The organism is Mycolicibacterium sp. XJ1819, assembly GCF_053483675.1.
The window spans coordinates 1-204,344 of sequence record NZ_JBEFST010000010.1; the positions used below are offsets into that span (position 1 = coordinate 1).

The 204,344-nt window shown below is 68.6% G+C and carries 209 protein-coding genes and 2 pseudogenes; 77 read left to right on the forward strand and 134 right to left on the reverse strand.

The window, feature by feature from the left end; all coding sequences use genetic code 11:
• Positions 1 to 42 precede the first annotated feature (42 nt).
• Positions 43 to 942 (reverse strand): DMT family transporter, encoded by a 900-nt coding sequence (locus tag ABQE89_RS12250; RefSeq protein WP_448416793.1) that lies wholly within the window; start codon positions 940 to 942, stop codon positions 43 to 45.
• A 158-nt stretch (positions 943 to 1,100) separates the two neighbouring features.
• On the opposite strand from ABQE89_RS12250, the gene ABQE89_RS12255 reads away from it, so the two are divergent.
• Entirely contained in the window at positions 1,101 to 2,423 is a 1,323-nt protein-coding gene (locus ABQE89_RS12255; RefSeq protein WP_448416795.1) for a DUF349 domain-containing protein, read from the forward strand.
• A 7-nt stretch (positions 2,424 to 2,430) separates the two neighbouring features.
• Here the strand turns inward: ABQE89_RS12255 and ABQE89_RS12260 are convergent, their stop codons facing one another.
• From ABQE89_RS12260 to miaB, 3 genes are all read right to left on the reverse strand, one after another.
• Positions 2,431 to 3,450: a S1C family serine protease gene (locus tag ABQE89_RS12260; protein WP_448417180.1), complete on the reverse strand. Its 1,020-nt coding sequence runs from the start codon at positions 3,448 to 3,450 to the stop codon at positions 2,431 to 2,433.
• A 64-nt stretch (positions 3,451 to 3,514) separates the two neighbouring features.
• Complete coding sequence (locus ABQE89_RS12265; protein ID WP_448416797.1) at positions 3,515 to 4,105, reverse strand: Rv2732c family membrane protein; 591 nt, start codon at positions 4,103 to 4,105, stop codon at positions 3,515 to 3,517.
• Positions 4,102 to 5,541: a tRNA (N6-isopentenyl adenosine(37)-C2)-methylthiotransferase MiaB gene (miaB, locus tag ABQE89_RS12270; RefSeq protein ID WP_448417182.1), complete on the reverse strand. Its 1,440-nt coding sequence runs from the start codon at positions 5,539 to 5,541 to the stop codon at positions 4,102 to 4,104. Before miaB ends, ABQE89_RS12265 begins: the two co-directional genes overlap by 4 nt.
• 242 nt (positions 5,542 to 5,783) lie before the next feature.
• On the opposite strand from miaB, the gene ABQE89_RS12275 reads away from it, so the two are divergent.
• The 4 genes from ABQE89_RS12275 to ABQE89_RS12290 are packed head-to-tail and all read left to right on the forward strand — an operon-like array spanning position 5,784 to position 8,928.
• Positions 5,784 to 6,512, forward strand: a complete 729-nt coding sequence (locus ABQE89_RS12275) for an amino acid ABC transporter ATP-binding protein (protein ID WP_448417184.1) — start codon at positions 5,784 to 5,786, stop codon at positions 6,510 to 6,512.
• 15 nt (positions 6,513 to 6,527) lie between these two features.
• Positions 6,528 to 7,343, forward strand: a complete 816-nt coding sequence (locus tag ABQE89_RS12280) for a glutamate ABC transporter substrate-binding protein (RefSeq protein ID WP_448416799.1) — start codon at positions 6,528 to 6,530, stop codon at positions 7,341 to 7,343.
• Between the two features lie 29 nt (positions 7,344 to 7,372).
• Entirely contained in the window at positions 7,373 to 8,053 is a 681-nt protein-coding gene (locus tag ABQE89_RS12285) for an amino acid ABC transporter permease (protein WP_448416801.1), read from the forward strand.
• Positions 8,050 to 8,928: an amino acid ABC transporter permease gene (locus ABQE89_RS12290; protein ID WP_448416802.1), complete on the forward strand. Its 879-nt coding sequence runs from the start codon at positions 8,050 to 8,052 to the stop codon at positions 8,926 to 8,928. Before ABQE89_RS12285 ends, ABQE89_RS12290 begins: the two co-directional genes overlap by 4 nt.
• Positions 8,929 to 8,954: 26 nt before the next feature.
• Here the strand turns inward: ABQE89_RS12290 and ABQE89_RS12295 are convergent, their stop codons facing one another.
• Genes ABQE89_RS12295 through recA form a run of 3 tightly spaced genes read right to left on the reverse strand, consistent with a single transcriptional unit; the run spans position 8,955 to position 11,357 of the window.
• Complete coding sequence (locus ABQE89_RS12295) at positions 8,955 to 9,776, reverse strand: TIGR03560 family F420-dependent LLM class oxidoreductase (protein ID WP_448416804.1); 822 nt, start codon at positions 9,774 to 9,776, stop codon at positions 8,955 to 8,957.
• Between the two features lie 35 nt (positions 9,777 to 9,811).
• Positions 9,812 to 10,336, reverse strand: coding sequence for a recombination regulator RecX (gene recX / locus ABQE89_RS12300; RefSeq protein ID WP_448416806.1), 525 nt, complete (start codon positions 10,334 to 10,336; stop codon positions 9,812 to 9,814).
• On the reverse strand, positions 10,302 to 11,357 hold the full coding sequence (recA, locus tag ABQE89_RS12305) for a recombinase RecA (RefSeq protein ID WP_448416808.1): 1,056 nt from the start codon (positions 11,355 to 11,357) through the stop codon (positions 10,302 to 10,304). The genes recX and recA overlap by 35 nt, the downstream gene beginning before the upstream one ends.
• 208 nt (positions 11,358 to 11,565) lie before the next feature.
• On the opposite strand from recA, the gene ABQE89_RS12310 reads away from it, so the two are divergent.
• From ABQE89_RS12310 to hypD, 19 genes and pseudogenes are all read left to right on the forward strand, one after another.
• Positions 11,566 to 11,895, forward strand: coding sequence for a hydrogenase maturation nickel metallochaperone HypA/HybF (locus tag ABQE89_RS12310; RefSeq protein WP_448417186.1), 330 nt, complete (start codon positions 11,566 to 11,568; stop codon positions 11,893 to 11,895).
• Between the two features lies 1 nt (position 11,896).
• A pseudogene (gene hypB / locus ABQE89_RS12315) lies at positions 11,897 to 12,678 on the forward strand (hydrogenase nickel incorporation protein HypB).
• Positions 12,679 to 12,815: 137 nt separating this feature from the next.
• Entirely contained in the window at positions 12,816 to 13,871 is a 1,056-nt protein-coding gene (locus ABQE89_RS12320; protein WP_448416810.1) for an NADH-quinone oxidoreductase subunit B family protein, read from the forward strand.
• 90 nt (positions 13,872 to 13,961) lie between these two features.
• On the forward strand, positions 13,962 to 15,758 hold the full coding sequence (locus tag ABQE89_RS12325) for a nickel-dependent hydrogenase large subunit (protein ID WP_448416812.1): 1,797 nt from the start codon (positions 13,962 to 13,964) through the stop codon (positions 15,756 to 15,758).
• Between the two features lie 3 nt (positions 15,759 to 15,761).
• A complete protein-coding gene (locus tag ABQE89_RS12330; protein WP_448416814.1) occupies positions 15,762 to 16,667 on the forward strand; it encodes a NifU family protein in 906 nt (301 codons plus the stop codon).
• The gene (locus ABQE89_RS12335) at positions 16,664 to 17,293 is read left to right on the forward strand and encodes a DUF5947 family protein (RefSeq protein WP_448416816.1); all 630 of its coding nucleotides are present in this window, start codon (positions 16,664 to 16,666) and stop codon (positions 17,291 to 17,293) included. Before ABQE89_RS12330 ends, ABQE89_RS12335 begins: the two co-directional genes overlap by 4 nt.
• Positions 17,290 to 17,934, forward strand: a complete 645-nt coding sequence (locus tag ABQE89_RS12340; protein ID WP_448416818.1) for a DUF6084 family protein — start codon at positions 17,290 to 17,292, stop codon at positions 17,932 to 17,934. Before ABQE89_RS12335 ends, ABQE89_RS12340 begins: the two co-directional genes overlap by 4 nt.
• Positions 17,931 to 19,259: a hypothetical protein gene (locus tag ABQE89_RS12345; protein ID WP_448416820.1), complete on the forward strand. Its 1,329-nt coding sequence runs from the start codon at positions 17,931 to 17,933 to the stop codon at positions 19,257 to 19,259. The genes ABQE89_RS12340 and ABQE89_RS12345 overlap by 4 nt, the downstream gene beginning before the upstream one ends.
• A complete protein-coding gene (locus ABQE89_RS12350; protein ID WP_448416822.1) occupies positions 19,247 to 19,366 on the forward strand; it encodes a DUF6893 family small protein in 120 nt (39 codons plus the stop codon). The genes ABQE89_RS12345 and ABQE89_RS12350 overlap by 13 nt, the downstream gene beginning before the upstream one ends.
• Positions 19,367 to 19,378: 12 nt before the next feature.
• Positions 19,379 to 19,867, forward strand: coding sequence for a hydrogenase maturation protease (locus ABQE89_RS12355; RefSeq protein ID WP_448417188.1), 489 nt, complete (start codon positions 19,379 to 19,381; stop codon positions 19,865 to 19,867).
• Between the two features lie 3 nt (positions 19,868 to 19,870).
• Positions 19,871 to 20,125 (forward strand): HypC/HybG/HupF family hydrogenase formation chaperone, encoded by a 255-nt coding sequence (locus ABQE89_RS12360; protein WP_448416825.1) that lies wholly within the window; start codon positions 19,871 to 19,873, stop codon positions 20,123 to 20,125.
• Positions 20,122 to 22,407, forward strand: a complete 2,286-nt coding sequence (hypF, locus tag ABQE89_RS12365; protein ID WP_448416827.1) for a carbamoyltransferase HypF — start codon at positions 20,122 to 20,124, stop codon at positions 22,405 to 22,407. Before ABQE89_RS12360 ends, hypF begins: the two co-directional genes overlap by 4 nt.
• 5 nt (positions 22,408 to 22,412) lie before the next feature.
• Positions 22,413 to 23,213, forward strand: coding sequence for a DUF6390 family protein (locus tag ABQE89_RS12370; RefSeq protein ID WP_448416828.1), 801 nt, complete (start codon positions 22,413 to 22,415; stop codon positions 23,211 to 23,213).
• Entirely contained in the window at positions 23,210 to 23,407 is a 198-nt protein-coding gene (locus ABQE89_RS12375; RefSeq protein WP_448416830.1) for a hypothetical protein, read from the forward strand. Before ABQE89_RS12370 ends, ABQE89_RS12375 begins: the two co-directional genes overlap by 4 nt.
• Positions 23,407 to 24,141 (forward strand): hydrogenase assembly protein HupF, encoded by a 735-nt coding sequence (locus ABQE89_RS12380; protein WP_448416832.1) that lies wholly within the window; start codon positions 23,407 to 23,409, stop codon positions 24,139 to 24,141. The genes ABQE89_RS12375 and ABQE89_RS12380 overlap by 1 nt, the downstream gene beginning before the upstream one ends.
• Positions 24,138 to 24,815, forward strand: a complete 678-nt coding sequence (locus ABQE89_RS12385; protein ID WP_448416834.1) for a D-sedoheptulose-7-phosphate isomerase — start codon at positions 24,138 to 24,140, stop codon at positions 24,813 to 24,815. Before ABQE89_RS12380 ends, ABQE89_RS12385 begins: the two co-directional genes overlap by 4 nt.
• A complete protein-coding gene (gene hypE, locus ABQE89_RS12390) occupies positions 24,812 to 25,897 on the forward strand; it encodes a hydrogenase expression/formation protein HypE (protein ID WP_448416836.1) in 1,086 nt (361 codons plus the stop codon). The genes ABQE89_RS12385 and hypE overlap by 4 nt, the downstream gene beginning before the upstream one ends.
• Positions 25,898 to 25,910: 13 nt before the next feature.
• Positions 25,911 to 26,183, forward strand: a complete 273-nt coding sequence (locus ABQE89_RS12395) for a HypC/HybG/HupF family hydrogenase formation chaperone (protein WP_448416838.1) — start codon at positions 25,911 to 25,913, stop codon at positions 26,181 to 26,183.
• 6 nt (positions 26,184 to 26,189) lie between these two features.
• Complete coding sequence (gene hypD / locus ABQE89_RS12400; protein ID WP_448416840.1) at positions 26,190 to 27,314, forward strand: hydrogenase formation protein HypD; 1,125 nt, start codon at positions 26,190 to 26,192, stop codon at positions 27,312 to 27,314.
• 30 nt (positions 27,315 to 27,344) lie between these two features.
• Here the strand turns inward: hypD and ABQE89_RS12405 are convergent, their stop codons facing one another.
• Positions 27,345 to 27,539, reverse strand: a complete 195-nt coding sequence (locus ABQE89_RS12405) for a DUF3046 domain-containing protein (protein WP_448416842.1) — start codon at positions 27,537 to 27,539, stop codon at positions 27,345 to 27,347.
• Between the two features lie 9 nt (positions 27,540 to 27,548).
• Positions 27,549 to 28,721 (reverse strand): glycosyltransferase, encoded by a 1,173-nt coding sequence (locus ABQE89_RS12410; protein ID WP_448416844.1) that lies wholly within the window; start codon positions 28,719 to 28,721, stop codon positions 27,549 to 27,551.
• 43 nt (positions 28,722 to 28,764) lie between these two features.
• On the opposite strand from ABQE89_RS12410, the gene ABQE89_RS12415 reads away from it, so the two are divergent.
• Together ABQE89_RS12415 and ABQE89_RS12420 are read left to right on the forward strand one after the other, a co-directional pair.
• Entirely contained in the window at positions 28,765 to 29,205 is a 441-nt protein-coding gene (locus tag ABQE89_RS12415) for a limonene-1,2-epoxide hydrolase family protein (RefSeq protein ID WP_448416846.1), read from the forward strand.
• A gap of 3 nt (positions 29,206 to 29,208) precedes the next feature.
• Positions 29,209 to 29,619: a DUF5313 domain-containing protein gene (locus ABQE89_RS12420; protein ID WP_448416848.1), complete on the forward strand. Its 411-nt coding sequence runs from the start codon at positions 29,209 to 29,211 to the stop codon at positions 29,617 to 29,619.
• A 9-nt stretch (positions 29,620 to 29,628) separates the two neighbouring features.
• Here the strand turns inward: ABQE89_RS12420 and pspM are convergent, their stop codons facing one another.
• The 4 genes from pspM to pgsA form a co-directional block, all read right to left on the reverse strand.
• Positions 29,629 to 30,447 (reverse strand): phage shock envelope stress response protein PspM, encoded by an 819-nt coding sequence (gene pspM / locus ABQE89_RS12425; protein WP_448416850.1) that lies wholly within the window; start codon positions 30,445 to 30,447, stop codon positions 29,629 to 29,631.
• Positions 30,448 to 30,476: 29 nt separating this feature from the next.
• Positions 30,477 to 31,286, reverse strand: coding sequence for a phage shock protein PspA (gene pspA / locus ABQE89_RS12430; protein ID WP_448416852.1), 810 nt, complete (start codon positions 31,284 to 31,286; stop codon positions 30,477 to 30,479).
• A gap of 118 nt (positions 31,287 to 31,404) precedes the next feature.
• On the reverse strand, positions 31,405 to 31,737 hold the full coding sequence (gene clgR, locus ABQE89_RS12435) for a transcriptional regulator ClgR (protein WP_448416854.1): 333 nt from the start codon (positions 31,735 to 31,737) through the stop codon (positions 31,405 to 31,407).
• A gap of 113 nt (positions 31,738 to 31,850) precedes the next feature.
• Positions 31,851 to 32,456, reverse strand: a complete 606-nt coding sequence (gene pgsA / locus ABQE89_RS12440; protein WP_448416856.1) for a CDP-diacylglycerol--glycerol-3-phosphate 3-phosphatidyltransferase — start codon at positions 32,454 to 32,456, stop codon at positions 31,851 to 31,853.
• Between the two features lie 63 nt (positions 32,457 to 32,519).
• Between pgsA and ABQE89_RS12445 the strand changes: the two genes are divergently transcribed.
• The gene (locus ABQE89_RS12445; protein ID WP_448417190.1) at positions 32,520 to 33,002 is read left to right on the forward strand and encodes an amino-acid N-acetyltransferase; all 483 of its coding nucleotides are present in this window, start codon (positions 32,520 to 32,522) and stop codon (positions 33,000 to 33,002) included.
• Positions 33,003 to 33,053: 51 nt separating this feature from the next.
• Here ABQE89_RS12445 and ABQE89_RS12450 read toward each other — a convergent pair whose 3' ends face one another.
• Entirely contained in the window at positions 33,054 to 35,600 is a 2,547-nt protein-coding gene (locus tag ABQE89_RS12450; RefSeq protein WP_448416858.1) for an FtsK/SpoIIIE family DNA translocase, read from the reverse strand.
• Between ABQE89_RS12450 and ABQE89_RS12455 the strand changes: the two genes are divergently transcribed.
• Genes ABQE89_RS12455 through ABQE89_RS12465 form a run of 3 tightly spaced genes read left to right on the forward strand, consistent with a single transcriptional unit; the run spans position 35,591 to position 37,224 of the window.
• On the forward strand, positions 35,591 to 36,040 hold the full coding sequence (locus ABQE89_RS12455; protein WP_448416860.1) for a DUF2834 domain-containing protein: 450 nt from the start codon (positions 35,591 to 35,593) through the stop codon (positions 36,038 to 36,040). The genes ABQE89_RS12450 and ABQE89_RS12455 overlap by 10 nt on opposite strands.
• A gap of 57 nt (positions 36,041 to 36,097) precedes the next feature.
• Entirely contained in the window at positions 36,098 to 36,412 is a 315-nt protein-coding gene (locus ABQE89_RS12460) for a putative quinol monooxygenase (protein ID WP_448416862.1), read from the forward strand.
• Positions 36,412 to 37,224 (forward strand): mycofactocin-coupled SDR family oxidoreductase, encoded by an 813-nt coding sequence (locus ABQE89_RS12465; protein WP_448416864.1) that lies wholly within the window; start codon positions 36,412 to 36,414, stop codon positions 37,222 to 37,224. The genes ABQE89_RS12460 and ABQE89_RS12465 overlap by 1 nt, the downstream gene beginning before the upstream one ends.
• Before the next feature lie 9 nt (positions 37,225 to 37,233).
• Here ABQE89_RS12465 and ABQE89_RS12470 read toward each other — a convergent pair whose 3' ends face one another.
• Genes ABQE89_RS12470 through thyX form a run of 3 tightly spaced genes read right to left on the reverse strand, consistent with a single transcriptional unit; the run spans position 37,234 to position 40,602 of the window.
• Positions 37,234 to 38,910, reverse strand: a complete 1,677-nt coding sequence (locus ABQE89_RS12470; protein ID WP_448416866.1) for a ribonuclease J — start codon at positions 38,908 to 38,910, stop codon at positions 37,234 to 37,236.
• Positions 38,910 to 39,818, reverse strand: a complete 909-nt coding sequence (gene dapA / locus ABQE89_RS12475) for a 4-hydroxy-tetrahydrodipicolinate synthase (protein WP_448416868.1) — start codon at positions 39,816 to 39,818, stop codon at positions 38,910 to 38,912. Before dapA ends, ABQE89_RS12470 begins: the two co-directional genes overlap by 1 nt.
• Positions 39,819 to 39,837: 19 nt before the next feature.
• On the reverse strand, positions 39,838 to 40,602 hold the full coding sequence (thyX, locus tag ABQE89_RS12480; RefSeq protein WP_448416870.1) for an FAD-dependent thymidylate synthase: 765 nt from the start codon (positions 40,600 to 40,602) through the stop codon (positions 39,838 to 39,840).
• A gap of 134 nt (positions 40,603 to 40,736) precedes the next feature.
• Here thyX and ABQE89_RS12485 point away from each other — a divergent pair, with 134 nt between their 5' ends.
• Positions 40,737 to 41,036 carry a DUF4193 domain-containing protein gene (locus ABQE89_RS12485; RefSeq protein WP_448416872.1) on the forward strand — a complete coding sequence of 100 codons (300 nt, stop codon included), beginning with the start codon at positions 40,737 to 40,739 and terminating at the stop codon, positions 41,034 to 41,036.
• A gap of 24 nt (positions 41,037 to 41,060) precedes the next feature.
• Here the strand turns inward: ABQE89_RS12485 and ABQE89_RS12490 are convergent, their stop codons facing one another.
• The 3 genes from ABQE89_RS12490 to ABQE89_RS12500 form a co-directional block, all read right to left on the reverse strand.
• Positions 41,061 to 42,275 (reverse strand): winged helix-turn-helix domain-containing protein, encoded by a 1,215-nt coding sequence (locus ABQE89_RS12490; RefSeq protein WP_448416874.1) that lies wholly within the window; start codon positions 42,273 to 42,275, stop codon positions 41,061 to 41,063.
• A 110-nt stretch (positions 42,276 to 42,385) separates the two neighbouring features.
• Positions 42,386 to 42,868 (reverse strand): dihydrofolate reductase, encoded by a 483-nt coding sequence (locus ABQE89_RS12495; RefSeq protein ID WP_448416876.1) that lies wholly within the window; start codon positions 42,866 to 42,868, stop codon positions 42,386 to 42,388.
• Positions 42,869 to 42,874: 6 nt separating this feature from the next.
• A complete protein-coding gene (locus ABQE89_RS12500) occupies positions 42,875 to 43,675 on the reverse strand; it encodes a thymidylate synthase (protein ID WP_448416878.1) in 801 nt (266 codons plus the stop codon).
• Positions 43,676 to 43,717: 42 nt separating this feature from the next.
• On the opposite strand from ABQE89_RS12500, the gene ABQE89_RS12505 reads away from it, so the two are divergent.
• Positions 43,718 to 44,455, forward strand: coding sequence for a dienelactone hydrolase family protein (locus tag ABQE89_RS12505; protein WP_448416880.1), 738 nt, complete (start codon positions 43,718 to 43,720; stop codon positions 44,453 to 44,455).
• Positions 44,456 to 44,505: 50 nt separating this feature from the next.
• Entirely contained in the window at positions 44,506 to 45,429 is a 924-nt protein-coding gene (locus ABQE89_RS12510; protein ID WP_448416882.1) for an HpcH/HpaI aldolase/citrate lyase family protein, read from the forward strand.
• Here the strand turns inward: ABQE89_RS12510 and ABQE89_RS12515 are convergent.
• From ABQE89_RS12515 to ABQE89_RS12535, 5 genes are read right to left on the reverse strand one after another with little or no spacing between them, the layout of a single operon-like run.
• The gene (locus tag ABQE89_RS12515; RefSeq protein ID WP_448416884.1) at positions 45,423 to 45,884 is read right to left on the reverse strand and encodes a hypothetical protein; all 462 of its coding nucleotides are present in this window, start codon (positions 45,882 to 45,884) and stop codon (positions 45,423 to 45,425) included. The two genes, ABQE89_RS12510 and ABQE89_RS12515, sit on opposite strands and share 7 nt — an antisense overlap.
• Positions 45,885 to 45,886: 2 nt before the next feature.
• Positions 45,887 to 46,345: a flavodoxin family protein gene (locus ABQE89_RS12520; RefSeq protein ID WP_448416886.1), complete on the reverse strand. Its 459-nt coding sequence runs from the start codon at positions 46,343 to 46,345 to the stop codon at positions 45,887 to 45,889.
• On the reverse strand, positions 46,342 to 46,806 hold the full coding sequence (locus ABQE89_RS12525) for a tetratricopeptide repeat protein (RefSeq protein ID WP_448416888.1): 465 nt from the start codon (positions 46,804 to 46,806) through the stop codon (positions 46,342 to 46,344). The genes ABQE89_RS12520 and ABQE89_RS12525 overlap by 4 nt, the downstream gene beginning before the upstream one ends.
• The gene (gene dapB / locus ABQE89_RS12530) at positions 46,803 to 47,540 is read right to left on the reverse strand and encodes a 4-hydroxy-tetrahydrodipicolinate reductase (RefSeq protein WP_448416890.1); all 738 of its coding nucleotides are present in this window, start codon (positions 47,538 to 47,540) and stop codon (positions 46,803 to 46,805) included. Before dapB ends, ABQE89_RS12525 begins: the two co-directional genes overlap by 4 nt.
• Positions 47,541 to 47,591: 51 nt before the next feature.
• Positions 47,592 to 48,107 carry an HTH-type transcriptional regulator AldR gene (locus tag ABQE89_RS12535; protein ID WP_448416892.1) on the reverse strand — a complete coding sequence of 172 codons (516 nt, stop codon included), beginning with the start codon at positions 48,105 to 48,107 and terminating at the stop codon, positions 47,592 to 47,594.
• A 91-nt stretch (positions 48,108 to 48,198) separates the two neighbouring features.
• On the opposite strand from ABQE89_RS12535, the gene ald reads away from it, so the two are divergent.
• The gene (gene ald / locus ABQE89_RS12540) at positions 48,199 to 49,314 is read left to right on the forward strand and encodes an alanine dehydrogenase (protein WP_448416894.1); all 1,116 of its coding nucleotides are present in this window, start codon (positions 48,199 to 48,201) and stop codon (positions 49,312 to 49,314) included.
• Between the two features lie 198 nt (positions 49,315 to 49,512).
• Here the strand turns inward: ald and bla are convergent, their stop codons facing one another.
• The 5 genes from bla to ABQE89_RS12565 all read right to left on the reverse strand — a co-directional run bounded on the left by bla (position 49,513) and on the right by ABQE89_RS12565 (position 55,705).
• The gene (gene bla, locus ABQE89_RS12545; RefSeq protein ID WP_448416896.1) at positions 49,513 to 50,400 is read right to left on the reverse strand and encodes a class A beta-lactamase; all 888 of its coding nucleotides are present in this window, start codon (positions 50,398 to 50,400) and stop codon (positions 49,513 to 49,515) included.
• A gap of 16 nt (positions 50,401 to 50,416) precedes the next feature.
• Positions 50,417 to 51,769: a M16 family metallopeptidase gene (locus tag ABQE89_RS12550; protein ID WP_448416898.1), complete on the reverse strand. Its 1,353-nt coding sequence runs from the start codon at positions 51,767 to 51,769 to the stop codon at positions 50,417 to 50,419.
• Positions 51,747 to 54,008 (reverse strand): polyribonucleotide nucleotidyltransferase, encoded by a 2,262-nt coding sequence (locus tag ABQE89_RS12555; protein WP_448416900.1) that lies wholly within the window; start codon positions 54,006 to 54,008, stop codon positions 51,747 to 51,749. The genes ABQE89_RS12550 and ABQE89_RS12555 overlap by 23 nt, the downstream gene beginning before the upstream one ends.
• Before the next feature lie 310 nt (positions 54,009 to 54,318).
• Positions 54,319 to 54,588 (reverse strand): 30S ribosomal protein S15, encoded by a 270-nt coding sequence (rpsO, locus tag ABQE89_RS12560; RefSeq protein ID WP_448416902.1) that lies wholly within the window; start codon positions 54,586 to 54,588, stop codon positions 54,319 to 54,321.
• A gap of 133 nt (positions 54,589 to 54,721) precedes the next feature.
• A complete protein-coding gene (locus tag ABQE89_RS12565; protein ID WP_448416904.1) occupies positions 54,722 to 55,705 on the reverse strand; it encodes a bifunctional riboflavin kinase/FAD synthetase in 984 nt (327 codons plus the stop codon).
• A gap of 114 nt (positions 55,706 to 55,819) precedes the next feature.
• On the opposite strand from ABQE89_RS12565, the gene mntR reads away from it, so the two are divergent.
• From mntR to trxA, 4 genes are all read left to right on the forward strand, one after another.
• Complete coding sequence (mntR, locus tag ABQE89_RS12570; protein ID WP_448417192.1) at positions 55,820 to 56,494, forward strand: manganese-binding transcriptional regulator MntR; 675 nt, start codon at positions 55,820 to 55,822, stop codon at positions 56,492 to 56,494.
• Positions 56,495 to 56,677: 183 nt separating this feature from the next.
• Entirely contained in the window at positions 56,678 to 57,412 is a 735-nt protein-coding gene (locus tag ABQE89_RS12575; RefSeq protein WP_448416907.1) for a peroxiredoxin, read from the forward strand.
• A 16-nt stretch (positions 57,413 to 57,428) separates the two neighbouring features.
• Positions 57,429 to 57,728, forward strand: coding sequence for a glutaredoxin family protein (locus ABQE89_RS12580; protein WP_448416909.1), 300 nt, complete (start codon positions 57,429 to 57,431; stop codon positions 57,726 to 57,728).
• Complete coding sequence (gene trxA, locus ABQE89_RS12585; protein WP_448416911.1) at positions 57,725 to 58,189, forward strand: thioredoxin; 465 nt, start codon at positions 57,725 to 57,727, stop codon at positions 58,187 to 58,189. Before ABQE89_RS12580 ends, trxA begins: the two co-directional genes overlap by 4 nt.
• Here trxA and ABQE89_RS12590 read toward each other — a convergent pair.
• From ABQE89_RS12590 to ABQE89_RS12605, 4 genes are read right to left on the reverse strand one after another with little or no spacing between them, the layout of a single operon-like run.
• The gene (locus ABQE89_RS12590; protein WP_448416913.1) at positions 58,170 to 58,583 is read right to left on the reverse strand and encodes a DUF6632 domain-containing protein; all 414 of its coding nucleotides are present in this window, start codon (positions 58,581 to 58,583) and stop codon (positions 58,170 to 58,172) included. The two genes, trxA and ABQE89_RS12590, sit on opposite strands and share 20 nt — an antisense overlap.
• Before the next feature lie 40 nt (positions 58,584 to 58,623).
• Entirely contained in the window at positions 58,624 to 59,505 is an 882-nt protein-coding gene (gene truB / locus ABQE89_RS12595) for a tRNA pseudouridine(55) synthase TruB (RefSeq protein WP_448416915.1), read from the reverse strand.
• Positions 59,502 to 60,179 (reverse strand): 4'-phosphopantetheinyl transferase PptT, encoded by a 678-nt coding sequence (gene pptT / locus ABQE89_RS12600; RefSeq protein WP_448416917.1) that lies wholly within the window; start codon positions 60,177 to 60,179, stop codon positions 59,502 to 59,504. Before pptT ends, truB begins: the two co-directional genes overlap by 4 nt.
• On the reverse strand, positions 60,176 to 61,126 hold the full coding sequence (locus ABQE89_RS12605; protein ID WP_448416919.1) for an ACP phosphodiesterase PptH: 951 nt from the start codon (positions 61,124 to 61,126) through the stop codon (positions 60,176 to 60,178). The genes pptT and ABQE89_RS12605 overlap by 4 nt, the downstream gene beginning before the upstream one ends.
• Positions 61,127 to 61,279: 153 nt before the next feature.
• Between ABQE89_RS12605 and ABQE89_RS12610 the strand changes: the two genes are divergently transcribed.
• On the forward strand, positions 61,280 to 61,849 hold the full coding sequence (locus ABQE89_RS12610) for a DUF3558 domain-containing protein (RefSeq protein WP_448417194.1): 570 nt from the start codon (positions 61,280 to 61,282) through the stop codon (positions 61,847 to 61,849).
• Between the two features lie 20 nt (positions 61,850 to 61,869).
• Positions 61,870 to 63,546 (forward strand): CocE/NonD family hydrolase, encoded by a 1,677-nt coding sequence (locus ABQE89_RS12615; RefSeq protein ID WP_448416921.1) that lies wholly within the window; start codon positions 61,870 to 61,872, stop codon positions 63,544 to 63,546.
• Here the strand turns inward: ABQE89_RS12615 and ABQE89_RS12620 are convergent.
• Together ABQE89_RS12620 and ABQE89_RS12625 are read right to left on the reverse strand one after the other, a co-directional pair.
• A complete protein-coding gene (locus ABQE89_RS12620; RefSeq protein ID WP_448416923.1) occupies positions 63,535 to 64,095 on the reverse strand; it encodes a DUF1802 family protein in 561 nt (186 codons plus the stop codon). The two genes, ABQE89_RS12615 and ABQE89_RS12620, sit on opposite strands and share 12 nt — an antisense overlap.
• Positions 64,092 to 64,358, reverse strand: coding sequence for a DUF2277 domain-containing protein (locus tag ABQE89_RS12625; protein ID WP_448416925.1), 267 nt, complete (start codon positions 64,356 to 64,358; stop codon positions 64,092 to 64,094). Before ABQE89_RS12625 ends, ABQE89_RS12620 begins: the two co-directional genes overlap by 4 nt.
• A gap of 23 nt (positions 64,359 to 64,381) precedes the next feature.
• On the opposite strand from ABQE89_RS12625, the gene ABQE89_RS12630 reads away from it, so the two are divergent.
• The 5 genes from ABQE89_RS12630 to ABQE89_RS12650 all read left to right on the forward strand — a co-directional run bounded on the left by ABQE89_RS12630 (position 64,382) and on the right by ABQE89_RS12650 (position 69,455).
• The gene (locus ABQE89_RS12630; RefSeq protein WP_448416927.1) at positions 64,382 to 65,149 is read left to right on the forward strand and encodes an enoyl-CoA hydratase; all 768 of its coding nucleotides are present in this window, start codon (positions 64,382 to 64,384) and stop codon (positions 65,147 to 65,149) included.
• A 90-nt stretch (positions 65,150 to 65,239) separates the two neighbouring features.
• Positions 65,240 to 65,806 carry a class I SAM-dependent methyltransferase gene (locus tag ABQE89_RS12635; RefSeq protein WP_448416929.1) on the forward strand — a complete coding sequence of 189 codons (567 nt, stop codon included), beginning with the start codon at positions 65,240 to 65,242 and terminating at the stop codon, positions 65,804 to 65,806.
• Positions 65,807 to 65,897: 91 nt separating this feature from the next.
• A complete protein-coding gene (locus tag ABQE89_RS12640) occupies positions 65,898 to 66,620 on the forward strand; it encodes a hypothetical protein (protein ID WP_448416931.1) in 723 nt (240 codons plus the stop codon).
• A gap of 32 nt (positions 66,621 to 66,652) precedes the next feature.
• Positions 66,653 to 68,068: an RNA polymerase sigma factor gene (locus ABQE89_RS12645; RefSeq protein WP_448416933.1), complete on the forward strand. Its 1,416-nt coding sequence runs from the start codon at positions 66,653 to 66,655 to the stop codon at positions 68,066 to 68,068.
• 85 nt (positions 68,069 to 68,153) lie between these two features.
• The gene (locus ABQE89_RS12650) at positions 68,154 to 69,455 is read left to right on the forward strand and encodes an RNA polymerase sigma factor (RefSeq protein ID WP_448416935.1); all 1,302 of its coding nucleotides are present in this window, start codon (positions 68,154 to 68,156) and stop codon (positions 69,453 to 69,455) included.
• Between the two features lie 6 nt (positions 69,456 to 69,461).
• On the opposite strand, the gene ABQE89_RS12655 is transcribed toward ABQE89_RS12650, so the two are convergent.
• The 7 genes from ABQE89_RS12655 to rimP form a co-directional block, all read right to left on the reverse strand.
• On the reverse strand, positions 69,462 to 70,805 hold the full coding sequence (locus tag ABQE89_RS12655; RefSeq protein ID WP_448416937.1) for an MATE family efflux transporter: 1,344 nt from the start codon (positions 70,803 to 70,805) through the stop codon (positions 69,462 to 69,464).
• 18 nt (positions 70,806 to 70,823) lie between these two features.
• Complete coding sequence (locus ABQE89_RS12660; RefSeq protein ID WP_448416939.1) at positions 70,824 to 71,822, reverse strand: DHH family phosphoesterase; 999 nt, start codon at positions 71,820 to 71,822, stop codon at positions 70,824 to 70,826.
• The gene (gene rbfA, locus ABQE89_RS12665) at positions 71,797 to 72,300 is read right to left on the reverse strand and encodes a 30S ribosome-binding factor RbfA (protein WP_448416941.1); all 504 of its coding nucleotides are present in this window, start codon (positions 72,298 to 72,300) and stop codon (positions 71,797 to 71,799) included. Before rbfA ends, ABQE89_RS12660 begins: the two co-directional genes overlap by 26 nt.
• Positions 72,301 to 72,330: 30 nt before the next feature.
• Complete coding sequence (infB, locus tag ABQE89_RS12670) at positions 72,331 to 75,066, reverse strand: translation initiation factor IF-2 (RefSeq protein WP_448416943.1); 2,736 nt, start codon at positions 75,064 to 75,066, stop codon at positions 72,331 to 72,333.
• Between the two features lie 78 nt (positions 75,067 to 75,144).
• Positions 75,145 to 75,525 carry a YlxR family protein gene (locus tag ABQE89_RS12675; RefSeq protein ID WP_448417196.1) on the reverse strand — a complete coding sequence of 127 codons (381 nt, stop codon included), beginning with the start codon at positions 75,523 to 75,525 and terminating at the stop codon, positions 75,145 to 75,147.
• A gap of 67 nt (positions 75,526 to 75,592) precedes the next feature.
• The gene (gene nusA, locus ABQE89_RS12680; protein WP_448416945.1) at positions 75,593 to 76,636 is read right to left on the reverse strand and encodes a transcription termination factor NusA; all 1,044 of its coding nucleotides are present in this window, start codon (positions 76,634 to 76,636) and stop codon (positions 75,593 to 75,595) included.
• Positions 76,633 to 77,172 carry a ribosome maturation factor RimP gene (gene rimP, locus ABQE89_RS12685; protein WP_448416947.1) on the reverse strand — a complete coding sequence of 180 codons (540 nt, stop codon included), beginning with the start codon at positions 77,170 to 77,172 and terminating at the stop codon, positions 76,633 to 76,635. The genes nusA and rimP overlap by 4 nt, the downstream gene beginning before the upstream one ends.
• Before the next feature lie 145 nt (positions 77,173 to 77,317).
• Between rimP and ABQE89_RS12690 the strand changes: the two genes are divergently transcribed.
• Both ABQE89_RS12690 and ABQE89_RS12695 read left to right on the forward strand, forming a co-directional pair.
• Positions 77,318 to 77,827 carry a hypothetical protein gene (locus ABQE89_RS12690; RefSeq protein WP_448417198.1) on the forward strand — a complete coding sequence of 170 codons (510 nt, stop codon included), beginning with the start codon at positions 77,318 to 77,320 and terminating at the stop codon, positions 77,825 to 77,827.
• Positions 77,824 to 78,294, forward strand: a complete 471-nt coding sequence (locus tag ABQE89_RS12695) for a ferritin-like domain-containing protein (protein ID WP_448416949.1) — start codon at positions 77,824 to 77,826, stop codon at positions 78,292 to 78,294. The genes ABQE89_RS12690 and ABQE89_RS12695 overlap by 4 nt, the downstream gene beginning before the upstream one ends.
• 15 nt (positions 78,295 to 78,309) lie before the next feature.
• On the opposite strand, the gene ABQE89_RS12700 is transcribed toward ABQE89_RS12695, so the two are convergent.
• From ABQE89_RS12700 to mqo, 12 genes are all read right to left on the reverse strand, one after another.
• Positions 78,310 to 79,458, reverse strand: coding sequence for a sulfotransferase family protein (locus ABQE89_RS12700; RefSeq protein WP_448416952.1), 1,149 nt, complete (start codon positions 79,456 to 79,458; stop codon positions 78,310 to 78,312).
• Entirely contained in the window at positions 79,455 to 80,456 is a 1,002-nt protein-coding gene (locus tag ABQE89_RS12705) for a zinc-binding dehydrogenase (protein WP_448416954.1), read from the reverse strand. The genes ABQE89_RS12700 and ABQE89_RS12705 overlap by 4 nt, the downstream gene beginning before the upstream one ends.
• A gap of 94 nt (positions 80,457 to 80,550) precedes the next feature.
• The gene (locus ABQE89_RS12710) at positions 80,551 to 81,195 is read right to left on the reverse strand and encodes a TetR/AcrR family transcriptional regulator (protein WP_448416956.1); all 645 of its coding nucleotides are present in this window, start codon (positions 81,193 to 81,195) and stop codon (positions 80,551 to 80,553) included.
• A gap of 13 nt (positions 81,196 to 81,208) precedes the next feature.
• Entirely contained in the window at positions 81,209 to 82,948 is a 1,740-nt protein-coding gene (locus ABQE89_RS12715) for a proline--tRNA ligase (protein WP_448416958.1), read from the reverse strand.
• 27 nt (positions 82,949 to 82,975) lie between these two features.
• Entirely contained in the window at positions 82,976 to 84,484 is a 1,509-nt protein-coding gene (locus ABQE89_RS12720) for an MFS transporter (RefSeq protein WP_448416960.1), read from the reverse strand.
• 66 nt (positions 84,485 to 84,550) lie between these two features.
• Entirely contained in the window at positions 84,551 to 86,131 is a 1,581-nt protein-coding gene (locus ABQE89_RS12725) for an MFS transporter (RefSeq protein WP_448416962.1), read from the reverse strand.
• Positions 86,132 to 86,164: 33 nt separating this feature from the next.
• Positions 86,165 to 87,385, reverse strand: a complete 1,221-nt coding sequence (cobA, locus tag ABQE89_RS12730) for a uroporphyrinogen-III C-methyltransferase (protein WP_448416964.1) — start codon at positions 87,383 to 87,385, stop codon at positions 86,165 to 86,167.
• A 31-nt stretch (positions 87,386 to 87,416) separates the two neighbouring features.
• Positions 87,417 to 88,790, reverse strand: a complete 1,374-nt coding sequence (locus ABQE89_RS12735) for a cobyrinic acid a,c-diamide synthase CobB (protein ID WP_448416966.1) — start codon at positions 88,788 to 88,790, stop codon at positions 87,417 to 87,419.
• Positions 88,791 to 89,029: 239 nt separating this feature from the next.
• Positions 89,030 to 89,644 carry a cob(I)yrinic acid a,c-diamide adenosyltransferase gene (cobO, locus tag ABQE89_RS12740; protein ID WP_448416968.1) on the reverse strand — a complete coding sequence of 205 codons (615 nt, stop codon included), beginning with the start codon at positions 89,642 to 89,644 and terminating at the stop codon, positions 89,030 to 89,032.
• Between the two features lie 17 nt (positions 89,645 to 89,661).
• On the reverse strand, positions 89,662 to 91,497 hold the full coding sequence (locus tag ABQE89_RS12745; protein ID WP_448416970.1) for a magnesium chelatase subunit D family protein: 1,836 nt from the start codon (positions 91,495 to 91,497) through the stop codon (positions 89,662 to 89,664).
• Positions 91,494 to 91,940, reverse strand: coding sequence for a GNAT family N-acetyltransferase (locus ABQE89_RS12750; protein WP_448416972.1), 447 nt, complete (start codon positions 91,938 to 91,940; stop codon positions 91,494 to 91,496). The genes ABQE89_RS12745 and ABQE89_RS12750 overlap by 4 nt, the downstream gene beginning before the upstream one ends.
• Complete coding sequence (gene mqo / locus ABQE89_RS12755; RefSeq protein WP_448416974.1) at positions 91,937 to 93,454, reverse strand: malate dehydrogenase (quinone); 1,518 nt, start codon at positions 93,452 to 93,454, stop codon at positions 91,937 to 91,939. The genes ABQE89_RS12750 and mqo overlap by 4 nt, the downstream gene beginning before the upstream one ends.
• A gap of 86 nt (positions 93,455 to 93,540) precedes the next feature.
• Here mqo and ABQE89_RS12760 point away from each other — a divergent pair, with 86 nt between their 5' ends.
• Both ABQE89_RS12760 and mtr read left to right on the forward strand, forming a co-directional pair.
• The gene (locus ABQE89_RS12760; RefSeq protein ID WP_448416976.1) at positions 93,541 to 94,554 is read left to right on the forward strand and encodes an alpha/beta hydrolase; all 1,014 of its coding nucleotides are present in this window, start codon (positions 93,541 to 93,543) and stop codon (positions 94,552 to 94,554) included.
• A 4-nt stretch (positions 94,555 to 94,558) separates the two neighbouring features.
• Positions 94,559 to 95,974, forward strand: coding sequence for a mycothione reductase (gene mtr, locus ABQE89_RS12765; RefSeq protein ID WP_448416978.1), 1,416 nt, complete (start codon positions 94,559 to 94,561; stop codon positions 95,972 to 95,974).
• Positions 95,975 to 95,986: 12 nt separating this feature from the next.
• Here mtr and ABQE89_RS12770 read toward each other — a convergent pair whose 3' ends face one another.
• The 5 genes from ABQE89_RS12770 to ABQE89_RS12790 form a co-directional block, all read right to left on the reverse strand.
• Positions 95,987 to 96,739: an energy-coupling factor ABC transporter ATP-binding protein gene (locus ABQE89_RS12770; protein WP_448416980.1), complete on the reverse strand. Its 753-nt coding sequence runs from the start codon at positions 96,737 to 96,739 to the stop codon at positions 95,987 to 95,989.
• Positions 96,724 to 97,497 carry a cobalt ECF transporter T component CbiQ gene (gene cbiQ / locus ABQE89_RS12775; protein WP_448416982.1) on the reverse strand — a complete coding sequence of 258 codons (774 nt, stop codon included), beginning with the start codon at positions 97,495 to 97,497 and terminating at the stop codon, positions 96,724 to 96,726. Before cbiQ ends, ABQE89_RS12770 begins: the two co-directional genes overlap by 16 nt.
• 4 nt (positions 97,498 to 97,501) lie before the next feature.
• The gene (locus ABQE89_RS12780) at positions 97,502 to 97,858 is read right to left on the reverse strand and encodes a PDGLE domain-containing protein (protein WP_448416984.1); all 357 of its coding nucleotides are present in this window, start codon (positions 97,856 to 97,858) and stop codon (positions 97,502 to 97,504) included.
• On the reverse strand, positions 97,855 to 98,535 hold the full coding sequence (locus tag ABQE89_RS12785; RefSeq protein ID WP_448417200.1) for an energy-coupling factor ABC transporter permease: 681 nt from the start codon (positions 98,533 to 98,535) through the stop codon (positions 97,855 to 97,857). The genes ABQE89_RS12780 and ABQE89_RS12785 overlap by 4 nt, the downstream gene beginning before the upstream one ends.
• Positions 98,536 to 98,632: 97 nt before the next feature.
• Positions 98,633 to 99,466: a class I SAM-dependent methyltransferase gene (locus ABQE89_RS12790; RefSeq protein WP_448416986.1), complete on the reverse strand. Its 834-nt coding sequence runs from the start codon at positions 99,464 to 99,466 to the stop codon at positions 98,633 to 98,635.
• 257 nt (positions 99,467 to 99,723) lie between these two features.
• On the opposite strand from ABQE89_RS12790, the gene ABQE89_RS12795 reads away from it, so the two are divergent.
• On the forward strand, positions 99,724 to 100,086 hold the full coding sequence (locus ABQE89_RS12795; protein ID WP_448416988.1) for a hypothetical protein: 363 nt from the start codon (positions 99,724 to 99,726) through the stop codon (positions 100,084 to 100,086).
• Positions 100,087 to 100,132: 46 nt separating this feature from the next.
• Here ABQE89_RS12795 and ABQE89_RS12800 read toward each other — a convergent pair whose 3' ends face one another.
• The 8 genes from ABQE89_RS12800 to ABQE89_RS12835 all read right to left on the reverse strand — a co-directional run bounded on the left by ABQE89_RS12800 (position 100,133) and on the right by ABQE89_RS12835 (position 108,962).
• Complete coding sequence (locus ABQE89_RS12800; protein ID WP_448416990.1) at positions 100,133 to 103,021, reverse strand: AfsR/SARP family transcriptional regulator; 2,889 nt, start codon at positions 103,019 to 103,021, stop codon at positions 100,133 to 100,135.
• 56 nt (positions 103,022 to 103,077) lie between these two features.
• Entirely contained in the window at positions 103,078 to 103,323 is a 246-nt protein-coding gene (locus ABQE89_RS12805; RefSeq protein ID WP_448416992.1) for a hypothetical protein, read from the reverse strand.
• A gap of 118 nt (positions 103,324 to 103,441) precedes the next feature.
• Positions 103,442 to 103,780, reverse strand: a complete 339-nt coding sequence (locus tag ABQE89_RS12810) for an ArsR/SmtB family transcription factor (protein WP_448417202.1) — start codon at positions 103,778 to 103,780, stop codon at positions 103,442 to 103,444.
• A 131-nt stretch (positions 103,781 to 103,911) separates the two neighbouring features.
• Complete coding sequence (locus tag ABQE89_RS12815) at positions 103,912 to 104,634, reverse strand: FadR/GntR family transcriptional regulator (RefSeq protein WP_448416994.1); 723 nt, start codon at positions 104,632 to 104,634, stop codon at positions 103,912 to 103,914.
• A gap of 14 nt (positions 104,635 to 104,648) precedes the next feature.
• Complete coding sequence (locus tag ABQE89_RS12820) at positions 104,649 to 105,422, reverse strand: 3-oxoacyl-ACP reductase (RefSeq protein WP_448416996.1); 774 nt, start codon at positions 105,420 to 105,422, stop codon at positions 104,649 to 104,651.
• Positions 105,423 to 106,787, reverse strand: a complete 1,365-nt coding sequence (locus ABQE89_RS12825; RefSeq protein WP_448416998.1) for an aldehyde dehydrogenase family protein — start codon at positions 106,785 to 106,787, stop codon at positions 105,423 to 105,425.
• Positions 106,784 to 107,512, reverse strand: a complete 729-nt coding sequence (locus tag ABQE89_RS12830; RefSeq protein ID WP_448417000.1) for a gamma-glutamyl-gamma-aminobutyrate hydrolase family protein — start codon at positions 107,510 to 107,512, stop codon at positions 106,784 to 106,786. Before ABQE89_RS12830 ends, ABQE89_RS12825 begins: the two co-directional genes overlap by 4 nt.
• An 85-nt stretch (positions 107,513 to 107,597) precedes the next feature.
• The gene (locus ABQE89_RS12835; RefSeq protein WP_448417002.1) at positions 107,598 to 108,962 is read right to left on the reverse strand and encodes a glutamine synthetase family protein; all 1,365 of its coding nucleotides are present in this window, start codon (positions 108,960 to 108,962) and stop codon (positions 107,598 to 107,600) included.
• A 176-nt stretch (positions 108,963 to 109,138) separates the two neighbouring features.
• Between ABQE89_RS12835 and ABQE89_RS12840 the strand changes: the two genes are divergently transcribed.
• From ABQE89_RS12840 to ngg, 3 genes are all read left to right on the forward strand, one after another.
• Positions 109,139 to 110,671: an amino acid permease gene (locus ABQE89_RS12840; RefSeq protein WP_448417004.1), complete on the forward strand. Its 1,533-nt coding sequence runs from the start codon at positions 109,139 to 109,141 to the stop codon at positions 110,669 to 110,671.
• A 66-nt stretch (positions 110,672 to 110,737) separates the two neighbouring features.
• On the forward strand, positions 110,738 to 112,537 hold the full coding sequence (locus tag ABQE89_RS12845; RefSeq protein WP_448417006.1) for an N-acetylglutaminylglutamine amidotransferase: 1,800 nt from the start codon (positions 110,738 to 110,740) through the stop codon (positions 112,535 to 112,537).
• Entirely contained in the window at positions 112,534 to 114,303 is a 1,770-nt protein-coding gene (gene ngg / locus ABQE89_RS12850) for an N-acetylglutaminylglutamine synthetase (RefSeq protein ID WP_448417008.1), read from the forward strand. The genes ABQE89_RS12845 and ngg overlap by 4 nt, the downstream gene beginning before the upstream one ends.
• Before the next feature lie 3 nt (positions 114,304 to 114,306).
• Here the strand turns inward: ngg and ABQE89_RS12855 are convergent, their stop codons facing one another.
• From ABQE89_RS12855 to ABQE89_RS12925, 15 genes are all read right to left on the reverse strand, one after another.
• Entirely contained in the window at positions 114,307 to 114,858 is a 552-nt protein-coding gene (locus tag ABQE89_RS12855) for an alpha/beta fold hydrolase (RefSeq protein ID WP_448417204.1), read from the reverse strand.
• A gap of 71 nt (positions 114,859 to 114,929) precedes the next feature.
• Positions 114,930 to 115,589, reverse strand: coding sequence for a hypothetical protein (locus ABQE89_RS12860; protein ID WP_448417010.1), 660 nt, complete (start codon positions 115,587 to 115,589; stop codon positions 114,930 to 114,932).
• Positions 115,586 to 117,073 carry a cobyric acid synthase gene (locus ABQE89_RS12865; protein ID WP_448417012.1) on the reverse strand — a complete coding sequence of 496 codons (1,488 nt, stop codon included), beginning with the start codon at positions 117,071 to 117,073 and terminating at the stop codon, positions 115,586 to 115,588. The genes ABQE89_RS12860 and ABQE89_RS12865 overlap by 4 nt, the downstream gene beginning before the upstream one ends.
• Before the next feature lie 79 nt (positions 117,074 to 117,152).
• Positions 117,153 to 118,010 (reverse strand): type I methionyl aminopeptidase, encoded by an 858-nt coding sequence (gene map, locus ABQE89_RS12870; RefSeq protein WP_448417014.1) that lies wholly within the window; start codon positions 118,008 to 118,010, stop codon positions 117,153 to 117,155.
• A 20-nt stretch (positions 118,011 to 118,030) separates the two neighbouring features.
• Positions 118,031 to 118,618 carry a DUF1707 SHOCT-like domain-containing protein gene (locus ABQE89_RS12875; protein ID WP_448417016.1) on the reverse strand — a complete coding sequence of 196 codons (588 nt, stop codon included), beginning with the start codon at positions 118,616 to 118,618 and terminating at the stop codon, positions 118,031 to 118,033.
• A gap of 37 nt (positions 118,619 to 118,655) precedes the next feature.
• Positions 118,656 to 120,464: a penicillin-binding transpeptidase domain-containing protein gene (locus ABQE89_RS12880; RefSeq protein WP_448417018.1), complete on the reverse strand. Its 1,809-nt coding sequence runs from the start codon at positions 120,462 to 120,464 to the stop codon at positions 118,656 to 118,658.
• A gap of 179 nt (positions 120,465 to 120,643) precedes the next feature.
• The gene (locus ABQE89_RS12885; protein ID WP_448417020.1) at positions 120,644 to 121,297 is read right to left on the reverse strand and encodes a GNAT family N-acetyltransferase; all 654 of its coding nucleotides are present in this window, start codon (positions 121,295 to 121,297) and stop codon (positions 120,644 to 120,646) included.
• Between the two features lie 28 nt (positions 121,298 to 121,325).
• The gene (locus ABQE89_RS12890; RefSeq protein WP_448417022.1) at positions 121,326 to 122,180 is read right to left on the reverse strand and encodes a GNAT family N-acetyltransferase; all 855 of its coding nucleotides are present in this window, start codon (positions 122,178 to 122,180) and stop codon (positions 121,326 to 121,328) included.
• A 56-nt stretch (positions 122,181 to 122,236) separates the two neighbouring features.
• Positions 122,237 to 123,418, reverse strand: a complete 1,182-nt coding sequence (gene ispG, locus ABQE89_RS12895) for a flavodoxin-dependent (E)-4-hydroxy-3-methylbut-2-enyl-diphosphate synthase (protein ID WP_448417024.1) — start codon at positions 123,416 to 123,418, stop codon at positions 122,237 to 122,239.
• Positions 123,419 to 123,426: 8 nt separating this feature from the next.
• Positions 123,427 to 124,650: a M50 family metallopeptidase gene (locus ABQE89_RS12900; RefSeq protein WP_448417026.1), complete on the reverse strand. Its 1,224-nt coding sequence runs from the start codon at positions 124,648 to 124,650 to the stop codon at positions 123,427 to 123,429.
• 10 nt (positions 124,651 to 124,660) lie between these two features.
• On the reverse strand, positions 124,661 to 125,854 hold the full coding sequence (gene dxr, locus ABQE89_RS12905) for a 1-deoxy-D-xylulose-5-phosphate reductoisomerase (protein WP_448417028.1): 1,194 nt from the start codon (positions 125,852 to 125,854) through the stop codon (positions 124,661 to 124,663).
• 56 nt (positions 125,855 to 125,910) lie between these two features.
• Positions 125,911 to 126,639: a DUF4097 family beta strand repeat-containing protein gene (locus tag ABQE89_RS12910; RefSeq protein WP_448417030.1), complete on the reverse strand. Its 729-nt coding sequence runs from the start codon at positions 126,637 to 126,639 to the stop codon at positions 125,911 to 125,913.
• 31 nt (positions 126,640 to 126,670) lie between these two features.
• A complete protein-coding gene (locus tag ABQE89_RS12915) occupies positions 126,671 to 127,144 on the reverse strand; it encodes a histidine kinase (protein ID WP_448417032.1) in 474 nt (157 codons plus the stop codon).
• 38 nt (positions 127,145 to 127,182) lie between these two features.
• A complete protein-coding gene (locus ABQE89_RS12920) occupies positions 127,183 to 128,061 on the reverse strand; it encodes a TIGR03619 family F420-dependent LLM class oxidoreductase (RefSeq protein ID WP_448417034.1) in 879 nt (292 codons plus the stop codon).
• Positions 128,062 to 128,126: 65 nt separating this feature from the next.
• Complete coding sequence (locus ABQE89_RS12925) at positions 128,127 to 128,960, reverse strand: mycofactocin-coupled SDR family oxidoreductase (protein WP_448417036.1); 834 nt, start codon at positions 128,958 to 128,960, stop codon at positions 128,127 to 128,129.
• Positions 128,961 to 129,036: 76 nt separating this feature from the next.
• On the opposite strand from ABQE89_RS12925, the gene ABQE89_RS12930 reads away from it, so the two are divergent.
• On the forward strand, positions 129,037 to 129,291 hold the full coding sequence (locus ABQE89_RS12930) for a DUF2631 domain-containing protein (protein ID WP_448417038.1): 255 nt from the start codon (positions 129,037 to 129,039) through the stop codon (positions 129,289 to 129,291).
• Here ABQE89_RS12930 and ABQE89_RS12935 read toward each other — a convergent pair.
• The gene (locus tag ABQE89_RS12935; RefSeq protein ID WP_448417040.1) at positions 129,288 to 129,869 is read right to left on the reverse strand and encodes a hypothetical protein; all 582 of its coding nucleotides are present in this window, start codon (positions 129,867 to 129,869) and stop codon (positions 129,288 to 129,290) included. The two genes, ABQE89_RS12930 and ABQE89_RS12935, sit on opposite strands and share 4 nt — an antisense overlap.
• Before the next feature lie 157 nt (positions 129,870 to 130,026).
• Here ABQE89_RS12935 and ABQE89_RS12940 point away from each other — a divergent pair, with 157 nt between their 5' ends.
• Together ABQE89_RS12940 and ABQE89_RS12945 are read left to right on the forward strand one after the other, a co-directional pair.
• On the forward strand, positions 130,027 to 130,737 hold the full coding sequence (locus ABQE89_RS12940) for a DUF427 domain-containing protein (protein WP_448417042.1): 711 nt from the start codon (positions 130,027 to 130,029) through the stop codon (positions 130,735 to 130,737).
• Between the two features lie 71 nt (positions 130,738 to 130,808).
• On the forward strand, positions 130,809 to 132,641 hold the full coding sequence (locus ABQE89_RS12945; RefSeq protein ID WP_448417044.1) for an acyl-CoA dehydrogenase: 1,833 nt from the start codon (positions 130,809 to 130,811) through the stop codon (positions 132,639 to 132,641).
• 85 nt (positions 132,642 to 132,726) lie between these two features.
• On the opposite strand, the gene ABQE89_RS12950 is transcribed toward ABQE89_RS12945, so the two are convergent.
• Positions 132,727 to 133,647 (reverse strand): LLM class F420-dependent oxidoreductase, encoded by a 921-nt coding sequence (locus ABQE89_RS12950; protein WP_448417046.1) that lies wholly within the window; start codon positions 133,645 to 133,647, stop codon positions 132,727 to 132,729.
• Positions 133,648 to 133,749: 102 nt separating this feature from the next.
• On the opposite strand from ABQE89_RS12950, the gene ABQE89_RS12955 reads away from it, so the two are divergent.
• Positions 133,750 to 134,682, forward strand: a complete 933-nt coding sequence (locus tag ABQE89_RS12955) for a TIGR03560 family F420-dependent LLM class oxidoreductase (protein WP_448417048.1) — start codon at positions 133,750 to 133,752, stop codon at positions 134,680 to 134,682.
• Between the two features lie 7 nt (positions 134,683 to 134,689).
• Here the strand turns inward: ABQE89_RS12955 and ABQE89_RS12960 are convergent, their stop codons facing one another.
• Genes ABQE89_RS12960 through ABQE89_RS12995 form a run of 8 tightly spaced genes read right to left on the reverse strand, consistent with a single transcriptional unit; the run spans position 134,690 to position 142,694 of the window.
• A complete protein-coding gene (locus ABQE89_RS12960) occupies positions 134,690 to 135,853 on the reverse strand; it encodes an acyl-CoA dehydrogenase family protein (protein ID WP_448417050.1) in 1,164 nt (387 codons plus the stop codon).
• 48 nt (positions 135,854 to 135,901) lie between these two features.
• Positions 135,902 to 136,834, reverse strand: coding sequence for an alpha/beta hydrolase (locus tag ABQE89_RS12965; RefSeq protein WP_448417052.1), 933 nt, complete (start codon positions 136,832 to 136,834; stop codon positions 135,902 to 135,904).
• Between the two features lie 7 nt (positions 136,835 to 136,841).
• Positions 136,842 to 138,359: a flavin-containing monooxygenase gene (locus ABQE89_RS12970; protein ID WP_448417054.1), complete on the reverse strand. Its 1,518-nt coding sequence runs from the start codon at positions 138,357 to 138,359 to the stop codon at positions 136,842 to 136,844.
• Positions 138,341 to 139,060 carry an SDR family NAD(P)-dependent oxidoreductase gene (locus ABQE89_RS12975; protein WP_448417056.1) on the reverse strand — a complete coding sequence of 240 codons (720 nt, stop codon included), beginning with the start codon at positions 139,058 to 139,060 and terminating at the stop codon, positions 138,341 to 138,343. Before ABQE89_RS12975 ends, ABQE89_RS12970 begins: the two co-directional genes overlap by 19 nt.
• Positions 139,057 to 139,803, reverse strand: coding sequence for an HpcH/HpaI aldolase family protein (locus ABQE89_RS12980; RefSeq protein WP_448417058.1), 747 nt, complete (start codon positions 139,801 to 139,803; stop codon positions 139,057 to 139,059). The genes ABQE89_RS12975 and ABQE89_RS12980 overlap by 4 nt, the downstream gene beginning before the upstream one ends.
• Positions 139,800 to 140,768, reverse strand: coding sequence for a zinc-binding dehydrogenase (locus tag ABQE89_RS12985; protein ID WP_448417060.1), 969 nt, complete (start codon positions 140,766 to 140,768; stop codon positions 139,800 to 139,802). Before ABQE89_RS12985 ends, ABQE89_RS12980 begins: the two co-directional genes overlap by 4 nt.
• A gap of 1 nt (position 140,769) precedes the next feature.
• Positions 140,770 to 141,993 (reverse strand): cytochrome P450, encoded by a 1,224-nt coding sequence (locus ABQE89_RS12990; protein ID WP_448417062.1) that lies wholly within the window; start codon positions 141,991 to 141,993, stop codon positions 140,770 to 140,772.
• On the reverse strand, positions 141,990 to 142,694 hold the full coding sequence (locus ABQE89_RS12995; RefSeq protein WP_448417064.1) for an NIPSNAP family protein: 705 nt from the start codon (positions 142,692 to 142,694) through the stop codon (positions 141,990 to 141,992). Before ABQE89_RS12995 ends, ABQE89_RS12990 begins: the two co-directional genes overlap by 4 nt.
• An 82-nt stretch (positions 142,695 to 142,776) precedes the next feature.
• Between ABQE89_RS12995 and ABQE89_RS13000 the strand changes: the two genes are divergently transcribed.
• The gene (locus ABQE89_RS13000; protein WP_448417206.1) at positions 142,777 to 143,580 is read left to right on the forward strand and encodes an SMP-30/gluconolactonase/LRE family protein; all 804 of its coding nucleotides are present in this window, start codon (positions 142,777 to 142,779) and stop codon (positions 143,578 to 143,580) included.
• A complete protein-coding gene (locus tag ABQE89_RS13005; RefSeq protein ID WP_448417066.1) occupies positions 143,577 to 144,392 on the forward strand; it encodes a thioesterase family protein in 816 nt (271 codons plus the stop codon). The genes ABQE89_RS13000 and ABQE89_RS13005 overlap by 4 nt, the downstream gene beginning before the upstream one ends.
• 80 nt (positions 144,393 to 144,472) lie before the next feature.
• Here ABQE89_RS13005 and ABQE89_RS13010 read toward each other — a convergent pair whose 3' ends face one another.
• Together ABQE89_RS13010 and ABQE89_RS13015 are read right to left on the reverse strand one after the other, a co-directional pair.
• Positions 144,473 to 144,664 (reverse strand): ferredoxin, encoded by a 192-nt coding sequence (locus ABQE89_RS13010; protein ID WP_448417068.1) that lies wholly within the window; start codon positions 144,662 to 144,664, stop codon positions 144,473 to 144,475.
• Between the two features lie 8 nt (positions 144,665 to 144,672).
• The gene (locus ABQE89_RS13015; RefSeq protein WP_448417070.1) at positions 144,673 to 145,926 is read right to left on the reverse strand and encodes a cytochrome P450; all 1,254 of its coding nucleotides are present in this window, start codon (positions 145,924 to 145,926) and stop codon (positions 144,673 to 144,675) included.
• Between the two features lie 44 nt (positions 145,927 to 145,970).
• On the opposite strand from ABQE89_RS13015, the gene ABQE89_RS13020 reads away from it, so the two are divergent.
• On the forward strand, positions 145,971 to 146,519 hold the full coding sequence (locus ABQE89_RS13020; RefSeq protein WP_448417072.1) for a TetR/AcrR family transcriptional regulator: 549 nt from the start codon (positions 145,971 to 145,973) through the stop codon (positions 146,517 to 146,519).
• On the opposite strand, the gene ABQE89_RS13025 is transcribed toward ABQE89_RS13020, so the two are convergent.
• The gene (locus ABQE89_RS13025) at positions 146,488 to 147,666 is read right to left on the reverse strand and encodes a CoA transferase (RefSeq protein WP_448417074.1); all 1,179 of its coding nucleotides are present in this window, start codon (positions 147,664 to 147,666) and stop codon (positions 146,488 to 146,490) included. The genes ABQE89_RS13020 and ABQE89_RS13025 overlap by 32 nt on opposite strands.
• 53 nt (positions 147,667 to 147,719) lie before the next feature.
• On the opposite strand from ABQE89_RS13025, the gene ABQE89_RS13030 reads away from it, so the two are divergent.
• From ABQE89_RS13030 to ABQE89_RS13040, 3 genes are read left to right on the forward strand one after another with little or no spacing between them, the layout of a single operon-like run.
• The gene (locus tag ABQE89_RS13030) at positions 147,720 to 148,835 is read left to right on the forward strand and encodes a phosphotransferase (RefSeq protein WP_448417076.1); all 1,116 of its coding nucleotides are present in this window, start codon (positions 147,720 to 147,722) and stop codon (positions 148,833 to 148,835) included.
• A 49-nt stretch (positions 148,836 to 148,884) separates the two neighbouring features.
• The gene (locus ABQE89_RS13035; protein WP_448417078.1) at positions 148,885 to 149,433 is read left to right on the forward strand and encodes a TetR/AcrR family transcriptional regulator; all 549 of its coding nucleotides are present in this window, start codon (positions 148,885 to 148,887) and stop codon (positions 149,431 to 149,433) included.
• 24 nt (positions 149,434 to 149,457) lie between these two features.
• Positions 149,458 to 149,943: a nuclear transport factor 2 family protein gene (locus ABQE89_RS13040; protein WP_448417080.1), complete on the forward strand. Its 486-nt coding sequence runs from the start codon at positions 149,458 to 149,460 to the stop codon at positions 149,941 to 149,943.
• Between the two features lie 76 nt (positions 149,944 to 150,019).
• Here ABQE89_RS13040 and rlmN read toward each other — a convergent pair whose 3' ends face one another.
• On the reverse strand, positions 150,020 to 151,117 hold the full coding sequence (rlmN, locus tag ABQE89_RS13045; RefSeq protein WP_448417082.1) for a dual-specificity RNA methyltransferase RlmN: 1,098 nt from the start codon (positions 151,115 to 151,117) through the stop codon (positions 150,020 to 150,022).
• A gap of 27 nt (positions 151,118 to 151,144) precedes the next feature.
• Positions 151,145 to 151,618: a MarR family winged helix-turn-helix transcriptional regulator gene (locus ABQE89_RS13050; protein WP_448417084.1), complete on the reverse strand. Its 474-nt coding sequence runs from the start codon at positions 151,616 to 151,618 to the stop codon at positions 151,145 to 151,147.
• A 133-nt stretch (positions 151,619 to 151,751) separates the two neighbouring features.
• Here ABQE89_RS13050 and ABQE89_RS13055 point away from each other — a divergent pair, with 133 nt between their 5' ends.
• The 4 genes from ABQE89_RS13055 to ABQE89_RS13070 are packed head-to-tail and all read left to right on the forward strand — an operon-like array spanning position 151,752 to position 154,150.
• A complete protein-coding gene (locus ABQE89_RS13055; RefSeq protein ID WP_448417086.1) occupies positions 151,752 to 152,198 on the forward strand; it encodes a hypothetical protein in 447 nt (148 codons plus the stop codon).
• A complete protein-coding gene (locus ABQE89_RS13060; RefSeq protein WP_448417088.1) occupies positions 152,198 to 153,427 on the forward strand; it encodes an NRAMP family divalent metal transporter in 1,230 nt (409 codons plus the stop codon). Before ABQE89_RS13055 ends, ABQE89_RS13060 begins: the two co-directional genes overlap by 1 nt.
• A complete protein-coding gene (locus ABQE89_RS13065; RefSeq protein WP_448417090.1) occupies positions 153,424 to 153,825 on the forward strand; it encodes a hypothetical protein in 402 nt (133 codons plus the stop codon). The genes ABQE89_RS13060 and ABQE89_RS13065 overlap by 4 nt, the downstream gene beginning before the upstream one ends.
• On the forward strand, positions 153,812 to 154,150 hold the full coding sequence (locus ABQE89_RS13070; RefSeq protein WP_448417092.1) for a PRC-barrel domain-containing protein: 339 nt from the start codon (positions 153,812 to 153,814) through the stop codon (positions 154,148 to 154,150). Before ABQE89_RS13065 ends, ABQE89_RS13070 begins: the two co-directional genes overlap by 14 nt.
• A 6-nt stretch (positions 154,151 to 154,156) precedes the next feature.
• Here ABQE89_RS13070 and ABQE89_RS13075 read toward each other — a convergent pair whose 3' ends face one another.
• The 3 genes from ABQE89_RS13075 to pyrH form a co-directional block, all read right to left on the reverse strand.
• Positions 154,157 to 155,035: a phosphatidate cytidylyltransferase gene (locus ABQE89_RS13075; protein ID WP_448417094.1), complete on the reverse strand. Its 879-nt coding sequence runs from the start codon at positions 155,033 to 155,035 to the stop codon at positions 154,157 to 154,159.
• Positions 155,035 to 155,592, reverse strand: coding sequence for a ribosome recycling factor (gene frr / locus ABQE89_RS13080; protein ID WP_448417096.1), 558 nt, complete (start codon positions 155,590 to 155,592; stop codon positions 155,035 to 155,037). The genes ABQE89_RS13075 and frr overlap by 1 nt, the downstream gene beginning before the upstream one ends.
• A 62-nt stretch (positions 155,593 to 155,654) precedes the next feature.
• Positions 155,655 to 156,470, reverse strand: coding sequence for a UMP kinase (gene pyrH, locus ABQE89_RS13085; RefSeq protein ID WP_448417098.1), 816 nt, complete (start codon positions 156,468 to 156,470; stop codon positions 155,655 to 155,657).
• Between the two features lie 217 nt (positions 156,471 to 156,687).
• Between pyrH and ABQE89_RS13090 the strand changes: the two genes are divergently transcribed.
• Together ABQE89_RS13090 and ABQE89_RS13095 are read left to right on the forward strand one after the other, a co-directional pair.
• A complete protein-coding gene (locus ABQE89_RS13090; protein WP_448417100.1) occupies positions 156,688 to 157,122 on the forward strand; it encodes a MarR family winged helix-turn-helix transcriptional regulator in 435 nt (144 codons plus the stop codon).
• Between the two features lie 66 nt (positions 157,123 to 157,188).
• Positions 157,189 to 158,316 carry a glycerate kinase gene (locus tag ABQE89_RS13095; protein WP_448417102.1) on the forward strand — a complete coding sequence of 376 codons (1,128 nt, stop codon included), beginning with the start codon at positions 157,189 to 157,191 and terminating at the stop codon, positions 158,314 to 158,316.
• Here ABQE89_RS13095 and ABQE89_RS13100 read toward each other — a convergent pair whose 3' ends face one another.
• A complete protein-coding gene (locus tag ABQE89_RS13100; protein ID WP_448417104.1) occupies positions 158,317 to 159,066 on the reverse strand; it encodes an SDR family oxidoreductase in 750 nt (249 codons plus the stop codon).
• Between the two features lie 67 nt (positions 159,067 to 159,133).
• Here ABQE89_RS13100 and ABQE89_RS13105 point away from each other — a divergent pair, with 67 nt between their 5' ends.
• Positions 159,134 to 160,057, forward strand: a complete 924-nt coding sequence (locus ABQE89_RS13105) for a TIGR03620 family F420-dependent LLM class oxidoreductase (RefSeq protein ID WP_448417106.1) — start codon at positions 159,134 to 159,136, stop codon at positions 160,055 to 160,057.
• On the opposite strand, the gene ABQE89_RS13110 is transcribed toward ABQE89_RS13105, so the two are convergent.
• From ABQE89_RS13110 to ABQE89_RS13125, 4 genes are all read right to left on the reverse strand, one after another.
• Positions 160,042 to 160,887, reverse strand: a complete 846-nt coding sequence (locus ABQE89_RS13110; protein ID WP_448417108.1) for an enoyl-CoA hydratase/isomerase family protein — start codon at positions 160,885 to 160,887, stop codon at positions 160,042 to 160,044. The two genes, ABQE89_RS13105 and ABQE89_RS13110, sit on opposite strands and share 16 nt — an antisense overlap.
• Positions 160,884 to 162,056 carry a cytochrome P450 gene (locus tag ABQE89_RS13115; protein ID WP_448417110.1) on the reverse strand — a complete coding sequence of 391 codons (1,173 nt, stop codon included), beginning with the start codon at positions 162,054 to 162,056 and terminating at the stop codon, positions 160,884 to 160,886. The genes ABQE89_RS13110 and ABQE89_RS13115 overlap by 4 nt, the downstream gene beginning before the upstream one ends.
• A 34-nt stretch (positions 162,057 to 162,090) precedes the next feature.
• The gene (locus ABQE89_RS13120) at positions 162,091 to 162,759 is read right to left on the reverse strand and encodes a hypothetical protein (RefSeq protein ID WP_448417112.1); all 669 of its coding nucleotides are present in this window, start codon (positions 162,757 to 162,759) and stop codon (positions 162,091 to 162,093) included.
• Positions 162,760 to 162,881: 122 nt separating this feature from the next.
• The gene (locus ABQE89_RS13125; RefSeq protein ID WP_448417114.1) at positions 162,882 to 165,206 is read right to left on the reverse strand and encodes an ATP-binding protein; all 2,325 of its coding nucleotides are present in this window, start codon (positions 165,204 to 165,206) and stop codon (positions 162,882 to 162,884) included.
• Positions 165,207 to 165,354: 148 nt separating this feature from the next.
• Between ABQE89_RS13125 and ABQE89_RS13130 the strand changes: the two genes are divergently transcribed.
• Positions 165,355 to 166,074: a FadR/GntR family transcriptional regulator gene (locus tag ABQE89_RS13130; protein ID WP_448417116.1), complete on the forward strand. Its 720-nt coding sequence runs from the start codon at positions 165,355 to 165,357 to the stop codon at positions 166,072 to 166,074.
• A gap of 4 nt (positions 166,075 to 166,078) precedes the next feature.
• Here the strand turns inward: ABQE89_RS13130 and ABQE89_RS13135 are convergent, their stop codons facing one another.
• From ABQE89_RS13135 to rpsB, 3 genes are read right to left on the reverse strand one after another with little or no spacing between them, the layout of a single operon-like run.
• Entirely contained in the window at positions 166,079 to 167,485 is a 1,407-nt protein-coding gene (locus ABQE89_RS13135; RefSeq protein WP_448417118.1) for an amidase, read from the reverse strand.
• Positions 167,486 to 167,530: 45 nt separating this feature from the next.
• Positions 167,531 to 168,355 carry a translation elongation factor Ts gene (gene tsf / locus ABQE89_RS13140; protein WP_448417120.1) on the reverse strand — a complete coding sequence of 275 codons (825 nt, stop codon included), beginning with the start codon at positions 168,353 to 168,355 and terminating at the stop codon, positions 167,531 to 167,533.
• Positions 168,356 to 168,367: 12 nt separating this feature from the next.
• Complete coding sequence (gene rpsB / locus ABQE89_RS13145; RefSeq protein WP_448417122.1) at positions 168,368 to 169,210, reverse strand: 30S ribosomal protein S2; 843 nt, start codon at positions 169,208 to 169,210, stop codon at positions 168,368 to 168,370.
• Between the two features lie 342 nt (positions 169,211 to 169,552).
• Here rpsB and ABQE89_RS13150 point away from each other — a divergent pair.
• Positions 169,553 to 169,990 (forward strand): annotated as a pseudogene (locus ABQE89_RS13150) (M23 family metallopeptidase); the annotation flags it as partial.
• A 61-nt stretch (positions 169,991 to 170,051) separates the two neighbouring features.
• Here the strand turns inward: ABQE89_RS13150 and ABQE89_RS13155 are convergent.
• The 8 genes from ABQE89_RS13155 to ABQE89_RS13190 all read right to left on the reverse strand — a co-directional run bounded on the left by ABQE89_RS13155 (position 170,052) and on the right by ABQE89_RS13190 (position 177,390).
• A complete protein-coding gene (locus ABQE89_RS13155) occupies positions 170,052 to 170,954 on the reverse strand; it encodes a tyrosine recombinase XerC (protein WP_448417124.1) in 903 nt (300 codons plus the stop codon).
• A gap of 31 nt (positions 170,955 to 170,985) precedes the next feature.
• The gene (locus tag ABQE89_RS13160; RefSeq protein WP_448417126.1) at positions 170,986 to 172,146 is read right to left on the reverse strand and encodes a lactate 2-monooxygenase; all 1,161 of its coding nucleotides are present in this window, start codon (positions 172,144 to 172,146) and stop codon (positions 170,986 to 170,988) included.
• 17 nt (positions 172,147 to 172,163) lie between these two features.
• Positions 172,164 to 173,015 carry a siderophore-interacting protein gene (locus ABQE89_RS13165; RefSeq protein ID WP_448417128.1) on the reverse strand — a complete coding sequence of 284 codons (852 nt, stop codon included), beginning with the start codon at positions 173,013 to 173,015 and terminating at the stop codon, positions 172,164 to 172,166.
• Positions 173,016 to 173,075: 60 nt separating this feature from the next.
• On the reverse strand, positions 173,076 to 174,203 hold the full coding sequence (gene dprA / locus ABQE89_RS13170; protein WP_448417130.1) for a DNA-processing protein DprA: 1,128 nt from the start codon (positions 174,201 to 174,203) through the stop codon (positions 173,076 to 173,078).
• Positions 174,200 to 175,711: a YifB family Mg chelatase-like AAA ATPase gene (locus ABQE89_RS13175; protein ID WP_448417132.1), complete on the reverse strand. Its 1,512-nt coding sequence runs from the start codon at positions 175,709 to 175,711 to the stop codon at positions 174,200 to 174,202. The genes dprA and ABQE89_RS13175 overlap by 4 nt, the downstream gene beginning before the upstream one ends.
• The gene (locus ABQE89_RS13180; protein WP_448417134.1) at positions 175,711 to 176,079 is read right to left on the reverse strand and encodes a YraN family protein; all 369 of its coding nucleotides are present in this window, start codon (positions 176,077 to 176,079) and stop codon (positions 175,711 to 175,713) included. The genes ABQE89_RS13175 and ABQE89_RS13180 overlap by 1 nt, the downstream gene beginning before the upstream one ends.
• A gap of 100 nt (positions 176,080 to 176,179) precedes the next feature.
• Positions 176,180 to 176,881: a DUF899 domain-containing protein gene (locus ABQE89_RS13185; RefSeq protein ID WP_448417136.1), complete on the reverse strand. Its 702-nt coding sequence runs from the start codon at positions 176,879 to 176,881 to the stop codon at positions 176,180 to 176,182.
• Between the two features lie 95 nt (positions 176,882 to 176,976).
• Complete coding sequence (locus ABQE89_RS13190) at positions 176,977 to 177,390, reverse strand: hemophore-related protein (RefSeq protein ID WP_448417138.1); 414 nt, start codon at positions 177,388 to 177,390, stop codon at positions 176,977 to 176,979.
• Between the two features lie 186 nt (positions 177,391 to 177,576).
• Between ABQE89_RS13190 and ABQE89_RS13195 the strand changes: the two genes are divergently transcribed.
• The 4 genes from ABQE89_RS13195 to ABQE89_RS13210 are packed head-to-tail and all read left to right on the forward strand — an operon-like array spanning position 177,577 to position 183,707.
• Complete coding sequence (locus ABQE89_RS13195; RefSeq protein WP_448417140.1) at positions 177,577 to 178,593, forward strand: iron ABC transporter substrate-binding protein; 1,017 nt, start codon at positions 177,577 to 177,579, stop codon at positions 178,591 to 178,593.
• A 1-nt stretch (position 178,594) separates the two neighbouring features.
• Positions 178,595 to 180,169 carry an ABC transporter permease gene (locus ABQE89_RS13200; RefSeq protein WP_448417142.1) on the forward strand — a complete coding sequence of 525 codons (1,575 nt, stop codon included), beginning with the start codon at positions 178,595 to 178,597 and terminating at the stop codon, positions 180,167 to 180,169.
• Positions 180,166 to 181,209 (forward strand): ABC transporter ATP-binding protein, encoded by a 1,044-nt coding sequence (locus ABQE89_RS13205; protein WP_448417144.1) that lies wholly within the window; start codon positions 180,166 to 180,168, stop codon positions 181,207 to 181,209. Before ABQE89_RS13200 ends, ABQE89_RS13205 begins: the two co-directional genes overlap by 4 nt.
• Complete coding sequence (locus ABQE89_RS13210; protein WP_448417146.1) at positions 181,206 to 183,707, forward strand: AMP-binding protein; 2,502 nt, start codon at positions 181,206 to 181,208, stop codon at positions 183,705 to 183,707. The genes ABQE89_RS13205 and ABQE89_RS13210 overlap by 4 nt, the downstream gene beginning before the upstream one ends.
• Here ABQE89_RS13210 and ABQE89_RS13215 read toward each other — a convergent pair.
• The 17 genes from ABQE89_RS13215 to ABQE89_RS13295 all read right to left on the reverse strand — a co-directional run bounded on the left by ABQE89_RS13215 (position 183,682) and on the right by ABQE89_RS13295 (position 202,713).
• A complete protein-coding gene (locus tag ABQE89_RS13215) occupies positions 183,682 to 184,488 on the reverse strand; it encodes an acyl-CoA thioesterase (protein WP_448417148.1) in 807 nt (268 codons plus the stop codon). The genes ABQE89_RS13210 and ABQE89_RS13215 overlap by 26 nt on opposite strands.
• Positions 184,485 to 185,690 (reverse strand): CoA transferase, encoded by a 1,206-nt coding sequence (locus ABQE89_RS13220; protein WP_448417150.1) that lies wholly within the window; start codon positions 185,688 to 185,690, stop codon positions 184,485 to 184,487. The genes ABQE89_RS13215 and ABQE89_RS13220 overlap by 4 nt, the downstream gene beginning before the upstream one ends.
• A gap of 12 nt (positions 185,691 to 185,702) precedes the next feature.
• Positions 185,703 to 187,871 carry a thiamine pyrophosphate-dependent enzyme gene (locus tag ABQE89_RS13225; protein WP_448417152.1) on the reverse strand — a complete coding sequence of 723 codons (2,169 nt, stop codon included), beginning with the start codon at positions 187,869 to 187,871 and terminating at the stop codon, positions 185,703 to 185,705.
• A gap of 19 nt (positions 187,872 to 187,890) precedes the next feature.
• Entirely contained in the window at positions 187,891 to 188,664 is a 774-nt protein-coding gene (locus ABQE89_RS13230; protein ID WP_448417154.1) for an HAD-IIA family hydrolase, read from the reverse strand.
• 78 nt (positions 188,665 to 188,742) lie between these two features.
• The gene (locus ABQE89_RS13235) at positions 188,743 to 189,087 is read right to left on the reverse strand and encodes a heme-binding protein (RefSeq protein WP_448417156.1); all 345 of its coding nucleotides are present in this window, start codon (positions 189,085 to 189,087) and stop codon (positions 188,743 to 188,745) included.
• A 42-nt stretch (positions 189,088 to 189,129) separates the two neighbouring features.
• Positions 189,130 to 189,396 (reverse strand): hypothetical protein, encoded by a 267-nt coding sequence (locus ABQE89_RS13240; RefSeq protein ID WP_448417208.1) that lies wholly within the window; start codon positions 189,394 to 189,396, stop codon positions 189,130 to 189,132.
• Positions 189,397 to 189,705: 309 nt separating this feature from the next.
• Positions 189,706 to 190,584, reverse strand: a complete 879-nt coding sequence (locus ABQE89_RS13245) for a mycofactocin-coupled SDR family oxidoreductase (protein WP_448417158.1) — start codon at positions 190,582 to 190,584, stop codon at positions 189,706 to 189,708.
• 84 nt (positions 190,585 to 190,668) lie between these two features.
• Positions 190,669 to 191,940: a cytochrome P450 gene (locus tag ABQE89_RS13250; protein ID WP_448417160.1), complete on the reverse strand. Its 1,272-nt coding sequence runs from the start codon at positions 191,938 to 191,940 to the stop codon at positions 190,669 to 190,671.
• The gene (locus tag ABQE89_RS13255; RefSeq protein ID WP_448417162.1) at positions 191,937 to 192,857 is read right to left on the reverse strand and encodes an SDR family NAD(P)-dependent oxidoreductase; all 921 of its coding nucleotides are present in this window, start codon (positions 192,855 to 192,857) and stop codon (positions 191,937 to 191,939) included. Before ABQE89_RS13255 ends, ABQE89_RS13250 begins: the two co-directional genes overlap by 4 nt.
• The gene (locus ABQE89_RS13260; RefSeq protein ID WP_448417164.1) at positions 192,857 to 194,068 is read right to left on the reverse strand and encodes a cytochrome P450; all 1,212 of its coding nucleotides are present in this window, start codon (positions 194,066 to 194,068) and stop codon (positions 192,857 to 192,859) included. Before ABQE89_RS13260 ends, ABQE89_RS13255 begins: the two co-directional genes overlap by 1 nt.
• A gap of 11 nt (positions 194,069 to 194,079) precedes the next feature.
• Positions 194,080 to 195,525, reverse strand: a complete 1,446-nt coding sequence (locus tag ABQE89_RS13265; protein ID WP_448417210.1) for an aldehyde dehydrogenase family protein — start codon at positions 195,523 to 195,525, stop codon at positions 194,080 to 194,082.
• 19 nt (positions 195,526 to 195,544) lie between these two features.
• Positions 195,545 to 196,438: an SDR family oxidoreductase gene (locus ABQE89_RS13270; RefSeq protein WP_448417166.1), complete on the reverse strand. Its 894-nt coding sequence runs from the start codon at positions 196,436 to 196,438 to the stop codon at positions 195,545 to 195,547.
• Positions 196,431 to 197,579: a spirocyclase AveC family protein gene (locus ABQE89_RS13275; RefSeq protein WP_448417168.1), complete on the reverse strand. Its 1,149-nt coding sequence runs from the start codon at positions 197,577 to 197,579 to the stop codon at positions 196,431 to 196,433. Before ABQE89_RS13275 ends, ABQE89_RS13270 begins: the two co-directional genes overlap by 8 nt.
• Positions 197,580 to 197,582: 3 nt before the next feature.
• On the reverse strand, positions 197,583 to 198,695 hold the full coding sequence (locus tag ABQE89_RS13280) for an ABC transporter substrate-binding protein (protein WP_448417170.1): 1,113 nt from the start codon (positions 198,693 to 198,695) through the stop codon (positions 197,583 to 197,585).
• Positions 198,696 to 198,774: 79 nt separating this feature from the next.
• Complete coding sequence (locus ABQE89_RS13285) at positions 198,775 to 199,581, reverse strand: CbbQ/NirQ/NorQ/GpvN family protein (protein WP_448417172.1); 807 nt, start codon at positions 199,579 to 199,581, stop codon at positions 198,775 to 198,777.
• Positions 199,582 to 199,644: 63 nt separating this feature from the next.
• Positions 199,645 to 201,336 (reverse strand): nitric oxide reductase activation protein NorD, encoded by a 1,692-nt coding sequence (locus ABQE89_RS13290; protein ID WP_448417174.1) that lies wholly within the window; start codon positions 201,334 to 201,336, stop codon positions 199,645 to 199,647.
• A 153-nt stretch (positions 201,337 to 201,489) separates the two neighbouring features.
• The gene (locus ABQE89_RS13295; RefSeq protein WP_448417176.1) at positions 201,490 to 202,713 is read right to left on the reverse strand and encodes a cytochrome P450; all 1,224 of its coding nucleotides are present in this window, start codon (positions 202,711 to 202,713) and stop codon (positions 201,490 to 201,492) included.
• A gap of 340 nt (positions 202,714 to 203,053) precedes the next feature.
• Here ABQE89_RS13295 and ABQE89_RS13300 point away from each other — a divergent pair, with 340 nt between their 5' ends.
• On the forward strand, positions 203,054 to 204,343 hold the full coding sequence (locus ABQE89_RS13300; protein ID WP_448417178.1) for a TetR/AcrR family transcriptional regulator: 1,290 nt from the start codon (positions 203,054 to 203,056) through the stop codon (positions 204,341 to 204,343).
• Position 204,344 lies beyond the last annotated feature (1 nt).

Below are 204,344 nucleotides of genomic sequence, written 5' to 3' on the forward strand. Positions count from 1 at the left end.
CACCGCAAGAAGCGGTGAACTCACCCTGACACTGACACCACGCTAGTGCGGCGCGACGCGCTCGCCTGCGCTGACCGCCTCGCTGCGGGCCAGCGCCGCGGTGGCGAGCACCATCACCGCGACCGCGATCACCAGCGACAGCCAGCCGGCGTCGCCGGGCCGAAGCGACTCGCCGAGCACCACGATGCCCAGCACCGAGGCGACCATCGGTTCGGCGATGGTCATCGTCGGCAGCGACGCGGTCATGGAGCCGGCTCGAAACGACGCCTGCTGAAACGCCGTGCCCGCGATCGCGACCAGCGCCCACGCGTACAGCTCCGGGGCGCTCAACAGGCCCGACACGCCCGCCCAGCTGGTGACGTCGATGCGGTCGACGACACCCTTGGTGAGCACCGCGAACACGCCCCACAGCGCACCGGACACCAACCCCAACAGCACCGCGCGGATCGGGCCCGACCAGATCCGCGCGCCCACCAGGCAGCCCAGCAGCAGCGGTCCGAGCACCGCCGCCACCGCCGTCCAGGCCTCGACGGCGGCGCGCGAATGGCCCGCGGTGGGGTTGCCGACGGTGACGACGACCGCGACGGACGAGGCCAGCAGCGCCGCCCACATCCATTGGCCCCGGGTCAGCCTGCGGTGTGACAGTCGCGCGTTGATCGGCAGCGCGAACAGCAACGAGGTGACCAGCAGCGCCTGCACCAGCAGCACCGAGCCCAGCCCCAGCGCGGCGGCCTGGAGGCCGAATCCGGCGGCGCCGACCAGGCTGCCCAGCCACCACCGGCCGTCGCGAAGAAGGCGGGCGAACAGCGCGAGGTGGCCGATGTGCTCCTCGCTGACCTCGTGGGCCTGGCGTTGGTGAACGACGTCACCGACGGCGATGAAAAGCGCCGCGCCGATGGCGAGCAGAGCCGCGATATCCGTCGCGCCACCGCCGCCGACCATCGCTCTCCTTCCCCGTCGTCGCCACAGCGTAGGCGGGTCATCGCGAAAGCCGCGCGCATGCACAGCGGCGACCTGTTTCAATAGCGGTCGGAAGCGATCAGGCGCCGCGTCGCGCGGCAGGTGCGCGGACCACCGCGCGGAGCATACGAGGAACGGATATGACGACAAGCCAGCCAGGAGGGCCCACCTCCCCGAAGCCCGCTCCCCGGCCGGGGCCGCCGCGCCCCACGCCACGGCCGGGCCGACCGGTGCCCCCGGTGGCGGTGGCGCCCTCCAGCGATCCGCGCAAGTTCGGCCGCGTCGACCCGGACGGCACGGTGTGGCTGATCACCGGCTCCGGCGAACGCACCATCGGGTCCTGGCAGGCGGGTGACCCCGACGCCGCGTTCGAGCACTTCGGCCGTCGTTTCGACGATCTGCAGACCGAGGTCGCGCTGATGGAGAGCCGCCTGGAATCCGGCACAGGCGATGCCCGCAAGATCAAGTCGGCGGCGGCAGCGCTGGTCGAAAACCTGCCGACCGCCCACGTACTCGGAGATGTCGACGCGCTGGCGGCCAGGTTGGCCACCGTCATCGAGCAGGCCGAGCAGGCCGCCCAGGCCGACAAGGCCAAGCGCGAGGAGTACCGAGCGGCCCAGACCGCACGCAAGGAGGCGCTCGCCGCCGAGGCCGAGGACCTGGCCGCCAACGCCACCCAGTGGAAGGCCGCAGGCGATCGGCTGCGCGCCATCCTCGACGAGTGGCGCACCATCACCGGGCTGGACCGCAAGACCGACGACGCGCTGTGGAAGCGCTACTCCGCGGCGCGTGAGGCGTTCAACCGCAGGCGGGGCGCGCATTTCGCCGAACTCGACCGCGAGCGCGCCGCCGCCCGCCAGGCCAAGGAAGCGTTGTGCGAACGCGCCGAGGAGCTGGCCGACTCGACCGATTGGGGTCCGACCAGCGCGGCGTTCCGGGGCCTGCTGGACGAGTGGAAGGCGGCGGGACGGGCCGCCAAGGATGTCGACGACGCGCTGTGGCACCGGTTCAAGGCGGCCCAGGACCAGTTCTTCGGCGCGCGCAACGCGGTGACCGCCGAACGCGACTCGGAGTTGCGCGCCAACGCCGAGGCCAAGCAGGCGCTGCTGGCCGAGGCGGAGAAGATCGACACCTCGGATCTGGACGCGGCGCGGGCCGCGCTGCGGGTGATCGGCGAGAAGTGGGACGCGATCGGCAAGGTGCCCCGCGAGCGGTCCGCCGAGTTGGAGCGGCGGCTGCGCGCGGTGGAAAAGAAGGTCCGCGACGCGCCGACCGGCGGGGTGGATCCGGAGGCGCAGGCGCGTGCCGACCAGTTCCGGGTCCGCGCAGAGCAATTCGAGCGGCAGGCCGAGAAGGCCGCGGCGGCGGGCCGCGACAAGGATGCCGCCGAGGCGCGAGCCAACGCCGAGCAGTGGCGGCAGTGGGCCGAAGCGGCGGCCGAGGCGCTCGGCAAGGGCCGCTGAAGCCGGGTCAGCCGGTGCGCGAACCGATCGTCACCGTCGTCTGCTGACGGTCACTGCCGCGCACGTAGACCACCGGCTGCTGCGATCCGACCGAGGTCTTGCGCAATGCGGCGAGCAGATCCTCGACGTTGTCGACCGGCTGTCCGGCGAACTCGACGATGACGTCGCCGGTTCTCAGGCCGGCCGCGGCCGCGGGCGCACCGCGGTCGATGCCCGTCACCAGCGCTCCGTGGTCGACCTGCACGCCGAGCGTGCGTTGGATCGCCGGGGTGATCTGTCCGATGGAGATACCGAGGAACGGATGGGTCGCGACGCCGTCGGCGAGCAACTGCTCGGCGATGTCGAGCACCGTGGCGGTCGGGATCGCGAAGCCCAGTGACACGGCCCCGACATCCGGCGGAATGTAGGCCTCGTTGATGCCGACCACCCGGCCCTCGGCGTCCAGAAGCGCGCCGCCGGAGTTGCCCGGCGAGATCGCGGCGTCGGTCTGGATCAGGTCGACCAACGACTGTGTCTGGGCGGCCGAGCCGGGAATGTCGCGGTGCAGTCCGGAGATCACGCCCGCGGTGACGGAGTTCTGGAACCCCAGTGGGCTGCCGATGGCCACGGCGGGCTCACCCGGCCGCGGCAGTTCGGTGCGAAACTCGGGCACCGGCAGATTCTTGCGTTCGGTGCGCACCACCGCCAGGTCGGTGACCGCGTCGGTGCCGACGACCTGCCCCCTGGAACTCTCGCCGTCGGCGAAAAGCACTGTCACGGTGCGGGAGTTGCCGACGACGTGGGCGTTGGTCACCACCACGTCGGGGCGCAGCACCACACCGCTGCCGACGCCACCGTCGCGCTGCACGGTCACCACGCTGGGACCGACGCGTTCCACCACGTCGGCGAAACCGGCGACGGTCGGTGCCTGTGCGGGGCCCGGGTCGGGTGCTGCGGTGGTCGAAGGCGCGGGCGGGGCGGCCGGTGGAGCGTCGCGCGGCTCGGTGGGCGCGCCGCAGCCCGCGGTCGCCACGAGCATCGCGACCATCCCGGCGATCAGGATCTGCTTCACGGGAGGAAACGTACCCGGCCGTGGTGCAAAGCACCGACGACTAGACACTCGGTGGGTCTTCGCGGTTGTCGTCGAGTCCGTCCAGCAGGCCCTTGCCCTGTTGTTCGGCGGCCCGGCGGCGGCGTTCCTCCTCGGCGGCCAGTTGCAGCGCAGTGCGCGCCCATACCGCCCGCGACCAGTGGTAGGTCACCACGATCACCGCGATCCAGGCCAGCACCAGCCCGATACCCGGGCCGGGATACTGTTCGGCGGCGGTCTGACGTGACCACACCGCCAGCAGGCCCACCAGGGACGCCAGCGACGATCCGGCCAGCGCCACCCATGCCAGCGCCCAACGGCGGGTGATCAACGCCAGCATCGAGAACCCGACGGCGAACACCAGCACAAGCCAGGTGAACACCCGGGACGGCAGCGCGATCCCGGCGTCGATCGCGGTTTGGTTGCCGATCAGCACGTCCAGTCCCCTGGCCCCGCCGGTGTGCGGCAGCACGAACGTGACCAGCAGCACGAACACACCGATCGCGATCACCAACGCCCGTGCGCCGGGATCGATCTCGCCGGCCACGCGGCGTTCGGCGGCTTCGATGTCGCCCTTGAACTCGTCGAAGTTGCTGTCGTCGGGCGTGCTCACCGGTCACACCCCACCGAGATCGTGGCGGCCTGCGGCGCGCCGACCCCCGGCATTCCGAGGCCGACGCCGGTGCGCGGCCGCTGACCGGCGGCATGCGCGTCGCCGGCGTGGGTCCGCCGATGGCTGCGCAGGGCCGCGTCGGCGATCAGATGATGGGGTGCGGCGCCGGTGATCGTCGTCGTGACGACGTCGCCCGGGCGGATCTGCGCACCCGAGGGGTCGAAGTGCACCAACCGGCCGTCGCGGGCCCGCCCGGACATCCGCGCCGTCCGCGCGTCCTTGCGCCCCTCGCCGGTGGCGACCAGCACCTCGACTGGGTGCCCCACCTGCGCGCGATTCTCCTCCAGCGAGATCCGTTCCTGCAGCGTGACCAGACGTTGATAGCGTTCGGCCACAACGTCTTTGGGGACCTGATCGGCCAACTCCGCGGCGGGTGTTCCCGGCCGTTTCGAGTACTGGAAGGTGAATGCGCCCGCGAACCGCGCCCGCTCGACCACCTCGAGGGTGGCCGCGAAGTCCTGCTCGGTCTCGCCGGGGAACCCGACGATGATGTCGGTGGTGATCGCGGCGTGCGGGATCGCCTCGCGCACGCGGTCGATGATCCCGAGGTAGCGTTCGGCGCGGTAGGAACGCCGCATCGCCCGCAGCATCCGGTCGGAACCCGACTGCAACGGCATGTGCAGGGTCGGGCAGACATTTGGGGTTTCGGCCATCGCCTCGATCACGTCGTCGGTGAACTCGGCGGGATGCGGCGAGGTGAAGCGCACGCGTTCCAGCCCGTCGATGCGCCCACACGCGCGCAGCAGTTTGGCGAACGCGCCCCGGTCGCGGGGTTGGTCGGCGTCGGCGAACGAGACGCCGTACGCGTTGACATTCTGGCCGAGCAGCGTCACCTCGAGCACTCCTTGGTCGACGAGGGCGCGCACCTCGGCCAGCACATCGTCGGGGTTGCGGTCGATCTCCTTGCCGCGCAGCGCCGGCACGATGCAGAACGTGCAGGTGTTGTTGCACCCGACGCTGATCGACACCCATGCGGCATAAGCCGATTCGCGGGCCGCAGGCAGCGAGGACGGAAACTGCTCCAGCGCCTCGACGATCTCGACCTGGGCCCGGCGGTTGTGACGGGCACGATCCAGCAGGGTGGGCAGCGACCCGATGTTGTGGGTACCGAAGACGACGTCCACCCACGGCGCCTTCTCCAGCACGCTGTCGCGGTCCTTTTGGGCCAGGCAGCCACCGACGGCGATCTGCATGTCGGGGTCGGCCTGCTTGCGCGGAACCAGATGGCTGAGGTTGCCGTAGAGCTTGTTGTCGGCGTTCTCACGCACCGCACAGGTGTTGAACACCACCACGTCGGCGTCGGTGCCTTCGGCCGCCCTGCGGTATCCGGCGGCTTCCAACAACCCGGCGAGTCGTTCGGAGTCGTGCACGTTCATCTGGCACCCGTAGGTGCGGACCTGATAGGTGCGCGCCGACGCGCGGGCGGCGGCAGAAACCGCCGTCGCCTCGCGCGTTGCCGTCGATGTCACGGGCCCAATGGTACGGACCCGCCGTTGTCGCGATCCGCGCGGATTGACGACTTCCGGGCATGCTGGGCTTTCGCTCGGTAAGGTCTGCACCCATGGAGACCACCGGGTCGGACGTAAAGGCTGTCGATCCGACTCCGTCAGACGTGCCGATGATCTCGATGCAGGGGGTCAACAAGCACTTCGGCGACCTGCATGTGCTCAAGGACATCGACCTGACGGTGCTCCGCGGGCAGGTGATCGTGGTGTTGGGGCCGTCGGGATCGGGTAAGTCGACGTTGTGCCGCACCATAAATCGGCTCGAGACCATCGACTCGGGCACGATCGCGATCGACGGCGAGGTGCTGCCCGCCGAGGGCCGCAAGCTGGCGCAGTTGCGTTCCGACGTCGGCATGGTGTTCCAGTCGTTCAACCTGTTCGCGCACAAGACGATCCTGGACAACGTCACGCTGGCGCCGATGCGGGTGCGTAAGCGGTCCAAGGCCGAAGCCCGCGAGAAGGCCATGGCGCTGCTCGAACGTGTCGGCGTGGCCAACCAGGCCGACAAGTATCCGGCGCAGTTGTCCGGTGGTCAGCAGCAACGGGTGGCGATCGCGCGGTCGCTGGCGATGAACCCCAAGGTGATGCTGTTCGACGAGCCGACCAGCGCGTTGGACCCGGAGATGATCAGCGAGGTGCTCAACGTGATGACCGCGCTGGCCAAGGACGGGATGACGATGCTCGTGGTGACCCACGAGATGGGGTTCGCCCGTGGCGCAGCCGACCAGGTGGTCTTCATGGCCGACGGCGCGATCGTCGAGTGCGCCCCGCCGAGCGAGTTCTTCACCAATCCACAGAGCGAGCGCGCCAAGGACTTCCTCGGCAAGATCCTCAAGCACTAGTCGAAAGGAACCGACATGCTTTCAGTTTCGAAGCGCGTCATGGGGGCGGTCGCGCTCGCCGTCGCGCTGCCGCTGGCGGCCACCGCGTGCGGTGGCGGCGGCGGGGACGGTGACACGATCGTCATCGGCACCAAATACGACCAACCGGGCCTGGGCCTGAAGAACCCCGACGGCACCATGAGCGGCTTCGACGTCGACGTCGCGAGGTATGTGGCCGAGCAACTGGGATACCCCGAGGACAAGATCGAGTGGAAGGAAGCGCCGTCGGGGCAGCGCGAGACGCTGATCCAAAACGATCAGGTCAAATACATCGTCGCCACCTATTCGATCACCGACTCCCGCAAGGAGAAGGTCGACTTCGCCGGACCGTACCTGGTCACCGGGCAGAGCCTGCTGGTGCGCGAGGACAACACCGACATCACCGGCGAGGCGTCGCTGGAGAACAACAAGAAGCTGTGCTCGGTGACGGGTTCGACTCCGGCGCAACGGATCAAGGACAAGTTCCCCGGCGTGCAGCTCCAGCAGTACGACACCTACTCCGCGTGCGTCGAGGCGCTGAAGAACGGCGCCATCGACGCCGTGACCACCGACGAGGTCATCCTGGCCGGGTATGCCGCCCAGACCCCGGGCGTGTTCAAGCTGGTCGGCGGGACCTTCTCCGAAGAGCGCTACGGCGTCGGGCTGAAGAAGGGCGACACCGAACTGCAGACCCAGATCAACGACGCGATCGTGAAAATGGAACAGTCGGGCGCCTGGAAAGAGGCGTGGGAGCGCAACCTCGGCCCGGCCGGGATTCCGGCCCCGCAGCCGCCCCAGGTCGACCAGTCCTGATCCCGTCCTGACAGAGACCGATTCCGGCAGTGGAGATCTTCACCAAGTACCAGGGCCAGATCTTCGAGGCATTCTGGACGACGATCCAGCTCACGGTCTTCGCCGGTGTCGGGGCGCTGGTCCTCGGCACGGTGCTGGCCGCGATGCGGCTGGCGCCGGTGCCGATGCTCAACTGGGTCGGGACCACCTATGTCAACGTAGTCCGCAACACCCCGCTGACGTTGATCATCCTGTTCTGTTCCTTCGGGATATCGCAGACGCTGGGCATCACGCTGGTGGATGCGCAGTCGTTGACGTCGATCGCGGACAGCAACTTTCGGCTCGCGGTGCTCGGATTGACCGTCTACACCGCCTCGTTCGTGTGTGAGACCGTACGCTCCGGGGTCAACACGGTGCCGTTGGGACAGGCCGAGGCCGCCAGGTCGCTGGGGCTGACCTTCTCGCAGAACCTGCGAATCATCCTGTTGCCGCAAGCATTTCGCGCGGTGATCATTCCGCTCGGTTCGGTGATGATCGCACTCACCAAGAACACCACGATCGCGGCGGCGATCGGTGTCGCCGAGGCCGCGCTGCTGATGAAGGAGATGATCGAGAACGAGGCGGCGCTACTGGTGATCGGCACGATCTTCGCGGTCGGCTTCGTCATCCTGACACTGCCGTTGGGACTGCTGTTCGGGTGGCTGGGCAAGCGATTGGCGGTTGCGCGATGAGCGGGTCGGTACTGTTCGACGCACCCGGGCCGCGGGCGCGGATACGCAACCGTCTGGTCACCGCGGTCACCGTGGTGGTGATGCTGCTGGTGCTGTGGGTCGTCTATTCACGGCTGGACGCCAAAGGGCAGTTCACCTCCGAGAAGTGGCAGCCGTTCCTGACGCCGAACCTGTGGAAGACCTACCTGCTTCCCGGTATCCGGGGCACGCTGACCGCCGCGGCGATGTCGATCGTGCTCGCCGGGGTGCTGGGCCTGGTACTGGGGGTGGGCCGGATGTCCCGCGTCCGGCCGGTGCGGTGGGTGTGCTCGGTCATCGTGGAGTTCTTCCGCGCCGTGCCGGTGCTGATCATGATGATCTTCGCCTACTTCCTGTACGCGCAGGAGGACGTGTTCCCGTCCAAACACCTGGCGCTGGCCGCGGTGGTGACGGGGCTGACGCTCTACAACGGCGCGGTGATCGCCGAGATCGTCCGGGCCGGGGTGCACGCCCTGCCGCGCGGCCAGACCGAGGCGGCCTGGGCGCTGGGCCTGACCTGGGGCCAGACGATGCGGTCGATCCTGCTTCCCCAGGCGATCGCCTCGATGCTGCCGGTGCTGATCTCTCAGCTGGTCGTGGTGCTCAAGGACTCCTCGATCGGGTTCGTGATCACCTACGTCGAGGTGGTGCGCCAGGGCACCGTGGTGGGCTCGGCCTACGGCAACTACATTCCGGCGTTGATCGTGGTGGCGGTGCTGATGATCGCGATCAACTTCACCCTGTCGGTGTTCGCCACCTGGGTGGAGGGACGCATGCGGCGTTCGGGGCGGGGCCCGACGCCGATGGAGGCCGAGGCCATCGAGCAGGAGGGGGCACCCGGCGCGAAGGTGGTGTGAGCGCGCAGGCGCCGGCCGGCCTCTTCTCAGACGAGGGCGGCGCAGCGCCGCAGGAGCTCATCGCCGGGCGGCTGGTAGAAGGACAGCACCACGTGCTCGCAGCCGAGAGCGCGGTATTCGGCGATGGCCTCGACTTGGGCGTCGATCTGGTCGGGCTGGGTGGGGTGCAGAAACAGCTGAGCCGAGCGTCGGATCGTGGCGGGATCTCGGCCCAGTTCGGCGCACGCCTGCTCGAGTCGAGCGTTCGCCGTCGCCCATTCCTGCGGGTCGGTGGACGGCATGTTCCATTCGTCGGCATGGCGGGCCGCCACCCGCAGCATCTTGGGCTGGGCCGCCCCGACCACGATGGGTGGGTGCGGCCTCTGCACGGGTTTGGGGTCGCAGCGCGCCGCGTCCAGGGTGTAATAGCGCCCGGCGTGGGTGACCTCGTCCTCGACCCACAGCCGGCGGATGACGGTCAGCGCCTCGTCGACCATGGCGACCCGCTCCCCCGCGCCGGGAAACGCGATGCCGTAGCCGCGATGCTCGGCCGCATGCCAACCCGCGCCGATGCCGAAGTCCATCCGCCCGCCGCAGATGTGGTCGACGGTCACCGCCATCTTCGCCAACACCGCCGGGTTGCGGTACGTCACGCCGCTGACCAGACAGCCCACCCGCGCCCGGCGCACCACGACGGCCATCGCCGCCAGCGATGTCCACCCCTCCAGCGTCGGCGTGGTCGGGTCGACGAGGCCGTAGAAGTGGTCGTAATTCCACACCGCCGGAAAGCCGATTTCGTCCGCGGTGCGCCAAAACCGCTCCATGGTGGCGTAGTCGAACGTCGGCGCGAGTTTCACAGACAACCGCATGCAAAATGCTTACGCTGTCGCGGTTTTCATCGCAACTAGACGCGGCGCCGTTCGCGCTCGGCGGCCAACTCGACGGAGACGACGTCGAATGCCATCGTCTGGTGGTAGCCGCGGCGGGCCAGCATCCCGACCAGTCTGCGCACCACCTTGACCTCGTCGTCGCCGTCCAGTCTCTCGCGCCGGAGCTTGGCGCGGACCAGTTGCTCGGCGCGCTCCCGCTCGGCAGCCGCGTCGATGCCGGCCAGCGCCTCGGCGATCACCTCGTCGTCGACGCCCTTCTTGCGCAACTCGGCGGCCAGCGCGCGCTTACCCTTGCCGGCGTTGACGCGCCGCGAGCGGACCCACTGCTCAGCGAAGTCAGCGTCGTCGACCAAGCCGACCTGCGTCAGCCGGTCGAGCACCCGGGCGGTGACATCCTCGGGATAACCCCGCTTGCTCAGCTGTTCCTCGAGTTCGGCGCGGGTGCGTGCCCTCGCGGTGAGCAGGCGCAGACACAGTGACTTCGCCTGCTCCTCGCGGGGCGCCTCAGAAGTCGACGGGGGCGGGAAGGACTTCGCCATCAGCCACATCCGCGGTCACGACGGCACCGATGCCGAGCTTTTCCTTGATCTTCTTCTCGATCTCGTTGGTCACATCGGCGTTCTCCAGCAGGAACGTGCGGGCGTTCTCCTTACCCTGGCCGAGTTGCTCGCCCTCGTAGGTGAACCAGGACCCGGACTTGCGGATGAAGCCGTGTTCGACACCCATGTCGATCAACGAACCTTCCCTGCTGATGCCCTTGCCGTAGAGGATGTCGAACTCCGCTTGTTTGAACGGCGGGGCGACCTTGTTCTTGACCACCTTGGCCCTGGTGCGGTTGCCGACCGCGTCGGTTCCGTCCTTGAGCGTCTCGATCCGCCGCACGTCGATACGCACCGAGGCGTAGAACTTCAAAGCCTTTCCGCCCGTGGTGGTCTCGGGCGAGCCGAACATCACGCCGATCTTCTCCCGCAGCTGGTTGATGAAGATCGCGGTGGTGCCGGAATTGCTCAGCGCGCCGGTGATCTTGCGCAGCGCCTGGCTCATCAGCCGGGCCTGCAGGCCGACGTGGCTGTCGCCCATCTCGCCTTCGATCTCGGCGCGCGGCACCAGCGCGGCCACCGAGTCGATCACCAGGATGTCGACCGCGCCGGAGCGGATCAGCATGTCGGCGATCTCCAGCGCCTGCTCACCGGTGTCGGGCTGGCTCACCAACAGCGAGTCGGTGTCCACGCCGAGCTTCTTGGCGTAGTCGGGATCCAGCGCGTGCTCGGCGTCGATGAACGCCGCGATGCCGCCCGCGGCCTGGGCGTTGGCCACCGCGTGCAGTGCGACGGTGGTCTTACCCGAGGACTCCGGGCCGTAGATCTCGATGATCCGGCCGCGCGGCAGCCCGCCGATGCCGAGCGCGACATCCAGCGCGATCGAACCGGTGGGAATGACCGAGATCGGCTGACGCGTCTCCTCGCCGAGGCGCATCACCGCACCCTTGCCGTGGCTCTTCTCAATCTGCGCGAGCGCCAGTTCGAGGGCTTTCTCGCGATCGGGGGCCTGCTGGGCCATCTTGGTCTCCGTCCTCTGGTGTTCGGTGATCGTTTTCGATCGGTTGGCCGTGACGCTAGAGGCCGCCACCGACAAGTCAGCTTGACCAGCAGCTAGCCGTCGAACACTGCCCACAGTAGACGAACACCTGTTCGACTCAAGCGTGACACGCCGTGCGCGTCGCCCGTTGGCGATATCGTGGCGGTATCCCGGCGGAACGGGGACCCGCGTGCACGAGATGGCGATTACCCAGAGCGTGGTCGATGCGGTGTGTGAGCACGCCGCCGGCCGCCGGGTGCACAGCGTCCGGGTCGAGGTGGGCACCCTGTGCGCGGTGGTTCCTGACGCCATGCGGTTCTGCTTCGAGTTGGCCACCGAGGGCACCGTCGCCGACGGCGCGCGTCTGGATCTTGCCGTCCAACCCGCCACCGCGCACTGCCGGTCCTGCGGCACGGCCTTCGCGCTACCCGATCCGATCCTGCTGTGCCCATGCGGAAGCGCCGACGTCGAAGTGCTGTCCGGGCGCGAGCTGAAGATCCTCTCGATGGAGGTGGACTGACATGTGCGCAACGTGCGGATGCGGTGAGGACGGCGCGGTGGTGACGGTGGCCGGTGGGGAGCACCACCACCCCCACGAACATCCCCACCTCACGACCATCCCCACCCTCACCACCACACCCAGACGGTCACGCTCGAGCAGAAGGTACTGGCCAAAAACGACTCGATCGCCGAACAGAATCGTCGATGGCTGGCCGACCGGCGCGTCCTCACGCTCAACCTCACCAGCTCGCCGGGGGCGGGCAAGACCACGCTGCTGGAACGGACCATCCGGGAACTCGGGGGCACCCGTCCGGTCGCGGTCGTCGAGGGCGACCAGGAGACGCTGCTGGACGCCGAGCGGATCCGGGCGGCGGGCGCCCACGCCGTCCAGGTCAACACCGGCGCCGGCTGTCACCTCGACTCCGAGATGGTCCGGCGCGCGCTGGATGTCCTGACGCCCGAACCGGATTCGTTGCTGTTCATCGAGAACGTCGGCAACCTGGTGTGCCCGGCGCTGTTCGATCTCGGCGAGCACACCAAGGTCGTGGTGATCTCGGTGACCGAGGGCGCCGACAAACCGCTGAAGTATCCGCACATGTTCGCCGCGGCCGGTCTGGTACTCGTCAACAAACTCGATCTCGCGCCCCATGTCGACTTCGACCTCGACGCGTGTGCGCGATTCGCGCGGTCCGTCAACCCGCGCGTGGAGATCCTGCCGATGTCGGCCAAGACCGGTGACGGTGTGCAGGCATGGTACGACTGGATCAATCGGCGGGCAGCCGAACTGTCAAACAGCGGTTAATCAGCGGATTCGCCGACAAGACCGTTGACAAGACATTGCCGCGGGAGTAAACCCAGAAACTAGCGCTGGAGAAGCGGGCGCAGATGGTTGAGTCTCAACCGGGGGTCGCCAGCCCCGACCCCGGAAAGCTGTGACACATGCCGACGGAGGCCGCAGTCAAAGCAGAAGAGACGTTGATCCACGTTCTGTGGATCAATGCCGGTTTAAGTTGTGACGGTGATTCTGTGGCGCTGACTGCCGCCACACAGCCCAGCATCGAGGAGATCGCGCTCGGCGCGCTTCCCGGTCTACCCAAGATCGCCGTCCATTGGCCCCTGATCGATTTCGAGTGCGGACCGAACGGGGGCGCCGACGACTTCCTGGAGTGGTTCTTCAAGGCCGATCGCGGGGAGTTGGAGCCGTTCGTGCTGGTTGTGGAGGGTTCGATTCCCAACGAGCAGATCAAGAACGAGGGGTACTGGTGCGGTTTCGGCAACGATCCCGCCACCGGTCAGCCGATGACCACCAGTGAATGGCTCGACCGGTTGACCCCCAAGGCCACCGCGGTGGTCGCCGTCGGCACCTGCGCCACCTACGGCGGAATCCACGCCATGGCAGGCAATCCCACCGGCGCCATGGGCGTGCCCGACTATCTCGGGTGGGACTGGAAGAGCAAGGCGGGCATCCCGATCGTCTGCGTGCCCGGTTGCCCGATACATCCGGACAACCTCGCCGAGACCCTCACCTACCTGCTCTACATGGCGACCGAGCAGGCGCCGATGATTCCGCTCGACGATGCGCTTCGCCCGAAGTGGCTGTTCGGTCAGTCCGTACACGAGGGGTGTGACCGGGCCGGCTACTACGAGCAGGGCGATTTCGCGACCGAATACGGATCGCCGAAATGCATTGTGAAACTGGGCTGTTGGGGTCCGGTGGTGAAGTGCAATGTGCCGAAACGAGGCTGGATCAACGGCGTCGGCGGCTGCCCGAACGTCGGCGGGATCTGCATCGGCTGCACCATGCCGGGCTTCCCGGACAAGTTCATGCCGTTCATGGACGAACCCCCCGGCGCACTGGTCTCCTCGACCGTGTCCGGACTGTACGGCTCGGTGATCCGCGGTCTGCGAAACGTCACCGGCCGCACCGTCGACAAGGAGCCGCGCTGGCGGCATCCGGGCACCAAACTCGAAACCGGAGCCACCCGCACCTGGTAGGGGCGGGCGGTTCCCTACGCCCGGCGATCGTCGACCAAGCCTCGTATCGCCCAGTGGCGCAGTGCATCAACCCCAGAGAGAAGAAGATCGATGACAACCACCATCCCCGAGCCGTCCCACGTCAAGCGCGACCCCGGCCAACTCGTGGAAATGGCGTGGGATCCCATCACCCGCATCGTGGGCAGCCTCGGCATCTACACCAAGATCGACTTCGACAACCGCGAAGTCGTGCAGTGCCACAGCACGTCGTCGATCTTCCGCGGCTACTCGATCTTCATGAAGGGCAAGGACCCGCGCGACGCGCATTTCATCACCAGCCGCATCTGCGGCATCTGCGGTGACAACCACGCCACCTGCTCGTGCTACACGCAGAACATGGCCTACGGTGTGCGCCCACCGCATCTGGGTGAGTGGCTGATCAATCTCGGCGAGGCCGCGGAATACATGTTCGACCACAACATCTTCCAGGAGAACCTGGTCGGTGTGGACTACTGCGAGAAGATGGTCTCCGAGACCAACCCGAGCGTGCTGGCCAAGGCGGAGAACACCGAGGCCCCGCACGCCGACATGCACGGTTACCGCACCATCGCCGACATCATGCGCGCGCTCAACCCGTTCACCGGGGAGTTCTACCGGGAGGCGTTGCAGGTCAGCAGGTGGACCCGGGAGATGTTCTGCCTCATGGAGGGTCGGCACGTGCACCCCTCGACGCTGTATCCGGGCGGCATCGGGGTGACCGCCACCGTGCAGCTGATGACCGACTACATGACGCGGCTGATGCGCTACGTCGAGTTCATGAAGAAGGTCGTCCCGATGCACGACGACCTGTTCGACTTCTTCTACGAGGCGCTGCCCGGCTACGACCAGGTCGGGCTGCGCCGCACCCTGCTGGGCTGCTGGGGTTCGTTCCAGGACCCCGAGCATTGCAACTTCGCCTATCAGGACATGGCGGACTGGGGCCGCAAGATGTTCGTCACACCCGGTGTCGTCGTCGACGGCAAGCTGGTGACGACATCGCTGGTCGACATCAACCTCGGCATCCGGATCCTGTTGGGCCACAGCTACTACGACGACTGGACCGATCAGGAGATGTTCGTCAAGACCGATCCGCTGGGCAACCCGGTGGATCGGCGCCACCCGTGGAACCAGCACACCAACCCCAAGCCGCAGAAGCGCGACTTCGACGAGAACTACAGCTGGGTGATGTCGCCACGATGGTTCGACGGCAGCGACCATCTGGCGCTGGACACCGGCGGCGGTCCGCTGGCGCGGCTGTGGTCGACCGCGCTGGCCAATCTCGTCGACATCGGCTACGTCAAGTCGACCGGTCACAGCGTGCAGATCAATCTGCCCAAGACCGCGCTGAAGGGCCCGGTCGAACTCGAGTGGAAGATCCCGCAATACGGCAGCAACACCATCGAGCGCAACCGCGCCCGCACCTACTTCCAGGCCTACGCCGCGGCGTGCGCGCTGCACTTCGCCGAGAAGGCGCTCACCGAGATCCGGGCGGGCAACACCAAGACCTGGGAGCGCTTCGAGGTGCCCGACGAGGGCATCGGTTGCGGTTTCACCGAGGCGGTGCGCGGGGTGCTCAGCCACCACATGGTGATCCGCGACGGCAAGATCGCCAATTACCATCCGTATCCGCCCACGCCGTGGAACGCCAACCCGCGGGACAGCTACGGCACTCCGGGTCCGTATGAGGATGCGGTGCAGGGCCAGCCGATCTTCGAGGAGAACGGCCGCGAGGATTTCAAGGGCATCGACATCATGCGCACCGTGCGCAGCTTCGACCCGTGTCTGCCGTGCGGGGTGCACATGTACCTCGGCAAGGGCAAGTCGCTGGATCTGCTGCACTCACCGACCCAGTCGCTCACCGGGGAATAGCACATGCCGCCCGCGCCGGACCACCTCGAAGACGACACGCAATGGCGCACGGCGGGCGATCGGATCCAGACCCTGCTCGACGCCAGCTCATCGGCGGGCGCGACGGCGCGTGCGCGTGCCGAACAACTGGTGCGTGAGGTCACCGATCTCTACGGCGCTGCGCTGCAACGTATCCTGCGGATCTGCCAGGAGACCGGGACAGGGGTCGAGGACCGGCTGATCGCCGACGATCTCGTCGCCAGCATGCTTGTTGTGCACGGCCTGCACCCGCACAGTGTGCAGCGGCGCGTCGCCGATGCGCTCGACACCGTACGGCCCTACCTCGGGTCGCACGGCGGCGATATCGAACTGCTCGAGATCGCCGGCGACCCGGACAACCCGGTGGTGCGGCTGCGGTTCGACGGCAGCTGCAAGTCCTGCCCGTCCTCGGCGGTTACGTTGGAGCTGGCGGTCGAGGATGCGCTGCGCGCCGCCGCCCCGGAGATCAGTTCGATCGAGGTGGTCGCGGCGGCACCGGCGGCGGAACTGATTCCGGCGCAGGCGTTGTTCCGTCGGCTGCACACCGACGGCAGTCACTCCACCCCGTGGACCCCGGTGCCCGAACTGGCCGATCTCGACCCGGGTGGGGTCGGCGGGTTCCTGGTCGCGGGCAGCGCGGTGCTGGCCGCTCGGGTGGGCGACGAGTTCTACGCCTACCGCGACCGGTGCCCGGCCTGCACGGTGTCGATGGCGGGCGCGGTGCTGCGCCACCACGAGTTGGCCTGCCCGCGCTGCGGGTCCCGCTACGACGTGGTGCGCGCGGGCGTCGGACTGGACGGTGCCGGACGCCTGGAACCGGTGCCGCTTCTCACCCGCGACGGCGTGCCGGCGATGGCGGTGGCCATCGAGGAACGCGCGGAGATGGCATGACCAACGCCTACGACGTCCTCGCCCGGATCCGCGCCAATCGCGTCGAGCCGGAACCCGGTGAGCGGTGCGAGATGTGCTCCGAACCGATCGGCGACGAGCACCAGCACGTGGTCAACGTCGAGGGCCGCCAACTGATGTGTGTGTGCCGCGGCTGCTATCTGTTGTTCACCGACGCGCACGCCGAACTGCGCTACCGCGCGGTGCCCGACCGCTATCTGGCGTTCGCCGACTTCGCCGTCGACCGGCGACGGTGGGAAACCCTTCAGATACCGGTCGGGCTGGCGTTCTTCTTCCGCAACTCCGCGCTCGACCGGACGGTGGCGTTCTATCCGGGCCCGGCCGGCGCCACCGAATCCGAACTGGACCTGGCCGCGTGGAGCGACGTTCGCGCCACGGACCCGCGGATCGACATGCTCACCGACGACACCGAGGCGCTTCTCATCCGGGTGCCCGAGGACCGCGCCGGCGCACCGACGTGTCACCTGCTGCCGATCGACGCCTGCTACGAATTCGTCGGCAGGCTGCGGATGCTGTGGCGGGGCTTCGACGGGGGCCGCGACGCGGCCGACTTCATGGCGGAGTTCTTCACCGCGCTCGACGACCGCGCAAAGGTGATACCGCGATGACCGAAGTGACGTTCGCCGTGCTGGAGGTGGCACCGGAGCCGTACGCGGTGACGCCGTTGCTCACCGCCCGCATCGGCGTGGCCGCGGTCGGCGACGATCCGGTGCACGCCATCGCGCTGCGCTGCCAGGTCCGCATCGACCCGCTGCGGCGGGGCTACTCCGATGGCGAGGCCGACGGGCTCATCGATCTGTTCGGCGCGCGCGAGCGCTGGGCGAACAGTCAGCACACCTTCCTGTGGCAACACACCGGCGCGATGGTGCCCGGTTTCTCCGGCACCACCGAGGTGAACCTGCCGCTGGAGTGCACCTACGACTTCGAGGTGGCCTCGGCGAAGTATCTGCACGCGTTGCGGGACGGCGCCGTGCCGCTGCAGTTCCTGTTCAGCGGAACGGTGTTCACCCGGGGCGCGCGCGGCTTCGCGGTCGAACAGGTGCCGTGGGACCGCGAGGACCGCTACGACCTCCCGGTGGCCGTGTGGCGTGCGCTGATGCAGCAGCACTACCCGAACGCAGGGTGGCTGCGGTTGCACCGCGACACCGTCGAAGCGCTGGCCGCTTACCGCTCGGCGCGTGGACTGCTGTCCTTCGACGACGCGATCACCTCGATGCTGGCCGACCACACCGCGGGGGAACTCCGGTGAGCGCCGACTGGGCGCAGGCCCGCGCGGTCGCCGACGCGGTGCTCTACGAGGGGTATCTCCTGTACCCGTACCGGGCTACGTCGGGAAAGAACCAGTCCCGCTGGCAATTCGGCGTGCTCGGGCCCGAGGGTGCCGAAGCCGCGGGGATCGGCGAGAGCGACACCCTGTCGTCGCAGCTGCTCGTGCGTGCGCACGGGGCCGCGACGATCCGCGGTGTGGTGAGGTTCCTGCAGTTGCAGCACCGCAGCGTCGAACGCGACCTCGGCGGCGGCCGCTACGCACCGGTCGACGAACTCACCTCGGCGGGACAGTCGTGGCTGAGTTGGGACGAGGCCGTGGAGTGTGAGATTGCCTTCGGCCCGGTCCCGATGGCCAACCTGGTTGAACCACACATCATTCCGGTCGCTGTCGGCGACGGCAGCGAGGTCGAGAGGGTCAGTGGAGGCAGGCTGGTGCGAACCCGCCGCGCCCTGCACGCCGAACTCGGCGTGTCCGTCACCCCCGCAGACGGGCTGCTGCGCCTGTCCGCGACGGTACGCAACACCGGGCGACCGGCCGCCGACAAGTACGGCGCGATCGCCTCCTCGTTGATCGGCACGCACCTGCTGCTCGAGGTCGGCGACGGTGAGTTCGTCTCGCTGTTGGAGCCGCCGCCGTCCGCGGCCGCCGCGGCGGCCAACTGCTGCCAGCACCGGTGCTTCCCGGTGCTCACGGGGCCCGCAGGGGCGACCAATCTGGTCCTGGTCTCCCCGATCATCCTCTACGACCACCCCGAGATCGCCGCACAGAGCAAGGGCGCGCTGTACGACTCGACCGAGATCGACGAGATCCTGACCCTGCGGGTGATGACGATGACCGACGCGGAGAAGGCCGCCGCACGGGCCACCGATGCGCTGGCCGCGCAGATCATCGACCGCTGCGACGCGATGACACCGGAAGCGATGCTGGACCTTCACGGCGTGCTGCGAGACCCCCACGGGTTGATTCCGGAGGTGCCCGACGGCGTCGGTTGGTGGGAACCCCAGGCGGACAACGCTGTCCGGCCGGAAATCGACGCGGTGCTGGTCAACGGTGTCGCGGTCCGGCGCGGCAGCCGGGTCAGGCTGCGCCCGTCGCGGCGGGCGGACGCGCAGGACCTGTTCTTCGCCGACCGAGTCGCCGAAGTGACCTCGGTGCACGAAACCGTCGACGGTGACCGACAGGTGGGCGTGGTGCTCGCCGACGATCCGGCCGCCGACCTGCACGACTGGTACGGGCGGTACCTGTACTTCTCGCCCGACGAGATCGAACCGCTCGAGGAAAGGAATGCATCATGCAAGCAGTAGGTTGGGCCGCCACCGTGCTGGCGGGTGTGATTGTGCTCGGCGCGGTCGTGCTCGGCGCGCGGTCGCTTCCCGATCTTCGGCGCTACATGCAGATCCGGCGCATGTAGCGACGAGAGGAGATCATCACGTCCGACATCCTGGTAGCCGGTATCGGCAACATCTTCCTCGGCGACGACGGCTTCGGCCCCGAGGTCATGCGTCGTGTGCCACCGGAGCTTGGTTCTGAACGAGTCAGACTGCGCGACTATGGAATTCGCGGCGTTCATCTGGCATACGACCTGCTCGACGGTTGCCACGCGCTGGTGCTCGTCGACGCGTTGCCGAACCGTGGCACCCCGGGCGCGCTGCGCGTCTTCGAGGCCGACCACGACCGCCTGTCGCGGGTTGCCGGACTGGACGCGCACGCGATGGATCCGGCCGCGGTGTTCGCGAGCCTGACCGCGCTGGGTGGCGCACCGCCGCGCACCGTCGTGATCGGCTGTCAGGCCGCCACCGTCGAGGAGGGCATCGGGCTGTCCGCACCGGTGGCCGCGGCGGTGCCCGGCGCGGTGCGCGCGGTCCAAGAGGTGGTCGCCGACCTGCTGACCCAACCCGCGAAGGCGGGCTGAGCGATGTGTCTGGGAATACCCGGTCAGGTCGTGGGGATGCTCGCCGGCTACGGCGACCAACTCGCGCTGGTCGACGTCGCGGGCGAACAGCGCAAGGTCAACGTCGGCATGCTGGACGGACAGACCTTCTCCCCCGGCGACTGGGTGATCATCCACATGGGCTTCGTGGTCGAGAAGACCGACAGGGCCGGCGCCGAGGCCGCCATGGCCGGGCTCGAACTGCTCGGCAGGGGCCTGCACCGCGAGGATCCGCCGTGACCAGACGCAGGCTGCGGGTCTGCGTGCGCGGCGTCGTCCAGGGCGTCGGGTTCAGGCCCTTCGTGTACACGACGGCGGCCGCGCTCGGCCTGTCCGGGTCGGTCCGCAACGACAGCACCGGTGCGATCATCGAGATCGAGGGCGCCCAAACGGATATCGACGAGTTCCTGCGCCGGCTGGGCGACGACCCGCCGCCGCTGGCCGTGGTCGACGAAGTCCGGTGCCACGAGATCCCGCCGGCCGGCGGCACCGGCTTCAGCATCGCCGACACGTCGCACACGGGCGGCGGCCGCACCATGGCGTCGCCCGATGTGGCGATGTGCGCCCAATGCGCGGCCGAACAGCGGGATCCGGCCGACCGGCGGTTCCGGCACGCGTTCGTCAACTGCACCAACTGCGGCCCCCGGTTCACCATCATCACCGCGCTGCCCTATGACCGCGACACCACCACGATGGCGCCGTTCGCGATGTGCGCCGAATGCGCCCGCGAATACGCCGACCCGGCCGATCGCCGCTTCCACGCCCAACCGGTGTGCTGTCCGCACTGCGGGCCGACCCTGCGCTATCGGGACCGGGCGGGTCAGACCGTCGACGGAGAGGCCGGCCTGACCGCGGCCCGCCTGCTGCTACGCGAGGGCGGCGTGCTGGCGGTCAAGGGTGTCGGCGGATACCACCTCGCCTGTGACGCCGCTGATGCCCACGCGGTGACCGTCCTGCGCACCCGAAAGCGCCGTGGCGACAAGCCGTTCGCGGTGATGGTGCCCGACCTCGCCACGGCGCAGAGCATCGTCGAGGTTGACGACGCCGCCGCGCGGGTGCTGTCCGGACCGCAGCGGCCGATCGTGTTGTTGCCGCGCCGTGCCGACGCCCCGGTCGTCGAGGAGGTCGCGCCGCACAATCCCGACCTCGGCGTCATGCTGGCCTACACGCCGCTGCACGCGCTGTTGTTCGGCCTGCCCGATGATCCGCCAGGCCCGCAGGTGACGGTGATGACGTCGGGCAACCTGGGCGGCGAACCGATCTGCTTCACCGATGACGACGCGTTGCAGCGGCTCTCGCGGCTGGCCGACGGCTGGTTGATGCACGACAGGCAGATCCGGGTGCCCTGTGACGACTCGGTCGTGCGGGTCGGTGTGAACGGCGACGAGCAGCCGATCCGGCGTTCCCGCGGCTACGCCCCGCTGCCGATCGCCCTACCGGTCTCGGTGCCGCCGACGCTGGCGGTCGGCGCTGACCTGAAGAACACCATGGCCGTCGGCGAGGGCGGATACGCCTGGCTCAGCCAGCACATCGGCGACATGGACGACCTGGCCACCGTGTCCGCGTTCGACTCTGCCCAGCGGCATCTGCGGGAGCTGACCGGGGTCGAGCCCGAAGTGCTTGTGGTCGACGCCCATCCGCACTACCGGTCGACTGGCTGGGCGTACCGCCACGCGGCCGGGCGTCCTGTCCGCGAGGTCGCCCACCACCACGCCCACATCGCCGCCGTGATGGCCGAGCACGGCCTGGACGGGGCCGAGCGGGTGCTCGGGTTCGCGTTCGACGGTACGGGTTTCGGCACCGACGGCGCGGTCTGGGGCGGCGAGGTGCTGCTGGCCGACTACAAGGGCTTCGAGCGGATCGCGCACCTGAAGTACGTACCGATGGCGGGCGGCGACACCAGCATCATCCGGCCGTACCGGATGGCGCTCTCGCACCTGTGGGCGGCGGGCCTGCCGTGGCGCGAGGGGCTGGCCCCGGTGCGGGCCTGCCCCGGCGACGAACGTCGCGCGCTGCGAAGCCAACTCGAGACGGGGATCGGTTGCGTGTCGACCTCCAGCATGGGGCGCTTGTTCGACGCCGTGTCGGCGCTGGTCGGTGTCCGTCAGGTGGTGGACTACGAGGCCCAGGCCGCCATCGAACTCGAGGGCATCTGCCGCGACACGGGCCGCGGGGTGGGCGCCTACGCGTTCGAGATCGACGACCGCGCGCTGCCCGCCCTGATCGATCCGGCCCCGGTGCTGGCCGCCATTCTGGCCGATCTGGCCGCAGACGTGCCGCAGGCCGTCATCGGCGCCCGGTTCCACCACGCCGTCGCCGCGCTGATCGTCGAACTTGCCGTCGCCGACGCCGGCACACATCGGGTGGCGTTGTCGGGCGGGGTGTTTCAGAACACGCTGCTGCTGAGGTCGACGCTGGCCGGGCTGCGGGGCGCCGGGTTCGAGGCGCTCAGTCACCGTCGGGTTCCGCCCAACGACGGCGGCATCGCGCTGGGCCAGTTGCTGATCGGGAACGCGGGGTGAGGACGATGACCGTGACCCCCGTACAGCGACTGCCCGCCGGCCACGCGATGTTCGCCCGCTACGCGTACCCACCCAACGAACTCGGCTACTGCGGGCCGGCCGACGCCTCGGTGCTGCTGCGTGGCGACAACCCCGGCGAGGTCGCCGCACACGCACGCGAGTTCGACGGCACCTGGCCCTACCTCAGCGCGCTGGCCACCGCCGCGGGCGTCACCGACCCGCTCGACGCCGACGTGGTGCGCAACTACTGGGTCGGTGGGGCACTGCTGGCCGACGTCGACCCGGCGACGCTGCTGCACACGCTGCGCCGGGCATTCACCGGCCAGGTCACCGGGGCACTCGCCGACCTGGCACCGGCGGCCGGAGTGCTGGCCCACCACAGTTTTCACGTCTTCGCGGTCTACCCGTGGGTGCGGTTCCTCGACCGTGACGCCACGACCGCGATGGGCGTATTGCACCAGTGCCGGATCCGTTGGGGCACCGTCGAATCGGTGGCCGGAGACCACGCCGCGCTGATCTCGGCGCCACTGAGGTTCACCGGCGGCGCGCTCGCACTTGCCGACCCGGTCGTCGAACACGTGCGATGGCGCAGGGACGGGGTGGCATTGGTCGCCGATCCACGGCCCGGCGACCTGGTGGCCGCGCACTGGGACTGGCTGTGTGACCGCCTGACCGACACGGAGACCGAGGCGCTCGCGACCGCGACGCAGGCGACCTTGGACCTGATCAATGCCGCCCGAAAGGAGACCAGGTTGCGACAACCGCGAACGACCCCACATCCCCCCGATCCACAGGAGATCTCATGACCACGTCCGGCGACAACCCGTCCCAGGAGCCCCAGGAAGAGCGGGGCGCGCCAGGTTCCCGCGACACCGGTTCCGACCAACCCTCCGGCGGCCCCGCCGACCGACCGTCGGGAACCTACCGCGGCGACGAGACCGTGCCCGACCACAGTGCGCACGGCGGCGCCGACCCCGACGAAGACAAAGGGGGCGGTTGATGACCGTCTCGGCGCAGCCCGGTCAGGCGGTTCTCGACGCCGATCTGGCCGGCGATCTCGCCTCGGCCGCACTGGATCTGGCCCGCCGCTTTCACCGCGGCGCGACCCTGTGGGTGATCTCGCCGCAGTGGGAGCCGCACGCCCACCACGTCGCGGTCGAGTTCGTTCATCCGGTGATCGTGGGTAAACGCGCGCTGCCGTCGGTCGCGCTCGTCGAACCCGATCCGGTCGCGCAGGCCCGCGTCGCCGGCAGTAGCGGCGATCTGCTGCTCGCGGTGGCCTCCGCCGACGAGCCCGCGGTGATCGACGCGATGCGGCGGGCGCCGGCGTGGGGTGTGCGCACGCTGTGGATCGGGTCGGGACCGCGCCCGCCCGCCGGCGCGGCCGACCACGTGCTGTGGATCGACTCCGATGACCCGATGGTGCCGGCGACCGGCAGGTTCGTGTTGCTCTATCACCTGCTCTGGGAGCTCACCCATGTCTGCTTCGAGCACCCCGGGCTGCTCAAGACCGGTGTCGAGGACTGCGCGCAGGACACGTGCGTGACATGCAGCGACGAGGGCAGGCTGGGCGAAGTCCTCTGCGGCCCGACGGAGCCGACGGCACCGGCACTGGTGCGCACGGCCGCCGGCGAGGAGTGGGTCGACGTGACAATCCTCGGCGACGTGTCCCCCGGCGACCTGGTGGTGGTGCACGCCGGGGCGGCGCTGACGCGACTGGAGACGAACCGATGACCGGCGACGACACCGAATCCACCGGGTTTCTCTACCCGTTCATCGAATCCGAGGAGACCGACGCGGCGGCCCTGCTGGACGACCTGGCCGCCTCCGCGCGGGCCAAGGCCGCCGAAAGCGCCCGCCTGCAACGGGAGTCGCTGGCCGAATACGCCGACGCGCTGACCGCGGCCGGCACCGCGATGGCCGACCGGTTCCGCACCGGCGGACGCCTCTACACGCTGGGTAACGGCGGCAGTTCCACCGACGCCGCCACGCTCGCGTCACTGTTCAGCCGTCCGGCACGGGGCCGACCGGTCCCGGCGTGGTCGCTGGCGGCCGACGAGGCCGTGGTGACCGCACTGGGCAACGACGTCGGGTTCGACCTGATCTTCAAACGCCAGATCATCGCTCACGCGCGTGAGCGCGATGTGGTGATCGCGTTGTCGACCTCCGGCAACTCCGAGGACCTGATGACCGCGATCGCCGAGGCCCACCGGCGCGGCCTGTTGAGCATCGGGTTCTCCGGACACGACGGGGGCCGGATGGCCGCCGCCGACGAGCTGGACCATTGCTTCACGGTGCGTTCTCAGAGCATCCACCGCATTCAGGAAAGCCACGCGATCCTCGGATACCGGCTGTGGTCGGTGGTTCAGCAGCACATGACCCGTCAGCCCGACGCGGCGGCGTCATGACCGCCGACACCGCGCGCGAAGACCGCGTCCTGGACCGCATCGACAAGTTCCGGCAGCGCCGCCCACGACTGCTCGACGAGGTGGTGACCCTGGCCCACGGCGCGGGCGGCAAGACGTCGGCCGCACTGGTGGACGCGGTGTTCCTCGAGGCGTTCCGCAACGAGCAGCTCGAGCAGCTCGGCGACGCCGCGGCGCTGCAGACCCCGTCAGGTGATCGGCTGGCGTTCTCCACTGATTCGTATGTCGTTCAGCCACTGCGCTTCCCGGGTGGTTCGATCGGGCAGCTGGCGGTTCACGGCACGGTCAACGACCTGGCGGTCTGCGGGGCCCTGCCGCGGTGGCTGTCGGCCGGGTTCGTCATCGAGGAGGGCTTCCCGATCGCCGAACTGCGCGAGATCGTCGCCGACATGGGCGAATCCGCGGCCCACGCCGGCGTGCAGATCGTCACCGGCGACACCAAGGTGGTGGGCAGGGGCGCGGCCGACGGCCTCTACATCACCACCACCGGCGTCGGGGTGATTCCCGACGGCCGCCGACTGGCGCGTGATCGGGTCGGGCCCGGCGACAAGGTGCTGGTGTCCGGCAGCATCGGTGAGCACGGCATGGCGGTCATGCTGGCGCGCGGCGACCTCGCCATCGACGCCGACATCGCCTCGGACACCGCACCGGTCAACGGGCTCGTCGAGGTGTTACTGGCGGCGGCGCCGTCGACACGGTGGATGCGCGACGCCACCCGCGGCGGAGTCGGCACAGTGTGCAACGAACTGGTCCGTGACGCACCGTTCGCGCTGATCCTCGACGAGGACCGACTACCGGTGCAACCGCAGGTGCTCGGGGCGTGCGACCTGCTCGGTATCGACCCGCTGTACGTCGCCAACGAGGGCAAGTTCGTCGCGATCGTCGCCGCCCAGGAGGCTGATGACGCCGTCGCCGCGATGCGCAGCCATCGACTGGGCACGCGGGCCGCCGTCGTCGGTGACATCGTCCCCGAGCCGGCCGGGATCGTCGCGCTGCGTACGTCGTTCGGGGGCAGCCGGATCGTCGACATGCTGGTCGGCGATCCGCTGCCACGAATCTGCTGAGAGGAGAACCGCGATGTGTCTTGGCATTCCGGGTCAGGTCGTCGACATCGTCGACGCGGAAGCACATCTGGCCAAGGTCGACGTCAACGGTGTACGCCGCAACATCAGCGTGCGCCTGCTGGCCGACGACGGCCTGCACGTCGGCGACTGGGTGCTGGTCCATGTCGGGTTCGCGATGGCAAAGATCGACGAACGCGAGGCGGCGATCACCCTCGACCAGGTGCAGAAGATGGGCGCCGACTACTTCAACGAGATCGAGGCGTTCAACGCCTCGGAGATCGGATGACACACAATGAGATTCGTTGACGAATTCCGCGATCCGGCCGCCGCGCGGGCGCTGGTGAGATCCATCACCGAACTCGCCGGCACCGACGAGTTCAAGTTCATGGAGGTCTGCGGCGGCCACACCCACACCATCTATCGCCACGGCATCGAACATCTGCTGCCCGCATCGGTCGAGTTGGTGCACGGCCCCGGCTGCCCGGTGTGTGTGATCCCGATGGGCCGCGTCGACGACGCGATGTGGCTGGCCGAGCAACCCGGCGTCACGTTCACCACGTTCGGCGACATGATGCGGGTGCCCGGATCGAAGGGCAACCTGATCGAGGCCAAGGCCCGCGGCGCCGATGTGCGGTTCGTCTACTCACCGCTGGACGCGCTCAAACTGGCCGTCGACAACCCCGACCGCCATGTGGTGTTCTTCGCGGTCGGGTTCGAGACCACGGCGCCGTCGACCGCGGTGACGCTGGTGCGTGCCCGCCGTCTCGGTGTGACGAACTTCAGCGTGTTCTGCAATCATGTCACGATCGTCCCGCCGATCAAGGCGATACTGGAGTCCCCCGATCTGCGGCTGTCCGGGTTCCTCGGACCCGGCCATGTCTCCACCGTGGTCGGACTGCGGCCCTACCGATTCGTGCCCGAGGTGTACGCAAAACCGTTGGTGGTGGCGGGATTCGAACCACTCGACATCCTCGCGTCGGTACACATGCTGCTGCGGCAGATCCGCGACGGCCGCTGCGAGGTGGAGAACCAGTACACCCGGGTGGTGCGGCCGGAGGGCAACACACAGGCGTTGAAGCTGATGGCCGAGACCTTCGAACTGCGCCCGCATTTCGAATGGCGCGGGCTGGGGTTCATCTCACAGAGTGCGCTGCGGATCCACCCCGACTATGCCGAGTTCGACGCCGAGCGCCTCTTCGAGATGCCGGGGGTGCGGGTCGCCGACCCGAAGGCCTGCCAGTGCGGTGAGGTGCTCAAGGGCGTGATCAAACCGTGGGAGTGCAAGGTGTTCGGCACCGCCTGCACGCCGGAGACGCCGATCGGCACCTGCATGGTGTCGTCGGAGGGCGCGTGCGCCGCCTACTACAACTTCGGCCGACTCCACCGGGAAACCGCCCAGTTGCTGCGGCAGGGTTAGCAGCGCTTCGAAACTGCAGCACACTCGGGGCTACCACTGGTCGCGCGGCACGTCGAAATCCCTGCACAGCGCCCGCCACACGGCACGTGGGTCCACGCCGTCTTCGATGGCCTGGGCCGCGGTGCGCCCGCCCAGTTCGGTGAGAACGTAGTCGACCAGCAACGACGCCGCTCGCATCGGCCCGAACTGCGTCTCGACGAGTTCGTGGAATTCCGTCAACCGCACAGCGCCAACCTACGCGGGCGCCCCGACCGCTTCGTGGCACACCCGTACCGGATCTGCCACCTGCGTCACCGACGCGCCCGCCGCGCGGGCGGCCTCCCGGTGACGAGGCGACGACAACACCTCCCCCACCGCCGCCGTCAACGTCGACGCGGTCAACGGCCGCACGAGCTGCGCACTACCTTGTCGCACCACGCGATTCGAGATCTCCCATTGATCCCCGCCGCCGGGCACCACGACCAGCGGCACACCGGCGAGCAGCGACTTGGACACGATGCCGTGCCCGCCGCCGCAGATCACCACGTCGGCCGTTTTCAGCAAGTCGTCCTGACGACCCAGGCCGACCACTGCCCACGGCGGCACCGCCACGTCGGGACCGTGCAGCCGCGACACCACCAGCCGAGATCCCGAAGGCAGCGTCCGCCCCGGTGTGAGCGCCTCGAGCGCGACCTCGACCACACCGCGGGCGCCGGTGGTCGCCGTCGACGGCGCGATGAGCACCACCGGACCCTCGCCGGCGGGGACGTCGAGCTGCGAGGCCGTCGGCTCGAAATGCAGCGGACCCACCACCACGGCCTCCGCCGGCCAGTCCGGGCGCGGCACCTCCAGCGCGGGCAGGGTGGCGATCAGCCGTCGCAGCGGGCCGGGATCGTCGGCGGGCAAACCGATGCCGACGCGGGCGGTCGCCCTCTGCCGCAGCCCCTGCCGCCACGAACGGGCGGTCAGCGCGCGCATCGTCATGTCACGCAGTCGGCCGCCGACGCCCACGCCCAGCGCCAACCCGCTGCCGATCGGGGGCAGCCCCCTGGACGGGAGATAGAGCGGATGGGGACTGAGCTCGATCCACCCGATGCCCAGCAGTTCGGCGGCCAGTCCGCCCGCCGCGGTGATCACATCCGAAACCACCAGGTCGGGGGCCAGATCGGCGATCAGCGGCGCGTTGAGCACCGCCATCCGGGCCGCCCGCTGATGAATCTTGGCCCCGGCGTCGGCGTCGTCGTCGATATCGGTGGGATCGAGGCCCAGAAGCTCCGCGGCCGCGACGCCGGCCGCCTTCGCGGTGTCCAGCCATTCCACCCCGGTGAACAACGTCGGGACGTCACCGGCGGCCAGGAAGCGAAGACACAGCGCGATCGCCGGGAACGCGTGCCCGGGATCGGGGCCGGCAACCACCGCGACGCGCATTGCGTCTACCCTGCCACAGCGCCGGCGCACTAGGCTGAAGGCCATGACCGACCAGGCTTCGGGGCTGAGAACAGACGTGGAAAACGTGCGGACGGTGGAGACCTTTCTCTACGCCCTGCAGGACGAGGATTTCGAGACCTTCGACCGGCTGATGGCCGACGACATCGCGTGGCAGAACGTGGGCTTGCCCACAATCCGCGGGCGCCAACGCATCGTGGACATGGTGCGGCGCGCACAGGGCCGATACGACTTCGAGGTGAAGTTCCACCGCATCGCCGCCGAGGGCAACCACGTGCTGACCGAACGCACCGACGCGCTGGTCTTCGGCCCGGTGCGGATCCAGTTCTGGGTGTGCGGGGTGTTCGAAGTGCACGCCGGACGGATCACGTTGTGGCGGGATTATTTCGACATGTTCGACTTCCTCAAGGCCACGGTGCGCGGGATAGCGGCAACGGTGTTCCCTTCGCTGCGACCTACCATGTAGGGCATGAGCGGCACACGTACACGCCCCAACCCGTGGCAATACATCGGTTACTGCTTCGGAAAACGGTTGCCGGACTCGATGCGCGACTGGGTCCGCGAGGATCTGGCCGGCAAGGGCGCAACCATCCGCATGATGGTCCGGGTCTTCATCCCGGCGTTCGTGGTGGTGGCCCCGCTCTGGTTGATTCCGACGTCGCTGTACGTGCACCTGTCGATGACGCTGCCGATCCTGATCCCGTTCGTCTACTTCTCACACGCACTCAACAAGGTGTGGCGGCGCCACATGCTGGCCAAACACGGACTCGACCCGGCCCTGGTCGACGAGATCCCGCGGCAGAAGAAGGCCCAGGTGCACCAGGCCTACATCGAACGCTTCGGCCCACGCACGGGGCCGCCGAGCTCGCACGACATCTGAGCCGACGGGTCAGGCGCCGCGGATGTGGCTCAACTCACCGAACGCCTGCGCCCATCCCATCAGCCGATCGGTGGCGGTGGTCAGTTCGTCGCGACAGCGCTGCTGCGACATCGGTGAACTCGACATCGGCCCGGCGTTGGCCGCCGACACCAGTTGCGCCGCGGCGGTGACCATCTGGTTGTACTGACGGGCGCCGTGCTCGAGTTGCGCGGCGAAGGCGCCGATGGTGGGCGTCAGATGGGCGCTTGACTGCGGTGCGGCGCGCACAGCGCGTTCCATCGACACCACCTCGTCGGCGGTGGCGGCCATGGTCGCCGCGGTCTGGTTGGCCGCCGCGGTCAGCTCACGAATCTCGTCGGCGGGCAGCAGACGTCCGCGCTCCATCACGCCCAGCAACGAGAACAGCCCGCGTTCGGAGGTGGCCAGCGCCGCCATCGGCTGGCGGGCCGCCGAGCCCCACGGCGGCAGCCGACGGGTGGCCCGCGACCGCGGCGGCGGCAGCGGTTCGCGGCGCAGCCACCGGTAGCGCAGGAATGTCAGCGTCGCCAGGAAGGCCGCACCGACAGCGATCGGCGCGGGGATGAACAGCGCCCAGAACGGCAGCTCCCAGGTCGACAGCAGGCCGGTCACCCCGATCCAGAACACGCACGAGACCGTGAAGAACACTGCGAGCCGCAGCGCCCAGCGCCGTTTACGGAGCAGCTTCGCCCGCGGGTCGGCTGCGGCGTTCAGCTTCTCGGCCAGCACGTCGGACCACTCCGCGGCGGTGTCGACCCCACGTTGCACCAGCGACCGCCAGGCTTCCGGCCGACCCGTACGCGCACCCACGACTGATACCTACAAGTCCAATGTCAAAGTCATTGCGACAGCGGGTTTTCCGGTGTCGCCTGATTGGTGGCCGGGCTGGCCGGCGTCGCCGCCTGGTTGTCGCCCGCGGGCAGCTGCTCCCCGCGCATGGACGCGCGGATCTGCTCCAGCCGCGAGTGGCCCGCCATCTGGACGCTGGCCTGTTGCACCTCGAGCATCCGGCCCTGCACCGAGTTCTGGGCCAGCTCGGCCGAACCCATCGCGTTGGCGTAGCGGCGCTCGATCTTGTCGCGCACCTCGTCGAGGCTCGGGGTGTTGCCCGGCGCGGCGAGGTCGCTCATCGACCGCAGCGAGGCGCTCACCTGCTCCTGCATCTTGGCCTGCTCGAGCTGGGAGAGCAGCTTGGTGCGCTCGGCGATCTTCTGCTGCAGCATCATCGCGTTCTGCTCGACGGCCTTCTTGGCCTGCACCGCGGCCTGCAGCGACTGGTCGTGCAGGACCTTGAGGTCCTCGACGCTCTGCTCGGCGGTGACCAACTGCGCGGCGAACGCCTCGGCGGCGTTGTTGTACTCGGTGGCCTTGGCGGTGTCGCCGGCCGCGGTGGCCTGGTCGGCCAGCGTCAACGCCTGGCGCACATTGACCTGGAGCTTCTCGATGTCGGCGAGCTGACGGTTCAGGCGCATCTCGAGCTGGCGCTGGTTGCCGATCACCTGGGCGGCCTGCTGGGTGAGCGCCTGATGCTGGCGCTGGGCCTCCTCGATGGCCTGCTGGATCTGCACCTTCGGATCGGCGTACTCGTCGACCTTCGAGCTGAACAGCGCCATCAGGTAGCGCCACGCCTTCACGAACGGATTGGCCATGGGTTCACTCCAGCCTTCGTATCGGTATGTGTGTCGGCCTGCCGGCCGCGGCTTCCCGTGCTGCCCAATCTATCGGTTCAGTGCGGACCGTCGCACCCACAACCGGCTCGATGCGGGCTCAGGCCATCGCCATCGACACGACCTGCGGAATGACGACCTTGGTGGCCTCGTCGATGTGGGCGGCGCTGGCCGCCTCGTGGGTGGCCGCGGCGTGTTCGGCACGCGCCAACTCGTCACCGGCGTCGCTGAGCACCTGCGAGAGCGGGATGTCCAGCGCCCCGCAGATCGCGCTGAGCAGTTCGCTGGAGGCCTCCTTGCGGCCACGCTCGACCTCCGAGAGGTAGCCCAGGCTGACGCGGGCGGTGTCGGACACCTCGCGCAGGGTGCGCCCCTGTTCGGTGCGGGCCCGACGAAGCACGTCGCCGATCACCTCGCGCAGCAATGCCGTCATCGTGGCCTCCTTCAGTCCTCGCGGGCTCGTAATAGGGCAACGCTATCCGCGCCCGCAATGGTTCCCGGATCGACCACATCGCCGAGATCGGCCCCTCGAGCTGCGGGTTCGACTCATCGGCCGGCCGCGGGTTCGCGCGCGTCGCGGATCGCCGAGACGACGTAATCCACCCCGGTGATCACCGTCAGCACCAGGGCCGCCCACATGATCACCCACGCGCTGATCAGCCACGGGCCCGGTAGCGCGTGCAGCGGCAGCACGAACAGCCCGATCGCGACCGCCTGCAGAAGCGTCTTGAGCTTGCCGCCGCGACTGGCCGGGATGACCCCGCGGCGCAGCACCGCGAACCGCAGGACCGTGATGCCGATCTCGCGGACCATGATCACCACCGTCACCCACCACGGCAGGTCGCCGAGCAGCGAGAGTCCCACCAGCGCCGCGCCGATCAGCGCCTTGTCGGCGATGGGATCGGCCAGTGTCCCGAACTCGGTGACCATGCCGTAGCTGCGGGCAAGCGCACCGTCGAACCGATCGGTGATGACCGCGATCGCGAACACGATGAATGCGGCTATCCGCCAGAAGGTTTCGTGACCGTCGCCGACGAACAGCAGAACCAGGAACACGGGGACCAACGCCATCCGCACGCCGGTGAGGAAGTTGGCGATGTTCGCCACGCGGGCGCGCGGGACCAGCGGATCGATATGAGGTTGGCCCGACACCGCAACAGAATATCGGTTGCTCAAACCGATACTGTCGCACCTGTGAGACCAGCCGAAGTCGTGGTGCGGCGTGCCCGCACCTCCGACGTGCCCGCGATCAAGTCGCTCGTCGACATCTACGCCGGCCGAATCCTGCTGGAGAAGAACCTGGTGACGCTCTACGAAGCGGTCCAGGAATTCTGGGTCGCCGAACTCGACAGCGAAGTCATCGGCTGCGGCGCGCTGCACGTGATGTGGTCGGATCTCGGCGAGGTGCGCACCGTGGCGGTGCATCCGAAGGTCAAGGGCCGCGGCGTCGGGGGCGCGATCGTGCAACGGTTGCTGGACGTGGCCAGGGAGTTGCGTCTGGAACGCATCTTCGTGCTCACCTTCGAGGTCGACTTCTTCCGTCGGCACGGCTTCGAGGAGATCGACGGCACCCCGGTGACCGCGGAGGTCTACGAGGAGATGTGCCGGTCCTACGACACCGGCGTCGCCGAATTCCTCGACCTGTCCTTCGTCAAGCCCAACATCCTCGGCAACACCCGAATGCTGTTGACGCTATAGCGATTTGTGTGCGTTCAGGAGCAGTCAGCGCAACAAGACGCACACAAATCGCTACGACTCGACGCCCCGGATCGATGCCAGCGTCGCCGCCAACTCGTCGGGCTTGACCAACACCTCGCGCGCCTTGGAGCCCTCGCTGGGGCCGACGATGCCGCGGGTCTCCATCAGGTCCATCAGCCGCCCGGCCTTGGCGAAGCCGACACGCAGTTTGCGCTGCAGCATCGACGTCGACCCGAACTGGCTGGACACCACCAATTCCACCGCCTGCAGGAGGACGTCCATATCGTCGCCGATGTCGGGGTCGACGTCGGAGCGGTCACTGGTGGTCTTCGTCGCGGTGACGCCCTCGTTGTAGTCGGGTTCGGCCTGGTCCTTGCAGGCGCTGACGACGGCGTGGATCTCCTCGTCGCTGACGTAGGCGCCCTGCAGCCGGATCGGCCGGTTGGCGCCCATCGGGATGAACAGCCCGTCGCCCATGCCGATCAGCCGCTCGGCGCCTTGCTGGTCGAGGATCACCCGGCTGTCGGTCAGTGACGAGGTGGCGAACGCCAGCCGCGACGGCACGTTCGTCTTGATCAGCCCGGTGACGACGTCCACCGACGGCCGCTGCGTGGCCAGCACGAGGTGGATGCCGGCGGCGCGGGCCTTCTGGGTGATCCGCACCACGGCGTCCTCCACATCGCGCGGCGCGGTCATCATCAGGTCGGCCAGCTCGTCGACGATGGCGACGATGTAGGGGTACGGACGGTATTCGCGCTCACTGCCCAGCGGAGTGGTGATCTCGCCGGAACGCACCTTCGCGTTGAAGTCGTCGATGTGACGCACCCGGCTGGCCTGCATGTCCTGGTAGCGCTGCTCCATCTCCTCGACCAGCCACGCCAACGCGGCGGCCGCCTTCTTGGGCTGCGTGACGATCGGCGTGATCAAATGCGGCACGCCCTCATACGGCGTGAGTTCCACCATCTTCGGGTCGATCAGGATCATCCTGACCTCTTCGGGCGTCGCGCGGGCCAACAGCGAGATCAGCATCGAGTTCACGAAACTCGACTTGCCCGAACCCGTCGAGCCGGCCACCAGCAGGTGCGGCATCTTCGCGAGGTTCCACGAGATGTACTCGCCCTCAATGTCTTTGCCCAACGCGATCACCAGCGGATGGTGATCGGCCCGCGTCGACGGGTCGGTGAGCACGTCGGCCAGCCGCACCATCTCCCGGTCGACATTGGGCACCTCGATGCCGACGGCGGACTTGCCGGGGATCGGGGCGAGCATCCGCACGCTGTCGGTGGCCACCGCATACGCGATGTTCTTCTGCAGCGCGGTGATCTTCTCCACCTTCACGCCGGGCCCGAGCTCCACTTCGTAGCGGGTGACGGTCGGGCCGCGGGTGCAGCCCGTCACGCCGGCGTCGACCTTGAACTGCTGCAGCACCTCCGAGATCGCTTCGGACATCCGGTCATTGGTGGCGGTATAGCGCTTCGGCGGCTCGCCGTTGACCAGCAGGTCCAGCGACGGCAGCGTGTAGGGGCCCTCCACCACGCGGTCGAGCGCCTGCATCTTCTTGGCGGGCTTCTTCTTGCGGGTGCGCGCGGTCGGCTCGGGAACTGTGGGCGCTTCGTCGTCGATCGGATAGTTCTCCATCGGCGTCTTGGTGGGCCACGCCTGGGCCTCGTCGTCGCCGTAGCCCGACGGGTCGTCGTAGTAGCCGTCGGAGAAGTCGTCGGTCTGGTCGGCGTACTGCTCGTCGTCGTAGTACTCGTCGTGATCGCGGAAACCGCGCGTGGAGAACATGGCCCGCACGGTGGCGGGTACCTCGCGAATCGTGGTGCCGGTCACCAGGAGCACCCCGAACAGCACCCCGATGAACAACAGTGGCGCGGCGATCCACGCGGTCAGCCCGTCCGAGAGCGGTCCGCCGATCGCGAAGCCGACAAAGCCCGCGGCGTGCTGGCGAGCGGACGGGGCTTCCGGCGATCCCGCCCACAGGTGCCACAGGCCGAGCGCGGGCAGCACCACCATCGCGGTGCCGAGAATCAGTCGCGGCCGGGCGTCGGGGTCGGGTTCGGTGCGCATCAGCACGATCGCGACGGCGACGAGTGCGATCGGCACCAGCACCACCGACGCGCCGATGACGCTGCGCAGGAACGTGTCGATCCAGTCACCGACGGGTCCGGCCGCGGCGAACCACGAACTTGCGCCGATCACCACCGCGATGCCGAGCAGGGCCAGGGCGATCCCGTCGCGGCGATGCCCGGGTTCCAGGTCGCGTGCCCGGCCGACGGAACGGGCCGTCGTACCAGCACCCCTGGCCAGCATCAGCCAGCCCGCACGCACTCCGCGGCCGACGGTGGCGCCGGCCGACGAGATCGCCGAGGACTGGCGCCGCGACGCGGGCCTGCGCCGGGGCGCTCGGCTTGCGCCGCGGCCGCCTCGGGAACCGGCCTTTGACCTGCTCGAACGGGCACCGGATCGGGCGACGGTCTTACTAGCCATACCGGTAAGCCTAGTCGCAACCGCCCCAAATTCACCATCTGCCACACGGGTCACAGAAAGGTACCGATTGGGGAGCATTCTTTCCGTAACCTGCCCCAATGACCGCATCGGAGCAGGCAGAAGGCCTGCGGACCTCGAGCAAGGTGCTGTGCGCGGTGTACGCGTCGATCGCGATCGCCGCAGTGGTGGCCACCTGGAGTCAGAACCTGGCCTACTTCGACGACGCGAACCCCCTGGTCGCGTTCTTCACCGACACCAAGGCCAACCCGGCGGCCCGATCGATCACGGTCGACCTGTTCCTGTTCAGCCTGCCGGTGGCCATCTGGATGGTGGCCGAGGCGCGCAAGCACTCGGTCAGGTTCGTCTGGGCCTACATCGTGGCGTCGGCGTTCACCGCCGTCAGCATCACCTTTCCGCTGTTCCTGATCGCGCGCGAATTGCGGCTTGCCGATTCGGACAAGACACGGTTTCGCCCGTTCGATCTCGCCGCTCTGACCGTCGTCGGGCTTGTGATCGCGGCCATGGTCATCTGGGTCGACGTGCTGTGAACGCCGGGCAGTAGGCTGTGCACTCGTCCATCAGGTCGCCACCGAGGAGCCCCACCTATGCCCGTCGTCGTCGTTGCCACCATGACCGCCAAACCCGAGTCCGTGGATCTCGTGCGCGACGCGTGCAAGAAGGCGATCGAGGCCGTGCACCAGGAGCCCGGGTGCGAGCTGTATGCGCTGCACGAGGCCGACGGCACCTTCGTGTTCGTCGAGCAGTGGGCCGATGCCGACGCGCTGCAGACGCACAGCACCGCACCCGCGGTCGCGACGCTGTTCGGCACGATCGGCGAGCATCTCGACGGAGCGCCGGACATCAAGATGCTGCAACCCGTGGTGGCGGGCGACCCGGCGAAGGGCCAACTGCGGGCCTGATGAGCGCACTCACTGGCAAGGTCGCGTTCATCACCGGGGCCGCGCGGGGGCAGGGCCGCGCGGAGGCGGTCCGACTGGCCGCCGACGGCGCCGATGTCATCGCAGTCGACATCTGCGATCAGATCGAGTCGGTCCCCTACCCGCTGGCCACGGCCGACGACCTGGCCGCCACGGTGAAGATGGTCGAGGAGACCGGGGCGCGAATTGTCGCGCAGCAGGCCGATGTCCGCGATCAGGACGCGTTGGCGACGGCACTGCGCGCCGGTCTCGACGAATTCGGCAGGCTCGACATCGTGATCGCCAACGCCGGCATCGCCCCGATGCAGTCGGGTTCGAACGGCTGGCGCGACGTCATCGACGTCAACCTCACCGGCGTGCACCACACCGTCGAGGTCGCGATCCCGACCCTTGTCGAGCAGGGCAGTGGCGGGTCGGTGGTGCTCACCAGTTCGGTGGCCGGCCTGATCGGCGTCGGCAGCGACGACCCCGGCGCGCTCGGCTATGTCGCCGCCAAACACGGCATCGTCGGATTGATGCGCATCTACGCCAATCTTCTCGCACCACACAGCATTCGGGTGAACTCGGTGCATCCGACCGGCGTGGACACCCCGATGATCAACAACGACGCCACCCGCGCGTGGCTGGGCAGCATCGCCGAGAAGACTCCGCAGGAGATGGGTAACGCGCTGCCGGTTCAGGTGTTGCAGCCCGAGGACATCGCCAACGCGGTGGCGTGGCTGGTTTCCGACGAGGCCCGCTACGTGACCGGTGTGGCGCTGCCGGTGGACGCTGGTTCGGTCAACAAACGCTGAGGCGGCGCCTTAGATCTCGATGACCGTCGGCACGATCATCGGTTGGCGCCGGTAGGTGTCGCCCACCCACTTTCCGACGGTGCGGCGCACCGCCTGGGCGATCCGGGCCACCTCCGTGACATTCTGTGACGCAAGGGATTCCAACTCCTGCTCGACCTTGCGCGCGACGGGTTCCAGCGCCTTGGGGTCTTCGGAGAAGCCGCGCGAATGCAGGTGTGCGGGTGCGGCGGGCCTGCCGGTGCCGCGGTGCACGACGACGGTCACCGCGACGAAACCCGAAGACAGGATGAGGCGTTCGCCGAGCGTGGCGTCTCCGACATCGCCGGTGACCAGGCCGTCGACGAACATCTTTCCGGTCGGGACCGCGCCGGCGATTCCGGCCCGACCCGCCACCAGGTCCACGCTGACGCCGTTCTCCGCCAACACGATCGAATCGGGTGCGACGCCGGTGCGTTCGGCCAGCGTGGCGTTCGCGCGCAGCATCCGCCAGGTGCCGTGCACCGGCATGACGTTGCGCGGGCGCACCGCGTTGTACAGGAACAGCAGTTCGCCCGCATAGGCGTGGCCCGAAACGTGCACCCGCGCCTGCTGATTGGTGACCACGCGGGCACCGATCTTGGCCAGCGCGTCGATGACACCGTACACGGCCTCCTCGTTGCCCGGTATCAGCGACGAGGACAGGATGATCAGGTCACCGCCGGTCAACGTGATGCTGCGATGCTCTCCGCGCGACATCCGCGACAGCGCCGACATCGGTTCGCCCTGCGTACCCGTCGTGATGAGCACCACCCGATCGGCGGGCATCATCTCGGCCGCGCCGATGTCGAGCACGTCGGAGTCGTCGACCTTCAGATATCCGAGTTCGCGCGCGATGCCCATGTTGCGCACCATCGACCGGCCGACGAACGACACCCGCCGCCCGAGCGCGACCGCCGCATCGATGATCTGTTGCACCCGGTCCACGTTCGAGGCGAAGCACGCGACGATCACCCGGCCCGAGGCGCCGCGGATCAACCGGTGCAGCGTGGGTCCGATTTCGCTTTCCGACGGTCCGACTCCGGGGATCTCGGAGTTCGTCGAATCGCACAACAAAAGGTCCACCCCGGCGTCGCCGAGGCGCGACATGCCCGGCAGATCCGTCGGCTTGTCGTCGAGCGGCAACTGGTCGAGTTTGATGTCGCCGGTGTGCAGCACAGTGCCGGCGCCCGTGTGGATCGCGATCGCCATACACCCGGGAATCGAATGGTTGACGTGGAAATACTCGCACTCGAAGACGCCGTGGACGCTGCTCGAGCCCGCCTCCACCTCGATGAACGCCGGCTTGATCCGGTGCTCACGGCATTTCTCGGCGACCAGCGCGAGCGTGAACTTCGAACCCACGATCGGGATGTCGGGCCGCAGCTTGAGCAGGAACGGAATCGCACCGATGTGGTCCTCGTGGGCGTGGGTGAGCACCAACGCCTCGACGTCGTCGAGACGATCCTCGACCAGACGCAGATCGGGCAGGATCAGGTCGACACCGGGCTCGTCGTGGGTGGGGAACAGCACTCCGCAGTCGACGATCAGCAGCCGGCCGAGATGCTCGAAAACGGTCATGTTGCGGCCGATTTCGCTGATCCCGCCCAGCGCGGTGACCCGCAGTCCGCCCGGGGCCAGTGGTCCCGGTGGCGTCAGATGTTCGGTCACTATCGCAACACCGCAGCGGCGCGCATATCTGCCGCGAGCGCCTCGAGTTGCTCCGGTGTGGCGGGCACCTGCGGCAACCGTGGGTCGCCCATCTCGATGCCCAGCAGCCGCAGCCCGGACTTGGCCAGCGTCACACCGCCCAGCCGGTTCTGGGCGGCGTTGAGCGGGCCGAGGGTGACGTTGATCTTGCGTGCGGTCGCCACGTCGCCGGAGGTGAACGCCGACAACATCTCTCGTAGCTGGCTGGCCGCCATATGGCCCCACACGCTGATGAACCCGACGGCGCCCATCGCCAGCCAGGGCAGGTTCAGCGCGTCGTCGCCGGAGTAATACGCCAACCCCGTCTCGGCGATGATCTGTCCCCCGCCGTGCAGGTCTCCCTTGGCGTCCTTGATCGCCACGATGTTGGGGTGTTCGGCCAGCTTGCGGATGGTGGGCCAGTCGATCGGCACGACCGACCGCGGCGGAATGTCGTAGAGCACCACCGGAAGTGGTGTGGCGTCGGCCACCGCGGTGAAATGCGCCAGCAGGCCGGACTGCGGCGGGCGCGAGTAGTAGGGCGTCACCACCAGCAGCCCGTGGGCGCCCTCGGCCGCGCAGGCCTCGGCCAGCCGCACGCTGTGCGCGGTGTCGTAGGTGCCCGCGCCGGCGACGATCCGCGCGCGGTCCCCGACAGCCTCCAGCACGGCCCGCAGCAACGCGAGCTTCTCCTCGTCGGTGGTGGTCGGCGATTCGCCGGTGGTGCCCGACAGCACCAGACCGTCACATCCGGCGTCGACCAGATGGGTGGCGAGCCGGGCGGCGGCGGCAGTGTCCAGCGACCCGTCGGGCTTGAACGGCGTCACCATTGCGGTGAGCACGGTGCCCAACCGGGCGGTCACGTCGATTCCGCTGGAACTCACGGACACCAAGATTACCCGCTCGACCTCACGCTTCTGTGGCTAGTGGGCTGGTGGCCACCTCGGTGCCGTCCGCCAGCGTCGTGATCTCGAAATCGGCGAACACCTGCGGGGCGATGTCGACCAGCCGACGCAGGCATTCGACGGCCAGCCGGCGCATCTCCACGTCGGCGTGCTCGCTGGCCCGAACCGCGATGAAATGGCGCCAGGCGCGGTAGTTGCCGGTGACCACGATGCGGGTCTCGGTGGCGTTGGGCAGTACCGCACGGGCCGCCTGCCTGGCCTGTTTGCGCCGCAGCACCGCCCGGCCGTCACCGGGCTGATCGCCGAGCAACTTCGCCTCGAGCCGCTCCAGCAGCTCGGTGTAGGCGGCCCGGCTGGCGTCGGCCGCCGCGGTGAAGATCTCCCGCAGTTCGGGATCGTCCTCGATCGTCGGCGGCGCGACCACCTGCGAGTCGTGTTCGGGAACGAACCGCTGCGACAGCTGCGAGTAGGAGAAATGTCGATGCCGCACCAATTCGTGGGTGCACGACCGGCTGATCCCGGTGATGTAGAACGACACGGAGGCGTGCTCGAGCACCGAGTAGTGCCCGACGTCGATGATGTGGCGGATGTAGGCGGCGTTGGTCGCGGTCCGCGGATTGGGTTTCGACCAGCTCTGATAGCACGCCCGGCCGGCGAATTCGACCAGCGCCGGGCCGCCGTCGGCGTCGGTGCTCCACGGCACGTCCGGAGGCGCCAGGAACTCGGTTTTGGCGATGAGCTGCACGCGCAGCGGGGTGGTCTCGGCCACGGCTCACCCTAACGCGACGCCTGCGGCCGGCTGCGCGCCCAGCGGTGGTGTTTCAACCGGCGCCACGGCGGGAACAAAGCGGATCCCGGCCGGCGTTATCGAAGCGCACTGATCGCAGACAGGGAGTGTGAGAGATGTCCACCGATTACGACGCACCCCGCACCAAAGACACCGAAGACGTCGTCGACGAGTCGCTGGAAGCGCTCGCCGTCCGGCGACGCGGCCAGGCCGACGTGGCGGTGCTCGAAGACGACGACGACGCGGGCGAGACCCTCGTCCTGCCCGACGGCGATTTGTCCGGCGAGGAACTGACCGTGCGCGTCATCCCGAAGCAGGCCGACGAGTTCACCTGTTCGAGTTGTTTCCTGGTGCACCACCACAGCCGGCTCGCGTTGCGGTCCGGCGACCGGATGGTGTGCTCGGACTGCGTCTGAGCGTCGTCCTCGACCGACGGGGGTTCATCGCGACGCCCGGCGCAGCGGCGGCGCCAAATCGCCCCGCTCGCCGACTGTGACGTCGGAGAGCCCCAGCCACGTCGCCATCGACCGCAACTGCTCGGCCAGCGCGGTGGCCACTTGCGGCGAGCACTGACCCGGTTCGGCGAACGCCCCGATGACGTGTAGCGCGCCCGCGGCGCGGTCGGCCTTGAGGTCGACCCGTCCGACCAGGTGGCCGTCCAGCAGAAACGGCCAGACGTAGTAGCCGTACTGTCGCTTGGCGGCTGGGGTGTAGATCTCGATGCGGTAGTGAAAGTCGAACAGCCGCTGTACCCGCGGCCGGAAGAAGATCAACGGGTCGAACGGGCACAACAGCGCGGTGCCCCGGTCGCGGCGGGGCACGATCTGACCGGCCCGAAGGTACGCCGGGGCGGTCCAACCGGCCACCTCGACCGGTTCGAGTTCGCCGTCGGCGACCAGCTTGGCGATCGTCGGCTTCGTCTGTTTCGGCGAGAGCCGGAAGTAGTCGCGGATGTCGGCCTCGGTGCCCACGCCCAGCGCACCGGCCGCCCGCAGCGTCAGCTCACGCAACGCGGCGTCGTCGTCGACCTCCCGGGCGACCACCTCCGCAGGCAGGACGCGTTCGGTGAGGTCGTAGTGGCGGGCGAAGCCGACGCGGGTGGCCGTCGTCAGCACCCCGGAGGCGAACAGCGCCTCGGTCACCCACTTGGTGTCGCTGCGGTCCCACCACGGCCCCTTCTTGCCCCGGCGGCCCGCGCCCAGGTGCGCCTCGATCTGTCCGGCCGTCGACGGCCCCAACTCCGTCACCGCGGCGACGATCTGGGCCGCCAGCTTCTGGTTCTTCTTGACGATGTGGGTGCCCCACCGGCCGTGGGCGTACTCGCGCATCCGCCAGCGCAGCAGCGGCCAGTCGTCGACGGCCATCAGCGCGGCCTCGTGCGCCCAGTACTCGACCAGCAACCGCGGTGAGCGCGCCGTGTGGCTCCACGCCGCGCGGTCGAGCACGTCGCGGTCGTAAGGCCCCAGTCGGCTGAACACCGGCGCGTAGTGCGCACGCACGGCCACCGACACCGAATCGAGTTGGAGCACCTGCAGGCGCCCGATCAGCCGCCGCAGGTGCGCGCGCGTCACCGGCCCCTTCGGCCGGCCGTCCGCGAAGCCCTGCGCGGCGACGGCGATCCGTCGCGCCTGTGCAGCCGTGAGTCTGGTCGGCACGACGCCATCCTGCCGGATGCCACCGATATACCCTTGGCTGACGCTCAGTTACGTACGCAAATCGGGGCCAAATGCGTACCTGGCTGAGCGCTCGCGAGGGCTTGAGGTGCTCACCGGCGCACGTAGCGCAAAAACCGGTAGCGCAGCCCCGACGAACTCGTGAGCCACTCCCCCTCGGAGCCCACCCATGACTCGTCCAACACGGGCGCCATCGCATCGCCGTCGTCGCGGGGCAGGTCGATCTCCACCTCGGTGACCTCGCATCGGGTCGCGATCGGCAGCGCCAGCGCATAGATCTGTTCACCGCCGATCACCCAGGTCTGGTCATCGCTCAGGGCGTCGTCGAGGGTTCCCACCACGGTCGCGCCGTCGGCGATGTAGCCAGCTTGCCGGGTCAGCACCACATTTTTTCGGCCCGGCAGCGGACGCACCTTGGCGGGCAGCGACTCCCAGGTCAGCCGGCCCATCACCACGGTGTGGCCCATGGTGATCTCCTTGAACCGGGCTTGATCCTCGGGCAGCCGCCACGGAATACCGCCCGCGCGGCCGATCACCCCCGAGGTTGACTGAGCCCAGATCAGCCCGACGCTCATCCGGCCCTATACCGCCACAGGCGCCTTGATCGGCGGGTGCGGGTCGTAGTTCTTGACGACGACGTCCTCGTAGGTGTAGTCGAAGATCGAATCCCGCGGCGCCAGAACGAGTTCGGGGTACGGCCGCGGTTCGCGGGACAACTGCAGCCTGACCTGCTCGACGTGGTTGTCATAGATGTGGCAGTCCCCGCCGGTCCAGATGAACTCGCCGACGTCGAGGCCGACCTGCGCCGCCATCATGTGCGTCAACAACGCGTAGCTGGCGATGTTGAACGGAACGCCGAGGAACAGGTCGGCGCTGCGCTGATAGAGCTGACACGACAACCGGCCGTCGGCGACGTAGAACTGGAAGAACGCATGACACGGCGGCAACGCCATCTGCGGGATCTCCCCGACGTTCCAGGCCGACACGATGTTGCGCCGCGAATCCGGGTCTGCCCGCAGCATCTGTAGCGCCGCGCTGATCTGATCGACGTGCTCGCCCGACGGCGTGGGCCATGAGCGCCACTGCACCCCGTAGACCGGTCCGAGGTCGCCGGTCTCGCTGGCCCATTCGTCCCAGATCGTCACCCCGTGCTCCTGCAGCCAGCGCACGTTGGAGTCGCCGCGCAGAAACCACAGCAGCTCGTAGACGATCGACTTGGTGTGCACCTTCTTGGTGGTGATCAACGGAAAACCGGCGGACAGGTCGTAGCGCATCTGATGGCCGAACAGACTTCGGGTGCCGGTGCCGGTGCGGTCCGATTTCGGGGTGCCGCGCTCGAGCACCAGGCGCAGCAGATCCTCGTAGGGGGTCACGATCGGCACGTCGGTCAGCTTACGTCGGCGGCGACGAGTAGAACGGAAGCCATGCCGAACATCGCCGCGACCGTCACCACTGCCGACGGCAGTTGCCCCGTCACCCTTCACACCCCCAACGGACCCGGGCCGTGGGCGGGCGTGGTCATGTACGTCGACGCCGGCGGGGTGCGCGACACCTTCCAGGAGATGGCCGCCCGATTGGCCGGCTTCGGCTACGCCGTGCTGCTGCCCGACGTGTACTACCGGCATGGCGACTGGGAGCCGTTCGACATGGCGACCGCGTTCACCGACCCCGCCCAGCGCGGCCGCCTGTTCAAGATGATCTCGAGCATCACGCCGGACATGATGGCCGACGACGCCGCCGCGTTCTTCGACTTCCTCGCCGGGCGCCCCGAGGTCAAGGGAGACCGTTTCGGGGTGTGCGGATACTGCATGGGGGGTCGCACGTCGCTGGTCGTCGCCGGCCGGGTTCCGCACCGCGTCGCGGCCGCCGGGGTGTTTCACGCCGGCGGGGTGGTCACCGACGACGACACCAGCCCGCATCTGCTGGCGGACCGGATCGAGGCGACGGTCTACGTCGGGGGCGCCGAGAAGGACAACTCGTTCACCGACAAGCACGCCGAGACCCTCGGCGCGGTGCTGACCGCGGCGAACGTCTCGCACACGATCGAGATCTACCCGGCCGGCCACGGCTACGCGGTGCCCGACAACCCGCCGTACGACGAGGAGGCCGCCGAGCGGCACTGGCTGGCCATGCAGCAACTGTTCGCCACCGCGCTGGACTGATTTCGGTGCCCCGCTCGCGTCGGAACGCGTCGGTGCGCGACGATAAAGCGATGACCCAGCGTGGCGGCGCCGACCAGCACACCTCCAGCGATGTCGGGTCGCGCATCGATCCGGTGCTCGCGCGCAGTTGGCTACTTGTCAACGGCGCCCAGTACGACCGGTTCGGTCCGGCCGCAGAATCGCACGCCGACATCGTCGTGCTGGACATCGAGGACGCGGTCGCGCCCAAGGACAAGGTCCTCGCGCGCGACAACGTGATCCGCTGGCTCGGCCAGGGCAACAGCGACTGGGTCCGCATCAACGGGTTCGGCACCCCCTGGTGGGCCGACGACATCGACGCGTTGGCCGCGTCGTCAGTGGGCGGGGTGATGCTGGCGATGGTCGAATCCGTCGATCACGTCACCGAGACCGCCAAGCGGTTGCCCAACGTGCCGATCGTCGCGCTGGTCGAGACCGCACGCGGTCTGGAGCGCATCACCGAGATCGCCGCGGCCAAGGGCACCTTCCGGTTGGCGTTCGGCATCGGCGACTTCCGCCGCGACACCGGATTCGGCGAGAACCCCGCCACACTGGCCTACGCCCGGTCGCGGTTCACCATCGCCGCCAAGGCCGCCCACCTGCCCAGCGCCATCGACGGGCCGACCGTCGGGCACAGCGCGCTGGTGCTCGCCGAGGCGACCGCGGTCTCCGCGGAGTTCGGCATGACCGGCAAGATCTGCCTGACGCCGGAGCAGTGCTCGGCGGTGAACGAGGGACTGTCCCCGTCGGTAGCCGAAATCGCCTGGGCCAAAGAGTTCTTCGTCGAGTTCGATCGCGACGGTGGCGAGATCCGAAACGGCTCGGACCTGCCTCGCATCGCCAGGGCGAACAAGATTCTCGATCTGGCCCGTTCTTACGGGATCGAGGTCTCGGAGTTCGACGACGTCGACGACCCCGCTCACATTCCGGCGCCGTCGGACACCTACCACTACTGAGATCGACGGTTGCTGCGGCCAAACGTCACGCGCACCGCATGCAACAGGCCCCGTGCCGCGTAGATGCCTGCGACCACCGACGCGAGGATCATCACGATGAACATCACCAGCCAGTTGGTGCGGTCGTGGTCGACGTTCCACCAGACGATCGTGAACAGGACGGCGCTGATGAACACCACGATGTCGCGCCAGTTGCCGCGGTAGGACATCGCCGCCGCGCGCATCTCCCGGGTGCGTTCGCCGGAGGTGACCAGATCGTCGATGCGCTGGTAGATGCTTTCTCGCAGGCGGGCTTTCAGTTCGGGCCGGTCGTCGGGGATCCGGTCCAGCAGATCCAAGTCCTTGGCGATCATCCCGCGAAAATCGGGGCCCCGCAGGTTGCCGGCGGCGATGCCGAGCAGCGCACCGCCCGCGATCGGCGCCGCACCCAAGGCCAGTTCGGCGATACCCGGCATTGCTAGTCCTCCATCAGCGTGGCGGCCAGCGTGCCACCCAATTCGTGGGCTTGTTGGCGCACCGCCGCATCCAGCCCGCCGATCACGTCCAGAACGTCGGCGGCCTTGCTCAGCGCGAGCCCGGTCGCAAGCTTTTCTACCGCGTTGACCGCGCCGACGGTGTCGTTATTGCCGTGCACCCACAGCCCGTAGGGTCGGCCGGCGACGTGATCGAGGCTCGGGTAGTACACCGTGTCGAAGAAGTGTTTGAGCGCCCCGCTCATGTATCCGAAGTTGGCGGTGGTGCCGAACAGGTAGCCGTCGGCGTCGAGCATGTCGGAGACGGTGCCCGCCAATGCGGGCCGGACCACCACGTCGACCCCGGTGATGTCGGGATCCCGCGCGCCGCCCAGCACCGCCTCGAGCAGTTCCCGCGTGCCCGGCGACGGCGTGTGGTGCACGACCAGCAACGTTTTGCTCACCTGCGCTCCTCCATCTCCACGGCCTTTCTCATGGCTTCCCGCGCGCGGCGGCGGTCCCCGGCGTAGTCGTAGGCCCGAGCCAGTCGGTACCAGCGTCGCCAGTTGTCCGGATCGCGTGCCAACTCGTCCCGTACGGTCTCGAACAACGCGTCGGCGGCGTCGCGCTGGACGCGCCCCGACGGCATCCGCGGCAACGAGGCGATGTCGAGTTCCATACCGTCGGCCTTGGCGATGCGGGCCAGCCGCTGGTGGGCCAGCCCCGCCCGCAGCGTGCTGACCATGACCCAGACCCCGACGAGCGGGAAGACCATCAGGGCCAGACCCAGCCCGACCGCCGCGGGTTCGCCGGTCGTGACGAACGCCATCGCGATGCGGCCGAGCAGGACGAAGTACACCACCAGCGCCAGGCACATGAAGCCGATCAGCAGCTGAGTGCGCAGTGCACCCCCGCCCTCGCTCATTCCAGGTCGAGCAGTGGCTCGATGCCGATGGTCAGCCCGGGCCGCTCGGCGACCCCCCGGACGGCCAGCAACACCCCGGGCACGAAGGAGGTGCGGTCGATGCTGTCGTGGCGGATGGTCAACGTCTCCCCCTCGGTGCCGAACAGCACCTCCTGGTGTGCGACGAGCCCCGCCAACCGCACCGAATGCACCGGGACGCCGTCGACGTCTGCGCCGCGCGCGCCGTCCAGCGCGGTACTGGTGGCATCGGGGTTGGGCGGCAGTTCTTTTCGCGCTTCGGCGATGAGCCGCGCGGTGCGCACCGCGGTGCCCGACGGGGCGTCGGCCTTGTGCGGGTGGTGCAGTTCGACCACCTCGACGGACTCGAAGAACCGGGCGGCCTGCTGGGCGAAGTGCATCGACAGCACCGCCCCGATCGCGAAGTTCGGCGCGATGAGCACGGCCGTCTCGGGTTTGGCGGCCAGCCAGCTCTTCACCTGCTCCAGGCGGTCGTCGGTGAACCCGGTGGTACCGACGACGGCGTGGATTCCGTTGTCGATCAAGAACTTCAGGTTGTCCATGACCACATCGGGATGGGTGAAGTCGATGACGACGTCGGTCTCGGTGTCCACCAGTTCGCTGAGCGGATCGCCCGCGTCCACCCCGGCGGAGAACGTCAGATCCTCGGCGGCTTCCACGGCGTTGACCATGGTCGCACCGACCTTGCCCTTGGCGCCCAGCACTCCGACTCGCATGGCTGGCAGCCTACTCACCGCTGCGCGCGGTTCCGGTGCTGCCCGGCGCGATCACAGCGGCGAAGCACCCCGCAGATGCTCGAAGATCAGCGAGGTCTGCGTACCCGCCACGTCGGCGTCGGCGTTGAGGTTCTCCACCACGAACGAGCGCAGGTCATCGGTGTCGCGGGTGGCGACGTGGAGGATGAAATCGTCGGCGCCTGCCAGGAAGTAGACGTCCATCACCTGCGGCTTGCGCCGGATCTGATCGATGAAACTGCGGATCTTGCCACGCGAGTTCGACTGCAGGCTCACCGAGATCATCGCCTGAAGCGTCAGGCCGATCGCGGCTGGGTCGATGTCGGTGTAGAAGCCGCGGATCACGCCGAGTTGCTGTAGCCGCCGGACCCGCCCGTGGCATGTCGACGCCGCGATGCCGACAAGCTGCGCCAGCGCACTGTTCGAGATCCGCGCGTCGGCGTGCAGGGCGGTCAGGATGCGCCGGTCCACGTCATCGAGGTCGACCGGCTGAACATTCTTCGGCCGCGGTGCACGATCTGCCCGAAGTCTCGACTGCTCTACGGCCATAAATGCACTCTAGCGAATCTTTCACATATTTATTGCTCTGATACCGAATATTCTTCACAATTTAGATAGCGATTCAGCGGCAGGAGTGGTCATGCGCGTCGGCGTCCCCACCGAGATCAAGAACAACGAATTCCGGGTGGCGATCACGCCGGCCGGGGTCGCCGAACTGGTCCACCACGGACACGAGGTGATCATTCAGTCCGGTGCCGGCGAGGGCTCGTCGATCTGCGACGCCGACTTCAAGCGCGCCGGCGCGCAGATGATCAGCGGCGCCGAACAGGTATGGGCCGAAGCCGACCTGCTGCTCAAGGTCAAGGAACCGATCGCCGCCGAGTACCCGCGTCTGCGTCGGGGCCAGACGCTGTTCACCTACCTGCATCTGGCCGCCTCCCGCGCATGCACCGAGGCCCTGCTGGCGTCGGGCGCCACGTCGATCGCCTACGAAACCGTCCAGAGCCCGGACGGGTCACTTCCACTGCTCGCGCCGATGAGTGAGGTCGCGGGCCGCCTGTCGGCGCAGGTCGGCGCCTACCACCTGATGCGCAGCCACGGCGGGCGCGGGGTGCTGATGGGCGGCGTTCCCGGTGTCGCACCCGCCGAGGTGGTGGTGATCGGCGGCGGCACGGCCGGATACCACGCCGCCCGCGTGGCCGCCGGAATGGGCGCACGGGTCACGGTTTTCGACGTCAACATCGCCAGACTCCGCGCGATCGACGCGGAATTCGGTGGCCGCATCGAGACCCGGTACGCGTCGGCCCTGGACCTCGAGGACGCCGTCAAACACGCCGACCTCGTCGTCGGCGCAGTGCTGGTGGCCGGTGCGAAGGCACCCAAGCTGGTGGCGAACTCGACGGTCGCTCACATGCGGCCCGGCGCCGTACTGGTCGACATCGCGATCGATCAGGGCGGTTGCTTCGAAGACTCCCGGCCGACCACCCACGACGAGCCCACCTACGCCGTGCACGACACGCTGTTCTACTGCGTGGCCAACATGCCGGGCGCGGTGCCGCGCACCTCCACGTTCGCGTTGACCAACGCCACCATGCCGTACGTGCTGGCTCTGGCCGACCGTGGTTGGAAGGCCGCCTGCCTGGCCGATCCGGCCCTGGCCAGGGGACTGTCCACGCACGACGGCGCGCTGCTGTGCGCCCAGGTCGCGACCGATCTGCGGTTGCCCTACACCGATCCGGCCACCGTGCTGGCCTGATCGCTCACCCGCCCGGTGAACACGTAGGGACGTCTGTACCAAAAAAGTAGGGAAACACCCGATTCCTCCGCGACGGGGCCGCGTTAGCGTTTTTACCTGCGCCGATGTGCATGGACCACGCGGCTGACCAGTCGCTTCCGGTTCTGAGGGGTGACCGGGAGCCTGGTCAACGCGTGGCCTGGTGGCCACTAACCGGCATCAGTGCGTCAGCACCGGCAGCAAGACGCTGGTCAACTCGCCGATCAACGGACGCAGGTTCTCGGCGCCCGGGTCGTCGGTTCGCGACCGGGTCATCAACGCCAACAGGATTCGCTGGCCGGCGGGCCCGTAGGCGATGCCGACGTCGTTGGTGGAGCCGTAGTCGCCGCTGCCGGTCTTGTCGGCGGTCGTCCACCCGGGCGGCAACCCGGCCCGCATGCTCGATGTCTGGTTGGCGCGCATCCAGTCCTCGAGCAACCCGCGGTGTGCCGGGGCGAGCGCGTCTTCGGTGAGCAGCGCCCGATAGCCATTGCCCAGCGGTTCGGGTGCGCTGGTGTCCCGCGGGTCGCCCGGCACTGCCGCGTTCAACTCGGTCTCCCACCGGTCCAGGCGCGACCGAGGGTCGCCGATGCTGCGGGCGAACGCGGTGATGGCCTGCGGCCCGCCGATGCGGTGCAGCAGCATGTTGGCGGCGGTGTTGTCGCTGCGTTGCAACGCCGCCTGGCACAGTTCGGCCAGCGTCATCTCGCCGCCGGCCCTGGGCTCGGTCACCGGGGAGTTCGCCACGATCGCCGCCGGGTCCACGACCATCCGATCCTCGAGGGTCAACTCCAGGCGTTCGGCCATCTGCAGGATCCGCGCCGAGGCGTAGACCTTGAACGTCGAGCACATCGCGAACGAGTCCTGCGCGCGGTGCGCGACGGTCTCACCGGTTTGCAGGTTGGTCGCGAACACCCCGATGCGGGCCTTGTGCTGCTGCTCCAGCTGCCCGATCCGGTCCCCGATCGCCTGCCCCGGATCGGCGAGAGCGGGTTTTCCGGCGGCGACGGCCACCGCGGCGAGCGTCAGACCGCCCACCATCGCGTGGCGTCGTGAGATACGAGTCATCGACTCAGCGTAACGATCAGGCCGTCAAGGCTCGAAGGGGCTGCGGCAGCGACCTTTTCGAAGTTTGCGGACCCAGGACAGCGGCACCGTACGGACGGTTGAGCAGTTTGCGCGCGACGAAGTTGACCTCGTCCAGCGTCACCGAGTCGATCTGGGCGAGGGTGTGTGTGATGCTGCGGTGCTCACCGAAGCTCAGCTCGCTGCGGCCGATGCGGTTCATCCGCGAACCGGAGTCCTCGAGGCCCAGCACCAGACCCCCGCGCAGTGAACCCTTCGCGATCCGGCATTCGGCGTCGGTGATGCCGTCGCGCGCGACCTCTTGCAGCACGTCGATGGTGACCTTGGTGACTTCGGGGAATCGCTCGGGCAGACACGCCGCGTAGACGGACAACGCGCCGCTGTCGGCGAAGGTGTCCAGCGTCGAGTACACCGAGTAGGCCAGCCCGCGCGATTCCCGAACCTGTTGGAACAGCCGCGAACTGAGACCGCCGCCCAGGGCGGTGTTGAGCACCGACAGCGCCCACCGGTGCTTCCAGTACCGACCGGGCGTGCGCACCCCGATCGACAGGTGGTTCTGTTCGGCGTCGCGCGTGATGAGTTGCAGGCTCGGCCGGCCCGTCACCCGTCCGGCGCCCTTGCGCGGCGGCATCGGCTTGGCACCGCGCAGCAGGTGCGGGCCGAAGTGCTCGCGCACCAGTGCGACGACCTCGTCGTGGTCGACGTTGCCCGCGACCGCGACGACCATCCGATCCGGCCGGTACCGACGCACGTGAAACGAATGCAGTTGCGCCCGCGTCATGTTCGAGATCGACTCGACGGTGCCGATCACCGGGCGGCCGACCGGGTGCGCACCGAACATCGCCGCCAGGAACACGTCGCCGAGGGTGTCCTCCGGATCGTCGTCGCGCATGGCGATCTCTTCGAGCACCACGTCGCGCTCGATCTCGACGTCGTCGGCGGCGCACCGGCCACGCAGCACCACATCGGCGACCAGGTCCACGGCCAACTCCAGATCGCTGTCGAGCACGTGGGCGTAATAGCAGGTGTGCTCCCTGGCGGTGAACGCGTTCAGCTCACCGCCGACGGCGTCGACCGCCTGGGCGATCTGCACCGCGGTCCGCGTCGGTGTCGACTTGAACAGCAGATGCTCGAGAAAGTGCGCGGCACCGGCGACGCTGGGGCCCTCGTCGCGTGAGCCCACGTTCACCCAGACACCCACCGACGCCGAATGCACCGTCGGGATGTGCTCGGTGACCACCCGCAGACCGCCGGGTAGCACGGTGCGGCGCACCATCGAGTTGTCTCGTGTCGACGAGGCGCCACCGCGTGTGGGGCGGCGCAATTCCCTAACTGCCGGCCGTCGCGGCATCTGCCGACGGCGCGCTCGAGTCCGCCGTCTCACCCTCGGCATCCTCGGCGACCAGAACCAGCGAGATCTTGCCGCGGTTGTCGATGTCGGCGATCTCCACACGCAGCTTCTCGCCCACATTGACCACGTCTTCGACCTTCGCGATGCGCTTGCCGCGACCCAGCTTGGAGATGTGCACCAGCCCGTCGCGACCCGGAAGCAGCGACACGAACGCTCCGAAATCCGTTGTCTTGACAACGGTTCCGAGGAACCGCTCCCCGACCTTGGGTAGCTGCGGATTGGCGATCGCGTTGATCTTGTCGATGGCGGCCTGCGCGGACGGCCCGTCGGTGGCGCCGACGAACACGGTGCCGTCGTCCTCGATGGAGATCTGCGCGCCGGTCTCCTCGGTGATCTGGTTGATGACCTTGCCCTTGGGCCCGATCACCTCGCCGATCTTGTCGACCGGCACCTTGATCGTGGTGATCCGCGGCGCGTACGGGCTCATCTCGTCGGGCTGGTCGATCGCTTCGGCCATCACGTCGAGAATGGTCAGCCGCGCGTCCTTGGCCTGCGCCAGCGCCGAGGCCAGCACCTGCGACGGGATGCCGTCGAGCTTGGTGTCCAGCTGCAGCGCGGTGACGAATTCCCTGGTGCCCGCGACCTTGAAGTCCATGTCACCGAAGGCGTCCTCGGCGCCGAGGATGTCGGTCAGCGCGACGAACCGGCGCTCGGTGTTACCGCCTTCGCTCTCCACGTCGTCTGACACCAGACCCATGGCGATGCCGGCGACCGGCGCCTTCAGCGGCACCCCGGCGTTGAGCAGTGACAGCGTCGACGCGCACACCGATCCCATCGAGGTCGACCCGTTGGAGCTCAACGCCTCTGAGACCTGGCGAATCGCGTACGGGAACTCCTCGACGCTGGGCAGCACCGGCATCAACGCCCGCTCGGCCAGCGCGCCGTGGCCGATCTCGCGGCGCTTGGGCGAACCGACCCGACCGGTCTCACCGGTCGAATACGGCGGGAAGTTGTAGTGGTGCATGTAGCGCTTGGTGGTTTCGGGGCCCAGCGAGTCGATCTGCTGCGACATCTTCATCATGTCCAGCGTGGTGATGCCCAGGATCTGGGTCTCGCCGCGCTCGAACAGCGCGCTGCCGTGCGCGCGTGGCACCACGGCCACCTCGGCGCCCAACGCGCGGATGTCGGTGACACCGCGGCCGTCGATGCGGAAATGGTCGGTCAGGATGCGCTGGCGGACAAGCTTTTTTGTCAGCGACCGGAAAGCCGCCGACACTTCCTTCTCACGGCCGGCGAATTGCTCGGCGAGCCGTTCGAGCACCTCGACCTTGATCTCGTCGGTGCGGTCGTTGCGCTCCTGCTTACCTGCGATGGTCAGCGCCTCGGAGAGGGCTTCGGTCGCCACCGAGGACACCGCGTAGTACACGTCCTCGGTGTAGTCCGGGAACACCGGGTATTCACCGGCCGGCTTGGCGGCGCGCTCGGCCAGCTGCTGCTGCGCGTCGACGAGCGTCTTGATGAACGGCTTGGCGGCCTCGAGGCCCTCGGCGACAACGGCTTCCGTCGGCGCCTGTGCGCCGCCGGCGATCAGTTCGATGACGTTGTCGGTGGCCTCGGCCTCGACCATCATGATCGCGACGTCGTTGTCCTCCAGCGCGCGGCCCGCCACCACCATGTCGAACACGGCGCGTTCGAGCTGCTCGACGGTCGGGAACGCGACCCAGGTGCCGTCGATCAGCGCGACGCGCACGGCGCCGACGGGCCCGGAGAACGGCAGCCCCGCGAGCTGGGTGGACGCCGAGGCGGCGTTGATGGCCACCACGTCGTACAGGTCCTTGGGGTCCAGGGACAGCACGGTGACGACGACCTGGATCTCGTTGCGCAGGCCCGACACGAACGACGGGCGCAGCGGGCGGTCGGTCAACCGGCAGGTCAGGATCGCATCGGTGGACGGGCGGCCCTCGCGGCGGAAGAACGATCCGGGGATCCGGCCCGCGGCGTACATCCTTTCCTCGACGTCGATCGTCAACGGGAAGAAGTCGAAGTGGTCCTTGGGGTTCTTGCTGGCGGTCGTCGCCGACAGCAGCATGGTCTCGTCGTCGAGGTAGGCCACGGCGGCGCCGGCGGCCTGCTGGGCGAGCCGCCCGGTCTCGAAACGAATGGTGCGGGTGCCGAAGCTCCCGTTGTCGATCACGGCGGTGGTCTCGTACACACCGTCTTCAATCTCAACTACAGACATGGGCGTCCGTATGGCCTCTCTGATTTTTGTTCAGCTGTTTCGCGTCGTCACAGCGTGCGAACCACCGGCCTTGATGCGGCTACGGCCGTCGATCGAAGCGGCCGGGAGATAATCCCCCGGCAGCCACTACCGAAGACCGCCCGATCAGGCGGGTACCGATATGACGCGCGGGAGCGGTGCTCGCGGATATGCGAAGACCGCACCCGGGTGTTCCAGCCGTACCGGCTGTCGAACAGAGCCATCGTACCGTGGGCCAGGAACGCCAACCGAATCCCGTCGAGATCCGACGCCCCATCCGCACGGCGCGGCGTCAGCGCCGCAGGCCGAGGCGCTCGATCAGGGTGCGGTAGCGCGCCACGTCGACCTGCGCGACGTACTTGAGCAGCCGGCGCCTGCGGCCGACCAGCAGCAGCAGGCCACGGCGCGAGTGGTGGTCGTGCTTGTGGGTCTTGAGATGCTCGGTCAGGTCCGTGATCCGCTTGGTCAGCAGGGCGACCTGGGCTTCCGGCGAACCGGTGTCGGTCTCGTGAAGGCCGTACTCGGCCAGGATGGTCTTCTTCTCTTGGGCAGTGAGCGCCACGAAACAACTCCAATTTTTTCAGTCCGCGTGGGAACTCTTGTCAAGGCGCGGCCGCCGCGAACTGCAGCGCACGCCGGGTCGGCTGGCAGTTTAGCAGCGCAGGCGCCCCGGCCACGAATCAGCGCGGGGTGGGCTACTGGGCGGCCAGGATCGAGCGCGCCCGTTCGGTGTCGTCGCCCATCGTGGCCACCAGGTCCTCCACCTTGGCGAACTTCTCCTGGCCGCGGATGCGCGCGACGAAGTCCAGGGCGACGTGCTGTCCGTACAGGTCGGCGGAGGTGTCCAGCACGAACGCCTCCACGGTGCGGGTGCGCCCGGAGAAGGTCGGGTTGGTGCCCACCGACACCGCGGCCTGGTAGCGCTCCCCCGGGACGACGGCGCCGGCCACCGGTCCGTGACCCAGCACGGTGAACCACGCGGCGTAGACGCCGTCGGCGGGGATCGCCGAATGCATCGGCGGCGCCACGTTGGCGGTCGGAAAGCCCAGCACCCGGCCGCGCCCGTCGCCGCGCACCACCACACCTTCCACGCGGTGGGGCCGGCCCAGCGCCTCCGCGGCCGCGACCACGTCGCCGGCGTCCACACAGGAGCGGATGTAGGTCGACGAGAACGTGACGGTCTCGTCGTTGTCGTGCTCGGTGACGTCGGAGACCAGGGTCATGGCCTCCACCGCGAAGCCGAACCGCTCGCCGGCCTTGCGCAGCAGGTCGACGTTGCCCGCGGCCTTCTTGCCGAAGGTGAAGTTCTCCCCGACCACCACCTCGACCACGTGCAACCGCTCGACGAGCAGTTCGTGGATGTAGCGCTCGGGGGTCAGCTTCATGAAGTCGGCGGTGAACGGCATCACCAGGAACACGTCGACGCCGAGTTCCTCGACGAGTTCGGCGCGCCGGGTCAGTGTGGTCAGTTGCGCGGGATGGTTGCCCGGGAAGACGACCTCCATCGGATGCGGATCAAACGTCATCACCACCGTCGGAACGCCCCGAGAGCGACCCGCCTTCACGGCGTGGCTGATCAGCTCCTGGTGCCCGCGGTGCACCCCGTCGAACACGCCGATCGTGACGACACATCGGCCCCAGTCCGTCGGGATCTCGTCTTGTCCCCGCCAGCGCTGCACAGCGTCAGCCTACGACCCGCGCGACGCGTGCGACGCCGCTGGATCCCCCAGATCAGTGAAGATTGCCTAAACTTAGTAAGCGTGAGCCCAAACGGTAACCCCCGCGACCTGTCCATGGTCGCCCAGGATTACCTGAAGGTGATCTGGACCGCGCAGGAGTGGTCGCACGAAAAGGTCAGCACCAAGATGCTCGCCGAGCGGCTCGGGGTTTCGGCCAGCACGGCCTCGGAGTCCATCCGCAAGCTCGCCGATCAGGGTCTGGTCGACCACCAGAAGTACGGCGCGGTGACGCTGACCGATGCCGGTCGTGCGGCGGCGCTGGCGATGGTGCGCCGGCATCGGTTGATGGAAACGTTTCTGATGCGCGAACTCGGCTACAGCTGGGACGAGGTGCACGACGAGGCCGAGGTGCTCGAACACGCGGTGTCCGACCAGATGCTCGACCGCATCGACGCCAAGCTCGGCTATCCCACCCGCGATCCGCACGGCGATCCGATTCCGGCCGCCGACGGTCGGGTGCCCACCCCCGATGCCCGGCAACTGTCGGTCTGCCACGACGGCGACTCCGGGATGGTCGCGCGCATTTCCGACGCGGACCCCGAGATGCTGCGCTATTTCGACAGTGTCGGCATCACGCTGGACGCGCGGTTGCTGGTGCTGGCCCGCCGCGACTTCGCGGGCATGATCTCGGTGGCTGTCAGACCGGCCGATGCCAGGGAGGATCATCCTGGCGTCACCGTCGATCTGGGCAGCCCTGCCGCGGAAGCGATCTGGGTGGTCGCCGGCTAGTCGACGGGGCCGGCGAAGACCGAGTCACGGACTCCAATCGGGAATAAGCACAGGCCGACAATCGTCACAGTGAATGCGTGTCGGACACGGCTGTCGAGGTGCCTGCTTCGGCGTGGCATCACCGTGCCGACACCCCCATAGCCTGCACTGACGGAAACTGACTTTTGCGAGGGAGTGATGAGCATGCGCGGCAACGACTTGCCCCAAGCGCTGCATGAACTCGAGCAGGAGTTCGCCCAGTTGGCACCCGACATCCCCGAGGGTGCGCACAAGAAGGCGCTTTCGGTGCTGCACGGAATCGTCATGGAGATGTGGCGCAGCATCGAGCGCGATCGTGCGTCGGCCGCCGGGATGGCCTCCGACGTGTCGATCCGTGACATCGCCGACCTGTGGCAGCAGGCACCCCCGATGGAAGGCGAGGCCGTCAACCAACCGCTGCCCGTCGGCAGCCAGGCCCCCGACTTCGCGCTACCGGACACGTCGGGGAACATGGTGCGGCTCAGCGACTTCCGGGGCCGCCCGGTCGTGTTGGTGTTCTACCCGCTGGACTGGAGCCCCGGCTGCAGCCAGCAACTCGACCTCTACCAACAGGAGATCGGCGAGTTCGAGGCCAGGGACGCGCAGGTGCTCGGCATCTCGGTCGACAGCGTCTACAGCCACGGCGCGTGGGCGGCGGTACGCGGCCTGGACATCCCGCTGCTGTCGGACTTCCACCCCAAGGGCGAGGTGGCGCGCCGCTACCAGGCTTGGCGCGACGACGACGGTTTCAGCGAGCGGGCGCTCTACGTGATCGACCGGGACGGCCGAATCGCCTACGGCCACATCTCGCCGTATCTGCACCACGTTCCGGACATCTACGAGTTGCTCGAGGCCGTCGACGCCGCCCGTTCGCCCCGACCGGCCAAATTGACAGCGTGAGAGGAGGATTGACGCAATGACGATGTTATCCACCGTTCCCCGACGCGGTCGCATGTCGGCGCCCTCGGTCGCACCCGTCGTCGTCTACGGCCGACGCTGGTGCGCATTGACCCAGATGGTGCGTCGCCACCTCGACCGCAGCGGAATCCCCTACGAGTACGTCGATCTCGACGACAATCCGGGCGTGTACTCAAGGCTGGCGTGGATGACCGGCGGCCGCGTCCGCAACCCGGTGGTCAACGTCGGCGGTGAGCTGCTGGTTCAGCCGAGCATCGGTGAACTGCAGTGGGCGCTGCGACGAGGCGGTCGGCGATGACCGGCGACCCGAACGCGACCACCGCCCAGGCGGTGTCGATCATTTCCTGCCCCGGGTGCGGCAAAGGCAACCGGGTGCGCCCGACCCCACGCGGGACACCGCGCTGCGGCACGTGTCGTGAGGCGCTGCCCTGGCTCGTCGACGCCGACGCCGCCACCTTCGACCAGGAGATGCAGTCGTCGGTGCCGGTGCTGGTCGACTTCTGGGCGCCGTGGTGCGGTCCGTGTCGCGCCGTGGCGCCGGTGCTCGAACAGCTGGCGCGTCAGCGCGCCGGACGGCTCAAGGTGGTCAAGGTCAACGTCGACGAGAACCCGGCTACCGCCGCGCGCTTCGACGTCGCGGGCATCCCGCTGCTGGTGCTCACTCGCGACGGCCGCGAGGTCGCGCGGCTCACCGGCGCAGTGCCGCTCGCCCAGCTAGGAGGCTGGCTCGATCAGCACCTCAGCGCCGACTCTCCCTAACCGCCGCTTCGGGTTGGTGAAGGCCGGACGCCCGCACGAGCGCGGCCAGCACGATCGCGCCCACCAGCAGCGCGGGCACATCGCCCGCCAGGTGTCCCAGCTGGTGGTGGCCGCGCACCGACTGCACCGCCATGATCGCCGCGTGCACGACGCTGGACCAGACCGTGAACCAGATCAGGCTGAGATGGGCCCGCGGGTCGCGGGCGGCGATCAACAAAAAGACGCCGAGGGTCGCGTAGATGCCCACGATCATCATGAAGTAGTCGGAATGATGCGGCGGCCCCGCATGCCATGCCCACCCCGCCGGCCACACCGCCGACAGCGGGTACAGGCACAGCGCGATCAGACCGAACACGACGAGTGCGATCTGGAGAAGCTTGTACGGCGACGGCATCGTGGGCTCCCTTCGGCGAGAACGCCGAATCAGTATGCGCCTACAGGGTCGCCGGGCGTAGCACCACGACGGATTTGGTGCGCGAGGCCCGGTCCTGCAGCAGCGCGATGACCTGCCCGTCCGGCGCCGTCGCCGCGTAGGTGCCGTCGATACCGGCCGGTGTCAGCGGCCGTCCGTGGCGCACGTGCTCGGCCTCCTCGAGGGTCACGTCCCGCCGCGGGAACGCCAGAAGACACGCCGCGTCGAGGGTGTAGGACAGTGCGGGGCCGTCGGCCAACTCGTCGAGGGTGTGCGCCTCGTCGAGCCCGAACTCGCCGACTCGGGTGCGGCGCAACGCGATGAGATGCCCGCCCACCCCCAGGGCGGCGCCGACGTCGCGGGCCAGCGCGCGGATATAGGTGCCGCTGGAGCAGTCCACCTCGACGTCGACGTCGATCAACCCGGCCTGCCGCCGGACCTCCAGCACATCGAAGCGGTGCACGCGCACCCGCCGCGGCGCCAACTCGACGGCCCGCCCCTCGCGGGCGAGTTTGTACGCGCGTTGACCGCCGACCTTGATCGCGCTGACCGCCGACGGCACCTGGTCGATCTCACCACGCAGCGCCGACACCGCGCTCGCGATCTGCTCGACGGTGAGGGCGTCAGCCGAAACGGTCTGCAGCACATCACCTTCGGCGTCTTCGGTCGAGGTGGTCTGACCGAGACGGATGGTGGCCGCATAGGACTTGTCGGCGGCGGTCAGCAGGCCCAGGATCTTGGTGGCTCGTTCGACACCGATGACCAACACGCCGGTGGCCATCGGGTCCAGCGTCCCGGCGTGACCGACCTTTCTCGTGCCGAAGATGCGACGGCACCGAGACACCACGTCGTGGCTGGTGATCCCCGCCGGCTTGTCGACGATGACCAGACCCGCCTCGGTCATAGGACGATCGCCGTCAGCGCCAGACCGCCGCGCACCGACCAGCGTCCGGCCAGCGCCTTCAGCGGTGGCCCGGACGGCGCGGCGGGATCGATCAGGATGCGCGACTCGAACCGGCCAGAGGTGCCGGTGTCGTCGATCTCGAAGCTGATGTGCGCGTCCTCGAACCCCAGCCACCGCCGCGTCACCGGAAACCACGCCTTGTAGGTCGCTTCCTTCGCGCAGAACAGGATTCGGTCCCAGTGCAAGCCCTCGGGCAGCGCACCCAGCTCTCGCCGCTCAGCGGGCAGGCTGATGGCGTCGAGCACACCGTTGGGCAATACGTCGTGAGGTTCGGCGTCGATGCCCACCGAGCGCACCTCGTGCTGTCTGCCCACCACCGCCCCGCGGTAGCCCTCGCAGTGGGTGAGGCTGCCGACGACGCCGTCGGGCCAGCGCGGTTCACCCTTCTCCCCTTTCAGGATCGGCACGGGCGCCAGGCCCAACTGCCGCAACGCTTCGCGTGCGCAGTGCCGCACGGTGATGAACTCATTGCGCCGCTTGGCCACCGACCGCGCAATCAGCGGTTCCTCCTCGGGCAGCGGCGCCAGTTCCGGTGGGTCGGTGTACATCTCGGCGGCCGCGAGGGACCGCGAGCCGGGCAGAATGTCGCCGAGCATTCTGGCCACGGTCGTCATGGCTGCCTGGCCCGGATGCGCTGCTGCATCTTCTCGGCGTGGTCGCGCATCTCCTGGGTGATCTGAAAGTGGCCGCCGAACTCGTTGAGATAACCCGGCGCGTAGCGCGGGTCGGGCAGCACCTGCCGCAGCCATCGATACGGCTTGCGGCGCCGCCATTCTCGCGGGTAGCCGACCGAGACCTCCTCGAACCGCACACCGTCGTACCAGGTGGTGCGCGGGATGTGCAGATGCCCGTACACCGAACAGATCGCGTTGTAACGGGTGTGCCAGTCGGCGGTGGCGGTGGTGCCACACCACATCGCGAACTCCGGATAGAACATCGCCTCGCAGGGTTCGCGGACCAGCGGGAAGTGGTTGACCAGCACGGTCGGCGTCATCCAGTCCAGATCCTCGAGCCGTTTGCGGGTGTAGGCCACCCGGTCGCGGCACCAGGCGTCACGGGTGGCGTAGGGCTCGGCGGACAGCAAAAACTCGTCGGTGCCCACGATGTTTCGCTCGCGCGCGATGGCCAGGCCCTCGGCCTTGGTGGCCGCGCCCTGCGGCAGAAACGAGTAGTCGTAGAGCAGGAACATCGGCACGATCGTGGCCGGTCCGCCCTCCTCGGTCCACACCGGGAACGGATGCTCGGGGGTGACCACGCCCATCTCGTCGCAGATGTTGACCAGGTAGTCGTAGCGGGCCTTGCCGAAGATCTGCATCGGGTCGCGGTTGGTGGTCCACAACTCGTGGTTGCCCGGCACCCAGATGACCTTCGCGAACCGTTTGCGCAGCAGGTCCAGCGCCCAATGGATCTCGTCGGTGCGCTCGGCGATGTCGCCGGCGACGATCAACCAGTCGTCGGGGCTGGCCGGATACAGCGACTCGGTGACCGGCTTGTTGCCGGTGTGACCGGTGTGGAGGTCGCTGATCGCCCAGAGGGTGGGTCGTCGGCCATCACGTGTCACAGCCGACCAGCCTACTTAAGCCGCGGTGAAGGGCCCGCAGGCCGACTAGAACAGGTTCTCGTTTCCCCCGCGACCGCCGACGGCGGGCCGCTACACTGCCCGGGCAGGGTCGGAGGTAGCCGGCGGCGCAGCCGCCCGACAGGAAGGGGCGTGATGGTCGCCAAGCTGCGTGTGCTGTCGGCGCTGAGCGCGCTGGTCGCCGCCGTGGTGGTGGTGTGGCAGGCCGGCCCAACGCACCGACCGCAGGTGGACGCGGCCGACATCCCCATGACCAACGTCACCACCAGCATCAAGTGGCCGGTCATCGAGACCACCGACCCGTCGCCGTTCAACCCGTGCAAGGACATCCCGCTCGACGTGGTGCAAGGCCTCGGGCTGGCCTACACACCGCCGATCCCCGAGGACCAGCTGCGCTGCAAGTACGACGCGGGCAACTACCAGATGGCGGTCGAGGCGATCGTCTGGCGCACCTACGAGCAGACGCTGCCCGCCGACGCCGTCCAGCTCGACATCGACGGCCATCGCGCGGCCCAGTACTGGATCATGAAGCCGACCGACTGGAACAACCGCTGGTGGATCACCTGCATGATCGCCTTCGACACCAGCTACGGCGTCCTGCAGCAGTCGCTGTTCTATTCGCCGATCTACTCCGAGCCCGACCCCGACTGCATGCAGACCAACCTGCAGCGCGCACACGAACTGATCCCGCACTACGTTTTCTGAGGCTGCGTAGCCTCGGTGACGTGACTGCAGTTTCCTCCGCACCCGGATCCGCGCCGTCCCGCTCGAACCTCCACCGGATCACCGGTCGGACCGCGTCGCGCCTGTTGCGCCTGCCACCGCGCACCACGGACTTCTCGGTGACCCGGGTGGCGGTGCCGATGCGCGACGGGGTCGAGCTGATCGCCGACCACTACGCCCCGGCGACGGCCGATCCGGCCGGCACCCTGCTGGTGCGCTGCCCGTACGGCCGACGTTTCCCGATCGCCGCGCTCTACGCGGGCGTCTACGCGGCGCGGGGCTATCACGTGGTGTTTCAAAGCGTGCGTGGCACCTTCGGCTCCGGCGGTGAGTTCGACCCGATGGTCAACGAGATCGCCGACGGCGCCGACACCGCGCAGTGGCTGCGCGACCAGCCGTGGTTCACCGGCAGCTTCGCCACCATCGGGCTGTCGTATCTGGGCTTCACCCAGTGGGCGCTGCTGACCGACCCCCCGCCGGAGATGACGGCCGCCGTCGTCATCGTCGGCCCGCACGACGTCAGCGGACCGCGGTGGGGCACCGGCTCGTTCGCGCTCGACGACTTTCTGGGCTGGAGCCACCTGGTGGCCAACCAGGAAGACCGCAACCGGGCCCGCGCGCTTCTGCGCCAACTGCGCGCCCGACGCGCACTGGCCCGCGCGACCAGCGGGTTGCCCGCCGGCGAGTCCGGGCGCGCGCTGCTCGGCGCGGGCGCGCCGTGGTGGGAGTCGTGGCTGGACCATCCGCAGGCCGACGACCCGTTCTGGACCTCGCTCAACCTCGGTCGGGCGTTGGACCGCACCGAGATCCCGGTGCTGCTGATCGGCGGCTGGCAGGACGTGTTTCTCGAGCAGACGCTCGTCCAGTACCAGCGCCTGCACGAGCGCGACGTGGCGGTCGGACTGACCGTGGGGCCGTGGACGCACACCCACCTCATGACGAAGGCCGTGCCAACCGTCATCCGCGAATCCCTGGACTGGCTCGGCACGCACCTCGGCGGCCGCGCCGGCGCCCGCCGTCAGCCGGTGCGCGTCTTCGTCAACGGCAGCGACTGGATCGACCTGCCGCACTGGCCGCCCACGATGCCCGAGCAGGTCCGCTATCTACAGCCCGGCGGCCGACTCGGCGATGCGGTACCACCCGACACGGCGGCGCCGTCGACGTTCACCTACCACCCGGCCCACCCGACACCGACCGTGGGCGGGCGGGTGCTGTCACCGGCGGGCGGCTACCGCAAGGACGACAGTTTGGCGCAGCGACCCGACGTGCTGTGCTTCACCGGCGACGCGCTGCCCACCGACCTGTACGTGGCCGGATCGCCGGTCGTGGAACTGGCGCATTCGTGCGACAACCCGCACAACGACCTGTTCGTGCGGCTCAGCGAGGTCGACGCCAAGGGCCGGTCCCGCAACGTCAGCGACGGCTATGTCGCCAGCGCAGCCGATTCGGGGACGGTCCGGGTCGAACTGGACGGTGTCGCACACCGGTTCCGGGCCGGATCGCGGATCCGGGTGCTGGTGGCGGGCGGATCCCATCCGCGGTTCGCCCGCAATCTGGGTACCGGTGAACCGTTGGGCACCGGACGTCGGCTGGTGCCGGCCACCCACACCGTGCACCTGGGCGACGGCGCGTCCCGGCTGTTGCTGCCCGCGGACCAGCGTCCCCCGTCAGCCGACTGAGCGACGCACCCGGTCGGCGATCTCACCCAAGGTGGTGTCGTCGTGCACCGACCGCCCCCATCCGGGGTCGACCGGCAACTGCACCCAACTGGCGCAGCCGGCGTAGTCGGGTGTGCGGACCAGCCGCAGCGGCTCACGCAGCGGTGTGGCCTGCACGACCAGCACGGTGAGTCGATGCTTCGGCCGGAAGTCCAGCCGATCCCGGCGCACCGAATCGGCGGTCCAGATATGCAGTGGCGCAATCGATTCCAGCTCATCTGGCCGGTTCACCTCGACGGCCGCGACAATGCGGGCGCCGGCGCGGATCACCACGGCGTCCTCGGTGCTGTCTTGCGCCGAGGGGTTCAGCAGATCGCGGTGTTCGGGACGCACCCGCTCGGCGTGGCTGTGAGCGACGGTCGGGAACAACAGGAAGCGCTGCGCCGCGACGGCGAACCGCTTCTCGTGGATGCCGCCCTTGCGCAGCAGGACCGTCTGCCTGCCGTCGAGCAGCGCGCGCACCGCCGCGCCCCACTCCTTGAGCGCGGGCCGGGTCAGCGTCGCGGTCATGCCAGATTCAGCCGGGCGCGCACCTCGGGCCGACGCAGCGGCGGCACCGTCTTGGGCGGCTGCCGGCGCTCGGGAAGACGGCCCAACAGCCGGGTCGTCGTCGCGGTCACCTCGGCGACCGCGGCCTCGAACGCCTCGACGTTGGCGGCCGACGGCCGGGTGATGCCGCTGACCTTGCGGACGTACTGGCGTGCGGCCGCCTCGATCTCCTCGCCGGTCGCCGCCGGTTCCAGTCCCCGCAGCTCCGTGATATTTCGGCACATGCCTCCACGATAGGTTGATCGACATGGCCGGCACAGAATCCGCAGACATCCTGCTCGTCGACACCCGGGACCGGGTGCGCACTCTGACGCTGAACCGCCCGCAGGCGCGCAACGCGCTGTCGGCGGCGCTGCGCAACCGCTTCTTCGCCGCACTGCGCGAGGCCGAGGCCGACGCCGGCGTCGACGTCGTCATCGTCACCGGCGCCGATCCGGTGTTCTGCGCCGGGTTGGACCTCAAGGAACTGGGCGACTCCACCGAACTGCCCGACATCTCGCCGAAGTGGCCGCCGATGGTCAAGCCGGTGATCGGGGCGATCAACGGCGCCGCGGTGACCGGCGGGCTCGAGCTCGCGCTGTACTGCGACATCCTGATCGCCTCCGAGCACGCCCGCTTCGCCGATACGCATGCCCGCGTCGGCCTGCTGCCCACCTGGGGGCTCTCGGTGCGGCTGCCGCAGAAGGTCGGCGTCGGGCTGGCCCGCCGGATGAGCCTGACCGGCGACTACCTCTCGGCGACCGATGCGCTGCGGGCCGGGCTGGTCACCGAGGTGGTGGCGCACGAGCGGCTGCTCGCAGCGGCGGGTGAGGTGGCCGCGTCGATCGTCGGCAACAACCAGATGGCGGTGCGGGCACTGCTGGCGTCGTATCACCGCATCGACGAGGCGCAGACCAACGAGGGCCTGTGGATCGAGGCGGCCTCGGCCCGGCATTGGATGAGCACCGCGACCGGCGACGACATCGCCGCCAGCCGCGCCGCGGTCTTCGAACGGGGCCGCGCGCAGGTCCGGTAGGTTTCTGGTCCCTTCTGGCGCGAGCGTGCATGTCAGAGGGCGACACGCCGTCGAGGTTTCCGAGGTTGCGCACGCTCGTAGGCTGACGGCGTGAACGAAGCACACCAGCGGTGCGGCAGCGACGAGTGGCGCCAGATCATCCGCGAGACCATCCTCCCGTGGGCGCTGGGCCAGACCGACCTCGGCGACGACGTGCTCGAAGTCGGGCCCGGCTACGGGGCCACCACAGACGTGCTGAGCGAAACGGTCCCCCGGCTCACCTCGGTCGAGATCGACGACGAGCTCGCGGCGATGCTGACGGATCGCTACGCCGGCCGGTCCTCGGTGCAGATCGTGCGCGGTGACGCCACTGCGTTGGGGTTCGAAGCGAATCGGTTCACCGGCGCGGCGTGCTTCACCATGCTCCATCACGTCGCGACCGCCGACCTCCAGGACCGGGTGTTCGCCGAGATCGCCCGGGTGCTGCGGCCGGGTGCCGCGCTGGTCGCCAGCGACAGCCTGGCCAGTGACGAGTTGAAGGCCCACCACGACGGCGACACCTACAACCCCGTCGACCCCGCGTCGCTGCCCGCGCGGCTGGCCGCGGCCGGTTTCGACGACGTCGAGGTGCGCACCAACCCCTTCGGTTGGGCCGCGATCGCCCGGGCGGCGAAATAGTTCGCAGAAAAGTGTGCGAGTAGCCCGTGGCGGGCGCTCCTACAGCTAACCGCGACCCAACCGGGGTCGCAGCGCACAGCTAGGAACCGCCATGAGCACCACGTATGACACCGAACCCCAGACCGCCACCGTCGCGGCCGCATGGGCGTCGAGCGCGCTCGGTCAACCTGATGACGAGCGCCGCCTGGGCTTCGCCGAGCCGACCCAGCCTGTCGGCGTACCCGACGTCGAGGCCCGGCGGCCGGTCGCCAGGCACGCCCTGATCGCGTTGGCGCTGGCCGGCGGCATCGGGGCGGGCGCGGCGCTGGGCCTGTTCTTCGTCGACCTCACCCCGGGTCAGCAGACCGTGGCCCCCGGCATCGTCTCCACGCCGTCGCAGACCGTCGCCGTCACCCCCGACGGCGGTCGCCCGCCGCAGGCGCCGCCGGTCGCACCGGCACCGGCGAACGGGCCGAGCAGCGCCGGTGTCGGCACCCCGCTCGCGCCGACCGGGGAGCCTGTCGCGGTCGCAGTCCCCACCGAAGCCCCTACGGCGCAGGCCCCCGCGCCGGCCGAGCCACCCGCTCCGCAGGATCAAGCGCCGGCGGACCCGGGCGTAGAACCGGAGGCCCCGCCGGAGCCGGAGCCGCCGCTGCCGCCGTTACCGCCGCACCCGACGCCCGACGATCTGGGTTTCGACCCGGGCGATCCGGGGCCGGAACCCCCTCCGCCGCCAGTGCAGGGGCCGGGCGATATCGCAGTGCCGAAACCGCAGCCGCCCAAACCGCAGCCGCCGAAACCGGATCTGGACATCTCGGCCGGACTCGGCTCGTAGCATCCGCCTCACGGGCCATGAGGAGCCACGTCATGACCGCCGCACCGAACTGGGACGTCACGGGCCGCGCCGACAGCGATGCGGAGTTGGCCCGTGCGTCCGCAGCCGGCGACAAGCGCGCGTTCGCGGCCGTCTACGACCGCTACGCCGACCGGTTGCACGACTTCTGCGTCGGCATGCTTGCCGACCGTGACGGTGCCGCGGACTGTGTGCAGGACGTGTTCTGTATCGCGGCAACCGAACTGCCCCGACTCCGCGACCCCGACAAGCTGCGGCCGTGGCTGTACTCGATCGCCCGCAACGAGGCGCTGCGCCGAATCCGGCAGCGCCGCAGGGAGACCCCGTCCGAAGAGTTGCCCGACACCGCATCCGGCGACCCCGGTCCCGACACGCTCGCCGCGCGCCTGGAGCTGGCCGAACTGATCTCCGATGCGGCCGGCGGGCTGTCCGACCGGGACCGGGCGGTGTTGGAGTTGGCGTTCCGGCACGGCCTGGGCGGACCCGAGCTCGCCGAGGCGCTGGGGGTCACCCCGACCAACGCCAACACCCTCGTGCACCGGCTACGCGACACCATCGAGCGGTCGCTCGGCGCGCTGCTGGTATCCCGCCGTGCCCGCCGCAGCGGTGGCTGCCCCGAACTGGCGGCGATCCTCGCCGGCTGGGACGGTCAGATGAATGTGCTTATGCGCAAACGCATTTCACGGCACATTGACTCCTGCCTCGACTGTGAGGAGCAGCGCCGACGGCTGGTCAGCCCGGTTGCGCTGCTCGGCGCGGCTCCGGTGTTCCTGCCGGCGCCGGCGTGGCTGCGCGAACAGACGCTGAGCGAGATCCAACTGACCTCGTCGGCCACGCCGATGCCCCGGCAACCGGCCGACGGCGCCGGCCTCGGTGTCGGTCTCGGTCTCGGTCTCGGAGCCGGTGTCGACCGCCCCACCCGCAGCTCGGCGCTGCCGGTGATCGCGTTCGTCACCGCGCTCATCGCCGCGCTGGGCGCCACCCTGGCCTGGACGACGATGCAGCAGCCGGGCATTCCGTTGCCGATCGAGGTGAGCCAGACGGCGCCGGCGGCAACGCCGACCTCGTCAGGCCTCGTGCCGCCAGCACCGTCACCAGCGCCGCCGCCCGCCGGCGCCGCGCCGGTGAGGTCTGCCGAACCCGTTCCGCCAATCCGACCGAGCACCGCTGCGCCGGCCACGCCCGCCGCGCCCCACCCCGCGGCCGAACCACCGTCACCGGAACCGCCGCCGCCGCCACCGCCGGCGCCACCGGTCCCGCAGTGGCCGGAGCTGCCGGCATGGCCGGAACTGCCACGGTGGCCGCAACTGCCGCCGTGGCCCGGCGGCACCGGTCCCGACCCCGGCGGCCCGGGACCCACACCGGGCAGTCAGTTCACCGGACCGTCAGACTTCGGCAGTCTGCCGCCCGATTCGAGCGTGCCGCAGTGACCGCGATAGGTGCCGCAAACAGTTCGGCCTTGCGGTGTGTCATCGCCAGCTGCTCCAATATCAGAAACCGCTGGCGGGAGTCACTATGACCGCGGTACCTGACTGGGATGTCGCCGAACCGCGCGCGTCCGACGCGGAGCTGGTGCGCGGCTCGCTGGCCGGGGACCGAGCCGCCTTCGCTGACATCTACGACCGCTACGCCGATCGACTGTACGACTTCTGCGTGGGAATGCTGCGCGACCGCGACGGCGCCGCCGATTGCGTCCAGGACACGTTCTGCATCGCCGCGACCCGGCTGCACCAACTGCGTGAGCCGGACAGGCTGCGCCCGTGGCTGTATTCGGTTGCCCGGCATGAGGCGCTTCGACGGCTCCGCGACCGGCGCCGCGAGACACCGTCAGACGCGCTGCCCGAGCTGGAGTCTGCCGACGAGGCGCCGGACGCGCTGTCAGCGCGCACCGAGCTCGCCGACCTCGTCGCCGACGTCGCCGGCGGATTGTCCGACCGCGACCAGGCGGTGCTCGACCTGGCGTTCCGCCACGGACTGAACGGCCCGGACCTCGCCGAGGCTCTCGGGGTCAGCCACAGCAACGCCAACACGATGGTGCAGCGGCTCAAGCGGACCATCGAACGCTCGCTCGGCGCATTGTTGGTGTCGCGGCGGGCGCACCACCGCGAAGACGCGTGCGCGCAGCTGCGCGAGATCCTCGCGGGCTGGGACGGGACTTTCACGATCCTGTTGCGCAAACGCGTCACACGGCACATCGAATCGTGCGACGTGTGCGAGCAGGAACGCAAAGGGCTGGTGAGTCCCGCGGCGCTGCTCGGCGCGCCGATCTTCATTCCGGCGCCGGCCGAGCTCCGCGAACGCACACTCGGCGAGGTTCAACTCACCAGCCACGGCAGCGCGATGGCCGATACCCCGGGCCCGGGAAAGGGCCCCGAAAAGCGCCGGCCCAGCAGGGCTTTGGTGGCGGCGTTGTTGATCTCGCTGCTGGGCGTCTCCGGGGCTCTGCTCCTCGGCTCGCTGCTTGGCGAACCGGTGGAGCTCGCGCCGGTCGAGGTCGGCGACACCGAACCGGGCCCGACCGGCCCGCCGGCCGCACCGGTCGGCCCGCCGCCTGCCGCGCCGCCGTCGCAGCCCGGGACGCCGCGCAACGCCCCGCCGCCGTCCGGCGCGCCGCCGCAGCAGACCCCGCCGCCCGCGTCCCAGACGCCGCCGGCTCTGCCCGCCCCCGTCGATACCGAACCGGCGCCCGAGGAACCGGTGCCGGACGCACCCGCCGAGGAACCCCCGATGTCGTTCACCCCGTCGGTGGTGGCACCTCCCCCGCCCGGTCCCGACGTCGGAGGCGACGAGGGCGGCGATTCTCGGCGGCGCCGGTAGCCGCCACTAGCCCGTACCGGGCACCAGCCAGCGTCCGGAGAACGCGCGCCAGCCGACGAAGGCCAGCCGCAACACCATGAACGTGGAGAGCCCCGACCAGATGCCCAACAGACCCCAGCCGAATGCCAACGACATCCAGATCAGCGGCAGGAACCCGGTCATGGCGCTGATCAATGTCGCGTTGCGCATGAACTTCGCGTCGCCGGCACCCAGCAGCACCCCGTCGAGCGCGAAAACCACGCCCGCGACCGGTAATTGGGCCACCATGAACCACCAGGGCACCCCGATCGCGTCGAGCACCGAGCGGTCGTCGGTGAACGCGTTGGGCACCACCGAGGAACCGACAGCCAGCGTCGCGGCCAGCACCGACGCCGCCACCGTCGAGAAGATGGTCACCCGCCACGCCACCGACTTGGCGTGCGAGAGCTGACCGGCCCCCAGCGCCGCGCCCACCAGTGACTGCGCGGCGATCGCCAGCGAATCCAGCACCAGCGCAAGGAAATTCCACAGCTGCAGCACCACCTGATGGGCGGCCACCGACGCCGCGCCGAACCGGGCCGCCACCGCACCGGCGGACACGAAGCACGCCTGGAACGCCATCGTGCGCAGCACCAGATCGCGACCCATCACCACCTGCGCACGCAACACCGCGGGCTGCACACCCACCGGCACCCGCTCGACGACCAGCGCGCGCAGGAACAACAGCCCGGCGATCCACTGCCCCACCAGGTTCGCCACCGCCGACCCGGCCAGTTCGAGCCGGGGCATGCCGAGCCAGCCGTACACCAGCAGCGGGCACAACACCGCCGACACCGCGAAGCCCGTGACGACATAGCGCAGTGGACGCATGGTGTCCTGCACACCACGCATCCATCCGTTGCCGGCCGCGGACACCAGGATCGCGGGCACCCCGCAGATCGCGACGCGCACCCACGGCAGCGCCTCGTCGGCGATCGCCCCGCCCTCGGAGTCGCCGGCCAGCACCGAGACCAGCGGCACCGCGGCGACCTGCACCGCCGCCACAATCAGCGCGCCGAGCCCCAACGCCAGCCAGGTGGCCTGCACCCCTTCCTGCACCGCGGCCGGTCGGTCGCCGACTCCGTAGAAGCGCGCCGAGCGCGCGGTCGTCCCGTAGGACAAAAACGTCATCTGGGAACTGAGCGTGACCAGCACCAACCCGCCGATCGCCAGACCCGCCAGCGCCAACGCGCCCAGCCTGCCGACCACGGCGATGTCGTAGAGCAGATAGAGCGGTTCGGCCGCCAGCACCCCCAGCGCGGGCACCGCCAGCGCGGCGATGCGCCTGCCGGTCGCAGGTGTCAGCGCGGGGTTGGCGTCGGATTCGGCCAAGGTTCGTGGTGGTGCTCGTCAGCCCAGGGCACCGTGCAGAGCCCGGATCACGTCGTCGATCTGCCCGGTCGCCGAGTAACCGGCGGCATGGGGGTGCCCACCGCCGCCGAACGCGCTGGCGACCGGGGTGAGGTTGTAGGACTTGGCGCGCATCGACACCGACCAGTGCATCGGCTCGATCTCCTTGAACACCGCGGCCACCTCGGCCTGCTGGGTGGTGCGCACGATGTCGACGATGCTCTCGACTTCCTCCGGGCGCGCCTTGGCCCATTCCTGGTGTCCCACCACGGCATACACCAGGCCGCGGCCGCCGGCGGCGTCCGGGGACAGCTGGGCCGAGGCCAGCACCCGCGAGAGCATCGGCAGCCATGCGAACGGGTGGGTGTCGAGCAGCGTGCGGCTGACCGCCGCGTTGTCGACGCCGAGATCGACCAGCCGGGCGGCCAGCCGATGCGCCCTGGGGGTGGCCCAGCGGAACGAGCCGGTGTCGGTGGTCAACCCGGCATACAGGCAGTGCGCGACGTCGGTGTCGATGGGCTGATCCCACGCGTCGAGAAGCTCGGCGACCAGCATGGTGGTGGAGTCCGCCGAGGCGTCGACGTAGTTGGCGGTGCCGAACAGCTGGTTGGACGCGTGGTGGTCGATCACCAACACCTCACGCCCGGTCTCGGCCAGCTCGCTCAACGCCCCGAGCCGGTTGACGCTGGGGATGTCGACGGTGACCACCAGGTCGGCCCCGCGGCGCATCGCGGCGGGGTCGACGAGCAGATGCCCGCCGGGCAGCGACTGCAGCGACTCGGGAAGTTCGGCGGGCGTGGCGAACCCGACCTGCACGCTCTTGCCCACCCGGTCGAGCACCAGCGCCAACGCCAGGCCGGCGCCGATCGTGTCGGCGTCGGGATAGACGTGGCAGACCACGTCGACGGTGGCCGCCGCGGACAGCAGCTCCGCGGCCCGACGCGCGTCGATCAGCTCCCCTACCTCGGGAGTGTCAGCCGCGCTGTCGATCGCCGTCACCGCTGTCCTCGGAGTCGTCCGGCCCCCCGGAAAATGCGTCGTCCTCCACCCCGGATACACGGTACGGGTCTTCGTCGCCGGCGTGTTTGGCGCCCTGGCGAACTCTGGCCAAATCCTCATCCGCGGCACGGGCGCGGGCGAGCAGCTCCTCCATCCGGACCGCGGCGTCGGGCACGGTGTCGCGCTCGAACGCCAGGGTCGGAGTGAAGCGAACGCCGAGGCTGGCGCCTACCTTGGAGCGCAGCACCCCCTTGGCCTTCTCCAGCGCGGCCGCCGCGCCCGCGTAGTCGGGCTCGTCGTCGAGCGTCGGGCCCATCACCGTGTAGAACAGCGTCGCGTCGTGCAGGTCGGCGGTCACCTTCGCGTCGGTGATGGTCACACCGGCCAGCCGCGGATCCTTGATCTCGTACTCGATCGCCGACGCGACGAGGGTCGAGATGCGCTTGGCCAGCCGGCGTGCCCGTGCCGGATCAGCCACGACACTCCTCACCCGAGCACTGGCCGGCCATCAGGTGCGCTCTTTCTCGACCAACTCGTACGTGTCGATGATGTCGCCCTCTTTGATGTCGGAGTACGTCAGCGTCAGACCGCATTCGAAGCCCTCACGGACCTCGGTGACGTCGTCCTTCTCCCGGCGCAGCGAGGACACGGTGAGGTTGTCGGCCACGACGACGTTGTCGCGCAGCAGCCTCGCCTTGGCGTTGCGCCGCACGACTCCGGAGGTGACCATGCAGCCCGCGATGTTGCCGACCTTCGACGACCGGAAGATGGCGCGGATCTCGGCGCGGCCGAGGTCCTTCTCCTCGTAGATCGGCTTGAGCATGCCCTTGAGCGCGCTCTCGATCTCGTCGATGGCCTGGTAGATCACCGTGTAGTAACGGATCTCCACACCTTCGCGGTTGGCCAACTCGGTCGCCTTGCCCTCGGCGCGGACGTTGAACCCGATGATGATCGCGTCCGACGCCGAGGCCAGGTTGACGTTCGTCTCGGTGACACCGCCGACGCCGCGGTCGATGACGCGCAGTTCGACCTCGTCGTCGACCTGGATGCCCAGCAGGGCCTCCTCCAGCGCCTCGACGGTGCCCGCGTTGTCGCCCTTGAGGATCAGGTTCAGCTGGCTGGTTTCCTTCAGCGCCGAATCCAGGTCTTCCAGGCTGATGCGCTTGCGGCTGCGGGCGGCCAGCGCGTTGCGCTTGCGCGCATTGCGCCGGTCGGCGATCTGCCGGGCGATGCGGTCCTCGTCGACGACCAGCAGGTTGTCACCGGCACCCGGAACCGACGTGAAGCCCAGCACCTGCACCGGACGCGACGGCAGCGCCTCTTCGACGTCCTCGCCGTGCTCGTCGACCATGCGCCGAACCCGGCCGTAGGCGTCGCCCGCGACGATCGAGTCGCCGACGCGCAGCGTCCCGCGCTGCACCAGCACGGTGGCCACCGGGCCGCGCCCGCGGTCCAGGTGTGCCTCGATCGCCACACCCTGGGCCTCCATGTCGGGGTTGGCCCGCAGGTCCAGCGCGGCGTCGGCGGTCAGCACGACGGCCTCCAACAACGCGTCGATGTTGGTGCCCTGCTTGGCGGAGATGTCGACGAACATCGAGTCGCCGCCGAATTCCTCTGGCACCAAACCGTATTCGGTCAACTGGCCGCGGATCTTGGCGGGATCGGCACCCTCCTTGTCGATCTTGTTGACCGCGACGACGATCGGCACGTCGGCGGCCTGCGCGTGGTTGATCGCCTCGACCGTCTGCGGCATCACACCGTCGTCGGCGGCCACCACCAGGATCGCGATGTCGGTGGCCTTCGCGCCGCGGGCACGCATGGCGGTGAACGCCTCGTGACCTGGGGTGTCGATGAAGGTGATCGGGCGCTTCTCGCCGTCGAGTTCGACCTCTACCTGGTAGGCGCCGATGTGCTGGGTGATGCCGCCGGCCTCGCCCTCGCCGACGTTGGCCTTGCGGATGCTGTCGAGCAGTCGCGTCTTGCCGTGGTCGACGTGGCCCATGACGGTGACGACCGGCGGGCGCACCTGCAGGTCCTCTTCGCCGCCCTCGTCCTCGCCGTAGGTCAGGTCGAACGATTCGAGCAGTTCGCGGTCCTCGTCCTCGGGGGAGACGACCTGAACCTTGTAGTTCATCTCGCTGCCCAGCAGTTCGAGGGTGTCGTCACCGACGGACTGGGTGGCGGTCACCATCTCACCGAGGTTGAACAGCGCCTGCACCAGCGCGGCCGGGTTGGCGTCGATCTTCTCGGCGAAGTCGCTCAGCGACGCGCCGCGGGCCAGCCGAATGGTTTCGCCGTTGCCGTGCGGTAGCCGCACACCGCCGACGACCGGCGCCTGCATCGAGTCGTATTCCTGGCGCTTCTGCCGCTTCGACTTGCGACCTCGCTTCGGTGCGCCACCGGGACGGCCGAACGCGCCTGCCGCGCCACCGCGCTGGCCGGGACGGCCACCGCCGCCGGGACGGCCGCGATAGCCGCCGCCCGCCGGGGCGCCACCGCCGCGATAGCCGCCACCGCCACCACCGGCACCGGGACGGCCACCGCCACCGGGGCCGGGACGACCGCCGGGGCCGGGCCGGGGCCCACCGGTACGGCCACCGGGGCCCGGACGGGGTCCGGCGGGCCGGGGCGGCATGTTGTTCGGCGACATGCCGGGGCGCGGCGTACCGGGCCGAGGCATCCCCGGGCGGGGCGCCTGCGGACGCGGAATGGGCCGGTCAACCGGCTGCTGCGTGGAGAACGGGTTGTTGCCCACGCGCGGGGTGCGCGCAGCGGGCCGCGGTGCGCCCGGCGTCGGGCCCGGTCGCGGACCCGGGGTGGGTCCCGGACGGGCCGGGGGCGCGGACGCCGGAGGAGCCGCAGCGGCCGGCGGCGCGGCCGGGGCGGCCGGCTTGGGCGCCTCCGCGGGCGACTGTGGGGCGGCCGGGCCGGGCTTGGCGGGTGCGTCGACCGCCCCGTTGGCCTCGACCTTTGCCGTCTCCTGGGCCGCCTTGTCCTGGGCCGCCTTCTCCTTGGCGGCCTTCTCCTGAGCTGCCTTTTCCTTGGCCGCCTTCTCCTGCGCGGCCTTCTCCTTGGCGGCCTTCCCGCCGCCGAAGGATTCACGCAGCCGACGTGCGACGGGTGGCTCCACCGTCGATGACGCGGACTTGACGAATTCGCCCTGTTCGCTCAGCCGGGCGAGAACTTCCTTGCTGGTAACACCGAGTTCCTTCGCCAACTCGTGTACGCGAGCCTTACCTGCCACTACTTCTCCATCTCTAGAGGCGTCAGCGGTGGTAGGCGCTGCGCCTCGGGTTAGCTATGACGCATGGTCATCGGGACTTCACGGTGTGCTCATGTTCTTCGCTGCCTGTTCTGTTGCCGGGTGGTCGAACGCTACCGAACATATGTACTCGACCACCACGGTGGTGTCCGGTGAACCGGTGATTCGCAACGCTCGTGCGAACGCCCGCCGCCGGATGGCTGCCTCCAGACACTGCCGATCGGGATGCAGCCACGCACCCCTCCCCGGCAGCCTTCTCGCTGTGTCAACGGTCACGGCCCTTTCGCCGTTCCCAGGCCCATCACCGTTGTCGACAGCGACCACTCGAAGCAGTTCGACGGCCAGCCCTCGTTTTCGGCAGCCGATGCATGTCCGAACCGGTCCGACCTGGGGGTCGGTGGCGGGTCGGGGCACGGCAACCGAATTCTCGCGCTGGAACACAGCTGAGTCTACCGCCCCCGTCACCCCGGAAAGAACCGGCTCTGCCTGCGGCTCCGCGCTCACCCGGTCAGTGGTCGGGCACCGCCCCCTGGGCGGCGTCGGGATCGGACTCGGGCCCGGTCGCCGGCGCGGCGTCGCTGCGGATGTCGATTCGCCAACCGGTGAGCCGGGCGGCCAGCCGGGCGTTCTGGCCCTCCTTGCCGATGGCCAGTGACAGCTGGAAGTCCGGCACGACGACCCGCGCGGCCCGGGCGGCCTCGTCGATCACGCTCACCGACACCACCTTGGCCGGTGACAACGCGTTGGCCACGAATTTCGCCGGGTCCGGGTCGTAGTCGATGATGTCGATCTTCTCGCCGGACAACTCACTCATCACATTGCGGACCCGCTGCCCCATCGGCCCGATGCACGCGCCCTTGGCGTTGAGCCCAGGCACCCGCGAGGCCACCGCGATCTTCGAGCGGTGTCCGGCCTCGCGCGCGACCGCGACGATCTCCACGGACCCGTCGGCGATCTCGGGAACCTCCAACGAGAACAGCTTGCGCACCAGGTTGGGGTGGGTGCGCGACAGCGTGATCATCGGTTCGCGCGCACCGCGGGTGACTCCGACGACGTAGCAGCGCACCCGATCACCGTGCTCATAGCGCTCGCCGGGCACCTGCTCGGCGGCAGGGATGACGCCCTCGGACCCCTTGGTCTCGCTGCCCACCCGCACCACGACGAGCCCGCGTGCGTTGGCGCGCGCGTCACGCTGGATGACGCCTGCCACGATGTCGCCCTCACGCGCGGAGAACTCGCCGTAGTTCTTCTCGTTCTCCGCGTCGCGCAGCCGCTGCAGGATCACCTGACGTGCGGTGGTCGCCGCGATCCGGCCGAAACCCTCTGGGGTGTCGTCCCATTCGGAGATGACGTTGCCGTCTTCGTCGGTCTCGCGGGCGAGCACCTGCACCGCACCGGTCTTGCGGTCGATCTCGATGCGCGCGTCGGCCTCGTGGCCCTCGGTGTGGCGGTAGGCGGTGAGAAGCGCGGATTTGATGGTCTCGACGACGACATCGACCGAGATGCCCTTGTCGGCCTCGATGGCGTGTAACGCCGCCATGTCAATGTTCACCGCGGAGCCTCCTTCCCAGGCTGGCCGGCCAGCTCCAACTCACGCTCATTTGGAGGTGAAAACTCTACCTGGACAACGGCTTTAGTAATACTTTCCATCGGCAGTTCGCGCACGGAGAACTTGGCCTGGCGGCCCTCGCGCACCACCAGGCGCACGACGCGTTCGTCGCTTTCGCCCAGTCGGCCGGTGAGCAGTGTGCCGTCGGCGAGCGTGACCTCGACCTTGCGCCCGCGCGCTCGGCGGTAGTGCTTCACCGCGGTCAGCGGTCGATCCACTCCGCGCGAGGTGACCTCGAGCACGTACGGCGCCGCCTTGTCGTCGACACGGTCGAGCAGTTCGGCGGCCGTGCGCGACAGCGCGGCCAATGAGTCCAAATCGAGGCCCTCGTCGGCGTCGACCACCACCGCGATCCTGGGGGGACGCGCCCCCGCGTTCACGACGACTTCCTCGATTTCGTAGCCGGCGCGGCCGAACTCGCCCTCGAGCAGCTCGATCACCTGCTTCTGCGACGGTAATCCCGCAGACCGCTCCGTCACCACGAGCTCCTCGTCTTGAGTTGTCTCCGACACCGGTTCGGCGTACCGCTCGACAAGCACTGGAACCGAGTACCCACGATACGCCAGCGCGCCAGTGGTGAGCGGTAAACGCATGGTGCGGGCACCCGCCCGCGACGATGGCAAGATGTTGCACGTGCCGAGCCCCTCACTGACCGTCAGCAGGCGGCAGGTGCTGGTCGGAGCGGCGACGCTGGCGCTGCTCGGCGCGGCCGCACCCGCCTGCTCGTCACCGCCGTCACCGGAGGTCGACGAACTTCACGCCCAGCTGCAGCGCGCCCGCGCCGACAGCCAACTGGCCACCGACGCCGCTGCGGGGGCCCGCGGGCCGATGGCCGCGGCGCTCACCGCGGTGGCGTCGGAGCGGTCCGCGCACGCCCAGGCGCTGTCGGACGAACTGGTCCGCATGCGCGGTGACGACGCACCGACTGCCTCGGCGACGTCCACCACCGCCGCCGAAGCCGCCGGACCGCCGACCGTCGAGGACGTGATCGGGGCGCTGCGCCGCTCGGCGGAGAGCGCGGCCGAGCTGGCGGCCACGCAGTCGGGCTACCGGGCCGGGCTGCTGGGGTCGATCGCGGCGGCCTGCACCGCGGCGCACACCGTCGCATTGGTCCTGCCGAAGAGGCCGCGATGACCTCTGCCGAACCCACCACCCCGTCGCGGCCCGCCGCCGCGGGCGACGCCGCGTGGTATGACGCGCTGGCGACCGAACACGCCACCATCTACGGCTACGGCATCGTGTCGGCGCATTCCACGCCCGAGCGCAACCCGCTGGTGGCGTCGTCGATGACCGAGCATCGCAAGCGGCGTGAGGCGGCGCTGGCGATCCTGGAGTCCCGGTCGGTCGATGCGCCGCTGCCCGCCGCGGGCTACCGGTTGCCGATGACCGTCGACACCCCGACCGACGCGGACAAGCTGGCGCTGCGGATGGAGGAGGACGCCGCGGTGGCCTGGCGCGCCGTCATCGAGCAGACCGACAACGCGCAGGACCGCGCGTTCGCGGTGACGGCGCTGACCGAGTGCGCGGTCCGGGCGGCCCGCTGGAGGCGGGTACTGGGTGTCTCGCCGGTGACGGTCGCCTTTCCCGGCGGCACTGAGTGATTCCGGGGTTCGCGCTCAGACCGGGACGCCGTAACGGTCGATGTAGGCGCCGAAGCGCTCACGGATATCACCCGCGGACAGCCCGTAGTCCTCGAGTCGGTAGCCGTGCGCGCCGAACCGGCCGCGGGGGTTCGCGTCGACGTAGCCGCGCAGCGCGGCGCGCGCGGAGGCGGTGAGCGACCGCCCGCACGACGCATAGATGCGCGCGACGGTGTCCACCGGATCGGCGGTCAGGTCGGCATATTGCACGTCGATGACCGCGCGGTCGGGGTTGGCCCGACGGAACGCCTCGATCCGGTCGATGGACACCTCCAACATCGAGGTCCAGTGCTCGGCGATGTAGGCGGTGTGGTCGGCATCGCTGAACGTGCCGGTCAGCGTCGAGATCAGGCTGCACGCCGAGGCGCACAGCACCGCCGGATCGCGGTGCAGCACCACCACATTGACGTCGGGGTAGACGGTGGTCAGCGCCTCCAGCGCGATCGCGTGGTGGGGGCTCTTGAGCGTCCAGCGCCCGCGGGCGCCGTTGCTCTGCAGCACCTGCAGCACCATGCGGTGGTACTCGTAGGCGGAGCGATGGTCGGCGCCCAACAGCCAGTGGCTGTATCCGGGCACGTTGGCGATCGCCTCCCACGTCAGGCTCTTGAAGTCCTGGCTGAGCAGAGTCAGGCACTCCGTCGGCCCGGCCGCGTCCTCGTGGTGGACCACCTTGATCTTGGGGTTGAGCGATTCGAGCATGTCGACGGCCGCCGCGGCCTCGGCGACCCGCGGACCGGATCGCAGCGTCTCGCGCGAGGGCGGCGGGACACTGTCGGCGGCCTCCCAGCGCAGCAGCGACCGGTTGGCGCGGTCCTGGTCGAGCAGTTCGCTGACGAACGTGGTGCCGGCCCGGAACAGCCCGACGACCACCAGCGGCGCCTCGATCTTCTCGGTCGCGACCTCCGGGTGTCGACGGACCCAGTCGATTACCTTCAGGCGGTTGACCAGACCGCCGATCATGTTCTGCCGCAACGCCATCGCGCCGAGGTCGTTGAGGCGGGCTTCGGCGTCGGCCGAGGCGCACAGCACGCTCAAGCCCTCGCGGAACCCGGCGGGCCCGAAATCGTCGGATCCCGCGAGTTCGACTGCGCTGGTGATGATGTCGTCGACGTCGAAGATCGTCACGGCCGGGCCTGTCGGCGCTCGATTGTGACGACGGTGCGCCCGGTGGTGGCGCGCTGTTCGTGATCCCGCAGGGCGTCGGCCACCTCGGGCAACGTCACGCGACGCCCGATCACCGGGCGGATCGCACCGCTGGCCACCAGGTCGAGCAGCGCCCGGTGCACCTTTCGGCCGACCTCGGCGGGGAAGAAGTTGAGCCCGAATCTTCGGAAGTCCACAGGCATCTCGCCGTAGGCCAGGATCACTCCCAGCACCGAGATGTTGCCCATCGCCGCCCTGCGCAGCGGCCGCCCGGTCATGCCCGACTGCGGGTCGTCGTTGAAGCCGATCGGCAGATAGCGGCCCTCCCGGGCCATACACGTCCAGATGACCTCGGTGCGCTCGCCGCCCACCACGTCGAACGCAACATCGGCGCCGTGGCCGTCGGTGTGGGCGATCACCGCGTCGAAGAGGTCGGCGGCGGTGTGGTCGATGCCCGTCGCGCCCAGATCCGCACACAACCGCACCTTGTCCGGTCCGCCGGCGACCGCGAGTACGTCGGCGCCCGCCGCGACACCGAGTTGGATCGCGGCGGTGCCCACCGCACTGGCCCCGCCGACCACGAGCAACCGCTCCCCCGCCGACAGTCGTGCGCGCCGGTACAACCCGAGATAGCTCACGTGGAACGGCAAGGTGAACGCGGCGGCCTCGGCGTCGTCGAATTCCGGCGGCGCGTCGAACACCGACGCCACCGGGGCGATCGCGAATTCGGCGATGCCACCCAGCGACTGACTGGTCATCGCGACCACCCTGCAGCCCAGCCAGTCAGTGGCGCCGTCCCCGGCGCGGTCCACCACACCGCACACGTCCATACCGATGGTGAACGGCGGGTCCCCGGTGACGCTGGCGACGGTGCCGCGACACCGGGCGATGTCGCCGAAGTTCAGCGACGCGGCCGAGACCGCCACGCGCACCTCGCCGGGCCCCACATCAGGATCTGGAACATCCTGTACGGCAAGCACTTCCGTGGGTTCACCGTGACGGACGACTTGAACCGCCTTCACCGCAGACCTCCCGATCGCACCGGACCGGGCTCACGGTAGTAAGTAGGGGTGCTTATGTCAACGGGGCCGGTGCGGCCATCGCGGCCGTAGTCATGGCTACGAGGTTCTGCACGAACGGCTCGTACCCCAACTGCGGCCTGCCGCGGCGCCCGCGCCGTTCCAGCAGCCGGGCCCGGTCGGCGATGGCGCGCAGGATGAACATCACCACCAGGGCGAAGCGCTCGATGCGCAACGCGTCGGTGAGGAACGGCGTTCGGACCGTGAGCAATTCGTAGACGTCGTTGCCACCCGTCCGGTCCAGCACCGCCCGCAGTTGGTCGCTGTAGGATTCGCGGTCCTCGCCGGTCAGCTCGGCGATGATCAGCAGGCAGCACCGGCCCCGCCACCCGCTGTCCGCCAACTCCGCCGCCGGCCGCACGAAAGCCTCGAGCACGGGCGCGAGTTCGTCGTCGGGGGTGCGCAACGCCACGTCGAGCAGATCGCGCTCGCGGCGCGCCAGGAAGTCCGCGTGGCGGTCGATGACCGCGCACAGGATCCCGTCGCGCGAGCCGAAGTGGTAGCGCAGCGCCGCCCGGTTACGTTGTCCGGCCTGCCGGGTGATGTCGATCAGCGACGCGTTGAACACCCCGTCCCTCGCGAAGGCCCGCGCTGCGCAGTCGAGCAGCTTCTCCCTGGTCTTCGACGCGTCCGACGGCACCGTGCGACCGTGCCTACCCGATGGCCGCGGCGATGTCGGCCGCCGCGCCGGTGGCGGGGACCTGGCGGGTCTCGCCGGTGAACCGGTTGCGCAGCTCGACCACGCCGTCGGCCCAGCCGCGCCCGACCACCACGAGCCACGGCACACCGAGCAGTTCGGCGTCCTTGAACTTCACCCCCGGGGAGGACTTTCGGTCGTCGAGCAGCACCTCGATGCCGCCGCGGTCGAGTTCGGCGGCCAGCTGCTCGGCGCCGTCGCGGGCGGCGTCATCCTTGTTGGCGATCACCAGGTGGACGTCGAACGGCGACACCGACGCCGGCCAGCGCAGCCCGAGCTCGTCGTGGTGCTGTTCGGCGATCACCGCGACCAGCCGCGACACCCCAATACCGTAGGAGCCCATCGTCAACCGCACCGGCTTGCCGTCCTCGCCGAGCACGTCGACCTCGAACGCCTCGGTGTACTTGCGGCCGAGCTGGAAGATGTGGCCGATCTCGATGCCGCGCGCCGACACCAGCGGACCCGCACCGTCGGGCGACGGGTCGCCGTCGCGCACCTCGGCGGCCTCGATGGTGCCGTCGGGCACGAAGTCCCGGCCGGCCACCAGGCCCACCACGTGCTTACCGGGTGCGTCGGCCCCGGTGATCCACGACGTGCCGTCCACCACCCGGGGGTCGACGAGATAGCGGACACCGTTGGCCAGCAACGCTTTCGGACCGATGTAACCCCGGACCAAAAACGGGTACTTGGCGAAGTCGGCGTCGTCGAGCATCGCGTACTCGGCCGGTTCCAGTGCGGCGCCGAGCCGTTTGTCGTCGACCTCGCGGTCGCCGGGCACGCCGATGGCCAGCAGCTCCCACTCTCCGCCGGGTTGTCGGGTCTTGACGAGCACGTTCTTCAGCGTGTCGGCGGCGGTGACCGGCCGCTCCAGGGCGCCGTCGGCCCACTCGACCAGTGTCGCGATGGTCGGGGTGTCGCCGGTGTCGTAGACCTTGGCCTCGGGCTGACCGTCGATCGGCAGCGGATCGGGCGCGGTGGTCGTCACCGCCTCGACGTTGGCCGCGTAACCGGACTCCACGCAGCGCACGAAGGTGTCCTCGCCCACCTCGCTCTCGGCGAGGAATTCCTCCGACGCGCTGCCGCCCATCGCCCCGGAGACCGCCGAGACGATCACGTAGCGCACACCGAGCCGGTCGAAGATCCGTTGGTACGCCTCGCGGTGGGCCTGGTACTGCACGGCGAGTCCGGCGTCGTCGACGTCGAACGAGTAGGAGTCCTTCATCACGAACTCGCGCCCGCGCAGGATCCCCGCCCGCGGCCGGGCCTCGTCGCGGTACTTGGTCTGGATCTGGAACAGCAGCAGCGGGAAGTCCTTGTAGCTGCTGTACTCCCCCTTGACCGTCAGCGCGAACAACTCTTCGTGCGTCGGTCCGAGCAGATAGTCGTTGCGGCGACGGTCCTGCAGCCGAAACAGGTTGTCGCCGTACTCGGTCCAGCGGTTGGTGGTCTCATACGGCGCCCGCGGCAGCAGGGCGGGGAACAGGATCTCCTGCCCGCCGATCGCGGTGATCTCCTCGCGCACGATCTGCTCGATCCTGCGCAGCACCCGCAGGCCCAGCGGCAGCCAGCTGTACAGGCCGGGCCCGACGGGCCGGACGTAGCCGGCCCGGACCAGCAGCTTGTGGCTGGGCACCTCCGCGTCGGCGGGGGCGTCCCGCAGCGTGCGCAGGAACAGCGTGGACATGCGGGTGATCACAGCCGACAACCTTACTGACCGCCCGATCTACAGCTCGCCGGCCTCCACCGCTTCGAGGGTGTGTTGTGCCCGCGCGATCTGGCGGGCGGAGAATCGGATCCAGAACGCGGCGACGCCGACGATCACCGCGATGCCCGCCACCCACAGCAGCGAGTAGGTGTAGCCGAAGCCCAGCGCGTCGAGCTGGGCCGGCGTCATGTCCTTGACCGGTCCGGTGGTGCCGCCCAGATACAGCGTGCGGGAGGTCTGCACGGCCTGGATGACGACGAGCACCACCGGCCCGCCCAGGTTCTGCACCATCATCGTGATCGCCGAGACCGGGCCGATCTCCTGCGGGCCCACCTCGGCGACCGCGCACAGCGGCAGGATCACCGCGATCATGCCGATGCCGAAACCGCCGACGACGACGAGGCCGAACAGGTCCGGGAAGTACGGCACGTCGCGGGTCAGCGTCGACCCGTACAGCATCGCCCCGAGCACGAACACGCCGCCGCCGATGATCAGCCAGCGCGGGGCGATGTGCGGCGCCAGCCGCGCGGCCACCACGGTGCCCAGCCCGAACGCGATCGCGAACGGGATGAAGCAGACCCCGGCCTGCAGCGGCGAGTAGCCGAGCACGTCCTGGACCAGCAGCCCGACCATCACGCTGAGCGTCAGCATGACGCCACCGGCCATGAACAGCGCCACGAACGTCATCACCCGGTTGCGCTCGTCGAACACCGAGAACGGCACCAGCGGGTTGTCCGCGGTGCGCTCGACGAGCAGGAACGCGACGAAGAACCCGACCGCGGCGACGACGCCACCGAACACCCACGGATCGATCCAGCCGCGCGGCGGGCCCTGGGTGAACACCAGCACCGCCGCGGTACACCCCAGCGTCGCCAGCAGCGCCCCGGCGATGTCGAGCTTGAGCCGTTCGTGATGCGTCTCGGCGATGCGGTAGACCGCGATCGCGACGATGACGATGCCGATCGGCACGTTGATCAAAAACGCCAGCCGCCAGGAGACGACGGTCAGCGCGCCGCCGAGCACCAAACCCAGCACCGAGCCGATGCCCTGCATGGCCGCCGAGACCGCCATCGCGCGGTTGCGCGCGTGCCCGACGGCGTACGTCGTCGCGATCAGCGCCAGCCCGGTGGGGGCGGCCACCGCGGCGCCGGTGCCCTGCACCGCCCGCGCCACGATCAGCGTCACACCGTCGGTGGCCAGTCCGCACACCAGCGAGGCGATGGTGAACACCCCGACGCCGGACAAGAACGCGCGTTTGCGCCCGATCGCGTCGCCGATGCGGCCGCCGAGCAACAACAGCCCGCCGAACGCCAGCACGTAGGCGGTGATGACCCAACTCTTGGCCGCGTCGGAGAGGTCGAGATCGGCCTGCATCCGCGGCAGCGCGACGATGACGATGGTGCCGTCGAGCGTCGACATCAACTGCATGCCGGTGATCGCGACGATCGCGACACCGAGCACGCTGGAGGACAGCGGTGCGGAGGTGGATCGGTCAGGTGACCCCGACGTATCGTCCTCCGCTGACACGGCAAGTCAGCCTACCGGCGATGCCGGCGCGCTCACGTTCGGCCGTGACGGCCAACCGCGCCCGAATCAGAGCTCGCCGTGCTCGATCGCGCCCTTGACTTCCTGCGCGTGGGCCACCTGCGCCGCGGTGTAGCCGATGAACAGCGACACGCAGCCGACGATCACCGCGACCGCGGCCACCCACAGCAGCCCATAGGTGTAGCCCTGGTCGAGGGCGTGCAACTGCACGCTGTCCATTTCGGCGACCGGGCCGGTGGTGCCGCCCAGATACAGCGTGCGCGAGGTGATCACGGCCTGGATGACCGCCAACACCAGCGGCCCGCCGAGGTTCTGCAGCATCAGCGCGATCGCCGACACCGGGCCGATCTGGTCGAATCCGACGCCGGCGATGGCCGACACGGTCAACGGCACGACGATCATCCCGATGCCCATGCCGCCGACGGTGATCGGCAGGACCAGGTTCGGGAAGTACGGGATGCCGGCGTCCAGGGTGGAGCCGTAGATCATCGCGCCGAGCACCAGCACGCCGCCGGAGATCACCAGCAGCCTGGGCGGGAACAGCGACACCAGCTGCGAGGACAGGCCCAGCCCGATGCCCAGGGCGATGACGAACGGGATGAAGCCGATACCCGCGCGCAGCGGGGTGTAGCCCATGATGTCCTGCACATACAGGCCGATCAGCACGGTCAGCGTGAACATCACGCCACCGGCCAAGAAGATCGCCGCGAATGTCGCGACCCGGTTGCGGTCCTTGAACAGCTCGAAGGGCACGACGGGGTTCTCCGCGGTGCGCTCCACGTAGAGGAACGCGACCAGGAAGGTCAGCGCGGCGATGCCCGACCCGATCGTCACCGGCGACAACCAGCCCTGCTCGGGTCCCATCGAGAAACCGAACACCGCTGCCGTGCAGCCCAGCGTGGCCAGGATGGCGCCGGCGGCGTCCAGCTTCAGCCGCTCGCGTTGCGTCTCGCGCAGGGTCTTGCGGGCCAGGTGGATCATCACCAGCCCGATCGGGACGTTGACCAGAAACGCCCAGCGCCACGACACCTCGGTGAGCGCGCCGCCGACGACCAGGCCCATCACCGAGCCGACGCCGGTCATCGCGGCGAACACCGCGGTCGCGGCATTGCGCGCGGGGCCCTTGGGGAACGTCGTCGCGATCAGCGCCAACCCTGTCGGCGAGGCGATCGCGGCGCCGACGCCCTGCAGCAGCCGGGCGGTCACCAGGGTGGCCTCGTCCCAGGCGATGCCGCACAGCACCGAGGCGATGGTGAACAGCGTGACGCCGACGATGAAGGTGCGCTTTCGGCCGATGGTGTCGCCCAGCCGGCCGCCGAGCAGCATCAGCCCGCCGAACGTCAGCACATAGGCGGTGATGACCCAGCTGCGGCCGGCGTCGGACAGGCTCAGTTCGTCCTGGATCTTAGGAAGCGCGACGATGGCGACGGTGCTGTCCATGGTCGCGAGCAGCTGCATACCGCCGATCGCGATGACCGCGGCAAAAAACCGCCGGGACGGTGTCCAGACCGGAGAGCTGCCGGTTTGCTCGGAAATAGGCTTCCCCACATGCACTGGTAGCGCTCGATTCGCCTTGGCTTTGGTTTCACGTTCGATGGCTGCGCGCCCTGCATCATTCAGAGCGGTCATGATTGGTTACCTTACAGTAATCTTAGAAATCCTTTAACCGTCGAAGCCCGCCACCGTCCCGATGACGATGATCGCGGGCGGTCGAATACCTTCTTCCCGGATGCGCACCGGCGCGTCGGCCAGCGTAGCTCGCAAAGTCCGCTGCGAGGCCGTCGTACCGTGCTGGACCACCAGCACCGGGGTATCCGCTGGTCGGCCCCCCTCGAGCAGAACGGTGGCGAACTGCTCGATGCGTTCGACGGCCATCAGCAACACGATCGTGCCCGACATCGCGGCCAGCGCATCCCAATTGACTAACGATTCGGGCTCACCGGGTGAGACATGGCCGCTGACCACCACGAACTCGTGGGTGATGCCCCGGTGGGTGACCGGCACACCCGCCAGCGCGGGCACCGCTATGGCACTGGTCACACCCGGCACCACCGTCACCGGAATCCCGGCCTCGGCGCACGCGAGCAGTTCCTCGTAGCCGCGGGCGAACACGAACGGGTCGCCACCCTTGAGACGCACCACGAACTTGCCCGCCCGGGCGCGGTCGATGAGCACGCCGTTGATCGCGTCCTGGGCCATCGCCCGCCCGTAGGGGATCTTCGACGCGTCGATCACCTCGACGTGTGGCGGCAACTCCGACAGCAGGTCCTGCGGGGCGAGTCGGTCGGCGACGACGACGTCGGCGTGGGCCAGCAGGCGCCGACCGCGCACGGTGATCAACTCGGGGTCGCCGGGACCGCCGCCGACGAGCGCGACCCCGCCGGGCAGCGCGCCGGACGTCTCTCGCATCTCGGTGGTGATCACCCCTTGCTGCAGTCCCTCGTGGATGGCCGAGCGGATGGCCGCCGAGCGGCGGTGTTCCCCGCCGGCCAGCACACCGACCGACAGCCCCTCGTACTCGAACGTCGCCGGTGTGACCGCGCTGCCCTCGCGCGCGATGTCGGCGCGCACGCAGAAGATCCTGCGCCGATCGGCCTCGGCGACCACGGCGGCGTTGACGTCGGGGTCGTCGGTGGCAGCGATGACATACCACGCGCCCTCGAGGTCGCCCTCGCGGAACTCCCTGAGTTCCAGGGTGATTCCGGGCTGTTGCTTACCCAGGGCCTCGACGGCCGGGGTGGCGCTTCGGGTGATGACGTGGACATCGGCGCCGTTGGCCACCAGCAGCGGCAGCCGTCGCTGCGCCACCGTCCCGCCGCCGACGACGACGACCTTCCTCCCGGCCAGGCGCAGACCGGCCAGGTAGGCGGTGTCGGTGCTCATCGATGGGTGCTCATTTCTGCTCGCGCGCACGTCATCCGGTGAGCCTAGAGGTTGCGGCGGCCGCCACGAAGCGCGTGATCGCCTGCGGGTCGGCGGCCGGATGGGTGTGCAGATAGCCGGCATGGACGCCGCGGTGCACGGCGCCGTCGCGCACGCTGTCGACGTGGCGGCCGCTGTAGACCCATGCGGGTGGATAGCTGTCGGTGAATTCGACCCTGGTGCGGTGGAATTCGTGGCCGAGCACGCGGTCCCCGATACGGTGCAACGGCGAGTCGGCGACCGCGACCGCATGCCGGTAGCCCAGCGTCAGGCGGTCGGTGAAGCGGGCCGAACCGGACAACACCCCGCACATCGGGTGACCGTCGAGGTCGTCGACGAGGTAGGTCAGGCCCGCGCATTCGGCGTGCACCGGTGCGCCGGCCGTGGCCAGGGCGTTGACCTGTTGACGCAGAGCGTCGTTGGCCGACAGTTCCGAGGCGAACTGTTCGGGGAACCCGCCCGGCAGCACCAGTGCGGCGGTGCGCGACGGCAGCGTTTCGCGCAGCGGGTCGAACTCGACGACCTCGGCGCCCGCGGCACGCAACTGTTCGCGGTGTTCGGCGTAGCCGAAGCTGAAGGCCCTACCGGCCGCCAGTGCGACGGTGACGTCACGGGCGACGGGTTCGGCGACCACGGGTTCCCACGGGGCGTCGACGACCCGGCTGGCCGCCACGCCGATGATGCCGACGAGGTCGACGTGACGGCCCACCAACGCGGTCATCGCCTCCACCGCGGCGCTGGCGTGCGCACCGTATTCGACCGCGGTGACCAGCCCCAGATGTCGTGACGGGACGGCCAACTCGTCGGTTCGCGGGATCGCGCCGAACACGGTGAGGCCGGCCTGCTGACATGCCTGCCGCAGCACCTCCTCATGCCGCGCGGAGCCCACCCGGTTGAGGATCACTCCCGCGATCCGGATCGAGGTGTCGAACGTCGAGAAACCGTGCAGCAGCGCGGCGATGCTGTGGCTCTGTCCGCGTGCGTCGACGACGAGGATCACCGGTGCGCCCAACAGCGCCGCCACGTGCGCGGTGGAGCCCTCGGTCAGGGTCACGTCGGCGGTGCGGTCGCCGATGCGGCCGTCGAACAGACCCATCACGCCTTCGATGACCGCGATGTCGGCGCCGTGGCCGCCGTGCGCGTACAGCGGCCCGATCAATGGCTCGCCGACCAGCACCGGGTCGAGGTTGCGCCCCGGCCGGTGCGCGGCCAGCGCGTGGTAGCCGGGATCGATGAAGTCAGGGCCGACCTTGAACGGCGCGACGGCCCGCCCGGCTCGGCGCAGCGCACCCATCAAACCCGTTGCCACCGTGGTCTTTCCGCTGCCCGATGCGGGTGCGGCGATGACGACGGCAGGAACGCTCACCGCGGCCCGCCTGTCACTACTACTGTCGCGAGCGTGCGTGTTTGCGGGCGACACGCCGGGAAATCATCCGAGTTCACGCACCCTCGCCGCAACGCGGTCATCGCCGGCCTCGCAACGTCATCGCCGACCTCCAGCCGTCATCGCTGAGGTCTTCGGCCGCGCGAGCGTGCGCAAAGTCAGAAAAAACTGCGGCGTGTCGTCTGCAAACACGCACGCTCGCGCAGAAACGAAACAAGGAGTCACCACTCGATGCCCTTCTGCCCCTTGCGGCCCACATCCATCGGATGCTTGACCTTGGTCATCTCGGTGACCAGATCGGCGGCCTCGAGCAGCGGTTGCGGAGCGTCGCGGCCGGTGATGACGACGTGCTGGGTGCCCGGCCGGGCCGCGAGCACCGAGACCACCTCACCGACGTCGATCCAGCCCCACTTCAGCGGATAGGTGAACTCGTCGAGGACATAGAAGTGGTGCCGCTCGTCGGCCAGGCGCCGGGTGATCTCCGCCCAACCGTCGGCGGCCGCGGCGGCGTGGTCTTCCTCGCTGCCCTGCTTGCGCGACCAGGACCAGCCCGCACCCATCTTGTGCCACTCGACCGGACCGCCGACGCCGTGCTCGTCGTGCAGGCGGCCCAGTTCCCGAAACGCCGCCTCCTCGCCCACCTTCCACTTCGCGCTCTTGACGAACTGGAACACCCCGATGTCGAAACCCTGGTTCCAGGCCCGAAGCGCCATCCCGAACGCGGCGGTCGACTTGCCCTTGCCCGGCCCGGTGTGCACCGCGAGCAGCGGAGCGTTCCGGCGCGCGCGGGTGGACAACCCGTCATCGGGAACGGTCAGCGGTTGACCCTGTGGCATCGGCGACTCCCTCTCTCTCAGGCGGCCGTGCGGACCACGTCGGTGAGACTGTCGGCCCGAAGATGCGCCAACCGCACGGCCGGAGCCCCCAGCTGTGCGGCCAGCTGTTCGGCCAAACCCAATCGGACATACGATGTTTCGCAGTCCACTACGACAGCAGCCGCGTGCTCGGCGACCAAACGGGCGGCCGCCTCACGGGTGCGGCCCAATGGATCGGGCCCCCCGGTGGCGCGCCCGTCGGTCAGCACCACCACCAGAGCGCGGCGCGCCCGATCGCGCGCCTTCTCGCGAACCAGCACATCGCGCGCGGCCAGCAGGCCCTCCGCCAGTGGGGTCTTGCCGCCGGTGTCGAACCGGGCCAGTCGGCGTCCCGCGATGTGTACCGACGACGTCGGCGGCAGCAGCAGCTGCGCGGCCTGTTGGCGGAACGTGATCACGGCGACCTTGTCTCGGCGTTGATAGGCGTCGCGCAGCAGTGACAGGGTGGCGCCGCTGACTGCCGACATCCGGTCGCGGGCCGCCATCGAACCGGACGCGTCGACCACGAAGATCACCAGGTTGCCCTCGCGCCCTTCGCGAACCGCCAGCCGGATGTCGGCGGGCGACGGCCTGGGCCGCCCCTTCTCACGTTGCCGTCCCGCGGTGGCCAACAATGTGCCGAACACGTGCAGGCCGTGCCCCTCGTCGTGCGCAGTGGTCGACGAGATGACCGTTCCGGTGCGGTTGCGTGCGCGCGAGCGACGCCCGGGCGCCCCCTCCCCGACACCGGGCACCACCAGCGCGCGGGTGCGGAACACCGCCGACGGCGGGGCGCTGGGTCGCGGTGCGGAATTCGAAGCACCCTGCGGCCCCGGTGAATCCGGTACGTCATCCGGAGACGACGAACCGCCCCCGCCCGGCGGGTCCGGGTCCGGGTCCGGCTCGGGGTCGGAGTCGGCGGCCTCGGCCGCCTGCTCCATCGCGTCGTCGAGTTGGCCGGGGTCGAGGCCGGGGTCGTCGAACGGATCGCGGCGACGACGATGCGGCAACGCCAGTTCGGCCGCGACGCGTACATCTTCCTCGGTGACGGTGTCGGCGCCACGCCACGCGGCGTGCGCTACCGCGGTCCTGGCGACGACGAGATCGGCGCGCATGCCGTCGACGTCGAAGGCCGCGCACAATGCCGCGATACGCCGTAACTCGCTGTCGGGCAGAGCCACCCATTCCACTGCGGCACGCGCCGCCGCGATGCGATCGGCCAGTTCGGCGTCGGCCTCGACGTAGCGTTCGGCGAATCCGTCCGGGTCGGCTTCAAACGCCATCCGCTGCCGGATGACGTCCACCCGCACGTCGACGTCGCGGGAGGCGTGGACGTCGACGGTCAGTCCGAACCGGTCCAACAGCTGCGGACGCAGTTCGCCCTCTTCGGGATTCATGGTGCCGATCAGTACGAACCTGGCCTCGTGGCTGTGCGAGACGCCGTCTCGCTCGACGTGCACCCACCCCATGGCCGCGGCGTCGAGCAGCACGTCGACAAGGTGGTCGTGCAGCAGGTTGACCTCGTCGACGTAGAGCACGCCGCCGTGCGCGCGGGCCAGCAGCCCGGGTGAGAACGCGTGCTCACCGTCGCGCAGCACCTTCTGCAGGTCAAGGGATCCGACCACCCTGTCTTCGGTTGCGCCAATCGGCAATTCGACAAGCGATGCGCCGTCGACCGCGCTGAGCACCTTGGCCAGCCCGCGCACCGCAGTCGACTTCGCGGTGCCCTTCTCGCCGCGGATCAGCACGCCCCCGATCTCCGGGCGCACCGCGCACAACAGCAGGGCCAGTCGCAGGCGATCGTGGCCGACGATCGCGCTGAACGGGTACGTCATTGTTTGACCATCGGGACGTGGGGAATGCCGTCGTCGAGGAATTCCTCGCCGTCGCGGACGAATCCGTGGTGGGCGTACATCTCCTCGAGGTAGGTCTGCGCGTCGATGCGACACGGGTGGTCGCCGACGTCGGCGAGCGCGGCCTGCATCAGCCGGGTGGCGTGCCCCTGTCCGCGCGCGCCGCGCTTGGTGCAGACCCGGCCGATTCGAAAGGCCTTCTGTCCGCCGGGATGTTCTTCCATCAACCGCATGGTTGCAACGACCTCTCGTTCAGGGCCTTCCAGCCAGAAGTGACGGGTTTCGGGTAACAGGTCTCGTCCGTCGAGCTCGGGATACGGGGTGGCCTGCTCGACGACAAACACCTCGATGCGCAGCTTGAGCAACTCGTAAAGCGTTGCGGCGTCGAGGTCCTTCGCCCAACTGCGACGCAGGACGAACGTCATGCCCCTGCCACCGCCATGTCGTCGGCGGGGCGGTCGAGCTTGAGCACCTTGGTGCCCCACGACCATACTTCGTCGAACAGCGCGGGCTCGGCTGCCAACTCGACGCCCAGCAAGGGGATCATCTCCTTGAGCCTCGGCAGCCAACGTTGGTACCGGTCGGCGAAGCAGCGCTCCAGCACCTCGAGCATCGCCACCACCGCCGTCGACGCACCCGGCGACGCGCCCAGCAGGCCGGCGATGCTGCCGTCGGTGGCGGCCAGCACGGTGGTCCCGAAGTCGAGAACACCCTTGCCCTTGGCGCTGCAGATGACCTGCACCCGCTGCCCGGCGACGTTGAGCTCCCAGTCGGATTGGGTTGCGCTGGGGGCGAATTCCCGCAGCGCTTCGACGCGCTCGGAATTTGAGAGCAGGAGTTGGCCCAGCAGATACCGCACCAGCCCCCACTGGGTGAGGCCGACGCCGACGATCGAGGCGAGGTTGTTCGGTGTGACCGACTCGGGCAGGTCGGTGATCTCTCCCTGTCTGAGGAACTTCGGCGACCAGCCTGCGAACGGGCCGAACATCAGCCACAACTTGCCATTGATCACCCGGGTGTCCAAGTGCGGCACCGACATCGGCGGGGCACCGAGCGGAGGCAGACCGTACACCTTGGCCCGGTGCGCCGCGGTCAGATCCGAGTGGTCGGTGCGCAGGAATTTTCCGCCGACGGGAAACCCCCCGAACCCCTTGGCTTCCTTGATCTTCGCCTTCTGCAGCAGGTGAAGCGCGCCACCGCCGGCACCGACGAACACGAACTTGGCCTCGACTCTGCGACGCTGCCCGGTGCGGCGGTTGACGACGTTGAGCGTCCACCCGCCCTCGGAGTTGCGCTTCAGGTCGCGCGCCTCATGACCGAACAGCGTGGTCATCCCGCGTTCGGCGGTGTACCCGATGAGCTGGCGCGTCAGCGAGCCGAAGTCGACGTCGGTGCCGTCGCGCGTCCAGTTCAGTGCGACGGGCTCGGTGAAGTCGCGCTGCTCGGCCATCAGCGGAAGCCGACGGGCGAACTCGTCGTCGTCGGCGATGAACTCCGCCGAGGCGAACAGCGGGTTGTCCGCGAGCGCCTCGTGGCGGCGCCGCAGGTAGTCGACGTTGGCGGCGCCGTGCACGAAGCTGACGTGCGGTATCGGGTTGACGAAGCTGCGCGGGTCGGACAGCACACCGCTGTCCACCGCGTACGCCCAGAACTGCCGCGACACCTGGAACTGCTCGTTGACCCGCACTGCCTTGTCGGTGTCGATGGTGCCGTCGGAGCGCTGCGGGGTGTAGTTCAACTCGCACAGCGCGGAGTGGCCGGTGCCGGCGTTGTTCCACGGATCGCTGCTCTCCGCCGCGGCGCCGTCGAGCCGCTCGATCAGCACGATCGACCAGTCGGGCTCCAGGAGCCGAAGAAGCGCCCCCAGCGTCGCGCTCATGATTCCGGCGCCCACCAGCACGACGTCGGTGTTGACCGTGGTGGAATCGGAGGCGGGCACGGTCCCAGGTTATCCCGGCACGGTTGTCCTCAATCCCCCGCCGTGACATCCGGGCTGAGCCGCTTGCCGTGGTTACAGTGATTGACGTGACTGGCTGGGAGCCCGACATACTGCCTGGTTATTGGCAGCACACGCTGGCGCTGGGCCCCGACCCCGCGGGCGAGGGCGACATCTTCGCCACCGTGGTGCGCCGCGGTGAACCCGACGCCTCGGCACCCCGCGCCGTCCTGTTGGTGCACGGTTTCACCGACTACTTCTTCAATACCGAGGTGGCCGACCATTTCGCGGCCCGCGGCTTCGGCTTCTACGCGATCGACCTGCACAAATGCGGACGGTCGTGGCGGGAGGGCCAAACCCCGCACTTCACCACCGAGCTAGCCCACTACGACACCGAGTTGCAGCGCGCCCTCGAGGTCATCGCCGAGGCGTCGCCGGATGCGCAGGTGCTGGTGTACGGCCATTCCGCGGGTGGGCTCATCGTGTCGCTGTGGCTCGACCGGCTGCGCCGCGCCACCGCCGGCGCCCACGATCGAGTCAGCGGTCTGGTGCTCAACAGCCCGTGGCTGGATTTGCACGGCCCGGCGATCCTGCGGTCCGCGCCGGTGAGCGCCGCGATCTCGGCGATGTCGCGGCTGCGCAGGACGATGGTGGTGCGGCCGCCGACCGAAGGCGGTTACGGCACCACGCTGCACCGGGACTATCACGGCGATTTCGACTACAACCTGGACTGGAAACCCATCGGCGGATTTCCGGTCACGTTCGGCTGGATCCACGCCATCCGGCGCGGCCACGCGCAACTGCATCGGGGGCTCGATGTCGGTGTGCCCAACCTGATTCTGCGGTCGGACCGCACCGTGCGCGAGGTCGCCGACCCGGACCGCATCCAGCGCGGGGACGCCGTGCTCGACGTCAAGCAGATCGCCCGGTGGGCCGGTTGCATCGGGAACCGCACCACGATCGTGCCGATCGTCGATGCCAAGCACGACGTGTTTCTGTCCCCGCCCGAGCCCAGACAGGCGGCCTACCGCGAGCTGGACCGCTGGCTGGACTCCCACATGGCCGAAATCGGGGGTTCACCAACCCGTTCCGAACGAGGGTGACGGTATGACACATTTCGACATCGCGATCATCGGCGCCGGTTCCGGCAACAGCATCCTCGATGAGCGCTACGCGGACAAGCGCGTCGCGATATGCGAGAAAGGTCTGTTCGGCGGCACCTGCCTCAATGTCGGCTGCATACCGACCAAGATGTTCGTCTACGCCGCGGGAGTTGCCCAAAGCGCAAGGGACTCTGCACGATACGGGATCGATGCGCGCGTCGACTCCGTGCGCTGGCCCGACATCGTCTCGCGGGTGTTCGGTCGCATCGACCCCATCGCGGTCAGTGGCGCCAACTACCGGCGCTCGTCGCCCAACGTGGAGGTGTTCGACAGCGACACCCGGTTTCGGCCGACCAAGCCCGACGGCCGCTACGTGCTGGGCACCGACGACGGCGAGGAGTTCACCGCCGACCAGGTGGTCATCGCGGCCGGGTCGCGCGCCGTGGTGCCCGATGCGATCGCCGACTGCGGCGTGCCGTACCACACCAGCGACACGATCATGCGCATCGCCGACGTGCCCGGCCACCTGATCATCGTCGGCGGCGGCTTCGTCGCCTGCGAGTTCGCCCACATCTTCTCGGCGCTGGGCAGCCATGTGACGCTGATGATCCGGGGCAGCACGCTGTTGCGCGGACACGACGACGAGATCTCGATGCGCTTCACCGAGGAGGCGTCGCGGAAGTGGGAGATCCGCAACCACCACGAGATCGTCGACGCACGTCAGGCCGGCGACGGCGTCGAGGTGACCTGCCAGGACGGCTCGAAGGTCCGCGGCGACGTGCTCCTGGTCGCCACCGGCCGCAGGCCCAACGGCGACCTGCTCGACGCCGCACACGCCGGAGTCAAGGTCGACGGGCACGGCCAGGTCGTCGTCGACGAATACCAACGCACCACGGCGCGAGGGGTTTTCGCGCTCGGCGACGTGTCGTCGGATTACCAGCTCAAACACGTGGCCAACCACGAGGCGCGAGTGGTCAAACACAACCTGCTCCAGGATTGGGACGACACCGACGCCCTGATGCCCGCGAACCACAGGTTCGTGCCGTCGGCGGTGTTCACCGACCCCCAGATCGCCAGCGTCGGCCTGACCGAGAACGAGGCCCGCGCGCGGGGACTGAGCATCAAGGTCAAGGTGCAGGACTACAGCGACGTGGCCTACGGGTGGGCGATGGAGGACACCATCGGGGTGGCGAAGGTGATCGTCGACGACGACACCGGGCTGATTCTCGGCTGCCACATCATGGGCCATCAGGCGTCCTCGCTCATCCAACCGGTCATCCAGGCGATGAACTTCGACCTGCCCGCCCGGGAGATGGCCCGCGGCCAGTACTGGATTCACCCTGCGCTGCCCGAGGTGATCGAGAACGCCCTGCTGGCGTTGTGCGGCGAGCCGCCATGGCCGCCGTCGAAGCGGCACTGACCGGCGCGGGATCTAGCCTCGGCTCGCACTCACCGAGAAACCCCACGGCAACTCGAGGCGGTGGGCCGCGAGCAGGTCGGCGTCGGAGAGCACCTCGGTGATCTCACCGTCGGCGACGATGACACCAGCGTCCATCACCACCGCCCGGTCGCACAACTGCGCGGCGTACGGCAGATCGTGGGTGACGACCAGCATGGTGGCGTCCAGGCCCGACAGCGTCTCGGCCAACTCGCGGCGCGCCACCGGGTCCAGGTTGGCCGACGGCTCGTCGAGCACGAGGATCTCGGGCTCGCAGGCCAACACCGTCGCGAGCGCGGCACGGCGCCGCTGGCCCGCCGACAGATGCGTCGGGCTGCGGTCGGCGCGGTCGGCCAACGACACCACCTCCAGCGCCCGACGCACCCGGGCGGCCAGTTCCTCACCGCGCAGACCGAAGTTGGCGGGCCCGAACGCGACGTCTTGTGCGACCGTCGGCATGAACAGCTGGTCGTCGGGGTCCTGGAACACCAGCCCGACGCGCCGGCGAATATCCTGAAGAGTCCTGCGGCCCAGCGTGATACCACTGATCTCGATGGTTCCCGAGGTGGCTGACAACACACCGTTGAGATGCAGCATCAGCGTGGTCTTACCCGCGCCATTGGGTCCGAGCACCGCAACCCGCTCGCCCGGCGCCACCGCCAGGTCGACACCGTCGAGGGCCACCTGCCCGTCGGGGTAGACGTGGCGCAGCGCCTCGACCCGGATCGCGCTCACAGCGTCACCCATGCCGCCGCCGAAACCGCGACCGCCGCCGCGGCGGGAAGCATCGCCACCGCCCATTGCGTGGCCGCGGCCCGTGGCGCGGCTCCGATCACCGCCAGATCCGGCGCCCGGCCGTCGAATCCACGCGAGAGCATCGCGGCGTACACCCGTTCACCGCGCTCGTAAGAGCGCAGGAACAGCGCGCCGATTCCGGTGGCGATCGCCTTGGCCTGATGCAGCATCCGCGGTGAGTCGCCCCTGGCGATCCTGGCCATCCGCATCCGGCCCGCCTCGGCTGCCAGCAGGTCGACATAGCGGATCATCAACACCAGCACCGAGGTCACCACCGCGGGAACTCCGAGGCGGCTGAGCGCGCCGGGCAACTCGGTGGCCGACGTGGTGGCCGCGACGGTGAGCGCGGCCGCCACCCCGAGCGTGCCCTTGATGACGATCCCCCACGCCGCCCAGAGTCCGCTCACCGAGAGTTGCAGCCCCGCAACCTCTACGCGCGCACCGCCTTCCGCGAACGGCAGCAGTACCGCCAGAACCAGGAATGGCGCCTCGATGAGCATCCGCGGCAACACCCACCGCAGCGGGATCTGGGCGAGTCGCCAGACGGCGACGACGATCGTCGCGTAGATCACGAACGGCCAGAACATCTCCCGGGGGGTGGCGACGACGGCCAGGACGAAGACCAGCAGGCAGACGATCTTGACTTCCGGCGCGATCCGATGCACGGCCGATTCGCCGTGGCGGTAGAGCGGATGAGCGCCCGCGCCCACGGGTTCAGCGTCCGCTCGGCTCGGTGCGGCCGGCGCCCCGGCGCGCGATGACCCAAAAAGCGCCGCTGGCCAGGGCCAGTGTGACGAGGACGCCGACGACGCCTGCAGCCCCGACGGTGCCGTCGCGTCCGGCGATCGCATAGTCGGCCAGCGGGGTGTCCGCCATCGCGTGCTCGGTCGTGTGTTGTGCGATGCACTCGCCGGTGAGCTCCTCACCGTCGGCGGTCTGCACGACCTCGCAGCCGCGCAGCGTGGTGGAGTCCAGCCCGTCGGGGTCGGCGCTGGCGAAGTACGACACCACCCCGGCGATCAGCAGGCTGGCCGCCGCGAACGCGATCCAGAACGACCACCGGCGGCTCATGCGGGCACCTCCGCGCGTGCGCCACGCAGGAGGTAGACCAGATCGGGCCGCGACCGCGCGACCGCCATCACGGTGACCGCGGTGATCAGCCCCTCGCCCACACCGATCAGCACATGAGTACCCAACATGTAGCCGGCCACCGCGCCCAGTGACGTCGTCGCCGCGCCACCGATCGCATATTCGACGACGAATCCCATTGCCGCGCACACCGTACCGATTAGTGCGGCGACGAACGCGATCACGCCCAGGCCGGCCACCGGCACGTCGGCGGCGCGGCGGCGAGCCAGCGCGTAGAGCGCGAGCGCGCATCCGTAGCCCGCCGCGACACCGATGACCGCCATGTTGACGATGTTGGTGCCCAGTGCGGTGACGCCGCCGTCGGCGAACAGCAGGGCCTGCACCACCGCCACGATCGCGATGCACATGGCACCGGTGTACGGGCCGACCAGGATCGCGGCCAGCGCGCCGCCCAGCAGATGCCCGCTGACGCCTGGCAGGATCGGGAAGTTGATCATCTGCACCGCGAAGATGAACGCCGCCACCAGTCCCGCCAGCGGCACCGTGCGTTCGTCGAGTTCGGCTCGTGCCTTGACGGCGCAGAGTCCGACCGCGGCGACGGCGAGCACGCCGAACATCAACGATGTCGGGGCGTTGACGATGCCATCGCTCATGTGCATCGCGACAAAGTTCACTTCCACGAAAGCGAGCGTATGACGTGGACTGATATCTGTCTAGATGAACAGGTGTTCATGTGACGGGCGCCATCGGCGGCCGCTACCGTTTCGTCGCGGTCACCAACAGGTACTCGGCCTCCCAGCGCGCCCGGCCCGTCTCGCCGCGGTTCCACTTCGTGAGGAAGTCGAGGAAATCACGGTCGAGCGCATCGACCCGGTCCGGTCGGTCGGCGTTGAACTTGTATGCCGCGATGGTGGGCCCGTAGTTGGACTTCCAGTACTCGCGGAACTCGGCCGGATCGGCGCAGCGGTCGAAGACCACGGTCTGTCGTCGCATGGTCAGGTCGCTGACCCGGTCGCCGAACAGGGCGCGCACGTGTTCCTCGTCGCCCCACATCGGCGGTGGCCCCGCGCCGGGTGGCGGTGGAGGCGCGTAGGGCTTCATCGTCGCGAACAGATGGCCGATGAATCCCTGTGGCGTCCAGTTGATCATCGCGATCGTTCCGCCGGGGCGCACCACCCGCACCATCTCGTCGGCGGCGGCCTGGTGGTGCGGGGCGAACATCACCCCGACACACGACATCACGACATCGAAGCTGTCGTCGGCGAACGGCATCGCCTCCGCGTCGGCTTCGACCCAGTCGATGTCGACGCCGTGCTCGGCGGCGATGCGGCGGCCGGCGTCGAACAGTTCGGGGGTGAGGTCACTGGCCGTCACCACACCCCCGGCCACAGCGGCGGGAACGGCGGCGTTGCCGGAACCCGCAGCGACGTCCAACACCTCCTTGCCGGGCCCGATCCCGCACGCCGCGACGAGCTCCGCACCCAACCGCGGGATCAACTCCGCGGCGACGGCCGGGTAGTCACCGGCCGCCCAAAGTGCCCGGTGTTTGGCCTTCAGCGCCCGGTCGGCTTCGGGGTCAACGCTGATCATCTCAATCTCCTTCAACCTCGGTGTGCGAAGACCTCCACCGTGCGGCGACGATGTTCGACACTCCTTCGGCCGTCCTGAAATGCCCTGCTCAGCCGACGATCAGCGCAGTTGTGCGGCGCCGGTTGCCGTCCTCACGAGCGCATTTCACGAACACTTCAGTGTCGGCGAACCCCCTCCGCGCACCGTCGAACCGTCCACAAAAACCCGGGCCGGACATCTGTGCACTCCCCTGGCCCACCAACTCACGGAGAAACACCATGAACACTCGAAAGACGCTGGTCTCGATGATAAGCGGGGCGGCCGCGCTCGGCGGAATTTTCGGCGCGATGGCCACCGCGGCACCGGCCGTCGCGGCACCCGGACAGACGGGCGCCAACCTGCACGTCATCCAGGATCCGGCCAATCAGGGGAATTACCTGCTGGCGATCATCGGGCGCTTCCCGATGCCACAGGCCGACGCGGTCGGCTTCCTCAACAACATCAACAACGGCGATTGCCAGGGCGGCATGAACTACTACATCTACGCCGACGACGACGAGATCTACGCCCAGGCGCACTTCAAGGACTCCGACTGCAAGATCCGAGTTCAGACCTCGCAGGTCATCACTCGCCTGTTCTGACCGAGACGGGTCCGGCGCGACCAAACATGTTGCGCTGGACCCGTTGTCAACGGTAGCGCTGCAGGACACCTCGCGCGAACGTGACGGCCTCCGCCCCGGTCAGGGTCCTCGGTTCGGCGGGTGACGTCTGGGCCGCATCGAGCGGCGGAGCCATACCGGCGGCGACGATGGCCTGGTGCAGCGTGACGGCATCCGCGTCGGCGCCCAGTCGCGCGAGAAACCGTGCCACGTAGCGCAGGGTAAGCCAGTGCAGGGCACCGGTTCCCGGTCCGCCGTGGCCCCAGTGGTCGAGCGCGTCGACGAACATCCTTGCCGCAATGCCGGGTTCACCGTGCAACGCGTGCACGACAGCGGCTTCGGTCGCCGCGATCCCCGTCAACCAGTTGTTCTGGACGGGCCCGGCGAGTCGGGTCGCCTCCTGCAGAAGGTCCAGGGCACGGTCAGGTTCGGAAACCTTGAGCACGCGTGCCAGTGCGCATCGGGCCATCGCCCGCGCAGTCGGGTTCGCAGTCGTCTCGGCCAGTCCCATGGCCTCTCCGGCGGCCGGCACGCCGTCACCGAGGGTCTCGCGCGCGTCGTGGCAGATCGTGATGTTGTACAGAATCCACAGCAGTCGCTGCGGCGGCACACCACGGCCTGCCCGCTGCGCCTGCTCTTCGTAGTAGGACAGCGCCTGCGCCGAATCACCCTCATAGAGCGCCACATCGGCGAGCGTGTCGTTCGGGTAGGCGATGTAGGAGGCGTCCGGGTCGGGTTCTCGCCCGCCGGCGAGCTCGGCCAGGGTTCGCGCCCGTGCGAACTCGCCGAGCACCCATCGGCCCCGGGCCGCGACACCGACGGCCGCCACGAACAGCCGGTGGTCCGGGTCGGCGGCGCGCACGGCACGTTCGGCCCATCCGATCGAGTGGTAGCCGATGCGCAAATGAAGCACCTCGGGCATCGCCGCGACCAGGCGGAGCGCGAGATCGAGATCGTCTGCGGTGAGCAAATGTTCGAACGCCGCACGCAGATTGTCGTAATCGGGTGCGGTGTAGGTGGTGAGCGCATCGGGGGTCAACCGCTGGACCCACCACTGTTCGTCGCCCCCCTGGACACCGGCGGCGGCGCGCTCGAGGAGGTCGGTGAAGTACCGAGCGTGGCGTGACACCAACCGGTCACGACAGTTGTTCTCCCGCAACTTGTCGCGTCCGTACGCGCGCAGGGTTTGCAGGACGTGGTAACGGGTGACGGCGGTGGTCGCGCGCACGCCCACCATCGACTTGTCCACCAATCCGGTCAGCAGATCGAGAGTGTCGTCCTGGTCGGCGGCGTCGGGTTCGTCCGCGCAGACACCGTGCGCTGCGTCCAGATCGAAACCGCCCGCGAACACCGACAACCGTTCGAAAAGTGCCTGCTCGGGCGGGCTGAGCAGCCGATAAGACCAGTCGATGGTGGCGGCGACGCTCTGCTGGCGCGGGTGCACCCCGCGGACGCCGCCACTCAACAGGCGGAGCCGGTCCAGTCGGCGGGCCATGTCCAGGCTGCTCATCGCGCGCATCCGGGCCGCGGCCAGTTCGATCGCCAGCGGCAGCCCGTCAAGTCGCCTGCAGATCTCGGCCACCGCGCCGACGGGTTCGCGATCGAGTTCGAAGTCGCCGCGGCTGGCCTTGGCGCGGTCGGCGAACAGGGCGGTGGCGTCGTCTTCCGGCAGCGGTTCGACGGGCACGATCCGTTCCCCCTCGACCCCCAGCGCCTCGCGGCTGGTGGCCAGCACGGACACCCGTGGGCAAGTGCGGGTGACGGCGTCGAGGACGCGGGCCGCTTCGTCGAGCACATGTTCGCAGTTGTCCACGATCAGAAGCAGTTCGCGGTCACGCAGGTGGTCGACCACGGTGTCGTCGAAACCGCTGCCCTCATGGGGCTGAAGGTGCAGAGCGGCCGCCAGAGCCTGGCCGACGGCCGCGCCGTCGTCGAGCGGCGCCAGCTCGCACAGCCACACCCCGTCGCTGAACCGGCCGCGTTCGCGGTCGGCCAGCTCGATGGCGAGTCTGGTCTTGCCGACTCCTCCCACGCCGGTCAGTGTGACCAGTGGTCCGTCGCGCAGCGCGCCAGCCACCCGCGAGATCTCGGCGTTGCGCCCGACGAATGTGCTTGCCCGCCGGGGCAATCCGGGATGGCGCGTGCTGGGCGTCGGCGGAGGCGGTTGCGCCGGTGCCTGCTCGGCTGCGTCGCCGTCCAGGATCTGTTGGTACGCCGCGCGCAGCGCGGGTCCGGGATCGACGCCGAGTTCCTCGACGAGTCGCTCGCGCGTCACCCGGTAGACGTCCAGCGCCTCGGCCTGCCTGCCGTTGCGGTACTGCGCCAGCATCAGCTGTCCGGCCAACCGCTCGTCAAGCGGGTTGGACGCGAACGCTTCGGTCACCGACATCAGCACGTCGGCGTGTCTGCCTGCCGCCAACGCCGCGTCGTTGCGGTCCAACATCACCGACAGGCGTTCGCGGTCAAGCGCATTGCGCACCGAGTTGGCCCACGGGGTGTCGATGATCGCGAACGGCTCACCACGCCACAGCGCCAAAGCCTGGTCGAAGAGGGCCGCGACCTCGTGCGGTCGGGTCGACGCGCGGGCCGCAGCGGCCAGGTGCCGGAACCGGTGCAGATCGACTGACAGCCCATCGGTGCTCAACGTGTAACCTCCGGGGCCACGGTTGAACTCGACATCGGCGGTGCCCCCGAAGAGGTGGCGCAGTCGCGAGATGTAGGCGGCCAACGCGTTACGGGCCCGGTGCGGCGGATCGTCGGCCCACACCCGGTCGATCAACTGGTCCGCCGACACCGGCCGGTTGACGTCCACGAGCAGGCACAGCAGTACGCAACGCTGTCGGGCGTGGCCGATCTCGAGGCGTACGCCGTCGACGCACGCCTCGAGGTCGCCGAGGATCCGGAACTGCACCGTCATCGGTATCCAGCGTCCACCAGATGCCCGTGCTGCGAGAGCGATTTCTGGCAGCCGGGCTAACCGTCGGCGCCGTTGGCACCGTTTCGGCTTGTCGGGTTGCCGTTTCCGGTGCCGCCGGGGCTGAGGACGCTCGCGGCGCGCAGCGGTTGCCGCGACGCGACGCCCCCGAAGGCCGTCACAGCCGGGGGGCTCAGGGAGGCACAGCCAGCAGCGCGGCGCCGTCGCGATGCTCGGTCGGTGTCGGTGTCGGTGTCGGGGTCGGCGGGTTCGGCGCCGCCGGCTCCGACGTGTCGTGTGTACATCCGTTGAGCATTCATGTCGATCTCCCACCTGTGCGGCAGTCACATGGACTGTCATCGGATGGGATCAGCATCGTCGGCGCGGTTTCCGCGGCCGTGAAGCGACGCTGAAATGCCCAGCTCAGCCGTGCCGAGCGCCGATCCAGTGCAGCAAATCGTGCACGATTTCGTCGTCGAGCCGGTAGCTCACGCCACGGCCGACGCGCGTCGAGCTCACCCAGCCCTGCTGCCGCAGCACCCGCAGTGCCTGCGACACGGCGTTCTCCGACCGGCCGAGCGCGGCGGCCAGATCACCCACCCGGATCCCCGGCGCCCGGTGCAGGCACAGCAGAATCTCCAGCCGGTTGGGGTCGGACAACAGGTCGAAACGCAGGGTCCAGACCGCGGTGTCCACGTCGTTCAGCGCCGACGAAGCACGCGTGACCTGCGTGTGACTGTCGGGCTGCTCCACACCTCGAATCTAATCCAGGACCGGGCCGCATGACGTCAGACACGGCTCGGCCTTCCGAAACGACCGCGAGCGTGCGTGAACTCGCGACAGATCTCGGCGTGTCGCCCGCAGACTCGCACTCTCGCGAATAATCCGGGGGGTCAGTCGAGAAAGCCGTGCAGCAGCGATGCGGACCCCTCGACGTGGGTCCGCATCGCGGTCGCGGCGCCCTCGGCGTCACCGGCCAGGATCGCCATCACGATCGCCTCGTGCTGCTCGTCGGAGTGCTCGATGTTGCGCGGCAGCAACGGGATCTGGTCCAGCAGGGCGTTGAGCCGCATCCTGTTCTCGGCCAGGACCGGCACCAGTGACGGCGATCCGGCGGCCTCGGCGACGGCCAGGTGCAGCCGCGAATCCAACCGGCGGTAGTCCTCGGGCGCCGCGGCGCGCACGTCGGCGAGGCGTGCCCACAACAGTTCGCGCTCCGCCGCGGTCAGCGTGCGACTGGCCGCCATCCGCGCGGCACCCACCTCGAGGATCTCCCGAAGCCGCAGCGCGTCGTCGATCTCCGCGCGGGTCACCTCGTCGGCGTCGTCGGCGTGCCGGGGCAACTCGTCGGCGAGGAACGTGCCGCCGTAGCGGCCCCGCCGCGACACCAGATATCCGGCGTCGGCCAGCGATTTGATCGCCTCGCGCACGGTGTCGCGGCTGACACCGAGCCGCGCGGCGAGTTCCCGTTCGGGGGGCAGCGATTCGCCCGGCTGCAGCACGCCGAGCTTGATTGTCTGCAGCAGTCGCCCGACGGTGTCCTCGAAGGCATTGCCCAGTCGCACGGGCCGCAGCAGTGCCTCGCTGACCAGTGGAGCATCCGGATCGGCGGTCATGGTCTTCCAGAGCCTTACAGAGGAGTGACGTAGTGGCCGCTGATGCCGCCGTCGACGAGAAACGAGGACGCGGTGATGAACGAGGCGTCGTCGCTGGCCAGAAACGCCACCGCGGCCGCGAGTTCCTCCGGGTCGGCGAACCGGCCCATCGGGATGTGCACCAACCGCCTGGCCGCGCGCTCGGGATCTTTGGCGAACAGCTCCTCCAGCAGCGGGGTGTTCACCGGCCCCGGACACAACGCGTTGACCCGGATGCCTTGGCGCGCATACTGCACACCGAGTTCGCGCGACATCGCCAGCACGCCGCCCTTGGACGCGGTGTAGGAGATCTGCGAGGTCGCCGAGCCCATCACCGCGACGAACGACGCGGTGTTGATGATCGACCCCTTCTGCGCCGGCACCATATGACGCAGCGCCGCCTTGCAGCACAGGAACACGGACTTGAGGTTGACGTCTTGCACCCGCTGCCAGGCGTCCAGCGCGGTGGTCTCGATCAGGTCGTCTTCGGGCGGTGAGATGCCGGCGTTGTTGAACGCGATGTCGACGCCGCCGTGAGTCTTTGCGGCGGTGTCGAACAGGGTGTCGACGGCGACCTCGTCCGAGACGTCGACCGGCACGAAGGTGGCGTTCAACTCGTCGGCCGCCTGCTTGCCCGCGACCGGGTCGATGTCGCCGACGACGACGGTCGCGCCTTCGGCGTGCATGCGGCGGGCGGCGGCCAGGCCGATGCCGCTGGCCCCGCCGGTGACCACGGCGATTCTGCCTGCGAGCCGTTGGGTGAGATCCATCTAGGCCTCCTCGACTGCGATGAAGACGTTCTTGGTCTCGGTGAACGACAGCGGGGCGTCAGGCCCCAACTCGCGGCCCAGCCCGGACTGCTTGAACCCACCGAACGGGGTGCAGTAGCGCACCGACGAGTGCGAGTTCACCGACAGGTTGCCGGCTTCCACGGCGCGCGACACCCGAAGCGCCCGGGACAGGTCGTTGGTCCAGATCGATCCCGACAACCCATACGGGGTGTCGTTGGCCAGCGCGATGGCGTCGGCTTCGTCGTCGAACGGCAACACGGTGACCACCGGGCCGAAGATCTCCTCGCGCACCGTGCGGTCGTCGCGCGCCGGGGTGAGCACGGTCGGCGGAAACCAGTAGCCCGGACCCGACGGCGCATCGCCGCGGAATGCGACGGGCGCGTCGGCACCCACGTAGGAGGCCACGCTGTCGTGGTGTGGCTTGGACACCAGCGGACCCATCTCGGTGTTCCTTGACCGTGGATCTCCCACGACGACGCCCTTGACCGCGGGCTCCAGCAGTTCCATGAAACGGTCGTAGACGTTGCGCTGCACCAGGATCCGGCTGCGGGCACAGCAATCCTGGCCTGCGTTGTCGAACACGCCGTACGGCGCGGTGGCCGCCGCCCGCTGCAGGTCGCAGTCGTCGAACACGATGTTGGCGCTCTTGCCGCCCAACTCCAAAGTGACCCGTTTGACCTGGGCGGCGGCCCCGGCCATCACCCGGGTGCCGACCTCGGTCGAACCGGTGAACACGATCTTGGCGACATCGGGATGCGAGACGAACCGCTCCCCGACCACCGAACCCTTGCCGGGCAGCACACGAAACAGGTCGGCGGGCACACCGGCCGCCACCGCGATCTCGCCCAGCCGGATCGTCGTCAACGGTGTCCACTCGGCGGGTTTGACCAGCACCGCGTTGCCCGCGGCCAGCGCGGGCGCGAATCCCCACGAGGCGATGGTCATCGGAAAGTTCCACGGCGTGATGACACCGACGACACCCAGCGGCTCGTGGAACGTGACATCCAGCCCGCCGGCCACCGGAATCTGCTCGCCCGACAAGCGTTCCGGGCTGGCCGCATAGAAATGCAGCACGTCACGGACGTGCCCGGCCTCCCACTCGGCGTTGGCGATCGGATGCCCGGAGTTGGCCACCTCCAATGCGGCGAGTTCGTCGACGTGGGCGTCCACCGCATCGGCGAACGCCCGCAGCACCGCGGCGCGGTCGGCCGGGGCCCGTCGCGCCCATTTGCGCTGCGCCACTTTGGCCCGGGCCACCGCGTCGTCGACACCGGCGATGTCGGTCTGTTCGACGGTGCGCAACGGCTGCCCGGTCGCGGGGTTGACCAACTGGCTGGCGGTCATGAACTCACCCTCCGCCTCGCGTAGGCCCCGGCGGCCTCCACCACCGCGGCGAACAACCGCAGATCGTCGAGGCGCTCCTCGGGGTGCCACTGCACGGCCAGCACAAAGGTGTCACCCGGCTTCTCCACCGCCTCGATGACGCCGTCGGAATCCTGTGCGCTGACCACCAGACCGTCGCCGATCCGGTCGATGGCCTGATGGTGATAGCACTGGGCGTCCGAGGATTCGCCGATCAACGCCGCCAGCCGGGTACCGGGCACCGTGCGCACCGTGGACGTGGAGAACACCGCGTTGCCCTGCTGGTGGCGGCGGTGCCCGACGACGTCGGGCAGGTGCTGATGCAGGGTGCCGTCCAGCGCCACATTGAGCACCTGGGCACCGCGGCAGATGCCCAGCAGCGGCATGCCACGCCGAAGCGCACCGCGCACCAACGCCAACTCGAATGCGTCACGCGTGCGGCTGTCGGCGTCGGCGGGATCGGTGGCGGGATGCGGCTGCTGGCCGTAAACGCCGGGCTCGACGTCTTTTCCGCCGGTCAGGATCAGCCCGTCGAGACCGTCGAGCACCCCGTCGGCGATCGCGGCGTCGACCGGCTGCGGCGGCAGCAGCACCGAGATGCCGCCCGCCAGGCCCACGCCCTCGAAGTAGATCGCGGGCAGAAAGCTGGCGCGCAGGTCCCACACGCCGGTCTGCGCCTGCTGCAGGTAGGTGGTCAGCCCAAGCACCGGCCGAACTCTCTTCGCGCGAGCAGACGCAGACGCGGGCGACACGCCGGTGCTTTGGCTGGCTTTGCGTCTGCTCGCGGTCGAACTAGAGCCGTTCAAAGCCCCGCACCCTCTCCCAATCCGTCACCGCCGCGTTGTAGGCCGTCATCTCCACCCGGGCGTAGTTCAGGTAGTGCTCGACGACCTCGTCGCCGAACGCCGTGCGCGCCAACTCCGACTTGCCGAACAGGTCGGCGGCCTCGGCCAGCGTGGTCGGCAGCCGGTCGGCGCCGCTGGTGTAGGCGTTGCCGACGAAGGGTTCGGGCAACTCGAGTTCGCGTTCGATGCCGTAGAGCCCGCCCGCGATCAGCGCCGACACCGCCAGATACTGATTCACGTCACCGCCGGGAGCGCGGTTTTCCATCCGCATGCCGTGCTCCTCGCCGACCACACGCAGCGCGCAGGTGCGATTGTCGAGCCCCCACGCGATTGCCGTCGGGGCGAAGCTACCGTTGACAAATCGCTTGTAGGAGTTGATGTTCGGCGCATAAAGCAGGGTGAGCTCGCGCATGGTCGCCAGCTGCCCGGCGACGAAACTGCGAAACATCGACGACATGCCGTCGGCGCCGTCGGGGTCGGCGAACACGGCGTTGCCGTCGGTGTCACGCAACGAGATGTGGATGTGGCAGCTGTTGCCCTCCCGCTCGTCGAACTTCGCCATGAACGTGATGCTCTTACCGTGCTGGTCGGCGATCTCTTTGGCGCCGTTCTTGTAGATGGTGTGGTTGTCGCAGGTGACACGCGCGTGGTCGTAACGGAACGCGATCTCCTGCTGGCCCAGGTTGCATTCACCCTTGACGCCTTCGCAGTACATGCCCGCGCCGGTCATCCCCAGCCGAATGTCGCGCAGCAGCGGTTCCATCCGCGTCGAGGCCAGCATCGCGTAGTCGACGTTGTAGTCCGAGCCTGCCCTCAGGCCCCGGTATCCGGCCGCCCACGCGTCGCGGTAGCTGTCGTCGAACACCATGAACTCCAGTTCGGTGCCGACGTAAGGCACCAGGCCGCGCTCGGCGAGCCGGTCGACCTGACGGTTGAGCACGCTGCGCGGCGCCGGCTCGACGGGGCGACCGTCGACCCAGGACAGCTCGGCCATCACCAGCGCCGTTCCCGGCAGCCAGGGAACCGGGCGCAGCGTGGAGAAGTCGGGCGTCATCACCATGTCGCCGTAGCCGGTTTCCCAACTGGACATCGCGAAGCCGTCCACGGTGTTCATGTCGACGTCGACGGCCATCAGATAGTTGCAGCACTCGGCGCCGTGCTTGGCGACCTCCTCGACGAACAGGCGCGCCGACACCCGCTTGCCGGTCAACCGGCCCTGCATGTCGCAGAACCCGACGATCACCGTGTCGATGTCGCCGGTGGCCACGAGCTGTTCGAGGTCGGCCTGCGACAACATGCCTGTGGCGCTCATCCCTACCGGCCCTGCCTTCCTCGATCGAGAAGTAGACGACGGTCAGTCAACCATTGCAGTGTGCCCAGCCCGGCGTCCATGCGGGTGAGTTACCTGATTTTCACATTCAAAGGTAGGACACCAGACCTTTAGCCAGTTTATTGTCCGTATGTCGTCTGCGAGAAGGAGCGAACGCCATGGCCGACGAGAAGCGCAAGTCCTCCGGCGGAGTGACGTATCGGCAGGCCGGCGCGGACTACTTCGAGAAGCGCAAGCTGGTGCGGACCGCGGGGTTCTGGGGGCTGTGGGGCATCGGCGTCGCGGCGGTCATCTCCGGCGACTTCTCCGGTTGGAACTTCGGCATCGGCGAGGCCGGCTGGGGTGGGCTGGCGATCGCGTCGGTGGTCATCATCGTCATGTATTTCGGCATGTTGTTCTCGATCGGCGAGATGGCGGCCGCGATGCCGCACACCGGCGGCGCCTACTCCTTCGCCCGCGCCGCGATGGGCCCGTGGGGTGGCTTCGTGACCGGTTTCGCCGAGACGATCGAATACGTCTTCACCACCGCGGTGATCGTCTACTTCTCGTCGACCTACGCCGACGCGGTGACCAACGAACTGTTCGGCCTGTCCATGCCGGGCTGGGTGTGGTGGATCATCCTCTACGCCGCGTTCGTGGGCCTGAACTCGTGGGGCGCAGAGATCTCGTTCAAATTCGCGATCACGGTGGCGGTGCTGTCGATCGGCATCCTGGTGCTGTTCGCGGTGCTGGCCGTGGTCAACGGGGCGATCGACTTCGGCCGGCTGCTCGACATCCCGGCGGACACCGCCGCGGCGGGCGCAAGTTCGTTCCTGCCGTTCGGCATCGTCGGCATCCTTTACGCGCTGCCGTTCGCGATCTGGTTCTTTTTGGGCATCGAGGAGTTGCCGCTGGCCGCCGAGGAGTCGCACAACCCGGCCCGCGACATCCCCCGGGCCGGCATCTGGGGGCTGATCACGCTGATCGCCACCGGCTCGATCGTGTTCTTCCTCAACCCGGCGGTGACGGGCTCCGCGGCGCTCAGCGCCTCCGACGAACCCCTGCTCGACGGCTTCCGCGCGTTCCTGCCCGCGAGCTGGGCCGCGGTGCTGTCCGGGTTCGCACTGATCGGCCTGCTGGCCAGCCTGCAGGGCATCATGTACGCATACGCCCGCAACATGTATTCGCTGAGCCGTGCCGGCTATTATCCGAAGCCGTTGTCGCTGACCGGAACTCGGCAGACCCCGTATGTGGCGCTGATCACCGGCGCGGTGATCGGGTTCATCGCGCTGGTGGTGGTGAACTACAACGAGGGCGCCGGTGACGTGGTGCTCAACATCGCGGTCTGGGGCGCGGTGTTGGCCTACGGGCTGCAGATGGTGTCGTTCGTGCTGCTGCGTCGCAGGTTCCCCAACGCCCGCCGACCCTGGGTCAGCCCGACCGGCAACTGGGGCGCGATCGTGGCGCTGGCCATCGCGGCGGTCACCTTCGTCGGCGTGCTGCTCAACCCGACGTACCGGCCGGCGATCGTGGCGATCGTGGTCTTCTACGTCTTCGGGCTGCTGGTCTTCGGCCTGTACACCCGCCACCGGCTGGTGCTGTCGCCCGAGGAGGAGTACGCGGTCACGGGCGGCCTGCACGGCTATGACCCCGAGGCAGAGGGCCTGGGCGGCACGATCGAGGACGAGATCCTCAAGGGCCACACCGATTAGCGGGCGACGATGCAGGTCACAATCCTGTGACGTTTCCCGTTCGTCAATTCGGGTACTGTTGCCGTTGTGTGCGGAGCCACCGGCGAGGTGCGTCTCGACGGCCAAAATCCTGATGTCACCGCGGTCTCGGCCATGGCCGAGGCGATGGCGCCCCGAGGGCCCGATTCGGCAGGCGTGTGGTCACAGGACAGGGTCGCTCTCGGGCACCGTCGCCTGAAAATCATCGACCTGTCGGGAGCAGGCGCTCAGCCGATGGTCGACCCGGAGTTGGGTCTGTCCATCGCCTGGAACGGCTGCATCTACAACTACAAGGAACTGCGGCGCGACCTGTCCGGCCACGGCTATCGGTTCTTCTCGCACAGCGACACCGAGGTGCTGCTCAAGGCCTACCACCATTGGGGTGACCGGTTCGTCGACCACCTCAAGGGCATGTTCGCGTTCGCGATCGTCGAACGCGACAGCAACCGGGTGTTGCTGGGCCGCGACCGGTTGGGAATCAAGCCGCTGTACCTGACCGAGACCGCCGACCGCATCCGGTTCGCGTCGTCGTTGCCCGCGCTGCTGGCCGGCGGCGGCGTCGACACCCGCATCGACCCGATCGCGCTGCACCACTACATGACGTTTCACTCGGTGGTGCCGCCGCCGCGAACCATCCTGCGCGGGGTGACCAAGGTGCCGCCGGCCTCGCTGGTCGCGATCGAACCCGACGGCCGCAAGATCACCAGCACCTACTGGGAGCCCGACTTCCGCCGACGCGCCGACCGGGCCGACTGGTCCGAACGCGACTGGGAGGACGCGGTTTTGGAGTCGCTGCGCACCGCGGTGGAACGACGGCTGGTCGCCGACGTCCCGGTCGGGTGCCTGCTGTCAGGCGGCGTCGACTCCAGCCTGATCGTCGGGTTGCTCGCCGAGGCCGGCCAGCACGGACTGAAGACCTTCTCCATCGGGTTCGAATCGGTGGGCGGGGTCGCCGGCGACGAGTTCCGCTACTCCGACGTCATCGCCGAGCATTTCGCCACCGACCACCACCAGATCCGCATCGGCACCGACCGGATGCTGCCCGCACTCGACGGCGCGATCGGCGCGATGAGCGAGCCGATGGTCAGCCATGACTGCGTGGCCTTCTACCTGCTGTCCCAGGAGGTGGCCAAGCACGTCAAGGTCGTGCAGTCCGGCCAGGGCGCCGACGAGGTCTTCGCCGGATACCACTGGTATCCCCCGATGTCGGGCGCCGCCTCGCTCGACGCCGCGGTGGCCAACTACCGCGGTGCCTTCTTCGACCGCGACAACGACGGTGTGGCGGCCCTGCTCTCCCAGGACTACCTCGTCGAGGGCGACCCGAGCGAGGCCATGGTCAGGCAGCATTTCGCCGCCGCTGGCGCCGACACCGGCATCGACCGGGCGCTGCGCCTGGACACCACCGTCATGCTGGTCGACGACCCGGTCAAACGCGTCGACAACATGACCATGGCCTGGGGCCTGGAGGGCCGGGTGCCCTTCCTCGACCACGACCTGGTGGAGTTGGCCGCCACCTGCCCGCCCGAACTCAAGATCGCCCATGACGGCAAGGGCGTGCTCAAGCAGGCCGCGCGCCGGGTGATTCCGGCCGACGTCATCGACCGCCCGAAGGGCTATTTCCCCGTACCCGCGCTGACCCACCTGGAGGGGCCCTACTTGGACCTGATCCGCGACGCCCTGTACTCGCCTGCGGCCAAGGAACGTGGACTGTTCCGGCCCGAGGCCGTGGACCGGCTGCTCGCCGACCCCAACGGCAGGCTGACCCCGCTGGGCGGAAACGAGCTGTGGCAACTGGGGCTGCTGGAGCTGTGGTTGCAGCGGCACGGCATCAACGGGACGGCGGCGTGACGGCGGTGAACCCCGATCGCGGCCAAGCCGAAGCGATCACCCTCGGCCTGCACGACGCGTCACCTCAAGACATGGTCGACGCGATGGCCGACGATGTGGTGCTCGAAATGGGTTGGGGCCGACTGGTGTTCGGTCAAACATTCGCCGATCCGGAAAAGCTCGCCGAGGTGCTTCGGCACGAGGGGCCCGGTCGTCGCGACATCTGCATCTACGCCCGCGAACCGCATGTGCTGGTCGCAAAGGCGCCCGCCGAGTTGTTCATCGACCCCAGTCACACCTACCGGTTGCGCTTCGCCGAGGACGACCTCGCCGAACCGTCGCCAACGGGTTTCACGGTGCGCACGCTGGCGACTCCCGACGACGCCGACGAGATGAACCGGGTCTACGTGCGCTGCGGGATGGTGCCCGCGCCCGTCGAGGTGCTGTGGGAAAACCATCAGCACTGCGACCCCGTCGACTATCTGGTCGCCGTGCGTGACGACGACGGATCGCTGGTCGGCACGGTCACCGGCGTCGACCACAAGCGGTTGTTCTCCGACCCGGAGAACGGTTCGAGCCTGTGGACGCTGGCCGTCGACCCGACCACCAGCCTTCCCGGCGTGGGCGCGGCGCTGACCCGCGCGCTGGCGGCCATCTACCGCGACCGCGGCCGCGCCTACATGGACCTGTCGGTGGCGCACGACAACCGGGCCGCCCTCGGCCTGTACGAGAAGCTGGGCTTCGAGCGCGTGCCGGTGATGGCGGTCAAGCGCAAGAACGCGATCAACGAACCGTTGTTCACCCATCCCCCCGAGACCGTCGAGGACCTGAACCCCTACGCGCGCATCATCGCCGACGAGGCGATGCGCCGCGGCATCTGGGTGGAGGTGCTCGACGCCGAGGCAGGCGAGATGCGACTGTCGCACGGCGGCCGCACCGTCATCACCCGAGAGTCGTTGTCGGAGTTCACCTCCGCGGTGGCGATGGCACGATGTGACGACAAGCGGCTGACGCGGCGCATCGTCTCCGAGGCCGGAATCCAGGTGGCCAAGGGCCGGCTGGCCACCTTCGACGAGCAGGACAAGGCGTTCCTCGAGGACGTCGGCGACGTCGTCGTCAAGCCCACCCGTGGTGAGCAGGGCAAGGGCATCACGGTCGGCGTGGACGGGCCCGCGGAGTTGGAGGCCGCGCTGGAGCGGGCCCGCAAGGAGCACCCACACGTGCTGATCGAGCAGCGGGCGACGGGCGACGATCTGCGGCTGGTGGTGATCGACGGCAAGGTGGTGGCCGCCGCCCTGCGCAAGCCGGCCGAGGTGCTCGGCACCGGACATCACACCGTGCGGGAGTTGATCGAGGCGCAGAGCCGGCGCCGCGCCTCGGCCACCGGCGGCGAGTCGCGCATTCCGATGGACGAGGTGACCGAGGCGACGGTCGCCGAGGCCGGCTGGTCGTTCGACGACGTCCTGCCCGAGGGGCAGCGGCTGCGGGTCCGTCGCACCGCGAACCTGCACCAGGGCGGAACGATCCACGACGTGACGGCCACGGTGCACCCGCACCTGTGCGAGGTCGCGGTGAAGGCCGCCGACGCGATCGGCATCCCGGTCACCGGCATCGACCTGCTGGTGCCCGACGTCACCGCCCCCGACTACGTGTTCATCGAGGCCAACGAGCGGCCGGGGCTGGCCAATCACGAACCACAGCCCACCGCACAGGCTTTCGTCGATTTCCTGTTTCCGGGCAGTCCGGGCCTGCCGCAGGCGTGGACGCCGGCCGAAGCGCCGGACTGACGATCACCAGGTGCTGGTGCGCATGACGATCTCGGCCGCCAGCTGCGCGGTGGACTCCTGCGCGTTGCGGCCGCCCAGCAGATCCACCAACCGGTAATCGCCGTACACGTAGCGCTGGCTGGCGCTGGCGACCGCCCTGGATGCGGGGGTGCTGACCAGCGCCGTGGTGTTGACCTCCACGGGCGGGCAGTGCTCGTCGCGCACCACGCCGTCGAGGTCGGCGATGCGGGGATGCCCGCGGTCGACGACCACCAGCCCGGTGAACCGGTCCAGCCTCGTGGCGGCGAGTTCCCACGCCAGCTCCCCGCCGGCGCGGTCACCGACCAGCAGCGCCCACTTCACCTCGAGCGCGTCGAGAATGCCGATGACCGACTTGGCGGTCAGGCGCGGATCGGGTCCGATGACGACGGTGCGCAACGACGCGGTGTGCAGCCGCTGACACACCGCGTCATAGGCCGCCGGCCCACGGTTGGCGGCGCCGAGAACCACCACCACCGACCCGGTGTCGGGGCCGGTGACGGCCACGGGTATCTCGAACCCGTCGACGGTGACCATGGTGGAAGGCACTCGGTCACGCTACAGCGAGCCGCAGGTGAACGCGGCGAATTGGCGAGTTCACGCCGGTGTCACGTCAACCTCGCGCGGTCCGCCTGTTTGGCCGTGATGTCCAGAAACGTCTGCGGCAGCGAACCTTTGACCGAGATCGTCGGGTTGGGCGTCGGGAACGCGATTCCGAAGACACCCATCGCGCCCACGTTCTCGAACGAGAAGTAGACGCTGCTGGGCTGGTCGCCCAGCTCCATGGTCTGCTCATAGACCAACGCGTCGGGCCGCGGTGTGCGCAGCCGCGTGGTGGTCATCGGGATGCCCGGGGTCTGCGGGTCGAAGAACGTCTCGAAGCGGGCGCAGCGGTCGGCGACGGCGGCCAGCCGATCCAGGTCCAGTCGCCATGTCAGCACGGTCATCACCACCCGGACGCCGTCATATCCGACGACGTATTCTGCGGCGCTGCCCGGTCCCCGTTCGGCGGAGTCGGCAATCACCCGGGTGAGGCCATCCGAGCAGCCCTGCGGCCGGGACAGCATGGCGGGCGGGACGCCCGCACCATCGGGCTCACCGGGCCCGCGCACGACGCGGTCGTACTGCACGCCGGGGCTGAAATCGGCGGCGGTCAGCACGGCCTTCTCCAGCCGGGCCCCCGGCCACGTCGGGGTACCGACGATCTGGTGCGAGCAGCCCGCGAGCGTCGCGACGACGAGCACGGCCGCCGCGTGCCGCCAGGTCATGGCACCAGTTTAGAGGCGATCGTCGGAAGTGCGGGGGTGCCGCGGTCGAGCAGTGCGAGGACAGCGTCGACGTCGACATGGCTGGTGAGCAGGTCGGCCATCAGATCGAGTTGCGCGTCGCGGCGCGCGCCCACATCGACGTCGTCGGCGACGACGAACCCGCGCCGGCCCGCCGCGGCGGCGACCTCGGTGAGCCAGCCCCTGCGGACCTCGTTGTTGTCGAGCAACCCGTGCCAGTGGGTGCCGTACACCTGCCCGCTGCGCAGACCGACACCGAGCCAGTCGTCGACGCCGGCGCGGGTCAACTGGCCGTGGTGGATCTCGTAGCCGTGCGGCGAGCCCGCGTGTCGGCGCAGCGTCTTGTCGGCGGCGAATTCGATGTCGGCGTCCAGCAGGTGCAGGCCGGCGACGACGCCCGCACCGGATTCAACCGGGTCGTCGATACGGGTGCACAGCATCTGAAAGCCGCCGCAGATCCCGAGCACCGGCCCGCCCTGCGCGGTGTGCGCGATGATGCCGTCGGCCAGTCCGCGCTCGCGCAGCCAGGCCAGATCGGCGACGGTGGCCTTGCTGCCCGGAATCACGACGACGTCGGCCTCGGCCAGGTCGGCGGGGTCGCTGACCCAACGCACCAGCACGCCCGGCTCGCAGGCCAGCGCCTCGACATCGGTCGAGTTCGAGATGCGCGGTAGCCGGATCGCGGCCACTCGAAGCCAGTCGGCCCCCCGCGGCGGCTGCGGATCGCCGACCACCCGGGTGGCCAGCACCGAGACGGAGTCTTCGGCGTCCAGCCACAGCCCGTCGGTGTGCGGGATGACACCGTAGGTCGGTCGAGCGGTCAGGGTCTGCAATTGGGTCAGCCCGGGGGCCAGCAGTGCGGGATCACCGCGGAACTTGTTGACCAGAAAACCGCAGATCAGCCGCTGGTCGGCGGGTTCGAGCACCGCGACGGTGCCGTACAGGTGCGCCAACAGGCCACCCCGGTCGATGTCGCCGACCAGCACCACGGGCAGGTCGGCCGCACGGGCCAGGCCCATGTTCGCGATATCGGTTGCGCGCAGGTTGATTTCGGCGGGTGAGCCGGCGCCTTCGCAAATGACGACGTCGAAATCTGTTCGCAGTCGGTGTAATTCGTCGGCCACCACCGCGGCGAGCCGGTTGCGGTGGGTGAAGTAGTCGCCGGCGCGCACGGTGTCGACGACCCGGCCGCGAAGAACCAATTGCGAGGTGCGATCGCTACCGGGCTTGAGCAGTATCGGGTTGAACCTGGTGTGCGGCTCGAGACCGGCGGCGCGGGCCTGCATCGCCTGGGCCCGGCCGATCTCGCCACCGTCGACGGTGACCGCCGAGTTGTTCGACATGTTCTGCGCCTTGAACGGCGCGACGCGGACCCCCTTGCGCGCCAGCAGTCGGCACAGGCCGGCGACCACCATCGACTTGCCGGCGTCGGACGTGGTGCCGGCCACCAGCAACGCGCCGCTCATTTCCCAGGCGCGAGCAGACGCAAACGCGGCCCATCTCCCGGCGTGTCGGCCACTTTTGCGTCTGCTCGCGGGAGAGGTGTCACAGCTGGGTCAGGATCTCGGCGCCGTCGTCGGTGACCACCAGGGTGTGCTCGAACTGGGCCGTCCACTTCTTGTCGGTGGTCGCCACGGTCCAACCGTCGTCCCAGATCTCGTAGTCCAGCCCGCCGAGATTGATCATCGGCTCGATGGTGAACGTCATCCCGGGCTCCAGCACTGTCTGCACGGCGGGCTGGTCGTAGTGCAGCACCACCAGACCGTTGTGGAACGTGGTGCCGATGCCGTGGCCGGTGAAGTCGCGAACCACGTTGTAGCCGAACCGGTTTGCGTACGACTCGATGACCCTGCCGATGACTGACAGTGCGCGTCCGGGCTTGACGGCCTTGATGGCGCGCATGGTGGCCTCATGGGTGCGCTCGACGAGCAGCCGGTGCTCCTCGGACACGTCGCCGGCAAGGAAGGTGGCGTTGGTGTCGCCGTGCACACCGTGGATGTAGGCGGTGACGTCGATGTTGACGATGTCGCCGTCCTCGATGACCGTGGAGTCCGGGATGCCGTGGCAGATGATCTCGTTCAGCGAAGTGCAGCAGGACTTCGGATAGCCCTTGTAACCCAGCGTCGACGGGTAGGCGCCGTGGTCGACCATGTACTCGTGGGCGATGCGGTCCAATTCGTCGGTGGTGACCCCCGGCGCGACGGCCTTACCGGCCTCGGCGAGCGCGCCGGCGGCGATGCGGCCCGCGATGCGCATCTTCTCGATCACCTCCGGGGTCTGCACCCACGGTTCGCTGCCCTCGCGCGCGGTCTCCTTGTCCACGTACTCGGGGCGGGCGATCGAGTCGGGCACCGGCCGCCGCGGGGACACGACGCCGGGCCGAAGGGCAGTGCGAACAGGCATATCGCCAGAGTAACCGAGGGTCAGCGGCGATCGAACGGGCCGAATCGCCACGATTTGCGCGGGCCGCGGATATCCACCGACCCGCAGACCACCTTGCCGGTGAGAATCAGGTGCGGTGAGCCTTCGGCCGGCGCGTCGCGACGGTGATCGTGTGCGCTGCCGACCACCACCTCGACGTCGTCGATGGAGGCGCTGGCGCCGTCGGGTAGCCGCAGGTCCAGGCCGCCGAACTTCATGTCGAGTTCGATGATGATCATCGGCCCCGCGAACCGGGCCCTGGTCAGATCGAGATCCACCGAGCCCATCCGCCGGTGCAGGGCCAGCCGGGTCGGCACCATCCATTCGCCCTGCCGTTTGAGCGAGCCGAGCACGCCCCGCAACTCCACCCGGTCGGCGGCCGAGGTGACGATCGCGCCCGGGCCCGGCAGGTCGCCGACCAGCGCGTCGAGTTCGGTGTGCAACCGGGCCTGCGAGACTGCCGCCGAGCGTTCCTCGAACTCCTCGATGTCGATCAGGCCGAGGGCGACGGCGTTGTGCAGACGGCGCATCGTGCCGTTGCGGTCGGCGTCCGAGACGCGCATCGCGGCGTGGTCGTCGATACCGGTCATAACGGTTCAACGGTACCGCGCACGCCCCTCGCCGAGGTCAGGTCAGGTAGTCGGCGGGCAGCGAGTCGAACATCGTCTTGAGCATCCGCACCGCGTATTCGGAGGATCCCCCACCGACGATCAGCGCCGCGAACGCCAGATCGCCGCGGTAGCCGGCGAACCACGAGTGCGAGCCGCCGGCGAACTCCGCCTCGCCGGTCTTGCCCCGCACGTCGCCGGCGCCCTGCAGGTCCTTGGCGGTGCCGTTGGTGACCACCAGCCGCATCATCGGCCGCAGCCCGTCGAGCACTTCCGGACTCGGCGGCGCGGGCTCACCGGACACGGTCGTCTGCTTGCCCTCGATCAGTTGGGGCACAGGGGTTTTCCCGGCCGCCACCGTCGCCGCGGCCAGCGCCATCCCGAACGGGCTGACCACCACCTTGCCCTGCCCGAACCCGTCCTCGGTCCGCTCTGCGAGGTTGACCGTCGGCGGCACCGAGCCGGTCACGGTGGTCAGACCCTCGATGTGGTAGTCGGCCCCGATGCCGTACTTGGAGGCCGCCGCGGTCAGCCCGCGCGGTGGCATCCGACTGGCCAGTTCGGCGAACGTGGTGTTGCAGGAACTGGCGAAGGCCCGCGACAACGGCACCGTGCCGAGATCGAAGCCGCCGTAGTTGGGCACCGTGCGGTGGCCGATGTCCATGGTGCCCGGGCACGGCAGAAGCGTGTTGGGCGTGGCCATGTGGCGTTCGAGGGCCGCGCTGGCGGTGACCATCTTGAACGTCGACCCGGGCGGATACAGGCCCATGGTGGCGATCGGCCCCTCGGCATCGGCGGCGGCGTTCTGGGCCAGGGCCAGGATTTCGCCGGTGGACGGCTTGATCGCGACGATCATCGCCTGTTTGCCGGTGCTGTTGACCGCGTTCTGGGCGGCGTCCTGCACGGGCCGGTCGAGGCTGATCGTCACCGACGGCGCGGGCTCACCCGCCACCTCGTGCAGCACCACCACGTCGACGCCGTTCTGGTTGACGCTGACCACCCGCCAGCCGGCCTGGCCGTCGAGTTCGTCGACCACGGCGTTCTTCACGTCGTTCATGATCGCGCGGGCGAAGGTGGGGTCGGTCGGCAGCAGTTCGGCGCGCGCGGTGATCACGACGCCCGGCAGCGCGCCGATCGCGCCCGCCAGCCGGTCGCGGTCGCCCTGGTGCAGCGTGACCAGGTACAGCGGATCCTTGGACGAACTGGCCTGCTCGGCCAGAAGCTGGGCGTCCAGCGCGATGTCGAACGGCCGCAACGCGTCGACCACGGCCCGTGAGGTCTGCATCAGCGCCGGGCCCGCCGCCCTCGCGTCCAGCGAGAAGTTGTACAGGTAGCCCGGCACCAGCACCTCGGTGCCACTGCGTTCGATCACCGAGGCCCGCCGTGGCTGGTCGGCGCGCAACGCAAACGTCTGGTTCGCACCGAGTCTGGGGTGTAGCCCGGTGGCGCTCCATCGGACCTTCCAGCGGCCCTCGTCGCGCACCATGTTCAGCTGACCGTCGTATGTCCAGGTGCGGTCCTTGGGCAGATGCCAGGTGTAGCGGTAGGTCACGGCACCGGTGTCCTCGGCGTACTTCGAGCCGACGACCTGGGCGTCGAGATGGGTCGCCTGCAGCCCGGTCCAGGCGTCGTTGAGCGCCTGGCGGGCCTCGGCGGGCCGGTCGGCCAGCTCGGCGGCCGAGGCGGTGTCCCCCGTCGCGAGCGCGGCGAAGAACTTCTCGGCGATCGGTTCCGGGCCGTCGGGTTTGGGCGTGCATGCGCTGTTGAGGCTGACGACCAGCACACCCACGGCCAGCAGGGCTGCTACACGTGATGCGAGAGATGCCATTGAGGCAGATGTTACGAACTCGAGACCTGCAAAGCCGGTAGGCGCACCGGACCGGTCACCCCCCGTTGACGCCCAAACGACGCCCCATTGACGCCCAAGCGGACAAACAGGCGCGAAAATGCCCACAAATCGCGGCCGTTTGTCCATTTCGGCGGTGGGTCGGCCGGACCCGCCGCGAGTCAGCCTGCGGCCGGCGCCCTGACCACCAGCGGCACCGCGGGGAAATACGCCGCCATCTCCGAGCGGGACTTGCGCAGCGCGGCGGTGCCGTAGCCGCGCTTGCGATGCTCGGGGTGAATCCATATCCGCACGTTGACCTCGCCCGAGACCAGGTCACCGAAGACCATGCCGACCTTGTGCGAGCCGTGTACGGCGACCAGCCACGCGGCTTCCTCGGCGTCGACGCGGTGCAGCCCGGCGCGGATCTCGTCGTCGAGGTCACCGGCGGGCGCCCGCGACCCGTCGCCGGCCTCGCGCATGTCGGAAGTGCGCGCGGCGAAGATGTCGCGGTCCTGGGCAGCGGCGAACGGCCGCAGCGTCAGCCCATCCACCGGGCTCGACGGCTCGCCCATCGTGAAGCTGAGTTGGTTGTTGAGATCCTCGAGTTCGGCCGCGATGCGGCGCCGCGCGACCTTGGTGAGCCGGTCGAACGACAGCCGCAGCACCGCCTCGGCGGCGACGTCGGAGGTGGCGAGATGGCGGGCGATCGCCTCGATAGCGGCGTCGTAGTCCTCGGCCGCCACGATGACGTCGAGCAGTTCGTGGCGCCGTTCCAGTGCGCGCATCAGCGCGTCGGCGATCTCCCTGCGCGCAACTCTCGGGTCGTCGGTCATGGGCGAAGCGTAACGATGCCGGTCGGGGTCAATCGAGCAGAACGGTGGCGAAGGTGCCGACTTGCGTGAAGCCGACGCGGGCGTAGGTCGCCTGCGCGACGGTGTTGAAGCTGTTGACGTACAGGCTGGCGGTGCGCCCGCCGTGCACGATCGCCGCAGCCAGCGTCGCGGTGCCCGCGGTGCCCAGGCCGCGGCCGCGCCAGTCGGGATGCACCCACACCCCCTGGATCTGCCCGACGGACGGCGACTGGGATCCGACTTCGGCCTTGAAGACCACCTGGCCGTGCTCGAAGCGTGCCCACGCCCGACCGGCGGCGATCAGCCCGGCCACCCGTCGGCGGTAGCCGCGGCCGCCGTCGCCGATGCGGGGGTCGACGCCGACCTCGCCGATGAACATGTCGATGGCCGCGACCAGATACGCGTCGAGTTCGTCGGCGCGCACCCGGCGCACCGCGGGGTCGACCGCACAGTGCGGCGGTGTGCTCAACGCCATCAGCGGCTGATGTTCGCGCACGTCGCGGGCGGATCCCCAGGCCGGCTCCAGCCGCTGCCACATCGGCATCACCAACTCGGTGCGCCCCACCAGCGACGAACACCGTCGCGGGGTGCTCATCGCCTTGTCGGCGAAGGCGTACATGTCATCGCGCCCGCCCCGCAGCGGGATGATGTTCGCACCCGCGAAGCACAGCGACTCGGTCGCGCGCGTGCGGGTCCACAGCTCGCCGCCGACAGCCGATGGTTCGATGCCGTGGTCGATCACCCGCGAGGCGACCATGCAGGAGCCGACGGGGTCCTCGTCGAGGACGCGGCGCACCTCACCCGCGTCGCGTGCCACCGATACCCGTTGCTCGTCGACGCGGCGATAAAGCGGCGGAGCCGACATGTGGACTCTTTCTTGCGATCCCGAGGCGGTTGGTGACCCCGCTCACAGGGTCACGTTCAGCTTACGGTGACAATCGGCGAACCGCTGGCATCCGATCCAGTCGCGCTTGCCGTTTCTGCCGTCGCCTCCATTTCGGCGGCCAGCCTCATCGCTTCCTCGATGAGCGTCTCGACGATCTTGGCCTCGGGCACGGTCTTGATCACCTCGCCCTTGACGAAGATCTGGCCCTTGCCGTTCCCGGAGGCCACCCCGAGGTCGGCCTCCCGGGCCTCCCCGGGGCCGTTGACGACGCAGCCCATCACCGCGACGCGCAGCGGCACGTCGAGTCCGTCGAGGCCGGCGGTCACCTCGTTGGCCAGCGTGTAGACGTCGACCTGAGCGCGCCCGCACGACGGGCAGGAGACGATCTCCAGCGACCGCGGCCGCAGGTTCAACGATTCGAGGATCTGGTTGCCGACCTTGACCTCTTCGGCCGGCGGCGCCGACAGCGACACCCGGATGGTGTCACCGATCCCCTTCGACAGCAGCGCGCCGAACGCGACGGCCGACTTGATGGTGCCCTGGAAGGCCGGCCCCGCCTCGGTGACACCGAGGTGCAGCGGATAGTCGCACTGGGCGGCGAGTTGCTCGTAGGCGGCCACCATCACCACCGGATCGTTGTGCTTGACGCTGATCTTGATGTCGCCGAAGCCGTGTTCCTCGAACAGCGAGGCCTCCCACAGCGCGGATTCCACCAGCGCCTCGGGGGTGGCCTTGCCGTACTTGGCCATGAAGCGGGTGTCCAGCGAGCCGGCGTTGACACCGATGCGGATCGGAATGCCGGCCGCCCCTGCGGCTTTCGCCACTTCACCGACTCGGCCGTCGAACTCCTTGATGTTTCCCGGGTTGACCCGCACCGCCGCGCAGCCGGCGTCGATCGCGGCGAAGATGTAGCGCGGCTGGAAGTGGATGTCGGCGATCACCGGGATCTGGCTGTGCCTGGCGATCCGCGAGAGTGCGTCGGCGTCCTCCTGGCGCGGGCAGGCCACCCGCACGATGTCGCAGCCCGACGCGGTGAGTTCGGCGATCTGCTGCAGCGTCGCGTTGACGTCGTGAGTCTTGGTGGTCGTCATCGACTGCACCGCGATCGGGTGCTCACTGCCGACGCCGACGTCGCCGACCATGAGTTGGCGGGTCTTGCGCCGCGGGGCCAGCGTGGGCGCCGGGGGTGCCGGCATGCCCAGCCCTACGGAAGTCATCACATCTCCTACTGGAATAGTCGGATCGGGTTGACCAGGTCTGCGGTCACGGTCAGCAGCATGTACCCGGCCACCACCACCAAGACTACGTACGTCGCGGGCATCAGCTTCAGGTAGTTGACCGGGGCCGCGGCCACCATGCCGCGCGCGGACCGGATCATGTTGCGGATCTTCTCGTAGACGGCGATCGCGATGTGGCCGCCGTCGAACGGCAGCAGCGGCACGAGGTTGATCGCGCCGAGCACAAAGTTCAGCTGGGCCAGGAAGAACCAGAACGCCACCCACAAACCCGCGTCCACGGTGTCGCCGCCGATGATGCTGGCGCCCACCACGCTGATCGGGGTCTCGGGATCGCGTTCGCCGCCGCCGATGGAGTTCATCAGCGCACCGACCTTGGTCGGGATTTTCGCCAGCGCCTTACCCAACTCGACGGTCAGGTCGCCGGTGAACGCGACCGTGGCGGGCACCGCCGACAGCGGGTTGTACTGGGTGGGCGGGAACACCGCGGCGCTGATGCCGACGGTGCCGACGTTGGTCGGGGCGGGTTCGGCGCCGTCCTGACTGGTCCAGCGTTGCGCCGGGGTGACGTTGACGACGGTGGTGAACTCGCGCCCGTCGCGCTGCACGGTCAGCGGGGTCGGTCCGTCGAGCGGGCGCACCGCGTCGACCAACTCGTCGAAGGTGGCCACCGGGGTGTCGCCGACCTTGACGATCACGTCGCCGGCCTCGATTCCGGCCGCCGCAGCCGGTGAGGGCACCAGGCAGTCACCCAGAGTGCCTTGCTGCACTTCGGATTTCACACACGAGGTCTCACCGACGATCGCGGTGGTCGGCGCGTTCAGGTTCGGCAGCCCCCAGATGACCGCGATCGCATAGATCAGCACCAGCCCGACGGCGAAGTTCATGCCCGGGCCCGCGGCCAGCACCGCGGCGCGCTTCCAGGTCTTCTGCTTGTACATCGCGACATCGCGTTCGTCGGGGTCGAGTTCCTCGATGGCCGTCATGCCCGCGATGTCGCAGAAACCGCCCAGTGGCACGGCCTTGACGCCGTACTCGGTGGCGCCGAGCCGGTTGCGTCGGTGGGTGGACCACAGGGTGGGTCCGAAGCCGACGAAGTAGCGGCGGACCTTCATTCCGGTGGCGCGCGCCACCCACATGTGGCCGCATTCGTGCAGCGCCACCGAGATGAGGATGCACAACGCGAACGCGATGATGCCAAGAGCAAACATCATGAGCCGGATATCACCTTGTCGTCACAGTTTCTCGGGATACGGCACGCCTTGCCCGGTCGCGGGCCCACGTCTGCGCATCGAGCACGTCTTCCACGGTAGCGGGTTCGGCGGCCCACTGGTCGGCAGCGCGCAGCACATCGGCGACGGTGCGCACGATGGCGGGGAACCCGATGCGCTCGTCGAGGAAAGCCGCCGCGGCTTCCTCGTTGGCCGCGTTGTAGACCGCGGTCAGGCAGCCACCCCGGGTGCCGGCCTCCCGCGCCAGTTCGACCGCGGGAAACACCTCGGCGTCCAGCGGCTCGAATTCCCAGGTCGAGGCGGTGCTGAAATCGCAGGCCGGGGCGGCGGCAGGCACCCGCGCGGGCCAGCCCAGGGCCAACGCGATCGGCAGCTTCATATCGGGCGGGCTGGCCTGGGCCAGCGTCGAACCGTCGGTGAAGGTCACCATCGAGTGCACGATCGACTGCGGGTGCACGACCACGTCGATGCGGTCGTAGCCGACGCCGAACAACAGGTGGGTTTCGATCAGTTCCAGGCCCTTGTTCACCAGCGACGCCGAGTTCAGCGTGTTCATCGGGCCCATCGACCAGGTCGGGTGCGCACCGGCCTGCTCGGGGGTGACGTGTTCGAGTTGTTCGGCGGTCCAGCCCCGAAACGGCCCACCCGATGCGGTGAGCACGATCTTGGCCACCTCGTCGGGGGTGCCCCCGCGTAGGCACTGCGCCATCGCCGAATGCTCGGAGTCCACCGGAACGATCTGACCGGGCGCGGCGGCCTTGAGCACCAGCGGACCGCCCGCGACCAGTGATTCCTTGTTGGCCAGCGCGAGTCGCGCCCCGCTGGCCAGGGCCGCCAGCGTCGGCTTCAGGCCCAGCGCTCCGACCAGCGCGTTGAGCACCACGTCGGCCTCGGTGTTCTCCACCAGGTGGGTCACCGCATCCGGGCCGCAATAGGTGACGTCGCCGACCTGTGCGGCGGCCGCCGGGTCGGCGACCGCGAGGTTGGTGACCCCGGTTTCGGAGCGCTGGCGGGCCAGCAGGTCCGGATTGCCGCCGCCCGCGGCCAACCCGACCACCTCGAACCGGTCCGGGTTCGCCGCGATGACCTCCAGCGCCTGGGTACCGATCGACCCGGTGCTGCCGAGGATCAGTACCCGCTGGGGATCAAGGTCCCGCCCACGCTGCTGCGCGTCGAACGAACTCACCGATTCATTGTGCCGCGTCGCGCGCCAGACGCGGAATCGCGCCGACTCCCCGGCGGTCAGTCCCCTCGGTGCACGACCACGTCGCCGGAAGCGGTCTGGGCATGCACGGTCAGCGTCTCGTCGCCGTCGACCGGGCCGGCCGAGGGGCGCAGCCCGTTGCGCACCGAACCCGACCCGGTGTGCAGATCGAGCTTGGCCGCGGTGCCTTCTGCGACGCCGACGCGGACCCCACCGCTGGCGGTGTGTACCGAAATCGAGCCCCGCACCGCGCTGGTCACCGCCACGTCGCCCGAGGCGGTGCGCGCGGTGAGCCGGCCGTCGAGGCGCTCGACGGTCAACCGCCCGCTCGCAGAGCGCACCTCGACGGCTCCGCACAGCCGGCGCACGGCCGCGGCCCCGGATGCGGTGTCGGTGTTCAACGCCCCCCTCACCTCGTCGACGACCAGGTCTCCGCTGGCGGAGGCCAGCCTGCAGTCGGCGTAGCGGCCCTCGGCGATCAGCCTCGCCGAGGCCAGTGAGGCGTGCAGGCGCGAGCCGGTGGGCAGGGCGATCTCGACGACCACGGCGCCGCGCACGGCCGGTGCGCGATCACCGGTCACTGTCAGGGTGCCGTCGCCGAACTCCACCCGCACCCGCTGGGCGGCCTCGACGTCCTCGGGCCGGGACTCGTCGTGCGGGCGCACCGACACCTCGGTGTCGACCCGCTCGTCGGCGACCAACCTGACCTGCCCGGCGCGGATCTCGATGACGGCGGTGATCGGGTGTGGCGTGACGAAACTGAACATGGGTCGCCCTCGGCTTTCGCTGGTTCACACCTCAGCGGACCCAGCCGCTGAAGTGCTTGTCGGAGTCGCCGCGGTGGCGGCGAGTGGACCCGCCGAGCGCGGCCGTCGTCGCCCGCACCAGCCAGGTGTTGACCGAGAGCCCCTCGGCTCGCGCGGCGGCCTCCACCCGCGGACGCAGCTGTTCGGGCAGTCGAAGCGTCACCCGCCAGGTGCGGCCGTCGTCCTCGCCGGGCGCCGGCACCGGCGGCTCGGGCACCGGCTGGGCCTCGGAATCGACGACGAACTGCGGTTCGCGCCCGCGCAGCCGCACCTGAACCGAACCGGGCGCGAGTTCACGGGTGATCTGCTCGGCGGCCTCGGACAGCGCTTCGAGCAGTGCCAGCCGGACCGACGGGTCCAGCGCCGCGGTCAGCCGCTCGGCCAGCGCGCGCGCCTCCTGCCCCGCCGCGGCGGCCGCCACGGTGAGGTCGTGGCGTACGGCGTCGACATAACGCTGCAAGTCCATGCAGTCATGGTGACATCATATTGACATCAGGACAAGCATCAGTTTGACGCACGGACTTTTGCGATGATGTCCTCGGCGAACCGCTCGATCGGCTCACGGAAGCGCTCCACACCGCCTGCCGCCATGTCGTGTCCGGCCCACGGACTGCACATCACCGCGGTGATGCCGACATCGGTGGCCCGCTTGTACAGGTCGGGGGTGGGCGGTTCGAGCAGCGCCAGCAAGATCTCGAAGGGCTCTGTGTCACGGCCGTATTCGCGGCGCAACCGCTTGAGCCTGTCCACATAGTGGACCGCGTCGTTCCAGGTGTAGGCGTAGCCCACCCAGCCGTCGCAGTCGCGGGCCGCGCGCCGCAGCGCCGCCTCGGATTCGCCGCCGCACAGGATCGGCACCGGCGCCTGCGGATGAGGTTCGATCATCATCTCCGGCACCCGGTAGTGCGGCCCGTCCCAGGACACCCACCCGCCGCGCCACAGCGCGCGCAGGGCCGGGATCATCTCGTCGAGTCGCTTGCCGCGGGTGGTGAAATCCTGACCCATCAGCGTGTACTCCTCGCGCATCCAGCCGACGCCGACCGCGAGCGACACCCGCCCGCCGGACAACACCGATGCGGTGGCCACCTGTTTGGCCACCTCCAGCAGCGGACGCGCCGGCGCGATGTACACGGCGTTGGAGAAGCGCAGGCGGCGGGTCACCGCGGCCATCGCGCCGATCAGCACCCACGAGTCCGGCCACGCCGTCTCCGGCGGCCAGCCCGGCTTGCCGGTCGGCGAGTCCGGATACGGCGACGACAACTCGCGCGGGTAGATCAGGTGATCCGAACTCACCACCCCGTCGTAGCCGGCCTCGTCGAGCATCTCCGCGACGGGGAGAATGTCGGTGGTTTGCATGAACGCCGTGCCGGACCAAAACTGCATCCTGCTTCTCTATCGCGAAATCCGCGCGGCCACAACGGTATGCGCCGCGCGGGGCGGCGGTCCGGTCACTTGACCGTCAGACCACCGTCGATCGGGAGCGCGACGCCGGTCAGATAGCGGCCCGAGGGTCCGCACAGATACACCATCGCGTCGGTGATCGCCTCCGGTTCCACCGGCGGTATCGGCAGCAACGGGGCCTGGGCCTCCCCGAACGCACCGTGTTCCTCGACGAATCGCCCGGCCGCCTCGTTGATGATCATCGGCGTCGCCACCCCGCCGGGGTGTACCGAGTTCACCCGAATATTTTTCTCGGCCAACGATTTCGCGAAATGTCGCATGAGGCCGATGACACCGTGCTTGGCCGCGGTGTAGCCGGCGGCGCCGTGGCTCATGGTGTCGAAGCCGGAGCTGACGGGCTTGAAGCCGGCGGCTGAACTGGTGATGACGATCGCGCCGCCGTCGCCGTGCGCCAGCATCGCGGGAAGTGCCGCAGCGATCGTGTAGTAGGCGCCGTTGAGCATCACGTCGATGGCATCGACGAACGCGGCGATGTCGTGGCGCGTGTCGCCGATCGCGGGGAAGATGCCCGCGTTGGCCAGCACGAAGTCGAGCCGGCCCAGTTCGGTCACACCGCGCGCCACCACATCCTTCACCGCGTCGAAGTCACGGACGTCGCAATGCTCGGCCACGATGCGCCGACCGGTCTTCTCGACCAGGTTGACCGTCTCGTCGAGGTCCTCGGGTGCGGCCATCGGGTACCCCACACTGTCGATCTGCCCGCACAGGTCGACCGCGAGGACATCGGCGCCCTCTTCGGCGAACCGCACGGCGTGCGCGCGGCCCTGGCCGCGAGCGGCACCGGTGATGAACACGACCTTCCCCGCGAACTGCGCTGCCATGACGCATGACCCTACGGCGTCGGTAGTAGGCGTATGTCAAAATGTCGGGCAGTAGCAGCCGAGCAGAGGAGCAACCGTGCCCAGCACCGAGGTGGAGCGACACAACGGCGTCGACGTCGAGGATGTGCCGTCCGCGGAATGGGGTTGGTCCAAGGAAAATCACACGGCGATCCAGATCGGCGGCCTGCTCGGCGCCGCGTTCCTGCTGATCATGATGCATGGCAACCACACCGGTCGGGTCGAGGATATCTTCCTCATCGGGTTCGCCGCGCTGATCGTCCTGGTGGTGGCGCGTGACTGGTGGCTGCGCCGCCGGGGCTGGATCCGCTAGCTCGAATACAGCCGACGGACCGGCTGCGCGGTCAGCACGTAGAGCGTCTCGGTCGGCTCGACCGGCCGTCGGCCCTCCGCGGCCGCGAGCAGGGCACGGTCCTTGAATGCCCTGGCCGCCGCGCTGAGCCGATGCTGCACGACCTCGGCCCGGGGACGACGGGATCCGGTCGGCCACTGCTCACCCGAGATCACCACGTCGGTGCGGCCGCGCTTCGCCAGCCCGAGGACGCGCTCGGTCAGCCGCGCGTCGCGTCCCAACATCTGCGCGCTGACCGCGACCGCTCCTGCCGCGCCGTCACGAACGGCGTCGTCGAGAACCGACCCGGCCTCGGCGATGACCGGCGTGACGCCGAGAATCCGCAGCGGCCGCGGATCCTGGCCCGCCGCGACCGTCACGCTGACGGTCCACCCGGCCCGCGCCTGGTCGCACAGCCATCCCCCGCTGGATCGCACGACCTCGGCGACATCGGACGCGATCACGGTGAGGTGGTGGCGGCAGGTGCTCCCCTCGGCCTCCGGCGGCGCCATCCCGGCGGGCTTGACACTGTCGTCGGCGGTGAAGGGTCGGGGTGCCATGTGGGTCCTATCCGCTCGATCCGGCGTGCCGACGGGTACGCCCTGTCGTCGGCAATGCATAGAGCGTGACACTACAGCGGCAATCTGTAAAGGTCCGGTTGGTCCGCGTGCCGGCCAGATGCGTGACACCTCGATGAACAGCTGTAAAGCTAGAGTCATGTCGCTCGTCGCCGGAAGTGGTCCGCTCAGCAGGGACCCCGCAGGATGGTTCGCCCCGCCGCTACCCAGCCAGGCCGTCGGCGGAATCGTGTACGTGGAGCCCCATCCGCGCCGGGTCCAGGCGGTGCGCAACGGGCACACGGTGATTGACACCGAGCACGTGTTGCTGGTGCACCGCCGCGATCATCCGCTCGGCTACGCGTTCCCGGCCGCAGAGGTCGGGGGGTTGTCCTGCGAGCCCGTGGCCGAGGCGCCGGGATTCGTCGAGGTGCCGTGGGACGCGGTGGACACGTGGCTGGAGGAGGGCCGCGAGTTGGTCCACTACCCGCCCAACCCCTATCACCGGGTGGATTGTCGCCCGACCGATCGGGCCCTGCGCGTCACCGTCGCCGGCGTCGTCCTGGTCGATACCAGCGATACGGTGATCGTCTTCGAGACGTCGCTGCCACCGCGCCTGTATGTCGCGCCGTCGTCGGTGAATACCGAGGTGTTGCAGCGCTCCCCGACCAGCACCTACTGCAATTACAAGGGCCACGCCACGTATTGGTCGGCGGTCATCGGAGACACCGTGGTCGCCGATGTGGCGTGGAGCTACGAGGATCCCCTGCCCGAGACCCTGCCGATCAGAAGCCATTTCAGCTTCGACGCCGATCGCGTGGAGATGACGGCACAGTTGCCACGGCACCAACCTACGGTTTCGTCACCGTAAGTTACGGTTGCGTACGTTTTCTCCGGTCGACCACACTGCAATTCGGGGTTCGCCGAGTCGGAGGGAAACCGGTGGGGCACTACATCGCCAATGTCCGCGATATCGGGTTCAACCTGTTCGAGGTGTTGCGACTCGGGGGGGTGCTGGAGTCGGGGGGCTACGGGGACCTCGACGTCGACACCGCCCGCACCATGCTCGACGAGGTGGCCCGACTCGCCGAAGGTCCGGTCGCCGCATCATTCGCCGAAGCCGACCGCAACCCGCCGGTTTTCGATCCGGACACCCACAGCGTCTCGGTGCCCGGCGAGTTGGCCAAGTCGGTGCAGGCGGTCAAGGACGCCGAGTGGTGGCGTGTCGGGATCGCCGAGGAGATCGGCGGCGTTCCCGCACCGGCACCACTGGTGTGGGGCATCAACGAAATGCTGGCGTGCGCCAATCCGTCGGCCGGCTTCTGGTGGGCGCTGGGCCCCTCGATGGCCAACGCACTCTACATCGAGGGCAATGAGCAGCAGAAGCATTGGGCGGCAAAGGGTATCGAGCGTGGCTGGGCCTCGACCATGGTGCTGACCGAGCCCGACGCCGGCTCCGACGTCGGTGCGGGCCGCAGCCGGGCGGTCCCCCAGCCCGACGGCACCTGGCATATCGAGGGGGTGAAGCGCTTCATCTCCGGCGGCGACGTCGGAGACACCGCGGAGAACATCTTCCACCTGGTGTTGGCCCGCCCGCAGGACGCGGGACCGGGCACCAAGGGTCTGAGCCTGTTTTACGTGCCCAAATTCCTCTTCGATCCGCAGACCCTCGAACTCGGCCCCCGCAACGGTGTTTTCGCGACCGGGCTGGAACACAAGATGGGGTTGAAATCGTCTCCCACCTGCGAGCTGACGTTCGGTGCGCACGGCGTTCCCGCGGTCGGATACCTGGTGGGCGACGTGCACAACGGCATCGCGCAGATGTTCACCGTGATCGAGAACGCCCGGATGACCATCGGCGTCAAGTCGGCGGGCACGCTGTCGACCGGCTACCTCAACGCGCTGGAGTTCGCCAAGCAGCGCGTGCAGGGCGCGGACATGACCCAGATGACCGACAAGACCGCGCCGCGGGTGACCATCATCCACCACCCCGACGTGCGGCGAAGCCTGCTGACGCAGAAGGCCTACGCCGAGGGGCTGCGGGCGATCTACATGTATGCCGCCGCCCACCAGAACGACGACGTCGCGATGCTGGTTTCGGGCGCCGATTCGGCCATGGCGCACCGGGTCGACGATCTGCTGCTGCCGATCGTCAAGGGAGTCGGTTCCGAACGCGCCTACGAGTGCCTGACCGAATCGCTGCAGACGCTCGGCGGTTCGGGCTTTCTGCAGGACTACCCGATCGAGCAGTACATCCGCGACGCCAAGATCGACTCGCTCTACGAGGGCACCACCGCGATTCAGGCGCTCGACTTCATCTTCCGAAAGATCTTCCGCGACAAGGGTGCTGCGTTGGCCCACGTGGCCGCTCAGATCGACGCGACGGTCGAGGGCTGCGATGCGGCGCTGCAACCGCAGGCCGACCGCATCAAGACGGCGCTGCACGACGTACAGGCGATGACGGCCTCGCTGACCAATTACCTGATGTCGGCCTCCGAACAGCCCACGGCGATCTACAAGATCGGGCTGGTGTCGGTGCGGTTCCTGCTCGCCGTCGGCGACCTGCTGATCGGATGGCGGCTGCTGGTGCAGGCGCAGGTGGCCCACACCGCGCTCGCCGCCGGTGCCGCGGGCGCCGACGAGGCGTTCTACCGGGGCAAGATCGCCACCGCGGCGTTCTTCGCGGCCAACATGCTTCCCACGGTCTCGGTGGTGCGTGGCATCGTCGACAATGTCGACGATGCCGTCATGCGGCTGCCCGAGGAGTCGTTCTGAGCGCTCGGACGCACGCCGAGTGTCGTGTTGTGCCACGCGAATCCGCGCTCGACGTACACGAACCCGACACTCGACGGTGCGGCGCTCACCGTGTCGCGTTGATCACCGACTCACCGAAACGTTCGATCGCATCCAGGGCGTGGGCCAGGCTGTCGCCGGCGATGCCCACCTGCACCCACGTCACCCCCATCGCCTCGAGCCTTTCCAGACCGGACAGGTAGGCGTCGGCGTTGAAGTCGTCGTCGCCGGGGTTGCCGCCGTCGGGGTTGGTGAACGTGATGTCGACGCTCGCCGGTTCCCGGCCCGCAGCCTCCAGCCGGCGCCGCAGATCGTCGATGCCGTTCGCGAGCCGGTCGATGTCCATCGGGGCCGTACGGGCGGTCTGCGCGAGTACCGCGGGCGCGGCGAACGGGCACCACCCGTCGCCGTACTTGGCCACCCGGGCCCGCGCGGCGCCGGTGTTGCCGCCAATCCAGATCGGCGGATGCGGTGTACTCACCGGCCGGGGATGTGCGGTGATGCCCTTAGCGCTGAAGTGCTTACCCTCGTATGACACGTCGTCGGTCGTCCAGATCGCACGGATCACCTCGAGTGCTTCCTCGAACAACTGCGCGCGCTCGTCGAAGTCCACGCCGAGCGCGGTGAACTCGCGCTTGAGGTAGCCCACCCCGACCGCGAGGGTGAACCGGCCGTTGGACAGCAGATCCAGCGTGGCACCGGACTTGGCCACCACGAACGGGTTGCGGTACGGCAGCACCACGATGTTGGGGATCAACCGCAAGGTCGAGGTCCTCGCGGCTGCGAATCCCATTGCGACGAAGGGATCCACCGCGTCATGCCCGCCGGCCTCAAGCCACCTCTGCGACGGCGCGGGATGGTCGGTGAACCCGAAGCCGTGAAATCCGGCGGCCTCCGCGGCCGCCGCCACCGTCGCGACGCCGTCCCCGGTGACCAGTTCCGGATTGTAGGGATGGCTGTGCATCGGATGAGTGAACGTGAACCGCATGCAGACTCCGTTTCAGAACAGGCTTCTTGATTTGTGAGAATGTCGTTACCATGCGGGGAACTGAAAGTACAGCGACTGTAGTCAACGATGGGATCCCGACCGATGAGTAAGCCGGAGATCGGCGTCTATTTGCCCCAGATGGGTTTCACCTACGAGCAGATCCTGCACCGCACGCTGCGGTGCGAACAACTGGGCATCGACTCGCTGTGGATCTACGACCACCTTTACGGCCCCGGTGTGCCCGACTACCCGTCGCTGGAGGCATGGACCCTGGCCACCGCGCTGCTCAGCCACACCGAGCGGATCCGCATCGGACACATGGTGCTGTGCAACCAGTTTCGACATCCCGCGGTGCTGGCCAAGATGGTCACCTCGCTCGACCAGATCTCGGGAGGCCGGCTGAACCTCGGCATCGGCAGCGGTTCGGTCGAGGAGGAACATCTGCAGGCCGGTCTGGACTGGGGATCGTTCGCAGAGCGTTCGCAGCGACTGGAGGAGACGCTGCAGATACTCACCCAGGCGTTCGCCGAACAGCGAATCGACTTCCGCGGCAAGCACTTCACCGTACAGGACTTTCCGGTCAATCCCGGGCCGGCACAGCAGCCACGGCCGCCGATCATCGTGGGCGGGGTCGGCGAGAAGTACACGCTCCCGTTGGTTGCCCGCTACGCCGACGTGTGGAACGTGCCAACCTACGCGCTCGGCGAGCTCGAGCACAAGGTGTCGGTGCTGCGTGCCATCTGCGAACAGGTCGACCGCGACCCGGACGCAATCGTGCTCTCGGTCGAGGCGGTGATGGCGCTGGCGCCCGATGACGCAGCACTGCCGGATGTGCGGCGGTTGGCCGAAAAGCGTTTCGGGCTACCGGCGTTCGGGCTCAAGGAAGGTGGACTGGTGGGTACGCCGCCGGCGATCGTCGACCGGCTTCACGAACTCGTCGACCTCGGGTTCGGTCAAATCGTGTTGTTCACCCACGACCGCGGCTCCGACGAAACGCTGGACCTACTGGCCTCCGAGGTGATCTCCCGGCTGTGAGACGGGGCTAGGACGACTGCCTGACCGCAGCGCCGTAGGCCGGGCGCCCGAGCCCCAACGCGTGCTGGGCGATCATGTTGCGGAACACCTCCAGGGTGCCGCCGTAGATGCCGGTCGGCAGCGCCAACCGGAAGATGTGCTCCGCTCCCCCGTCATCGGCGGCGCCCGGGGCATCGACGGGCAGTGCCGACGCGCTGCCGAGAATGTCCATCAACTCGGTGGACGCCTCGCGCATCGTCTGAGCGATCGCGACGCGACCAAACATGTCCGATGTGCTCATCGCCGCTTCCATGCGCGCGATCACCCGGCCCAGACGGTACTTCGCCGCGTCGTCGTCGGGTGCTCGGGCGGCGATGTTGTCGACCGCCTCGGCCATCAGCGTCAAGTGTTCACTCATGGTCGCCAGTCTCTGCAGACCGTCGTCGCCGCGTTCGATGGTGCCGTGCTCGTCGTTGAGAGCCTCACGCAGCACCGACCAGCCCCCGTTGACCTCACCGATCCGGTATTTGTCGGCGACCCGCACGTCGCTGTAAAAGGTGATGTTGGTGCGGTCGCCGTCCACGGTGCGCACGGGCTGGAACTCGACACCCGGCGCGTCGGTGGGGACCAGAAACATCGTCAGGCTCTGGTGTTTGGGCGCGGACGGGTCGGTGTTGGTGATCAAGAAGACATAGTGAGAGTTGTGCGCATTGGAGGTGAACATCTTGGACCCGTTGATGATCCAGCTCTCACCGTCGCGCACGGCGCGCGTCTTGCAGGTCGCGACGTCGGAGCCGCCCTCGGGTTCGGTGTAGCCGAGGCACAGCCGGACGTGGCCCGAGAGCACCTTGGGCATTATCTCGGCCGTCAACTCGGCCGAGGCGAACCTCTTGACTGCGCGCGCGACCATCGCGGTGGTGCCCCAGTGGAACCATGGCGTGTGTGCGCGGCCGATCTCGAGGTTCCAGATGCGGCGCCGCACCCGACTGAATCCACCGTCGGCCTCGTCGGCGAAATCGGCGGCCAGGTAGCCGGCTTCGCCGAGAGCCAGATGCACGCCCTCGTCGAAGTTCTCGCCGGTTTCGCGGTCCCGGGCGATGACTTCGTCGGTCACCAGATTCGTCAGGTAGGAACGCAGGTCCTGTTGAAACGCCCGATCGTCGTCGGACAACTCGACGCGGGAGAAATCCACCCGCCCACCGTGACATTATCGCGGCGGTTTGTAAAGTCGGTACCCCGATCAGCGTGCCTCGTGCAGCGCCCGCCGCAGTGCGGCGCCCTGCAGGTCGAACAACCGTTGGCTGGTATCCCAGTCCGGCAACAGCGAGTCGAACCCGTGGCACGTGCCGGGGTAGACGTGCAGTTCGGTGGCCGTCCCCGACCACATCAGCCGCAGCGCGTAGTCGATCGCCTCGTCACGCAGCGGGTCGAGTTCCGAGCAGGTGATCAACGCGCTCGCCACTCCGGTCAAGTCCGCACATCGTCCGGGTGCGGCGTCCGCGGTGGCCGGGCGACCGGCCAGGTAGTGCTGCCACATCATGTCGACGGCAGGCCCGTCGAACCCCGGAGTGCCGCCGAACTCGTCCTTCGACGGCATCGGCCGGTCGTCGAGCACCGGTTGATGTAGCAGCTGGAACACCACCTCCGGCGCCGCGCCCGCAGCGGCGCGCTGGGCCAGTCGTGCCGCCAACGCCGCGCCGGCGCTGCTGCCCGCGACGGCCAGCCGGCCCGCGTCGATTCCGAGCCGGACCGCGTTGTCGGTCACCCATTCCAGCACCGTCATCGCGTCCTCCAACGCGGCGGGGTACGGGTGCTCCGGTGCCAACCGGTAGTCGACCGACACCACCGTGCACCGTCCCCGCCGTGCGAACTCCACACACTGCAGGTGGTCGGTGTCGAGGTTGCCGAGCACGAAAGCTCCTGCGTGGCAGTAGATCACCCCGGGTGCGGGTGCCGCGCCGCCTCGGTAGACGCGCACCGGCACCGACTGCGCCTCCAGGTTCTCGAACTCCACGCCGATGAGTTCGAGGTGCCGGGCGGTTTCGGCGCGACGCTGGTTCAGTGAATCACGCACCACTCCGAGCAGGTTGGCCGACAGGTCGGTGCGGGCTCCGGCGAGGTGGCCGAGCGCCGGGTCCAACCGGCCCTCGATATCGCGTCCCGTCGCGGCCATCGTCGGGCTACCGGTTCGCCGATGCCCCGGCCGAGCGGGCGGCGGCAGATGTCGCCGCCGGCGGTTCGAAGCTGTAATCGGCCGGCCTGAACCGTCGGGTCATCCCCCAGAACGCCCGGGCACTGCGCGGCCACTGGGTGACCACGCGCCCGTTGGGAGCGCGAAAGTAGCTGCTGCACCGGGTCAGCCAGACGGTGCCCTGCATCCAGTCGTCGATCTTGGCCGTGAACTGCGCCATCACCTGTGGCCGCACGGCGATATATGTGCGGCCCCTGCGACGCATGTGCGTCAACGCCCGCACCACGTAACGCGCCTGGGCCTCCAGCATGAAGATCACGCTATTGGATCCGACGTTGGTGTTCGGGCCGTAAAGCATGAAAAAGTTGGGAAATCCGGGCACCGTCATACCCAGGTAGGCGTAAGCCCCGTCCCGCCATGTCTGTCGCAGCGTGGCCCGATGCTCGCCGACGACGTCGATCTGCCCCAGATAGTCGGCGGCGGCGTAACCGGTCGCGCACACCACCACATCGACGTCGAGTTCGGTGCCGTCCTCGGTGATCAACGACCGCGTCCGCAGGGCACGCGCGGGACTCGACACCACGTCGACATGCGGTCGGGTCAGTGTCTGCAGATAGTCGCCCGCGAAGACCAGGCGCTTGCAGCCCAACGGATGGTCCGGCGTCAGCTTGCGGCGCAACTGTTCGTCGGGCACCGAGGCCTCCAGCGTGCGCAGCGCGACGGCCGTGAACTCCTGGGTCTTGTCGCTACCGTGCTCGATCACGGCGATGTTGGATTCGCTGCGCAGCCACAGCCGCGTCCGGTAGAACCGCTTGGCGAACGGCACCCGGGCAAACACCCACTTCTCGCGTTCGGTGTACTCGCGATCGGGCTTGGGCAGGATCCACGTCGGTGAGCGCTGCACGGAGTACACCTTGGCCGCGACCTTGGCCAGCTCGGGAACCAGCTGCGCGGCTGTCGATCCGGTGCCCAGCACCGCCACCCGCGCCCCGGTCAGGTCCACGGAGTGATCCCAGCGCGCGGTGTGCATCACCGTTCCGGTGAAGGGCTCCTCCTCGATGAGGTCGGGAAGGACGGGGCGGGAGAACAGGCCGACCGCGGAGACCACGACGTCGAACCGGAACCGCTCGCCCTTCGCCGTTGTGAGCGTCCACTTCCGGGTCTCAGCCTCCCATGCCGCCGAGGCGATCTCGGTGTTGAGCCGAAGGTGTGGCGCGAGCCGGTAGCGCTGTGCGCAAGCCTCGAAGTAGCCGAGGATCTCGGGCTGCGCCGACCACATCCGCGACCATCCCGCGTTGAGGTCGAACGAGTAGGAGTACAGGTGCGACTTCACGTCGCAGGCCAGGCCGGGGTAGGTGTTGACCCGCCACGTGCCACCCACGCCGTCCTCGCGGTCGAAGATCGTGAAATCACGAAAGCCGGCCTTGCGCAGAAAGATTCCCAACGCCAGCCCGCCGGGGCCGGCGCCGATGATCGCCACCGACGGGCTCATCCGATTCGAAGGCATTGCCCCCCGTCCACGACGAGTTCTGCTCCGGTGATGAACGAAGCCCGCTCGGAAAGCAGAAAACTCACGGCGTCGGCCACTTCGAGCGGCGTGCCGAGGCGGCCGAACGAGGCGGCCAGCCTGGACTGCGTGGTCTCGTCGAGCATCGGGGTGGCGATCGGTCCGGGAAATACGGCGTTGACCCGGATCCCCTCCTGGCTCAGTTCGGCGGCGGCGATCTGGGTCAGCCCCCGCAGCGCCCACTTGGCCGACCCGTAGGCGGCGTGGTGGGGAAACGGTCGCATCGCGCCGGTGCTGCAGGTGTTGACGATCGCCGGGTTCTGCGCCGCGCGCAGGTGTTCCAACACCGCCTGCATACCGAGAAACGGCCCCAGGCAGTTGACGCGCCAACTCGTCTCGAATCCGGCGGGTGTCTCGTCGGCCAGCAACGCCCGGTGCAGCACACCGGCGTTGTTGACCAGAGCGGACAGCGATCCGAACCGGTCCACGGCGACGTGCACCGCGGTGTGCCACTGCGATTCGGAGGTGACGTCGAGTTCGACGGCGGTGATCTCACCGTCGAGTGCGTCCACGGTGGCGTGCAGTTCGGTGGTCAGGACATCGGCGGCGACGACAGCGTAGCCGTCGTCCAGCAGGCGCGCGACGATCGCGGCGCCCTGTCCGCGGGCCGCGCCGGTCACCAGCGCCACGCGACCGCTCACCGGGCCTCCTCGAGGTGCTCGAGCGCGCCGCGTCGCAGCGCCTGGGACTCCGATGCGAGTGTGATCATCGTGAACCCCAACCGGGCCATGGCCTTTCCCCGCGCGCCGGTCCCCGCATGGATACCGGCCACCAGGCCGGCCGCCGTTACAGTCGCGGCGATGCCGGCCAGCGCGTCGCGCACCTCGGGTTCGGTCCACGCATCGGCGGGACGGCGCCCCAACGAGATCGCCAGGTCCGCCGGGCCGACGTAGACCCCGGCCAGCCCCGGCACGGCACAGATCTCGGACAGCGCCGACAGTCCCGCGGTCGTCTCGATCATCGCCAACACCGAGGCACGCTCTTCGTGCGCCACGGGGTCGGGCCCCAGGCTCGGGCTCAGCGGTCCGTAGCTGCGCACCCCTGCGGGTGGGTACCGGGTCGCGGCGACGGCCGCGGCGGCCTGCTCGGCCGACTCGACCATCGCGATGAGCACCGCGTCGGCGCCCGCATCGAGCACCCGCCCGATCGGCGCGGGAGCGGCCGACGGCAGTCGCACGGCGGTGGCGATCGGCACATGTTCGAGTCGCCGCAGCAGCAGTGCCACGTCGGCGTCGTCGAGATAGCCGTGCTGGAGGTCGAATCCGACGTAGTCGTAGCCGGCGTTGGCGAACTCCTCCGGGCCGATCACCGTGGGTCCCACCACCCACCCGCCCCACACCGGTCCCCCGGCGGTCAGGGCCTGTTGCAGTCTGCTCGGGCTCATTCGGCGATCGCAATCTTGACGCGTTCGGGGGTGGGCCGGCAGGCCAGGTCGAACGCGGCCTGTACCTCGTCGACGCCGAAGGTATGGGTGACGTAGGCGGACAGCAGCTCCGGGTGTGACCGCGCGAATGCGTCGGCCTCGCACAGCACGCGGTTGCGGTCGCGCGTCACCCCGGATTTCAGGGTGAGGTTGTTGCGCAGCATCGCGCGCATGCTGATCGGGTAGCTGTCGTCGTCGGGGACGCCGAAGTAGAAGATCGTCCCGCCGGGTGCGGCGGCCTCCACGGCGTGGCCGAGGGTGGCCACCTGGTGACCGACGGCCTCGATCACGATGTCCGGGCGGTCGCCGGGTGCCAGGTGGCTGACCCATCGGTCGCTGGTGGCGCGCACCACCGTGTCCACCCCGAACTCCCTGCCGATCGAGTCGCGGTCGATCGGATCGACGCCGGTGACATGCCGTGCACCGAAAGCCTTTGCCGCGTAGGAGAACAGCAAACCGATCGAACCTTGCCCGATGACGGCGACGTCTCGGCCCGCAAGGTCACCGAGCTGTTCGAGGGCGTAGAGCACGCAGGCCAGTGGCTGCAGCGCCACGGCGTGCGCGGCAGACAGTGCCGGGTCGTAGGCCGCCAGTCCGTCACCGTCGGCGACAACGCGTTGCATCAGGCCGTCGAAACCCGACGCCCAGCCGGCGACCCGCGCTCCCACCCGGTGCTGCGGGTGGCGGCTGGCCAGCACCTCACCGGCCACCTCGTGGATCGGAAAGCCGGCCATCTCGGCGGCACTGCGGCCCAGGTCGCCCGCGATCTTGCCGCGCACCCCGCGAAACGGGGGCAGGTCACTGCCGCACACGCCCGCGGCCGCGAAGCTCAGCAGCACCTGGCCGGGACCCAGATCGTCGGCCGTCTTCTCGGCGATGTCCACCCGTTCCAACGTGTAGGGCGCGACGAGACGGTATGCCCACACCTCACACCTCCACCGGAAGGCTGTTGTAGCCCCACTGGAAGCTCGATGGCGGCCGGGAGGCCTGCTCGCCGACGATCCGGTATTCCGGTACCCGCCTGAGCCATTCGGTGACCATGACCGCGATCTCGAGTCGCGCCAGGTGCACACCCAGGCAGAAGTGCTGTCCGCGACCGAAGGCCAGCAGACGTTCGATCGGCCGGTTCCAGATGAACTCGTCGGGGTCGGGGTATTCGCGCTCGTCGCGGTTGGCCGATGCCAGCAGCGTGATGATCCGCTGACCGGGGTGGATCGTGGTGTCGTGGATCGTCAGCGGTTTGCGCACGGTGCGCGCGAACCACTGCGCCGGTGCGCAGAACCTGATCATCTCTTCGCGCGCCACGGCCACGTTGGCGTCGAGATCCGCACGCACGGCAGCCAACTGGGCGGGCCGACGGCCCAGTTCCCACAGCCCGTGCGCGACGATCTTCGGCACGGTTTCGGTCCCGCCGATGAAGATGCCGAGCAGCTGGGTGGCGGCCTCGACGTCGTCGAACTCCGACCCGTCCGGGAGGCGGTAGGCGATCAGGTTCGTGACGATCGGATTGTCGGTCCCCTGCGCGCGGGCGTCCTGCACGATCGGCACCAGGTACTCCAGATAGCCGGGCCGGGCGTTGGCCACCTCCACCCCACTGCCGGGCTGGGCCAGGCTGCCCGCGTTGACGGTGCCGAGCACCTCGGAAGCCAGTTCTGTTGGGATACCCAGCAGTTCGCACACCATCGAGGCGGCGACGATGCCGCCGTAGTCCTGAGTGAGGTCGAAGCTGCCGCGGGGCAGCAGGTCGTCGAGACGCTCGTTGGCCAGTGCTCGGATCCGGTCGGCCATAGCCGTCACGGGTTTCGGCCGCAGCGGCGCCGACGTGCAGCGCCGCACACTCTGGTAGATCGGCGAGTCGAAGTTGGCGTGAAACGGCATCGGGTGCAGCGGTGGGTCGGGCACCGGGCCGTCGTTGCGGCGGGCCAGAACCGCTGCGGCGGGCAATGTTCCCTCCGATGCCACCAGGGTGCCGTCGTCGGTCTCCAGCACCCGCCAGATGTCGTCGAACCGCGACAGCGCGTAGGTGTCCCACTTTTCGATGTAGTACACCGGATAATTCTCACGCAGGATCCGGTAGTAAGACGGCGGGTCGGCCATCACCGCCGGGTCGAACGGGTCGTAGGAGAAACCCTGCAGCACTGGGGTGTTCATTTCAGCGGCGACGGCGGCAGCGCGGCCAGGATCGAGTCCTCCCACCCGTCGCGCAGTGCGGGTGCCACGCTCATCCAGGTGACGATCTCGGCGGGTGGGCTGTCCTTCCAGGACGGGTAGTGGTTGGCGAAGCAGTCCCAGTCGCCGTCGAGGGCCCAGTAGTGGATGACCTCGTTGAACCGGAACGTGGTGATGAACGATCCGAGCCAACGCTTTCCGGTGCGCTCCGACCACGGCACGTAGAGCCGCTCGAGTTCACGGATGTAATCGTCCTGACGCCCGGGCTTGGTCTGCATGATCTCCTGGATCACCAGGCCCGCGCTGAACTTCGACTCCTGCAGTTGCGCGAGGGTCTTGTTGAACTTGCCCGCGTACATGATCCGGCCTTCCCCGGTGGCGCCGATCTCGGCGAGGAAGGCCGACCAGGTGGTCGCGGCCCCCTCATGGCTGCCGCCACGCGCCTGCGCCTTGCCGATGCGCGCGTAGTCGGCGAAGGCGTCGATCTCCCAGACGATGGTGACCTGCGGCCAATGTCCGTTGTAGGGGGTCGTCTCCCAGATCGCGAACAGACGCGCGCCGAGGTCTGCCATCATCGGGTGATAGACCTCCTCGAAGACCTGCGTGAAGCGATCACTTCGCGCGCTTCCCAGCGAGATCGTCTCGTGCAGGTACAGAAGCGTATGCCCGTAGTACTTCTTCATGCTCGGCACCCGGTTGACAGCAGCACTCTGCGAGCGTGACACTTGCGACGTGATTTGTAAAGGTATCGGCGAGCTGTCGGCGATGGCGGGCGGTTTCTGCTTCGGCGAGGGGCCGCGGTGGTTCGAGGGGCTGCTGTGGTTCTCCGACATGCTGGGCGAGGCCGTGCACACGGTGAACCTGCAGGGCGCGATGACCACCCTGGCACTGCCGGGCCACGCGCCGGCCGGGCTGGGTTTCCGGCCCGATGGCTCGCTGCTGATCGTGTCGACCGGGAGCCGCCTGCTGCTGCGCTACGACGGTGAAACCGTCAGCACACTCACCGAATTGGGGGCCATGGCACCTGCCCCGCTGGGCGACATGGTCGTCGACGACACGGGACGTGCCTACGTGGGGTCGCAGGCGTTCGAGGGCGGGGTCATCGTCCGGGTCGACGTCGACGGGGCGGCCACCGTCGTGGCCACCGATCTGGACTTTCCCAACGGCATGGCGATCACCGCGGACCGTCGGACGCTGATCGTCGCGGAGTCCACGGCGCGGCGGTTGACGGCGTTCACCATCGGCGCCGACGGAGCCCTGACCGAGCGCCGGGTCTTCGCCGACGGTCTCGACGGGCCGCCGGACGGTATCTGCCTCGACGCCGACGGCGCGGTGTGGGCCGCGCTGACGCTGGCACACCAGTTCCAGCGGATCGCCGAGGGCGGCACCGTGACCGAGCGCATCGACATCGGCGAGCGCACCGCGATCGCGTGCGCGTTGGGCGGTCCCGAACGCCGCACCCTGTTCCTGCTGTCCAGTACCGACGCCTACCCGCAGCGGTTGATCGGCACCAAGGACTCGCGACTGGATGCCGTGACCGTCGACGTCGCCGGGGCGGGGCTGCCGTGAGCGACTCCTACTACGAACTCGTCGACCCCGCCGACCCCCTCGGCGAGAAGTTCGCCGCGACCGACTTCGTGCGCAGCACCTGGTCGGCCGCCATCCAGCACGCCGCGCCGGTGTCCGCGCTGCTGGTGCGCGCCATGCAGCGCTGCCAGGCCCGCGAAGACACCCGGCTCAGCCGCGTCATGGTCGATCTGCTGGGCGGCGTGCCCGCCGACGGAGACCTGTGGGTGCGGTCGCGAATCGAACGGCCCGGCCGGCAGATCGAACTCGTCGGCGCCGAGATGCTCGCCACCGGAGCCGACGGTGAGCCGCGACCGGTCGCCCGGGCCAGCGGATGGCGGCTCAAGACCCTGGACACCGCACAGGTGCTGCACGCCTCGGCGGCGCCACTGCCGCCGCTGGCCCAGGCCCGCGACCGCGACATGAAAAAGGACTGGGACCCCAACTATGTGCACAGCCTCGATTGGCGGTGGCTGACCGAGCCGCTGGCCGAGGGCCCCGGCGAATCGTGGATCAAACCCAAGGTCGACCTCGTCAACGGCGAGGCGATGACCACGCTGGAGCGGTTGTTCGCGATCGCCGACTGCGCCAACGGCATCGGCACCAAACTCAACCCAAGCAAGTGGACGTTCATGAACACCGACCTCGTCGTCCACATCCACCGGATACCCGACGGGGAGTGGGTCGGCGTGCGCGCCGAGACCAGTTACGGACCCGACGGTATCGGGACCACGATCGGCACCCTGTTCGATGCGACCGGGCCCGTCGGGGCGATCCAGCAGTCGGTGCTGGTGCGTCCGATGCCGACCTCTTGAGCACCTCTTTTTTCAAGCGCGAGCAGACGCAAAAGTCGCCGACACGCCGAGACAACTGCGCATTTTGCGTCTGCTCGCGGCTATTCGATGAGCCGCAGTGCGCCCACGGGGCAACCCGTGACGGCCCGCAGCAGCCGGTCGCGGTCGCTCTCGGGACGTTCGGCGTCATGGATCACCACGATGCCGTCGCCTCCTACTTCGAACACATCCTCGGCGATCGACTCGCACATGCCGTGTCCTGTGCACTTGTCCAGGTCGACTTCGACGCGCATTCCGGCGCCTACCGCACGAACGCCGGAAGGCGCTTGACGCCGTGGACGAAGCTGCTGTACAGCAGGTCGGGCTCACCGATCTCGATCGTGGTCAGCCGAGTCAGCAGTTCCCGGAACAGGATTCGCAACTCCGCTTTGGCCAGCTGGCTTCCGAGGCAGAAGTGCGGCCCGCCGCCGCCGAAGCCGAGGTGCGGGTTGGGTGAGCGCTGCAGGTCGAAGACGCCCGCGTCGGGGAAGACGGTTTCGTCGCGGTTCGCCGAGCAGTAGAACAGCCCGAGCTTGTCACCTGCGAGCACCGGGTGGCCGTTGACCTCGGTGTCCTGGGTGGCGAACCGGGCGAATTGCAGCACCGGCGTGGAGAATCTGACGAACTCCTCGACGGCCAGGCCGATCCGGTTGTCGAAATCAGCTGTCAGCCAGTCACGTTGGGACGGGTTGGCGACCAGCGCCATCATCGCGTGCGTGGTGGTCTGCTTGGTGGTGTCGTTGCCCGCCGAGGCCAGCAGGATGAGGAACGCGCCGATCTCCTCGTCGGTGAGCCGGTGACCGTCGACCTCCGCGTTGACGATGCTGGTCATCAGGTCGTCGCCGGGATTCTCCCGCCGGAACTTTGCCAGCTCGATCCCGGTGTTGGACAACAGGTTTATCTGCGCGACCGGGTCGCCGGCCCCTTCGTCGGGGGTGCTGTACTCCTCGTCGGTCAACCCGAAGAGCTTCTCGGCGGCATACGCCACCTCGGGTTGGTCGGCCCGGGGCACCCCGAGCATGTCCATGATGGTGCGCATCGGCAGTTTGGCCGAACACGCCGAGACGAATTCCACCTCGCCGGCCCCGACGAGTTCGTCGACGATGCCGACCGCGTTGCGGTGGATCTGCTCCTCGATCTGACGCACGTTGCGCGGGGTGAACGCCGAACTGATCAATCGGCGATACACGGTGTGCTGAGGCGGATCCATGGTCAAGAAGAACGACGCGAACCGCTGGATCTCGGCGGGCATCGGGTTGAGCGCCACGCCCTGCGCGGAGGTGAACAGTTCCGGATGTTGGCTGACGAACACGATGTCCTCGCGGCGAGTGACCGCCCAGAACCCGGGTTCCTCCAGGCCGAAGATCGATTCCCACGGCTCCTGCCAGGTCAGCCCGGGCGTCGCGCGCAGTTGCGCAAAGGTCTCGTCACGCACATCGAAGGGCCGACTCCAGAACTCCTGCGAAGATATGTCGAAGCCGCTGTATTCTCGCTGCTCAACCGTGGCTGCAGTCACCGGTCCAGCGTGACACTTCGCGGATTATTTGTAAAGGTATGGGGGTGCAGGAGAACGTGGCCGGGGTCGACAACACCACCCGTGAGCGGATCCTGGCCGCCACGGCCGAGGTGCTTGGCCGCCACGGCATGACCAAGCTCAGCCTCTCGGAGGTGGCCAGCGAGGCCGGGGTGTCGCGACCCACGCTGTACCGGTGGTTCACCGACAAACGCGATTTGCTCGACGCGTTCGTGGTGTGGGAGCGCAAGTACTACGAACGCGCCGTCGCCGAGGCGACGGCCGGGCTGCCGGCCAACGAGAAACTCGACGCGGCGCTGCGGGTGATCGTCGAATATCAGCAGTCCTATCCCGGTCTGCGCATGCTCGACATCGAACCCGAACAGGTCATCAAGCGACTTTCCCGAGTGATTCCGCTGATGCGCCAACGGCTGGAACGGCTGGCCACCGGCGCCGACCCGGGGCTTGCGGTGGCCACCGCGGTGCGCGTGGCGGTGTCGCACTACCTGGTACGCAGCGACGACGACGAAGACTTTCTCGACCAACTGCGTCACGCCGCGCGGGTCAAGCATCACGCCCCTTCTGACGCCCCCTGAGTTCGGCCAGGATCTCGCCGGTGTGTTCGCCGAGTGCCGGCGCGGCCGACCGCGGCGCCCACGGCGTGCCGTGAAAGTCCGCCGGCGAGGCCACCATCGGCACACTGGACTCCCCTTCGGGCACGTAGATCACGCCGCCGCTGGCATGGAACTGCTCGTCGGCCACCACATCTTCGAGTGAACTGATCGGCGCCCAGAAGAAATCCGGTTCGGCGGCAAAGACTTTCGCCCACTCGTCGAGACGTCTGGTGGCGAAGATCTCGTCGAGCTCGGCGATGAGCCCGGCGGCGTTGGCCGCACGCGCGTGCGCGGTCTCATAGCGGGGGTCGGTCAGCCAGTCGGGCCGCCCCACGGCGCGGCACAGCGGCGGCCAGTGCCTGCTGCCCTGCAGGCCCACGATCCAGAACCGCCGACCGTCGCCGGCGGCGTAGTTGTTCATGCACGGGTTGGCCATCGCCTCACGCTGCCCGATCGCGACGGAATGCCCGGTCATCAGAAACGTGTTGAGGTCGAAGCTGACGGTGTAGGCACCTTGGCGATACAGCGAGGTGCTGACCAGTTGTCCCCTGCCGGTGCGTGCACGGGCGACCAGGGCCGCGCACACCGCGGCGGCCAGTGTCATCCCCGCCGAGTGGTCGCCCATGCCGCCCCGCTGAAACGGTGGGGTGTCGCCGGGACGGGTCAGCAGGTGCGCCAGGCCCGCCCGCGCCCAGAACGCGGCCACGTCGTAGGCGGCCGCGTCGGCGTCGGGTCCGCCCAGCCCGTATCCGGTGATCAGGCCGTACACCAACCGCGGATTGCCGTCGGCCAGCACGTCGAACTCCAGGCCCAGCCGCGCCAGCGCAGCGGGCCGGATGTTGGTGAGGAAAACGTCTGCGTCCCTTATTAATTCGTGTGCAGTGCGACGTCCGTCCTCGGTCGCCACGTCGAGCACAATGCTGCGCTTGCCCCGGTTGTCCATCTCGAACGGTGGGCTGATGTCCTCGTCGAGGCCGAGCATCCTGCCGAACGTGCGCGCCGGATCGCCGGTGGGCGGTTCGATTTTGATGACGTCGGCGCCCCAGTCGGCCAGAAGGCCGCCGGCCGCGGGCGCCGCCACCCACACGCCGAGTTCGACGACCCTGACGCCTTCCAACGGTCCGGCCACTGACCACCCTCCGAATCGCCTTACAAATTTCACCCGATCCGTAAACTGACGAGGTGAGCAGCGTCCCGTCAATCGTCGGCCTGGCGTCGCATCTCGGACGCGGTGTCCAACGTATCGCCACCGACGCGGTCGTCGGGCGCGCACGCGCGCTACCGCGCACCACCGACGAGCTCGACGCCGCGCAGCTGTCCCGGCTGATGGGCCGGGGCGTGGCGTCGGTGTCGACCATCGGCGCCGACGCGGGCACCTCCTCGCGGGCGCGATTGGCGCTGACCGGCCGCGACGTCCTCGGCGCGGTCCCCGCCTCGGTGTTCGTCAAGATGCCCGCCGAAACGGTGGCCACCCGGATGATGGGCGAACTGGGCCGGCTGGCGGTCACCGAGACCCGGTTCTACGCGGAGTTGGCGCCGCGCCTGCCCGGCGTGCCGGGGTATCACGGTTCGGCGTTCGACGCGTTGACAGGCCGCTTCGTGCTGGTGCTGGAGGATCTCGGCGCCGATCACTGCGTCTTTCCCGACACCCTGCATCCGCTCGACGAGGGCCGCGCGGGCCTGGTCGTCGAACTGCTGGCCCGGGTGCATGCGACGTTCTGGGAGCGCGTCCCGAAATGGCTCTACACCGCATCGGCCGACAGCGTGTCGCTGCTGACGGGCTCGCTGCTGAAGACCTCGGCACGGCGGATCGGCGCGCGGACCGACATCCCTGTCGAACGGGGCCGGTTCATCGACGACAACTACCGTGCGGTCGCGCGGCTGATCGACGCACCGCCGCACACCGTCATGCACGGTGACGCCCACCCCGGCAACGTCTACTTCCGCAACGGCGCGGCCGGGTTGCTCGACTGGCAGGCGATGCGCCGCGGCCATCCCGGCCGCGAACTGGCCTGCACGCTGGTCACCGCCATGACGACCGAGGACCGTCGCGCCGGCGAGCGGGGCCTGCTCGACGCCTACCGCGCGGCGCTCGTCGCAGCCGGTGGGCCCGAACTCGACGCCGAGGACCTCTGGCGCCGCTACCGGCAGGGCGCGCTGTACCCCTACGTCGCCGCGCTGATCACCGCCGGACTGGGCGGGATGCAGGACGACGCGATCGCGCTGGCGGGCCTGCGCCGCGCGGTCGCGGCGCTCGAGGATCTCGACACGGTCGAACTTCTGAGGAATTCGCTGTGACCGACCAACTACCATCACCGAAACCGCACCGACGATTGAGGCGCTCGACGTGAACGAACCACTGCGTGACGCGACCGGAGCCGTCGAGGACACCTCGACCAGGCACCGGATCCTCGTCGCCACCGCCGAGGTGCTGGCGCGCAGCGGGCAGACGAAGCTGAGCCTGTCGGAGGTGGCGCTGCAGGCCGGGGTGTCCCGGCCCACGCTGTATCGCTGGTTCGCGTCCAAGAACGAGTTGCTCGACGCGTTCGGCGCCTACGAACGCGAGATGTTCGACACCGGCATCAGCAGGGCCACCGCCGGTCTGCGCGGCACCGAGAAACTCGACGCGGCGCTGCGGTTCATCGTCGCCTACCAGCACTCCTACTCCGGGGTGCGACTGGTCGACATCGAACCGGAGGTGGTCATCGCACAGCTGTCCCGGATTCTGCCTGTGATGCGAGCGCGCTTGGAGAAGCTGCTGACCGGGCCGAACGGAGCGGTCAAGGCGGCCACCGCAATTCGGGTCGCGGTGTCGCATTACATCGTGCGCAGCGACGACGACGACCAGTTTCTGGCTCAGCTGCGCCACGCCGCCGGGATCAAGCAGAGCACCTGACGCGCGATGACAGGCCGCACCTAGATGCCCAAACGGACAGACGGGCGAGAAAGTGCGAGTGAATCTCGCCAAAACGTCGATCTCGGCACAGGAGTCAGCCGCGTCAGCGACGAGCTCGAGATCGCCCGACTGCTGTATCGGTACGCCCGAGCAGTCGACACCAAGGACTGGGAGTTGTACCGGTCGGTGTTCACCGACGATGCGCACATCGACTATTCGTCGGCGGGCGCGGTGGTCGGAAGCCGCGACGAGGTCGTCGACTGGTTCGCGGCCAACTTCGGTGTCATCCGGTGGAGCATGCACTACATCACCAACATCGAAAGCGAGATCGACGGCGACACCGCGACAGTGCGGGCCATGTTCTACAACCCCATGCAACTACCCGGCATGGACGAGATGAGCAGCTGCGGCGGCTACTACCACCACGAGCTCGTGCGCACGCCGGGCGGATGGCGCAGTCGCCGCCTGCGCGAAGAGAACGTCTGGTTCGTCAACGGCCCCGCCGGCTGACCGCCGGGCGTGTGCCCAGATCGACGTAATGGCGCGATCTTCTCGCACTTTCGCGCCCGTTTGTCCGTTTGGGCGATTAGATCTCGGCCGCCAATTGGCCGCAGGCGGCGGCGATTTCGCGGCCGCGGGTGTCGCGCACCGTGCATGACACGCCCCGCTCGCGGACCCGCTTGACGAACTCACGCTCGGCGGGTTTAGGGCTGGAGTCCCACTGGCTGCCCGGTGTCGGGTTCAGCGGGATGACGTTGACGTGCACCAACGGCCCGAGCGCGCCGTGCAACCGCTTACCCAACAGGTCGGCCCGCCACGGCTGGTCGTTGACGTCGCGGATCAGCGCGTACTCGATCGACACCCGGCGGCCCGTCACATCCGCGTAATACCGTGCGGCATCGAGGGCTTCGGAGACCTTCCAGCGGTTGTTCACCGGCACCAGGGTGTCGCGCAGCTCGTCGTCGGGGGCGTGCAGCGACAACGCCAATGTCACACCGAGGTGTTCGTCGGCGAGCTTGCGGATGGCCGGCGCCAAACCCACCGTCGACACCGTCACCGAACGTGCCGAGATGCCGAACCCGTGCGGCGGCGCTTCGGTGATCCGGCGCACCGCCGCGAGCACCCGGGTGTAGTTGGCCAGCGGTTCACCCATCCCCATGAACACGATGTTGGACAGCCGACCGCCATCGCGGTCGCGCAGTTCGACGGCCGCCGCGCGCACCTGCTCGAGAATCTCGGCGGTCGACAGGTTGCGGGTCAGACCGCCCTGCCCGGTCGCGCAGAACGGGCAGGCCATGCCGCATCCGGCCTGCGACGAGATACAGACCGTGTTGCGCTGCGGATAGCGCATCAACACCGACTCGAACGTGGTGCCGTCGACCGCGCGCCACAACATCTTGCGGGTCTCGCCGGCGTCGCATTCGATCTCCCGCACCGCATCCAGCAGCTTGGGAAACAGGGTCTCGGCGATCTGCTCGCGCACAGCCGCGGGCAGATCGGTCATCTGATGCGGGTCGGCGATCAGCCGAGCGTAGTACTGGTTGGCCAGCTGTTTGGCGCGAAACTTCGGCAACCCCAGGTCAGCGACGGCCGCGATGCGACCCGCCTGGTCGAGGTCGGCGAGGTGCCGCGGCGGCATAGCGCGGCGCGGGGCATCGAAAACCAGCGGCAGGGAGGTCGGCATGGGCTGTAGACCAGTATCCCATCGCCATCAGATGAGCGCGTGCCGGTGCTCCTCGCGCGGCTCGCCGGCAACGGTCGCGAACGCCTCGAGGGCCGCCGCCAACTCCTCGCGCTGATCCGGTGTCATCTCCCCCAGGATCCGGCGGATCGCGATGCGGCGATGGTGGATGACGCGGTCGATGAGCGACTGCCCTTCGGCGGTGAGCGTCAAGGCGATGTTGCGCCGATCGGCCGGATCGTCCTGCCGGTCGACCAACCCGAGCTTGAGCAACCGGTCGCAGATCCGGCTGGCGTTGGAGGCGCTGACCTGCAAGCCGGCCGCGACCGCGGCGAGGTTCATGGCACCGCGGGTCGCGATCATCATCATCACCCGCAACTGGGCCACGGTCACCACGTCGTCGACCGTGGAGATCGAGGCCGCGGTGATGCCGACGAGCGCTCGTGAGGCCCGCATCACCGATTCCACCTGCTCGCTCGTCACGCCACCGCCGCGACCGGCCATCTTCCCCTCGCTTCTCTACCCGGACGACTTATCAGACTGCAATCATTACTTGTTTGCAATCACTACGCACCGGCAAATCCCCACCCATGCAGGCCTTGACGCTACCGCCCGGCGAGTTTCCGTCTGGTCCCTGATGCCCGGTCAGCTGCGCATCGCGGTCGCGGTGATTCTCATGGTCGGTGCGCTGGCACTGGTCCTGACCAGCTGTCCGAGCAGTCGCGACGGGATGCCCGGTCAACTCGCGACCGCGAAGGAGGAGACGGACTCGGCGGCACGCTCGGGGGCGCTCGCGCTCGATCTGTGGCTGCAACGCCGGTCGACGCGCAACCTGGCGGCCGTCGCGCTCAGCGACGCACGTGATCAGATCGCCCAGTCCTTCTCGGGCATCGCCGTTCTGCGGGCCGAAGATCCGCAGGACGTGCACCGGCAATCGCTGCTGACCGAGACGATGACGGTGCTGATCGGTCAGCTCAATGCCGCCAATGCCGCGGTGCGCGCCGTGGGCGGCCAGCCCGATGCGCGACAGCTGCGGCAGTCGATGCTCGACACCATCGACCGGCTCGACGCCGATTACCGCTGATGAACCGCCTGTTCGCGGCAGCGCTGGGAATTCTCACCGCCATCGGCGGATTCCTCGACATCGGCGATCTGGTGACCAATGCCGTCGTCGGTTCCCGGTTCGGACTGGCGCTGGCGTGGGTGGTGCCGGTCGGTGTGGTGGGCATCTGCCTGTTTGCGAACATGGCCGGCCGGGTGGCCGCGGTAAGTGGTCGCGCCACGTTCGAGATCATCCGCGAACGGCTCGGACCGCGCACCGCGGCAGCCAATCTCGGCGCGTCGTTCTTCATCACGTTGATGACCGTGACCGCCGAGATCGGCGGTGTGGCGCTGGCGTTGCAGCTTGCCACCGACGTCGGCCCCAACCTCTGGTTTCCGGTCGCTGCCTTCGCGGTGTGGGTCGTCATCTGGCGTGTCCGGTTCACCACGATGGAAAACGCCGCCGGTCTGCTCGGCCTGTGTCTGATCGTCTTCGCCGTCGCCGTGTTTGCGCTGTCGCCCGACTGGGGCGCGTTGGCCGCCCAAGCCGGCGCACCGACGATCCCCACGACCGAGTCGGCCGCCACCTACTGGTATTTCGCCATCGCACTGTTCGGCGCGGCCATGACCCCCTACGAGGTCTTCTTCTTCTCGTCCGGGGCGGTGGAAGAGGGTTGGACCGTCAAGGATCTCGGCACCTCTCGACTCAACGTGCTGATCGGCTTTCCGCTTGGCGGGTTCCTCTCGGTGGCCATCGCCGCATGCGCCGCGATCGTGTTGCTGCCGGGACAGATCGAGGTCACCTCGTTGTCTCAGGTCGTCCTGCCGGTGATGGCCGCGGGCGGAAAGCTCGCCCTGGCGTTCGCGATCGTCGGCATCGTCGCCGCAACGTTCGGCGCCGCCCTCGAGACCACCCTGTCCTCGGGCTACACGTTGGCGCAGTTTCTGGGTTGGACGTGGGGCAAGTTCCGCACGCCGGCCGAAGCGTCGCGATTCCACGTCGTGATGCTGGTGGCGTTGATCGCCTGCACCGCAGTGCTTTTCACCGGGGTGGACCCGATCAAGGTGACCGAGTTCTCCGTGGTGTTCTCGGCCATCGCGCTGCCGTTGACATACCTGCCCATTTTGATCGTGGCCAATGATCCGGGCTACATGGGTAAACACGTCAACGGACGGGTCACCAACGCGCTCGCGTCGGTGTACCTGGTCATCATCCTGGTGGCCTCACTGGCCGCGATTCCGCTGATGATCGTGACGGGAGCGGGCAAATGAGCACATCCGAGTTTCCCGACGCCCCCTATCGCGGTCGCCTGCTCGACGCGCGACTGCACCTGCTGGACCGGCAGCTGGTGGACGACGACGGAGACCCGGTCGGCATCGTCGACGACCTCGAACTCGACGGCGTCGAGACCGGGGCCGACATCGCCGGGAAGGCTCAATCCCCGACGGTGAGCGCGATCGTGACCGGTCATGTGCTGCTCACCCGGATCTTCGGTGGACGACCCCCGGCCTCGCAGCTGCAGTCGGTCGCCTGGCGCGCTGTCGCCGAGGTCGGTGCCGTCGTCCGCATCGTCCGCGCCGACACCGATCTCGATCCCCCGTGGGTCGAGAGGTGGCTGCGTGATCGGCTCATCGCACACATTCCGGGGGGCCGCCGTGCTGCTGAGTGAACTTCTCGGGCTGCCGGTGCGTGACAGCGACCGCCAACCGGTCGGCACCGTCACCGACGTCCGCCTCAACCTCGCCGAGGACCGCGACACCACCTGCCCCACCCCGCAGGTGTTCGGCCTGGTGGTCAGCCCGCGCACGCGCTCGTCGTATCTCGGTTATGAACGCTCCGGAGTGAACGAGCCCCGCGTCCTGGCCGCGCTGCTGCGGTGGCGGCACCGCGGCACCCGCCTGGTGCTGTGGAACGACGTCGCACGCGTCGACACCGACGCGGTGACGCTTCGCCCGGGGTTCAAAAGCTATTCGCCCGCGCTGCCGACGGACTAAGACGGGCTACGCCAGCGCCGTCAGCACGATCCAGCCGGCCACCGCGGACGGCAACATCGCGTCGATACGGTCCATCAGCCCGCCGTGGCCCGGCAGCAGCGCACCCATGTCCTTGATGCCGAGGTCGCGTTTGACCTGCGACTCGACCAGGTCGCCGAGCACGCCGGTGATCACCAGGATCAGGCCGAGCGGCACGCCCACCCAGGCGGGCTTGTCGAGCAGGAAGGTCACCGACAGCACCGCAGCGACGATACCGAACAGCAGCGACCCGCCCAGCCCCTCCCACGACTTCTTCGGGCTGATCGCGGGCGCCATCAGGTGCTTGCCGAACAGCACACCGGCCACGTAGCCGCCGATGTCGGCGAACACCACGGTGGCGATCACGGTGAACACCCGGCCGCCGCCGTGCTCCTGGAAGATCAGCAGCGCGCTGAACGCGGCGAACATCGGCACCCACGTCGCGATCAGCAGCGTCGCCGACATGTCGCGCAGATAGTTCACCGGTTGGTGGCGCAGGCCCTGCCCGACCAGGCGCCACACCATGCAGACCACGATCGTGCCGCCGAAGGCGCCCAGCAGGCCCGCCACACCGAACGGCCAGGTCAGCCAGATCATCGCCTGTCCGCCGACCAGCAGCGGTACCGCCGGAAGCTGGTATCCGGCGTCGCGCAGTCGGCGGATCACCTCGTGCGTCGCGATCGGGATGAACACCGCCAGCACGGGCAGCCAGCCGATCGGCGCGAACAGCAGGATCCCGATCGCCATCGCGCCGAGCAGCACCCCGACGCCGATCGCGGCGGGCAGGTTGCGGCCGGCCTTCGACGCCTTCTTGGGCGGTTCTGCGACCGGCGTGTCTGCCACGGGACTCACGTGCTGATCGGCCACTAGACCTCCAGCAGTTCGCCTTCTTTGTGTTTGACCAGGTCGTCGATCTGCGTGGTGTAGGTGTGCGTGGTCTTGTCGAGGTCCTTCTCGGCGCGGCCCACCTCGTCCTCGCCGGCCTCACCGTCCTTCTTGATCCGGTGCAGTTCCTCCATCGCCTTGCGACGGATGTTGCGGATCGCGACGCGGGCGTCCTCCCCCTTGGCCTTGGCCTGCTTGACCAGTTCGCGGCGGCGCTCCTCGGTCAGCTGCGGGATCGCCACCCGGATGATGTTGCCGTCGTTGGTGGGGTTCACGCCGAGGTCGGAGTTGCGGATCGCGTCCTCGATGTTGCGCAGTTGGTTGGCCTCGTACGGCTTGATCACCACCATCCGGGCTTCGGGCACGTTTATGCTCGACAGCTGGGTGATCGGGGTGGGCGAACCGTAGTAGTCGACGTTGACGCGGGAGAACATGCCGGGGTTGGCACGGCCGGTGCGGATGGACGCCAGGTCGTCGCGGGCCACCGCCACCGCCTTCTCCATCTTCTCCTCGGCGTCGAAGAGGGTCTCCTCGATCACGGTGCTCGTCTCCTTCGCTGTTCGCGTGCGCGGTCCCTGCAGTCCTCGCGTGAGGAGGCCCGTCAAGTGGTGACCAGTGTCCCGATCTTCTCACCCGCGACCGCCCGCGCGATATTGCCGTCGGTCAAGAGGTTGAAGACCAGGATCGGCATGCCGTTGTCCATACACAGGCTGAACGCGGTGGCGTCGGCGACCTTGAGCCCACGGTCGATGACCTCGCGGTGGCTGATCGACGTGAGCATTTCGGCGTCGGGGTGCACCCGCGGGTCGGCGGTGAACACGCCCTCGACGGCCTTGGCCATCAACACGACCTCGGCGCCGATCTCCAGGGCCCGCTGCGCGGCGGTGGTGTCGGTGGAGAAGTACGGCAGGCCCATGCCCGCGCCGAAGATCACCACGCGACCCTTCTCCAGGTGCCTGCGGGCCCGCAGCGGAATGTAGGGCTCGGCGACCTGGCCCATGGTGATCGCGGTCTGGACGCGGGTCGCGATGCCCTCTTTTTCCAGGAAATCCTGCAGCGCGAGGCTGTTCATCACGGTGCCGAGCATGCCCATGTAATCGCTGCGGGTGCGTTCCATGCCGCGCTGCTGCAACTGCGCGCCGCGGAAGAAGTTGCCCCCGCCGATCACGACCGCGACCTGCACACCGCTGCGCACCACTTCGGCGATCTGGCGGGCGACAAGATGCACGACGTCGGGGTCCAGGCCGACCTCGCCGCCGCCGAACATCTCACCGCCGAGCTTGAGCAGTACCCGCGAATACGCGGGCCGGATCGGGGAGCGGGTCGCCGACGCCCCGTTGGGGCCGGGCTGCGCAGCGTCCTGGCCAGCGACATCGGGGTCAGGAGTCGCCTGGCCGGCGATGTTGTGATCGGCCATCCGACTCCTTCGGGTCCTCGCTTCAGCTCCCCCAACATCCTGCCTTATCGCGGCGGCATTGCACCTGCGGGGTCGCGCGGCGCGTCAGCCCGGACGTGCGCGACGAGCAGCAACCCGGGCACTGACTTGCGACCTTTCGGCTCGTCGCGCACGTCGCTGACGAGGAAGATGTGTGGGACACCATTCGTTCGCATCAACTTGGTTGATATATGTCAATATGGTTGACATGGACGGGCCACTCGAGGATCAACCGCTGGGCTTCCTGCTGTCCCGGGTGGCCAACGCGCTGCGCGGCGAGGTCACCGCGACGGTGTTGGAGCCGTTGGGGCTGGCGTTCCCCCAGTACCTGTGCATGCGGATGCTCTCGCATCGCCCCGGGCGGTCCAACGCCGAACTGGCCCGCAATCTCAACGTCTCACCGCAGGCGATGAACATGGTGCTGCGCGGCCTGGAGCAGCGTGGTCTGGTCGTCCGGCCCACCCGAGTGTCGTCGGGCCGCTCACTGCCCGCAGAACTCACCCGCGAGGGCCGGGAGTTGTTGAACCGCACCGACGCCGGGGTTCGCGCGGCCGAGCGCAAGCTGATGACGAACCTCACCGAACGGCAGCGGCGGGAGTTCACGCAGATTCTTGCCGCACTGGGTACCGATTGAGATCTGTCAGACTACGGCCATGACCGGCCCATCCGCGCGATCCACCACCGCCGAGGCAGCGCTGCGATGAAGATCGTGCTCGCACCGGATTCGTTCAAGGAGTCGATGACGGCGACCCAGGCGGTGACCGCGATGCGCGCCGGGGTGCGGGAGGCGCTGCCCGATGCCGAATGCGTCGGTGTCCCGATGGCCGACGGCGGCGAGGGCACCGTCGACGCCGTCGTCGACGCGATGCACGGCCACCACGTCGAGGTCGAGGTCGACGACGCCATGGGGCGACCGACCACGGCGCGGTTCGGCCTGGTTCCGCTGCGCCAGTTGGCCGTCATCGAGATCGCTGCGGCCGCGGGGCTGGAGTTGATTCCTGCCGACGAGCGAGACGTGCTGCGCGCCAGTACCTTCGGAGTCGGACAACTCATCCGGGCCGCGCTGGATCGCGGAGCCGAAGAATTGCTTGTCGGGCTGGGCGGGTCGGCGACCAACGACGGCGGCGCGGGCCTGCTCACCGCCCTGGGCGCGGTGTTCACCGACGCCGACGGGAACCCGCTGGAACCGGGCGGTGCCGCGCTGCGAGACCTGGCCCGCATCGACCTGTCGGGGCTGGATCCCAGGCTGCGCGATACCCGCATCCGGGTGGCCTCCGATGTCACCGCGCCGCTGCTCGGACCGACGGGCGCCAGCGCGGTGTTCGGCCCTCAGAAGGGGGCCGACGCCGCCGACGTGGAGTTGCTCGACGCGGCGCTGTCGCGGCTGGTCACGGTGACAATGGCGACGCTGGGCAACGCCGCGCCACACCGCGCCGGGGCGGGCGCCGCGGGCGGCGTCGGCTTCGCACTGGCCGAATTCCTCGGCGCCACAATCAGACCCGGTGTCGAGGAGATCGCCGAAACAGTCGGTCTCGAGCATGAACTGCGCAGCGCCGACTGGGTGTTCACCGGCGAGGGCAGCGTCGACGCGCAAACCCTCATGGGTAAGACGCCATTCGGGGTTGCGCAACTGGCGGCGAAGACCGGCACCCGGGTGGTCATCTTCGCGGGTCTGGTCCGCCCGGACGCCTCGGTCCTGCTCGAACACGGGGTGGACCGTCTGGTCGCGATCACCGCCGAGGGCACCCCACTGGAGCAGGCGTTGCGCGAGGGCACCGAGTCGCTGACCCGCGCGACCGCAGCCGTGTGCCGCGACATCGCGGGCTGATCAGGTCGCACCGGAAGCCAGCCGTCCCCCGTCGACAACCATTACGTCACCGGTGATCCATGCCGACGCGTCGCTGGCAAGAAAAAGCGCCGCCGGGGCGATGTCCTCCGGCAACCCGTTGCGGCGCATCGGCGTGCGCCCGGCGATATCGTCGCCCTTGGTTCTGATGATCGACTCGGCCATCCGCGTCTCGACGAGCCCGGGAGCGATGGCGTTGACGCGCACCGCCGGGCCGAGTTCGACCGCCAGATGCTTGGTCATCTGGATCAGCGCGGCCTTGCTGTTGTCGTACACGCCCATCACCCCGTGGGTCTTGTAGCCCCCGATCGAAGCGATGTTGATGACACTGCCGCCGTTGTCCGCCATCCATGCGCGCCAGGCCTGCTGCGTCAGGAACAACGGGCCACGCAGGTTCACCTGGAAGGTGCGATCCCAGGCTGCGGGCTCGACACCCATCCACGGCCCGACGTACGGGCAGGTGGCAGCGTTGTTCACCAGGACGTCGAGCCTGCCCCATCGGTCGATCACTTCGTCGACCAGCTCGGCGGTGTCGTCGATGTTGCCCGCGTTGGCGGCCATGGCCGCCACTTCTCCGGCCAAAGCCGCTGCAGCCGAGGCGATATCGTCTTCTTTGCGGCTGGACAGCATCACCTTGGCACCGGCGTCGGCGAAAGCTCTCGCGATGGCCAGACCGATGCCTCTCGATGCACCGGTCACCAGGGCCACCTTGCCGTCCAGCCGGATCTCCACGTCGACGCCCTTCGTAGTTTATTATCTAAATGATTTTAACTATATTACATTCAGGAGGGCGGCCGCTGTGTCGGAACTCGACGTCAGGCCGATCCTGGCGCGGCTTGGCCGGGTGGGGATCTGGACCCGGCAACTGGACGCGGCGCCCGCCCGACGCGCCGGGCAACTCGCCGGTGAGATCGAGGCGTTGGGCTATTCCGCGCTGTGGATTCCGGAGGCCATCGAACGCGAGGTGATGACGCACGCCAGCATGCTGCTGGCAGCCACCTCGCGCCTGACGGTCGGCACCGGTGTCGCGATCACACCCGCCAGAGATGCCCGCGCGGCCGCCCTCGCCCAACGGCTCCTCGCCGAACAATTCCCGCAGCGATTCCTGCTGGGACTCGGGGTCAGCCACCCCGCCGTGGTCACCGTTCTTCGCCGCGGCGACGGCCGCTACGGCGATCCGATCGAGGTGATGGGCGCCTACCTCGACGACATCGACGACGTGCTCAACACGGGCCATCCGACCACGCCGGCACACCGTCCGCCACGAATACTGGCCGCGCTGGGGCCCCGGATGACCGCGCTGGCTCGCGACCGCGCTGACGGCGCCCACAGCTACCTCGCACCGGTCTCGCATACGGCGTGGGCGCGGCAGACCCTGGGCGCCGACAAGATGTTGGTGGTCTGTGTGCGCGCCGTGCTGCACAACGACGTCCGCCACGCGCAGGCCGTCGCACGGGAATCGCTGCTCAAGCCGACCCGAAATCCGGCCTACCGCAACAATCTCGCTCGCGCCGGGTTCGCCGGCGACGACTTCGACCCCACCGCCAGCGAGCGCCTCGTCGATGCGCTCGTCGCCTATCCGGACGTCGAAACGGTCGCCGGGCGGGTCACCGAACACCTCAACGCGGGCGCTGACCACGTCTGCGTCGAGTTCCTCACCGGCGACGACGTCAACGTGCCTCTCGACCAGTGGCGGTCCTTCGCCGCTCACCGGCCGGTGTAGTCGGCGGGCCGCTTCTCGGTGAACGCCCGGATCGCCTCCGCGGCGTCCTCGGTCGCCAACGCCAGGATCTGGGTGCGGTTCTCCACCGCGATCGCCGCCTCGAAACTGTTGTCGACGTTCTCGCGCAGCACGGCTTTGGTCTGGCGCACAGAGAACGGGCTGTGCATGCAGATCTCGGCGGCGACAGCCAGCGCGGCATCGACCGCCTCACCGTCGGGTACGACGTCGGCGACCAGGCCCAGACGCTCGGCGGCGTCACTGCTGATCGGCCGGCCGGTGAGCATGTACTCGGCAGCCTTCGACGCGCCGATCAGCCTGGGCAGGTGGTAGCTGATCCCGCACTCCCCCGCCGACAGACCCAGCCTGACCGCGGCGATGTGAAACACCGCCGACTGCGCGGCGACGCGGACGTCGGCGGCCAGCGCGATGCCCATGCCGGCGCCGGCCGCCGCGCCGTTGACGGCCGCGATCACCGGTTGGCGAAGCATGCGGATGGTGCGTGGCATCGCTGCGAAGAGTTCCTGCCCGTCGAAGCGCTGAGGTATCGACTTCGGTTGCGGCGGTTGGGCACCCCCGTTGGCCACGGTGGCCCCGATGTCCATGCCGGCGCAGAACGCCCGACCGGCGCCGGTGATGACGACGACGCTACATGTCGGGTCCTCGGACAGCGAGGCCAATGTCGCCAGCAACTCCTCGATGGTGGCGTGAGTGATGGCATTGAGTTTCGCGGGCCGGTTCAAGGTGACCAGCGCGACGCCCGGGTTCGGCCAGTCCAACAGCACGTCGGAACCCTCGTCACGGGCGAGCGCGGCGTCTACCGGCGTGCTCATCGGTGCGTGACCGGGTAGCGCACATGAAGTTCGTTCAACGTGTGGGTGCCCGCCGGATAGGTGATGTGAGAGTCGTTTCCGGGCGCGGGTTCGAACTCCGGGATGCGGTCCAGCCACTCGGTGATGAGCAGTTTCAACTCCATCCGCGCCAGATGAGAGCCCAGACAGCGGTGCGGACCGCTGCCGTACCCCCAGTGCCTGCGTGTCGATCCGTCGATGATCAACTCGTCGCCGCCGTCCTCGCGGTTGCTCGCCGCCAGGCACAGCCGCACCGGGCTGCCCGCCGGGATCGTCACGTCGCCGATCGTGACATCGGCCGTGGTCTCGCGCGGCACCGTCGGCACCGGGGGTTCGAGCCGGACGATCTCCTCGATGAACTCTCGGATCTTCTCTTCGTCACCCCGGATCTGGTGGCGCAGCTGCTGATTGCAGGCCAATTCGTACATGGCGAATCCGATCGCGGCGGTGACGGTGTCCAGCCCGGCAACCACGAACAGAAAGGTCAACCCGATCGCTTCGGTGTCGTCGAGCGCATCATGGCCGGTCAGCAGTTGCGAGATCACGTCGTCGCCGGGGGTAGCGCGACGCTCGCTGATCACCTCGGTCAGAAACGCCGCCATCTCCATCGCGGGCGTGAGATCCAGCCCCTCGGTGGTCGGGCGCTCCGCCAGCGCGATGACGGCGTTCTTCCACTCGATCATCCGATCGCGTTCGGAGAGCGGAAGACCGAAGAATGTCAGGAAAACCTGCGACGGATACGGGATCGCCAGATCGTCGACGATGTTGCAACCGCCCCTGGCGGCGAGGTCGCCGATGATGTCGCTCGCCTGGCGTTCAAGCGCCGGCAGCATGTCCCCGAGGATGGCTGGGCTGAAGAACGGCTGCAGGATTTTGCGGTACCGGGTGTGCTCGGGCGGATCGAACGCGATCGGTACCAGCGGCAGCGGACTTCCCATGTTGTCGAAGGCCCTTTTCGACGAGAACACCTGCGGGTTGCGCAGCGCGGCCAGCACGTCGTCGCGACGGGTGAGGTAGTAGAAGTCGTCTTCGGCGTAGACCACCGGGCCGGCCTCGCGAAGCATCCGCCAACCCAGGGTGCGGTTGGCCACCACCGGTAGTTCGCGAAGCGTGATACGCGGCGCTCCAACCGAATTAACGTCAGTGCTCATTGAAACTCCTCTCCGGCGCCCCGCTGAGCGGGCCTCAGGTCAGCGCGTCGTCGGCGAACGGCGCCATCAGGCGCTCGATGGATGCGCCGGCGGTACTCGATGCCAGTTGGGCGAAGTCGACGATGGGGTTGGCGTGCCTGTCCCACCGGACGGCGGCCAAAAAGATTCGATGCTCGTCGTCGGCCAGCAGCGTGTCGTAGAGCCGGTCGAAGTAGTAGTCGTAGTCGCTGTAGGGCAGTCCGACGTTGAACGCTTCGCCTACCGCACAGGATAATTCGCATGCGTAGGCGATCATCAGGTGAAGGCACAGTTGTTCGGCCAGACAGGTCGGCACCGGTCGTCGTCCCGCCCGCAGTCCTGCGGTGAACCTCTCGAAGGCACTGGCCAAGACGTGCAAGAAGACGGGCTGCGCGCAGTTCGGCGTCTGCACACGGGTGTGGGCTTCGAGCGTGACGCCGGCGATGATCAGCATGTTGGCGGTGCGCGGGGTGAGGTCTGGGACCTCGCAGTGGGTGCAGCCGTGTTCGGCACAGAACGCGCAGTCCACGCAGTCGTTGGCGCAGTCGCAGCAACTCGGACACGGCTGATCGGTCAGTGCACCGGGTGGCGCGCACGCCGCGGTGGGGAAGGAAAGCACCCCGTCTCGGTCGGCGGACTGCTGGTCGAACAGGAGATGGCTGGGGCTCGCGACGCGACTGTGCAACGGTTCCTCCGACGGCCGACAACGGTGCTGGCGCCATCGTGGGCGGTCATCACGTCCCGGTGCGTCGGGATTACTACGTACGCACTACGTATTTCCGCGGAATTTCGCCGCCGCCGGTATCCCTACCGCGCACCCGACTGCTGCTCGTGCAGCCAGGTGGCGATCTGCGTCCGCGAGCGAAACCCGCACTTGGTCAGGATCCGCTCGACGTGGGTCTCGGCCGTACGCTGAGAAATCACCAAAGAGTTGGCGATGTCCCTGTTCGACAGCCCACGCGCGACGAGTTCGGCGACTTCGTGTTCGCGGCGCGTCAGCGGCGAGCTTGCCGTGGCGGTGCCGGTGCGTGCGACCGGTTTGTCGTTCAACGCCAGGGCGACGGCTTCCTCGCGGGACAGCGTGCGGCCGTGATTGTGCAGGCGGCGATACGCGGCGGGTCCGATCGATTCGAGCAGATGATCGACCGAGCGGTCGTGCGAGGTCGATATCGCGGCGATCTGTTCGGGCTTCGCACCGGATTTCTCCCACAGCGCACTGCAGGCCCCCAGCAGCACCGCGGCGCGTCGGGGTTCCTGGCCGGCGAGCACCCAGGCGAGGCCTTCCAGGCACGAAACCACGCCGATGATGTCGACCAGTCCCTGCTTGGTGCGCAGGCTGTCGCGGATGGTCCGTAATGCCGGATCAGTTTCTCCTGCGAGCCATTGCAGGACCCCGGCGTTCCACAGCGAGTAGGACCGGAACCAGGTGTCGCCGGTGCGCTCGGTGATCTGCAGGCACTCGCGGTGGACGGTGAGCGCCTCCTCGGTACGGCCCGCGGCGCCGTGTGCCATCTGCGCGATCATCATGCAGGTCAGTTGCGCAGTGAGGGCACCGGCGGGTTCGAACACCGCCATCGCCCGCTCGCTGTACTCGACGGCGTCGTCCCACTCTGCGCAGTAGAGCGCCCGCATCGCCGACGCTTGATCGAGGTACGCCGTGCTCTCCGGCGACAGGTTCTGCGCAAGGCCGCGGCCCCGCTCGAGGTATTCGGTGCTGGTGACCAGGTCCCCCTGCGTCATCGCGAGGCGGGCCACGGTACACAGCGCGCGGCACAGGGCCACCTCGCTGATCTCGCTCGCCGACGCCAGGAACAGGTCAAGCCAATGCCTGCCCTCGCCGACGGCTCCCGCGGTCAGCCACTGCAGGCTCAGCCCCGTCGCGGCCTGCAGGCCGGCTTCGGCCCTGCCGGTATCGGCGAGGCAGAACTGCAGCGCGGCTTGAAGATTCGGATGGTTGCGATTCAGTCTGGCGATCCAGTGGGCCTGATGCTCGGTGCCCCACTGATCTTCGGATCGGCTCGCCATGGCCAGGAAGTACTCGCAGTGGCGACGTCGGAACTCGTCGAGCGCACCGGACTCCCGCAGCTTCTCCTTGCCGAAGTCGCGGATCACCTCCAGCATCCGGTAGCTCATCTGTTCGCCGGACGGCTCGCAGGTCAGCACCGACTTGTTGACAAGCGACAGCAGCAATTCGACGACCGCCTGGTCCGATGCGGCCCCTTCGTCCACGGCCGCCACGGCCGCCACCGCTTCGACCTCGATTGCGCCGGAGAAGACCGAGATCTGCGCCCACAACGCCTGCTCGGCGGGTGTGCACAGCTCGTAGCTCCATTCCACGCAGTCGCGCAGCGTCCGCTGACGTTCGGGGGCACCCCGGTTTCCGCTGTTGAGTAGCTGGAACCGGCCCGAAACCTGGTCGAGCAGTTGGGGCGGGCTCAGCCCGCGCAGTCGCACCGCCGCGAGTTCCAACGCGAGCGGAATGCCGTCGAGGCGACGGCAGATCTCGGCGATCGCGCCCTTGTCGGCCTCGTCGAGTTCGAGGTCCGGACGGGCCATCCGCGCGCGATCGAGAAACAGGGTGATGCCGTCGTAGACGTCGTCGACTTCTGGGAACGGCGTATCGGCGTCTGGGACCGGCATCGGGGCGATCGGCAGGATCGCCTCGCCCATGACGCCAAGCGGTTCACGACTGGTGGCCAACACATGCAACTGCGCGCAACTCTGCAGCAGGCGCGCGCACAGTTCGGCGCACCGGCCGAGCAGATGCTCGCAGTTGTCCATGATCAACAGCACCGCGCGGTCGGCGAGGAATTCGACGACCGCGTCGGTCGTCCGGCCCGAGGCTTGGGTGCCCAACCCGAACGTGGTGGCCAGCCGGTCGGGAAGCAGCACCGGGTCCGACAGGGTCGCCAGGTCGACGAACCAGACGCCGTCGCGGAAGGCGCGGTGCAGGTCGACGCTGCACTTCACGGCCAGACGCGTCTTGCCCACCCCGCCGAACCCGGTGATCGTCACCAGCCGCGACACGGAGAGCAGACGGCGCACCTCGGCGCGCTCACGGCGGCGGCCGACAAACCGGGTGATGTCGGTGCCGTACCCGTCGACCGAACCCCGCGTCTGCGCCGGTGACATGAGTCACATCATAAGGTCGCGCCGCGCCGTGCGCCGAGACCGCCCGCGCCGCGGTCCCGGCGGTACCGACCGCAGTGCCGTCCGGCATCTGTCCTATTCGTTTATATTATTTGCGGTCTGCTCGTCCCGGCACGGTCAAAGGAGAGTGATGGTCACAGAGACCGGCTCGACGATTATCCGGGTCCCCAAGGCCGGTGAAATCGTGGCGGCGCAATTGCGCAAGGAGATCCTGACCGGTCAGCTCCGGGCCGGCGACATGCTCCCGTCTGAGCGTGAGTTGATACAGCGGTTCGGAGTCTCGCGACCGACCCTGCGCGAGGCGTACCTGATCCTGCAGTCCGAGCAGATGATCGAGGTGCGACGCGGAGCGCGCGGCGGTGCCAGGGTGACGGTGCCCGAAGCGGGTTCGGTCAGCATGGCGACCGGACGGCTACTGCAGTACCGCGGCGCCACGGTGGGTGATGTACACAGCCTCAGAACGGTTTTGGAATGCACCACGGTGGAATCGCTGGCCAGGAACCGAAGCGCCGAAGACCTGGAACGGCTGGCCGCCGCGGTGGCCGACGGCGAGCGATTTCACCGCTTGCTCGCCGAACTGGCGGGTAATCCGACGGTGCAGCTGTTCCTGGAGATGACGCAGTCGATCGCCGAGCGGCACAACGAGATCACCGGCAGCCTGCACCGCCCCGACCGTGCCTACCTGCAGCGCGCGGCACGCTCGGCACAGCGCGCCCACACCAAGCTCATCGAGTTGATCCGGCAGAAGTCGGCCGACAAGGCCGTCGCCCTGTGGAAGCGCCACCTCGCTTCGGCGGCCGAGGGCCAACAACCCGGCGGGCCAGACGTACCGCTGGACATGCTCGGCTGACGGTTCAGGCCCCGATCCGCGGCCAGGGCCGCGCCTGTTCGAGTTCGTAGGCCAGTTCCAGCAGCCGGCCCTCGTGGCCGAGCGGCGCCGCGAACATCATGCCGACCGGCAGCCCGGACGCGGATTGGGTGAGCGGCAACGAGATTGCCGGCTCGCCGGTGGCGTTCTGCAACGGGGTGAACGCCACCCATTCGACGAGCCGGTCGATGATCTGCTGATAGTCGGCGGTCGGATCGAAATGGCCGATTTGTGGCGTCACGTCGGCCAGCGTCGGTGTCAGGACCACGTCGTAGGTGTTGGTCAGTCGCGAGGTGATCCGGCGGGTGCGGGCCAGTCGCGCAATGGCCATCGGCAGCCGGTGCAGGTTGCGGCCCGCGAACCGTTCGAGGCCGCGAGTGAGGTTGTCCAACCGCGTGCGGTCGAAACTGGGGCCGAAGGTGCGTCGCCCGCCGCGTACGAGCGCGAACGCCAAGAACGACCAGTACAACAGGAAGTCGTTCATGAACTGCTGCGGCACCGGATTGTCGATCTGGGTGACCCGGTGGCCGAGTTCCTCCAGCAGCGCCGCGGTCTTGAGCGTGAGTTCGCGGACCTCCGGGCTGGCCTCCCGGGAGATCGACTGGGTACAGACCGCGATCCGCAGCCGCTGCTTGCCGGGGTCGGTGATGTCACCGATGGGCGGAAGCTTGGGATTGCGGTGCACCCGCTCCATCTCCCGGTAGAAGGCTGCGGTGTCGCGCACGGATCGGGTGACCACACCGTTCGCGACGATACGCAGCGGCATCTGTCGCATGTCCTTGTCGAGGGGCAGCCGGCCGCGCGACGGTTTGAGCCCGACCAACCCGTTGCAGGAAGCGGGAATTCGGATCGAGCCGCCGCCGTCGTTGGCGTGCGCGATCGGCACCACACCCGCGGCGACGAACGCCCCCGACCCCGATGACGACGCCCCCGCGGTGTGCTCGGGGTTCCACGGGTTGCGCACCGGCCCGATCCGGGGATGCTCGGCCGCCGCGCTGAAGCCGAACTCCGACATCTGCGTTTTGCCGAGGGCCACCAGGCCGGTCGCCAGATAGGCGCGGGCGAAGTCGCCGTCGGCGCCCTCCGGCTTCGGATCCCATGCGTCGGTGCCGCTCATCGTCGGCATGCCAGCGACCGCGACATTGTCCTTCAGAAACGACGGCACCCCGTCGAAGTAGCCGCCGTACCGACGCGACGCGCCCGCGCGCACCTTGGCCCGGTCGAACGCGTCATAGGCCAGACCGTTGACGGCCGGGTCGACGGATTCGGCGCGCGCGATCGCGGCCTCGATCAACTCGGGAGCGCTGACCTTTCCGGCCTGCAACGCCTCGACCAGTCCGACAGCATCAAGATCGCCGAGGGCGTCGTCCCCGAAGGCATGGATGTGCGTCATGCCGCGACGGTACCAGCTGGTACCGTCCGTTCGAGGCGCCTGCGGTCAGGCTTGGCCGACCTCGAAGCGCGCGAACCGGGTGACGGTCACGCCTGCCTCGTCGAGCAGGGCCTTGACGGTCTTCTTGTTGTCCGACACCGACGGCTGGTCGAGCAGTACGACGTCCTTGTAGAAGCCGGTCACGCGGCCCTCGACGATCTTGGGCAGCGCCTGCTCGGGCTTGCCCTCGTTGCGGGCGGTCTCCTCGGCGATGCGGCGCTCGTTGGCCACCACGTCCTCGGGCACGTCCTCACGCGTGAGGTACTTGGCCTTCAGCGCGGCGATCTGCAGGGCGACCGCGTGGGCGGCCTCCGTCGCGGCGTCGCCGGTGCCCTCGTACTCCACCAGCACGCCGACGGCCGGCGGCAGATCCGCGGCACGCTTGTGCAGGTAGGTCTCGACATTGCCGTCGAAGTAGGTGACGCGACGCAGTTCGAGCTTCTCGCCGATCTTGGCGCTCAGGTCGGCGATGAGTTGCTCGACGGTCGTGTCACCCACCTTGGCGGCCTTCAGGGCGTCGACATCGGTGGCCTTGGCCGCCGCGGCTGCCGCCACGATCTGGTCGGCGGCCTGCTGGAACTCGGCGTTCTTCGCGACGAAGTCGGTCTCGGAGTTGAGCTCGATCATCGCGCCGTCCTTGGCCGCGACCAGGCCCTCGGCCGTCGCACGCTCGGCGCGCTTGCCGACGTCCTTGGCGCCCTTGATGCGCAACAATTCGACGGCCTTGTCGAAATCACCGCCGGCCTCCACGAGCGCATTCTTCGAGTCGAGCATGCCGGCGCCGGTGAGCTCACGTAGCCGCTTCACATCGGCAGCGGTGTAATTCGCCATTTGTGTCTTTTCCTAGGGGTTGGTCGGGGGCGTGGGTTCGGTCTGAACCTCTGCCTCGGGGGTGCCGGGCTTCGCAGTCGCCGCGGCGCTGGCCAGCAGTTCCTGCTCCCACTCGGGCAGCGGCTCGGCAGCGTCGGCATCGGGCTTGTCGCCGTCGCGGCCCGCACCGGCGCGCGCCTGCAGACCTTCGGCGACGGCCGACGCGATGACCTTGGTCAGCAGCGCCGCCGAGCGGATCGCGTCGTCGTTGCCCGGAATCGGGTAGTCGACCAGATCGGGATCGCAGTTGGTGTCGAGGATCGCGATGACCGGGATGTTCAGCTTGCGCGCCTCGCCGACGGCGATGTGTTCCTTGTTGGTGTCGACCACCCAGACCGCCGAGGGCACCTTGGCCATGTCACGGATACCGCCGAGGCTGCGCTCGAGCTTGTTCTTCTCGCGCGTGAGCATCAGGATTTCCTTCTTGGTGCGACCCTCGAAGCCACCGGTCTGCTCCATGGCCTCGAGCTCCTTGAGCCGCTGGAGCCGCTTGTGCACGGTCTGGAAGTTCGTGAGCATGCCGCCGAGCCAGCGCTGGTTCACATACGGCATGCCGACGCGGGTGGCCTCCTCAGCGATGGCCTCCTGGGCCTGCTTCTTGGTGCCGACGAACAGGATCGTGCCACCGTGGGCGACGGTCTCCTTGACGAACTCGTAGGCCTTGTCGATGTAGGTCAGCGTCTGCTGCAGATCGATGATGTAGATGCCATTGCGGTCGGTGAAGATGAACCGCTTCATCTTGGGGTTCCAGCGCCGGGTCTGATGCCCGAAGTGGGTGCCGCTGTCAAGCAGCTGCTTCATGGTTACAACAGCCATGTTCGGCTATGTCCTTTTTTGTCGGTTGCCGCCCGACGTCGGGTGACGCCGAGCCCTGGTGCCTGCTCCGATGCCAGACCCGCCCCGGGAAACCCGAGTCGGGACCGACGGCATCTGGATTTCGATGCAGACACGCGAAGTCAGCCCGCGGAGGCGAGCTGCGGTTAGCAGTTTACACGCTGTTCGGGGGTGCTTTTTCCACAGCGACCAGCTGATCCACAGATTACCGCCGGCACCTGGCGCCGCGGCCTGCCCCGCTGCTGAGCTCGACGGGTGCGGCGGATCAGGGCGGTTCGGTGGGCCGGAATGCTGACTGTGCTGGTCGTGCTGGCCGTGTCCGCCTCAGCGGCCCCGGCCCACGCCGATGACGCCCGACTGGACTGGCCGCTGCGGCCGCGGCCCGCCATGGTGCGGGCGTTCGACGCACCGTCACCGAACTGGCACCGCGGCCATCGCGGCGTCGACCTGGCCGCGGCCCCGGGCCAGCAGGTGCACGCCGCGGGCCCGGGCACCGTGGTGTTCGCCGCTGAACTGGCCGGCAGACCGTTGGTCTCGGTCGCACATCCCGGTGGGCTGCGCACCAGCTATGAGCCGGTGCTCGCGTCGGTGCGGGCCGGCCAGCGGGTGGCGGCCGGGACGGTGCTGGGCCGGCTGGAGGCGGGCCATCGCGGTTGTCCGGCCCCGGCATGCCTGCACTGGGGTGCCATGTGGGGCCCGGCCTCGCGCGCGGATTACGTCGACCCGCTCGGCCTGCTGGCGTCCACCCCGATCCGTCTCAAGTAGCGATTTCGGCGTGCGTGGTCGCGCTGAACGCGACCGACCACGCCCAAATCGCATGGGTTCAGGCGCGGGGGTGGGCCTGATCATGCACGGCGCGCAGGCGGGCCACCGTCACATGGGTGTAGAGCTGGGTCGTCGCGAGCGTGGAATGACCGAGCAGTTCCTGTACGACGCGCAGGTCGGCCCCGCCCTCGAGCAGATGGGTGGCGGCGCTGTGCCGCAGCCCGTGGGGCCCGATGTCGGGCGCGTCCTCGACGGCCGCCACGGTCTGGTGCACGACGGTGCGCGCCTGCCGCGGGTCCAGCCGCCGGCCGCGGGCGCCCAGCAGCAGCGCCGGACCCGACTCGGAGGTGGCCAGCGCGGGCCGCCCGTCGCGCAGCCACGACGTCAACGCGGCCTCGGCGGGCACGCCGAACGGGACGGTGCGCTGCTTGTCGCCCTTACCCAGCACCCGCACCAGCCGTCGCGAGGTGTCGACGTCGTCGATGTCCAGCCCGCACAACTCGCTGACCCGGATGCCGGTGGCGTACAGCAGCTCGACGACGAGCTGGTCACGCAACGCCAACGGATCACCCTGCTGCGCACCGGATTTCAACGCCGCCATGGCATTCAGCGCCTGATCCTGGCGCAGCACCGCAGGCAACGTGCGACGGGCCTTGGGCACCTGCAGCCGCGTGCACGGGTCGGTGGCGATCAGCCCGCGACGCACCGCCCACGCGGTGAACGTCTTGGCCGCCGAGGTGCGCCGCGCCAATGTCGTACGCGCAGCGCCCGCTTCGGCCTGCGCGGCCAGCCATGCGCGCAGCACCGGCAACGTCAACTGGGCGGGCCCCGCGTCGGGCGCGCGCTCGGCGAGAAACGCGAACAGCGATCGCAGGTCGCCCAGATACGCCCGACGGGTGTGGTCGGAGCGGCCGCGTTCGAGCGCGAGGAACTGGTCGAACTCCTCGAGGATGGCCTCCACGGCTCTACGGTGGCAGACCCTGGCGGAAAGTTCAGCTGACGCGCCGAAGCGCCGCGGGCGTCAGATCCTTGAGCGTCGGATAGCCGTCGACCGCCATGATCAGATCGGCCTCGGCCAGCAGCGTGCGCAGCACGTGCACGACGCCGTCCTCGCCGCCGATCGCCAATCCGTAGGCGTAGGGTCTGCCGATTCCGACGGCGGTGGCGCCAAGCGCCAGCGCCTTGACGATGTCGGCGCCACTGCGGATTCCGGAGTCGAACAGCACCGGTAAACCGTCGGCGGCCTCGACCACCCCCGGTAGACAGTCGATCGCGGGCAGGCCGCCGTTGGCCTGGCGCCCGCCGTGGTTGGAGCAGTAGATGCCGTCGACGCCACCGTCTTTCGCGCGCCGGGCGTCGTCCGGGTGACAGATGCCCTTGACGATCAGCGGAAGCTCGGTCAGCGACCGCAACCACGGTAGGTCATCCCACGTCAATGGATTGCCGAAGGTCGAAACCCAGTGCAGCACCGTGGCTTGCGGGTTCTCCTCGGGAGGTTGTTGCAGTGCGGCCCGAAACACCGGATCGCTGGTGTAGTTCGCCAGGCAATGGCCACGCAACTGCGGGAAGTTCGACGTCGCCAGGTCACGCGGTCGCCATCCGGGGACCCAGGTGTCCAGGGTGACGATGATGCCCTGGTAGCCGGCCGCCTCGGCGCGCTGCACCAGGCTGGCCGCCAGGTCGCGGTCGGTCGGCGTGTACAACTGGAAAAATCCTGGCGTGTCCCCGAATTCGGCGGCGATGTCTTCGAGCGGGTCCTCGGTCAGCGTCGAGACCACCATCGGCACCCCGGTGCGCGCCGCCGCGCGGGCGGTGACCAGATCGCCGTGGCCGTCCTGCGCGCATAGGCCGATCACCCCGATCGGCGCCATGAACACCGGCGAGGGCAGCGTCACACCGAACATCTCCACCGACAGGTCGCGCTCGCGTTGGGCGTTGAACATCCGCGGCATCAGCCCCCACCCGTCGAAGGCGGTGCGGTTGACCTGCTGGGTGCGTTCGTCGCCGGCGCCGCCTGCGACATAGGACCACACCGAGGGCGGCATCGCGGCCTGCGCCTTGGCCTCCCAGTCCGCGTACGCCATCGGCAGTGACGGCACGACGCCGGACAGCCCCTGAAGGTAGATCTCGATCTGGTAGTCGCCGAATGCCATGGGCCATAGCCTGCCAGTCAGGCGTTGGCTTGGGCCTCCTGTTCGGCGAGTTCGCGCTTCCATTGCCGGAAGGTCTCCTCGGTGCGCCCGCGCCGCCAGTAGCCCGAGATCGACGCCCATTTCGCGTCCACACCGCGTTCCTTGCGAATGTAGGGCCGCAGATTGTGCATCACGGCCTGGGCCTCGCCGTGGATGAAGACCTGCACCTGCCCGGGAAGCCACGGGCAGCCCTTCACCGCCGCGATCAGCGGGGCGTGGTCACCTGCCTGGTCCTCGGGCACCAGGTCGGCGCGGCCGCCGCGATAGATCCACGTCACCTCGACGCCCGGCGGCGCCGCCAGGTCGATTTCGTCCTCGGGTCCGGCAACCTCGATGAACACCTTCCCGATTGCGTTGTCGGGCAAGGCTTCCAGTGTCGCGCCGATCGCGGGGACAGCCGTCTCGTCGCCTGCGAGCAGATGCCAGTCCGCCGCCGGGTCGGGCGCGTAGGCACCGCTGGGACCCATCACGTAGGCCGGCTGGCCGGGCTGTGCCGCGATCGCCCACGGACCCGCCACGCCGTGATCGCCGTGCACGACGAAATCGATTGCGATCTCGCGGCGCTCACGGTCGACGCGTCGCACCGTGTAGGTGCGCACGGCCGGGCGCTGCTCGACGGGCAGCACGTTGAAGCTGTCCTGGGTCAGCGGTTGCGGTAGCGCATCGACGTCGACGCCGGGGTCGACGAACACGATCTTGACGTAGGCGTCGGTGAACGCGTTGGGGGTGAAGGTGTCGAACCCCGAACCCCCCAGCACGACGCGGATGAGGTGCGGCGTCAGTTCCTCGGTACGCACCACGTCGAAGGTGTGTATCGGACGTCCAGCCACATCTCCTCCTACTCGGTCATGTGCCGCCGACTATACGAGCGCCGCGACACCGGCGGTTTCCTACCGACGCCTGTTCAGCTTCCACCGGCCACCCAGATGTACCACCAGACCAGCGACTTCTAACATCGCCAGCGGGCCCAGCACCGCAGTGGGCGGCAAGCCCGCCGACACCGCGATCTCGTCGACGCTGCGCGCGCCGCGGGCGGGCAGCGCGTCATATACCCGCTTGTCGGTATCGGCCAGGCCGTCGAGGGGCGTGGCCGGGCGCGGCTCGTCGGGGGCGAGTTCACCGGGCCTGCCCACCAGTTCGATGACCTCCTCCGCGCGGGTGACCAGGTGCGCACCGTTGCGCAACAGCGCGTGACAGCCCACCGACACCGAGGATGTGATCGGGCCGGGCACCGCGCACACCGGCCTGCCCAACGCGCCCGCCCATGCCGCGGTGTTCGCCGCGCCGCTGCGCGCTCCCGCCTCCACCACCACCGTGGCCCCGGCCAGCGCGGCCACCAACCGGTTGCGCGTGAGAAACCGGTGCCGCGCCGGGCGCACCCCCGGCGGGTACTCGGTCACCAGCAGTCCGTCCTCGGCGATCCGGCGCAACAGCGCCGCGTGGCCCGCCGGATACATGACGTCGATGCCGCCGGCGAGCACCGCGACGGTCAGGCCCTCGGCCGCCAGCGCGGCCCGGTGCGCGGCCCCGTCGATGCCGAACGCGCCGCCCGACACCACCACGGCGTCCCTGGCCACCAGGCCCGCGGCGACGTCCGCCGCAACGTACTCGCCGTAGGCGGAGGCTGCCCTGGTGCCGACGACGGCCGCGGCGCGGTAGCTGACCTCGTCGAGGCGTCCGGGCCCCAGCGCCCACAGCACCATCGGTTCGCGGGCCTGGGGCCGCAGCCGTCCGTCCACCCCGGAGAACGAACGCAACGCCAGCAACGGCCACTCGTCATCGTCCGGGGTGACCAGCCGTCCACCCAGCCGCGCCAACATGTCCAAATCCTCTGCTGCGCAATCGATGCCGCGGCGTGCCTCGACCAGCGCGTCGATGTCGTCACCGGCATGACCGCGCCGCACCCGGTCGGCGGCCTCCCCCGCGCCCACCCGTCGCACCAGGGCATGTAGTTGCGGACACGGCGGTTCGGCCACCCGGGACAGATACGCCCACGCTTGTGCGATCTCGTCGGTCATCGCGCACCGCCGCCCTGCCGGAAACTCAACGCCGTCGACATGTCCTGCACGTCTGGGCAGGTCCGGCCCGCGAGGTCGCCGAGCGTCCAGGCCACCCGCATCGTGCGGTCAGCGCCGCGGACGCTGATCAGCCCGCGGTCGAGCGCGGTGGACAGCGGCGCCATGACCTTGTTGGGCAGCCGGAACTCCTTGCGCAGCAGGGCCCCGCTCACTTCGGCGTTGGTGTGCACGCCGTAGGACCGCCACCGCTGCGCCGCGGCCGCACGTGCGGCAGCCACCCGGCCCCGCACCAGCGCGGTGGACTCACCCTCCTGCGCAACGAACATGCCGGTGCGCTCGGAGTGCATCTCGACACGCAGATCGACCCGGTCCAGCAGGGGCCCCGACAACTTGCCCAGGTAGCGGCGCCTGACATGTCCTGGACAGATGCAGTCACGCGGGTCTGCAGGCGCGCACGGACACGGATTGGCCGCCATCACCAACTGGAACCGCGCCGGATAACACGCCACACCATCGCGGCGAGCCAGCCGAATCTGGCCGTCTTCCAACGGGGTACGCAGCGCCTCCATCACACTGACACCGATCTCGGCGCACTCGTCGAGAAACAGCACACCGCGATGCGCACGGCTGACCGCGCCCGGCCGGGCCAGCCCCGAACCACCTCCGACCATCGCGGCCACGCTGGAGGTGTGGTGCGGCGCCACGAACGGCGGTCTGGTGATCAGCGGTGTGCGGTCCGACAGCATCCCGACCACCGAGTGGATCGCGGTGACCTCCAGTGCCTCGTCTTCGGTCAACGACGGCAACAGTCCCGGAAGGCGCTGGGCCAACATGGTTTTACCGACGCCCGGTGGGCCGGTCAGCATCAGGTGGTGTGCACCCGCGGCGGCCACCTCGACGGCGTAGCGGGCGTGGGTCTGGCCCACCACGTCGGCCAGGTCCGGCGCTGGCTCGGCGGCGGTGTAGGGGCTCTCGACGCGCTCCTCGAGGCGGCCCTTGCCACCCACCCAGGACGTCAGCTGCCGCAACGTGCGCACTCCCCACACCTCGATGCCGTCCACCAGGCCGGCCTCGGCGAGGTTGGCGACCGGCACCACCACGGTGGGCCAGCCGTCGCGCTTGGCCGCCAGTACCGCGGGCAGCACTCCTTGGACGGGTCGCACCCGCCCGTCCAGGGCCAACTCGCCGAGCAGCAGCGTCTTCTCCAGCCGCGGCCAGTCCTTCTTGCCGTGCGCCGAGAGCACCGCCAGCGCCAGGGCCAAGTCGTAGACCGAGCCCATCTTCGGCAGCGTGGCGGGCGACAGGGCCAGCGTCAGCCGCGATTGCGGCCAGTCGTATCCGCAGTTGGTGATCGCCGCGCGCACCCGGTCGCGCGACTCCTGCAACGCCGCGTCGGGCAGGCCGACCAGATGCACTCCGGGCAGACCGGAGGTGATGTCCGCCTCGATCTCGACGATGTGGCCGTCGAGCCCGCGAACGGCCACCGAGAAGGCTCGTCCCAGCGCCATCAGCCCGCCCCCTGCAGATGACTGATCTCGGGCTCGCGCCGACGGCCGATACGCACCCCGACGACGTCGATGCGCACCTGCGACCATCGGTGGTCCTGGCCGGCCAGCCACAACGCCGCCAGCCGCCGCAGCCGGCGCACCTTGTCCGGGGTCACCGCCTCGGCGAGACCACCGAACTGATCGCCGGTGCGTGTCTTCACTTCGACGAACACCACCGCGCGGCCGGTGTCGTCGGCGGCGATCATGTCAAGCTCGCCGTAGCGACACCGCCAGTTGCGGTCCAGCACCCGCAGCCCGATCGACTGCAGATGCTCGACCGCCAATTGTTCGCCCAGGGCGCCGATCTCGGCGCGAGTCAACGAAGTCATGGCCACACCGTGCCGCGCGGCGCCGACAAAACACGGGCATCCGATGCGGTCAGCGCCGAGTTATCCCCAACCGCGAACTCATCCACACCGCGAGGCGGTGTCAGCCCCCGGTGCCGTACAGCCGCGCGACATCGGGGCTGTCCAGCCAGCCCGAGTAGGTGGGCCGCGACGGCCAACCCGGCGGGGAGTCCTGCCACTGCTCCTGGCGGCCGTACGGGAGGACGTCGACGAGCGCGAACGTGTAGCTGAACTGCTCGGTGCCGCGCCCGTTGGTGTGCCAGGTGCGATAGACGGTGTCGCCGTCGCGCAGGAACACGTTCACGCCGAACCCCTCACCCGGGGCGGCGTCGACGTCGGCGCCGAACGAACTCTGCGACGAGGAGTACCACTCCATCGTGTTGCCGACCTTGTCGCGGTAGGCCAACGCCTCCTCGATAGGGCCGTTGGTGACGATGACGAAGCGGGCGTCGTAGTTGTCCAGGAAGTCAAGCCGGGTGTACTGAGACGTCAGGCTCGTACAGCCGCCGCACTGCCACTGCGCGCCGTCGCTCCACATGTGGTTGTAGACGATCAGCTGCGAACGCCCGGCGAAGACGTCGACGAGGCGGACCGGCCCGTCCGCCCCGATCAGCGTGTATTCGGGCATCTGCACCATCGGCAGCCGGCGGCGCGCGGCCGCGATGGCGTCGAGTTCTCTGGTCGCGGCCTTCTCATGGCGACGCAACTTCGCCAGCTCCGCTTGCCACGTCGCAAGGTCGACCACCGCGGGCTTGCCCCGTGTGGTGGTGGGCTCGCTGGTCATGGCTTCTCCCTTCGCGGTGCGAATCTCTTGACGATGTCGACTCGCGCGATGGTCGAAACTCATCGGCCGCGGTGCTCGCCCGACCGAGCCCGCGGCTACGACGGCGGGCTGGTGGACAACGCCTGGTAGAGCGCGGCGATCTGCATCGGCTGGATCGTCGTGTTGCAGTTGCGCTGCAGATCGATCAGCGGTGCGGCGATGCCCCGAAGCTCCTGATATTCCATCGGCCGGGCGACGAAGTAGTCGCGGACCGACTGCTCGGCGCCCGCGCCCTGCGCGCCCGCCCGGGTCAACACGTCGTTGGCCTCCGGATGCGCATCGAGCCAGCCCCCCGCCGCGGCCAGCACACCGCTGGCGGTGTGGGAGAAGGAACTCGCCGTGCAGCCCGGCTGGGCCACTGCCGACGGCGCCCCGACGGCGGCCGCGACGGCGGCCCCGCCGAGCGCACACGCGGCCCACGCGGCCATCGCGCCGGTCAATCCTCGACGCCGGATATCAGCTGTGTTCATGTCGGTCGTCCTCGGTGTCGTAGTCCGGATGGTTACTCCAGATGGTGTTGCCGCAATTACCCACGCGGTTTCAAGATCAACCCTCGCTCGGCGACACCGCCGCCGCCCCGGTCACCGCCGGGCAGAGTATGTTCAATTAGGTAACCCTCAGCTAATGCGCCTGGTTGGCGCGGGAAAGGACCCGTGATGCGACCCCGTTGGAGCCGGATCGCAGCAGTCTTCTCAGCACTTGCCATGGTGGCGACGGCGACCGCCTGTTCTTCCGATCAGGACAGCGACGAACTTCTCGTCTACAACGCCCAGCACGAGTCGCTGACCAAGGAGTGGATCGAGGAGTTCACCGAGGAAACCGGCATCAAGGTGACCTACCGCCAGGGCGGCGACACCGAACTGGGCAATCAGCTCATCGCCGAAGGTGAGGCCTCGCCCGCCGACGTGTTCCTCACCGAGAACTCGCCGGCGATGGCGGCCGTCGAGGAAGCGGGCCTGTTCGCCGACCTCGACGCGGACACCCTCGACCAGGTTCCCGCCCAGTACCGGCCCCCGACGGGCAAGTGGACCGGGGCGGCCGCGCGCAGCACCGTGTTCGTCTACAACCCCGACCGGCTGACCCCTGAGCAACTGCCGAAGTCGCTGCTGGATCTGCAGGCACCGGAGTGGAAGGACCGCTGGGGCGCCCCGCCTGCCAAGGCCGACTTCCAGGCCATCGTCGCCGCGCTGCTGCAGTTGACCGGCGAGGAGGAGACCGCGCGCTGGCTGACGGCGATGAAGGAGAACGCCGTGCTCTACAACGACAACATCGCCACCCTCAAGGCGGTCAACGCCGGCGAGGTCGACGGCGGCGTGATCTACCACTACTACTGGTACCGCGATCAGGCCAAGACCAAGGAGATGAGCGGTAATACGGCGCTGCACTACTTCAAGAACGAAGACCCCGGCGCCTTCGTCAGCCTGTCCGGGGCGGGGGTGCTGGCCTCCAGCGACAAGCAGGACCAGGCTCAGCAGTTCGTCCGATTCATCACGGGCAAGAAGGGCCAGGAAGTGCTGGAGACCGGCACGTCGTTCGAGTATCCGGTGGCCAGCGGCGTGCCCGCCAATCCCGCCCTGCCCGCGCTCGACACGCTGCAGGCACCGGCCGTCGATCCGTCGACCCTGGACGCGCAGAAGGTGACGGAACTGATGACGAACGCGGGCCTGTTGTAGCGTGACCGCCGCTCGCACCGTCGCCCGTCCCGCGGAGAGAGCGCCGCGGCGGGCGTCGGTGCGTCCCGGTCCGCTGGTCTCGACGACCGTCGCGATCCTGGTGGCCGCGACGTGCATCCCGCTGGGTTATGTGGTGTGGGGTGCGGTGTCGGTGGGGTGGACGCGCGGCTACGAGCTGGTGGTCCGGCCCCGCGTGGGCGAACTACTGGTCAATACCGTGGCACTGGTCGTCGTCACGGTGCCGCTGTGCGTGCTCATCGGCGTCGGGGTGGCGTGGCTGGTGGAGCGCACCGACATCGCCGGACGGGCGCTGTGGCGGCCGTTGTTCGTTGCGCCGCTGGCCATCCCGGCCTTCGTGAACAGCTATGCGTGGGTGGGCGTGGTCCCGTCGTTGAACGGGCTGGGGGCGGGGGTGCTGATCACCACGCTGTCGTATTTCCCGTTCATGTACCTGCCCGTGGCGGCGACGCTGCGTCGGCTCGACCCCGCCGTCGAGGAGTCCGCACGCGCACTGGGATCGGACACGAAGGCGGTGTTCTGGCGGGTGGTGCTGCCGCAGTTGTGGCTGGCGATCCTGGGCGGCGCGCTGCTGATCGGGGTCCACCTGCTCGCCGAGTTCGGCGCGTTCGCGATGGTGCGCTTCGACACCTTCACCGTCGCGATCTTCCAGCAGTTCCAGGTCACCTTCGACGGCGCGGCGGGCAGCATGCTCGCCGGCGTGCTGGTGGTGCTCTGTTTGGTGCTGTTGACCGCCGAAGCCGGGGCACGCGGCACCGCCCGCTACGCCAGGATCGGTTCGGGCGCCCCACGCTCGACCGCCCCGATCCATCTGGGCCGCAGCGGGATTTCCGCATTGGCCTCGCTCGTCGTGTTGGCCGGGCTGTCGCTGGGAGTGCCGGTGTGGACGATCCTGCGCTGGCTGTGGATCGGCGGCGCAGAGGTGTGGGTGCTCGACGACATCGGCTCCTCGCTGAGCCAGACCATCGGGTTGGCCTCGGCGGCCGCGCTGCTCACCACGGTGCTGGCATTCCCGGTCGCGTGGGTGGCGGTGCGTTCCAGCGGCATACTGGCCCGCGCCGTCGAGGGCGCCAACTACGTCACCAGTTCGCTGCCCGGCATCGTCACCGCCCTGGCCCTGGTCACCGTCGCCGTACACGTCGTGCGTCCGCTGTACCAGAGCGTGCCGCTGATCGTGTTCGCCTACATCCTGCTGTTCATGCCGCGTGCGTTGGTCAACGTGCGCGCCGGACTCGCCCAGGTGCCGCCCAGCCTCGAGGAGGCCTCGCGGTCACTGGGCCGTTCACCGTCGGCTACCTTTCTGCGGGTGACGCTTCCGCTCACCGCGCCCGCCGCCGCCGCGGGCGCATCGCTGGTGTTCGTCGCGGTCGCCACCGAACTGACGGCCACTCTGCTGCTCGCCCCGACCGGTACCCGAACGCTGTCGATGCGGTTCTGGTCGCTGAGCAGCGAACTCGACTACGCCGCCGCCGCACCCTACGCACTCGTGTTGGTGGTGCTGGCCCTTCCCGTCACCGTGCTGCTGTTCCGCCAGACGACGAAGGTGGCCGCGCTGTGACCGCGCCCCTGCTCGACGTGCGCGGGCTGACGAAGTCCTTCGGCGACCACCTCGTGCTCGACGACGTCGACCTGCAGATGGCGCCGGGCAGCACCACCGCGGTCGTCGGCTCGTCGGGCTGCGGCAAGACCACGCTGTTGAGGCTGATCGCCGGCTTCGAGGCACCGGACGCGGGCACGATCGCGATCGCCGGCCGGCAGGTGGCCGGTCCGCAACGGTCCGTCGCGCCGCACCGGCGCAGCGTCGGGTACGTCGCGCAGGACGGAGCGCTGTTTCCGCACCTGACCGTCGAGCAGAACATCGCCTACGGCATCCGCGGCGCCGACCGCGCCCGCACCCGTGGGCGCGTGGCCGAACTTCTCGAAACCGTCTCACTCGACCAGAGTTTCGCGACGCGGCGGCCACACCAGCTCTCCGGAGGCCAACAGCAGCGCGTCGCGCTGGCCCGGGCGCTGGCACGCCAGCCGGTGCTGATGCTGCTCGACGAACCGTTCAGTTCGCTCGACACCGGTCTGCGGGCCTCCACCCGCAAGGCGGTCGCCACGTTGCTCGCCGAAACCGGGGTGACGACGCTGCTGGTGACCCACGATCAGGAAGAAGCGCTGTCGATCGCCGACCAGGTCGCGGTGATGCGCGACGGACGGTTCACTCAGGTCGGCCCCCCGCAACAGGTGTACCGCCAGCCCAACGACCGGTTCACCGCCGAGTTCCTCGGCGACTGCATCGCCGTACCGTGCGTGGTGGCCGCAGGCGTCGCCGAATGCCCGTTCGGCTCGGTCCCGGTGCGCGCCGACGACGGTCCCGGCACACTGCTGCTGCGCCCCGAACAGCTTGTGGCAACGGTGGTTTCGGACAGTGGCCAAACCAACGGCGTCGGCACGGTGTTGGCCACCGAATTCCTCGGCCACGACGTGTTGTTGACCATCGACACGCCCGGCGACATCGAGCCGGTGGTCGTGCGCCAGCACAGCCTGGACCCGCCGCCGCTGGATGCCAAGGTGCGCTTCGAGGTCGTCGGCACCGGTGTGGTGCTGCCGTGAGCGAACTGGTCGAGCATCTGCGCGGCCACGGTGACCGAGTGGCGGTCCTCACCGGCGCCACCACGCTGACCTACCGTGACCTGGCCGACCGCGTCGCCGTCGCCGCGCGCTCGCTGGGCCCCACGCGTCACCTGGTGCTGCTGGAGACCCGCAACGACCTCGACACCCTGGTGCACTACCTCGGCGCGCTGGCCGGTGATCATGTGGTGTTGCCGGTGCCCGCCGGCCGCGACCACCATGCGCTGGAGCAGACCTACGCACCCGATGTGGTCATCGACGCACACGGCGTGCACCGACGCCACCACCACCATGATCGGCGGCTACACCCCGAGTTGGCGCTGCTGCTGTCGACCTCGGGCACCACCGGCTCACCGAAATTGGTTCGGCTCTCACGCGCGAACCTGCTCGCCAACGCCGCGGCGATCGCCGAATACCTCGATATCACCGAAACTGACCGCGCCGCAACGACACTGCCGCTGTCGTACTGCTACGGACTGTCGGTGATCCACAGCCACCTGCTGGTCGGGGCCGGGCTGATCCTCACCGACCACTCCGTGGTCGACGGCGAGTTCTGGGAGCTGTTCCGCCGCCACCGCGGCACCTCGTTCGCGGGTGTGCCCTACACCTTCGACCTGCTCGAGCGCATCGGCTTCGACGACATGGACCTGCCCCACCTGCGCTATGTCACCCAGGCCGGCGGCCGGATGCCGCCCGAGCGGGTGCGCCGGTTCGCCGAAACCGGCCGCCGCCGGGGCTTCGAGCTGTTCGTCATGTACGGGGCCACCGAGGCGACCGCCCGAATGGCCTACCTGCCACCCGAACTCGCGCTGTCGCGGCCCAACGCGATCGGTCGGCCGATTCCCGGCGGGTCCTTCTCGATCGAGCCCCTCGACGGGTGGGCCGATGACGTCGGCGAACTGGTCTACCGCGGCCCCAATGTGATGATGGGTTACGCCCACACCCACGCCGACCTGGCCATGGGCAAGACCGTGGAGACCCTGCGCACCGGCGACATCGCCCGGCGCGCACCGGACGGCCTGTTCGAGGTGGTCGGCCGCAGCAGCCGGTTCGCCAAGATGTACGGGCTACGCATCGACCTGCACCGCGTCGAGACCGCGTTGCGTGATCGCGGGGTGGTGGCGTTCTGCGTCGGCGACGACGAACAGCTGCTTGTCGCCGCGACCGGCGGGCACCGGGCAGGCGACGTGCAGGACGCGGCGGCGACGGCGGCGGGTATCCCGGTCGGTGCGGTGCGCGCGGTCATCGTCGACGAGTTGCCGTTGTTGCCGTCGGGCAAGCCCGACTATCAGACGGTGCGCCGGCTGGCGGGCACCGACGAGCGTCCGGCGCCCGACGGTGTGCGTGAGTTGTTCGCCGAGGTGTTGCAGATCGACGGGCGCGCCATCGACCCCGAAGCCAGCTTTGTCGACCTCGGTGGCAATTCGCTGTCGTACGTCGCGATGTCGGTGCGGTTGGAGCGCGCGCTCGGCAGGCTGCCGACCGATTGGCCGCGCATACCGCTGAGCCGACTGCAGGCCATGGCCAGGCCCGGCCGCCGCGGTTGGCTGGCCACCATGGAGACCTCCGTCGCACTACGTGCGGTGGCGATCGTGCTCATCGTCGGGTCCCACGCCGGGCTGTTCGAATTGTGGGGCGGGGCCCATCTGCTACTGGGCGTCGCCGGATACAACTTCGGCCGGTTCTGCCTGACGCCGCTGCCGCGCACCGACCGGATACGGCACCTGCGCAACACGATCGCGTGGATCGCGGTGCCGTCGGTGCTGTGGATCGCAATCGCGTTGGTGCTCACCGACGACTACACGTGGACAAACCTGTTGCTGGCCAACAAGTTCCTGGGTCCACACGACAGCATGACGGCGGGCCGGCTGTGGTTCGTCGAGGTGCTGGTGTGGACGCTGGTCGCGTTGGCACTGGTGTTCTGGCTGCCGGTGATGGACCGACTCGAACGGCGGGCGCCGTTCGGGGTCGCGGTGGCGTTCCTGGTCGTCGGCCTGGCGCTGCGCTACGACATCGCCGGCCTGGGTCTGGGCCGCGACGCGTGGTTCACCATGCTCGCGTTCTGGTTCTTCGCGATCGGGTGGGCAGCCGCCAAGGCGTCGACGACGCTGCAGCGCGCCGCGGTCACCGTCGCGTTGATCGTCGCCGTGCACGGGTATTTCGGCAACACGGTACGTGAGGTGATGGTGATCGGCGGGCTGGTGCTGCTGATCTGGTTGCCCGCGCTCCGCTGCCCGTCGGCGCTGACTGCGATCGCGGGCGTGATCGCCGAGGCGTCGCTGTACACCTACCTGGTGCACTACCAGGTGTATGCGCTGTTCGACGGCCAACCCGCGATCGGTGTCGTGGCCTCGCTCGCCGCCGGTGTCCTGCTCACCTACCTGATCCGCCGAAACGGACACTTGGGCGGGAAAGTGCGAGAGAGATACGCCAAAAGGTCGATCTCGACGCGGGTCAGCGAGGCACCCGCTCGGCGATGAGGCCTTCCTGCGCCAGCGTGGCGGCGACGGCCCCGTCGGCGCGGACCAGGCAGCCCGTCACCACCCCACGCCCGCGCGCCGCCGCAGGCGAGGTGGACTCCAGCAGATTCCACTGATCGGCACGCACGGGCCGGTGAAACCACAGTGACGAGTCGGTGGTGCCGCTGCGGTGGGTGCGGGCCTTCATCGAGTGACCGTGCACCACAACCGTGGGATCGATCATGTACACATCGGTGACATAGGCGGCCAGCAACGTGTGCACCAGCGGCTCGTCGGGCAGCGGAACCGTTGCGCGCCAACACATCCGCCGCACTAGCTGCGCACCGGAGCCCTCGTCGTCGATGCGGATGTCGAGTTCGTCCAGTGGCATCGACGGCGCCGGGCCCGCCGGGCCGGTCTGCGGCAACGAGTCCGGGTCGGCCGTCCATGGACGGTGGCCGTGCTCGGGGCCGGGTAGCGCAACAGCGAACGACACGGTGCACGTCGTCAACAGCCGACCGTCCTGGTGGGCATCGACACGTCGGGCCGACGCGGTGCGCCCGTCGAACACCTTCGACACCGTGTACTCGACGGGATCGCCGGCCTGCCCGCCGCGCAGGAACTGCAGATGCATGTTGGTCGGTGCTCGCTCGGCATCGACGGTTCGGCAGGCCGCCGCGAGGCTCTGCGCCACCAACTGCCCGCCGTAGGCCCGTTTGCCCTCGGGACCGCTGGCCGGCCCGATCCACGAGCCCTCGGCAGCGCCGGGGCGCACGTCGAGCAGCGCGAGCAGTCGGCTCATCCCACCACGCCCGTCTCGGCGAGCTTGTCGATCTCACCGGAATCCATGTTCAGCCACTCGGCCAGCACGGTCGCGGTGTGGTCGCCGAGCGCGGGCGCGGCCACCGCGGGCGGATAGCTCCCCCCGATCGACATCGGCAGACCCGGCGCGAGATGGCGGCCGATGCGCGGCTGGTCGAGTTCGGAGAACATCGGGTTGGCGGTGACCCGGTCGCCTCGGGCCGTCTCGGCGAAGGTGCGGTACCGCTCCCACAGCACCGAACTGCCCGACAGTGCACGGGTGATCTCCTCGGCGGTGTGTTGCGAGAACCATTCGTTGAACAGTCCGGACAGCGCGTCGCGGTGCCGATACCGCTCACCCTCGTCGGTGAAATCTGCGCCCAACGACTCTGCGAGCGCAGCAACGGCTTTCGCGGTTCCAGTCAGTTCGGCCAGGTCGCGGAAGTGCCGCGGCGTCAGCGCCACCACCATGAACGAGACGCCGTCGCTGCTGGTGAAATCCTGGCCGTACTGGCCGTACACCGCGTTACCGATGCGCTCGCGGGTGGTGCCGTTGACCATCGACTCGGTGAGGAAGCCCAGATTGCCCGCGGTGGCGAGCGCGACGTTCTCCAGTGGTATACCGACGTGCTGGCCCTGCCCGGTGGCGTCGCGGTGGCGCAACGCGGTGACGACGGCGAGCGCGGTGTAGACACCGCACGCGACGTCCCACGCCGGCAGCACGTGGTTGACCGGTCCGCCCAGTTCGGCCGGGCCGGTCACCAGCGGGAAACCGACCGCGGCATTGACGGTGTAGTCGACGCCGGTACCGCCGTCGGCGCGGCCGGACACCTCGGCCTGGATCAGGTCGGGCCGAAGCGCCGTGAGTGTCTCGTAAGAATGCCATTGCCGCCCAACGACGTTGGTGATCAGCACGCCGCAGTCGGCGATCAAACGCTGCACCAGTGTCTGCCCCTCGCTCGATCGCATGTCGGCGGCCACCGACTTCTTGCCCTTGTTCAGCCCCGCCCAGTAGATGCTCGCACCGTCGGCGGTGACCGGCCAGCGACCGTAGTCGGCCGCGCCGCCGACGGGGTCGACGCGGACCACCTCGGCGCCGAGCTGCGCAAGCGTCATCCCCGCCAGCGGCACCGCGACGAAACTGGAGATCTCGACAATGCGCACCCCGGCCAGCGGCCGTGACGGGTCCCGTGAAGCGGTCATCGGCTCAAGCTATCAAGCACCGCGCCCGGCGAGTTCGAGCGCCGCCGCTTCGACCGTGTCCTCGGAGAGCAGCACGTGCAGCGCCGCGTCACCCAGCGGGATGAAGCTGTCGTCGCCGGCCACCCGTCGCACCTGCCCGGCAAAGCCGTTGTCCACCAGCGCGGCGAGCACCCCTTCGCCCACTCCCCCGGTGCGGCGCGTCTCGTCGACGATCAGCACCCGTCCGGTCTCGTGCGACTCGGCCAGCATGTCGTCGACCGGTAGCGGCGCCAGCCAGCGCAGGTCGACCACCCGGGCATCGATGCCGACCGGCTGGAGTCGGCGCGCCACCCGCAGACTCATCCGCACCCCGTTGCCGAACGTGAGGATGGTCAGGTCGGTGCCCTCGCCGTACGTGCGGGCGCGGCCCACCGCTGCCCCCGCCGCCGGGTACGGTGCGAGCCAGCCGTCGTCGCCGTCGTCGAACAGGTCCCGAAGGTGATAGAGCGCGATGGGTTCGAGGAACAGGCACACCGCGCCGGCGTCCCTGGCCGCCGCCGCGCAGGTGTGCAGCATCGCGGCCGCGTCGTCGGGGCGGGCAGGCGATGCGATCACCACACCGGGGATGTCGCGCATCGCCGCGATCGAATTGTCGTTGTGGAAGTGTCCGCCGAAACCTCGCTGGTAGCCGTAGCAAGCCACCCGTACCACCATCGGATTGCGGTACTGCCGGTTCGAAAAGAACTGCAGCGTCGCCGCTTCCCCGCGGATCTGGTCGGCGGCGTTGTGGAAATACGCCAGGTACTGGATCTCCGGGATCGGCAGCAGTCCCGAGATGCCCGTCCCCAGCGCCAGCCCGAGGATCGACTGCTCGTCGAGCAGCGTGTCGAACACCCGCGCCGAACTGGACGCCGACAGCAAGCCGCGGGTGACGCCGTACACCCCGCCTTTGCGTGCGACGTCCTGTCCGAACACCATCGCCTCCGGGTACCGGTCCAGGATGTCGTGCAGCGCGCGATTGATCGCCAGCGCCACCGTCATCGGCGCTTCGGAATCGCCGGCCTTGACCCAGCCGGCAAGCGACGCGGGCACGGCGTGGCGCACATCCTCGCCCACCGCCAGCAGCGGTTGCATCACCTCCTGCGCGCTGCCCAGACGCCGGTGTCCGCTGAGCTTTTCGGTCAGTGCGGTGACCGCAGCACGCTTGTCCTCATAGCGGTCGAGCACCTCGGCAGGCGTCAGAACTCCCTGGACGACAAGATATTTGGCGGTACCCAACAGCGGGTCGCGGTCGAGATCGGCGGTGATCTCGGCGGGGCTACGGTAGGCCGGCTCGTAGTCGGAACCGGCGTGACCCATCAACCGCACCATGCGCAGGTGCAGGAAGGCGGGCCGACGCCGGCTGCGCGCGTGGGCGACCGCGGCCGTGGCCGCCTCGAACGTCGCCGCGACATCTGACCCGTCGGCGGCGAAATAGGCCAGCCCGTCCCGGTTCGCATACGTCTGTTCGATCCACCCGCGCGGGGTTCGGACGCTGATCCCAATGCCGTTGTCCTCGCAGACCCACAGCAGCGGCATCGGAACACCCTGATAGGCCGCGTGCAAGGCGGCGTTGATCGCTCCCACCGCGGTGGAGTGGTTCACCGACGCGTCGCCGAAACTGCACACCGCCACCGCGTCGTCGGCCCATGCGCATGGGACGCCGAGTTTTGCCGCCCGCGCGATGGAGAACGCAACGCCGAGCGCGCGCGGCAGATGCGACGCGATGGTCGAGGTCTGCGGGATGATGTGGAGGTCGTGACGGCCGAAGACCTTGTGCCTGCCGCCGGCGATGGGTTCCTCGGCGGCGGCCAGCAACCCGAGCAGCATGTCGCGCAGTGGATCGCCGCCGCCCACCTGCGCCGCGCGGGCCAGAAAGAACGCACCCGAACGGTAGTGCAGCAGAGCGGGATCGGTGGGCCGCAGTGCCGCGGCCACCGCCGCGTTGCCCTCGTGCCCCGACGATCCGATGGTGTAGTAGCCGCTGCCCTGCGCACGCAACCACCTCGCCGCGAGGTCGACGTGGCGACTGCCGAGTTGAGAATCGAACAACGCCAACAGTTCCCGGTCGGTCAACGCCGCATCGGCGGATCGACGTGACGGGGTGTGCGCGCCCATCGCGGAGCACGCGGCGGTGAAGTGGTCGTCGACGGGTTCGGCCATCGCCCTCAGCCCTGGCGAGTCACACCAACTCGATCGCTTCGGCGATCGACGGCAGTACCCGGCTGGGCCGGAACGGGTACCGCTCGATTTCGTCGGCGCTGGTGGACCCGGTCAGCACCAGGATGGTCTCCAGCCCGGCCTCGATACCGGCGACGACGTCGGTGTCCATCCGGTCACCGACCATCACGGTGACCTCCGAATGCGCCTCGATCCGGTTCATCGCGCTGCGGAACATCATCGGGTTGGGCTTGCCGACGAAATACGGCTCGCGTCCGGTGGCCTTGGTGATCATCGCGGCCACCGAACCGGTGGCCGGCAGCGGCCCTTCCCTGGACGGTCCGGTGACATCGGGGTTGGTGGCGATGAACCGGGCGCCGCCAAGGATCAGCCGGATGGCCCGGGTGATCGCGGTGAACGAGTAGGTCCTGGTCTCGCCGAGCACGACGAAGTCGGGTTCGATGTCGGTGAGCGTGTAGCCCACCGCGTGCAGTGCGGTGGTCAGGCCGGCCTCGCCGATGACGTAGGCCGACCCGCCGGGCAGCTGATCGGACAGGAACGTCGCGGTGGCCAGCGCCGAGGTCCAGATCGACTCCTCGGGCACGCTGAGCCCGGACCGCAGCAACCGTGCGGACAGATCCCGCGGCGTGAAGATCGAGTTGTTGGTCAACACCAGAAACGGCCGCTGCCGGTCGGTCAGCCGTTGAAGAAACTCCGCAGCCCCGGGAAGTGCGTGTTCCTCGCGGACCAGCACGCCGTCCATATCGGTCAGCCAACACTGCGGTGGTGAGCGCACGGGCTCAGTCTGTCAGGTCCGCATACCGGACGCAGACGCAACGGGCCCGACACCCCCGAGTTCGGCGATTCCCAAATGTCAGCCCATCGGCAGGTCGGGCATCGCCACGTCACAGCGATCGCGGAAGTCGGCCGCCGCCTGCCGAACAGCCCGGAGTTCGTCGCGGACCTGCGGATGCGCGTCCATGTACGACTTGATCTCTGACGTCATCTGATCCCGCGGCTTGCCCTTCAGACCGGTGAAGAAGGCGTTGACCTCGGGGTGGGTGAACAGATAGGACGACGTCCCCGCGGACACTCCGGCCATCACGCCGGCAAGATCGGCCGCCGTGCAGTTCGGCGGATCGGCGGCCGCTGTTGCCGCTGCGCCGAAAAGCATCGCGCCGGCGATCACGCCTGCGCCAAAGATACTGCGAGAGAACACTGGAAGCTCCTTGTTCGGATGGACGGAAATGGGCGGAACAGCTCAGCGCGGCCCGATGCCGCCGGGGCGGCCTGGGCGCCCGATGTCGACGGGGGGACGTGGAGGATTGGGGTTGAGCACGATGTCGAGGCCCCAGTCGTCGCTGCAGTACCAGGGATCCGCGCAGTAGCCGGGATAGACCGGCCCCGCGACTGGAGCGCTCGGCCCACCGCCGCGCACCGTGCCCTGTGCACAAACGGTCGCGGCTCCGGCGCCCGTGCAGTCGGCCGACGCCGAGGGCGCCACAGAAACACCCACAGGCGTCATCATCGCCACCAGCCCGAGAATCAGATAACGCTGTGTCGGTTTCACGGCCGCCCCCTCGCTCGATGCCGCTGCACGGCCTGGCGTGCACCTACCCGCGATGCCCGGAATCCCGGTATGGGTTGAGAGTAATTCCATCGATCGAGCGGCGTCGGCGATTAATGCATTCCTATGGGCCGCCGTTCCGCGAAATTGATTCTGCGCAGACCGATAATTCTTGCGCTCACAACAAACGAAAGGCTGTCAGCGGCGCGTGAATTGCGGAAGCGTTCACCGGCCCCGGGGCCGAAACCCCGAGGCCGCGTGAAATTCGGGTTAACCCCCGGGGCCGTTGGGCCACTTCAGCAGCGATCCGGCGTCGACGCGGATGTGCTGCCCGGTGATGTAGCGGCTCTCGTCGCTGGCCAGAAAGACCCCGAGGTTCGCGATGTCCTCGGGTTCGACGTACGGAATCGGCATCGCCTGGAAGATGGTGAACACCGGTTCGGCGTCCTCCCGCGTGGGCTGCTTGCCCTCGCCGGCCAGATCCGGGCGGAAGATGCTGTACATGCCGTCGTTCTGCAGCAGATGGGTGTTGCAGTTGGTCGGATGGATCGCGTTGACCCGGATCATTCGCGGCGCCAGGTGCAGACACATCTCGTCGACGTACTCCAGCAGGACACGCTTGCTCCACGCATAGCCGGCGCCGCCCGGTCCCATGGTCGGGTTCTCGGTGGTGCCGCGCATCATTCCGGCCGTCGATCCGGTGATGATCACCGAAGAGCCGTCGGCGAGGTGCGGGATGACCACCGCCACGGTGTTCATCACACCGACCAGGTCGACGTCGGAGGCGTCGACGAAATGCAACGGGTCGGGTTTGCCCATCGCCATCGGCAGGATGCCCGCGTTGGCCACGACGATGTCGATCTTGCCCAGATCCGCCAGCCCGGCCTCGACGGCCTCACGCAACTCGTGGCGCTCGCGGACGTCGGCGATGCGTGCCACCACCCGCCTGCCGAGTTCCTTGACCTGACGCTCGGTCTCCGACAGGTCGTCCGGAGTCGCCAGCGGATACGGGTTCGATTCGATCTGCCGACAGATGTCGATCGCGATGATGTCGGCGCCTTCCTTGGCCATCGCGATCGCATGGGCACGGCCCTGCCCTCGCGCCGCTCCAGTGATGAAAGCGACCTTGCCGTCCAGCCTTCCGGCCATGCCGTTCCTCCTTATATCTCTGGCGAGCAGACGCAGACTGTCACAGTTCGTCGGCGTGTCGCGCCATTCTGCGTCTGCTCGCGTCTATGGGGTCAGTGGGGTGAACCTGATGTGCAGTTCGCCGAGGCCGCGCATGATGAACGTCGGTTCGTAGGTGTAGCGACGGTCGCCGGCCGGGCCGTGATGCTCCTCGGAGATGCGGATGTCACCCATCCGGTCGAGGATCCTGTTCAGCGAGATCCGGCCCTCCGCCCGGGCCAACGGCGCCCCGGGGCACGAGTGCACACCCCTGATGAAGGCGATCTGTTCGCGCACGTTGGGGCGGTCGGGACGGAAGGTGTGGGGGTCGGAAAACTTGCGCTCGTCACGGTTGCACGCGCCGGGAAGCAGCATCACCGTCGTGCCCGCGGGAACCTTCACCTCGCCGACGGTAGTCGTCGTGCGGGCCAGCCGGAAGTGGGCCTTGACCGGGCTCTCGATCCGAAGCGTCTCCTCGAGGAAGGCCGGGATACCGCTGCGGTCCGCACGCAACGCGGCCTGCAGGTGCGGTTGCTCGCCGATGATGCGGACCGCCGAGCTGACGAGCTTGGTGGTGGTCTCGGTGCCCGCGGCGAACAGGAACGTCGACAGGTTCATCACGTCCTCGATCTCGGGGGTGGAGCCGTCCTCGTATTTGGCCTGCGCCAGTTCGGTCAGCACGTCCTCGCGCGGCGCGCGCCTGCGGTCCTCGATGTAGGCGTGGAACCTCTCGTTGAGCCATTGCAGCGGATTGTGCGACGTAGGCGCCTCCTTACCGAGTTCTCCGACGGTCTCGAGCGCGAACGCGGCCTTGAACTCGTCGTGGTCTACGGCGGGCACACCGAGCAGGTCGGCGATGACCAGCAGCGAGAACGGTTTCGCGTAGTCCTCGAGGAACTCGGCGCTGCCGCGGTCGATGAAGGTGTCGAGCTGACGGTCGGCCAGCCGCCACATGAAGTCCTCGTTCTCCTTGAGACGCTTCGGGGTGATGAGCTTGTTCAGCAATCCGCGGGTGCGGGTGTGTAGCGGCGGGTCCTGGGTGGTGATGTGTTCGGCCATCGGCACCTGGTCACGGTGCGCCTCGATCAGCTCCGTGACGTCGTCGTGGCCGCCGGGCCCGAAGGGCAGCCCCGAGAACGGTCCGGCCACCGCGATACACGACGAGAACGCGGGGTCCTTGTAGACCTCAAGTGCCTCTTCGTATCCGGTGACGGCCAACACGTTCAGCGGTGTGGCCGGTGTGACAGGGCATTTCGACCGCAGGTGGTCGAAGTACGGATAGGGATCGGGCACAAGGCTTTCGTCGGTGAAGAAGTCCACCGTTTCGAAATCGGTCACATCACGCTCCTGGTTGATTCGGTCACATAGGCGTTACGCAGGCCGTCGACGGCCATGATCTGGTCAAGGTGCTCGGCGATGCCCTCTGCGGTCAGCGGTGTCTTGGAGATCCCTTCGGTGCGGATGACGGCCAGCCGCGAGACCCCGCCCATGCCGGTCAGCAACACCTCGCCGGTGAGCGGACATGACTCGTGAGCGAGGAAAGCCGCAGCCGGAGCGCACAATTCGGGCGGCATGCTGGCGTTGATCTCGTCCATGACGTCGGAGGACAAGCCGAAGAGTTCCGCCAACTGCCCGCCTTGGGACGCCGACATACGGGTGTAGGCGCGCGGAGCCAGCGCGTTGACGCGGATGGCGTGCGCAAGACCTTCGGTGGCCAGGTTGCGGGTCAGACCGAACACGGCTCCCTTCGCCGAGCCGTAACTGGTCAGTTCGGGGATGCCGCCGAGCATGGCTTCGGACACGGTGTTGACGATGCGGCCGTATCCCGCGTTGACGAGGTGAGGCCACGCCGCGCGCGAGACGCAAAGCGTTCCGTAGAAGTGAACGTCGAGCATGCGGCGAAACCGCTCGACCGACAACGTGTCGAACAACCCGGGATCGTGAATGCCGGCGTTGTTGATGACCGCGTCGATGCGGCCATATGCATCGAGGGCGGTATCGACGACGGATCGGGCGCCCTGCTCGTCGGCGACCGAGGCATAGCACGCCACGGCATGCCCTCCCGCGCTGACGATTTCGTCGACGACGGCATCGGCAGGCGCGGATGAGGCGCCGTCCCCGCCGATGTCCACGCCGCAGTCGGCCACCACCACCCGGGCGCCCTTGGCCGCCAGCAGCAGCGCGTGGGCGCGGCCGATGCCCCGGCCGGCACCGGTGACCACCGCCACCCTGTCGTCGAAACGCAGTTCGTCCATCAGCGCGCCACGTCGAACACGACCGGCACCGACGTCGGCGACCGGAACACCTGCCCGCGGATGTACGTATCGGCGACCGGATCCATTCGCAGGTTCGGCAACCGGTCGAGCAGCAGGTTCAGCGCCACCCGCATCTCCATGCGCGCCAGATGCATGCCCAGGCACACGTGCACGCCGTGGCCCCACCCGATGTTGGACTTGGCCTCGCGGAAGATGTCGAACTGGGCGGGATCCACGTAGCGTTCCTGCTGCCGGTTGGCCGCGCCGAGCACCGGCATCACCGACGAGCCTGCGGGGATCTGCACTCCGCCGAGTTCGGTGTCGCGGGTGGCCACCCGGGTGATCATGATCAGCGGCGGCTCCCACCGCACCGCCTCCTCGATCGCCTGTGGGATCAGCGACCGGTCGGTGCGCATCGCGTCGAGTTGCTCGGGATGGGTCAGCAGACCGAACAGCAGGTTACCCAGTGCGCGATAAGTCGTTTCGACGCCGGCGGGCAGCAGCAGGCGAAGAAACGAGAAGATCTCCTCGTCCGAGAGTTTCTCCCCGTCGATCTCGGCGTCCGCCAGCCCGCTGATCAGATCGTCGCGAGGTTCGGCACGGCGAGCGTCGAGGATCGGGCGGAAGTAGTCGGCCAGCGCCTGCGAGGCTTCGCGACCACGTTCGGGGTTGACGGTGAACGACAGCAGCGAGATCGACCACCTCTGGAATTGGGCGTAATCCTCCTGCGGCAGCCCGAGCAGCCCGGCGATGACCAATGTCGGGTACGGGAAGGTGAACTCCTTGGTCAGCTCGGCACTGCCCCGGTCGGCGAAGCGGTCGATCAGCGCGTCGCCGACCTTGTTCACCAGCGTGTCTTCCCAGCGGGCCAACGCCTTCTGCGAGAACGCCTTTGCCACCAGGGCACGGTGACGGCCGTGCTCGGGTTCGTCCATGCCGAGTATCACATGTTTACCGAAGACGTCTCCGAACGCCTGGATGATGATCTCCGACGAAAAGGTCTCGTTGTCCCTCAGCAGTTGCTGTGCCTCGTCGTAGCGGTACACCATGATGACGGGCTTGCCCTCTTCGCCGGGAATGCCGGGGATCTCGATCTTCTGGACGGGCTCCTCGCGGGCTAGCCGGGCGAGTTCGGTGTGGGGATCGCGCACGTCCCCCGACACGAAGTCGTCGAACTCCCCGAAGTCCTCGAGGTCGTCGAAAAGCTGCACGGGCGTACTCCTTACGCGGGGAAGGCGACGGACTTGACCTCGGTGTACTGGTCGAAGCCTGCGGTGCCGTTCTGGCGTCCGACGCCGCTGGCCTTGTACCCGCCGAACGGCGTGTCGGCGCCGTACCCGGCCGCGCCGTTGATGCCGATGAAGCCGGCACGCAGACGCCTGGCGACGGCCAGCGCATGGTCGAGCGTCCCGGCCATCACGTTGCCGGCGAGTCCGTACTCGGAGTCGTTGGCGATGCGCACGGCGTCATCCTCGTCCTCGTAGGGGATGACCGCGAGCACCGGACCGAAGATCTCTTCCTGCGCGATGGTCATCGAGTTGTCGACATCGACGAAAAGCGTTGGCTTGACAAAGAATCCCTTGTTCAGCCCGTCGGGTTGTTCGGGTCCGCCGACAAGCATCCGCGCGCCCTCGTCGATGCCCTTCTCGATGTACCCGCGGATGCGGGCCCGCTGTTTGTCGGAGATCACCGGACCGCACACAGTGGCGGGGTCCTGCGGATCACCCGGTGCGACACCCTCGTAGATTCCCTTGAGAATCTCGACACCCTCGTCGTAGCGCGACCGCGGCAGCAGCAGCCGGGTGGGGTTGGCGCACCCCTGGCCGGCGTGCATACACGGGGCGATACCCATCATGCACCCGAGGGCGAAGTCGGCGTCCTCCAGCACGATCGTCGCGGACTTGCCGCCGAGTTCCAGGAACAGCCGCTTCATCGTCGCCGCACCCTTTTCCATGATGCGCCTGCCGACCGCGGTGGACCCGGTGAACGAGATCAGGTCGACCTTCGGCGACAGCGTGAGCTCTTCACCGACGAAATGGTCGGACGCGGTGACGACGTTGACCACGCCGGGCGGGATGTCGGTATTCTCGGCGATCAGCCTGCCCAGCCGGGTCGCGTTGTACGGGGTGTTGGGCGCCGGTTTGAGCACGACGGTGCAGCCCGTTCCTAGCGCCTGCCCGATCTTCTGGATCGTCACCTCGAAGGGAAAATTCCACGGCACGATCGCACCGACCACCCCGGCAGGCTCCCGCCACACCCTGCGTGTGGTGTTCATCCCGGTGACCGACACGAACGCGTCGCCGAGCGCAGTCTCCCAAGGGTATTCGTCGATCAGCTTGGCCGGGTATCTCAGCGCGTCGGCCAGCGGGGCGTCCAGTTGCGGTCCGTGGGTGATGGCGCGGGGGCACCCGACCTCCAGGATCAGTTCTTCGCGCAGTTCCTCCTGTTCGGATTCCAACGCCTCCTGCAGTTGCAGCAGACAGCGTTGCCGGAAGGCGTGGTTGGTGGACCAGTCGGTCTCGTCGAACGCCCGCCTGGCCGCGTCGATAGCGCGGTGCATGTCCGCCTTCGACGCGTCGGCGACCTCGCCGAGCACCTCTTCGGTGGCCGGGTTGATGTTGGTGAAGGTGCCGGACTCGCCGTCGACGAGCTTGCCGTCGACCATCATCTTCTGTTCGAATCGAACCTCAGGCATCGTTGTCGCCTTTCTTTTGTGCCAGACCGCCGAATCGCGGTAAGCCAAGCGTCAGCCGGATCATCTGATGCAGCCACGCCGAAGGCAGCAGCCGGTTGGCGATCATCAGTATCCGGGCAGACGGCCCGGCCGACTGTCTGACGAAGGGTGCCGAACTGTCGAGTGCTTTGGCCAGGGTCACCGCGAACTTGTCCGGTGAGCGCGCGGCTTTTTTCACCGCGGCGCGCCCGCGCTTGTCCATGGTGCTGTGGTGACGGGCGTAGGGGCCCTGCAGATCCCGGCAGTCCGTGGTGCCCGCGTCGGTGATGATCTCGGTGTCGTACACCCCCGTCACCAGGATCGTCACCCCGATCCCGAAGGGCGCCACCTCGCCGGCCATCGCCTCGCCCCACCGCTCCAACGCGCCCTTCGCCGCCGAATACGGTGCCGTCGCGGGCATCCCCCACACGGCCTGCTGGCTCGAGACCAACACGATCCGACCTCGCCTCGCCTCGCGCATGGCCGGCAGCAGCGCCGCGGTCAATGCGACGGGGCCGAACACGGTCGTCGCGAACATCCGCTCCCACAGGTTGCCCGGTGTCTCCTCGACCATCCCCGCCGCGGAGATGCCGGCGTTGTGCACCACTGCGTACGGCGCACCGACTGCTTCCTCGATCGCCTTGGCGGCCGAGGTGATCGAGGCGGAGTCCGTCAGATCGAGAGCGACGCCGAGCAGGCGCGGATCCTCGGGCGCTGCGCCGGTGGCCTCGCGCAGCCGCTCCAGGCCGGCATCGACGGAGCGCATGGCGGCCACCACCGTCCACCCCTGCCGGTAGAGGTGGGTCGCGGAGGCCAAGCCGAGGCCCCGAGAGGCGCCGGTGATGACGACGGCGCGCGGCTCACCCATCCTGGTTCGCTGGCGCGTTCTGCGGCGCGCACCTGTCACTGACTTCGCCGAGCTGAACGTCTGGTCTGCCGTTGGGCTGACCGCTCATCCAGGTCGACATGATGCCCAACGAGTACGGGCCCTCCTGCCCGTTCTTTTCGTAGAAGCCCTGCGGGTCATAGACTTTCGTCTCCGGATACGGCCACGGGCACGCCACCGACGTGGAGATCTTGGTCGCCTTGACGATCGCGAACAGGCCGCCGTAGCAGAAGTAGGCGACGTTGATGATCACGAACATCACGATGAACATGCCCAGCTTCGGCCGGTTGACGAAGATGCGGGCCCGCTGCGCGAGCTTCTCGGCGACCGTGCGGCCGGTGTCGTCGCGGTAGAGCAGCACCCCGGCCGGGATCATCACGAATGTCACGGCGACCACTTCCCAGATCAGCGGGAACTGGTGCGGTTCACCGGTGAAGATCGACCCCCACGCCGGCACCTGCGAGTAGATGTACATGCCCGTGCGCACCAGGGTGATCTCCAGCGCCGCGTCCAGGATCACCCCGATGGGGAAGATGATCGCGGCCAGGCTGATCAGTGGGTGACGCCAGACGAATGAGTCGACGGGCCTGCGCGCCTGCAGCTTCCGCAGAATCCAGATCGCCGGGAAGTACGGCCCGAGATAGAACATGACGTAGCCCAGGACCACGAACGGCTCGACCGTCGGCGACAATGACACCAGCGGCCAGTCCTCGGGCAGGTGCCACAGTTGCGGGTTGTAGACCGCGAACGGCGACCAGTTCATGATCGGGTCCTGCCACACGATCAACGTGGTGACGATCGCCATCAGCAGCGTCGGGTTGTGTGGATTGCGCCGGTAGTTCAGGACCCACAGCACGATGATGACGGCCATCGTGATGACGGTGAAGACTTCCAGGATCGTCAGCCAGTTGGTGAAGCCGAACAACGGCTCGACCGGTCGCGGGGTGCCCTCGACCTCGGGATTGGCCACCCGCGGTGACCCAATTCCCTTGCGCGCGTTGGCAGCGAAGAACACACCGACGGCCACGAAAGCCAAGGCGCCCAATGCGGGGCCCCACCAAGGGGGTCGCGCGGGACCGCTGGCAGGTGGAGAGCTCTCGACTTCGGTTTTCTCTGTGGTCACTTCCTACTCCTCACCGAAGCGGTCGACGAGATGCGAGTTGATTCCGTCGGGGTCCAAATGGCGCGCGACCAGATAGCCGGCGCCCATCCAGGCCCGGCGGGTCCAGTTGCCGAACGACACCCGGGTGCCGGGTGCACCCGCGGCGGCGGGCATCATCTTCACCCTCTCCAGGGCCTCCTTGATGCCCCGTGGGCTCAGCGGGTGGGCGTCGATGCACGCGCGCAGCAGCGCGTTGGCGACGTCGTGGTTCACCACGGGGACGCAGTACTCCGGACGGCGGCCGAACTTCTGCTGGTATTTGTCCAGAAACCGTTGCCCGACGGCATTGCCCTCGTCGTACTGGTCGACGCCGGTCCAGCCCAGAAACGCGTTCCACATGATGGGGTTGATCCAGGCGTTCTGGAACGCGGTGCTGGTGAATCGCGGTGGATCCCAGTCGAGCGCTTCCAGTGCCGGGTTGACGAACACGATGCCGAAGCCGAAACCGCAGTGCACGATGGCCTGCGCCTTGGCGTCGTGGAGCGTGCGGACCGCCTCGCTGACGTCCTGCGCGGTCTGTGCGATCGTTGCCTCGGCGACGATGCGAATGCCCCTGCGGCGACACGCATTGCGGAAGTTCTGCAGATAGGTCTCGCCGATCAGCGACCGTTCGATGAGCACGCCCACCTCGCTGTGGCCGCCTTTGGCCAGCAGGTCACTCCAGAAGATCGGCTCGTCCGTCAGCGATCCCTGCGGGAAGGAAAACGTCCACTCCCCCAGCCATTCGTCGCTGCCCGTGACCGACAGCGCGGGTACTCGGAACCTCTCCTCGATGGCCTCGCGGGTCGGCACGCAGTTGTCGCTGATGTGCGGCCCGAACACCGCGAGACAGCCTTCGTCGACGAGCTCGCCGTAGGCGTCGATCACCGCCTTCACCGAACCCTTCGGCAACCCCTCGACTTCTCGGTAGATGACCTGGATGGGGCGGTCGATCAGCCCTTCGGCCACCGCTTCGGCGAAGATCAGCTCGAAGGGATTGGACAGATCCTCCTTCATCTCCTGCGGATAGAGGTCCGGCAACTTGAAGTCCATCAGGTATCCGAACTTGATCGGCTCCGCGGTGCTCTCGTATGACATGCCACCTCCGTGCGCGGGCGCAGCGGCCTCGCTCGAAACCTAATATTTGTTCAGACCCTAGCGAGGCGGTCCCTCACCGTCAATCACCGGCCGCGTCGTCGTCCAGGTAGGCGTCGATCATCTCGATCAGTCCGCGCGTCACCGCCGAGTCGTCGGTCAGCGGACCGGCGATCGCCGCACGCGCCGCACTGCGTGGGCCGAGCCCTTCGGCGATCAGCCGTCCCGCGGCGATCAGCACCCGCGTCGACGCCACCTCCCGCAGCCCCCCTGTCTCCAGCCGGCGGATCGCCTGGCCGAGCCGGACGAGTTCGGCCGCCCGCTCGTGGTCGATCCCGGCCTCGTTGGCGACGATCTTCTCTTCGACATCCGGGGTGGGAAACCCGAATTCGATGGCGACCATGCGCTGGCGAGTCGAGTCCTTGAGGTCTTTGAGCACGCTCTGATAGCCGGGGTTGTACGAGACGACCAGGCAGAAGCCCGGCTCCGCGTCCAGCGTGATACCGAGCCTCTCGATCGGCAGTTGCCGCCGGTGGTCGGCCAGCGGATGCAGCACGACCGTGGTGTCCTGGCGGGCTTCGACGACCTCGTCGAGATAGCAGATCGCGCCCTCGCGCACCGCCCGGGTCAACGGTCCGTCGACCCATTCGGTCTCCCCGCCCCGCAGCAGGAACCGCCCCACCAGGTCCGCGGTCGTCAGGTCGTCGTGGCAGGAGACGGTCACCAGCGGCCGGTCCAGATCGTGCGCCATCGCCTCGACGAAACGGGTCTTGCCGCAGCCCGTCGGACCCTTCAACACGACCGACAAGCCCTGGCGGTAGGCCGCTTTGAACACGTCCTCTTCGTTACCGACGGGCACGTAGTACGGTCGCGGCGGCTTAACCGGCATCGTTTCCCCTTCTGGTTCCTCGGCAGCCTAGCTCGGAACAGATGTTTGGTTCAAGACTTGCTGTCATGACACTCGACGGCGGAGGTCGGCGGTGCGCAACGCGGCGCGGAACAGAGGCCCGATGACGTCGCCCAACCGCGCCGGTTTGGGTATCGAGGCGTGTGCCGCGCTGCCGAACACCTTGCGCAGCTCGCCGGTGTCGGTGGCCGCCCCGATGGTCAGGCACAGGCAGCCGATGCCTTGGCGGCGCGCCTCGGCGAGTGCGCGACGAGCGTCGGCGGCCCCATACGCCCGTTCGTAGTCGTGGTCGTAGGCCAGTCCGTCGGACACCACGAGCAGCAGCCGGCGCGAGGTGCCCGCCTTCTCGGCAATCACCGACGTGCCGTGCCGGATCGCTGCCCCCAACCGGGAGTAGGCGCCAGGGGTCAGTGCGGCCAGTCGCCGCATTACCAGCGTGTCCAACGAATCGTCGAAACGCTTCAGCGGTAGCAGATTCACCGCGGCCCGCCCCTGAGACTGGTAGGCGTACAAGGCCACCCGGTCACCGAGTTCATGCAACGCGATGGTCAACGCGGCGGCGGCGGTGCGTTGCTGCTCGTGCACATTGCCCTCCACCGTCCCGGCTTCTCCGGCCGACCCGGAAACGTCGAGCAGCACGAGCACGGCCAGATCGCGACGGCGGGGCAGGCTGTCCAGGTACACGGCCTCGTCCGGCGCGGACCCGGCGAGCAGCTCGACGCGGGCCTCCACGGCGGCGTCGATATCGAGGTCGTCGCCCTGGGTCTGACGGTGAGCGCGGTCCAGTCCGATGCCAAGGCGGGTCAGCGGTCGGCGCAGCGAATGCACATCCGGGCGCGCCAACGGCTTCTCATTGTTGAGCGGCGGCTCGATCTCGTGCACGGTGCACCAATCGGGCCGGTATCGCCTCCGGTGCACGTCCCACTCCGGGTACTTTCTGCCCTCGCCCTTGGTGTCGTCGGCGAACTCCGTGCCGGACAGCCCGGAAGCCACCGACGTCACCGCGCCCGCCGCGCGACTTCCCTTGCGCGTCTTGTGAGTCGGTGTATCCGCGCCGGGCGTTCCACCGCCGTTGAGCTGGCGGATCCGGTTCATCATCCGCGCCAGCAGCTGGCCGACGAACCCCCCGCCTCCGACCGGGCTGGAGAACGGGTCCGCCAGCTCCTCCTCGGCTGCGGCGTCCTCGTCGAGTTCCTCCAGTTCCTTGCGCGACTCCCGCCGTGGTGCGTGGGCGCTCTGGGCATCGGCGCGAGCGGCGGCCGCACGGGCGCTCAACAGGTGTCGCGCCTTGATGACACCGAAGCTCTTCGGCGGGTCTGCCGCGGAGTTTCGCCGGGCGGCCAGGGTCAGCGATTCGGTGGGTGATTTCGGTTGCGCCACAAGGTCACAGTCGACGAGGACGCGAGTGTGCGTGGGCAGAAGGTCGTCGTTAGCCGTCAGTGCGCGCTGGCCCTCGATCGACAGGTAGCGCCTGGCCAGCGCGGGTCGGCGCAGCAATTGGCGAACCAAATCGGGCTCCAGGCTGCCACCGGCCAGCAGCGAGGCCTGCACCGTCAACGCTTCGAGTTGATCGCGTGCGTCGGCGCAGGTGTCGAGATAGATCGAGGTGCCATCGGTCCATGCCGGTTCGCCGGGCGCCGTCGGCCGGACCGCGACCGTGCGCCCAGCCAGCGCGGATGCGAGCAGCGCCAGCGGATGCGGCCCGTCACCGTCGTCGGCTGTGGTCGAACCGTGCACGTCACCTGCCTCGTTGACCAAATATCTGTTCCACCGTAGAGTCCGGCACCACCGGTCGTCAATCGGCGGAGGGCACCGAACGATTCCTCGCGAGCAGACGCTAATTCCGCGCTACCACGGCGTGTCGCGCACACTTTGCGTCTGCTCGCGGGATTAGTCCCAGACCACGTGGAGGTGGGGCGGGGAGCGGAAGTACATGCCGGTCACATACGGCCGCGGCGCATCAGGATCCAACCGCAGACCGGGCAGCTTGTCGAAGAGCGCGTTGAAGATCGTCATGCTCTCCAGCCGTGCCAGGTGCATACCAAGGCAAACGTGGGCGCCATGACCGAAGCCGATGTGCGGCTTGCGTTCCCGAAAGATGTCGAAATCCTCCGGACGCTCCCACCGGCTCTCGTCGTGGTTGGCAGCGCCGAGGTTGACCGACACCGTCGAGCCTTCCGGGATGTGATGCCCGTAGAACTCGACGTCGCAGGTGGTCTCGCGCATGAAGTTCAGCAGCGGAGTCTCCCAGCGGATGCCCTCCTCGATCGCCTGCGGGAGAAGATCTCGGTCGGCGATTACCGCGGCGCCTTGCTCGGGATGCGTCAACAAGCCGAAAGCCAGGCTCGCCGTGGACCGCGAGGTGGTCTCGGCGCCTGCAGGCAACAGGTTGCGCATGAAGCCGTAGATCTGCTCGTCGGACATCCGTACGCCGTCGATCTCGGCCTGGGCCAGCACGCTGACCATGTCGTCGCGGGGTTCGCGGCGACGCTCTGCGAGGATTCCGACGAAGTACTCCTTGAGCTGAGCCGACGCTCGCAGCGCGGTGTCCATGTCGGAGTGGAAGCCGAGCAGATCGATTGCGAGTCGGTGAAATTCGGCGATATCGGTCTCCGGCAGGCCGAGCAACGCGGCAATGATGCGCACCGGGATGGGCATGAACACCTGTTCCACCAGGTCGGCGCGCTTGGCCTCACGTATCCGGTCGACCGTACGAGCCACGAGCGGGCCCACCAGTTCGGATTCCCACCGCCGCATCGACGAGCGGGCGAACGCGAACTCGTGCAGCCGCCGGTACACCTGATGTTCCGGTTCCTGCATCTCCAGAATCGTCGGCCCCTGCAGTGGGCGGACGATCGCCTCGTAACAGCGCGTGCTGAACGTCGTGTTGTCGGTGAAGACGGCCTTCACCGCATCGAACGAGTACGCCGTGAAGATCTGTTGCCCCTCGGCAGGATTCTCCACGATGCCCATCTCGGGCCAGCCAGGGTGCACCGGCGCTTTGGCCCGTAGCTCTTTGAGCATCGGATACGGTGACGCGTCTCCGTCGGCGCCCATTCCCGCGTCGAAGCGGGCCTGCGCCTCCTTGACGCCCTCGGAGAGTTGTTCGGTCATCGCGACTCCTCACCGAACACGTTCATCGGCCATGCATTCTCCCGTACGTTGTTGAACCACAAGCAAACCTAACTTTTGTTCAGACCCTAGCCAGATTCAACCCCGGCCGTCAACGGCCTGAGCAGGCACGCCGTGTACCGGAGCCGCCACCGATTCGATTGACCAAATATCTGTTCCACATTATCGTCGCAGCTGATGGACATCGACCCGCACCCCGTCTACCGGCGCATTCGGCGCGCCGGAGAACGGAGACCGAGCACGTGCTTCTGGTAGCGTTAACCAAACGTTGGGTCGGGCAGTTGGGAAAGCCGAGTCGGGAGTCAGGAGCAGTGGAGGTGTCGTGGGGCGTCCCCGGGTGACGCCGAAACATGTCGGCCACGCGTACGACGACGGCACGCGACGCACCGAAATTCTGCAGACTGCTGCGTTGCTCATCGCCACCTCGGGTCTGCGCACGTCGCTGCAGGAGATCGCCGACGCCGCGGGAATCCTTCCCGGCAGCCTCTATCACCATTTCGAATCCAAGGAAGCCATCCTCGTCGAGCTGCTGCGGCGCTATCACGACGATCTCGACCGCATTGCCGAGCAGGCCCAGGACCAGTTGGACGACCCGTCGTCGCTGTCGGCTTTCGACCGCATCGTGGATCTCGGCTCGGCGATCGCGCAGTGCGCCGTCACCCATCGCGCGGCGCTGCAGATGACGTTCTACGAGGCGCCGACGTCCAACCCCGAGTTGGCCGCCCTCGCCCAGCGCCGCCCGACGGCGATCCTCGAGGCGATGGCGCAGACCCTGCGCGCCGCCCGGTGGAGCGGCTACCTGCGGTCCGACCTCGACCTGACCATCCTCGCGGACCGCATCGTGCAGACCATGCTGCAGGTGGGCCTCGACGTCATCCGGCACACCGCCGGGGCCGACAAGGTCGCCACGTTACTGTGCCGAATCCTGCTCGGCGGGCTGGCCAGCGTGCCGCCCACCGACGACGAACTCGACCGATCCGCGGCCTTCATCGCCGCCGACGAAGTCGTGCGGTCGTGGGCCGACGACAGCGCGGACGCCCGCGACGACAAGGCCGCCCACGTACGCGCCGTCGCGCGAGCCGAGTTCGGCCGCAAGGGTTACGAGGTCACCACCATCCGCGACATCGCGTCGGCGGTCGGCCTCGGCACCGGAACGGTGTACCGGTTGATCGGCTCGAAAGAAGAGCTGCTGGCGTCGATCATGCAGTCGTTCAGCGAGAAGATCGCCGGCGTGGGCTGGACCAACGTGCTGCGCTCGGATGCCTCACCCATCGAAAAGCTCGACGCGCTCAGCTGGATCCACACCAACGCGCTCTACCGATTCGGCGACGAGTTCCGGATACAGCTGGCCTGGATGCGACAGTCGCCGCCCGACACCCCGAATATCGCCTGGCTGTTCACCAAACGTGTTCGGCAGATGAAATCGCTCCTCGCCGAGGGTATTCGGACCGGCGATATCAAGATCGACAGTCCGTCGAACGAGATGCTGGCACGCTGTGTCATCGGCGTGGCATGGATACCGGAGAACATCCTTCACGACATCGGGACCCGCGCCTCGCTGATTCACGTGCGTGACACCATGTTGCGCGGCGTGGCCAACCGCACCGACTAGC

Bases quoted from the DNA above. Each gene is read 5' to 3' on its own strand.
- ABQE89_RS12250 (WP_448416793.1), bottom strand. From the start codon at position 942: ATGGTCGGCGGCGGTGGCGCGACGGATATCGCGGCTCTGCTCGCCATC.
- ABQE89_RS12255 (WP_448416795.1), top strand. From the start codon at position 1,101: ATGACGACAAGCCAGCCAGGAGGGCCCACCTCCCCGAAGCCCGCTCCC.
- ABQE89_RS12260 (WP_448417180.1), bottom strand. From the start codon at position 3,450: ATGGTCGCGATGCTCGTGGCGACCGCGGGCTGCGGCGCGCCCACCGAG.
- miaB (WP_448417182.1), bottom strand. From the start codon at position 5,541: ATGAACGTGCACGACTCCGAACGACTCGCCGGGTTGTTGGAAGCCGCC.
- ABQE89_RS12275 (WP_448417184.1), top strand. From the start codon at position 5,784: ATGATCTCGATGCAGGGGGTCAACAAGCACTTCGGCGACCTGCATGTG.
- ABQE89_RS12280 (WP_448416799.1), top strand. From the start codon at position 6,528: ATGCTTTCAGTTTCGAAGCGCGTCATGGGGGCGGTCGCGCTCGCCGTC.
- ABQE89_RS12290 (WP_448416802.1), top strand. From the start codon at position 8,050: ATGAGCGGGTCGGTACTGTTCGACGCACCCGGGCCGCGGGCGCGGATA.
- ABQE89_RS12295 (WP_448416804.1), bottom strand. From the start codon at position 9,776: ATGCGGTTGTCTGTGAAACTCGCGCCGACGTTCGACTACGCCACCATG.
- recX (WP_448416806.1), bottom strand. From the start codon at position 10,336: ATGGCGAAGTCCTTCCCGCCCCCGTCGACTTCTGAGGCGCCCCGCGAG.
- recA (WP_448416808.1), bottom strand. From the start codon at position 11,357: ATGGCCCAGCAGGCCCCCGATCGCGAGAAAGCCCTCGAACTGGCGCTC.
- ABQE89_RS12320 (WP_448416810.1), top strand. From the start codon at position 12,816: ATGCCGACGGAGGCCGCAGTCAAAGCAGAAGAGACGTTGATCCACGTT.
- ABQE89_RS12325 (WP_448416812.1), top strand. From the start codon at position 13,962: ATGACAACCACCATCCCCGAGCCGTCCCACGTCAAGCGCGACCCCGGC.
- ABQE89_RS12330 (WP_448416814.1), top strand. From the start codon at position 15,762: ATGCCGCCCGCGCCGGACCACCTCGAAGACGACACGCAATGGCGCACG.
- ABQE89_RS12335 (WP_448416816.1), top strand. From the start codon at position 16,664: ATGACCAACGCCTACGACGTCCTCGCCCGGATCCGCGCCAATCGCGTC.
- ABQE89_RS12340 (WP_448416818.1), top strand. From the start codon at position 17,290: ATGACCGAAGTGACGTTCGCCGTGCTGGAGGTGGCACCGGAGCCGTAC.
- ABQE89_RS12350 (WP_448416822.1), top strand. From the start codon at position 19,247: ATGCAAGCAGTAGGTTGGGCCGCCACCGTGCTGGCGGGTGTGATTGTG.
- ABQE89_RS12360 (WP_448416825.1), top strand. From the start codon at position 19,871: ATGTGTCTGGGAATACCCGGTCAGGTCGTGGGGATGCTCGCCGGCTAC.
- ABQE89_RS12370 (WP_448416828.1), top strand. From the start codon at position 22,413: ATGACCGTGACCCCCGTACAGCGACTGCCCGCCGGCCACGCGATGTTC.
- ABQE89_RS12375 (WP_448416830.1), top strand. From the start codon at position 23,210: ATGACCACGTCCGGCGACAACCCGTCCCAGGAGCCCCAGGAAGAGCGG.
- ABQE89_RS12380 (WP_448416832.1), top strand. From the start codon at position 23,407: ATGACCGTCTCGGCGCAGCCCGGTCAGGCGGTTCTCGACGCCGATCTG.
- ABQE89_RS12385 (WP_448416834.1), top strand. From the start codon at position 24,138: ATGACCGGCGACGACACCGAATCCACCGGGTTTCTCTACCCGTTCATC.
- hypE (WP_448416836.1), top strand. From the start codon at position 24,812: ATGACCGCCGACACCGCGCGCGAAGACCGCGTCCTGGACCGCATCGAC.
- ABQE89_RS12395 (WP_448416838.1), top strand. From the start codon at position 25,911: ATGTGTCTTGGCATTCCGGGTCAGGTCGTCGACATCGTCGACGCGGAA.
- hypD (WP_448416840.1), top strand. From the start codon at position 26,190: ATGAGATTCGTTGACGAATTCCGCGATCCGGCCGCCGCGCGGGCGCTG.
- ABQE89_RS12410 (WP_448416844.1), bottom strand. From the start codon at position 28,721: ATGCGCGTCGCGGTGGTTGCCGGCCCCGATCCCGGGCACGCGTTCCCG.
- ABQE89_RS12415 (WP_448416846.1), top strand. From the start codon at position 28,765: ATGACCGACCAGGCTTCGGGGCTGAGAACAGACGTGGAAAACGTGCGG.
- ABQE89_RS12420 (WP_448416848.1), top strand. From the start codon at position 29,209: ATGAGCGGCACACGTACACGCCCCAACCCGTGGCAATACATCGGTTAC.
- pspA (WP_448416852.1), bottom strand. From the start codon at position 31,286: ATGGCCAATCCGTTCGTGAAGGCGTGGCGCTACCTGATGGCGCTGTTC.
- clgR (WP_448416854.1), bottom strand. From the start codon at position 31,737: ATGACGGCATTGCTGCGCGAGGTGATCGGCGACGTGCTTCGTCGGGCC.
- ABQE89_RS12455 (WP_448416860.1), top strand. From the start codon at position 35,591: ATGACCGCATCGGAGCAGGCAGAAGGCCTGCGGACCTCGAGCAAGGTG.
- ABQE89_RS12450 (WP_448416858.1), bottom strand. From the start codon at position 35,600: ATGCGGTCATTGGGGCAGGTTACGGAAAGAATGCTCCCCAATCGGTAC.
- ABQE89_RS12460 (WP_448416862.1), top strand. From the start codon at position 36,098: ATGCCCGTCGTCGTCGTTGCCACCATGACCGCCAAACCCGAGTCCGTG.
- ABQE89_RS12465 (WP_448416864.1), top strand. From the start codon at position 36,412: ATGAGCGCACTCACTGGCAAGGTCGCGTTCATCACCGGGGCCGCGCGG.
- ABQE89_RS12485 (WP_448416872.1), top strand. From the start codon at position 40,737: ATGTCCACCGATTACGACGCACCCCGCACCAAAGACACCGAAGACGTC.
- ABQE89_RS12495 (WP_448416876.1), bottom strand. From the start codon at position 42,868: ATGAGCGTCGGGCTGATCTGGGCTCAGTCAACCTCGGGGGTGATCGGC.
- ABQE89_RS12505 (WP_448416880.1), top strand. From the start codon at position 43,718: ATGCCGAACATCGCCGCGACCGTCACCACTGCCGACGGCAGTTGCCCC.
- ABQE89_RS12510 (WP_448416882.1), top strand. From the start codon at position 44,506: ATGACCCAGCGTGGCGGCGCCGACCAGCACACCTCCAGCGATGTCGGG.
- ABQE89_RS12515 (WP_448416884.1), bottom strand. From the start codon at position 45,884: ATGCCGGGTATCGCCGAACTGGCCTTGGGTGCGGCGCCGATCGCGGGC.
- ABQE89_RS12525 (WP_448416888.1), bottom strand. From the start codon at position 46,806: ATGAGCGAGGGCGGGGGTGCACTGCGCACTCAGCTGCTGATCGGCTTC.
- dapB (WP_448416890.1), bottom strand. From the start codon at position 47,540: ATGCGAGTCGGAGTGCTGGGCGCCAAGGGCAAGGTCGGTGCGACCATG.
- ABQE89_RS12535 (WP_448416892.1), bottom strand. From the start codon at position 48,107: ATGGCCGTAGAGCAGTCGAGACTTCGGGCAGATCGTGCACCGCGGCCG.
- ald (WP_448416894.1), top strand. From the start codon at position 48,199: ATGCGCGTCGGCGTCCCCACCGAGATCAAGAACAACGAATTCCGGGTG.
- bla (WP_448416896.1), bottom strand. From the start codon at position 50,400: ATGACTCGTATCTCACGACGCCACGCGATGGTGGGCGGTCTGACGCTC.
- ABQE89_RS12550 (WP_448416898.1), bottom strand. From the start codon at position 51,769: ATGCCGCGACGGCCGGCAGTTAGGGAATTGCGCCGCCCCACACGCGGT.
- ABQE89_RS12555 (WP_448416900.1), bottom strand. From the start codon at position 54,008: ATGTCTGTAGTTGAGATTGAAGACGGTGTGTACGAGACCACCGCCGTG.
- mntR (WP_448417192.1), top strand. From the start codon at position 55,820: ATGGTCGCCCAGGATTACCTGAAGGTGATCTGGACCGCGCAGGAGTGG.
- ABQE89_RS12575 (WP_448416907.1), top strand. From the start codon at position 56,678: ATGCGCGGCAACGACTTGCCCCAAGCGCTGCATGAACTCGAGCAGGAG.
- ABQE89_RS12580 (WP_448416909.1), top strand. From the start codon at position 57,429: ATGACGATGTTATCCACCGTTCCCCGACGCGGTCGCATGTCGGCGCCC.
- trxA (WP_448416911.1), top strand. From the start codon at position 57,725: ATGACCGGCGACCCGAACGCGACCACCGCCCAGGCGGTGTCGATCATT.
- ABQE89_RS12590 (WP_448416913.1), bottom strand. From the start codon at position 58,583: ATGCCGTCGCCGTACAAGCTTCTCCAGATCGCACTCGTCGTGTTCGGT.
- truB (WP_448416915.1), bottom strand. From the start codon at position 59,505: ATGACCGAGGCGGGTCTGGTCATCGTCGACAAGCCGGCGGGGATCACC.
- pptT (WP_448416917.1), bottom strand. From the start codon at position 60,179: ATGACGACCGTGGCCAGAATGCTCGGCGACATTCTGCCCGGCTCGCGG.
- ABQE89_RS12610 (WP_448417194.1), top strand. From the start codon at position 61,280: ATGGTCGCCAAGCTGCGTGTGCTGTCGGCGCTGAGCGCGCTGGTCGCC.
- ABQE89_RS12620 (WP_448416923.1), bottom strand. From the start codon at position 64,095: ATGACCGCGACGCTGACCCGGCCCGCGCTCAAGGAGTGGGGCGCGGCG.
- ABQE89_RS12625 (WP_448416925.1), bottom strand. From the start codon at position 64,358: ATGTGCCGAAATATCACGGAGCTGCGGGGACTGGAACCGGCGGCGACC.
- ABQE89_RS12630 (WP_448416927.1), top strand. From the start codon at position 64,382: ATGGCCGGCACAGAATCCGCAGACATCCTGCTCGTCGACACCCGGGAC.
- ABQE89_RS12640 (WP_448416931.1), top strand. From the start codon at position 65,898: ATGAGCACCACGTATGACACCGAACCCCAGACCGCCACCGTCGCGGCC.
- ABQE89_RS12645 (WP_448416933.1), top strand. From the start codon at position 66,653: ATGACCGCCGCACCGAACTGGGACGTCACGGGCCGCGCCGACAGCGAT.
- ABQE89_RS12650 (WP_448416935.1), top strand. From the start codon at position 68,154: ATGACCGCGGTACCTGACTGGGATGTCGCCGAACCGCGCGCGTCCGAC.
- ABQE89_RS12690 (WP_448417198.1), top strand. From the start codon at position 77,318: ATGTTGCACGTGCCGAGCCCCTCACTGACCGTCAGCAGGCGGCAGGTG.
- ABQE89_RS12695 (WP_448416949.1), top strand. From the start codon at position 77,824: ATGACCTCTGCCGAACCCACCACCCCGTCGCGGCCCGCCGCCGCGGGC.
- ABQE89_RS12725 (WP_448416962.1), bottom strand. From the start codon at position 86,131: ATGACCGCTCTGAATGATGCAGGGCGCGCAGCCATCGAACGTGAAACC.
- cobA (WP_448416964.1), bottom strand. From the start codon at position 87,385: ATGAGCACCGACACCGCCTACCTGGCCGGTCTGCGCCTGGCCGGGAGG.
- cobO (WP_448416968.1), bottom strand. From the start codon at position 89,644: ATGCCACAGGGTCAACCGCTGACCGTTCCCGATGACGGGTTGTCCACC.
- ABQE89_RS12745 (WP_448416970.1), bottom strand. From the start codon at position 91,497: ATGACGTACCCGTTCAGCGCGATCGTCGGCCACGATCGCCTGCGACTG.
- ABQE89_RS12750 (WP_448416972.1), bottom strand. From the start codon at position 91,940: ATGACGTTCGTCCTGCGTCGCAGTTGGGCGAAGGACCTCGACGCCGCA.
- mtr (WP_448416978.1), top strand. From the start codon at position 94,559: ATGACACATTTCGACATCGCGATCATCGGCGCCGGTTCCGGCAACAGC.
- ABQE89_RS12770 (WP_448416980.1), bottom strand. From the start codon at position 96,739: ATGGGTGACGCTGTGAGCGCGATCCGGGTCGAGGCGCTGCGCCACGTC.
- ABQE89_RS12780 (WP_448416984.1), bottom strand. From the start codon at position 97,858: ATGAGCCGCCGGTGGTCGTTCTGGATCGCGTTCGCGGCGGCCAGCCTG.
- ABQE89_RS12785 (WP_448417200.1), bottom strand. From the start codon at position 98,535: ATGCACATGAGCGATGGCATCGTCAACGCCCCGACATCGTTGATGTTC.
- ABQE89_RS12790 (WP_448416986.1), bottom strand. From the start codon at position 99,466: ATGATCAGCGTTGACCCCGAAGCCGACCGGGCGCTGAAGGCCAAACAC.
- ABQE89_RS12795 (WP_448416988.1), top strand. From the start codon at position 99,724: ATGAACACTCGAAAGACGCTGGTCTCGATGATAAGCGGGGCGGCCGCG.
- ABQE89_RS12800 (WP_448416990.1), bottom strand. From the start codon at position 103,021: ATGACGGTGCAGTTCCGGATCCTCGGCGACCTCGAGGCGTGCGTCGAC.
- ABQE89_RS12805 (WP_448416992.1), bottom strand. From the start codon at position 103,323: ATGTACACACGACACGTCGGAGCCGGCGGCGCCGAACCCGCCGACCCC.
- ABQE89_RS12815 (WP_448416994.1), bottom strand. From the start codon at position 104,634: ATGACCGCCGATCCGGATGCTCCACTGGTCAGCGAGGCACTGCTGCGG.
- ABQE89_RS12820 (WP_448416996.1), bottom strand. From the start codon at position 105,422: ATGGATCTCACCCAACGGCTCGCAGGCAGAATCGCCGTGGTCACCGGC.
- ABQE89_RS12825 (WP_448416998.1), bottom strand. From the start codon at position 106,787: ATGACCGCCAGCCAGTTGGTCAACCCCGCGACCGGGCAGCCGTTGCGC.
- ABQE89_RS12835 (WP_448417002.1), bottom strand. From the start codon at position 108,962: ATGAGCGCCACAGGCATGTTGTCGCAGGCCGACCTCGAACAGCTCGTG.
- ABQE89_RS12840 (WP_448417004.1), top strand. From the start codon at position 109,139: ATGGCCGACGAGAAGCGCAAGTCCTCCGGCGGAGTGACGTATCGGCAG.
- ABQE89_RS12855 (WP_448417204.1), bottom strand. From the start codon at position 114,858: ATGGTCACCGTCGACGGGTTCGAGATACCCGTGGCCGTCACCGGCCCC.
- ABQE89_RS12860 (WP_448417010.1), bottom strand. From the start codon at position 115,589: ATGACCTGGCGGCACGCGGCGGCCGTGCTCGTCGTCGCGACGCTCGCG.
- ABQE89_RS12865 (WP_448417012.1), bottom strand. From the start codon at position 117,073: ATGAGCGGCGCGTTGCTGGTGGCCGGCACCACGTCCGACGCCGGCAAG.
- map (WP_448417014.1), bottom strand. From the start codon at position 118,010: ATGCCTGTTCGCACTGCCCTTCGGCCCGGCGTCGTGTCCCCGCGGCGG.
- ABQE89_RS12875 (WP_448417016.1), bottom strand. From the start codon at position 118,618: ATGACCGGTATCGACGACCACGCCGCGATGCGCGTCTCGGACGCCGAC.
- ABQE89_RS12880 (WP_448417018.1), bottom strand. From the start codon at position 120,464: ATGGCATCTCTCGCATCACGTGTAGCAGCCCTGCTGGCCGTGGGTGTG.
- ABQE89_RS12885 (WP_448417020.1), bottom strand. From the start codon at position 121,297: ATGACCGACGACCCGAGAGTTGCGCGCAGGGAGATCGCCGACGCGCTG.
- ABQE89_RS12890 (WP_448417022.1), bottom strand. From the start codon at position 122,180: ATGTCGGCTCCGCCGCTTTATCGCCGCGTCGACGAGCAACGGGTATCG.
- ispG (WP_448417024.1), bottom strand. From the start codon at position 123,418: ATGACTTCCGTAGGGCTGGGCATGCCGGCACCCCCGGCGCCCACGCTG.
- ABQE89_RS12900 (WP_448417026.1), bottom strand. From the start codon at position 124,650: ATGATGTTTGCTCTTGGCATCATCGCGTTCGCGTTGTGCATCCTCATC.
- ABQE89_RS12910 (WP_448417030.1), bottom strand. From the start codon at position 126,639: ATGTTCAGTTTCGTCACGCCACACCCGATCACCGCCGTCATCGAGATC.
- ABQE89_RS12915 (WP_448417032.1), bottom strand. From the start codon at position 127,144: ATGGACTTGCAGCGTTATGTCGACGCCGTACGCCACGACCTCACCGTG.
- ABQE89_RS12920 (WP_448417034.1), bottom strand. From the start codon at position 128,061: ATGCAGTTTTGGTCCGGCACGGCGTTCATGCAAACCACCGACATTCTC.
- ABQE89_RS12925 (WP_448417036.1), bottom strand. From the start codon at position 128,960: ATGGCAGCGCAGTTCGCGGGGAAGGTCGTGTTCATCACCGGTGCCGCT.
- ABQE89_RS12935 (WP_448417040.1), bottom strand. From the start codon at position 129,869: ATGGCACCCCGACCCTTCACCGCCGACGACAGTGTCAAGCCCGCCGGG.
- ABQE89_RS12940 (WP_448417042.1), top strand. From the start codon at position 130,027: ATGTCGCTCGTCGCCGGAAGTGGTCCGCTCAGCAGGGACCCCGCAGGA.
- ABQE89_RS12950 (WP_448417046.1), bottom strand. From the start codon at position 133,647: ATGCGGTTCACGTTCACTCATCCGATGCACAGCCATCCCTACAATCCG.
- ABQE89_RS12955 (WP_448417048.1), top strand. From the start codon at position 133,750: ATGAGTAAGCCGGAGATCGGCGTCTATTTGCCCCAGATGGGTTTCACC.
- ABQE89_RS12965 (WP_448417052.1), bottom strand. From the start codon at position 136,834: ATGGCCGCGACGGGACGCGATATCGAGGGCCGGTTGGACCCGGCGCTC.
- ABQE89_RS12970 (WP_448417054.1), bottom strand. From the start codon at position 138,359: ATGCCTTCGAATCGGATGAGCCCGTCGGTGGCGATCATCGGCGCCGGC.
- ABQE89_RS12980 (WP_448417058.1), bottom strand. From the start codon at position 139,803: ATGAGCCCGAGCAGACTGCAACAGGCCCTGACCGCCGGGGGACCGGTG.
- ABQE89_RS12990 (WP_448417062.1), bottom strand. From the start codon at position 141,993: ATGAACACCCCAGTGCTGCAGGGTTTCTCCTACGACCCGTTCGACCCG.
- ABQE89_RS12995 (WP_448417064.1), bottom strand. From the start codon at position 142,694: ATGAAGAAGTACTACGGGCATACGCTTCTGTACCTGCACGAGACGATC.
- ABQE89_RS13000 (WP_448417206.1), top strand. From the start codon at position 142,777: ATGGCGGGCGGTTTCTGCTTCGGCGAGGGGCCGCGGTGGTTCGAGGGG.
- ABQE89_RS13010 (WP_448417068.1), bottom strand. From the start codon at position 144,664: ATGCGCGTCGAAGTCGACCTGGACAAGTGCACAGGACACGGCATGTGC.
- ABQE89_RS13040 (WP_448417080.1), top strand. From the start codon at position 149,458: ATGCCCAAACGGACAGACGGGCGAGAAAGTGCGAGTGAATCTCGCCAA.
- rlmN (WP_448417082.1), bottom strand. From the start codon at position 151,117: ATGCCGACCTCCCTGCCGCTGGTTTTCGATGCCCCGCGCCGCGCTATG.
- ABQE89_RS13050 (WP_448417084.1), bottom strand. From the start codon at position 151,618: ATGGCCGGTCGCGGCGGTGGCGTGACGAGCGAGCAGGTGGAATCGGTG.
- ABQE89_RS13055 (WP_448417086.1), top strand. From the start codon at position 151,752: ATGCCCGGTCAGCTGCGCATCGCGGTCGCGGTGATTCTCATGGTCGGT.
- ABQE89_RS13060 (WP_448417088.1), top strand. From the start codon at position 152,198: ATGAACCGCCTGTTCGCGGCAGCGCTGGGAATTCTCACCGCCATCGGC.
- ABQE89_RS13065 (WP_448417090.1), top strand. From the start codon at position 153,424: ATGAGCACATCCGAGTTTCCCGACGCCCCCTATCGCGGTCGCCTGCTC.
- pyrH (WP_448417098.1), bottom strand. From the start codon at position 156,470: ATGGCCGATCACAACATCGCCGGCCAGGCGACTCCTGACCCCGATGTC.
- ABQE89_RS13090 (WP_448417100.1), top strand. From the start codon at position 156,688: ATGGTTGACATGGACGGGCCACTCGAGGATCAACCGCTGGGCTTCCTG.
- ABQE89_RS13095 (WP_448417102.1), top strand. From the start codon at position 157,189: ATGAAGATCGTGCTCGCACCGGATTCGTTCAAGGAGTCGATGACGGCG.
- ABQE89_RS13110 (WP_448417108.1), bottom strand. From the start codon at position 160,887: ATGAGCACGCCGGTAGACGCCGCGCTCGCCCGTGACGAGGGTTCCGAC.
- ABQE89_RS13115 (WP_448417110.1), bottom strand. From the start codon at position 162,056: ATGAGCACTGACGTTAATTCGGTTGGAGCGCCGCGTATCACGCTTCGC.
- ABQE89_RS13125 (WP_448417114.1), bottom strand. From the start codon at position 165,206: ATGTCACCGGCGCAGACGCGGGGTTCGGTCGACGGGTACGGCACCGAC.
- ABQE89_RS13130 (WP_448417116.1), top strand. From the start codon at position 165,355: ATGGTCACAGAGACCGGCTCGACGATTATCCGGGTCCCCAAGGCCGGT.
- ABQE89_RS13135 (WP_448417118.1), bottom strand. From the start codon at position 167,485: ATGACGCACATCCATGCCTTCGGGGACGACGCCCTCGGCGATCTTGAT.
- tsf (WP_448417120.1), bottom strand. From the start codon at position 168,355: ATGGCGAATTACACCGCTGCCGATGTGAAGCGGCTACGTGAGCTCACC.
- rpsB (WP_448417122.1), bottom strand. From the start codon at position 169,210: ATGGCTGTTGTAACCATGAAGCAGCTGCTTGACAGCGGCACCCACTTC.
- ABQE89_RS13160 (WP_448417126.1), bottom strand. From the start codon at position 172,146: ATGGCATTCGGCGACTACCAGATCGAGATCTACCTTCAGGGGCTGTCC.
- dprA (WP_448417130.1), bottom strand. From the start codon at position 174,203: ATGACCGACGAGATCGCACAAGCGTGGGCGTATCTGTCCCGGGTGGCC.
- ABQE89_RS13175 (WP_448417132.1), bottom strand. From the start codon at position 175,711: ATGGCGCTGGGACGAGCCTTCTCGGTGGCCGTTCGCGGGCTCGACGGC.
- ABQE89_RS13180 (WP_448417134.1), bottom strand. From the start codon at position 176,079: ATGACTTCGTTGACTCGCGCCGAGATCGGCGCCCTGGGCGAACAATTG.
- ABQE89_RS13185 (WP_448417136.1), bottom strand. From the start codon at position 176,881: ATGACCAGCGAGCCCACCACCACACGGGGCAAGCCCGCGGTGGTCGAC.
- ABQE89_RS13190 (WP_448417138.1), bottom strand. From the start codon at position 177,390: ATGAACACAGCTGATATCCGGCGTCGAGGATTGACCGGCGCGATGGCC.
- ABQE89_RS13195 (WP_448417140.1), top strand. From the start codon at position 177,577: ATGCGACCCCGTTGGAGCCGGATCGCAGCAGTCTTCTCAGCACTTGCC.
- ABQE89_RS13215 (WP_448417148.1), bottom strand. From the start codon at position 184,488: ATGAGCCGACTGCTCGCGCTGCTCGACGTGCGCCCCGGCGCTGCCGAG.
- ABQE89_RS13220 (WP_448417150.1), bottom strand. From the start codon at position 185,690: ATGACCGCTTCACGGGACCCGTCACGGCCGCTGGCCGGGGTGCGCATT.
- ABQE89_RS13225 (WP_448417152.1), bottom strand. From the start codon at position 187,871: ATGGCCGAACCCGTCGACGACCACTTCACCGCCGCGTGCTCCGCGATG.
- ABQE89_RS13240 (WP_448417208.1), bottom strand. From the start codon at position 189,396: ATGATGACGCCTGTGGGTGTTTCTGTGGCGCCCTCGGCGTCGGCCGAC.
- ABQE89_RS13245 (WP_448417158.1), bottom strand. From the start codon at position 190,584: ATGGCCGGAAGGCTGGACGGCAAGGTCGCTTTCATCACTGGAGCGGCG.
- ABQE89_RS13255 (WP_448417162.1), bottom strand. From the start codon at position 192,857: ATGGACGAACTGCGTTTCGACGACAGGGTGGCGGTGGTCACCGGTGCC.
- ABQE89_RS13265 (WP_448417210.1), bottom strand. From the start codon at position 195,525: ATGATGGTCGACGGCAAGCTCGTCGACGGCGAGTCCGGCACCTTCACC.
- ABQE89_RS13270 (WP_448417166.1), bottom strand. From the start codon at position 196,438: ATGGGTGAGCCGCGCGCCGTCGTCATCACCGGCGCCTCTCGGGGCCTC.
- ABQE89_RS13280 (WP_448417170.1), bottom strand. From the start codon at position 198,695: ATGTCATACGAGAGCACCGCGGAGCCGATCAAGTTCGGATACCTGATG.
- ABQE89_RS13285 (WP_448417172.1), bottom strand. From the start codon at position 199,581: ATGCCGGTTAAGCCGCCGCGACCGTACTACGTGCCCGTCGGTAACGAA.
- ABQE89_RS13295 (WP_448417176.1), bottom strand. From the start codon at position 202,713: ATGACCGAACAACTCTCCGAGGGCGTCAAGGAGGCGCAGGCCCGCTTC.